Source organism: Microbacterium trichothecenolyticum, from assembly GCF_041938625.1.
In the GTDB taxonomy this organism is placed as follows: Bacteria; Actinomycetota; Actinomycetes; order Actinomycetales; family Microbacteriaceae; genus Microbacterium; species Microbacterium trichothecenolyticum_D.
The window spans coordinates 398,210-627,095 of record NZ_CP169427.1; the positions used below are offsets into that span (position 1 = coordinate 398,210).

206 protein-coding genes, 4 tRNA genes, 2 rRNA genes and 2 pseudogenes (1 of these 214 only partly in view) are annotated in these 228,886 nt (G+C 68.7%); 124 read left to right on the plus strand and 90 right to left on the minus strand.

Annotation, left to right across the window (positions count from 1 at the left end; genetic code table 11):
* From ACEYYH_RS01860 to ACEYYH_RS01895, 8 genes are all read right to left on the minus strand, one after another.
* Window positions 1-607, minus strand: the 5' portion of a protein-coding gene (locus tag ACEYYH_RS01860) for a TolB family protein (RefSeq protein WP_374976600.1). Its footprint begins 416 nt before the window's first position; 607 of the gene's 1,023 nt are visible here — the first part of the coding sequence; it begins with the start codon at window positions 605-607; its stop codon lies off the left edge, out of view.
* Window positions 604-1,938, minus strand: a complete 1,335-nt coding sequence (locus ACEYYH_RS01865; RefSeq protein WP_374976601.1) for an MFS transporter — start codon at window positions 1,936-1,938, stop codon at window positions 604-606. Before ACEYYH_RS01865 ends, ACEYYH_RS01860 begins: the two co-directional genes overlap by 4 nt.
* A 7-nt stretch (window positions 1,939-1,945) precedes the next feature.
* On the minus strand, window positions 1,946-2,644 hold the full coding sequence (locus ACEYYH_RS01870; RefSeq protein ID WP_374976602.1) for a hypothetical protein: 699 nt from the start codon (window positions 2,642-2,644) through the stop codon (window positions 1,946-1,948).
* Window positions 2,645-2,726: 82 nt separating this feature from the next.
* Window positions 2,727-3,386 (minus strand): polysaccharide deacetylase family protein, encoded by a 660-nt coding sequence (locus tag ACEYYH_RS01875; RefSeq protein ID WP_374976603.1) that lies wholly within the window; start codon window positions 3,384-3,386, stop codon window positions 2,727-2,729.
* Window positions 3,383-4,291, minus strand: coding sequence for a glycosyltransferase (locus ACEYYH_RS01880; protein ID WP_374978291.1), 909 nt, complete (start codon window positions 4,289-4,291; stop codon window positions 3,383-3,385). Before ACEYYH_RS01880 ends, ACEYYH_RS01875 begins: the two co-directional genes overlap by 4 nt.
* On the minus strand, window positions 4,270-5,238 hold the full coding sequence (locus ACEYYH_RS01885) for a nodulation protein NodZ (RefSeq protein ID WP_374976604.1): 969 nt from the start codon (window positions 5,236-5,238) through the stop codon (window positions 4,270-4,272). Before ACEYYH_RS01885 ends, ACEYYH_RS01880 begins: the two co-directional genes overlap by 22 nt.
* A gap of 166 nt (window positions 5,239-5,404) precedes the next feature.
* Window positions 5,405-6,913, minus strand: coding sequence for a sugar transferase (locus ACEYYH_RS01890; protein ID WP_374976605.1), 1,509 nt, complete (start codon window positions 6,911-6,913; stop codon window positions 5,405-5,407).
* Window positions 6,914-7,223: 310 nt separating this feature from the next.
* Complete coding sequence (locus ACEYYH_RS01895; protein WP_374976606.1) at window positions 7,224-8,387, minus strand: polysaccharide deacetylase family protein; 1,164 nt, start codon at window positions 8,385-8,387, stop codon at window positions 7,224-7,226.
* A gap of 143 nt (window positions 8,388-8,530) precedes the next feature.
* On the opposite strand from ACEYYH_RS01895, the gene ACEYYH_RS01900 reads away from it, so the two are divergent.
* Both ACEYYH_RS01900 and ACEYYH_RS01905 read left to right on the plus strand, forming a co-directional pair.
* Window positions 8,531-8,896, plus strand: a complete 366-nt coding sequence (locus ACEYYH_RS01900) for a hypothetical protein (protein WP_374976607.1) — start codon at window positions 8,531-8,533, stop codon at window positions 8,894-8,896.
* Between the two features lie 28 nt (window positions 8,897-8,924).
* Complete coding sequence (locus ACEYYH_RS01905) at window positions 8,925-9,440, plus strand: glycine cleavage system protein R (RefSeq protein ID WP_374976608.1); 516 nt, start codon at window positions 8,925-8,927, stop codon at window positions 9,438-9,440.
* Window positions 9,441-9,461: 21 nt separating this feature from the next.
* On the opposite strand, the gene ACEYYH_RS01910 is transcribed toward ACEYYH_RS01905, so the two are convergent.
* From ACEYYH_RS01910 to ACEYYH_RS01920, 3 genes are read right to left on the minus strand one after another with little or no spacing between them, the layout of a single operon-like run.
* Window positions 9,462-13,187, minus strand: coding sequence for an SCO7613 C-terminal domain-containing membrane protein (locus ACEYYH_RS01910; protein ID WP_374976609.1), 3,726 nt, complete (start codon window positions 13,185-13,187; stop codon window positions 9,462-9,464).
* Window positions 13,184-13,429: a helix-turn-helix domain-containing protein gene (locus ACEYYH_RS01915; RefSeq protein ID WP_374976610.1), complete on the minus strand. Its 246-nt coding sequence runs from the start codon at window positions 13,427-13,429 to the stop codon at window positions 13,184-13,186. Before ACEYYH_RS01915 ends, ACEYYH_RS01910 begins: the two co-directional genes overlap by 4 nt.
* On the minus strand, window positions 13,429-13,905 hold the full coding sequence (locus ACEYYH_RS01920) for a DUF2975 domain-containing protein (protein WP_181911749.1): 477 nt from the start codon (window positions 13,903-13,905) through the stop codon (window positions 13,429-13,431). The genes ACEYYH_RS01915 and ACEYYH_RS01920 overlap by 1 nt, the downstream gene beginning before the upstream one ends.
* 148 nt (window positions 13,906-14,053) lie before the next feature.
* On the opposite strand from ACEYYH_RS01920, the gene ACEYYH_RS01925 reads away from it, so the two are divergent.
* Window positions 14,054-14,647: a dihydrofolate reductase family protein gene (locus ACEYYH_RS01925; RefSeq protein WP_374976611.1), complete on the plus strand. Its 594-nt coding sequence runs from the start codon at window positions 14,054-14,056 to the stop codon at window positions 14,645-14,647.
* On the opposite strand, the gene ACEYYH_RS01930 is transcribed toward ACEYYH_RS01925, so the two are convergent.
* Both ACEYYH_RS01930 and ACEYYH_RS01935 read right to left on the minus strand, forming a co-directional pair.
* Complete coding sequence (locus tag ACEYYH_RS01930; protein ID WP_374976612.1) at window positions 14,550-16,919, minus strand: glycoside hydrolase N-terminal domain-containing protein; 2,370 nt, start codon at window positions 16,917-16,919, stop codon at window positions 14,550-14,552. The two genes, ACEYYH_RS01925 and ACEYYH_RS01930, sit on opposite strands and share 98 nt — an antisense overlap.
* 58 nt (window positions 16,920-16,977) lie before the next feature.
* Window positions 16,978-17,979: a LacI family DNA-binding transcriptional regulator gene (locus ACEYYH_RS01935; protein WP_374976613.1), complete on the minus strand. Its 1,002-nt coding sequence runs from the start codon at window positions 17,977-17,979 to the stop codon at window positions 16,978-16,980.
* A gap of 268 nt (window positions 17,980-18,247) precedes the next feature.
* Here ACEYYH_RS01935 and ACEYYH_RS01940 point away from each other — a divergent pair, with 268 nt between their 5' ends.
* From ACEYYH_RS01940 to ACEYYH_RS01965, 6 genes are all read left to right on the plus strand, one after another.
* Window positions 18,248-19,528 carry an ABC transporter substrate-binding protein gene (locus ACEYYH_RS01940; RefSeq protein WP_374976614.1) on the plus strand — a complete coding sequence of 427 codons (1,281 nt, stop codon included), beginning with the start codon at window positions 18,248-18,250 and terminating at the stop codon, window positions 19,526-19,528.
* A 63-nt stretch (window positions 19,529-19,591) separates the two neighbouring features.
* Window positions 19,592-20,581 carry a carbohydrate ABC transporter permease gene (locus ACEYYH_RS01945; RefSeq protein ID WP_374976615.1) on the plus strand — a complete coding sequence of 330 codons (990 nt, stop codon included), beginning with the start codon at window positions 19,592-19,594 and terminating at the stop codon, window positions 20,579-20,581.
* Window positions 20,581-21,489: a carbohydrate ABC transporter permease gene (locus ACEYYH_RS01950; RefSeq protein WP_374976616.1), complete on the plus strand. Its 909-nt coding sequence runs from the start codon at window positions 20,581-20,583 to the stop codon at window positions 21,487-21,489. Before ACEYYH_RS01945 ends, ACEYYH_RS01950 begins: the two co-directional genes overlap by 1 nt.
* Complete coding sequence (locus ACEYYH_RS01955) at window positions 21,489-23,810, plus strand: beta-glucosidase (RefSeq protein WP_374976617.1); 2,322 nt, start codon at window positions 21,489-21,491, stop codon at window positions 23,808-23,810. Before ACEYYH_RS01950 ends, ACEYYH_RS01955 begins: the two co-directional genes overlap by 1 nt.
* A gap of 32 nt (window positions 23,811-23,842) precedes the next feature.
* Entirely contained in the window at window positions 23,843-24,598 is a 756-nt protein-coding gene (locus ACEYYH_RS01960; protein WP_374978292.1) for a ThuA domain-containing protein, read from the plus strand.
* On the plus strand, window positions 24,595-25,677 hold the full coding sequence (locus ACEYYH_RS01965; protein ID WP_374976618.1) for a Gfo/Idh/MocA family protein: 1,083 nt from the start codon (window positions 24,595-24,597) through the stop codon (window positions 25,675-25,677). Before ACEYYH_RS01960 ends, ACEYYH_RS01965 begins: the two co-directional genes overlap by 4 nt.
* A gap of 19 nt (window positions 25,678-25,696) precedes the next feature.
* On the opposite strand, the gene ACEYYH_RS01970 is transcribed toward ACEYYH_RS01965, so the two are convergent.
* Window positions 25,697-27,883 (minus strand): alpha-galactosidase, encoded by a 2,187-nt coding sequence (locus tag ACEYYH_RS01970; protein ID WP_374976619.1) that lies wholly within the window; start codon window positions 27,881-27,883, stop codon window positions 25,697-25,699.
* A gap of 66 nt (window positions 27,884-27,949) precedes the next feature.
* Here ACEYYH_RS01970 and ACEYYH_RS01975 point away from each other — a divergent pair, with 66 nt between their 5' ends.
* On the plus strand, window positions 27,950-29,788 hold the full coding sequence (locus ACEYYH_RS01975; RefSeq protein WP_374976620.1) for a beta-L-arabinofuranosidase domain-containing protein: 1,839 nt from the start codon (window positions 27,950-27,952) through the stop codon (window positions 29,786-29,788).
* 10 nt (window positions 29,789-29,798) lie between these two features.
* Here ACEYYH_RS01975 and ACEYYH_RS01980 read toward each other — a convergent pair whose 3' ends face one another.
* Entirely contained in the window at window positions 29,799-30,818 is a 1,020-nt protein-coding gene (locus tag ACEYYH_RS01980) for a LacI family DNA-binding transcriptional regulator (protein ID WP_374976621.1), read from the minus strand.
* An 89-nt stretch (window positions 30,819-30,907) separates the two neighbouring features.
* On the opposite strand from ACEYYH_RS01980, the gene ACEYYH_RS01985 reads away from it, so the two are divergent.
* The gene (locus ACEYYH_RS01985; protein ID WP_374976622.1) at window positions 30,908-31,621 is read left to right on the plus strand and encodes a ThuA domain-containing protein; all 714 of its coding nucleotides are present in this window, start codon (window positions 30,908-30,910) and stop codon (window positions 31,619-31,621) included.
* A gap of 350 nt (window positions 31,622-31,971) precedes the next feature.
* Here the strand turns inward: ACEYYH_RS01985 and ACEYYH_RS01990 are convergent, their stop codons facing one another.
* Window positions 31,972-32,562, minus strand: a complete 591-nt coding sequence (locus ACEYYH_RS01990) for a helix-turn-helix domain-containing protein (RefSeq protein WP_374976623.1) — start codon at window positions 32,560-32,562, stop codon at window positions 31,972-31,974.
* 112 nt (window positions 32,563-32,674) lie between these two features.
* Here ACEYYH_RS01990 and ACEYYH_RS01995 point away from each other — a divergent pair, with 112 nt between their 5' ends.
* From ACEYYH_RS01995 to ACEYYH_RS02025, 7 genes are all read left to right on the plus strand, one after another.
* Window positions 32,675-32,902, plus strand: coding sequence for a DNA-binding protein (locus tag ACEYYH_RS01995; RefSeq protein WP_159841571.1), 228 nt, complete (start codon window positions 32,675-32,677; stop codon window positions 32,900-32,902).
* Window positions 32,895-33,599, plus strand: coding sequence for an AAA family ATPase (locus tag ACEYYH_RS02000; protein ID WP_374976624.1), 705 nt, complete (start codon window positions 32,895-32,897; stop codon window positions 33,597-33,599). Before ACEYYH_RS01995 ends, ACEYYH_RS02000 begins: the two co-directional genes overlap by 8 nt.
* Before the next feature lie 2 nt (window positions 33,600-33,601).
* Window positions 33,602-34,114, plus strand: a complete 513-nt coding sequence (locus tag ACEYYH_RS02005) for a hypothetical protein (protein ID WP_374976625.1) — start codon at window positions 33,602-33,604, stop codon at window positions 34,112-34,114.
* Window positions 34,111-35,184 (plus strand): hypothetical protein, encoded by a 1,074-nt coding sequence (locus tag ACEYYH_RS02010; RefSeq protein WP_374976626.1) that lies wholly within the window; start codon window positions 34,111-34,113, stop codon window positions 35,182-35,184. Before ACEYYH_RS02005 ends, ACEYYH_RS02010 begins: the two co-directional genes overlap by 4 nt.
* On the plus strand, window positions 35,181-35,489 hold the full coding sequence (locus ACEYYH_RS02015) for a hypothetical protein (protein ID WP_374976627.1): 309 nt from the start codon (window positions 35,181-35,183) through the stop codon (window positions 35,487-35,489). Before ACEYYH_RS02010 ends, ACEYYH_RS02015 begins: the two co-directional genes overlap by 4 nt.
* 32 nt (window positions 35,490-35,521) lie before the next feature.
* Complete coding sequence (locus ACEYYH_RS02020; RefSeq protein ID WP_374976628.1) at window positions 35,522-35,740, plus strand: hypothetical protein; 219 nt, start codon at window positions 35,522-35,524, stop codon at window positions 35,738-35,740.
* Between the two features lie 226 nt (window positions 35,741-35,966).
* Window positions 35,967-36,314: a hypothetical protein gene (locus ACEYYH_RS02025; protein ID WP_374976629.1), complete on the plus strand. Its 348-nt coding sequence runs from the start codon at window positions 35,967-35,969 to the stop codon at window positions 36,312-36,314.
* A gap of 4 nt (window positions 36,315-36,318) precedes the next feature.
* On the opposite strand, the gene ACEYYH_RS02030 is transcribed toward ACEYYH_RS02025, so the two are convergent.
* The 5 genes and pseudogenes from ACEYYH_RS02030 to ACEYYH_RS02050 form a co-directional block, all read right to left on the minus strand.
* Complete coding sequence (locus tag ACEYYH_RS02030) at window positions 36,319-36,888, minus strand: recombinase family protein (protein WP_374976630.1); 570 nt, start codon at window positions 36,886-36,888, stop codon at window positions 36,319-36,321.
* A gap of 431 nt (window positions 36,889-37,319) precedes the next feature.
* Window positions 37,320-37,892: pseudogene (locus ACEYYH_RS02035) on the minus strand (zeta toxin family protein); the annotation flags it as partial.
* Window positions 37,889-38,116, minus strand: a complete 228-nt coding sequence (locus ACEYYH_RS02040) for a hypothetical protein (protein WP_374976631.1) — start codon at window positions 38,114-38,116, stop codon at window positions 37,889-37,891. The gene ACEYYH_RS02040 and the pseudogene ACEYYH_RS02035, both read right to left, overlap by 4 nt.
* Before the next feature lie 356 nt (window positions 38,117-38,472).
* A complete protein-coding gene (locus tag ACEYYH_RS02045; protein ID WP_374976632.1) occupies window positions 38,473-39,675 on the minus strand; it encodes an IS110 family transposase in 1,203 nt (400 codons plus the stop codon).
* Between the two features lie 91 nt (window positions 39,676-39,766).
* Entirely contained in the window at window positions 39,767-40,819 is a 1,053-nt protein-coding gene (locus ACEYYH_RS02050; RefSeq protein ID WP_374976633.1) for an IS110 family transposase, read from the minus strand.
* Window positions 40,820-41,072: 253 nt separating this feature from the next.
* Between ACEYYH_RS02050 and ACEYYH_RS02055 the strand changes: the two genes are divergently transcribed.
* From ACEYYH_RS02055 to ACEYYH_RS02075, 5 genes are all read left to right on the plus strand, one after another.
* Window positions 41,073-42,446: a ParB/RepB/Spo0J family partition protein gene (locus ACEYYH_RS02055; RefSeq protein WP_374976634.1), complete on the plus strand. Its 1,374-nt coding sequence runs from the start codon at window positions 41,073-41,075 to the stop codon at window positions 42,444-42,446.
* A gap of 77 nt (window positions 42,447-42,523) precedes the next feature.
* Window positions 42,524-42,763: a glutaredoxin domain-containing protein gene (locus ACEYYH_RS02060; protein WP_374976635.1), complete on the plus strand. Its 240-nt coding sequence runs from the start codon at window positions 42,524-42,526 to the stop codon at window positions 42,761-42,763.
* Window positions 42,760-42,921 carry a hypothetical protein gene (locus ACEYYH_RS02065; protein ID WP_374976636.1) on the plus strand — a complete coding sequence of 54 codons (162 nt, stop codon included), beginning with the start codon at window positions 42,760-42,762 and terminating at the stop codon, window positions 42,919-42,921. Before ACEYYH_RS02060 ends, ACEYYH_RS02065 begins: the two co-directional genes overlap by 4 nt.
* A 146-nt stretch (window positions 42,922-43,067) precedes the next feature.
* Window positions 43,068-43,349: a hypothetical protein gene (locus tag ACEYYH_RS02070; RefSeq protein WP_374976637.1), complete on the plus strand. Its 282-nt coding sequence runs from the start codon at window positions 43,068-43,070 to the stop codon at window positions 43,347-43,349.
* 487 nt (window positions 43,350-43,836) lie between these two features.
* Complete coding sequence (locus ACEYYH_RS02075) at window positions 43,837-44,289, plus strand: hypothetical protein (RefSeq protein WP_374976638.1); 453 nt, start codon at window positions 43,837-43,839, stop codon at window positions 44,287-44,289.
* Window positions 44,290-44,347: 58 nt separating this feature from the next.
* On the opposite strand, the gene ACEYYH_RS02080 is transcribed toward ACEYYH_RS02075, so the two are convergent.
* From ACEYYH_RS02080 to ACEYYH_RS02105, 6 genes are all read right to left on the minus strand, one after another.
* On the minus strand, window positions 44,348-44,980 hold the full coding sequence (locus tag ACEYYH_RS02080; protein WP_374976639.1) for an HD domain-containing protein: 633 nt from the start codon (window positions 44,978-44,980) through the stop codon (window positions 44,348-44,350).
* Window positions 44,981-44,985: 5 nt separating this feature from the next.
* Window positions 44,986-47,571: an NB-ARC domain-containing protein gene (locus tag ACEYYH_RS02085; RefSeq protein WP_374976640.1), complete on the minus strand. Its 2,586-nt coding sequence runs from the start codon at window positions 47,569-47,571 to the stop codon at window positions 44,986-44,988.
* Between the two features lie 141 nt (window positions 47,572-47,712).
* Window positions 47,713-48,672, minus strand: coding sequence for a DUF4238 domain-containing protein (locus ACEYYH_RS02090; RefSeq protein WP_374976641.1), 960 nt, complete (start codon window positions 48,670-48,672; stop codon window positions 47,713-47,715).
* Between the two features lie 167 nt (window positions 48,673-48,839).
* Window positions 48,840-49,568, minus strand: coding sequence for an RES domain-containing protein (locus ACEYYH_RS02095; RefSeq protein WP_374976642.1), 729 nt, complete (start codon window positions 49,566-49,568; stop codon window positions 48,840-48,842).
* On the minus strand, window positions 49,565-49,966 hold the full coding sequence (locus ACEYYH_RS02100; protein ID WP_374976643.1) for a hypothetical protein: 402 nt from the start codon (window positions 49,964-49,966) through the stop codon (window positions 49,565-49,567). Before ACEYYH_RS02100 ends, ACEYYH_RS02095 begins: the two co-directional genes overlap by 4 nt.
* 107 nt (window positions 49,967-50,073) lie before the next feature.
* Entirely contained in the window at window positions 50,074-50,988 is a 915-nt protein-coding gene (locus ACEYYH_RS02105; protein ID WP_374976644.1) for a hypothetical protein, read from the minus strand.
* A 130-nt stretch (window positions 50,989-51,118) separates the two neighbouring features.
* Here ACEYYH_RS02105 and ACEYYH_RS02110 point away from each other — a divergent pair, with 130 nt between their 5' ends.
* The gene (locus tag ACEYYH_RS02110) at window positions 51,119-51,682 is read left to right on the plus strand and encodes a hypothetical protein (protein ID WP_374976645.1); all 564 of its coding nucleotides are present in this window, start codon (window positions 51,119-51,121) and stop codon (window positions 51,680-51,682) included.
* An 85-nt stretch (window positions 51,683-51,767) separates the two neighbouring features.
* On the opposite strand, the gene ACEYYH_RS02115 is transcribed toward ACEYYH_RS02110, so the two are convergent.
* Both ACEYYH_RS02115 and ACEYYH_RS02120 read right to left on the minus strand, forming a co-directional pair.
* Window positions 51,768-52,370 carry a hypothetical protein gene (locus ACEYYH_RS02115; RefSeq protein ID WP_374976646.1) on the minus strand — a complete coding sequence of 201 codons (603 nt, stop codon included), beginning with the start codon at window positions 52,368-52,370 and terminating at the stop codon, window positions 51,768-51,770.
* A 216-nt stretch (window positions 52,371-52,586) separates the two neighbouring features.
* Window positions 52,587-53,189, minus strand: a complete 603-nt coding sequence (locus ACEYYH_RS02120; protein ID WP_374976647.1) for an HIRAN domain-containing protein — start codon at window positions 53,187-53,189, stop codon at window positions 52,587-52,589.
* A gap of 214 nt (window positions 53,190-53,403) precedes the next feature.
* Between ACEYYH_RS02120 and ACEYYH_RS02125 the strand changes: the two genes are divergently transcribed.
* Together ACEYYH_RS02125 and ACEYYH_RS02130 are read left to right on the plus strand one after the other, a co-directional pair.
* Window positions 53,404-54,771, plus strand: coding sequence for a hypothetical protein (locus ACEYYH_RS02125; protein WP_374976648.1), 1,368 nt, complete (start codon window positions 53,404-53,406; stop codon window positions 54,769-54,771).
* 277 nt (window positions 54,772-55,048) lie between these two features.
* Entirely contained in the window at window positions 55,049-56,185 is a 1,137-nt protein-coding gene (locus ACEYYH_RS02130; RefSeq protein WP_374976649.1) for a hypothetical protein, read from the plus strand.
* A 146-nt stretch (window positions 56,186-56,331) separates the two neighbouring features.
* Here the strand turns inward: ACEYYH_RS02130 and ACEYYH_RS02135 are convergent, their stop codons facing one another.
* The 3 genes from ACEYYH_RS02135 to ACEYYH_RS02145 form a co-directional block, all read right to left on the minus strand.
* Complete coding sequence (locus ACEYYH_RS02135; protein WP_374976650.1) at window positions 56,332-56,841, minus strand: GNAT family N-acetyltransferase; 510 nt, start codon at window positions 56,839-56,841, stop codon at window positions 56,332-56,334.
* Between the two features lie 60 nt (window positions 56,842-56,901).
* On the minus strand, window positions 56,902-58,125 hold the full coding sequence (locus tag ACEYYH_RS02140) for an IS256 family transposase (protein ID WP_374976651.1): 1,224 nt from the start codon (window positions 58,123-58,125) through the stop codon (window positions 56,902-56,904).
* 310 nt (window positions 58,126-58,435) lie between these two features.
* Window positions 58,436-58,933: a DUF6882 domain-containing protein gene (locus ACEYYH_RS02145; protein WP_374976652.1), complete on the minus strand. Its 498-nt coding sequence runs from the start codon at window positions 58,931-58,933 to the stop codon at window positions 58,436-58,438.
* Between the two features lie 491 nt (window positions 58,934-59,424).
* On the opposite strand from ACEYYH_RS02145, the gene ACEYYH_RS02150 reads away from it, so the two are divergent.
* On the plus strand, window positions 59,425-62,472 hold the full coding sequence (locus ACEYYH_RS02150; protein ID WP_374976653.1) for an AAA family ATPase: 3,048 nt from the start codon (window positions 59,425-59,427) through the stop codon (window positions 62,470-62,472).
* Between the two features lie 28 nt (window positions 62,473-62,500).
* Here ACEYYH_RS02150 and ACEYYH_RS02155 read toward each other — a convergent pair whose 3' ends face one another.
* Entirely contained in the window at window positions 62,501-62,809 is a 309-nt protein-coding gene (locus ACEYYH_RS02155) for a hypothetical protein (protein WP_374976654.1), read from the minus strand.
* A gap of 112 nt (window positions 62,810-62,921) precedes the next feature.
* Here ACEYYH_RS02155 and ACEYYH_RS02160 point away from each other — a divergent pair, with 112 nt between their 5' ends.
* Entirely contained in the window at window positions 62,922-63,143 is a 222-nt protein-coding gene (locus ACEYYH_RS02160) for a hypothetical protein (protein ID WP_374976655.1), read from the plus strand.
* Between the two features lie 27 nt (window positions 63,144-63,170).
* Here ACEYYH_RS02160 and ACEYYH_RS02165 read toward each other — a convergent pair whose 3' ends face one another.
* From ACEYYH_RS02165 to ACEYYH_RS02220, 12 genes are all read right to left on the minus strand, one after another.
* The gene (locus ACEYYH_RS02165) at window positions 63,171-63,302 is read right to left on the minus strand and encodes a hypothetical protein (RefSeq protein ID WP_374976656.1); all 132 of its coding nucleotides are present in this window, start codon (window positions 63,300-63,302) and stop codon (window positions 63,171-63,173) included.
* 148 nt (window positions 63,303-63,450) lie between these two features.
* Entirely contained in the window at window positions 63,451-63,897 is a 447-nt protein-coding gene (locus ACEYYH_RS02170; RefSeq protein ID WP_374976657.1) for a single-stranded DNA-binding protein, read from the minus strand.
* Window positions 63,894-64,415: a hypothetical protein gene (locus ACEYYH_RS02175; RefSeq protein ID WP_374976658.1), complete on the minus strand. Its 522-nt coding sequence runs from the start codon at window positions 64,413-64,415 to the stop codon at window positions 63,894-63,896. Before ACEYYH_RS02175 ends, ACEYYH_RS02170 begins: the two co-directional genes overlap by 4 nt.
* A complete protein-coding gene (locus ACEYYH_RS02180) occupies window positions 64,412-64,807 on the minus strand; it encodes a hypothetical protein (protein WP_374976659.1) in 396 nt (131 codons plus the stop codon). The genes ACEYYH_RS02175 and ACEYYH_RS02180 overlap by 4 nt, the downstream gene beginning before the upstream one ends.
* On the minus strand, window positions 64,804-66,645 hold the full coding sequence (locus ACEYYH_RS02185; RefSeq protein ID WP_374976660.1) for a type IV secretory system conjugative DNA transfer family protein: 1,842 nt from the start codon (window positions 66,643-66,645) through the stop codon (window positions 64,804-64,806). The genes ACEYYH_RS02180 and ACEYYH_RS02185 overlap by 4 nt, the downstream gene beginning before the upstream one ends.
* Window positions 66,646-66,660: 15 nt before the next feature.
* On the minus strand, window positions 66,661-67,980 hold the full coding sequence (locus ACEYYH_RS02190; protein ID WP_374976661.1) for an AAA family ATPase: 1,320 nt from the start codon (window positions 67,978-67,980) through the stop codon (window positions 66,661-66,663).
* A gap of 2 nt (window positions 67,981-67,982) precedes the next feature.
* Window positions 67,983-69,593, minus strand: a complete 1,611-nt coding sequence (locus tag ACEYYH_RS02195; RefSeq protein ID WP_374976662.1) for a hypothetical protein — start codon at window positions 69,591-69,593, stop codon at window positions 67,983-67,985.
* Window positions 69,593-71,086, minus strand: coding sequence for an SCO6880 family protein (locus ACEYYH_RS02200; protein ID WP_374976663.1), 1,494 nt, complete (start codon window positions 71,084-71,086; stop codon window positions 69,593-69,595). Before ACEYYH_RS02200 ends, ACEYYH_RS02195 begins: the two co-directional genes overlap by 1 nt.
* Window positions 71,083-72,429 (minus strand): hypothetical protein, encoded by a 1,347-nt coding sequence (locus tag ACEYYH_RS02205; RefSeq protein ID WP_374976664.1) that lies wholly within the window; start codon window positions 72,427-72,429, stop codon window positions 71,083-71,085. Before ACEYYH_RS02205 ends, ACEYYH_RS02200 begins: the two co-directional genes overlap by 4 nt.
* Window positions 72,430-72,539: 110 nt before the next feature.
* Window positions 72,540-72,836, minus strand: a complete 297-nt coding sequence (locus ACEYYH_RS02210; RefSeq protein WP_109211311.1) for a hypothetical protein — start codon at window positions 72,834-72,836, stop codon at window positions 72,540-72,542.
* Window positions 72,837-72,857: 21 nt separating this feature from the next.
* Entirely contained in the window at window positions 72,858-73,469 is a 612-nt protein-coding gene (locus ACEYYH_RS02215) for a M23 family metallopeptidase (protein WP_374976665.1), read from the minus strand.
* 1 nt (window position 73,470) lies between these two features.
* Window positions 73,471-74,202: a hypothetical protein gene (locus ACEYYH_RS02220; RefSeq protein WP_374976666.1), complete on the minus strand. Its 732-nt coding sequence runs from the start codon at window positions 74,200-74,202 to the stop codon at window positions 73,471-73,473.
* 350 nt (window positions 74,203-74,552) lie between these two features.
* Here ACEYYH_RS02220 and ACEYYH_RS02225 point away from each other — a divergent pair, with 350 nt between their 5' ends.
* Window positions 74,553-74,876, plus strand: coding sequence for a winged helix-turn-helix domain-containing protein (locus ACEYYH_RS02225; protein WP_374976667.1), 324 nt, complete (start codon window positions 74,553-74,555; stop codon window positions 74,874-74,876).
* A 202-nt stretch (window positions 74,877-75,078) separates the two neighbouring features.
* Here ACEYYH_RS02225 and ACEYYH_RS02230 read toward each other — a convergent pair whose 3' ends face one another.
* On the minus strand, window positions 75,079-75,552 hold the full coding sequence (locus ACEYYH_RS02230) for a hypothetical protein (protein WP_374976668.1): 474 nt from the start codon (window positions 75,550-75,552) through the stop codon (window positions 75,079-75,081).
* On the minus strand, window positions 75,549-76,343 hold the full coding sequence (locus tag ACEYYH_RS02235; protein ID WP_374976669.1) for a hypothetical protein: 795 nt from the start codon (window positions 76,341-76,343) through the stop codon (window positions 75,549-75,551). The genes ACEYYH_RS02230 and ACEYYH_RS02235 overlap by 4 nt, the downstream gene beginning before the upstream one ends.
* A gap of 63 nt (window positions 76,344-76,406) precedes the next feature.
* Between ACEYYH_RS02235 and ACEYYH_RS02240 the strand changes: the two genes are divergently transcribed.
* On the plus strand, window positions 76,407-77,195 hold the full coding sequence (locus ACEYYH_RS02240; protein ID WP_374976670.1) for an amino acid permease: 789 nt from the start codon (window positions 76,407-76,409) through the stop codon (window positions 77,193-77,195).
* Window positions 77,196-77,404: 209 nt separating this feature from the next.
* Here ACEYYH_RS02240 and ACEYYH_RS02245 read toward each other — a convergent pair whose 3' ends face one another.
* The gene (locus ACEYYH_RS02245) at window positions 77,405-78,220 is read right to left on the minus strand and encodes a class II glutamine amidotransferase (RefSeq protein ID WP_374976671.1); all 816 of its coding nucleotides are present in this window, start codon (window positions 78,218-78,220) and stop codon (window positions 77,405-77,407) included.
* An 82-nt stretch (window positions 78,221-78,302) separates the two neighbouring features.
* Between ACEYYH_RS02245 and ACEYYH_RS02250 the strand changes: the two genes are divergently transcribed.
* From ACEYYH_RS02250 to ACEYYH_RS02270, 5 genes are all read left to right on the plus strand, one after another.
* Window positions 78,303-79,559 (plus strand): aminotransferase class V-fold PLP-dependent enzyme, encoded by a 1,257-nt coding sequence (locus ACEYYH_RS02250; protein ID WP_374976672.1) that lies wholly within the window; start codon window positions 78,303-78,305, stop codon window positions 79,557-79,559.
* The gene (locus tag ACEYYH_RS02255; protein ID WP_374976673.1) at window positions 79,556-80,650 is read left to right on the plus strand and encodes an FAD-dependent oxidoreductase; all 1,095 of its coding nucleotides are present in this window, start codon (window positions 79,556-79,558) and stop codon (window positions 80,648-80,650) included. Before ACEYYH_RS02250 ends, ACEYYH_RS02255 begins: the two co-directional genes overlap by 4 nt.
* A gap of 1 nt (window position 80,651) precedes the next feature.
* Window positions 80,652-82,184: a gamma-glutamyltransferase gene (locus tag ACEYYH_RS02260; protein ID WP_374976674.1), complete on the plus strand. Its 1,533-nt coding sequence runs from the start codon at window positions 80,652-80,654 to the stop codon at window positions 82,182-82,184.
* Between the two features lie 62 nt (window positions 82,185-82,246).
* Complete coding sequence (locus tag ACEYYH_RS02265) at window positions 82,247-84,235, plus strand: primary-amine oxidase (protein WP_374976675.1); 1,989 nt, start codon at window positions 82,247-82,249, stop codon at window positions 84,233-84,235.
* Window positions 84,235-84,780, plus strand: a complete 546-nt coding sequence (locus ACEYYH_RS02270) for a hypothetical protein (RefSeq protein ID WP_374976676.1) — start codon at window positions 84,235-84,237, stop codon at window positions 84,778-84,780. The genes ACEYYH_RS02265 and ACEYYH_RS02270 overlap by 1 nt, the downstream gene beginning before the upstream one ends.
* Window positions 84,781-84,795: 15 nt before the next feature.
* Here the strand turns inward: ACEYYH_RS02270 and ACEYYH_RS02275 are convergent, their stop codons facing one another.
* Window positions 84,796-85,515: a GntR family transcriptional regulator gene (locus tag ACEYYH_RS02275; protein WP_374976677.1), complete on the minus strand. Its 720-nt coding sequence runs from the start codon at window positions 85,513-85,515 to the stop codon at window positions 84,796-84,798.
* A 138-nt stretch (window positions 85,516-85,653) separates the two neighbouring features.
* Here ACEYYH_RS02275 and ACEYYH_RS02280 point away from each other — a divergent pair, with 138 nt between their 5' ends.
* The 16 genes from ACEYYH_RS02280 (at window position 85,654) to ACEYYH_RS02355 (ending at window position 106,175) form a co-directional block, all read left to right on the plus strand.
* On the plus strand, window positions 85,654-86,601 hold the full coding sequence (locus ACEYYH_RS02280) for a PDR/VanB family oxidoreductase (protein WP_374976678.1): 948 nt from the start codon (window positions 85,654-85,656) through the stop codon (window positions 86,599-86,601).
* 48 nt (window positions 86,602-86,649) lie between these two features.
* The gene (locus tag ACEYYH_RS02285) at window positions 86,650-87,987 is read left to right on the plus strand and encodes a Rieske 2Fe-2S domain-containing protein (RefSeq protein ID WP_374976679.1); all 1,338 of its coding nucleotides are present in this window, start codon (window positions 86,650-86,652) and stop codon (window positions 87,985-87,987) included.
* The gene (locus ACEYYH_RS02290) at window positions 87,980-89,506 is read left to right on the plus strand and encodes a glutamine synthetase family protein (RefSeq protein WP_374976680.1); all 1,527 of its coding nucleotides are present in this window, start codon (window positions 87,980-87,982) and stop codon (window positions 89,504-89,506) included. Before ACEYYH_RS02285 ends, ACEYYH_RS02290 begins: the two co-directional genes overlap by 8 nt.
* A gap of 22 nt (window positions 89,507-89,528) precedes the next feature.
* Complete coding sequence (locus ACEYYH_RS02295; protein ID WP_374976681.1) at window positions 89,529-90,995, plus strand: aldehyde dehydrogenase family protein; 1,467 nt, start codon at window positions 89,529-89,531, stop codon at window positions 90,993-90,995.
* Window positions 90,996-91,000: 5 nt separating this feature from the next.
* Window positions 91,001-92,011: a phosphotriesterase gene (locus ACEYYH_RS02300; RefSeq protein WP_374976682.1), complete on the plus strand. Its 1,011-nt coding sequence runs from the start codon at window positions 91,001-91,003 to the stop codon at window positions 92,009-92,011.
* A 16-nt stretch (window positions 92,012-92,027) separates the two neighbouring features.
* Window positions 92,028-93,041 carry a phosphotriesterase gene (locus ACEYYH_RS02305; RefSeq protein WP_374976683.1) on the plus strand — a complete coding sequence of 338 codons (1,014 nt, stop codon included), beginning with the start codon at window positions 92,028-92,030 and terminating at the stop codon, window positions 93,039-93,041.
* 60 nt (window positions 93,042-93,101) lie between these two features.
* Window positions 93,102-93,740, plus strand: coding sequence for a cysteine hydrolase family protein (locus ACEYYH_RS02310; RefSeq protein ID WP_374976684.1), 639 nt, complete (start codon window positions 93,102-93,104; stop codon window positions 93,738-93,740).
* Window positions 93,737-95,266, plus strand: coding sequence for a GMC family oxidoreductase (locus ACEYYH_RS02315; RefSeq protein WP_374976685.1), 1,530 nt, complete (start codon window positions 93,737-93,739; stop codon window positions 95,264-95,266). The genes ACEYYH_RS02310 and ACEYYH_RS02315 overlap by 4 nt, the downstream gene beginning before the upstream one ends.
* The gene (locus ACEYYH_RS02320) at window positions 95,263-96,996 is read left to right on the plus strand and encodes a gamma-glutamyltransferase family protein (protein WP_374976686.1); all 1,734 of its coding nucleotides are present in this window, start codon (window positions 95,263-95,265) and stop codon (window positions 96,994-96,996) included. The genes ACEYYH_RS02315 and ACEYYH_RS02320 overlap by 4 nt, the downstream gene beginning before the upstream one ends.
* The gene (locus ACEYYH_RS02325; protein ID WP_374976687.1) at window positions 96,993-98,330 is read left to right on the plus strand and encodes an amidohydrolase; all 1,338 of its coding nucleotides are present in this window, start codon (window positions 96,993-96,995) and stop codon (window positions 98,328-98,330) included. Before ACEYYH_RS02320 ends, ACEYYH_RS02325 begins: the two co-directional genes overlap by 4 nt.
* Window positions 98,331-98,346: 16 nt before the next feature.
* Window positions 98,347-100,635, plus strand: coding sequence for a N,N-dimethylformamidase beta subunit family domain-containing protein (locus ACEYYH_RS02330; protein ID WP_374976688.1), 2,289 nt, complete (start codon window positions 98,347-98,349; stop codon window positions 100,633-100,635).
* A complete protein-coding gene (locus ACEYYH_RS02335) occupies window positions 100,632-100,961 on the plus strand; it encodes a hypothetical protein (RefSeq protein ID WP_374976689.1) in 330 nt (109 codons plus the stop codon). The genes ACEYYH_RS02330 and ACEYYH_RS02335 overlap by 4 nt, the downstream gene beginning before the upstream one ends.
* A complete protein-coding gene (locus ACEYYH_RS02340; protein ID WP_374976690.1) occupies window positions 100,955-101,971 on the plus strand; it encodes a hypothetical protein in 1,017 nt (338 codons plus the stop codon). The genes ACEYYH_RS02335 and ACEYYH_RS02340 overlap by 7 nt, the downstream gene beginning before the upstream one ends.
* 2 nt (window positions 101,972-101,973) lie before the next feature.
* The gene (locus ACEYYH_RS02345) at window positions 101,974-103,398 is read left to right on the plus strand and encodes an amidase (protein WP_374976691.1); all 1,425 of its coding nucleotides are present in this window, start codon (window positions 101,974-101,976) and stop codon (window positions 103,396-103,398) included.
* 75 nt (window positions 103,399-103,473) lie between these two features.
* On the plus strand, window positions 103,474-104,553 hold the full coding sequence (locus tag ACEYYH_RS02350) for an extracellular solute-binding protein (protein ID WP_374976692.1): 1,080 nt from the start codon (window positions 103,474-103,476) through the stop codon (window positions 104,551-104,553).
* A 20-nt stretch (window positions 104,554-104,573) separates the two neighbouring features.
* On the plus strand, window positions 104,574-106,175 hold the full coding sequence (locus ACEYYH_RS02355) for an amidohydrolase (protein WP_374976693.1): 1,602 nt from the start codon (window positions 104,574-104,576) through the stop codon (window positions 106,173-106,175).
* Window positions 106,176-106,181: 6 nt separating this feature from the next.
* On the opposite strand, the gene ACEYYH_RS02360 is transcribed toward ACEYYH_RS02355, so the two are convergent.
* A complete protein-coding gene (locus tag ACEYYH_RS02360) occupies window positions 106,182-106,685 on the minus strand; it encodes a RidA family protein (protein ID WP_374976694.1) in 504 nt (167 codons plus the stop codon).
* Between the two features lie 375 nt (window positions 106,686-107,060).
* On the opposite strand from ACEYYH_RS02360, the gene ACEYYH_RS02365 reads away from it, so the two are divergent.
* The 5 genes from ACEYYH_RS02365 to ACEYYH_RS02385 all read left to right on the plus strand — a co-directional run bounded on the left by ACEYYH_RS02365 (window position 107,061) and on the right by ACEYYH_RS02385 (window position 111,710).
* Window positions 107,061-108,137, plus strand: coding sequence for an extracellular solute-binding protein (locus ACEYYH_RS02365; RefSeq protein WP_374976695.1), 1,077 nt, complete (start codon window positions 107,061-107,063; stop codon window positions 108,135-108,137).
* Between the two features lie 98 nt (window positions 108,138-108,235).
* Window positions 108,236-109,108, plus strand: a complete 873-nt coding sequence (locus ACEYYH_RS02370) for an ABC transporter permease (RefSeq protein WP_374976696.1) — start codon at window positions 108,236-108,238, stop codon at window positions 109,106-109,108.
* A gap of 4 nt (window positions 109,109-109,112) precedes the next feature.
* On the plus strand, window positions 109,113-109,979 hold the full coding sequence (locus tag ACEYYH_RS02375) for an ABC transporter permease (protein WP_374976697.1): 867 nt from the start codon (window positions 109,113-109,115) through the stop codon (window positions 109,977-109,979).
* Window positions 109,976-111,028 carry an ABC transporter ATP-binding protein gene (locus ACEYYH_RS02380; protein WP_374976698.1) on the plus strand — a complete coding sequence of 351 codons (1,053 nt, stop codon included), beginning with the start codon at window positions 109,976-109,978 and terminating at the stop codon, window positions 111,026-111,028. Before ACEYYH_RS02375 ends, ACEYYH_RS02380 begins: the two co-directional genes overlap by 4 nt.
* A gap of 43 nt (window positions 111,029-111,071) precedes the next feature.
* Window positions 111,072-111,710, plus strand: coding sequence for a cyclase family protein (locus ACEYYH_RS02385; protein WP_374976699.1), 639 nt, complete (start codon window positions 111,072-111,074; stop codon window positions 111,708-111,710).
* Between the two features lie 23 nt (window positions 111,711-111,733).
* Here ACEYYH_RS02385 and ACEYYH_RS02390 read toward each other — a convergent pair whose 3' ends face one another.
* Entirely contained in the window at window positions 111,734-112,975 is a 1,242-nt protein-coding gene (locus ACEYYH_RS02390) for an MFS transporter (protein WP_374976700.1), read from the minus strand.
* Window positions 112,976-113,051: 76 nt separating this feature from the next.
* On the opposite strand from ACEYYH_RS02390, the gene ACEYYH_RS02395 reads away from it, so the two are divergent.
* Together ACEYYH_RS02395 and ACEYYH_RS02400 are read left to right on the plus strand one after the other, a co-directional pair.
* Window positions 113,052-113,816, plus strand: coding sequence for an amidohydrolase family protein (locus tag ACEYYH_RS02395; RefSeq protein WP_374976701.1), 765 nt, complete (start codon window positions 113,052-113,054; stop codon window positions 113,814-113,816).
* A gap of 46 nt (window positions 113,817-113,862) precedes the next feature.
* Window positions 113,863-114,270, plus strand: a complete 408-nt coding sequence (locus ACEYYH_RS02400) for a hypothetical protein (RefSeq protein ID WP_374976702.1) — start codon at window positions 113,863-113,865, stop codon at window positions 114,268-114,270.
* Between the two features lie 36 nt (window positions 114,271-114,306).
* Here ACEYYH_RS02400 and ACEYYH_RS02405 read toward each other — a convergent pair whose 3' ends face one another.
* On the minus strand, window positions 114,307-114,666 hold the full coding sequence (locus ACEYYH_RS02405) for a cupin domain-containing protein (protein ID WP_374976703.1): 360 nt from the start codon (window positions 114,664-114,666) through the stop codon (window positions 114,307-114,309).
* 47 nt (window positions 114,667-114,713) lie between these two features.
* Between ACEYYH_RS02405 and ACEYYH_RS02410 the strand changes: the two genes are divergently transcribed.
* From ACEYYH_RS02410 to ACEYYH_RS02430, 5 genes are read left to right on the plus strand one after another with little or no spacing between them, the layout of a single operon-like run.
* Window positions 114,714-115,733, plus strand: a complete 1,020-nt coding sequence (locus ACEYYH_RS02410) for a hypothetical protein (protein ID WP_374976704.1) — start codon at window positions 114,714-114,716, stop codon at window positions 115,731-115,733.
* Window positions 115,734-115,779: 46 nt separating this feature from the next.
* On the plus strand, window positions 115,780-116,622 hold the full coding sequence (locus tag ACEYYH_RS02415) for an urea amidolyase associated protein UAAP1 (protein ID WP_374976705.1): 843 nt from the start codon (window positions 115,780-115,782) through the stop codon (window positions 116,620-116,622).
* A 9-nt stretch (window positions 116,623-116,631) separates the two neighbouring features.
* Window positions 116,632-117,324, plus strand: coding sequence for an urea amidolyase associated protein UAAP2 (locus ACEYYH_RS02420; protein WP_374976706.1), 693 nt, complete (start codon window positions 116,632-116,634; stop codon window positions 117,322-117,324).
* Window positions 117,321-118,991 carry an allophanate hydrolase gene (locus ACEYYH_RS02425; protein WP_374976707.1) on the plus strand — a complete coding sequence of 557 codons (1,671 nt, stop codon included), beginning with the start codon at window positions 117,321-117,323 and terminating at the stop codon, window positions 118,989-118,991. Before ACEYYH_RS02420 ends, ACEYYH_RS02425 begins: the two co-directional genes overlap by 4 nt.
* Window positions 118,988-119,815, plus strand: coding sequence for an N-acyl homoserine lactonase family protein (locus ACEYYH_RS02430; protein WP_374976708.1), 828 nt, complete (start codon window positions 118,988-118,990; stop codon window positions 119,813-119,815). The genes ACEYYH_RS02425 and ACEYYH_RS02430 overlap by 4 nt, the downstream gene beginning before the upstream one ends.
* Window positions 119,816-119,825: 10 nt before the next feature.
* Here ACEYYH_RS02430 and ACEYYH_RS02435 read toward each other — a convergent pair whose 3' ends face one another.
* Window positions 119,826-121,247 carry a GMC oxidoreductase gene (locus ACEYYH_RS02435; RefSeq protein ID WP_374976709.1) on the minus strand — a complete coding sequence of 474 codons (1,422 nt, stop codon included), beginning with the start codon at window positions 121,245-121,247 and terminating at the stop codon, window positions 119,826-119,828.
* A 75-nt stretch (window positions 121,248-121,322) separates the two neighbouring features.
* On the opposite strand from ACEYYH_RS02435, the gene ACEYYH_RS02440 reads away from it, so the two are divergent.
* Complete coding sequence (locus ACEYYH_RS02440; protein ID WP_374976710.1) at window positions 121,323-122,123, plus strand: sulfite exporter TauE/SafE family protein; 801 nt, start codon at window positions 121,323-121,325, stop codon at window positions 122,121-122,123.
* A gap of 48 nt (window positions 122,124-122,171) precedes the next feature.
* Here the strand turns inward: ACEYYH_RS02440 and ACEYYH_RS02445 are convergent, their stop codons facing one another.
* Both ACEYYH_RS02445 and fdhA read right to left on the minus strand, forming a co-directional pair.
* A complete protein-coding gene (locus tag ACEYYH_RS02445) occupies window positions 122,172-122,576 on the minus strand; it encodes a heme-binding protein (RefSeq protein WP_374976711.1) in 405 nt (134 codons plus the stop codon).
* A 47-nt stretch (window positions 122,577-122,623) separates the two neighbouring features.
* The gene (gene fdhA, locus ACEYYH_RS02450; protein ID WP_374976712.1) at window positions 122,624-123,844 is read right to left on the minus strand and encodes a formaldehyde dehydrogenase, glutathione-independent; all 1,221 of its coding nucleotides are present in this window, start codon (window positions 123,842-123,844) and stop codon (window positions 122,624-122,626) included.
* A gap of 402 nt (window positions 123,845-124,246) precedes the next feature.
* Between fdhA and ACEYYH_RS02455 the strand changes: the two genes are divergently transcribed.
* Window positions 124,247-125,452 carry a tyrosine-type recombinase/integrase gene (locus ACEYYH_RS02455; RefSeq protein ID WP_374976713.1) on the plus strand — a complete coding sequence of 402 codons (1,206 nt, stop codon included), beginning with the start codon at window positions 124,247-124,249 and terminating at the stop codon, window positions 125,450-125,452.
* A 53-nt stretch (window positions 125,453-125,505) separates the two neighbouring features.
* Here the strand turns inward: ACEYYH_RS02455 and ACEYYH_RS02460 are convergent.
* The 3 genes from ACEYYH_RS02460 to ACEYYH_RS02470 all read right to left on the minus strand — a co-directional run bounded on the left by ACEYYH_RS02460 (window position 125,506) and on the right by ACEYYH_RS02470 (window position 125,822).
* Window positions 125,506-125,578 (minus strand) — tRNA-Phe (locus ACEYYH_RS02460).
* A 77-nt stretch (window positions 125,579-125,655) separates the two neighbouring features.
* Window positions 125,656-125,729: transfer RNA gene (locus ACEYYH_RS02465), tRNA-Asp, on the minus strand.
* 20 nt (window positions 125,730-125,749) lie between these two features.
* A tRNA-Glu gene (locus tag ACEYYH_RS02470) sits at window positions 125,750-125,822 on the minus strand.
* A gap of 321 nt (window positions 125,823-126,143) precedes the next feature.
* Between ACEYYH_RS02470 and ACEYYH_RS02475 the strand changes: the two genes are divergently transcribed.
* Complete coding sequence (locus ACEYYH_RS02475; protein ID WP_374978293.1) at window positions 126,144-127,460, plus strand: M23 family metallopeptidase; 1,317 nt, start codon at window positions 126,144-126,146, stop codon at window positions 127,458-127,460.
* A gap of 67 nt (window positions 127,461-127,527) precedes the next feature.
* Here the strand turns inward: ACEYYH_RS02475 and ppa are convergent, their stop codons facing one another.
* The gene (gene ppa / locus ACEYYH_RS02480) at window positions 127,528-128,061 is read right to left on the minus strand and encodes an inorganic diphosphatase (protein ID WP_374976714.1); all 534 of its coding nucleotides are present in this window, start codon (window positions 128,059-128,061) and stop codon (window positions 127,528-127,530) included.
* 160 nt (window positions 128,062-128,221) lie between these two features.
* Here ppa and tilS point away from each other — a divergent pair, with 160 nt between their 5' ends.
* From tilS to ACEYYH_RS02545, 13 genes are all read left to right on the plus strand, one after another.
* Window positions 128,222-129,217 (plus strand): tRNA lysidine(34) synthetase TilS, encoded by a 996-nt coding sequence (gene tilS, locus ACEYYH_RS02485; protein WP_374976715.1) that lies wholly within the window; start codon window positions 128,222-128,224, stop codon window positions 129,215-129,217.
* Between the two features lie 23 nt (window positions 129,218-129,240).
* A complete protein-coding gene (hpt, locus tag ACEYYH_RS02490) occupies window positions 129,241-129,792 on the plus strand; it encodes a hypoxanthine phosphoribosyltransferase (protein ID WP_374976716.1) in 552 nt (183 codons plus the stop codon).
* A gap of 148 nt (window positions 129,793-129,940) precedes the next feature.
* Window positions 129,941-131,950 carry an ATP-dependent zinc metalloprotease FtsH gene (gene ftsH, locus ACEYYH_RS02495; RefSeq protein WP_374976717.1) on the plus strand — a complete coding sequence of 670 codons (2,010 nt, stop codon included), beginning with the start codon at window positions 129,941-129,943 and terminating at the stop codon, window positions 131,948-131,950.
* A gap of 9 nt (window positions 131,951-131,959) precedes the next feature.
* Window positions 131,960-132,550 carry a GTP cyclohydrolase I gene (folE, locus tag ACEYYH_RS02500; RefSeq protein WP_116194757.1) on the plus strand — a complete coding sequence of 197 codons (591 nt, stop codon included), beginning with the start codon at window positions 131,960-131,962 and terminating at the stop codon, window positions 132,548-132,550.
* Window positions 132,547-133,374: a dihydropteroate synthase gene (gene folP / locus ACEYYH_RS02505; RefSeq protein WP_374976718.1), complete on the plus strand. Its 828-nt coding sequence runs from the start codon at window positions 132,547-132,549 to the stop codon at window positions 133,372-133,374. Before folE ends, folP begins: the two co-directional genes overlap by 4 nt.
* Window positions 133,374-133,769: a dihydroneopterin aldolase gene (gene folB / locus ACEYYH_RS02510; protein ID WP_374976719.1), complete on the plus strand. Its 396-nt coding sequence runs from the start codon at window positions 133,374-133,376 to the stop codon at window positions 133,767-133,769. Before folP ends, folB begins: the two co-directional genes overlap by 1 nt.
* Window positions 133,766-134,323 (plus strand): 2-amino-4-hydroxy-6-hydroxymethyldihydropteridine diphosphokinase, encoded by a 558-nt coding sequence (folK, locus tag ACEYYH_RS02515; protein ID WP_374976720.1) that lies wholly within the window; start codon window positions 133,766-133,768, stop codon window positions 134,321-134,323. The genes folB and folK overlap by 4 nt, the downstream gene beginning before the upstream one ends.
* Window positions 134,320-134,817, plus strand: a complete 498-nt coding sequence (locus ACEYYH_RS02520) for a DUF3180 domain-containing protein (RefSeq protein ID WP_374976721.1) — start codon at window positions 134,320-134,322, stop codon at window positions 134,815-134,817. The genes folK and ACEYYH_RS02520 overlap by 4 nt, the downstream gene beginning before the upstream one ends.
* Window positions 134,759-135,376 (plus strand): PH domain-containing protein, encoded by a 618-nt coding sequence (locus tag ACEYYH_RS02525; protein WP_374976722.1) that lies wholly within the window; start codon window positions 134,759-134,761, stop codon window positions 135,374-135,376. The genes ACEYYH_RS02520 and ACEYYH_RS02525 overlap by 59 nt, the downstream gene beginning before the upstream one ends.
* Window positions 135,373-137,163, plus strand: coding sequence for a PH domain-containing protein (locus ACEYYH_RS02530; RefSeq protein ID WP_374976723.1), 1,791 nt, complete (start codon window positions 135,373-135,375; stop codon window positions 137,161-137,163). Before ACEYYH_RS02525 ends, ACEYYH_RS02530 begins: the two co-directional genes overlap by 4 nt.
* Window positions 137,160-137,873: a DUF2520 domain-containing protein gene (locus ACEYYH_RS02535; RefSeq protein ID WP_374976724.1), complete on the plus strand. Its 714-nt coding sequence runs from the start codon at window positions 137,160-137,162 to the stop codon at window positions 137,871-137,873. Before ACEYYH_RS02530 ends, ACEYYH_RS02535 begins: the two co-directional genes overlap by 4 nt.
* A complete protein-coding gene (panC, locus tag ACEYYH_RS02540; RefSeq protein ID WP_374976725.1) occupies window positions 137,870-138,715 on the plus strand; it encodes a pantoate--beta-alanine ligase in 846 nt (281 codons plus the stop codon). Before ACEYYH_RS02535 ends, panC begins: the two co-directional genes overlap by 4 nt.
* A gap of 25 nt (window positions 138,716-138,740) precedes the next feature.
* On the plus strand, window positions 138,741-139,535 hold the full coding sequence (locus ACEYYH_RS02545) for an MBL fold metallo-hydrolase (protein ID WP_374976726.1): 795 nt from the start codon (window positions 138,741-138,743) through the stop codon (window positions 139,533-139,535).
* Between the two features lie 21 nt (window positions 139,536-139,556).
* Here ACEYYH_RS02545 and ACEYYH_RS02550 read toward each other — a convergent pair whose 3' ends face one another.
* A complete protein-coding gene (locus ACEYYH_RS02550) occupies window positions 139,557-140,768 on the minus strand; it encodes an MFS transporter (RefSeq protein WP_374976727.1) in 1,212 nt (403 codons plus the stop codon).
* 148 nt (window positions 140,769-140,916) lie between these two features.
* Here ACEYYH_RS02550 and lysS point away from each other — a divergent pair, with 148 nt between their 5' ends.
* Window positions 140,917-142,440, plus strand: a complete 1,524-nt coding sequence (gene lysS, locus ACEYYH_RS02555) for a lysine--tRNA ligase (RefSeq protein ID WP_374976728.1) — start codon at window positions 140,917-140,919, stop codon at window positions 142,438-142,440.
* A gap of 29 nt (window positions 142,441-142,469) precedes the next feature.
* Here the strand turns inward: lysS and ACEYYH_RS02560 are convergent, their stop codons facing one another.
* Window positions 142,470-143,777 carry a DUF4192 family protein gene (locus ACEYYH_RS02560; RefSeq protein WP_374976729.1) on the minus strand — a complete coding sequence of 436 codons (1,308 nt, stop codon included), beginning with the start codon at window positions 143,775-143,777 and terminating at the stop codon, window positions 142,470-142,472.
* 178 nt (window positions 143,778-143,955) lie between these two features.
* Here ACEYYH_RS02560 and ACEYYH_RS02565 point away from each other — a divergent pair, with 178 nt between their 5' ends.
* From ACEYYH_RS02565 to ACEYYH_RS02580, 4 genes are all read left to right on the plus strand, one after another.
* Window positions 143,956-144,150 (plus strand): hypothetical protein, encoded by a 195-nt coding sequence (locus tag ACEYYH_RS02565; protein ID WP_116194744.1) that lies wholly within the window; start codon window positions 143,956-143,958, stop codon window positions 144,148-144,150.
* A gap of 166 nt (window positions 144,151-144,316) precedes the next feature.
* Window positions 144,317-145,783, plus strand: coding sequence for a cardiolipin synthase (cls, locus tag ACEYYH_RS02570; RefSeq protein WP_374976730.1), 1,467 nt, complete (start codon window positions 144,317-144,319; stop codon window positions 145,781-145,783).
* A gap of 126 nt (window positions 145,784-145,909) precedes the next feature.
* Entirely contained in the window at window positions 145,910-146,650 is a 741-nt protein-coding gene (locus tag ACEYYH_RS02575; RefSeq protein WP_374976731.1) for a hypothetical protein, read from the plus strand.
* A gap of 370 nt (window positions 146,651-147,020) precedes the next feature.
* Entirely contained in the window at window positions 147,021-147,917 is an 897-nt protein-coding gene (locus ACEYYH_RS02580) for an endonuclease domain-containing protein (RefSeq protein WP_374976732.1), read from the plus strand.
* A gap of 335 nt (window positions 147,918-148,252) precedes the next feature.
* On the opposite strand, the gene ACEYYH_RS02585 is transcribed toward ACEYYH_RS02580, so the two are convergent.
* Entirely contained in the window at window positions 148,253-148,483 is a 231-nt protein-coding gene (locus ACEYYH_RS02585; RefSeq protein WP_374976733.1) for a helix-turn-helix domain-containing protein, read from the minus strand.
* Complete coding sequence (locus ACEYYH_RS02590) at window positions 148,480-148,707, minus strand: hypothetical protein (protein WP_374976734.1); 228 nt, start codon at window positions 148,705-148,707, stop codon at window positions 148,480-148,482. Before ACEYYH_RS02590 ends, ACEYYH_RS02585 begins: the two co-directional genes overlap by 4 nt.
* 86 nt (window positions 148,708-148,793) lie before the next feature.
* On the opposite strand from ACEYYH_RS02590, the gene ACEYYH_RS02595 reads away from it, so the two are divergent.
* Complete coding sequence (locus tag ACEYYH_RS02595; protein ID WP_116194741.1) at window positions 148,794-151,319, plus strand: ATP-dependent Clp protease ATP-binding subunit; 2,526 nt, start codon at window positions 148,794-148,796, stop codon at window positions 151,317-151,319.
* Window positions 151,320-151,384: 65 nt separating this feature from the next.
* On the opposite strand, the gene ACEYYH_RS02600 is transcribed toward ACEYYH_RS02595, so the two are convergent.
* Genes ACEYYH_RS02600 through ACEYYH_RS02615 form a run of 4 tightly spaced genes read right to left on the minus strand, consistent with a single transcriptional unit; the run spans window position 151,385 to window position 159,245 of the window.
* Window positions 151,385-152,395: a putative zinc-binding metallopeptidase gene (locus ACEYYH_RS02600; protein WP_374976735.1), complete on the minus strand. Its 1,011-nt coding sequence runs from the start codon at window positions 152,393-152,395 to the stop codon at window positions 151,385-151,387.
* Between the two features lie 39 nt (window positions 152,396-152,434).
* On the minus strand, window positions 152,435-153,355 hold the full coding sequence (locus ACEYYH_RS02605) for a transglutaminase N-terminal domain-containing protein (RefSeq protein WP_374976736.1): 921 nt from the start codon (window positions 153,353-153,355) through the stop codon (window positions 152,435-152,437).
* Window positions 153,352-155,886 carry a circularly permuted type 2 ATP-grasp protein gene (locus ACEYYH_RS02610; protein WP_374976737.1) on the minus strand — a complete coding sequence of 845 codons (2,535 nt, stop codon included), beginning with the start codon at window positions 155,884-155,886 and terminating at the stop codon, window positions 153,352-153,354. The genes ACEYYH_RS02605 and ACEYYH_RS02610 overlap by 4 nt, the downstream gene beginning before the upstream one ends.
* Window positions 155,883-159,245, minus strand: a complete 3,363-nt coding sequence (locus ACEYYH_RS02615; protein WP_374976738.1) for a DUF2126 domain-containing protein — start codon at window positions 159,243-159,245, stop codon at window positions 155,883-155,885. The genes ACEYYH_RS02610 and ACEYYH_RS02615 overlap by 4 nt, the downstream gene beginning before the upstream one ends.
* A 73-nt stretch (window positions 159,246-159,318) precedes the next feature.
* Here ACEYYH_RS02615 and ACEYYH_RS02620 point away from each other — a divergent pair, with 73 nt between their 5' ends.
* Both ACEYYH_RS02620 and ACEYYH_RS02625 read left to right on the plus strand, forming a co-directional pair.
* Window positions 159,319-159,846, plus strand: coding sequence for an amino-acid N-acetyltransferase (locus tag ACEYYH_RS02620; protein WP_374976739.1), 528 nt, complete (start codon window positions 159,319-159,321; stop codon window positions 159,844-159,846).
* Between the two features lie 78 nt (window positions 159,847-159,924).
* Window positions 159,925-160,620, plus strand: a complete 696-nt coding sequence (locus ACEYYH_RS02625) for a hypothetical protein (protein WP_374976740.1) — start codon at window positions 159,925-159,927, stop codon at window positions 160,618-160,620.
* A gap of 239 nt (window positions 160,621-160,859) precedes the next feature.
* Here the strand turns inward: ACEYYH_RS02625 and ACEYYH_RS02630 are convergent.
* The 4 genes and pseudogenes from ACEYYH_RS02630 to ACEYYH_RS02645 form a co-directional block, all read right to left on the minus strand.
* Window positions 160,860-161,410: pseudogene (locus tag ACEYYH_RS02630) on the minus strand (transposase); the annotation flags it as partial.
* A gap of 731 nt (window positions 161,411-162,141) precedes the next feature.
* Complete coding sequence (locus ACEYYH_RS02635) at window positions 162,142-162,666, minus strand: hypothetical protein (RefSeq protein ID WP_374976741.1); 525 nt, start codon at window positions 162,664-162,666, stop codon at window positions 162,142-162,144.
* Window positions 162,667-163,652: 986 nt separating this feature from the next.
* On the minus strand, window positions 163,653-164,324 hold the full coding sequence (locus ACEYYH_RS02640) for an Ltp family lipoprotein (protein ID WP_374976742.1): 672 nt from the start codon (window positions 164,322-164,324) through the stop codon (window positions 163,653-163,655).
* Between the two features lie 264 nt (window positions 164,325-164,588).
* On the minus strand, window positions 164,589-165,062 hold the full coding sequence (locus ACEYYH_RS02645; protein WP_374976743.1) for a hypothetical protein: 474 nt from the start codon (window positions 165,060-165,062) through the stop codon (window positions 164,589-164,591).
* Window positions 165,063-165,297: 235 nt separating this feature from the next.
* Here ACEYYH_RS02645 and ACEYYH_RS02650 point away from each other — a divergent pair, with 235 nt between their 5' ends.
* On the plus strand, window positions 165,298-165,591 hold the full coding sequence (locus tag ACEYYH_RS02650) for a helix-turn-helix domain-containing protein (protein WP_374976744.1): 294 nt from the start codon (window positions 165,298-165,300) through the stop codon (window positions 165,589-165,591).
* Window positions 165,588-165,782 (plus strand): helix-turn-helix transcriptional regulator, encoded by a 195-nt coding sequence (locus ACEYYH_RS02655; protein WP_374976745.1) that lies wholly within the window; start codon window positions 165,588-165,590, stop codon window positions 165,780-165,782. Before ACEYYH_RS02650 ends, ACEYYH_RS02655 begins: the two co-directional genes overlap by 4 nt.
* A gap of 270 nt (window positions 165,783-166,052) precedes the next feature.
* On the opposite strand, the gene ACEYYH_RS02660 is transcribed toward ACEYYH_RS02655, so the two are convergent.
* Window positions 166,053-167,621, minus strand: coding sequence for an amino acid permease (locus ACEYYH_RS02660; RefSeq protein ID WP_374976746.1), 1,569 nt, complete (start codon window positions 167,619-167,621; stop codon window positions 166,053-166,055).
* Between the two features lie 189 nt (window positions 167,622-167,810).
* Here ACEYYH_RS02660 and ACEYYH_RS02665 point away from each other — a divergent pair, with 189 nt between their 5' ends.
* Genes ACEYYH_RS02665 through ACEYYH_RS02690 form a run of 6 tightly spaced genes read left to right on the plus strand, consistent with a single transcriptional unit; the run spans window position 167,811 to window position 173,216 of the window.
* Window positions 167,811-169,166, plus strand: coding sequence for a glutamine synthetase family protein (locus ACEYYH_RS02665; RefSeq protein WP_374976747.1), 1,356 nt, complete (start codon window positions 167,811-167,813; stop codon window positions 169,164-169,166).
* Window positions 169,167-169,173: 7 nt separating this feature from the next.
* Window positions 169,174-169,899 carry a gamma-glutamyl-gamma-aminobutyrate hydrolase family protein gene (locus ACEYYH_RS02670; protein WP_374976748.1) on the plus strand — a complete coding sequence of 242 codons (726 nt, stop codon included), beginning with the start codon at window positions 169,174-169,176 and terminating at the stop codon, window positions 169,897-169,899.
* Window positions 169,896-171,254, plus strand: coding sequence for an aldehyde dehydrogenase family protein (locus ACEYYH_RS02675; protein WP_374976749.1), 1,359 nt, complete (start codon window positions 169,896-169,898; stop codon window positions 171,252-171,254). Before ACEYYH_RS02670 ends, ACEYYH_RS02675 begins: the two co-directional genes overlap by 4 nt.
* A 10-nt stretch (window positions 171,255-171,264) precedes the next feature.
* Window positions 171,265-172,038, plus strand: a complete 774-nt coding sequence (locus ACEYYH_RS02680) for a 3-oxoacyl-ACP reductase (protein ID WP_374976750.1) — start codon at window positions 171,265-171,267, stop codon at window positions 172,036-172,038.
* Between the two features lie 9 nt (window positions 172,039-172,047).
* Complete coding sequence (locus tag ACEYYH_RS02685) at window positions 172,048-172,764, plus strand: FadR/GntR family transcriptional regulator (RefSeq protein WP_374976751.1); 717 nt, start codon at window positions 172,048-172,050, stop codon at window positions 172,762-172,764.
* 44 nt (window positions 172,765-172,808) lie between these two features.
* Window positions 172,809-173,216 (plus strand): dehydrogenase, encoded by a 408-nt coding sequence (locus ACEYYH_RS02690; protein WP_374976752.1) that lies wholly within the window; start codon window positions 172,809-172,811, stop codon window positions 173,214-173,216.
* A gap of 193 nt (window positions 173,217-173,409) precedes the next feature.
* On the opposite strand, the gene radA is transcribed toward ACEYYH_RS02690, so the two are convergent.
* The 3 genes from radA to ACEYYH_RS02705 all read right to left on the minus strand — a co-directional run bounded on the left by radA (window position 173,410) and on the right by ACEYYH_RS02705 (window position 177,235).
* Window positions 173,410-174,780, minus strand: coding sequence for a DNA repair protein RadA (gene radA / locus ACEYYH_RS02695; RefSeq protein WP_374976753.1), 1,371 nt, complete (start codon window positions 174,778-174,780; stop codon window positions 173,410-173,412).
* Between the two features lie 75 nt (window positions 174,781-174,855).
* A complete protein-coding gene (locus tag ACEYYH_RS02700; protein ID WP_374976754.1) occupies window positions 174,856-175,809 on the minus strand; it encodes an L-lactate dehydrogenase in 954 nt (317 codons plus the stop codon).
* A 52-nt stretch (window positions 175,810-175,861) separates the two neighbouring features.
* Window positions 175,862-177,235, minus strand: coding sequence for an MFS transporter (locus tag ACEYYH_RS02705; protein WP_374978294.1), 1,374 nt, complete (start codon window positions 177,233-177,235; stop codon window positions 175,862-175,864).
* 173 nt (window positions 177,236-177,408) lie between these two features.
* On the opposite strand from ACEYYH_RS02705, the gene ACEYYH_RS02710 reads away from it, so the two are divergent.
* Together ACEYYH_RS02710 and ACEYYH_RS02715 are read left to right on the plus strand one after the other, a co-directional pair.
* A complete protein-coding gene (locus ACEYYH_RS02710) occupies window positions 177,409-178,260 on the plus strand; it encodes a class II glutamine amidotransferase (RefSeq protein WP_374976755.1) in 852 nt (283 codons plus the stop codon).
* Window positions 178,261-178,348: 88 nt separating this feature from the next.
* Window positions 178,349-178,439 (plus strand) — tRNA-Ser (locus ACEYYH_RS02715).
* A 280-nt stretch (window positions 178,440-178,719) separates the two neighbouring features.
* On the opposite strand, the gene ACEYYH_RS02720 is transcribed toward ACEYYH_RS02715, so the two are convergent.
* From ACEYYH_RS02720 to ACEYYH_RS02745, 6 genes are all read right to left on the minus strand, one after another.
* On the minus strand, window positions 178,720-179,424 hold the full coding sequence (locus tag ACEYYH_RS02720; RefSeq protein WP_374976756.1) for an ABC transporter ATP-binding protein: 705 nt from the start codon (window positions 179,422-179,424) through the stop codon (window positions 178,720-178,722).
* A 2-nt stretch (window positions 179,425-179,426) separates the two neighbouring features.
* The gene (locus ACEYYH_RS02725) at window positions 179,427-180,119 is read right to left on the minus strand and encodes an ABC transporter ATP-binding protein (RefSeq protein WP_374976757.1); all 693 of its coding nucleotides are present in this window, start codon (window positions 180,117-180,119) and stop codon (window positions 179,427-179,429) included.
* On the minus strand, window positions 180,116-181,096 hold the full coding sequence (locus ACEYYH_RS02730) for a branched-chain amino acid ABC transporter permease (protein ID WP_374976758.1): 981 nt from the start codon (window positions 181,094-181,096) through the stop codon (window positions 180,116-180,118). The genes ACEYYH_RS02725 and ACEYYH_RS02730 overlap by 4 nt, the downstream gene beginning before the upstream one ends.
* Window position 181,097: 1 nt before the next feature.
* Window positions 181,098-181,958 (minus strand): branched-chain amino acid ABC transporter permease, encoded by an 861-nt coding sequence (locus tag ACEYYH_RS02735; protein WP_374976759.1) that lies wholly within the window; start codon window positions 181,956-181,958, stop codon window positions 181,098-181,100.
* Window position 181,959: 1 nt separating this feature from the next.
* Window positions 181,960-183,216, minus strand: coding sequence for an ABC transporter substrate-binding protein (locus ACEYYH_RS02740; protein ID WP_374976760.1), 1,257 nt, complete (start codon window positions 183,214-183,216; stop codon window positions 181,960-181,962).
* 133 nt (window positions 183,217-183,349) lie between these two features.
* The gene (locus tag ACEYYH_RS02745) at window positions 183,350-184,312 is read right to left on the minus strand and encodes a sugar-binding transcriptional regulator (protein ID WP_374976761.1); all 963 of its coding nucleotides are present in this window, start codon (window positions 184,310-184,312) and stop codon (window positions 183,350-183,352) included.
* 105 nt (window positions 184,313-184,417) lie between these two features.
* Between ACEYYH_RS02745 and ACEYYH_RS02750 the strand changes: the two genes are divergently transcribed.
* From ACEYYH_RS02750 to ACEYYH_RS02820, 15 genes are all read left to right on the plus strand, one after another.
* Window positions 184,418-186,160, plus strand: coding sequence for a glycerol-3-phosphate dehydrogenase/oxidase (locus ACEYYH_RS02750; RefSeq protein ID WP_374976762.1), 1,743 nt, complete (start codon window positions 184,418-184,420; stop codon window positions 186,158-186,160).
* Complete coding sequence (glpK, locus tag ACEYYH_RS02755) at window positions 186,157-187,659, plus strand: glycerol kinase GlpK (RefSeq protein WP_374976763.1); 1,503 nt, start codon at window positions 186,157-186,159, stop codon at window positions 187,657-187,659. The genes ACEYYH_RS02750 and glpK overlap by 4 nt, the downstream gene beginning before the upstream one ends.
* 151 nt (window positions 187,660-187,810) lie before the next feature.
* On the plus strand, window positions 187,811-188,365 hold the full coding sequence (locus tag ACEYYH_RS02760) for a PadR family transcriptional regulator (protein WP_374976764.1): 555 nt from the start codon (window positions 187,811-187,813) through the stop codon (window positions 188,363-188,365).
* A gap of 11 nt (window positions 188,366-188,376) precedes the next feature.
* Window positions 188,377-189,207, plus strand: a complete 831-nt coding sequence (locus tag ACEYYH_RS02765) for an alpha/beta hydrolase (RefSeq protein WP_374976765.1) — start codon at window positions 188,377-188,379, stop codon at window positions 189,205-189,207.
* A gap of 67 nt (window positions 189,208-189,274) precedes the next feature.
* Window positions 189,275-191,329 (plus strand): FAD-dependent oxidoreductase, encoded by a 2,055-nt coding sequence (locus ACEYYH_RS02770; RefSeq protein WP_374976766.1) that lies wholly within the window; start codon window positions 189,275-189,277, stop codon window positions 191,327-191,329.
* 32 nt (window positions 191,330-191,361) lie between these two features.
* Window positions 191,362-192,915: an AMP-binding protein gene (locus ACEYYH_RS02775; RefSeq protein WP_374976767.1), complete on the plus strand. Its 1,554-nt coding sequence runs from the start codon at window positions 191,362-191,364 to the stop codon at window positions 192,913-192,915.
* 579 nt (window positions 192,916-193,494) lie between these two features.
* Window positions 193,495-194,586, plus strand: coding sequence for an ABC transporter substrate-binding protein (locus tag ACEYYH_RS02780; RefSeq protein ID WP_374976768.1), 1,092 nt, complete (start codon window positions 193,495-193,497; stop codon window positions 194,584-194,586).
* Between the two features lie 68 nt (window positions 194,587-194,654).
* Entirely contained in the window at window positions 194,655-195,626 is a 972-nt protein-coding gene (locus ACEYYH_RS02785) for a carbohydrate ABC transporter permease (RefSeq protein ID WP_374976769.1), read from the plus strand.
* Entirely contained in the window at window positions 195,623-196,510 is an 888-nt protein-coding gene (locus tag ACEYYH_RS02790) for a carbohydrate ABC transporter permease (RefSeq protein ID WP_374976770.1), read from the plus strand. The genes ACEYYH_RS02785 and ACEYYH_RS02790 overlap by 4 nt, the downstream gene beginning before the upstream one ends.
* 14 nt (window positions 196,511-196,524) lie before the next feature.
* Window positions 196,525-197,490: a nucleoside hydrolase gene (locus ACEYYH_RS02795; RefSeq protein ID WP_374976771.1), complete on the plus strand. Its 966-nt coding sequence runs from the start codon at window positions 196,525-196,527 to the stop codon at window positions 197,488-197,490.
* A gap of 107 nt (window positions 197,491-197,597) precedes the next feature.
* Window positions 197,598-199,268, plus strand: a complete 1,671-nt coding sequence (locus ACEYYH_RS02800; RefSeq protein ID WP_374976772.1) for a glycoside hydrolase family 13 protein — start codon at window positions 197,598-197,600, stop codon at window positions 199,266-199,268.
* Window positions 199,265-199,951: an XdhC family protein gene (locus tag ACEYYH_RS02805; protein ID WP_374976773.1), complete on the plus strand. Its 687-nt coding sequence runs from the start codon at window positions 199,265-199,267 to the stop codon at window positions 199,949-199,951. Before ACEYYH_RS02800 ends, ACEYYH_RS02805 begins: the two co-directional genes overlap by 4 nt.
* On the plus strand, window positions 199,948-200,286 hold the full coding sequence (uraH, locus tag ACEYYH_RS02810; protein ID WP_374976774.1) for a hydroxyisourate hydrolase: 339 nt from the start codon (window positions 199,948-199,950) through the stop codon (window positions 200,284-200,286). Before ACEYYH_RS02805 ends, uraH begins: the two co-directional genes overlap by 4 nt.
* Window positions 200,287-200,289: 3 nt before the next feature.
* The gene (gene hpxO / locus ACEYYH_RS02815; RefSeq protein ID WP_374976775.1) at window positions 200,290-201,483 is read left to right on the plus strand and encodes an FAD-dependent urate hydroxylase HpxO; all 1,194 of its coding nucleotides are present in this window, start codon (window positions 200,290-200,292) and stop codon (window positions 201,481-201,483) included.
* A 127-nt stretch (window positions 201,484-201,610) separates the two neighbouring features.
* Window positions 201,611-202,285: a histidine phosphatase family protein gene (locus ACEYYH_RS02820; RefSeq protein WP_374976776.1), complete on the plus strand. Its 675-nt coding sequence runs from the start codon at window positions 201,611-201,613 to the stop codon at window positions 202,283-202,285.
* 288 nt (window positions 202,286-202,573) lie between these two features.
* Here ACEYYH_RS02820 and ACEYYH_RS02825 read toward each other — a convergent pair whose 3' ends face one another.
* Window positions 202,574-203,176 carry a TetR/AcrR family transcriptional regulator gene (locus ACEYYH_RS02825; protein WP_374976777.1) on the minus strand — a complete coding sequence of 201 codons (603 nt, stop codon included), beginning with the start codon at window positions 203,174-203,176 and terminating at the stop codon, window positions 202,574-202,576.
* A 59-nt stretch (window positions 203,177-203,235) separates the two neighbouring features.
* Between ACEYYH_RS02825 and ACEYYH_RS02830 the strand changes: the two genes are divergently transcribed.
* The 5 genes from ACEYYH_RS02830 to istB all read left to right on the plus strand — a co-directional run bounded on the left by ACEYYH_RS02830 (window position 203,236) and on the right by istB (window position 212,868).
* Window positions 203,236-205,854: a glycoside hydrolase family 3 protein gene (locus tag ACEYYH_RS02830; RefSeq protein WP_374976778.1), complete on the plus strand. Its 2,619-nt coding sequence runs from the start codon at window positions 203,236-203,238 to the stop codon at window positions 205,852-205,854.
* Window positions 205,855-205,856: 2 nt separating this feature from the next.
* Window positions 205,857-206,687, plus strand: a complete 831-nt coding sequence (locus ACEYYH_RS02835; RefSeq protein ID WP_374976779.1) for an FAD binding domain-containing protein — start codon at window positions 205,857-205,859, stop codon at window positions 206,685-206,687.
* Window positions 206,684-209,452: a molybdopterin-dependent oxidoreductase gene (locus tag ACEYYH_RS02840; protein ID WP_374976780.1), complete on the plus strand. Its 2,769-nt coding sequence runs from the start codon at window positions 206,684-206,686 to the stop codon at window positions 209,450-209,452. Before ACEYYH_RS02835 ends, ACEYYH_RS02840 begins: the two co-directional genes overlap by 4 nt.
* Window positions 209,453-210,856: 1,404 nt before the next feature.
* Window positions 210,857-212,071: an IS21 family transposase gene (gene istA, locus ACEYYH_RS02845; protein ID WP_374976781.1), complete on the plus strand. Its 1,215-nt coding sequence runs from the start codon at window positions 210,857-210,859 to the stop codon at window positions 212,069-212,071.
* Window positions 212,071-212,868 (plus strand): IS21-like element helper ATPase IstB, encoded by a 798-nt coding sequence (gene istB, locus ACEYYH_RS02850; protein ID WP_374976782.1) that lies wholly within the window; start codon window positions 212,071-212,073, stop codon window positions 212,866-212,868. Before istA ends, istB begins: the two co-directional genes overlap by 1 nt.
* A 153-nt stretch (window positions 212,869-213,021) precedes the next feature.
* Here istB and ACEYYH_RS02855 read toward each other — a convergent pair whose 3' ends face one another.
* From ACEYYH_RS02855 to ACEYYH_RS02875, 5 genes are all read right to left on the minus strand, one after another.
* Window positions 213,022-213,762 (minus strand): cytochrome c biogenesis CcdA family protein, encoded by a 741-nt coding sequence (locus ACEYYH_RS02855; protein WP_374976783.1) that lies wholly within the window; start codon window positions 213,760-213,762, stop codon window positions 213,022-213,024.
* Window positions 213,763-213,769: 7 nt separating this feature from the next.
* The gene (locus tag ACEYYH_RS02860) at window positions 213,770-214,270 is read right to left on the minus strand and encodes a thioredoxin family protein (RefSeq protein WP_374976784.1); all 501 of its coding nucleotides are present in this window, start codon (window positions 214,268-214,270) and stop codon (window positions 213,770-213,772) included.
* Window positions 214,271-214,393: 123 nt separating this feature from the next.
* Entirely contained in the window at window positions 214,394-215,740 is a 1,347-nt protein-coding gene (locus ACEYYH_RS02865) for a hypothetical protein (RefSeq protein ID WP_374976785.1), read from the minus strand.
* Window positions 215,737-216,807 (minus strand): NAD-dependent epimerase/dehydratase family protein, encoded by a 1,071-nt coding sequence (locus ACEYYH_RS02870; protein WP_374976786.1) that lies wholly within the window; start codon window positions 216,805-216,807, stop codon window positions 215,737-215,739. Before ACEYYH_RS02870 ends, ACEYYH_RS02865 begins: the two co-directional genes overlap by 4 nt.
* Window positions 216,804-217,640 (minus strand): S-methyl-5'-thioinosine phosphorylase, encoded by an 837-nt coding sequence (locus ACEYYH_RS02875; RefSeq protein WP_374976787.1) that lies wholly within the window; start codon window positions 217,638-217,640, stop codon window positions 216,804-216,806. The genes ACEYYH_RS02870 and ACEYYH_RS02875 overlap by 4 nt, the downstream gene beginning before the upstream one ends.
* Before the next feature lie 128 nt (window positions 217,641-217,768).
* Between ACEYYH_RS02875 and ACEYYH_RS02880 the strand changes: the two genes are divergently transcribed.
* From ACEYYH_RS02880 to ACEYYH_RS02890, 3 genes are read left to right on the plus strand one after another with little or no spacing between them, the layout of a single operon-like run.
* On the plus strand, window positions 217,769-218,329 hold the full coding sequence (locus ACEYYH_RS02880) for a hypothetical protein (protein ID WP_374976788.1): 561 nt from the start codon (window positions 217,769-217,771) through the stop codon (window positions 218,327-218,329).
* Window positions 218,326-218,937: a molybdopterin-dependent oxidoreductase gene (locus ACEYYH_RS02885; protein WP_374976789.1), complete on the plus strand. Its 612-nt coding sequence runs from the start codon at window positions 218,326-218,328 to the stop codon at window positions 218,935-218,937. Before ACEYYH_RS02880 ends, ACEYYH_RS02885 begins: the two co-directional genes overlap by 4 nt.
* The gene (locus tag ACEYYH_RS02890) at window positions 218,934-219,353 is read left to right on the plus strand and encodes a hypothetical protein (protein WP_374976790.1); all 420 of its coding nucleotides are present in this window, start codon (window positions 218,934-218,936) and stop codon (window positions 219,351-219,353) included. The genes ACEYYH_RS02885 and ACEYYH_RS02890 overlap by 4 nt, the downstream gene beginning before the upstream one ends.
* Here ACEYYH_RS02890 and ACEYYH_RS02895 read toward each other — a convergent pair.
* The 3 genes from ACEYYH_RS02895 to ACEYYH_RS02905 are packed head-to-tail and all read right to left on the minus strand — an operon-like array spanning window position 219,331 to window position 221,299.
* Entirely contained in the window at window positions 219,331-220,026 is a 696-nt protein-coding gene (locus tag ACEYYH_RS02895) for a class I SAM-dependent methyltransferase (RefSeq protein WP_374976791.1), read from the minus strand. The two genes, ACEYYH_RS02890 and ACEYYH_RS02895, sit on opposite strands and share 23 nt — an antisense overlap.
* Window positions 220,023-220,634: a DUF2064 domain-containing protein gene (locus ACEYYH_RS02900; protein WP_374976792.1), complete on the minus strand. Its 612-nt coding sequence runs from the start codon at window positions 220,632-220,634 to the stop codon at window positions 220,023-220,025. The genes ACEYYH_RS02895 and ACEYYH_RS02900 overlap by 4 nt, the downstream gene beginning before the upstream one ends.
* Complete coding sequence (locus tag ACEYYH_RS02905; RefSeq protein WP_374976793.1) at window positions 220,631-221,299, minus strand: glycosyltransferase family 2 protein; 669 nt, start codon at window positions 221,297-221,299, stop codon at window positions 220,631-220,633. Before ACEYYH_RS02905 ends, ACEYYH_RS02900 begins: the two co-directional genes overlap by 4 nt.
* 123 nt (window positions 221,300-221,422) lie before the next feature.
* Between ACEYYH_RS02905 and ACEYYH_RS02910 the strand changes: the two genes are divergently transcribed.
* The 4 genes from ACEYYH_RS02910 (at window position 221,423) to ACEYYH_RS02925 (ending at window position 228,868) form a co-directional block, all read left to right on the plus strand.
* Window positions 221,423-222,148, plus strand: a complete 726-nt coding sequence (locus tag ACEYYH_RS02910; protein ID WP_374976794.1) for a response regulator transcription factor — start codon at window positions 221,423-221,425, stop codon at window positions 222,146-222,148.
* Window positions 222,145-223,287: a sensor histidine kinase gene (locus ACEYYH_RS02915; RefSeq protein WP_374976795.1), complete on the plus strand. Its 1,143-nt coding sequence runs from the start codon at window positions 222,145-222,147 to the stop codon at window positions 223,285-223,287. The genes ACEYYH_RS02910 and ACEYYH_RS02915 overlap by 4 nt, the downstream gene beginning before the upstream one ends.
* A gap of 519 nt (window positions 223,288-223,806) precedes the next feature.
* Window positions 223,807-225,326: ribosomal RNA gene (locus ACEYYH_RS02920) — 16S ribosomal RNA — on the plus strand.
* Window positions 225,327-225,761: 435 nt separating this feature from the next.
* Window positions 225,762-228,868 (plus strand): 23S ribosomal RNA (locus ACEYYH_RS02925).
* Together the 16S and 23S rRNA genes form the textbook arrangement of a ribosomal RNA operon.
* The last annotated feature ends 18 nt before the right edge of the window (window positions 228,869-228,886 follow it).

A 228,886-nucleotide genomic window follows, 5' to 3' on the forward strand; every position in this document is an offset into this window, starting at 1 on the left:
TGAAGGTGACGCCCCAGAAGTTACGGTCGGCGGACGCGCTCTGCGCACCGTCGACGACGAACGTCCAGTTCTCCAGGTTGCCGAAGCTCTCGCCGTCGTCGGCATTGATGACCGTCGCGGTGGAGAATCCGATCGCCGCGTACGAATGCCCTGTCACGAACGACGTCGTGGCGATCCGCGTCCCATCGTCAGAGAGACGGGTCCGGCTCGGGATGCCAGGGAGTGGCCATGTCTGGAGGGCCACGCCGTCATTCGCATACAGCGTCGCGCTGTAGGTGGGAACGATGCTGCGCTCTGTTCGCAGGCAGGAGAACTCGTCGGAGGTCGCATCGACCCGGTCGCACGCGACCTCCGTCACCGCGCGTGCCCCCGCCGGATCGTCGAGGGGTACGCTCGCGACGCGCCCGTACCCCTCACCGGGAGAAGTGTTGCGGAAGACCACGCGGGCCCCCACCGCCCAATCGTCGGCGGAGATGATCGCCGCGGCGCTGGCCGTGCTCTGGCGCGCCTGGTATTGCTGCCAGGCGACCAGGCCGACCAGCGCAGTTGCGGCGAGCGCGACGACCGAAACCCCGATCACGATGAGCCACTTGACGCGATCTGTCACGAGCCGCTCCCCTCCTCGTCGTCGTCAGGGTGGGCGGCCTCATCAAGTGGCCGTGCGATCGACAGACAAGGCCACAGGATGGCGGTGGCGAGGGGAATCGCCACGACAAGCAACCCGGCGACGATGAACATCGACGTCTCGGGTCCGACGGCGTGCCAGAGCAGGCCGAACCCGGCGGCCGCTGCGAAGCGAGTGAGGGCGACGACGGTCTGTGCGGCCGCGATGCCTGTGCCCCGGGTCTCGCGACTCGTGAGCTGGCTCGCGAGGGCGGCCAGAACCCCGTCCGTCGACGCGTAGAACGCTCCCAGCAGAATGAGACACGCGACGGTCGCCGCGACGTCCGCGACGGGCATGGCCGCGACGAGGTACACGGCGAGAAGCGATACGTGACCGAACACGTAGACCCGCGCGCGGCCGATGCGATCCGACAGGCGGCCGAGCGGGATCGCCAGGGCGAGGAATGCGACGTTCGTTCCGACATACATCAGCGGGAACCACAGCGCCGCGAAATCGCTCCGCGCCTGGAGGACGAGGTAGACGAACCCGTCGCCGACCGTGAGAAGCCCGAGAATCCCGGCAGCGGCGAGGACGCGCCGCATCGGACCGGCCGTGACAGTGGCCCAATCGAAGCGTCGCTTCGGCTGGGCGGAGTCCGCCGCGCCCGTCGGGCCGGTACTCGCCTGCGTCCACCTATGCAGGTTCGGGACCAGGACGCCGAGCACCACAACGCCGATGACCGCGAACGCCAGTGACGCGACGAACACCGTGTGGAAGCCGTCGGGGATGAGCAACAGGATGAAGAAGGCCAGCAGGGGGCCGACCGCAGCGCCGAGGTTGTCCAGCGTGCGGTGCACCCCGAACGATCTCCCGAGGATTTCGGGAGCAGACGCCGCGCAGATCAGCGCGTCGCGCGGCGCGGTGCGGATGCCCTTGCCGATGCGGTCGGCGGTGATGACGGCGGTGAGCGTGGCGGCTCCCGAAGCGAACAGAAGCCCGGCACGCGCGACCGCGGCGAGCGCGTAGCCGGTGAAAGCCACCCATTTCGGCTGGTCGTACCGATCCGACATGAACCCGCCGCCGATGCGGACCAGTGCGCTCACGCCCTGATTCAGGCCGTCGAGGAAGCCGAAGACGATCGTCGAGAGACCGAGGACGCCGGTGATGTACAGGGGCAGGATGGCGGCGACCGACTCTGACGAGACATCGGTGAGGAGGGACACGATGCCGAGGCTGATGACCGTCGATGAGACGGTGCGGGCACCGCGTCCCCTCGTCGCGGGATGGGGCGAGCCGTCTCTGTGCTCGGGTGTGTTCGACAGCGAGATGTACAACGGCGACTCAGTTCGTCCGCAGCACGCCGTAGATCATGTAGACGGTGCCCGTGCCGGATGCGGGTGCGAAGGCGAGCGACATGGAGGAGTGCGCGTTGGAGAACCCGACATCGCCTTCGGGCGCTCCTGCGGATTCCGTGAGCCCGAGTTGCGACCACAACCCTCGGTAGTGCGCGCGCACGTCGTCGGCAGGGCTGTCGGTGCGCGCCACGAGCGTGACCTGCATGGTGCTGCCCTCGGTGGCGATGGAACTCTCGAGGACGTCGGACGCGGGCGCCGGACCCATGACGGCGTCGGGGAAGCCGTCGATGAGAGCGCCGGACTCGGATCCGGAGTCGGGCAGTGGCCCGGCGACCAGAGGCGTCGGGGTGGGCAGTGGAGGCAGTCCGTTCTCCGGCGGGGCGGATGGGTCGGGCTCCGGGACCTCTGTTCCCGTCGTCGGGGTCGCTCCGGGCTCGGGCCCGTGGGTGACGCTCGCGTATGGCTCAACGCCGCCTGTGGCTCCAGGAGTAGCCGCAGCATCCGTGTCGATCGGAGCCTGTCCTCCGCTTGCGGCCATCATCCAGATCGCTCCCGCGAGCCCCAGTGCCAGCACCGCGCCCGTGACCCCCAGCGTCCGCCGCATGCCCGGTGTCAGACGCGCGCCCCCGCCCCCGGTCACCGCCGTGCCTTCGGCCAGGTCGTTCGACTCCACCCGCTCGTTCATGTCCATCGCGTCCCCCCAGACAGCGAGCGCGCATCCCGCCGACGGGATGGTGCTTTCCCCTGACACCTTCGATCGCGCACGGCTACCGGATCCGTTTGACGCCGCTGGCGATGACGTTGCGTGCTTCCGTGAGCCTCGGACCCCGCCGCACCATGCGCATCACTGAGCCCGCCGTGTCCTCTGAGTTGACGCTGTAGCGTGCCTGCAGCCAGGACGTGGGCCGGGACGGGTACCGGTCGCTCGTGTAAACCGTTCGATAGCCGGTGCCTCTCAGCCACCCGAGGGCGCCGCGGTCGTACCGGCCCAGAGGCAGCGCCGCCTCGCTGATCCGCTCGCCGCTCGCCTCCTCGAGAGCGAGCCGGGCGTCGACGAACTCCCGCATCGCGTCCGGCCCCGTCAGACCTCGCCAGGGGACGTGCGACCAGCCGTGGCTCCCGATCTTCATCCCCGCGGCGCGGAGGTCGTGAAGGTCAGCCGCGCTGAGGCTGGCCCGGTCGCACAGCCTGCCGGCGAGCGGGAAGAACGTAGCGGTGAGCCGCCGCTCGCGCAGCGCCGGCACGGCGATGTCGGCATCCGAGCGATTGCCGTCGTCGAAGCTCAGCCTGACGACTCCCGACGCCGCGGTCGCCACCGCGTCCATCAAAGTCAGGAAGACGTACTCGCTCACCCAATAGCGTGCCTCGCCGGGTTCGCGTTCCTTCTCGCACCGCCCGATGCCGTGGAAGCAGAGGTGGATGTTCATGTGCTTCCCCACTGCGCGAGGGAAGGAGCCGTGCGGGTGCTGTCATCCCTGCCCCAGCCGGCTGTCGGCGCAGGTGTGCGGCGCGCGAGCAATGAGGCGGTCAGGGTGATCACCACATAGGGAACGGCTGCGAAGACCAATCGCGGATCCTCGCGCACGACGCGCGCCCAGGCTCTCCGGTCCGACGGCGGTACGGAATGCCGTACATCCCCGCGGGCGGCTGCCGCGCGCATCTCCGTGTTGCCGCGGCGGACTCGCACGAGGCGCGTGATCAGGCTGCGCGTCGAACGGGGTGCGGCGACCCTGATCTCGATGTCGTCGAGCGGTCGCTTCTCGTGGGCGTCGAACAGCGAGTCGGCGAAAAGGTCGTCCGCGGTCATCGCGGGGAACTCGGCGAAGCGCTCGCGACCCTCCGCGGAGACCGCGAACATCCCGCGTCCGAAGAGCCCGTTGCGGAAGATCGGCAGGCGCTCGTTGATCGCGTAGTACGCACGCACCGGCATCGCGCAGCCGTCGGTGTCGATGCGGCGGTGAGGCGCGGCAGCCAGTGGTGCGTCTGCGCCTGCGAACATTCGATCCACTGCGTCGATCGCACCGGCGGGCACGACGATGTCGGCGTCGAGATAGACCCTCGGGAACGTGTCGGCCACGGCGTCCGCGGCGTTGAGGGCGGCCGGCTTCCCCGGTTCGACTCGACTGATCACGGTCACCCCGCGGGCTTGCGCCACTCTCGCGGTAGCGTCGGTGCAGCCGTTTGCGCTCACGAAGATGTGCGGAGGATCGACGCCTTGCTGTACGAGCGCGTCGATGCATCTGCCGACGACGCTCTCCTCGTTGTGCGCTGCAATGACCACGCTGACCATGCCTCCGCCTCCCTTCCGCGCTATGTCCATGCCTGGATCCATCGCTTGATGACGACCCTCACGTTCGACCGGTCGATGTCCCGCTGCCGGGACTTGGGGATGCCGCCGATGAGAGCCGCCGCGACCGAGAACGTCGAGTGCCGGGAGTGGACGAGCCAGTCGCACGACGCGAGCGCGTACATGTCGATGAGGGCGTTCTCAGCCTCGAGCAGCCGGTCCTGCATCTCGACGCGGTCGTGCAGGGGGCTATCATCGTCGCCGAGAGCCTTCTCGATCACGAAGACCCGGCTGTACCGATCCAGGAACCGGCTCTGCACGTTCTCGTTGTCGGTGGCGAGGAAGATCGGGGCGTCCGGCATCTTGTCGCGCAGCGCATCGACCTCGCGGTAGATCCTGTCGAGCGAGACCTTGCGATCCGTGTAGCGGACGTGCACACCGATGACGGGCCCACCCCGGCCGGCCATGAGCTCCCCCGCCGCCGTGCGGATCCGGGCGCTCGGCCGGAAGTACCGCCGGAGGGCCCACCGGGTGAGATCGTCGGAGCTCATGTCGCGGAACCGCGCCGACCGGCGTGCGTGGCGACGCAGTCGGGCCATCTTCGGCAGGTACGACCAGAACACCGCCACCGCCGGCTCCACGTTCGGGTGGGCGAGGTCGATGGACAATCTGCGGTAGATGAAGGGGTTGCTGTGATCGTCAGGGAAGCGCTCGTTCATCAGGTCATACGGGTGTCGGCCCAGCTCCCCGCTCCAGATGGCGGGCGCGACATCCGTCCGCCCGTCGAACTCCTCCGGAGGGTGAGCGGCCGGACTCTCGAATAGGAGAGGGTACGCGTTCTCGCCGACCGCCAGGTAGTCACCGTCGCGCCAGTCGATGACCGCCTCGCGCTGCGTGAGCGATGCAAGGACGACCCCGGTCGCGGCCGAGAGGATCCGATTGCCGAAACCGCCCTTGGCCTTGATGAGGAGGACCCGAGCGTTCTCCGTCATCGCGCGGCCCCAGGGACCCGCGGCCACACCCAGTTGGGGGAGTGGGAAACCGCCGCGCGGGTGATCGCCAGTGTGCACCTGGCGGCTCGCGTCGGCGTGTGACCGCGGATCCGGTATTTGGCGGCCGGCGACGCCGTTGTCGCCGGCCTGGTCTGCGACAGGGACATCAGTACGCCCCCCTGGGAGCGACCATCACTCGGGCTGTGCGCCACATGATCATGAGGTCGGTGGCGATCGACCAGTTCTCGACGTACCGCAGGTCCAGTCGCACGCTTTCTTCCCACGAGAGGTCGCTGCGACCGCTGATCTGCCAGAGCCCGGTGATGCCCGGCTTGATGTACAGCCGCCGGTAGACGGTGCCGTCGTATCTCGTCACCTCGGCAGGCAATGGCGGCCGCGGCCCGACGATGCTCATGTCTCCCCACAGCACGTTCAGGAACTGCGGGAGCTCGTCGATCGAGAACTTCCGCAGCACGGCTCCCACGCGGGTCACCCGCGGGTCTCGCTTCACCTTGAAGAGCGGGCCGGCAGCCTCGTTGTGGGCACGGAGCTCATCGCGCCTGCTCTCGGCATCGACGCCCATCGTGCGGAACTTCACCATCCAGAACTGGCGGCCGTCACGGCCGACGCGAAGCTGGTGGAACAGCACCGGCCCCGGAGAGTCGAGCTTGATCGCGATCGCGATGACCGGAGTCACGAGCAGGATGGGCACGAGCGCGAGCAGCGATAAGACGACGTCCATGCCGCGCTTGATCGCGTGGATGCCGCCTTCGAACTCCGGGATCTTCACCTGCACGAGGGGCAGGCCGTCCAACGGGCGCAGGGAGAGCCGCGGCCCGGCGACGTCGGTCAGCCGGTTGCAGAGCACGAGCTCGGCCGCCGTGCCTTCCAGCTCCCAGCCGAGCCGGCGGACGAAGTCGCTGTCGTCCTCGGGTGTGCTCGCGACGACGATCGCGTCGGCGCCGGAGGTGCGCCCGTACGCCGCGGTCGCGCGGATCGATCCGATCACGGGGAAGCGCCGGCCCTCGATGTCGATGGGGTCCCGCAGCGTCTCGGTCGTCGTCGCGCCGATGACGTGGTACGCGTGATGCGGGTCGTTCACGAGCTTCCCGATGACGTACTCGACCTCGTCCCGGGTGCCCGCGACGATCACGCGCGAGACGCATTCACCGCGGGCGCGCTCGTGGATGAGCCACTTGCGCCACATCCAGCGGCTGAACACGAGGGCGACCAGGCCGAACGGCAGGGCGACGAGGAGCTGCGCCCGCAGCCCGGGCAGCTGGGCAAGGATGAAGACGGCCGACAGGATGCCGAACGCGAGGCCGGTCGCGTGTCCGATGCGCTTGTACTCCGCCGAGCCGGCACCGAGCACCGCCGGCTCTCGCGTACGCGCGAGCCACAGCAGGATCAGCCAGGCGCCGATGACCAACGCTCCGATGCGCGCCGGCCCCACGAAATCCGCGAGGTCCGCGTGAGGCCCGGTCTCGACCGCTGTGGCCGCGGCGACGGCGATCGAGACGCTGACGGTGTCGGTGAGGTCCAGCCGCCGCCGGAAGCGGCGCTCCCAGAGGTGTCGGCGCTCGAGCGACGGCTGGACCCTGGGGGCTACAGCAGCGGGAAGGGTATCGAACAGCGGGCGCGGAAGGATCGGGCGTCGGCGGAGCGTTCGGGTCACTCCGCCGGCGCCCGCGGGCGCCGCGTCGATCGCGGTCGGACTTAGACCGCGATCCACCGCGCGCACGATGACGCGTCCTCAGCAGACATCAACTTCCCACTGGTCGGCACGACGTCGTCGTCGGGCTCCGTTGTCGAGCTGACCATCCCCAGTGCGCGACCCGGCCGGGTTGTCGGGTCGAAGGAATCCCCAGATCCCTTGCGCGTTGTCACTGTACGCCCGCAGGACGAGGACGGGAAGACTTTCTCCCAGAAAACTTGACAGGCCTCGACGGAGACCGGTATTGGAGCTCAGTCGCGGTATGCCGCCGTCAGCCGATGAGGTTGATCAGCGCGTCCAATCCCATGCCGTAGTTGATCCGCACGGTCGGCAGGGCGAGCTTGTCGGTGCCGATTGTGACGTACCCGGGTTCGATGGTGCGGGCCATCTCCCAACCGGCCTGGCGGAGCCCTTCTTTCGCGGTGTCGTTGTAGTGCCCGAACGGGTAGGCCATGATCTCCTTCACCCCGAGCACGCCGTACGACGCCTCCATGTCGGCCACGATCTCGGGCACCGAGAGGTTCGTGATGAGCCCGTCGCCGTTCGCGCCCGCACGGTGCATGTCGTGCGTGTGCGAGCGCCGCAGCACGTAGACGTTCGGCGGCGGATCCTGCCGGTAGGCCGTGATCATGAACGACGTGGTGAGCACCTTGTACTTGTCGACCACGGGCACGGCCAGGTCGAACCACGTCTGGTCGGCGTCGTCATCGGTGACGATCACGGAGTGGGTCGGCAGGAACAGGCGCCCGTCGATGAAGGCCGACAGCTCGTCCCACGTCGGCAGGTAGAAGCCCGTCGTCGCGATGTGGTTCATGTGCGCGTCGAAGTCGCCGATGTACGCGTAGTTCCCGCGCAGCCACCCGCTCTCGCCCTGGGGGTTGGCGGTGAACTGGTGGTACATCAGGATCGGGATGCGGGCGTCCTCCGCCGCATTCTGCTCGGGACTCATCCACGCGCCGTGCAGCGTCACGCGCCGGTCGGTGCAGGCGACGGGCTCGGAGCCGTTGATGCGTCCCGGGATCGCGAAGGCCGCGGCATCCGCCGGGGTCGCGTACCAGCCCGCGAACACGAGCCCGTCGCGCGACGGGATGGGAAGTCCGGCGTACAGCGCCCCTTGCGTCTGCAGCATGGGTGCGTCGGCGATGCCGTCGCCGGCGAAGCTCACCGCGCACGCCGCGGGGTCGGTGCTCGACGCGAGCAGCTGCTCTTCGGGCGTCAGCGGCGTCTGGGTGGGAGTCGGTGTCGCCGACGAGGCCGCAGAGGGCGCAGCATCCGTGTTCCCGTCGTCCGCGCCCGCGCGTGCGAAGCCGATCGCCGCCACCGTGCCGCCGATCACGGCGAGCAGCACGACGGCGCCCGCGATGCCCGCGAACATGCGCCGGCGACGCACCCGCGCCGACGGTCGTCGGGCTTCAGGTGTGCCGAAGGTGGCCATACGACTCCCCGCGTCCGGACCGCGCATCCCCACGTGCGATCTCTGAGGGGATGCTACCCGGATGCTGCGACCCGCCGCCCGACCGCGGCGCGGGTTGTGGATGATCGACCTCGCCTCGAGACGTTTCGCTACGCTCGGGTCTCATGCTGCCCGCGGACTGGATCGAGCACCGGCGCGCCGACGGCGAGATCCTGGGATGGATGCTCGCCTCCGGCGACGGCTTCCGCGTCTTCGACCTGCTCGGTCGTGAGCGCACGCCCGACGGCGCCGACGCCGTCGAGTGGCTCGCCGCCGAGGAGCTCCTCGAGGACCTCGGCATCGGCTATCTCGCCGACAGGTGGACCCTGCGCCTGCCGGACGGCACCGAGCGCCCGGTGCGGATCGCGGAGGCGAGCGCCCGCGGCGTCACGGTCGTCGCGGATGAGTACGGCGCGGCCTCCGCGGTCAGCGCCGATCCGGAGCGATTCCGCCTGCCGTTCCCGGTGACGTCCGAGCTCGCCCCGCGCTGACGCCGGCCGCGTGGGTACGCTGTCAGCCATGACGATCCTGGTTCTCACCCTTGTCGGAGGCGATCGAGCCGGTCTCGTCGCGGCCGTCGCCGACGTCGTCGATCGCCACGGCGGCAACTGGGAGAACAGCCAGCTCGCCGAGCTGTCGGGCGTCTTCGCAGGGGTCGTCGAAGTCTCCGTCGCGCCGGCGCGCGCGGACGAGCTCCGCGAGTCGCTGTCGGTGCTCGACGGGCTGCTCTCCGTGACGGTCAGCACGGGCGCCGAGCCTTCGCCGCAGGATGCCGTGATGCGTCCGCTCGCGCTGCAGGTGATCGGCAACGACCATCCGGGCATCGTCAGGGAGCTGACGACAGTCCTGCGCTCCCACGACATCAGCATCGACCGCATGACCACCGAGACGCGTGAGGCGGCCATGTACGGGGGCCGGCTGTTCGAGGCGACGGTGACAGCCAGGATCCCGGCATCCGTCGATCTCGACGCCCTCACGCGCGAGCTCGAGCGCCTCGCCACCGAGATCCAGGTCGACGTCACCTTCGAGCCCTGAGCCCGTCCTCGGTGCCCGGCGTCAGGCGAGGTCGCGCAGCCGGGCCGCGAGGCCGGTGCCGTCGCCGGCCCGCCGCTCGTAGCCGACGGCGATGATGAGCAGCACCGCGCCGACCACCGACAGCGTGATCCACCACGGCATCGCCTCGATGCCGCGCCCGATCTGCACCATGAACGCGAGCACGTTCTCGACCGGCAGTACGACGATCCCGATGACGAAAGGCGCGGCGAGGCGCTGCGTGGCGCCCACCAGGATCGCCACCAGGGCGATCGCCATCACGAGGATCGCGCGCCACGTGCGCGGGTCGGTGTAGGTCGCGGCGACGGAGGCACTGAGGAGCACGACAAGTCCGGGGCCGAGCAGCGGCCATGACCCGGTCCAGCCCGCGGGCCACGCCTCGATCGACCTCGCGGGCGGGAACGTCGCGGGACGGCGCACCGCTAGGGCGCCGGCCGCGAGGAGGAACAGCCCGAGCGGCAGAGAGAACCACTCGACGCGCAGGTCCCGTGGGCTCCACGCGACGACCGCGGTCGCGAACGAGACGGCGAACAGGAACCACACCGGCGGCAGCGCCGTCGGCCCGCGCCGCCCGCGTGCGGCGACGGCCACCATGAGCGTGAGGAACGCCAGCAGCAGTGCCCACATCGTCCAGATGACCGCCCACTCCCGCTCGATCGCCGGCCACGCCGCGACCCCGAGGATCAGCACGGCGGGCGCGCCGAGCCAGCGCGTCCGAGCGAGCCGTGTCCCCGGCGCGAGCGTGCGGTGCAGCGCGCGCGCGGCGCTCGCCGCAGCTCCGGCGCCGACGAGTCCGAACGCGAGCGCCGCGACGATCAGCGGATCCGTGGGCGCGACGTCGAGCCCCGTGCCCCACCTCACACCTTGCACCGCGGCCGCCGCGGCGGCCACGATCGCGACGGCGAGCGTCGGCGCGCGCAGCGCCCGCAGGCGACGCATGCGCGGCCCGGACGCAAGACTGACGATGACGGATGCTGCGACCAGCGCCCACGCCGCGCCGACGAGTGCGTACGCCCGGGCGGGTAACCCGGTGTCGACGGCGAGGGCGGGGATCGCAGCATCCGTTCCGTCCAGCGCCAGCGCGATCAGGACCGGAACCACCCCGACGGCGAGGCCCACCGTGTAGAGGCCGGCAGCGGGTCGCCCGCGCGCGGTGAACCAGGCGGCGACGACCGCGATGCCGAGGGCCGGCGGCAGCAGGTACGGCTCGAGCCCGGTGACGCCCGCGATTCCCCAGGCGCTCCACAGTGCGCCCGTGAACGCGGCACCCGCCAGCGGCCACGCGTAGCGGCGCGGTGAGAAGAGGGCGGTCGCGACGAACCCGATGCCCAGGATCACGAGCACGAGCAGCGTCGTCGGCAGCCCCGCCGAGGTGCGCACGAGTGACAGCGCGACGGCGATCACGGCGGTGAGGAGAGCGGATGCCTCGACCGCGAGTCCGGCGGCCCGCACGTGCGGGAGCGGCACGCGGCGCGAGAGCGCATCGGCGAGCAGGCCGGCCGAGGCCAGCGTGCCCGCGACGATCCCCGCGATGACGGGGAGCACGATCGGCGATCCGCTCATCGGCAGCAGCTGTGCCCCGAGACACACCGCGACCACCGCGAGGGCGGGCACGAGGGTGGCGGCGGCGAGCGTGCGCACGGCGATGCCCAGTCCCGGTCGCGTCGTCGTCACGAGCGTCAGGGCGAGGCAGAAGATGACCGCGGTCGACAGCGCGGTCCAGCCGCTGCGCTCGAAGACGACCTGCAGCACGCCGATCGCGAAGGGCACGGCCGTCACGGCGAGCACGGCGTACCACTCTCGCGACGGCACCCGCCGGGCGAACGTGACCGCGATCGCGACGGCGCCCGCGGCGCATGTCGTGAGGCACACGACCACGAGCGGGTCCGCGCCGGCGCGGGCGAGCGCGGTCGCGAGCACGACCAGCGCGTAGGCGAACCCGACGCCGACGTGCACGAAGCGGGCCGCGCGCGGCACGGTGAGCGCGAGCAGACCCAGTGTCGCGACGACGGCGGCACCCACCCAGACCGTGAGGTCGCCGCCCCGCCATGACAGCACCGCGGCGAACGCGACGGCCGCGTGCGCGCCCACCACGAGCGGCATGCGGACGGCGGCCGATGCATGCTGCAGCCGCGTCGTCGCGACGGCGCCGGCCACGACCGCGGCGACGAGCGCGACCGCGATGCGCGCCCACACCCCGAGGCCCGGCAGCGCGAGCACCGTGAGGAACGCGAGCACCGCGTACCACGCGCCCAGGAACCCGAGCCAGCGCGTGCCGATGGCCGGCGGCGTCCACGACTCGACCGGTCCGGCGTCGGCGTCGGCGGCAGCGAGCTCGCGCGGAGTCGTGAGGGCGGCGAACGACGCGAGCGACAGCGCCAGGGCGGTCAGTCCCACCGTGAGCCCGAGCGCCGTCGCGGGCAGGAGGACGGTGCCGCCCGTCGGGCTCGCGACGACCCCTGCCAGCGTCAGGAACGCGGTGAGCGTCGGGATCACGGCGACGGCCGCGACGACCGCGATCGCTCCGGCGAACAGCGCGCCGCGCGCGACCATGCGGTGCACGGGGGTGACCGCGCCGACGACGACCAGCCCGACACCGGCCGCAACGGGGAATGCCGCGAACCAGCCTTCGGTGCTCGCTCCGGCGAACGGCAGCACCGCCACGGCGGCGACGACCGCCGCACCGGCGACCCCGCTCCACAGCGTTCCGGCCAGGTGGCGGGCCGACGCCGCGGCGAGGACGGCGATCGCCACCAGGGTCGCGCTCGCGAGGTGCGCGGGGGAGACGCCGGTGGCGGCATCCGTCCCCCACGCCGCCACCAGTGCCGCGGCCGTGAACCCGAACTGCAGGACGGTGAGGGTCACGGTCTCCGCGGTGCGCGGGCGGTCGGACATGGCCCTCCCGCGGGATGCGAGGGCGACCAGGGCGCTCGCCGCCGCGGCCGAGGCCAGGGATCCGGCCGTCGTCGCCACCGCCGAGGGGGTCGCGAGGGCGAGCATCAGCGGCACGAAGGCGAGCGCCACGAGCCCGCTCCACAGCCACGTGCGGATGCCGGCGCGGGGGGCGAGGACGGCGAGGGCTGCGCCCGCGACCAGCGTCGTGAGGGCGGTGAAGACCCACCCGTCCGCGCCCGCCGGCAGCAGCGCCACGACCGTCGTCACGGTGAGGGCGAGGAAGACCACGCCAAGGGCGCCGATCGCCTCGGCCGAGAAGCGCAGGCCGCGCCGCGCGAGGAGCGGCGACCCACCGAGGAACGCGGCGGCGATGGCGCCGACGACCGCCGCGCGCGGCAGCGGGTCGGCGAGGTCGGGGTTGAAGAACGTGAACACCACGGCCGCGACGGCGACGAGGCCCGCGCCCGCGACCGCGAGCACGGACTGCACGGTCGCGGAGGGGCCGGCCGCGGGGGTGTACGCAACCGTGGCGGGCGCGGCGGGGTACGCGGCGACCGGTCCGGCCGCGGTGGCGGCGCTCGGCGATTCGAGCGGCGCGATGGGCACCCGCTCGAGCACGAGCTGTCGCGCCGTGAGCGCGTGGACCGCGTCCTGCGACGCGGCCCACAGGTCGCGGCCGACCGCACCCCGGAAATCCGCCCCGCACGCCGGGCAGCGTCGCTCGGCGATGATGCCCGAGCCGCACACCGGGCAGCGCACGACGTCGAGCAGCTCGGCGATCGCCACCGTGCTCCAGGCGGGCGCCGTCCGCGCACCCGCCGGAGCCGTGCTCATCCTTCGCCCTCCGCCGCGGCGATCGCCGCCGGATGATCGTCGGGCACCCACTCCAGGATGTCGCCGGGCCGGCACTCCAGCACGCGGCAGATCGCGTCGAGCGTCGTGAAGCGCACCGCCTTCGCGCGGCCGTTCTTCAGCACCGAGACGTTCGCCGGGGTGATGTCGATCGCGGCGGCGAAGTCGGTGACCGACATCTTCTTCTTCGCCAGCTGCACGTCGAGGGTGATGATGATCGGCATCACACCACCTCCGAGAGGTCGTGCTCGAGCTGCGATGCTTTTCGCAGCAGGCCCCGCAGCACCACGATCAGCAGCGACAGCCCGGCGCCGACCACGACGCCCAGCAGCAGGAGCAGGGTGATGGACGGCGTCAGGAACCCGGTCAGGCTCAGTGCCACGAGAGCGACGAACACGAGGAACGTCGCGAACGCGACGGCCGCGAGGCTGACGTCGACGTCGGGGAACGCGCTGTCGCTGAAGATGCTGTCCTCGCGCACCAGCGACAGCAGCCGCCACACGCACACGAGCACGACCTGCACGCACAGGAGGAACAGGATGCCGACGATCGTGCCCGGGATCTCGAAGTACGCGATCTCCCAGTAGCGCACCGCCGACTGCGCGGCGACGGCGGGGACCACGAACACCTGGCAGCACAGCAGCAGCGCGAGCAGTGCCGCGATGAGGACTTTCAGGACGATGATCGTGGTGCGTTGCATGCCAGTCTGCCTATCGATAAACGGTATATAGCTATCGAGAAACAATAGCCACAGCATCCGTCCTCTTCGCAAGTGGCGGTTGCTGGGGATCCGCTGGCAGCGCCGCTGGGGTGGCCCGTGGGGGAGGCCGGGGGTAGCGTGCCGACGCATGGGGTCGCTGATCTACTTCAACTCCGCCTCGCTCGACGGCTACATCGCCGGCCCGGACGGCCGCTGGGACTGGGCGACGCCCGACGCCGAGGTGCACTCCTTCGTCAACGGACTCTTCGCGCCGGCGGGGACTCACCTCTACGGCCGCAGGATCTACGAGGTGATGAAGGTGTGGGACGAGGTCGACCTCGAGCAGCTCTCTCCGCCCGAACGCGAGTTCGCGCTGCAGTGGCGCGACATCGACAAGATCGTCTTCTCATCGACGCTCGACGCCGTCACGACGCCTCGCACCGAGCTGCGCACCTCCTTCGACGCCGACGAGGTGAGACGGATGACGGATGCCGCGGCCACGCCCATCGCGATCGGCGGCGGTCGGCTCGCCTCGGCGGCGGCACGTGCCGGCATCCTCGATGAGGTGCATCTCGTGATCGCGCCGGCGGTCGTCGGCGGCGGCATCCGCTTCCTCGATGAAGGTCTGCGGCTCGACCTGGAGCTCACGGGCGAGCGGCGGTTCGCCAACGGGTCGGTGTACCTCGCCTATCGCGTGAGTCGAGCCGGATGGTGTGCGGGCCGCGCGACAGGTCCACCCTGATGGAGGACCCGAGTCCGCTCACGTTCAGAATCTCGCTGTCGCGCGCCGCCTCGGACCCGGGAACCGCCCGGATGACGACGGTCGCGCCACCGGCGTCCCACCGCAGCTCCTCGATGAGGACGCCGCCCCGCGCCCGCACGCCTCGGAGTGATCCCGAGGGCCAGGCGGTCGGCAATGCAGGCAGCAGCACCAGTGATCCCGGCTGGGACTGCACGAGCATTTCGATCACGAGGGCCGGCAGCCCACCGCTCGCATCCACATTGAAGATCGAGTCGCCGTCGTGCGTCGACACCGCGTTGGACCGCCAGAAGTCCCGGGCGAGGGACTCCACGCAGCGCAGGGCCGCGTCAGAGTCTCCCAGCCGCGCGGCCGCCAGCCCGAGCCCGACCAGCCCGAACGCCATCTCCATGCGCCCGTCTTCACCGGCCCAGGGTCGTTCGTCGCGCCATGCCAGCTTCCGGTGGATGGTCTCGATCGCTGCCCGACGAAGCTCAGGAGCCTGTGCCGCGTCGTCCTCTTCGTACCAGAACGGATAGAGCTGGGACGCATGCCGGTGCCCGAGTTCCTCGGCGAGGCCGGGGTCGAGCCATTCGGCGAAGGTGCCGTCATCGGCGACGCGATACGGAGGAAGGCGTTCCGCGAAGGACTCCCACGCGGCGCGATCGGCGTCCTCGCCCAGGAGATCGGCGATCCGCACCGCGAGCCGCGCAGCATCGCGGAGGGCGGCGACGTCCATGGTCGCGTCGACGGCGATCGGATTGGTGCGATTGCCCGGCGTGTTCTCGGGCGAGTACGACGGCACGAGATGGAGCGTGCCGGTGTCATCGGGCAGGCCGATGGCGGTGGCGAACGCCATGACGTTCTGGGCGAGCGGCCACGCATATTCGCGGAGCGTCGTGAGGTCGCCGGTCGCGCTGAATTGGTCCCAAGCCAGCCGGAGGATCCATGCGCCGCCCGCGATCCAGTACAGGTGGGGGTACGACGTGGCGAAGTGATTGCTGCGGCCGTGAGAGTCGAAGCGCGCGGGCAGAAGCCAGCCCGGAGCGCCGAAGACGCGTTCGGCGTTCTCCGCGTAGTGATCGGTGTGACGGAAGACGGCGCGGAGGTACGAGGTGAGCAGTTCCGGGGTCCCCGAAGCCACCAGCGACGCGACGCCACCGTGCTGCACATTGCCGTTCTGAGTCCAGTCGCCCGACCAGGCCGGTCGCCGCGTGCCCTGCCAGATGCCGACGAGCGTCGGCGGCAGCACGCCGGTCGCCGACAGGATCGTGTGGCGCCCCGAGGCGAAGGCGAGTTCGATCGCCGCCAGCACGGACGGCGCATCTCCTTCACGCGCACCCTCGAGCACGTGGTCGTAGGAGTGGTCGTCGCCCACGTCGCTGTTGAGGTCGAGCGAGCACGCGGCGAACAGCGAGGCGTGCGTCACGCCGGACGGTTCGGCTGGTTCCCCGAGCCCGCCGAACACCTCGACGCGGATCGGCAGTCGGGTCGCGGCGCCGCCCGCAACGCGGATCCGCACACCTCCGTCGATGGGTTGCGGGTCGAGGTCCGCCGCAAGCTCGACGCTGAGCCGGGCGCGGGTCGGCGACCACGTGCTCGGCGGGTGCTGCCGCACGAACGGGGGCAGGGTCGCGGCGTCGACTTCCACGTCGACCACCCAGCGTCCTGCTTCCAGAGCGCTCGTCTCGGTGAGGAACACGCCGTAGTCCGTGGACGGATAGTCGCCGGTTCCGTGTGCGTCACCCCCGGGGTCGAGAGACAGCACACCTCGGATGTCGCGACTCGATGACAACTCGAGGAACAGGGTGCCGGCGGCGCGATCGGGCACGATCGCGATGCCGCTGCGGTCGGTGTGCTCAGAGCCCCACTCGACCTCGACTCGTCCCGTCAGGAAGTCTCCTGACCTGCGGTAGGTCGACACGCGTGGCTCTTCGTCCGGGACCCACGACAGTGCTGCGACGGGGACGAACGGGTCGGTCCAGACCATCTGTCCCTCGTACCCGTCATCCCAGGCGACCCGCGAGGTGATCGAGGCCGCCCCCTCGGTGTCGCCGGCAAGCACGGCGGAACGGACCTCGTCGATCATGGGGCCGGTGCGAGGGGCGGGGATGGCGGAGTTCACCGGGATGAAGAACTCCTCGTGGCACACATGTACGACGTGACGGTCGGGTGCCCCGGAGAGCACCGCGCCCAGGCTGCCCGTGCCCGCGATGAGACCGTGTTCCCAATCCATACCGGCCGACGAGCTCCAGAACCCTGTTCTGTGTGGCACGACGCTGTCTCCTTCCGCCCCTTCCGCACGGCACCTGACCGACTGCGACTGCCAAGCGTCAGAGCGACTCGCGACGGACGAGCGACGTGGGCAGCAGCTGCTCCTTCTCGGCCGGCAGTCCCCGGATCGTCGCAAGGAGCGTATCGGCCGCCGCCCGGCCCATCTCCTCCAGGGGCTGCCGGACGGTCGTCAGCGGCGGGTCGGACGTGCTGGCTATGAGCACGTCGTCGAAACCGACCACTGACACGTCCGCGGGCACACGGCGCCCGGCCGCCTGGAGGACGCGAATCGCCCCGGCGGCCATGAGGTCGGACGAGGCGAAGACTCCGTCGAGGTCGGGGGCGCGCTGGAGCAGACGCGCCATGGCCGCGGTGCCGCTGTCAAGGGTGAAGTCGCCGTGGACGATCGGGCCGGGCTGGATGCCGTGACGGGCGAGTTCGTCCGTCCATCCGCGCGTACGCTCGCGGGCCTGCTCGAGATCCAGGGGGCCGGTGATGATCCCGATGGAACGCCGTCCACGCTCGATGAGTGCGCGTGCGGCCAGGACGCCGCCGCCGTAGTTGTCGGAGTCGATCACGATCGGCTCCTGGCCGATGTCAGCGTGCGGTCTGCCCACCCAGGCGACCGGAATGGGCGAGTCGGCGAGGCTCTCGACGAGGTGGGTGATCTCGTGCTGCAGGATCACGATCACGCCATCGAGCGCGCCCGAGCGCAGGAAGCGCGGGATCCGGTCGAGATCCTCGTGATCGGCGGGGAGCAGAACCGGCTGAACTTCGCCGGCGGACAGACCCTTCGCCGCACCCTTGAGCACGGCGGTGAAGAACGTGCCACTGAGACTGCCGAGCTCGTCGAAGGCGATGACCAGACCGATCGAGCCCGCCTTCCCCCCTCGCAGCACTCGCGCGGCGAAGTTCGTCTCGTAGCCCAGCCGCCGGGCCTCGCGTGCCACGGCCTCCGTCATCGCAGGGTCCACGTTCGTGGCTCCCGCGAGCACGCGCGCGGCGGTGGCCCGCGAGACGCCCGCCGCCTGGGCGACGTCGACGATGGTGGGTCGGGCCATGGCTCTCCTCCGAGGATGCGCATCGGCCGTAGATCGATCTCACGACCACGTCGATCATTGCACGCGCCGCGCGACCTGCGTGGCATTCCGATCGGGATACCGCGCCCTCGACCCGCCGAGTTCTGAGCGCCAAGCGCTTTCCTTTGGGGGCTTGTGCTTTCGAGTCCTCCATGGTTACTGTGGCTCGCGGATGAGAGATCGATCTCTCAGGGCGGCAAGATTCCGCCATCTCCCGCTCTCACATGTCCCCCGAAGAAGAGGAGCAGTTGTGAATCGTCGCAAACTGGCCCTGCCCATCGCCGCCTTCGGCGCTCTCGCGCTGCTGATCTCCGGATGCTCGGGAGGGTCCGGCGCCGGCTCGGAGGCCGGGGACCCGAACGCCGAGTTCGAGTTCTGGTCGTTCACCGGGATCGGCCAGAAGGATTCGGTCGACCGGTACCTCGAGAAGAACCCCGACGCGAAGGTCAAGCTCTCGGAGGTCGGCAGCACCACCGAGACGGCGACCGCGCTGACGGCGGCCCTGGCCGGCGGCCGCGTGCCCGACCTGGTCATGATCCAGAACGACGACCTGCCCAAGTTCGTCGAGAACCCCGGCAACTTCGTCGATCTGCGCACGCTCGGCGGCGACGACATCGGCGACGGGTACCTGGACTGGGCCATCGACGGAGCCACCGCCGAGGACGGATCCATCATCGGCATCCCCACCGACGTCGGCGGGCTGGCCTTCGCCTATCGGGCAGACCTCTTCGAGAAGGCGGGCCTGCCCACCGACCCGGCCGAGGTGGCGAAGATGTGGTCGACGTGGGACGACTTCATCGCCATGGGGGAGAAGTACACCGAGGCCACCGGCGAGCCGTTCGTCGACAACGTCGAGACATCCGTCTTCTTCTCGACGGTCAACCAGGTGAGCCAGAAGTACTACACGCCCGAGGGCGAACTCATCTACGACACGAACCCCGAGGTCGAGGAAGCGTTCGACGTCGCGGTGCGCACATATGAAGCGGGGCTCAGCGCCGACATCCCGGCATGGTCGTCGGGCTGGGCGCCGGGTAAGGCCAACGGCGCCTTCGCCGTCACCACGGCACCGTCGTGGATCCTCTCGGGCCTCAAGAACGACGCACCCGACACCGAGGGCAAGTGGCGCATCGCGTCCATCCCGGGGGTGGGAGGCAACTGGGGTGGCAGCGTCATCGCCATCCCCGCCCGAGCGGAGAACAAAGAGGCGGCCTGGCAGTACATCGAGACGATGCTGTCGCCCGAGGGGCAGACCGAGCACTTCGCTACGACCGGCACCTTCCCCGCGGCCGAGGCGGCCCTCGAGAGCGATGAGGTCAAGAGCTACACCGACCCGTTCTACGGCGACTCCCCGATCGGTCAGATCATGAGCGAGTCGGTCCTGAACTTCCAATCGTTCTACAACGGACCCGACACCAGCGCGATCGGCGCTGCGCTCCTGAACGCACTCGTCGACATGCAGGCGGGCAACGTCGCACCAAAGGACGCCTGGCAGCAGGGACTCGACAGCGCGAAAGCAGCCATCGGGGGCTGACCCCCTTCGACAGACGGTGGCCCGGGCTCGCCCGGGCCACCGTCCCGACCGAGGCCGAGGACCATGACCGTCACCGCTCCCGCGAACACCACGGCGACCGCCACCGCCACCGTCATCTCCGTGCGCAAGACGCGCCGTCGCGACCGACCACGGTCGCGCATCCGCCAGAGCATCGGCGAGCGCATCGCGCCCTACTTCTACATCGCGCCGTTCTTCGTCATCTTCGCCATCTTCGGGCTGTTCCCGCTCGTCTTCACCTTCTACGTGGCGCTCTTCGACTGGAACCCGATCGGCGAGCAGACCTTCGTCGGACTCGCCAACTTCGAGCGGCTGCTCCAGGACCCCCGGTTCTGGAACGCCTTCATGAACACGTTCGGCATCTTCCTCCTTTCCACGATCCCGCAGCTCGCGCTGGCGCTCGGACTCGCCCACCTGCTCAACCAGGCCACACTCAAGTGGGCGAACTTCTTCCGCATGACGCTCCTGGTGCCCTACATCACCTCGGTGGCAGCGACAGCCCTCGTCTTCGCCCAGATCTTCGACCGCAACTTCGGCCTCATCAACTGGGTCCTCAACATCTTCGGCATCCCCGACGTCAACTTCCTGTCCTCGCAGGTCGGTTCGTGGGTGGTCATCTCGTCGATGGTGATGTGGCGGTGGTTCGGCTACAACACGCTCCTCTACCTCGCGGGGCTCCAGGCGATCCCGCGCGAGATGTATGAGGCTGCGTCCGTGGACGGGGCATCCGGATGGCAGCAGTTCATCCACCTCACCATCCCGTCGCTGCGCCCGATCATCATCTTCACCGTCATCATGTCGACGATCGGCGGACTGCAGATCTTCACCGAGCCGCTGCTGGTCGCCCCCGAGTCCGGCCTCACGTGCGGTGGTGGACGACAGTGCCAGACCCTTGCACTGTTCCTCTACGAGCAGGGCTTCGGCCAGTTCGAATTCGGATACGGCTCGGCGATCGGTGTCGCGCTCTTCGTCATCGTCGTCGTCGTCTCGCTCATCAACTTCTACCTGACCACCCGCACCCGGAAGGCGCGCTGATGTCCGACGTCATCGATCAGGCGGTCCCGCAGGTGGGCCAGGAGGCGCTCGCGCGTCCGCAGAAGCGTCGGTCCCGGCGCGGAGCCCGAGCGGGCCATGTGTCGTGGCCCGTCTACCTGATGCTCATCATCGCGGTGCTCATCAGCGTCTTCCCGCTCTACTACATGTTCGTCATCGCCTCGGTGGGCGCATCGGCGGTCACGTCGATGCCCCCGCGGCTGTACCCCGGCTTCAACTTCTTCGAGATCGCCGGCAAGGTCTTCGACACGGTGCCGTTCTTCCAATCGCTGATCAACAGCGTGATCGTGTCGCTGGCCATCGCGGTCATCGCCTCGCTGCTGTGCGCGCTGGCCGGCTTCGCGTTCGCCAAGCTGGAGTTCCCAGGCCGGAACACGCTGTTCCTGATCGTGCTGCTGACCATGACCGTTCCGGCGCAGCTCAGCGTGATCCCGCAGTACCTCATCATCTCGTGGCTCGACTGGGTCGACACGCTCCAGGCGATCATCGTCCCGGGACTGGCGAGCGCTTTCGGCATCTTCTGGATGCGTCAGCACATGGCGACGACGCTGAACGACGAGCTCATGCAGGCCGCGCGCATCGACGGGGCCAACAGCTGGCAGATCTTCTGGCGCATCGGCTTCCCCGTCGTCCGTCCGGCGGCGTTCGTGCTCGGGCTCATCACCTTCACGGCGGTGTGGAACGACTTCATGTGGCCCTTCATCGTGCTGAAGTCGCCCGAGCTGTTCACCGTCCAGATCGTCCTGAAGCAGCTGCAGGCCAACCGCACGATCGACCTCGCGCTGACGATGGGCGGATCGTTCATGGCCACCCTCCCGCTGCTGATCGTCTTCTTCTTCGTCGGTCGGCGCATGGTCGCCGGGATCATGGACGGAGCGTTCAAGGGCTGATGAGCGCGAATGCAGGCGTCGTCGACGAGGGTCGATGGCGCGATACGACGCTGAGCGCGCGCGAGCGCGCTCAGGCCCTGGTCGACGAGCTGACCCTGGAGGAGAAGGTCGCGCAGCTGGGGTCGGTGTGGCTCACCGACGCCGCCGACGCCTTCGCTCCCAAGCTCGAGGGCGACGCCGGCGCGGCCGAGGCCGGTGACCCGTTCGTCCACGGTCTGGGTCAGCTGACTCGCGTATTCGGCACGGCGCCGGTGACCGTGCGGGAGGGTGTCGCCCGGCTTCGCGAGCTGCAGCAGAAGGTGATGGCTCAGCAGCGACTCGGCATCCCCGCGCTGGTGCACGAGGAGTGCCTGACCGGCCTCGCCGCTTTCGGCGCCACCGCCTTTCCGACGCCGCTGGCATGGGCCGCGAGCTTCGACGAAGACCTGGTGCGCGAGATGGCTCGCGCGATCGGCGAGGACATGCGCTCGATCGGTGTGCACCAAGGGCTCGCCCCGGTGCTCGACGTCGTCCGTGACTACCGCTGGGGCCGCGTCGAAGAGACCCTCGGCGAGGACCCCTACGTCGTCGGCCAGCTCGGGGCGGCCTACGTCGCGGGACTCGAGAGCGCCGGCGTCATCGCCACGCTCAAGCACTTCGCGGGGTATGCCGCCTCGCGCGGAGCCCGCAACCACGCTCCCGTCAGCATGGGTCCGCGCGAATTCGCCGACACGGTGCTGCCTCCGTTCGAGACGGCGCTCCGGCAGGGCGGTGCCCGAAGCGTCATGACGTCGTACACCGATGTCGACGGCATCCCGAGCACCGCCAATCGGCAACTGCTGGACGGCGTGCTGCGTACCGAGTGGGGCTTCGACGGCACGGTCGTCGCCGACTACTGGGCGGTGCCGTTCCTGGTGTCGATGCACCGCGTGGCCGGTGACGCCGCCGCCGCCGGCGCCCTGGCCCTCCGGGCGGGAGTCGACGTCGAGCTGCCCTCGACTGTCGCATACGCCGCGCTGCCTCGGCTGGTGCGCGCGGGGCTGGTGGACGAAAGCGACATCGACCGTGCCGCTGTCCGGCACCTGCGCCACAAGATCGAGGCGGGACTCCTCGACGGCGGGGCGATCGTCCCCGATGGCGCGGAGCACGTGTGCCTGGACGGCGAGCGCAACCGCGCGCTGTCGTCACGACTGGCGGAGGAATCGATCGTCCTGCTCAAGGACGACGGCACGGCGGGGCTGCGACCGGGCGCCCGGATCGGGCTCATCGGGCCGGCCGCCGCCGAGTACCGCAGCCTTCTCGGCTGCTACGCCTTCCCCAACCACGTGCTCACCAAGTACCCCGGACATGACCCCGGCATCGCCATCCCGACGATCGAGGAGGCGGTGCGCGCCGAGTTCGACGCGTCCGTCGTGCGCGCCGAACCCGGGTGCGCGATCCTGGGCGACGGGCAGGCGCGGATCGGGGAGGCGGTGGACCTGGCGCGCGACAGCGACGCGGTCGTCATGGTTGTCGGCGACGTCGCAGGACTGTTCGGCGCCGGCACCTCTGGAGAGGGCTGCGACGCCGAGGACCTGCGGCTGCCGGGCCGCCAGGACGAACTCGTCCGCGCGGTCCTCGCGACCGGTACGCCGACCACGCTCGTCGTCGTCTCGGGACGGCCGTACGCCCTGGGCGCCTACGGCGCGGCGGCCATGATCGTGCAGGCGTTCTTCCCCGGGGCCGAGGGCGCCGCAGCCGTCGCCGGGATCCTGTCGGGACGAGTGGCCCCGAGCGGCCGTCTGCCGGTGCAGATCCCCCGGACTCCCGCCGCCGGCGGCACGTACCTGCAGCCGCCCCTGGGCCTGCACAACGCGGGGATCACCGTGGCCGACCCGACGCCGTTGTACCCGTTCGGCTTCGGCCTCACTCCAGGGCGGATCTCCTACGAGGACCTCTCCGCACCGCTCATCGTCCCGACGACGGGGGCGGCCGAGGTGACGGTGACCGTCGGCAACAGCGGCGCCGACTGCGTCGAGGTCGTCCAGCTCTACGCCTCCTTCCCATCGGCGTCGGTGGTGCGCCCCGACGTTCAGCTCATCGGCTTCGCCCGCATCCGCATGCCCGCCGGCGAACGCCGTACCGTGCGATTCACGCTCGAGGCGGCACGCCTCGCCGCCACCGGGGCCGACGGCCGGCTGGCCGTCGACCCGGGTGTCGTGGTGCTCTCGGCGGGACCATCGGCAGCCGATCGTCCCGTCGAGGCTCGGATCCGTCTGTCCGGAGACCGGCGCGTCCTCCTGGCGCGGGCGGGCAGGACCGCGTGGGATGTGGACGACACGGAAGGAACGCCAGAACAGTGACATCAGCGGCAACATCAGCGCAGGCCTCAGGGATCCGCGTGCTCGTGTGGGGGGAGAACCACCACGAGAAGCATGACGAGACGACGCAGCGCCTGTACCCCGACACCATGCACGGCACGATCGCGGAGGGGCTCCGCAGGCTGCTGCCGGACGACGCAGTCGTGGAGACCGCCACGCTCGACGACCCCGAGCACGGGCTGGCCGAGGAGCGCCTCGCAGAGACGGACGTGCTGTTCTGGTGGGGCCACCTGCGTCACGACGCCGTCGACGACGACGTCGTCGAGCGCGTCCACCGTCACGTACTCGGCGGGATGGGGCTCGTGGTGCTGCACTCGGGCCATTTCTCGAAGATCTTCATCCGTCTCATGGGAACGACGTGCTCCCTGCGCTGGCGACAGGCCGAAGATCGCGAGCTGGTGTGGACCGTCGCCCCGGCGCATCCGATCGCGGTCGGCGTGCCGCATCCGATCGTGATCGGCTCGCAGGAGATGTACGGCGAGTTCTTCGACGTGCCCGCCCCTGACGAGTTGGTGTTCGTGTCCAGCTTCACCGGGGGAGAGGTCTTCCGCTCGGGCATGACGTTCTCGCGCGGTCACGGTCGCATCTTCTACTTCTCGCCCGGTGACCAGGACTATCCCGTCTACCACCAGCCCGAGATCCAGCGGGTCCTCGCGAACGCTGCGGCGTGGGCTAGGCAGGACCGCCCCCGCGCCGTGCCCCGCCTCGCGATGCACCGCGCCGGCGAGTTCGGCACGCCCCGAGAGTGGGACGGCGAGGTGCTGTCGTGAGGGATGTCGTCGTCGTCGGCGCGGGAGGCATGGGACGCGCGTGGCTCGACACCGTCGCCCGTCGTGACGACCTCCGCGTGAGCGCGATCGTCGATGTGTCGGTCGACACCGCACGCGCGGCCGCCGGCGAGCGGGGGTGGGACATCCCGTGCGTGGCGTCGGTGGACGAGGCCTTCGTCGCGGCAGGGCTCCCCGGGATGCTCCTGAACGTCACCATCCCCGAAGCGCACCGCGCGGTGAGCGAAGCCGCCCTGCGGCGCGGCGTGCCGGTGCTCAGCGAGAAGCCCGTCACCCCGACGGTGTCGGACGCGCTCGCGCTTGCCGCGGTGAGCGAGCTCACCGGCGTGCTGCTCGCCACCAGCCAGTCACGGCGGTACTCCGCGGGCATCCGCTCCTTCCGCGAGGAGGTGGCCGCCGCGGGGGGCGCCGCCCAGCTGACCTCGCAGTTCTTCCAGAACCCGCGCTTCGGCGGGTTCCGGGACGAGATGGAATCGCCCCTCCTCATCGACATGGCCATCCACACCTTCGATCAGGCGCGATACGTGCTCGGCCTCGACCCCGTCTCGGTGTACTGCGACGAGTTCTCGCCGCCGTGGAGCTGGTACCGCGGCGACGCCGCAGCTGAAGCGGTCTTCCGCTTCGCGGATGGCGCCCGATTCGCTTACTCGGGCAGCTGGTGCGCGGACGGACTGACGACCTCGTGGAACGGGTCCTGGCGCGCGAGCACCGCCACCGGCTCGGTGAGCTGGGACGGCGAAGCCGCGGTGACCGCGCAGCACCGCGGCGGTGAGCCGCGGACGGTGCCGGTCGGGGACGGGGAGGAAGGGCTCGATGCTGCGCTGGCCGAGTTCGTCGCCGGCCTGGACGGTGGTCCGACCCCCTCCGGCGAGGTGCGTGCCAACATCTGGAGCCTCGCGATGGTCGAGGCGGCCCTCGCCTCGGCTCGGACGGGCCAGGCCGTGCGCCTGGACGACGTCTTCGCTGCGGCATCCGCACACGCCGCGGAGTCGGCGCGCGCGAGTGGCGACCATGCCCTCGCCGGGGCGATCGCGAGCTGGAACGGGGCGCCGCCGCGCTGACCCCGTCAGTCCGCCCGGGTCAGGAGACCGCCTCCACGTACAGGATGGCCGCGCGTTCGGGGTGGAAAACAGGGAAGTCGAGCCCGACGACCCCGAGTGCAGCGCCGCTGAGCACGGGCGCGCCGCCGTGATCGGCGCCGTCCCGGGTCGCTTCGCCCAGCCAGGCGGGCACCTGCCAGGGCGGACCGAGCGACTCGGGGGCGCTCGCCGTCAGCCGGTACCGGCGACGCGGGTCCAGTCCAGGAAGACGGATGTGCGCCATGGCGTCGGCGCTGGTTGCGGGCGTCACCACGGCGTAGATCGCCTCGTCGCGGGTGCGCGAGACGACGCCCCGCAGCGACGGGCCGCCGAGGTGGCTCGAACCCGACACCGCTCGGCCGGTGGAGATGAGGTCGCGGTGACGACGCCAGCGCGCGATCCAGGTGGAGAGCACCTCCCGCTCGTCGCCGCTCAGTTCGCGGATGTCCCACTCGATGCCGAAATGCCCGAGGAACGCCACGGCGCAGCGATAGGCGAGGGTGGAGGTGCGCCCGGTCGTGCTCGAGACCGCCGAGGCCACGTGCGATCCCATCATCTCGGGCGGTACGAGCAGGCCCGTCCAGCCGAGGATGTAGAAGCGGTCGACCGGGTCGTGGCTGTCGGAGGGGTGGATGCGGTCGGTGCGCTCGAGGATACCGAGGTCGACCCGGCCCCCGCCCGACGCGCAGCTTTCGATCTCGAGCCCGGGATGCCGATCTCGCAGCTCGTCGAGGAGCCGATACACCGCGATGGTCTGGTCGTGGACCGCGGGGGCACCGGATGCCGGATGCCCGGCGTCGACGAGGTCGCGGTTGTGGTCCCACTTCAGGTAGCTCACGCCGATCTCGGTGATCAGAGCGTCGAGTCGGTCGCGGATGTGCGCGTACGCATCGGGGTTGGTCAGGTCGAGCACCTGCTGGAAGCGGTAGCGCGCGGGCAGGGTGTCGCGGGCGCGAAGGATCCAGTCGGGGTGGGCCCGGGCGAGGTCGGAATCCTCATTGATCATCTCGGGCTCGACCCAGAGCCCGAACTCCATTCCCAGCGAGCGCACCCGATCGGCCAGCGGGCGCAGCCCATCTGGCCATGCCACGGGATCCGGCTCCCAGTCGCCGAGGCCGGAGCGGTCGTCCCGTCGCCCGCGGAACCAGCCGTCGTCGAGCACGAACCGTTCGACGCCGAGAGCCGCGCCCTGTTCGGCCAGTTCGATCAGGGTCGCGGCATCCTGATCGAAGTAGACCGCTTCCCACACGTTCAAGGTGACCGGCCGCGGCCGGTCACCTGCCCGGTTGTGCTCGCGCAGATACGCATGGAACCGCGCGGATGCCGCGTCCCACCCGTCGCCGTACGCGCCGAAGATCCACGGCGTCACGTACTCGTCACCGGCCTTCAGGCGCACCTCTCCGGGAAGGAGCAGCTCGCCGCCGCGGAACGCCAGGAACCCGTCGGTGCGCTCCACGGCGTGCTCGTGGTCACCGCTGAAACCCACGTGGCAGAGCCACGTCTCACCGGTGTCGGCGGCGAAACCCGGCACGCCGAGGGCGAGGACGGTGGTGGCATCGAGACCCGTGCGGCCGCGGCGTGAGACGCGAGCGTGGGTGCCGCGGACGACGGGGTGACGCTGCGGGATCCGTTCATGGGCCCACCTGCCGCTGAAGTCGAGGATCTCGCTCGCGCGCAGGGGCACCGGCAGCGCCGGAACGGCTTCGACGACGTCCACGTCGTCTGCGACGGTGCCGAGATTGCGTACGCCGACCCGTGTGCGCAGGAGGCCGGCGGCCGTGAGATCGATCTCCAACGTGACGCCGATTCCCGCCCACTCGTCGCTCGCCTCGGCGGTGATGCTCGCGGCGCCGAGGGAGGTCGCACCGGTGGGAACCGGCTCCCCCGCCACGAGCAGCGGTGCGGCGCGGAAGCGCGGAGACCACGCGCGACCACCGCGGTGCACGCTCAATCCGGGTCGGCCGAACCAACCGCGCGAGTGCTCGGGGAGCACGCTCGGTCGGTACGGCACGTCCGAATCGGCCGACAAACCCGGCCGACAATCCATGGCGGCGAGGGTGCGAAGGTCGTCATCCGAGACCTCCAGGAGCGCCCCCCAATGCACGATCGCCGGCAGCTCATCGCCGCGCTGCGTCACCACCAACGACACATCTGCGGCCGACAGATGGACGACGCGAAGATCACTCATAGTGTCCATCTTGGTAGGAGGAGGGGAGGCGAGTACAGTCAGAGATCGATCTCACCGAGGAGAAATGTGACTGCGAATCCCGCTGCCCCCGCACCGGCCGCGACCGCCCTTGCACCCGAACGGGTGCGGCTGACGTCCGGGACCTTCGAGAACCGCCGACGTCTCAACCGCGAGTACCTCGTCTCGCTCACGGATCGCAATCTGCTGCAGAACCACCTTCTCGAGGCCGGGGTGACCGATCAGGCCTGGCACCTGCACCCCTCGCGTTCCGACGTCGTCGACCGTGGGCTCGATCGCCACTGGGGCTGGGAGACCCCGGGATCGCTGCTGCGCGGGCACTTCCTCGGTCACTGGATGTCGGCGGCGGCGCGCGAAGCCGCCACCACCGGGGACCCGGTGCTGCGAGGCCGCCTCGAGAACGTCGTGGCGGCGCTGGAGCGGTGCCAGGACGAGAACGGCGGCGAATGGGTGTTCGCCACCCCTGAGTCGTTCCTGCGACGGCTGGGCGAGGGCCGCGAGACGTGGGCGCCCCAGTACGCGATCCACAAGACCTTCATGGGGCTGGTGGACGTGTGGCGGGACCTCGGCGACGAGCGCGCCCTCGCGGTGGCCCATCGCGCGGCGGCGGCGATCGCCCGGTGGGCGCGCGGCTTCGACACCGCGCGGTTCCAGGAGATCCTCGACGTCGAGACGGGCGGAATGCTGGAGGTGTGGGCTGATCTGCTCGAGGCCACCGGTGATGAGCAGTACCGGGACCTGCTCGACCGCTACTGGCACGGCGCCCTCTTCGATGCGCTGCGGGCGGGCGAGGACGTGCTCACGAACATGCACGCCAACACCACGATCCCCGAGGTGCTCGGGGCCGCCCGCGCCTACGAGGTCACCGGCGAGGAGCGGTGGCGCGAGGTCGTGACCGCGTACTGGCGGTCCGCGGTCGTGGAGCGCGGCACGTTCTGCACCGGCGGGCAGACGTCGGGGGAGATCTGGACGCCGCCCTTCGCGTTCGCCGCCCGCCGGGGGCCGAAGACCCAGGAGCACTGCTCGGTGTACAACATGATCCGGCTGGCGGACGTGGTCTTCCGCTGGACCGGAGACGTCGAGGCGCTGGACTACATCGAGACCAACCTGCACAACGGCCTGCTCGCACAGCAGAACCCGCGTACCGGCATGGTGGCGTACTTCCTCCCGCTCGAAGGAGGCGCACGCAAGGAGTGGGGCAGCCCCACCGAGGACTTCTGGTGCTGTCACGGCACCCTCGTGCAGGCGCACACCCGTCATGCCCAGTCGGCCGTCTATGCCACGCCGGGCGGCGCCGTGACGGTGGCACAGTATCTGCCGGTCCGGGCCGAGTTCCCCGACCGGGACGGACGCATCGACATCGTCCTCCTCGACGACGCGCGGTACGTCGGTCCCGACGCGAATGCCGGACCGGGCGGCGACCGTCACCGTCCGCGGGCGCTTCGCGTGCGCGTCACCGTCACCGGAAGCGCGAGTCGGGTGCGTCTGCGCGTGCCGGCGTGGATCTCGGCCGAACCCCGTGTGCACACCGAGGCGTCCTGGCACCGCGCCGACCGGTGGCTCGACGTCGATCATCCTGGCGGCGAGACCGAGATCGCGGTGGAGTTCCCGTTCGTCGTACGGACGGTGCCGATCCCCGACGAGCCCGCGACGGTCGCCTTCGTAGAGGGTTCGACCGTCCTGGCGGGCCTGGTCGATCGCGAAGTGTCGCTCATCGGTGATCCGGACGACGCGGCCACGATGCTCGCGCCCGATGACGAGCGGCAGTGGACCCAATGGCTCACGCGCTATCGCAGCGTGGGGCAGTCCCAGGCGATCCGGTTCGTGCCGTTGCACGAGGTGGTCGACGAACGCTACTCGCTGTACTTCCCGGTGCGCTCCGCGTAGCTTCGGCGATCTAGATCGCGGTGCGGGTAGAGCCGCGTTCGACGAGCTCGGTCGGCATGACGATCGCCTCGGGCGCCACCTCTTCCCCGGCTGCGGAGCGGGCCAGAAGGCGCACCGCAGTCGCGGCCATCTCCCGGATGGGCTGGCGGATGGTCGTGAGCGACGGCTGCAGCCAGCGCGCCCCTCGAACGTCGTCGAAGCCGACCACGAGCACGTCGCGGGGGATGCCGAGCCCGCTGTCGGCGACCGCCCGATAGGCGCCGGCAGCCATCTCGTCCGAGCAGGCGAATATTCCCACTGGACCCTCGCCACCGAGTTCCGACAGTGCCCGGGCGCACGCACGCCGAGCGTCCCACGCGCTCCAGTCCGCGCTCGTCCGCACGCACGGCGCCTCGGGCGCGAGCTCGCCCAGGGCTGCGGTGAATCCGTCGACGCGCCCGCGCCCGTACCGGTAGGAGGGTGCGCCGCCGATGACGACGAAGCGACGGGCTCCCCGGGAGATGAGGTGCTCGGCGGCCGCCGAACCGCCCGCCCGGTCGGTCGTGCGGATGCTCGGCAGCGGCCGGGACGACTCGGAGGGCGGCTCCATCAGCACGAGGGGGATGCCGGCGCGATGCATGGCGAGGATCTGCGTGCTCGTGGGGGTGATGAGTCCGACGACGACGCCGGCGGATCCGCGGGAGCGGATGCGTTCGGGCCAGTCGTGCGCGGGGTCGTCCCGCTCGGCTGTCAGCACGAGGTCGTAGCCGAGCGACGACGCGGTGGTGCGGGCGCCGGCGGTGATCTCCTCGGTGTACGGGTCGTGGAAGTGCCCGAGGACGAGGTCGAACATCAGCGATGTGCCGCGGCGCGGCCGGCCTCTCCCTGCACCGGGCCCGGGATAGCCGAGCTCGGCGGCCGCGCGGAGCACCCTTGCCCGCGTGTCGGCGGCCATCTCGCCGCGCGCGCGGAGTGCCCTCGACGCCGTGGCGACGCTCACTCCCGCGCGCTCGGCCACCGCGCTGAGGGTGACACGTGCACTTTCGGTCATGCCACCATTTTGCGCAAAGTTCATACGCTTCGCTTCCGCGCGGTGGCAGTGTGACGGCGTAGCACCCGTCGATGCGGAGGATGAAGTCGATGACGACGACATACGAGGGACGCCGCGCCCTGATCGTGCGCGGTGGATGGGAGGGTCATCGACCCGTCGAGGCGACCGGGATGTTCCTGCCGTTCCTGGAACAGCAGGGCTTCGACGTGCGCATCGAGGATTCCAATGAGGTCTACGCCGATCGCAACGTGATGGACCGCACCGATCTGATCCTGCAGTGCGTCACGATGTCCGAGATCTCGGCCGATGCGCTCGCCGGCCTGCGCGGCGCCGTCGAACGCGGCGCGGGCCTCGCCGGCTGGCACGGCGGCATCGCCGACTCGTACCGGAACAGCTCCGACTACCTGCAGCTGATCGGCGGTCAGTTCGCCACGCACCCGGCCAGGCACCCGGAGGCGCGCGACGGCGGTGAGGGCGACAACTTCCTCTGCTACACGGTGGATCTCACGGACCTCGGCCGCTCGCACGAGATCATGGCCGGTGTCGAGGACTTCACCCTTCGCACCGAGCAGTACTGGGTGCTCACCGACGACCTCAACGACGTGCTGGCCACGACCACGCACCCGGTCCAGCCGTACCACCCCTGGCATCGCCCCATCACTTCGCCTGCTGTGTGGACGCGCGAGTGGGGTCGGGGTCGCGTCTTCGTCGCGACCCCCGGTCACAGCCTGTCCGTCCTGCGCGACGTCAGCGTTCGCACGATCATTCAAAGAGGAATGCTCTGGGCGACGCGTAGCCGGTGACCACGGACGCCAGGACTCGCCGGAAAAGACGAAACCCCCGCGATGCAGAAGCTACGCGGGGGTTCCTGGGGTCATGTAACGATCACCCTTGTGGCTCCGACCGGCATCGATCCGGTGACCTTTCGATTTTCAGTCAACATCGGGGGCATCCGTCCGGGTCTGTTTCGACCCGGAAACCGCGGAATCACGCGGATTGACGTCATTGCGAATCGGCGTCGATCGGGGCCAATCCGCGCGGTTCGTGGGCAAAATGTGGGCAGAAGGCGCCCGGCGCTGCGATGCATCAGGACATCGGTGACACTCCATAAGCTCCACGTCACCTCCCCCGGCGGGCGGGTGATCCGGGGCGGTTAGGTGGTAGGTGGCCGGCCGACGTTCGAGGTGAGGCCGGTCAGCCAGCCGGAGGCGCGGGCTTTCTGGATCCAGTCCGACGCGGTGCGCTCGGGGATCCCGAGTTCGGCCGCGATGAGCTTCACCGGTGGCAGGTCGGCCAGGGCTGCGGTGCCGTAGAGGATCTCGATGACCTGCCACCGTTCATCCTTGATGCCGCGCTTCACGACAGCCTCAGCCATCCAGGGAGGGATGATCCGGCCGTCGGCGCTGGTGAGGTCCGCGACGGTCGTCCAGCTGGCGCCAGGGCTGTCGTCGAGCTGCAGGGCGACGCAGCGGGGGATGGCGGTCTGCACGAGCGCTTGCGGGGCAGTGTGCTTGAGGCGGTCTTCGTTGAAGTCCTCCGCGATCGCGCGGTTGGTGATCGTGGTGATGAGGTAGCGGCCGCGCTGTGGCGTGTAGTGCGCCTCGATGGTGGTCTCCACGCCCGTGGCGTCGTCGACCGCGGTGGCCACGAATGCGGGCGCGATGCGCAGCGCGGAGCCGATGGGCTGGGTGGCGCTCGCCGCGGACATCGTCCTGCCGTCGGGAGTCTTTACGTCGACCTTCACCCGCTCAGTTTGTCTTACTTCTCCAGCGTTCCGCAGATACCTCTTGCGAAGTATACGGTTTAGGAGTGTACTACTGCTGAAAGGAATGATAGTTCCGCAGAAGGAGTGGGAGATGGCGACAACGGCGAATCCGGCAGAGCCGGTGCTCAACAAGCGACTTCTGACCCCGAGCGATGTGGTCGCGCTCATTCCGGGGCTGAAGCTGAAGCTGCTGGCGGAGTGGCGGTACAAGAAGACCGGGCCGCGCTACTACAAGGTCGGCCGGATCATCCTGTATCCCTTCGACGACCTCGAGGTGTGGTTCGAAGGCCTCGAGCGCGGCGGCGATCCCGATGACTGAGATCGACCCGCCACCGTCGGGCCCGCGTGCGCCATCTATGGCGATCATCGCGGTCGCCAATCAGAAGGGCGGAGTCGGCAAGACGACCGTCGCGATGCAGGTGGGCGCGGAGTTGTCGCGTCGGCATCGGGTGCTGGTGGTGGATGTGGACCGGCAGCAGTCGACGGTCTGGTGGGCAGAGAATACGCAGGATCGTCTGCCGTTCGATTTCGCCGGCAGTCAGCACCCGAACATGCTGAGCCGGCTGCGGGAGCTGCGAGCGGACTACAAGTTCGTGCTGGTGGACACCCCCGGCAGCCTCGAAGACACCGCCGTGCTCGAAACGGTCCTGGATGCCGCCGACTACGCCCTGGTCCCGGTAACCCCAGAGCCCCTCGCGGTCGATCCCACACTCCGGACGCTGAGCCGGCTGATCGAACCCCGCCAGCTGCGCCACGGGGTGCTGCTGAACCGGATCGACCCGCGGGTGCCGCACCAGCTGCAGACCTGGCAGAGCCTGCTGGATTCCGAGCTGGGGGTTCCCCGGCTGGAGGCGTATCTGCGGCAGTACAAGGTGCAGTCCGATGCCCCGGTGCTGGGGCAACTGGTCACCAGCATGCGCCGCAACCGGCGCACAGAGGGCGCGATCGCGGACATCGCCGCCATCGCCCGGGAGCTCGAGCGACTGCTGTCGCCGGCGCTGACCGGAGCGTGGTGACGATGGGCCGGGTCGACCTCGCCGGCAAGCTCAGCGACGCCCGCGCCCGCGTCGCCGCCGAGGCACCGTCCGCGGGGCCGCCGGCGCCGATGTTCGCTCAGCTGGCGCGGAAGGATGCCCGGATCCGCGACGATCAGGTCACCGCGCTGACGGCGCTCGCGGATGCGGTGATGCGACGCCGCCGGTTCAAGGCGGAACGGATCACGGAGAACACGCTGATCCGGGTCGCGATCGATCTGCTCCTCGCCCACGCCGACCAACTGCGCGGCTCCACCGAGGACGAACTCCGCAACTCCCTCACTGCCGGCCTCCCGAAGTCCGGGAGTCCGGCACTCACGGACTCCGGAACTTCCGCCGTCACCGCTCACGAGCGGGTGATCACGCACGCCGCCGGTGCTCCGGCCGCGCCCGCGCGCTCCGCGACTCCGGCACCCACGCACTTCGGAACTCCGGGTGTTCGTGACGCCGGCAGTCCCGGACTTCGCGCCTTCACCGGATCGGAGGGTTCCTCATGACCGCCCCGGCTGAGAGTGGCGAGGAGCGCGCGGCCGCGGAGCGGAAGAACGAGGTGCGGCGGGTCTACCGGGAGCGCAACGCGGAGCGGATCCGTGAGGGCAAGCGGGCGTGGCGGGAACGCAATCAGGACCACATCCGCGCGTACCGTGCCGCGTATGACGCGGAGCATCGCGCGGAGGTGGCCGCCCAGAAGCGGGAGTACATGAAGGGGTACGGAGCCCGCAAGGCCGCCGAGGCGCGGCGCCGGAAGGCGAAAGCGGCGAGCTCGAAGAAGTACTACGAGGCGCACAAGGCCGAACACCACGCGTACACCCGGCAGTGGCAGGCCCGCAAACGAGCCGAGGATCCCGAAGGGTACCGGGCGATGCGCGCCAAAGCGCAACGCCGCTGGTGGGAGACCCACAAGGATGAGTACAACGCGAGGCTCCGCGCCCGACATCGGGAGAACCCGGAACCGAAACGCGCCCAAGCCCGCGCGTACTATGCCGCGCACGCCGAGGAGCTGAAGGCGAAGAAGCGCGCCTACTACGGAGCGAACCGCGAGAAAGTGCTCGCCAGCAACCGGGCCTGGAAGGAACGCGAGAAGCGCCGCCTCGCCGCCGGGCTCCCGCCCCGCCGGCTCCACACCACTCCCGCCGCCGAGCGCCGCGCAAACACGGCCGCGGCCGACGCGTACTTCACCCGAGTACGGACGCCCGAGGAGATCGCCGCGCTGCGACGCAAGCCCTCGCCGGTCGAGCTGTCGCAGGGGACGCCGCCGGAGCTGGTGGCTGCGTTTGAACGCGACAGCACGCGGATCCGGATCGAACACGCGCTCGCCACCGACGGCACCTACGCCAGCCGCCAACTGCTTGCCGAAGCACGCCGACAACTCGCCAGCCAGGAACGGGCGACACAGCGGGAGCAGCGCGATGCCGTGGAGAACGCCCGGTTGGACGCGATCGGCAAACAGGTCAACGACCAGCTCCGTCACCGTGACCCGCCACGACGCCGCCATCACCTCGACCCCGACCCGGCCGCCCCACACCCGATGCTGAACCCGAACACCACGATGGGAATGAACCGATGACCACCACCACCCCGAGCAACGAGCCCACCATGCTCGACCGATCCGCCGCGGAAGCCACCCGCTGGCGCACCGCCGTCAGCGCGTTCGAGTACTACCCGAACAAGCACCTCGACGAACCCGGCTACACGATCGACGAAGACGTCACCTGGTGCATCGCCCCGCTCGCCGGCCTCCCCGACACGGAGCTCGACCAGCTGCGGGCCACCGTCCGCACACTCATCACCACCCCGACCGCGGACCGGCAGGCATTCATCCGCCACCTCGCCACCCTCACCGCCGACGACCCCACCACCGATGGCCCATAACCGGGCCCGCCACGACAAGGAAGGAGAGCACCATGAACGAGATCACCGCTCTACAGCCGCTCATCGCCATCACGCCGATCACCTCCACGGCGACTGCGATCCTGCTGCTGGCGCTGGCCGGTCAGCTGCTCCGCGGGCGCCTGCGGCGTGCCGCGGGCAGCCTCACCGCCATCGCACTGCTCACGGTGGTCGGGCTCGCAGCCGCACTACCCCTCGCCAACACCCCGCCCATCGGGATGCCTCCGCCCTGACCCGCCACGCAACGCGCAGCATGAGCGCGGCACTGGGGTCTTTCCTGGCCGGCCATCGTAGCTTCCTCCAGGCGCTCCGTGCCGGACTTTCGCGGCATAAACTCGCCCCTCCGCTACCGCTCCGGTGCTGCGTTATTCCACGGTCCCGGCACTGCACACCCTCCGGTCGCACACGACGCCACTGCCAGGAAAGGCACCCATCAAGTCACGAAACGAGGTCACCGAAATGAACACGACAACGACGTCCCCCACCGCACCACACGCGATCCCGGGGAGCGTCAACACGATCGCCGCGTGGGATCACCTGGAAGAGACTGTCGACCGGCTCGCCGACATCGTGGACGAGCTCCTCACCCGGCACGACGAGCAACTGGTGTGCAGCCTGCAGTTCCCCGAAGCGGAAGCCCTCGCCGAAGTCCTCGACGCCGGCAGGCACACCCGCACCGCGGCACGCCTGATGCACCACTGGGCGCTCACCGAACCCGACTGGGAAGATGACCACGACCACGAACAGACCATCCGCGGCTGGCTCAACATCGACACCCAGCCCCGACCCGCCGAATCCCAGTCGTAGGGGACTAGGAGGTGCGGGGGAGGTGGTCGAGCGCGCGCTGCACCGAGTTCGCACTCACCCCCAACACCCGGGCGATGTGCGTGATCGGCCGGTCCAGTCGTCGGAGTTCGACCGCCATTGCGACCTTGTCCGGGGTCATCACGGTCGGCCGGCCGGGACGCTTCCCGGATGCGGCCGCCGCCGCCATCCCGGCCCGGGTCCGCACGCTCACCAACCGCCGTCGCAGCCCCTCCAACGCAGCGAACACCTCGGCCGGACCCGCACCCGGTTCCACACCGGTGCACAACGCCGGCTCTGACAGCGAACGAAACTCCACAGCCCGGTCCGTGAGCGCCGCAAGCGTGCTCACGAAATGGGTCACCGCGTGCGACAGTTGCGCCGCGCTGGAGACCACCAGCACGTCACCCGGCTCGAGGAACGTCAGGCACGCGGCCAGCCCCGGCCGCTTCCGAGCATCCGCCGACGCGACGTCGGTAAACACCCGCACCGCGCCGACCGCAGTCAACACCGCGACATCCGCCGCGGTCCCGGTATCGGGCGTGAGCTCCCGCGTGTACCCAATGAGCCGGGTCACCGGGACGGTCCTTCCACCCCCGGGCCGCCCGGCACGATGACCGGCGCGGCAACGTCGATGGGACGTGCTGCCGGCAGGCCCTGGCGCAGTGCGACCAGCCGGGCGACGGTCTTCTGCTCCATCGCAGTCGCGAACTTCCCGTTCGCCGGCACCCGCAGGCCGGGGATCACCTCCCGCAGCGACACGTCGTGCAGCTCCACCAGCAACTCCGCCACCTCGTCCGGCAACCCGCGCCGGGTCGCCGCGAACTCCGTGACATGGTGCAGCTCGCTCAACCACTGCGTCGCGTCGAACCGGCTCAGCCGCTCCGACTGCGCCGCCAGCAACGCCGCCCCGGCATCCGCAAACCCCGCACTCTCGGCGCGGGAGGCGTCGAACACCACCCCGCCGGCACGGCCGACCACCGTCAGCCGGTCCGCCCACCCGGACGCCTCGATGGCCGCGACCAGGGACCGGGTCGCGGCGAACCCCTCCTCGTGGGAGGCGCGAGACGTCGGCGTTGAACGGTGGCCCGCTTGCACGTCCCGGAGGTATCCCGACGTGACCGACAGCAGGCTCTCGGCACGGCGCGAGCCGACCACGACGACCCGGGTTCGGAACCCCGCCGCCGCGAACCGCTGCGCCGTTCCCGCGGCCGCCGTAACGTTCCCGAAGGTGCCCTCCAACGCGAGCGACCGGTGATTCTCCCGCGCGTACCGAATGCACCCGCTCACCCACCCCGCCACCGACTGCCCGACCTCACTCAGCGCCCCCGGGTCCGTCGCGGCTGTCGGATCGAGGAACACGGGATGGAATGCACGCAGATCCTCGCCCCTCAGCACCGCGACGTCCAGCTCTTCAGCCGCCAGCGCTGCCGCGGCGCGGGACCTGCCCGCCCCCGGTTGCCCGGCCACGAGCACGAACGTCGGCCGATCAGGCGTGACGTCATCGGGAAAGTACAGCGGCAGGATGTCCCGGCGAAGGATCTCGTCGCGCTGTTCCTGCTCCAGACCCACCAGGCTCATGCGTCCACCGACAGCTCACGAAGACGATCATCGAGCCGCGCCTGCAGGGCGGCCACGGCGGAACGGTCATAGGCATCGACAGCAAGCACGTCGCTCCGAAGACCCGCCAGCTCGTCACGGAGTGACGCCGCGTGCAGCAACGCGAAGACGGTGACTGCGGTCTCGCGTACGCGGTCGTAAGCGACGACATCGTTGACTCGCCATGGCGATGTCATTCCGGGCATCGACCCTCCTTGAGGGCCATCGTACCGAGCATCCAAAAAGGTTGTCGCCTCCATTGTGGGCAACCCCGGCTGCTGTGGTCGCCTGACTGTTGGGACAGCCGCGAGCGGCTGGCTGTGTTTTCCGCCGCGTCCGCGGGCGTTGTTTGCCGTGAAGCCTGCGGCAGTCTACGGTCGGCGCCGCTGCGCGCAAGCAGCTGACGCTGCCGGCTCCTCCGAGACTTTCGGCACGCGCTCGCAGGCTCCCTTATTCCGCGCCGAAACTCTCTCCCCCTCCGCCCTCCGGGTTGCACTCCGCGTCGCGCTCCCTGACAGGCACTTCGTGCCTTCACGGCAAACAACGATTCTCAATGAATTTGTCAAGGGATGGGCGACGGAAGGGGTGCGCGGTGTTCGTAGAGGGTTCCGTCGCGCAGCAGCGCGTAGATGACGTTGATGCGGCGTCGTGCGAGGGCGAGGACGGCCTGCTGATGGTTCTTGCCTTCGGTGCGTTTGCGGTCGTAGAACGTGCGGGAATCGGGAGCGCAGCGTGCAGCGGTTTGCGCGGCGATGTAGCAGGCGCGCAGGAGCCGGCGATCGAAGCGTGTGGGGCGGTGCAGGTTGCCGGTGATCCGGCCGGAGTCGCGTGGCACGGGTGCCAGCCCGGCGAGGCCGGCGAGGCGGTCCGCGCTGTCGTGGCGGCTGATCGTGCCGCCGGTAGCGGCGATGAACTCCGCGGCCAGGAGCGGACCGAACCCCGGGACGCTGAGCAGCGTTTCGGCGTAGACGTGGGTGTGCAGGCGCGTCTCGATCTCCGACTCGATGGTGACGAGGTCCTGCTGCAGGCGCAGCGCGTCGGCGGCCAGTCGGGCGACGATCAGCGCGGCGACATGTTCGTTCGCGGTCGTGGTGTGCTGGGCGTGGGCAGCCTCGACCGCGCGTGCGGCGATCGCGGCGCCGGCGCGGCAGCCTTGCGCGGTCAGCCATGCGGTGATCCGGTTCTCGCCGGCGCGGCGGATGGCGGCGGGCGTCTGGTACTTCGTCAGCAGTCGCAGCGCCGCCTGGCGGTGGGCGTAGTCGAAGGCAGCCTCCAGGCCGGGGAAGTACTCGAGCAGGGTGGCGCGCAGCCGGTTGATGGTGCGGGTGCGGTCAGCGACCAGGTCGGCGCGGTGGGCGGCCAGCATGCGGAGCGCGGTCGCGATCGGATCGCTGCCGGTGATGGGATGCAAGTCGCGGCGCACCCGGGCTTGATCGGCGATGATGGCCGCGTCTTTCGCGTCGGTCTTGCCGTCGCCTCGGTAGGTGCGGGCGGCGTGATAGATGATCCGGCCGGGGATGTAGACGAGCTGTTGTCCGTTGCTGGTGAGCACGGCGATCAGCAGCGCGGCGCCACCCTGATTCAGGTCGGTCGCCCACAACACGGCCCCGTCGTCCGCCAGAGCGCTGACCGTGGCGAGCAGATCGAGCAGATCGTCCTCCGCGTTCCTGACACGGCGAGAGAGCAGCTGCCTGCCGGCCTCGTCGATGACAACGCAGTGGTGATGGGTCTTGCCGGCATCGATGCCAGCCCAGAGTTGCCGCACGTGATGGTTCCTTCCGTTGATGTCGAGCGCGACATCCGGGCAACGACCACGCCGTCATGTCCTTACACAGCGATGAATTCGCACTTCTCAATCAGCGGTCGAGTCGAAGCGGGGCGCTGGGCGGCCAATCGTTGTCAGCCGTCCGTGCGGCGGCATAAGGGAGAGAGCCATACCCAGCGCCCCCGGATGCGGTCGAGAGCCTACGACTGCGCTCAATCAGCTCCATCAACAACGTAAGGAGGCGGTCCGCGCTGTCGTGGCGGCTGATCGTGCCGCCGGTAGCGGCGATGAACTCCGCGGCCAGGAGCGGACCGAACCCCGGGACGCTGAGCAGCGTTTCGGCGTAGACGTGGGTGTGCAGGCGCGTCTCGATCTCCGACTCGATGGTGACGAGGTCCTGCTGCAGGCGCAGCGCGTCGGCGGCCAGTCGGGCGACGATCAGCGCGGCGACATGTTCGTTCGCGGTCGTGGTGTGCTGGGCGTGGGCAGCCTCGACCGCGCGTGCGGCGATCGCGGCGCCGGCGCGGCAGCCTTGCGCGGTCAGCCATGCGGTGATCCGGTTCTCGCCGGCGCGGCGGATGGCGGCGGGCGTCTGGTACTTCGTCAGCAGTCGCAGCGCCGCCTGGCGGTGGGCGTAGTCGAAGGCAGCCTCCAGGCCGGGGAAGTACTCGAGCAGGGTGGCGCGCAGCCGGTTGATGGTGCGGGTGCGGTCAGCGACCAGGTCGGCGCGGTGGGCGGCCAGCATGCGGAGCGCGGTCGCGATCGGATCGCTGCCGGTGATGGGATGCAAGTCGCGGCGCACCCGGGCTTGATCGGCGATGATGGCCGCGTCTTTCGCGTCGGTCTTGCCGTCGCCTCGGTAGGTGCGGGCGGCGTGATAGATGATCCGGCCGGGGATGTAGACGAGCTGTTGTCCGTTGCTGGTGAGCACGGCGATCAGCAGCGCGGCGCCACCCTGATTCAGGTCGGTCGCCCACAACACGGCCCCGTCGTCCGCCAGAGCGCTGACCGTGGCGAGCAGATCGAGCAGATCGTCCTCCGCGTTCCTGACACGGCGAGAGAGCAGCTGCCTGCCGGCCTCGTCGATGACAACGCAGTGGTGATGGGTCTTGCCGGCATCGATGCCAGCCCAGAGTTGCCGCACGTGATGGTTCCTTCCGTTGATGTCGAGCGCGACATCCGGGCAACGACCACGCCGTCATGTCCTTACACAGCGATGAATTCGCACTTCTCAATCAGCGGTCGAGTCGAAGCGGGGCGCTGGGCGGCCAATCGTTGTCAGCCGTCCGTGCGGCGGCATAAGGGAGAGAGCCATACCCAGCGCCCCCGGATGCGGTCGAGAGCCTACGACTGCGCTCAATCAGCTCCATCAACAACGTAAGGACAGGGAGAAAGACATGACCATCAGCACCACCCCTACCGGGACGGTCGAGCACATCGCCCCCAGCACCCTCATCGTCGAGACCAACGTGCGTACCACCGCACCACTCGACGCCGGGTTCGTGGACAGCATCCGACAGGTCGGGGTCCTCACCCCGTTGCTGGCGTGGCGGGATCAGGACGGGGGAGTGCACGTGCGTGCCGGGCAACGCCGCACCCTCGCCGCCCGCGAAGCCGGCATCCCCACCGTCCCCGTCTACGTCGTCGACGCCGGGGATGACGACACGGCGCGGCGGATCGTGGAGCAGTTGATCGAAAACGACCAGCGTGAAGCGCTCACCGACGCCGACCGCATCCAAGCGTGGCGTGCCCTCGAACTCGAAGGACTCTCCGCCACGGCGATCGCCAAGCGCACCGGCGCAAAGCGTGACCGGGTCAAGACGGGCCTCGCCGTCGCCCAGAACCCCACTGCGACCGATGCCGTCAGTGACGGCGGCCTCACGCTGGATCAGGCGGCGATCCTGTTGGAGTTCGACGGCGACATCGACACCGTCACCGAACTGACCGAGGTCGCGACCACGGATCCCGGGTATTTCCCGGTCGCAGTCGAGCGGGCACGGCAGGACCGGGTCGCGCGGGACGCGAAGGAGAAGGTCGAGCAGGAGGAGGCCGCGCGGGGGCACCGGATCCTCGACGAACGTCCCAGCGACTACAACACCGCCCCGTACCGGGTGCGGATGCTCCGCACCGCCGACGACGAACCCGTCGACCCCGACACCATCCAAGGCAAGCCCGGCGTCGCCGTCTACGTCGCGACGTACTACGGGGGAGAGGCGCGCCCGGAGTACTACCTCGACGACCCCGCCGCTTTCGGGTTCACGGTCCGCGAAGAGTCGGGCTACGGAAGTGGCGGCGGACAGTCGGGACCGATGACCGACGAACAGAAGGCGGAACGGAAGGAACTGATCGCCCACAACAAGGAATGGGATGCCGCCGAGACGGTGCGCCGGGAATGGCTGACCCAGTTCCTGGCCCGCAAGGCAACGCCGAAGAATGCGCAGGCCGTGATCGCCGAGGCCCTCACCACGGCCCGGTGGAAGATCGCCGATGGCCTCACCCGAGGCTCCACCACAGCGAGGACGCTCCTCGGCATCGACAACGCGGACTACGGCGACCAGATCGCCGAGTACCTGGCCGCGCACCCGCACCGTGCCGTGCACGTCACGCTCGCGGTGGTGCTGGGCGGGATCGAGCAGAACACCAACCGCAATAACTGGCGCGCACCCGGCCCGGACACCGCCTGGTACCTCCGCACCCTCCAGGGCTGGGGCTACCCGCTGTGCCCCGTCGAACGCATCGCCGCGATGCTCACCGACAACACCACCGAATAGCCGGCCACGGGTGGGCATCCCGGACGGATGCCCACCCACGTCCCGCCTCCCAGCCCCACCCGCAGGAAGGAAATGTCATGAACACCGTGACCGTCTACACCACCGGACCCGGCTGCCAACGTTGCAAGCTCACCAAAGACGTCCTGACCCGCAGAGGCGTGGCCTTCGTCGAGGTCGACATCCGTGAACAGCCCACCGCACGCGAGTACGTGGTCGACGAACTCGGCTACACCGAGGCTCCCGTGGTGGTCGTCGACGAACACGACCACTGGAGCGGGTTCCGCCCCGACCAGATCGACCGGATCGCCCGACCATGACCACCTTCATGGAGCTCTGGCTCGAAGCTGCCCACGAGACATATGCGCTCCGGGCACAACTGGCCCACCTTGAGGACGCCTGGCTGCGCGCCGAAGCCGACGCGGACTACTGGTATTTCCAGGCCTGCAACCGCAACCTCCCGGAAGCGCCACGCTAAGCACAACAACCCCGACGCAGTGACAGACGCAGGTGCCCTAGCCGAGGTGCGCCGGATTACCGGGACGCAACCGAACGCATCCCTGAAAATCGGTCAAGGGCTGGTGAAGCGAGCGGCGAGGGCGCATTGTTGGTTCGGAGGTTCAGATGATCACTGTCGATCAACAGAATCTGGTGTTCGAACCGCTCGACGAATCAGCATGGCGGCTGTGCGACACCAACATTGACGAGCACGACGCCGCGCGCCTGGTTGCCTACGTCGAACGAGTGGACGGCGGCTACGAGGCAATCTGGCTGGGGCTTGGCATGCGCCCCAGCTGGTATGCATCGCGGGACGATGTACTCCGTACCGCACGAGGCCTGCGGCGACCGGACGTGACGATGACGCAGTCTAAGCCGGCCCCGATTCCCCGGGTCGCGCCGGTGTGAACCGTGCGCCCCGGGCGGGCCATCCCGTAGGCGTGCACACCGCGCGTAGCGAGCTCCCCCGGAATCTCCCTGTCTCGTGGCCTTAACACGGGTGGCATAGCATCGCATCAGCACCGCGACCACTCCTGAAAGTCAGACCTGGGATGAGGTGATTGCATCGTGACGGCACCGGGGTACGAGGTGAGCGTCTGGGAGCGCTACGCCACCGAGTTCACACTTGCTTTCGGTGACAATCCGTCGCGCATCCGGGCGGTGCGAGTGGCTTACTATGAGCACGGGTTCGACGTCGACTTGATTGCGCAGCTCAGCGGCTTTCCAGTCTGGAGGATCCGACAGGCGTTATCCCACGGGCTTCCACAGGCGAGCTGAAGGGACGTCGACCACAGTCCCAGAGCTGCCTCGCCCATCTCGGATCCCCATGCGCGCGTCGCGCGCAGAGCGTACGGCTGCGTTCACGGTGTCGGACCTCGTCGATACCCTCCCGATCATGGATCCCGCCCTCGCAGCACTCGTTGGCGCGATAATCGGTGCCGCGGTAGCAGGCGTCGTTCCGTACCTCACCGCACGAAATCAACGCATCGAGCAGCTGCGCGCCAACCAACGTGTTGCGGTCGCGGAGCTGGACGAAGCGCTCATCGAGCACATCCGTGGCCGATTCAGTGGCCGAGGCAACGCGGAGACCCGAACTGTCGTCGTGTTCGCGGCCCATCGCCTCGCGATGGTCGCGCCGGCCAAGGATCACGAGCTTGACAAGATGGTGCAGTACGCGCTCGAACATATCGACAGCACACCGAACCGGCTGGTCGGGCTATGCGCCGTCAACGCCGTGAGCACAGTTCTGATCAAGTGGTACAGGCGCGAGGTCAGCGGGCGAGGAATCGGCGACGCCTATTTGCTAGAACTAGACCACGAGCTTGGCAAGTACAGTCGGGAGGGCTGACCTCCAATTGTGCAGCGTCGCAAGCGCGAGATTGCGGTTGCAATAGCGGCAGGTGTTACTACGCGCCGCCTGAACCGATTCGTAACCATGGCTCGGCCCGACCCACTACTGCGGCAGGCCCGCGAGCTACACCATCAGCTTCCACGACAACGGACCACTCCTCCAATGACGAACCAGCGCTCTCAAGCCGACTGATGAGCCGGCTGACGGCCCTGCGAGTTGGATCGCCGACGACCGAAACCGGAACCATGTGATTGCGGACGATGCATGCGACAGCTCGGGTAGTGGTCGCTGGCCACGCCAGTCGGCCCCCCATAGCCAGCAGGAGTTTCCCACCCAACTCAGCGTGGCCAGGTGACACCGGCGAACCATCCTGCAATGTCGTCGTAGCCGGCTTCCCTACATCGTGAAACAGAGCAGCTAGTACGACGACCTCACGGCGCTCAGGAGAGAGCGCCAGCCGCGACGCGCAGAACGTTGCCGCGGCGTCAGCCGCCAGGAGGGAGTGGGTCAAGACGTCCCCCTCGGGATGCCAGTGCGGATCCTGCGGCACCGCGCGCAGTGCAGCCAGCTCGGGAACTCGCGGGATCAGGCATCGACGCTCGAGCTCGCTCGACGGCAGATCCGAGCTACGCGCAATCCGGCGCAGCATCTCTCCAACATTGTGCTCCGAAACACTCATTTCAGACATGGCGATTACAAGAGAGCTTGCACGTACTTCGCCTCAAATTTTCCCCGGCGGTTGTTGTACGACGGGGCGAATGCAAGAAGGTTCCCCTTACGAAGCGAGGCCCAAAGCCGCCGATCGACGAGTTCGTTCACGTGGAAGAAATATAGCTGCTCGCCATTTCGCGCAAACCCGAACTGCTTCCCTGGAGGAAGGGTCTCGATAATGCCTGTGATTCTGCCGCTGGCGCGCACCAGGTGGACTGCATGGGACCGGCAAATTACGTTCATGCCCTGCGCCCTGCGCGACAAATACTCCTCAGACCTCGCCGCAAGCGCAACGCGGTCACAGACGGTGGCGAGATGTAGAAACCAGTCGTCGAAGTTCTCGCTCCGGCTGTCAGACGGCAGTTCAGCCGCCGTCTCCAGACATGCCTCGACGAGTTCGAGCGCGTCAGAGAGTCGCCCGTCGGCGAGGGCAAGCTCGCCGCCGAAGGTGGCGCACCGGACCGAGAGCTCAATCAACTGAAGCCATTGACCTGGAGTCGGCTGCTTCTTAGCGGCTGCAGACGCTGAGCCGAGCGCCAGCAAGTAAGCACCCTCCTCGAAATGCGAGCGACCTATCCGAAGGAAGATCTCGCAGCTATCCGGATCAAGTCGGGCCGCTTCTTCAAAGTACTCGCGAGCCGCGCCTACTTCGATGCCCTCCGAGTCGAGGAATGCAGCGAGATGAAACAGCGCGAGCGGCTTCGATTTGTCATCGGCAAGCTCCACGGCTTGTTCGAACGCAAGCCGCGCTGCGGCGTGGTCGCGGCGCAGGTGATGCACGTAACCTTCAACGCGTCGGGTCTCGTAGAAGCCCGGCGAAAGTTGATGCGCTTCGAGGCATGCGGAGAGAGCCTTGTCAAGATTTCCCCCCTTGGTCTCCCTAATTGCTCTGATGAGAAGTCGTGCCGCGGGGGCGTTGTGCAACTCGCGGATGTCAACCGTGGTTGGGTCAAACCTCCTGTCGCGTTGCGCGCTCCCGTGCTGGAGTCTGTTGCTTAGTTGCATCAGGTCTTCGCTCTTAGCGAGGACCCTCGCGCGAACCTTCTCGGAGACTGGGTTCTGTTTGGTCAGGTAGTCACGCGCGAAGTCTCCGACCTCATAACCGGCGTCGCTATCGATGCCAGAGACATAGGTCATGGAGACGAAGTTGCTACGCATGAGGTCAAGGACGAACGCCTGAATCTGTGTTGCACTCACCTCATTAATGAATGCGAGTTCCCCCTGGTACCGCACGCCCCGTAAGACTTGCATGCTCTGCAACACGCGGCGCGCTCCGCCCCCAAGTTGCTCGTAAACGTTTGACATGCAGAAGTCAAGGAGGAGTCGACTGGAGGCAACCATGTCAGATGGGCGGCGCCCTGCCTGAACTCCCGAAACAACCCACTTGATGTACAGCGGGTGTCCCTTGAGTTTCTCAACGAGCGATGCTCGCCCGGGTTCGTCAAGATCCTTGAGCATCTTCACGTTCCGCCCGTGAGCCAACGACATGAGCAGAGAACGACTCTCCTCGGAGCTCAGTGGATCAAGCTTTACATCGTTCTCTTTGAAGACCCCGATCCGGCTTGTCATCAACACCTTCGAGCCATTCGGAATTTCACGCAGAAACTCACGGAGACGTTCGTCAGTTACCGTCTCAAGGTTGTCCAAGATGAGAAGGACTTTGAACGAGGCCATGTACTCGAGTAAGTCCTCGGTCGGGTCAGTGCCGCCTCCAGCTCCCAGTTGTGTGGCGGCCGCGGAGAACATCCCGAGACTGTCTTGGATTGCGTCGCTGATTCGTTCAATCTCCGTGACTGTCAGCTGCTGGCTCTTGGCCGTGACCCAAACAATCGCCTCGAATTCCGACTTCGGGTCATCGAGTAGGTCATAGGCGACTTTGAGTGCGATTGCGCTCTTTCCAAGCCCTCCGTCCCCCAGGATCGAGATGGCCGGCCATGAGCCAAGAACATACCTCTTGATCTTTCGCAGGTCATTCGCACGCCCGAGGAAGCCTGTCTCATCGAAGTCCGGCATGGGCAGATTATGGAATGGTTCGTTCACTGGATCAGCCGGAAGGCTGACACGCAGGCCGAGTACCGATGACGGATCGTCGCGAATCCTTGCGAGCATCTCCTGCGTCGCTCGCCAATGATCCGGCGCGTCACGAACCAACTGCTTGGCGATGTCAATCGTGCGTGACAAGTCCTCAATCTCAAGGGGTCGTGTATGCGCAACTCGATTGCGAGTCTGCGTGAATAGCCCGATCAGGCCGGAGACGGCGACGAGCGATTCGCGCAGCTCGCTCGCGAGGAGCGCTTTGTGAGAAAGGAGGAACTCGTGCGTATCGGCGAAGTCAAGGAAATCAATGATTGTGCCTTGGCCCTTTGCGGACGAACCGCGGTCGCGGGCCAGCCGCGTTTCGGCCTTCTCGATCACCGCGGGCGGTAGCTCCACTGCGTGAACCGCCTGGACATTCTGGACCGCAGCGCGGGAGTCGATCTCGATCGAGGAGATGAGCGCGAAGCATGTCAGACGGGTCGCATTGAACAAGTAGGGGCCGCCAATCAAGAAGTCGTCAACACTGCGCATTCAACCAGTTGTCGGCTACACGGGGCACGCCCCTCGATTGCGCTGGCGCGGCGTGTCGGTCGGTCGTCGCGCCCTGGTGTCCTGCCGATGCGCTCTTCAGCCAAAATGCGAATGCGCGCTCTCACGTCGCCTGGTGTCAGGCTAGCCGGTGAATGATTCCGGTGCGCCGGCGATGCGCGCCGAAACGGGGCGCGCGGGCGGGAGTTCGGAGGGAACAAGGTCGCCGTCGTCCGGATGGTGGAAGATCGCCTCGCTCGCATTCATTATCGTGTGCAGGTTGAACCACCTCTCATAATGATCGGATGGCTGCTCCTCGTAGTCGAGCTCGCCTGACAGGACGCGGTCTGCATAATGAGGCGGAGTCAGCCTCGTCATGAAGAGGCCAGTAGTGCGGCTCAACGGGAATATAACCATCAAGGCTGTCGCGAACCCCAACCCGGCGTCCTCTGGTGCGTTGGGGTCGCCAACGAGGCATACAGGCGTGTCCGAAGTAAGCAGGTGGTGCTCCACGAATCGAACGAGGCCCCACGCGCGACGCTCCAGGAGTGGCGTGATCGCCTCAGCGATATCGGCCATCTGGTCGATGTGACCCGCCGCGGTTAGCTGTACCGGCGGCCCCTCGGGTCTAATCGACTGCTCCCACACTGCGCTCAGGAGATCGTCGCTCACCTCGTCGCCCAGCGCTTTCGCCAATCGCGTGCGCAGGCTCTCCTTCCCCGCCGCCCCCACTTGCATGCGTAGGACTTGCTGTGCCATGTAACTCATAGTTCGTCTGAACTCTGCTCCGCGGGCGGCCTGCAAGGCGATGTACTGAGCGAATTCGGATCGAGCCTCGGGAGGCAGCGGCCAAATCCCCTCAGCGATGTCGCGAAAGATTGCGGCCGCGTCGCCCTCGATTTCAGCGAGGACGTCCTCGAACGCGGCATCACCGTCAGGGTGACCGGGCACAGTATGGAAAAGTAGCTCGCTGCATGCGGTCGAGACCGACTGCGTGAAGCGACGAGGGTCTTCGAGTCGCACCGTGCCAATCTGTTTCCCGCGCGCGAACTCGCGGAGGTAGAACTGTGGGACGTAGTGGTGCCGCTTCTTTTCTTCCGCCACGAGGTGACTGTCTAGCGCAGTGCGAGGGCACTGGGCAAGGTCGGACACATCGCGATTGCCTGGCGAACGATTGCCGGTCCCTACGCGAGCACCTCGGCATCCGTCATCGCATGGCACGTGGAGACTGCCATCCACCAACAGGTCGATGCCGGCACGCAAGAGAGCGGTTAGCGCTCGCGCCAGTGGAGGTTGAAGAACGCGAACGCGTGGTCGAGTTCGGGGGTCTCGTCGGTGACGGCCTCGTAGTCGCTGTCCGGGGCGATGCGCTCGCTGACCGGCTGGTCGCCCCGCTCGAAGACTGCCCACAGACGGATGTCGTCGCCCATGCGGCTGCGGAACGCGATCCCGTCGACGAGGGGTTGTCGGTCCGGGTCGCGAAGGTCGTAGAGGTAGCGTGCGACGGTGCGGGTCACTTCCCGCTGACGCGCGTCTTTGAGGAGCGCCACGTCGACGTCGCGGTCCGGGATCCCGAGCCGTTCGAACACGCCGGCCTTGACCATATGGGCGAGCGCCTCGGCGCGTGAGACTTCGGCATAGGTCCCGGTGAGCACCGCGCGTCCATACAGGCGTCCGCTGAGCCACTCGAGCCCCACCGCGCCCGGCTCCGGGTCTGGCGTCTCAGGCCGTTCGTCAGCCGCGTCGTCCACGATGTCGGCGAGTTCGGCGTACGCGACCTGGTTGGGGCGCAGCGCGGCGAGCAGCTCGAGGAAGCAGCCGAGGAGACTGTCGCTGGTGTAAAGGGTGCGGAACTGGGCCGATTGGTCGTCCCACCGGCCGTTGAAACGACCATCATCGTGGGCGTACTCCCACGGAGTCCACCACCAAGGGTCGGGTTGGTACCCGACCCGCCACACAACGCCAGGGTCGCCGGAAACCGGAAGGATCAGTGCCCTCATCCGACGAACGTGAAGGAGCTGGCCGCAGCCATGATGTCCCGTGCGACGTCAACGGCTCGGTTATCACGGATGTGACGAGCGGGCGCCTCGTAGTCCAGCGCGGGGTTGGAACCCATCAGCCAGCTTTGGATGGTGGCGGGGTCGTAGCGGTCGCGCATGAGTCGGGCTGCCTGAAATGCCAGTCGCACACGCTCCTCGTCTTCGGCGCCAGGGCTCCGGCGCCCGGCTGCCCAGTCGGAGACGGGGCGGGTGTTCTTTACGTTGCCAACGTAGGCGATCAGGCGCACGCCCACGAGGTCCCTTAGCCGATCAACGAGTTCGGGGAACGGAAGTTCCACAGCTTCGCGGGCGGCCTGCAGCCCGGGACGCTGTGCTGCGGTGGCGGTGCGTGCGGTCATGCTGTGATGCTACTCTTCGCGCATGTAGATCGGCAGAGTAATCGCATCGTTAATCGCAGTCGTAATCGCAATGTGAATCGCGCAAGGTCGCTTGCTAATAGCTGTGCTTAGAGGCGTTGCTCGATTGCTTGCCCTACGCGGCACCTCGCAACGCCCTTGGTCTGCCCCGGTAAATCCAACGCGCGGCCCGTGACTGGATCCACGAGGGCGCCCGTTGGGAGGTAGAGAGAATCGGGTTCTGAGTGCACCGGCCGGTCGCGGTTCCAGTCGCGCTCCCACTCGAAGTCAGGACAGGTGACTGGGACCTCGTCTCCGAGTGGCAGCTCGCCCGCGATGAGGGGCATGAAGTGGTTCATGAGCTCTGCGATCGCGTTTGCGACGTCGAACATACCGGGGGCAATGAACGACCAACCACCTTCACCGGCAAGCGGCCCCGAGTCGGCGGCAGCCCCTTCCGGGATGCGGCCGCGAGTGGGCCCGTACAACCGGACGCGCTCGACAAAGCCGGGCTCGTCTTGGAAGACATCCCATTCGAAGGGCTGGACTTGGCCGACATGGTCGAACACGGCACGAAACTGGCGCGCGGCTTCTAGCTGCTCCAGGCGTGAGGTGGCGAGCGGTCTAACGCCAGACCGTCCACCGAGCCAGTCGATGAACCGCTTCATGCTGTCGGTCGCCGGGATGTTCAGCCGAAGGCGGCTCGCGAGGCGAACGAGAAACCCGGACCAGGCGGAGAGCGTGCCGTAGTAGGTCTGGAAGAACTGGAGGGTCGCTTCATAGAACTGCCGGCGTTGGTCAGCGGTCGGTTGCGGCTGACCTGTCAAGGCGTTGGTGGCGAACTGGTTGCGGATGTCGTCGGCATGATCGCGATTGCGCAGGAGTCGGAGCATGCCCTCGCGTACCTGTCGAGCGGCCTGTCGCTCTCTGGGAGAGAGATCGCAATGATCTGCGTAATGCATCCAGTAGATGACGTCATCGGGCGCGACGGCCCACGTGATCACTGACCGCGGAGATTCGCTCACAGGGCGGAGCATACGGTGGCCGCGCGACATCGGTAAATGCGGAGCAGGGAGAGAACAGGTAACGGGGCGATACCCGCAACCGGGTCCAGCAACGCACGCAGCTTGTCCCGATTCGCAGATAATGGGGCCGATGTTCCTTGAGACGAGGCGGGTGGTCGCGGGCGCTGTGGTCGCTGGCGCGCTGATGGTGTGCGCGGGGTACGCGCCCTCATCAATCGATTCCTCGCTCTGGTTGCAGCTTGATCGTCAGGAGAACGTGGTCTATGAGGCCTTCGGCGATCCGGTTCTCGCTCCCTCCGACCCGAAGAGCTTCGTTGACTCGCTCGGCACTGTCGCGGACTACTGGGACGGAGCATCGAGCCCCGACTTCATCGATCCTGCCGTCGGCGCGACGGTGTTCTACAACGTGTCCGAACGTACTGATGGGCGCAACGACCCGGTCTTGGAGTTTGACGTGTTCGTGACCTCCGGGCACCGCCCGGACGGCAGCTCCGCCTCAAGCGGATGGTTTGCTCCGTCGCCGTCGTCTGTCTACACCTGCTACCGACTATCGGTAACCTTCGTTGCTGACACCGTGTGGAATCACTCTCGCTCCCGCGACTACGGCGAGGACAGACTCGTTTGCCCGCAGGAGCTTGTGGACGCGCAGGGCGGTGGCGCCCAGTACAGAGAGCCGTGGGAGTTCGACGGATGACCCTCGAGCTCTCGCCGCCGGCCCGCCGATCATTCGAAGTCCATCACCGCGTCGCAGAGGGGCGGACGAATCTCGTGTCGCGGGCTTAGTCTCCGACGCTCCCGGGTAGGACGTCATCCGTCCGAGCCGACGCCGAGTCCAGTCGAGGGTCATTGCGTAGCTGCCGGAAGATCGGTAGCTCCGCGGCCATGATGAGTGAATCCGGATATAGCCGGCCGCCCCATGCCAGCCGATTCTCGACGTCCCAGGCGAACTCGGGTACCCGTCGCCCGGCTTCCACGTCAGCTGGAATCAGATTGGCTCCGAAGTAGTCCTCACCGTGCACGCGGACGGGTGAGTCGATGGGCACTTCGCCGTACCCCACCCAGCGGAGGCATCGAAGGGTCAGGTCGCCGATGGCATCGCGCAGCGCTTCAGCGGTCGAGCTGTCGAGCACGCCCATGCACGAGACCAGTTCGAGGACCTGGGGTTGGGTCGCGGCGAGATGCTGTGTCGCTTCGAACCAGTTCAGCGATGCCGGGTGCTCGTCGACGTCGACGTACCGGGACCAACGCACGGGGTTCCCGTCGCGGTCGATGAACGGGAGATAGACGCGGAGCATCGGCAGACCCCGGTGGGACGCCGGGATGAAGTCACGAGCGGGGGTGTGCCATCCCGACTGCTCCAGCTCCACTGTCGTCTGCCCCATGCATTGACCGTAGCGAAGTGCGCCGATTATCGAGTGGGCTCACCGGGCGGCGAGTAGCGGCTGAAGAACTCGGTGTCCCACCGGACCGTGAGCCGGTCGCTGAGCGGACAGATCTCTGACTGGGCGCGGGACCCGGCGTCATGGGGAGCCGACGGTAGCGGTTGGGCGCCACGTAGTTGCGACTCGCCGCGCTAGTCGGATTCCACCGACGCCGCCCTATGTGTTGGGAAGGTCCCGGTACAGATAGCGGATGATGTCCCGGCTGGCAGCGAGTACCTTGGGCGGTTCGACCTCGATGAAGGATGCGACGAGCGGCTCACCTCCGTCGAGAAGCTTGGCGAGTCGTCGAGCAATGCCTTTGTTGTAGTGGCCCACCATGACCCCGCCAGCGTGGACGGCAACGGCGTTTGGGTCATACGGGTTCTGCGGTTCACGTACGAGTTCCGCGGGGCCGAGAACGGCCTTGCCGTCGTAGTGATTGTGCCCTCGTAGCTTGGCTCCCCAAATCCCAAGACGCGGGAGGTACCGGTTGTCGACGTTTACGAGGAGGCCGGTCGTGTCCTCTCGGAGCCAGAGTGCCCCGGTGTGGCGAACGAGCCGAAGCGGCGGCATGCCGTCGGGTAGAGGCTGCAGAAGCTCAGCGTGCTGATCCTGAGGCAAGTAGATCCGCTCGTATGTGTGCGTGCTCTGTGGACGCTCCTCGCGTCGCGCACTTTCGGTTTCGGGTGTCGGCGTGAGTGTGGTGGCCTCGGGCTTGAAAGCTACCGCGGAGGCGGTCGCGGGTCGCAATGCTTTGCGTATCGTGTCGAACCATCCCACGCGCTCATCCTAGGTAGGGCTACGGCAAACGTCTCGCAGGTGGACAGGAGTGCGTCCGGGGTATCGTCCCGGGACTAACCCAGGAAACGACGCCGCTCCTCGTCGATTTCTCCTCACGCACTTGGTCGCGCAACGCGCTGCGGTTCGAAATGCCCGAGAGGGTGCGGGGTTGCCGATAGCGTTCGGGTGTAGTCGTGTCACCAATGGAGTCGAGATGGCAGAAGAGAACCCCTGGAACGTCGCGCGTCTGATCCCGACGTCCGGGATCAACGGTGCTGAAGAGCAGGAGCGACGAGCGACTTCGGCTCTGCTCGCGGTAATGAGTTCGGTGAAGGAATATGGCCGGGTAGTAACGGGTCGTATGGGAGCGCCGGCGGGGGTGCTTGAGACATTCATCGAGGTGCCGTTCCAGTTGGGTGACAAGAAGGTGTTTCCCGATGGCCTCATTCGAGTGAAGCGGGGAAGCAAGATCTGGACCGCGCTCGTCGAGGTCAAGACAGGCAACAACGAACTCCAGCGGGAACAGCTGGAGAACTACCTGGACGTCGCGCGGGAACACCGCTTCGATGCGTTGCTGACGATCTCTAACGAGATCCCGCCCGCGGCGGGCACACATCCGACCGTCGTCGACAAGCGCAAGTCCAGATACGCCACCATGCACCATCTGTCATGGACCGAAGTGCTGACGGCCGCGATCATGCAGAAGGAATTCCGTGGGGTGGCTGACCCGGACCAGGCGTGGATCCTGGGTGAGCTGATCCGGTACCTCGAGCACCCGAAGTCGGGCGCCGTCGAGTTCACGGACATGGGGCCGAGCTGGGTGCCGGTTCGTGACTCGGTGTCGAGTGGCACGCTCCGCAAGAGCGACAAGGATGCCGCGCAGGTGGCGGGCCGGTTCGATGCGCTGCTGCGCTATGGCGCGCTCAAGCTCGGGCAGCGGCTTGGCGCTGACGTCACTCAGGTCTTGTCAAAAGCGGAGGTCGCCAACCCGGCGCTTCGAATCGTCGCCGTCACCGACATGTTGGTGACCGAGGGCAAGATGTCGGGCGCGATTCGGATCCCGAATGCGGTGTCGCCGCTGACGGTGACCGTTGATATCCGCGCAGGGCAGGTCACCTGCTCCTTCTCCACGAGCGCTCCCGCCGAGGGCCGGCCCACCACGAGGGTCAACTGGCTATTGCGCCAGCTCAAGGACGCCCCCGATTCTCTCCGCATTGAGGCGTTCGCGGCGCGTCAGCGTGGCGGCACCGCCGAACTTCTGAAGACCGCTCGTGAGGATCCCGGCGTCCTTGTCGCCGATCCCACAAAGGAGATCAAGTCGTTCACTGTCACGTACATCGGGAAGATGGGCGGGGCTCGGCTGGCGGGGAGATCCGGCTTCATCGATTCAGTGATGGACTCGATCCTCGAGTCCTACGACGTCGTCGGCCAGCGACTCAAGGACTGGTCTGCCGCCCCACCTCGCCTCCGCAAGCCCGAAGAGGTCGTGGTGGACGAGCAGGTGTCGAAGGACATTCCCTCGGCAGCCCTCTCGTCCCAAGACGACGAGCTGCCCGGTTCTTCGGCACCCGACACGTCGTAAGCGCGCAACACGAAGTTCCCACGCTCGACGCTGCTGGCGGGCCGAGGTCGGTCCGACGGATGGGCGTGGGCGTGCTCGCACGCCGGTCCGCCAGCGGGCCCACGAATCTGGGCTGGGAACATAGCGATGGGTAGTTTCACCGGCGTAGCGGAGGCCGCGTAGGCCTGAATCAGCCGGGCCGGGATTGACAGGCGTCGTTCTTCGCCGTCGAGGAATCGCTGGCGCTAACCTCGTACCACAATTAGCGCCTTGGCGAGATGGGGATCAGTCTGTGGCGATGTCTGAGACGAAGGATTCGAGCGAGTATCACCGAGGGTTTGTTCCGCGTCCGAAGTCTCGTGCTCTGAGCCACGTCGCATGGTGGTCGTATCTGTGGTTCCTTCCATTGATGGTTGCCGCACTGATCGGCTGGCAGTCTGGCAACGGTCTAGCTTGGATTGCCGTGCTTGGAGAGGGAGTCTCCGAGAGTCTTGATTGGTCGCTTTCGATCATGGTCTCGGTACTGCTCGCGTTCTACGCCGTGTCCATAGGTGGCCAACTCCTTCAACTGGACAAGCTGGCCAGCACGCGGAACATCCTCGGGATCGCGGGCGCGGCAATTGGCGCGGCAGCGATACTGCTTGGAGCATTGGTAGCTGCGTACGCTTTCACCGAGCCATCCGCGTGGGGCACGGTCATCGCGCTCGTGCCCGTCACCGGGATCGTCCTGTTCCTCGTTCTTCACCTCGGCTTCCAGATGAATGTGTCGCTGGCCAAGCGACGACACGAGCTGCAAGAGGACGCCGCGCGCTTGGATGAGACAGCCAATCGACTGAATGCCATGTGGGAGCGGAAACCAGATCGGGGACGCGTGCTCTCGCTACTTGGTTGGCTCACGCCGTCCTTGATGGGTCTGCTGTGCTGTCTTGGCGCGCTGGCACTGTCGTCTGTCGACGCCGACGTGTGGTCCATTTTCACCTCGGCATGGGTTTGGCTCCTGGGATGCCTAGTGATCGCTGTCATCCTCACTACTTTCGTGGGGTTGGGGCATCGGTACAGGTTTCGCGAGGTCGTCGACAGCGCCGGCATGGCGTACCTCCCGCTGATCGCTCTTTGGGTCGTGGCCGTATTGCTTCTTGCACCGTTGCTCAGCTCGATAGTGCCAGTGGATTCGGCGTCCGACGGCTTGCTCACTGCGGCAATAGCGGGATGGGTGACAACGCTTACCGTGGCGTCGTGGCCATTGAAGTGGACTTCACGGCGACTTCCACTCCCTTCGATCGCCGAACTTGAGCTCTGGAGAGCTCAGGAGGCGACAAAGATGCGAACTCAGGCGGTCCAAGCCGAGCTCGCCGCGTTGCCGTTGGAGGAATCGAACACGGAGAGCGTGGCCGACCGCATTCGTAGCGTCGTTTCCAAAGCGCTCAGCCGATAACTCCGCGCAAATGGCCTGAGCCTACAGGTCTCATGGGCGGACCCTGGCCGGGGCTGCTACGGCCGGCCAGCCTCGGGCCAGTCGCAGATGCACTAGGGTGAGCAAGGGGACGGAACCTGTTACGCACGGCGACCGCACGTCGGTCGTTAGGCGAGCACCAAAGGCATGCTCAGAACCCAGCGCACCGCTTCGTCATTGCCGCGGTCCTCGTTCTCCCGATGCATCCCGATCTTGGCCGCCACCCGGGTCGACGCGCGATTTTCGGGGTGGGCTATCGCGATGAGTTCCTCAGCCCCGAGGCGGTCTCGCGCGAAGTCGCTGCATGCGGCGGCCGCTTCCGTCGCGAGCCCCTGCCCTTGCCAGTGGGGCAGGACGTGGTAGCCGACCTCGAGGCGCCGGGTGCCGTTGACGTCCTGCCAGGTCAGGCCACAATCCCCGACGAACTCGCCCGAGATGGTTTCGATGATCCATAGCCCGTGCCCGTACTCGGCATAGTTTTTCTGGTTCCAGTCGATCCACGAGGCTGCCTGCTCACGGGTCTTCGGGGCGGGATAGAACCGCATGACCTCGGGATTCCAGAGAAGGTCGGCCATGGCGGGCAGATCGGGCGGAGCCATGTGGCGAAAGTGCAGTCGCGGGGTGTCGGGCGGGAGCATTCGGGTGACGTCCCGCTTGTTGGTGGAGTTTCTCGACACCGTGCGGGTCAGCTTGTTTGATTATGCTGCGGTGAGTTCGGGGATGCTCACCTCCTCGCTGTCGGTGAGCAGCAGGGCCATGGAGTGTTCGCTGAAGTAGCGGCGGTCGGCGCCGTCCCATTCGTCGTGCTGTTCGATGAGGACGTGCCCGGCGAGGCGCAGCAGCGCGGCGGGGTTGGGGAACGTGCCGACGACGTCGGTGCGGCGTTTGATCTCCTTGTTGACGCGCTCCAGCGGGTTCGTGGACCAGATCTGACGCCAGTGCTGGAACGGGAACTGGCAGAACGCGAGCAGGTCGTCCTTGGCGTCCTCGAGCATGTCGGCGACCTTCGGGTGCGAGCGGCTCAGGATGCGGGTGACCTCGTGGAACTGGGTGAACACGTGCTCGGTATCGGGTTGCGCGAAGATCGTGCGGATGATCGACGCGACCATCGGGCCGGCCGCCTTTGGGACCGCGGTGAGCACATTCCTCATGAAATGGACCCGGCATCTTTGCCAACTGGCGCCTTGGAACACGGTGTCGACCGCGGCGATCAGGCCGGTGTGCGCGTCGCTGATCACGAGCTTCACCCCGCCGAGGCCGCGGGCCTTCAACGAGCGGAGGAAGGTGGTCCAGAACGGCTGCGATTCGGTCTCGCCGACCTCGAAGCCGAGCACTTCCCTGCGCCCGTCCGCGGCGACCCCGATAGCGACGACGACGGCCTGCGACACCACCCGCCGGCCGACGCGGGCTTTGCAGTAGGTCGCGTCGAGGAACACGTACGGGTAGGTGGTGTCCGCCAGCGGCCGGTCGCGGAACGCGGCGACGTCCTCGTCCAGGTTGGCGCAGATCCGCGACACCTCCGACTTCGAGATCCCGGTGTCCACGCCCAGCGCCTTCACGAGATCGTCGACCTTGCGAGTCGAGATGCCGTGGACATAGGCCTCCATCACGACCGCGAACAGTGCTTGGTCGACCCGGCGGCGCCGTTCCAGCAGCGACGGGAAGAACGACCCGGTACGCAGCTTCGGGATCCGCAACTCCAAATCCCCGGCCGTGGTGCTGACGGTCTTCGGTCGGGAGCCGTTGCGGACCGCGACCCGGTCGACGCTGCGCTCATACGGGGCGGCGCCGATGAACGCGGCCGCTTCCGCGTCGATCAGCTCCTGGTAGAGCGCTTCGGTCGCGACCCGGATCCGGTCGCTGACGTCGGTGAGTTTCAGTTCCCCGAGGAGCTCGAGGAGGGCAGACTGGTCAAGAGCCATCGTGCGTTGTGTCCTTCTGTGAGTAGCTTTAGCCGGTTCTCACTGACCATCGCACGATGGCTCACCAACGTCTACGACACTGGCGACCCCACCGGAAACCCCACCACCACAGGGGACGTCATCAGCATTCGTCGACCATAGCGAAAGCCCCTGCCTCCCTCGCCGTCGGGCGGCATATCGAGCGGGCGACCACTACCACCCATGAGCCGAGGGCAGTCGATGGACCGTTCGTTGGCGTGCGGATGTCGGTCCTCAGGCGTGGCGGAGCACCGGTCCGGCGCCTAGGGCTGGCGAGGAGTTGCGTGGATGCCTAGAGAGGCCTGACCTCTAGGTCGGTGAAGCCCAAGTACACGTAGTTGGTTGCTGAGGGTGCCCGGTACCAACCGTCCAGGCCGGCCACCTCGACCGCAACATTGGCGAGATCATCAGCGAACTCCGCCGGGATCTGAAGTTTCGCGTCATGGAGCAACTGCAGGCCGGGTCGCGTCGCGATCGCCTTTACCTCTAGCGATGCACCAGTGACGGGCTCCGGGACGGATCCATTTGCCCAGCCCCACAGCCAGGTGCCGGGGGTGATCGCGTAGCTGCCAAGCAGCTGGACTCGTCCGGCGACGATGCGATCGGGGAACTCGAATGAGAGCGTTCCTGCAGCGAGATCAGCTGACCAATGATCTGCGGTTCCGATACCCCACTGCTCGACGGCCCGCTGCTGCTTAGACAACGTCTCGACGTGACACTCGACGATCAGCTGTCTCAGCTCGGGAGTCAAAGATGCGACCTGGTCGCGGCTCCGGCGCTTCCAGATCATTGGGCCACATTACTGAGGAGGGGATGCAGGTCGCACGCAAGCTGGTCGTTGCTCGAGGCGCAGGGGAGGGCAGCAGCGCGATCGGAGCCGTGGCAGGTGTGGTTGCGGATAGCCGGGTCGATGAGGTGCGCGATGGAGGCTTCGTTTGCGAACGCCAGGTCGAAATCCGCAGACGCCGCGCGCCGCGGACGAAGCCCGCGCTGACGAAGGTCTCCCGAGCAACGAGCAACGAGCAACGAGCAACGAGCGACGAGCGACGACCGACGAGCGACGACCGACGAGCGACGAGCGAGGAAGCGCGACCAAGAAAATCGGAATGCACGCAGGCACTTTCTGTGGAAGTCGTTTCAAGTTAAGCAGTTTGCGGCTACTCTGGCTGAATGCGGGGTGGCCTCGAGCGGTGGAAGCGGGGTGCAGAATCTCAAGGGGTTCGGCAAGCGATCTCCTATGCGCTGAAGGGGTCGTGCGACTCGCACCTGCGATCCGCGGGCGTGGACGCGCTCGCCGGGTACGGGGGCGATGACTCGGCGGGGGTGACCCGGTTCGCGGTCGAGGATGGCGTGATCCGGACGGACCTGCTGGACGACGCCGGGTTACGGCGGTGGGTGGATGGTTGCGACCCGGTGACCGGGGAGCGACGGGGCCGGGATCTGCGTTCCGCGGAGGCGGATCTGATCCTGGATGGCACGATCAATGCGCCGAAGTCGTACAGCATCGCCGCGCTCATCCACCCGGAGTTGGCGGTCGCGTTCGAGGCGCTGCAGGACCGTCTGCGCGACCGGATCATCACAACCTGGCAGGCGGAACTGAATGCCCGCCGCGGTGCCGGTGGCCGCGTCCGCGAAGCCCTGCACCGGGTGGAGGTGGTCGAATTGCAGCACCGCCGCTCGCGGGCGCTGGACCCGCACATTCACCGGCACCTGTGGCTGAGCGTGAAGGTGCTCGGCTGCGACGGGCAATGGTCCAACGTGGACTCCCGGGTCGCGATGAAGCTGCACACCGTCATCAACGCGGAAGGGGAGCTCGCCGCCCGCACCGACCCCGACTGGCTGCACGCGCTCGCCCGCCACGGCTACACCCTCAACGGCGACGGCGAGATCGCAGAGCTGGCGCATGTGGTGCGGCCGCTATCACGGCGGTCGACACAGATCGAAGCGAACCGGGCGATGCTGCTCGCCGCATGGCGGGCAGAGCACCCCGGCCAGGAGCCGAGCCCCGACCAGCTGCATCAGATCGACCGGGTGGCGTGGGCGAAGGCCCGCCCCAACAAGCCCGACACCATCGACGAGACCGCCTGGGAACACCTCATCACCGACGAACTCGCCACCCTCGACCCCACCCTCCTAGAGCCTCGAGCCGCGGTGCCGGTGCGTGCGGCCACGCTCGACGAACTCGAACTCGAACTCGACCACGGCCTGCTCGCGGCGCGCGCTGCAGTGGACGCGGATGCCCGCTCCACCGCATGCGGGGGACGATTCAGCCTGTTCGATCTGCGCGCCGGTGCAACCCGCGCGCTGGCCTCGTCCGGCGTCGTCGGCGCGCGCGAGGACCTGCAACCGGTGATCGATGAGGTGCTGCGCCGCGCCGGCGAGTTCACCGTTGACCTGTTGGCGGAGGAGGGAGACCGGCCCGCCCACGTGAAGGCGTACATGGCCACTGCGACCGCGGCACTGAAGGTCGAACTCGCCGCACGATTCGACGCCCTCACCCACGCCGGATTCCCGGCACCCGAGGCGGAAGTGGTCGCGACTGCGGGCGAGGTGCTGCGGGAGGGGGTGACCATAGATCGGGAGCAGGTGGCGGCGGCGGCGGCGATCGCGGGTACCGATCGGCTGGTGTCGGTCACCGGCCCCGCGGGTGCGGGAAAGACCACCATGCTGCGGGTCGCCAAGACCGCGCTCGCCCGTCGCGGACGGGGCATGGTCGTGGTGGCGCCGACGAAGAAGGCGGCGTCGGTCGCCGGCCGCGAGCTGGGCACGACGGCGTCGAGCCTGCACGCGCTACTGGCCGATCACGGCTACAGGTGGGGTCGCGACGACGCCGGCGCCGAGGTGTGGACCCGGCTGGCTCCGGGCGACCTCGACACCGCCACCGGCTACGTGTACGAGGGGCCGCGACGGTTCCCGCTGGCCGCGGGGGATCGGATCGTGGTGGATGAGGCGGGCATGATCGACCTGCACACCGCCAGCGCGCTCGCCACGGTCGCGGCCGATACCGGCGCTGGGATCGCGATGGTCGGCGATCACCTGCAGGCTCGCCCGGTCGGCCACTCCGGCGCGATGGCCGCCCTCACCCGGCGCGCCACCGCTGTCGTCGGACTGACCGCGGTGCACCGGTTCCGCGACCCGGACTATGCCGCGCTCACGCTGCGGATGCGGGAACCCGCGTCGAAGGAGGCCGCTCTTGCGGTCGCCGCGGAGTTGGACGCCCGGGGCCTGATCCACCGGGTTGCGGACCATGTTCAGGCGCGAGACGTGATGGTCGAGGCGTACTTCCGCTGGACCCGCGACCACCACCGCGTCGCCCTGGTCACCGGCACCAACGACGAAGCCGACACCATCAACGAGGCCATCCAGCAGCGCCGCGTCGATGCCGGCGAGCTCACGCTGGATCGGATCGCGGTCGGGCAGGGCGAGCAGCGCCTGCTGGAGGGTGACGTGGTGCAGACCCGCCGCAACGACCGCGAGACCGACGTCGAGAACCGGGCCGTCTGGACCATCCGCCACATCACCCCCACCGGCCTGGAGCTGGCGAGCACCTCCGACAGTGGCGACAGCCGCACGGTCACCCTCGACTACGCGGCTCGCCACGTGCACCTCGCCTACGCGTCGACGGTGCACGGCATCCAGGGGGAGACCACCGACGCCGCCGTCGTCGGCCCTGACGTGGACGCGTCCGGGCTCTACGTCGGGATGACCCGCGGCCGCAGCCACAACGAGGCGATCGCGATCGCCGGCACCAAAGCGGCAGCGCGGGACCGGATCGCCGACAGCATGCTCCGCGGAATCCCCGAGGTGAGCATCGACGACTCGCTCCGCGCCGCCCGCACCGAACTGAGCCGCGCCGCCCGCCCACCCATGCCTGCCCCATGGACCGACCACGCCCGACGACCCCTCGGCCACGTTCTCGACATCGACCGGGTACACGCCGAGTACCAGCGACGAGAGGCCACGACCCGCAGCGAGCTCGACAAGGCCACGCAATGGCTACACGACACGTGGCGCACCCTCCTCGACCTCGACGCCCGAATCGCCGGCGACACCGCGACCGGACACGGCCGACCTGCCGGAAGCGACGGAGAGCCTCTCGCCACTCGAGAACGGCTCGCCGACGAGTACCAGACCCGCACCCGCGCCCACGCGGACCTCGTCCGCACGCACCGCGAGTACGCGCAGCAGCTCGTCGCTGCCGAGACCGAACGCCGCATCCGGGCCGGCCTGGACGCCACGCAACACCGCGCCGAGAACGTCGCTCGCCAATCGCACGCAGCAACACGCGCCTCGTCGACCACACCAACGACGACGCCTCTGCGCCGCTGAACGCGGGCATGGCTCGACCGCACCGTCCTCAGGCGACGGCGCTCACCGCATTCGCCCACACCCAGCAGCGCAACTCCTTCTCGCCGACGGTGAACTGGATGCCGCAGGCAAGGTCGTTCCAGACCACCACGACGGCGTCGACGAGCATCGCGTACGGGCCGAACCGCACCCACGCCTTACACGCCTTCGGGCGCGGATCCCGCGTGACCGGCAGGGTGTCCTCGCGGCGCTCCTCCGCCGTCAGCGACTGCAACGGATTCTCCTCGGCGATGCGCTGCATGATGCGGTTGTCCATCTGCCGGTCGTAATACTCGGCGTACCTTTTGCTGGTCCCCATCCCGGACATCCCCTCATCCGGCCGCATCCCCGACTCTAGCAAGACTCGAAGCTATGTTCTATTCTTGTGTGTCATGGGCGAGGTGGCGGTAGAACACGAAGTGACTCTATGGATGGTCGACGACATCCCAGTGCGGATGCTCTACGCCGGCCGCCGGTGGCGCGTCACCGACATCCCGACCCGGTTGCGGGACTCGATCTGGGCCACCCCCGGCGCGCCGTCTCGCGGGTTGTACGGGTGGCGGTTCCAAGCGACGGATGAGGCCGGTGAGACAGTGGTCTTCGACGTCTACCGGGCCGAGACCGACTGGCACGTGCACCACTGCTACATCTAACCCGCACCGCCGGCGCGCGGAACCGGGTCAGGCGGAGGGGATGCTGCCGATCACGACGATCCGACAGGAGTGACAGGCGAAGCCGTGGCCGGCGTCCCGCAACACGGCCGAGCACTCCGGACAGCGCGGCTGTTCCGCGTCGTCGAGGGAGTCGTGCATGGCGCCGACACTACGCCGGGGCAGCAGTGGCTGGCCGGATCCCGTGGAAATGTGACGCCGCCCAGCCGGGGAGGGCTGTCGCGTCGGGTGGGCAGAGTGGCGGGGCGAGAGTACAGTGACTCTCGCCCCGCTCGTCTGTTGGTTCAGGTCAGCGTGACAGTTCGGCGCCGGCGTACGAGGCCGGTGTCGCTACCGGCCCCGAAGCGTCTGCTGCGGGGCCGTTAGCTTTTGGGGAACGGTCGACAATGACGTCGGCGAACTTCAGCGACGCGCCGACGTTGTCCGCGACGATATCGCGGGTCTCCCGGGACTGTCCGGTCTCCTTGTCGACATAGGTGCCGAACCGGAGGTCGCCGGCGACGACCACGGAATCGCCCTTGCGGAGCGAGTCGGCGACGTGCCGGGCCTGCTGGTTGAACACGACGACCCGGTGGAACACGGTGCCGACGTCCTCCCACCTGTTGGTGGTCTCGTTCAGGCGGCGGTCGTTGACGGCGACGGTGAACCGGGCGTACTCGTTGCCCGATTCGGCGTTGCCGTGTTCCGGGTCACTGGTGAGATTTCCCTCGATAGTGACGGGGATCCTGGTGGTCATCCTTCTTCCTTCCTGTCAGAGACACCGGGGGTGTCTCGGTGGGCGTGGGCCTTCCTGGTCCACGCGTCCCATTCCTGCTCATCGGTGATCCCGTCCCATGAGCGGGGTTTGAGGGGGTCGTGACCGCGGGCGCAGCCGCCGGAATAGGCCTTCGCCATCCGGGGAAGGGCGAGGCTGAGGCGTTCGTGCCAGCCGATCGGCCCGAACCCGGCGTCGGTGGAATCGAACGCGACGGTGTGCGCGGTGTGCAGCGCGGACAGTTCTTCGACGAGCTGCCCGTGCTTGTACCAGCAGGCGGGGACGACGGATTCGGAGATCCGGTACCGCACGGTGAACCATTCCACCCAGTCCCGCAGCGCCTCCCAGGCGTCGGCGGCCTTGTGGTCGGGGAGGGTGCGCCAGTTGATGATGTGCGCGCCGAGCGGCTCAGATGACCCGTACCGGTGGTTCGGGCCGTACCCGGAGACATCGTTCGCGACCGCATCGTCGTAGTCCGGCGGCGGGGGCAGATCGGTCATGCGGCATCCCCGTGGTCGGGCTGCAGCTTCTGCCGCAACCGGGCGAGCGCGAGGTGGGAGGCAGCGCGCCGCGTGCGGTTGCGGGAGAGGACGGCGTCGCGGTCGATGAGCCGGTGCAGCAGGTCGTGGCAGTACGGGTGCATCGCCACCAGGTCCTCATCCGCCTCCCCGGCGCTCCAGGCGCCGCCGAGAAGTCTCACCCCGCGGTAGTCGAGGTGGTGCAGCTCGAGCTGGCCGCGAGTGGCCGCCCGTCCGCAACCCGCACAGGTGAGCGGCTGGCCGGTGGTGGCGTGGTGGGTGAACCAGCGGTCGCGGCGCGCGAACCACGCCTTCGAGCGGAGGAACTCGTTCCTGTACAGGTTGAACAGTGCCGGGCGGCGACGATTGCTCATTCCTGGCTCACCCCCTCCACCGGCTCGGAACTCTCGGACTCCGGAACTACGGCAGCTCCGGAGTTCGGAACACGGGACTGCGTGTTGAACACCGCGCGCTGTTCCTGCTCGGTCGCCCGCTTGCCGGACTGGATGATGTTCGCGTCTCGGCGCTCGTCCCACCCGGCGAGGTCCAGCAGCACGCTGCGGCGGTTGCGGTAGGCCAGCAGCCCGACGCTCGGTGGTAGCCGGCGGATCTCGTCGACTGACATCAGCGCGCGGCGCTCAAGATGCTCACTGGTGGAGTGCCCGACCTCCCGTGTCGACCAGGAGCGTTGCTCACGGCGGGTGTCGCGGGTGCCGAGCAGCGACTCGATGTCGCGGAGATGACCGACATGGCTGGCACCCCCAAGAAGCACCTTCGCGGTGGCGGCGGCCCAGATGGTGTCGGCTTCCGCGCGCGACCAGGACGTCTCCGCCTGGGAGAGGGCTTGCAGCACGATGAAGGTGCAGATCCCGCGGCCGCCGCCGTCGGCCATGATGCGGGGCAGGTTTCCCCACCGGAACATGTTCGCGATCTCATCCAGGATGAGCCCGAGCGGGTGCGGGAGGCGGGAGCCTGGGGAGGCGAGCGCGGTGGTGCGGGCGACCTCGACGATGTCATCCAGCACCGCGCCCAGCCACCCGCCCATCGCCGACGCCCCCGACGACGACCCGATCAGGTAGAGGGTGTTCGCGGCGTCCAGGAACTCCCGCGGGTCGAACACCTCATCGCCGGGGCGGGGGAGCAGGGCGTCGCGGATCTGCGGAACCGCCAGCGGCGCGACGGCACCTTGCACGCCGAACCAGATGGACGAGACCAGCTTCTCGTCGCCAGAAATCGTAGCGTCTAGGCTGTCACCCCACCCGGGGGTGCCGTCCGTCTTCAGGATGTCGACCGCGGCACGGGTCTGCGCCGGGCTCGTGCCCCAGTCGTACAGCTCGGAGATCGTCTTGCCGCCGACGGCGGCCGCGTGCAAGAGCCGCCCGAGGACCACTCCGGACGCTTGCGCCCACTCCTCGTTGGTCCGGGAGGCGCCCAGGGCGGTGCCGGTGATGATCGCGGCGCCGCGCTGCATGGCCACGAGGGGGTCCTCACAGCCGGCGATTGGGGAGATGCGGAGGGGGTGGCGGATGCCGGAGAGGCCCTGCGGGTCGAACACGTGCACCTGGCCGCGGGTCTGCCGCATCCTCATCGTCGCCGTCAGGTTGTCGTTCGTGGTCGACGTGGTGATCAACGGCCCCGACCAGTCCAGGATCGCCGAGATCAACACCCGGTACCCCTTCCCTGACCGGGGCGGACCCTCGAGGGCGACGGAGTCCTCGATCGACACGTACACGTCCTGCCCCCGCGACCTCCCAACCCGCCACCCCACATCCGTCGCAGTGGGCTTCGGGATGTCGGGGCGGAGCTGGTGCGCCCGTTGCAGGACCGCTTTGGCGGAGAGGTGGTCGCGGATCTCCGCGCCGGTGGCGAACCCGGGGCGGGTGCGCAGGTCGGTGATGAACGCTCGATCCGACTCCCGATACCGGCGCACCGCCACCACCACCCACACCGCCAACCCGCCGATCAGCAGCACCGCGACCACATCCACGATCCGGATGACCGCGACCGGCAGGACGCACCCGGCGGATGGGCTGTAGGTGCCGGGGGTGCCGGTGACGGCGAGCACGAGTCCGGAGAACAGGTTCACCGGGACGGGACGGGTGCCGCAGGTCAGCGTGGTGGCGGCTTCGGCGATGAACCCAAACGCGAGCGCGAGCAGCATTGCCGCGGCGACGAGGATCGCCGCTGCCTTCCCGAGGATACTCTGATTCATCGGTCACACCCGCTCTTAGAGGCCTTCGGCGGCGGAGCCCGCGGCGCTGAGCCAGGCATCCCGGGTGCGGGGGCGAAGCATGTCGAATCGCAGCGGCCCGGCCTTCAGCGCGGGGTCAAACGGGATGATGTGCACAGCGCGGACGTGCCCGGCGAAGCCGTCCGCGATGCGACGCGCCGGAGTGGTGCCGGTGGGTTCGGATTGGGTGACGAGGACCACGGCGCGGTCGGCGAGGGCGGCGGAGCGTTCGTCGCGGCCGCGGAGCGCGTCCAGCAGGAGGGCGGCGGATTCGGAGGATTCCGGGTTGGCGAGGGTGGGGATGACGAGTTGGTAGGAGGAGTCGATCATCCGCAGCCATCGGTCGGCGGATTCGTCGTTGCCGGAGTCGAAGATGACGAGGCGGTAGAACCTGGCCGCGACCTGCATCAGCAGGTCGAAGTCCCCAGCTCCGATGCGTTGGTCGGTGGCGAGCAGTTCCGGGTTGGAGCGCAGCACGTCGTACCGGTCCGCGCTCTGGTGGTGCACGAATCGGCTGATGTCCGACACTCCCGCCCCGGGGGTGAGGAGTGCGGGGGCGGCGGGGAGGAGGTCGCGGAGCGTGGTGTCGTAGGTGCCTTGTTCGGTGCGCCAGCCGAGGGTGCCGCGGGTGTCGTTGTTGTCCCACGCCAGCACCGTCCCGCCGCCCTCGCGGGCGTAGACGGCGGCGAGTATGGCGGTGGTCATGGTCTTGCCGACACCGCCTTTGCCGTTGACGACGGCGAGGGTGCGGCATCCCGCCCACTGCCGTGCCACCAGCGCCCGTTCCTCGGCCCGCCGTACCTCGGCGGCGGACGGGCGGACGGTGATGCCGAGGCCAGTGAGGATCCCGCGCCACCCGGTGACCGGGGGTGTGGTGTCGGTGGTGGGGGTCAGGAAGGTGGGGCGGGTAGGGGACTCCGCAGCCGGCGCGGAACCTGCGTGGAGTGCGTCCGGCTGCGAAGTCGCTTCCCTCACCTCCTCTCCACGTGCTGTTGTGATGGTGTCGTCGATGTCCTGGTACGGCCCCAGGTCCAGCTCCTCCCCGTCACTGATCTCGGCTTCCGCAGTGGTGGGGAGGAGGGTGAGGTCGCCGGTTGGGTCGACGAGCAGGTGGTGGTGCCCTCGGTCGCCGGAGGTGACGAGCTCTACCGGGGTGCCGGTGCGGCGGGCCTCGTCACTGGCCCGACGGATCACGGCATGGCGGATGTCCTCGTCCCCGGTGGCGGTGACCGGTTCGGTCTGCCCGTCGGTGGTGATGAACGTCGCGGTGGGGCCGGTGACAGTCGCGTAGGTGCGGGGGTGGATGACGGTGGTCATGATCACAGCTCCTCGGTCAGGTCGCGGGTCTCCGCAGTCAGCCAGCCGTCCACAGCGTTGTCGGCGGGTTCGGCGGGTTGGGGCCAGTAGTCGTCGAGTGCGCCGGTGTCGATGACCCGGACGGTGGCGTCATCGTGGTCGGCGGGGTTTACGGCGTCGTCGGTGGCGAACAGTTCGTACTCCCACGGCGTGGAGGTGGCGAAGCAGTCCACCAGGTAGGAGTACTGCCCCACGTAGGCGAGGAACTCGCCCTTGCGCAGCTGACGCGCCATCTCCACATGCGGGCCCGGCAGATTCAACCGGGTGCGCAGCGCGGTCTGTTCTTGGTGGTTGACGCGGAAGATGAGCTTGTTCTCGATGTCCCCGACGATCGAGTACGCGAGGGAGCGTTCCAGGGAGCCCTCTTCGCCGACCGCGTCGAGGTCACCCATCTTGTGCAGGATGACGATGTTGCTGATCCCGTAATGCCGGGAGAGTTTCAGCCACTGCTGGAACATCTGCAGCGACGCCAGCGACGTCATGTCCCGCCACCCCTCCTCCCGCACCACATACCGGGTCCGCCGTGCCGCACGATCTGAGATGACCGCCTGAATCCATGCGGTGGAACAGACCTGGGTGAGCTGGGCGGCGAGGTCTCCGCGGGCGAAGAGTTCGGACGTGTCGGTGACGACCATAGGAGCGTCCTGGTCGAACTCGACCGTGGATTCGTCTTCGAACAGCCCGGAGAGGTCGCCTTCCACGAAGCGTCGGAGCACGAACCGGGGCTGGATCGCCCCCTCGGCGGCCCGGAACGCCGCATTCGTGTCGCCGGCGAGGTGGCCGAGCTCCTCGTAGACGCTGCGGAGGGTGGGGTGGTCGCCTGTACGGGTGATGCACCGCTCGAGGGCGTCGAGGATGGCGGCGTGCTCGACCGCGGTGAGTCGGTTGCCGAGGGTCATCTCGATGAGCGCGATGAGGGTGCCGATGCGGCGTTGCTTCACCATCTGCTCGTGCTGTTCATCCGACGTCCCGGTGCGGCGGGGTCCACGGTCGAGCGGGTTGAGGCGGGTGCCGGTGCCGCCGCCGAGCCGGATCACCCGACCGCCCGGGATCGCCTCCGCGACGGTCACCCACTCGCCCTTCGGGTCGGACGGCACCACCACCTGATGGCCGAACGCGATGGAACGTGTGACGAGCGTCTTCACCGTGGCGGACTTCCCACCCCGGTACGCACCCAAGACGAGGATGTTGGTGGAGAAGGTGCCGCGTTCGGTGGCGTCGACGTACGCCTCCCACGGTGAGAAGTGCCAGAGTGCGTCGGCGTTGAGATCGACGCCGAGGATGGGGCCGCGGTGCCCGAGACCACTGTCGGCGACGAACGGGTAGATCCCGGCGATGTGCTGCGAGGTCGCCTGGTGCGCCGGGATCCACGCTTTCGCGAGGTTCCAGTATCCTCCCTGCGTGATGCCGGGGCCGAACGGTCCCGGCACCGCCGGCTCCGGCAGATTCCGGTCCCGCCGCGACGAACGTCCCTGCTTCTCCTCTAGCTGCGCGGTGAGGATCTGTTTCTGCAGGTCACGCTTCTCGCGGCGGGTGAGGCCGGCGGGGGTGAAGGTGGCGGCGTGGCGGGTCATCACTTCATCCCCAACCCGACCGGGATCGCATTCACCATCAACGCCTCAGCCTGCTGGCAGTACAGGATCTGCGCCTCCATGCCCGCCCGCGACAGCGCGTTGCGCATCCCGGCGATGGCCTGGTCGAGGCGTTCCTCGTCGGGGGCGGTGACGGTGAGGTAGGCGCCGTACAGGAACTCGCCGTGCCCGTTCGCGATCTCCTGCTCCTGCTGCTCCAGCGCCTTCCAGTCCGCAGCATCCGCCGCCGACCCATCCGCCCCCCGCTTCGCCCGCAGCTTCTCGTTCCCGCGCCACACCTTCTTCTCATCCCGGATCCGCTTCAACGCCTTCGACACCGGCACCGGGGTGAGCACGATGGAGAAGATGTGGGTGATCGCCTCCCCGGTGTGCGGGTGCCGGGCGAACACCACGGGGGCGAGGAATCCGACTGGGGAGTCGGAGCGGGGCCATTCGTGCACCCACATCGTGGTGTGCACCGCGGAGTCGGTGACCACGATCCCGTTGCGGCCCTTCGGCTCGTCGAGGTACATCGGCCCGATCGCGACCGGGTCCACCCCGGCGAGGGTGTCGGGGCGGTTCTGCACGGTCGCGGCGAACTCCGGATCGAACGCCAACCGCCCCAACGCGGCGACCTCCCGAGGCGATAGCCAGCGGCGCACCTTGATCTTCGCGGCCGACAGTGCGTCGGCGAGGTTGCCTGCCTCGATCTGCGCGAGGGCGACGATGGCGTCCTTGCCGCCGCCGAGCGCTCTCAGCTGGGAACCGAGGGTGACCAGGTCGAGGGTGAGGACGAGGTAGTTTCGGTGCGCGACCTCGAACCGTTCGGCGTGGTCCATCACGTCCTGGTAGTTGCGGGCCACCGGTGACTCCGGGTTCAGGTCTCGCACCCGCCGCACGGTCTCGTAGTGCTCCCGAGCGGCACGGATCGTGGTGGGCAGGGTGCGTTCCTGCAGCGTCACCCGCTTCACCCCCGGCCGTTGCGTGAACGGGCCGAGCACTCGGTCGAACTGCTCCGCTAGGTCGAACCTCTCCGGCAGGTCGTGCATCAGGAACCCCTGCACTTCGAGCTCCGCGATCACACTCACGGATCGGTCGTGCGGGTTGTAGGCCGCGGCCGTCTCGTTGCTGTCCCACAGCTGGATCGACGCGCGAGTGCCGGGCAGATTCAGCGTTCCGGTGAGGCGAGGCTGTTCGGGACGGAAGGTCTGCGTCGTGGCCCCGGCGGTGTGCCGGACTTGCTTCATCAACCACAGCCCCGCCATCCGCGGTGTCGAGACGCCGTGAATGCTGGTGAGCGCGGTGACCCCGAACAGCAGGTACAACGGTGCCCCGTAGAGGAGGCCCAGGGGACCGAACCGGTTCACGAAGACCAGCACGACCAGCGCGGCGGCGGTGAGGAAGGCAATCTGCCACCCGTCCATGCCCATGACCACGCCCTGCCGGGACCGGCGCGGCAACCGCACCGGACGAAGGTAATCGGGCGTGGTGCTCATGACGGGCTCCCCTCAGGTCGGGGCGGTTGCGGCGACGGTGACGACGGCGGCCTCACCGACGGAGAACCCGGGGTAGATGCGGTCGACGGGCGACTACCACCCGGGGCGGGGGTGCGGGCCTGCGCAGGCGCGGCGGCACCCCGGGGCGCGTTCGCCTGCCCGGACCGCGCGGCCGCCGGCTTCGCCGCCGGTCCGCTGGACGACGGTCCGGTGCCGGAGGGGCGGATCCCGGAGGGGAGGCCGCCGAGGCGGGTGGGGATGGCGGCGACGCCGCGCGCGCCGGTCGCGGCCATCCGGCCACCGTGGGAGCCGAGCCGGGAACCGATGCTGTCGGCGGCGACCGCGCCGGTGAAGCTGAACAGCCCGAAGATCGCGAACGGCGCGAACGCCACCAGCACCAGACCGATCAGCAGCGGCCACGACTGCGGGTTCCAGATCGTCTTCACCGACGCAAGTCCCTGCACGATGAGCGTGACGAACCCGATCGTGAGCGGAGCGGTCAGCAGCAGCACCATCACCGCAGACAGGTAGCCGACGACCCACTGCGGGCCGATGCGACGCACCGGGAACAGCATCCACGCCACCGGGCCGACCATGATCAGCGCGGCCAGCGCGATGTTGCGGAACGCGAACACCAACATCAACAAGAACATCCCCAGCATCAGCAGCCCGTGAATCAGGAACGCGAAGAAGTAGTTCGCTTGCCCACCCGCCCACATCACCGACTGCAACGTCGAATACAACGACGCCGGCCCGTCGCCGTTGAGGATGTACCAGGTCATGTCATCGACCGCATTCAATAGGTGCCCGGTCAGCCACAACGTGAGCGGCACCGCCGGGATCGCGATGAACGTCCGCACCAGCGCGCCGACCAGCTCCTCCCGGTCACCAGTGACGATTGCGGCGGCGATCGCCCACACCATCGCCCCGAACGTGATGATCAGGATCGCCCACTGCCAGAACGACCACTGATCCACCGCCGCCGACCACAACAACGTCGACGTGTCGAACCGCATGTTGTCTGCCACCAGGAACATCACCCCGGTCGCCGTCAACGCCATCCCGCGACCGGCGTTCTCAAAGGTGAGGCACACCGCATCGCCGAGACTGCACCCGTACTTCACGAGGAGAGGCGTGCCGCCCGCACTTTGTAGTGCTTGGGCGTGCCCGTCGAAAGTGGTGCACACCGTCGTCGATACCCCTTGATACAGCACACCCATGAAGCACTGCTGTTCGGTAACCTCGCCGGGATCGGTCGGGGTGCAACTCACCTGTCCACCGGCGCTCTGGCAGTCAACCGGAAAGGCGGGAGCCGACCAGGATTCGCCCGTCACCGTGTTCATGGACACCGGTGCCCAGGACTCGACGGGACTCGCCTGTGCGGCGGTGCCCGAGCCGAGCACAATCGCGAGACCTGTAGCGAGACCGAGCCGGAGCAGCCAGCGGACGTTCATCAGAAGCCAAAGTCGAAGTTCACAAACCACGCGAACAGGCCAGATGCGGCACCGAGCACGGCGGCGGCGATGAAGATCCACAGGATGTTCTCGCCCGCCCAGGTCCGCACCCGATCGTTCGCTAGGCCCCGGAACGCGAGGGCGGCACCGGCGATGATTAGCATGATCAGCACCACGAGCATCGCGCCGGCGAGGATGTAGGACGCGACGACCTGGAAGCCTTGGAAGAACGGGGCGGAGAAGTCCGGCTGAATGTCGGGAACGTCGACATCACCCGGAACGATGAGTGTTCGCATGGGGCTGCTCCTTGCTGGTTGCTACTTCAGGGGGAGGCCGAGGCCGGCCATGAACGGCTCCGGATCTACCGGAGTTCCGGACTTCTGAACTTCGAAATGCAGATGGCACCCGAACGACTTCCCGGTGTTGCCCTCCGCCCCCAGCGGCGCCCCCGCGGCGACCTGGTCGCCGACGGAGACGCGTAGTGATCCCCACTGCATGTGCCCGTAGAGCGTGACGAGCTCGCCGTCGTGATCAATGCGGACGGTGTTGCCGTAGCCCTGCCAAGACCCGGCGGTGATCACCCGGCCGGGCCCCGCGGCGTAGATGGTGGCGCCGCAGCCCTGGGCCATGTCGTAGCCCTGATGGTTCGTGGAGCAATACCCACATCCCTGCACCGGGTTGTAGCCGAACCCGCGCCCCTTCGAATACCCGCCGCCCAACGGGAAACCCCACTCCCCGCTGGCGACCGGGGCCGCCTCGACCTTCGTCGGCACCGAGCCCGCTGCGCTGCCCGCGACGGCGAACGGGATCGCCAGCAACGGCGTCAGCACCAGTGCGGCGACGAGCGCGACAATCAGGAGCGCCCCTGTCAGGATCTTCCGGCCGGTCCTCGAGTTGAGGGCTGCGGCGGCGATCACCGGGGCTCCCATCTCAGGGCTCCAACGGCTCCGTGAAGTAGCGGACCACCTTGCAATCGCCCGCCTGCTGCGCGGAATCCGGCGTCGGCACCGACCCCGGACCGCACAGCACCTGCACGCTCACCCGCACCTGCTCCTCATACGACGTCTCCCCGCCGCTGCCGCCCGACCGGATGAACGTCAACGTCACATCCGACGTGCCGATCGACATGTCACCCGACGCGTCATCCGTCACCGGCACATACGCGACGTCGCCCGTGGTCATTGCGACGACGCGGCCATCCTCATTGGCGAGTGAGTCCCACTCCTCCTGTGGCAGCACTACCCCCTGGCGTAGCTCAAGTTGCGCCGCCTTCATGCGATCTGCTCGATCCGCTTCGGCGTAGCGGGTATCGGGGGTGAACCAGCTGTCGAGGTAGTCGAGCCACTCCTTGCGAGTGCTCATCGTGGTGTCGAATGTCGCCGCAGCTTCGAGAGCGGCGCGGATGTACACCTCGCGGTCCGTCGTGATCGGCTCCGGAAGCCAGCCCTGGTCGGGAACCGACGCGTCCACGACGTCACCGGCCGGTGGCTCCGCCGTTGACGTCGGGTCGGTCGACGGGGGCGAGCCACTTCCGGTCGGACCGGGTGCGGGCTGTGCGAGCAGCGAACTGACAACGATTGCCACGATCCCGGCGATGAGCACCAGGCCGCCGACGATGGCCCACACGAGTCCGCGGCGTCCTGGCATCTGGTTCGTCGTCACCGGTCAGCCCTCCTGATCGTTCAGGACGGCAACCGTGCGCGGACGGGACGCGCTGGGGGACGGTCGCCGTGACGGCATCATACGCACGGAAAGGGTTCTGACCGCGAGAAATCTCACACAGTTGTGGAGAACTCGATCAGAGGCCCAACCTGGGGAGGAGCCGACGCGACCACAGAGGGCGGTCGGTGATTTTAGAGCATTAACCAGGGGATCGTCTGTCCCCACTTCGGGGGACACACCTCCGCCTTCCGGCCCGCGGGCCGGTTCGTGCGGGAGTGATATCCTCGACATGGAGAAAACGGTATAGCAATATTCTTGGCGTGTAAACGTCTAAATCGTATTCTTGCCGTATGCCTCGACTTGCGCAGCCGGCCGGATCCGAAGACGCCGAAGAACCTGTTGCTCTCCTCGGCAGTCTCGTCAAGACCGCGATTCTGCGCTACCTCCGCACCAACCCCGGCGTCCCCATCCGCCCCATCTGTGATGCCCTCCAGCTTGGCGCGAGCACCGTACAACCGCGCCTCAACGAACTCGAAGCAGCAGGCCTCGTCATCAGCGACCCGCCCTACGACGAAGCTCACCCGCGGCGAGGCATCTGGGTGCGGTACCGGGTCAATGATGAAGCCGTGACCGACCTCTACCTTCGCCTCGGGATCGCGATCGGCGAGTTCTGACGGCAACGTACGCCGCGGGTGCAAGTCGTGTGACCGACCGGGTCATGTCCCCCCAAACCCTGCAGGGTGGTGCCGCCGGGGGCACCACCCTCACGATTCTCACCCCTGTAGGGCGGTGCCCCTCTGGAAGTCCCTGTGCGTTGCCGCGTCGCCCTGATCGGTCGTGGATGTGTGGCCCTGAGGGAAGGAGCATGCGGCAGGGCTAGACGATGCCGTCACCGCCGCAGGCGATGCTCTTGATCGTCTGAGTGGGTGTGTTTGCCGCGGTGCAGTAGCCCACGAAGGTGATGTTGGTACCGCTGGCGTTGCGCCCGTAGACCCATCCGCTGGTGCGTGCGTTGGCGATCGATCCGACGTCCCCGAACGCTGTTGTTGACCACGCGCCGCATCCACCGCTGAACTTCGTGACGGCGCCGGTTTGGCCGGCATGCCGGTACGCGCAGACGAGGCCGGTGCTGCACCCTCCGACGCTGCGCGCGTGCGGGTTGGGGACGCTGAACGTGATACCGAGGTCCGGCCACTGGGCCGTGTAGGGGTCGACCGCGATGCCTCCGGGGAGTTGCTCGAGGGCGTTCGTGATCTCCGGGTCGACCGCCGGTTCGTCCGCGAACGCACTCACCGCGGGCGTGAGGATAAGGAAGGCGGTGAGCAGAATGGCCAGGGGGGCGCGCTTCATGGTGTTGTCTCCCAGATTGTGTAGCTCGTGACGGTGCCTGGCGGGATGGCCAGCTGGTCTTTGAAGCCCGTGTAGATTTCTTCGACGCCGATGATTCGTCCGCTGTCTGCGCTCATCAGCACGATGACGTCGAACCAGGGGGTGGTGTCGGATGTCGCTCGTAGTCCGATCGCCGGTCGGCCGGCGCGATCAGTTGTGGTGCCCTCGACAGTCATTTCGCCGGCGCCGGTGATGAGATCCAGGAATGCGGCGTGAGTTGCGTTCGGGACCGTCCACGCGTTAAGCAGAGCGGTGATCCCGTTGATCGCATCCGCGGGTCCTCCGGCGTCGCCTGTCAGCAGCGGGGCGAGCATCGTCGGGTCATCAGCGGGAACACCCCTGAACGGGGCTGGGAACTCTCCCGCCTCGTAAGTCGTCTCCCAGAGAATCGAACCCGGTGCAGGCGTGGGGTCCGCGACAGGCGTGCCGTCGGGAAGATAGGGCATTCCCGCGGTCACGGTCTCGTGCCCCGAGAGATCCTCTGACCACGCCACCCGGCGATTCTGGGGTTCAATCGCAGTGAGAGCGTCCTCCGTGGCGTTGCCTGAGATCTGTGCGAACCATCCGTTCGATGCGGACTCGCGGTCCGCGGAGCCGACGCCGGTCGCATCTTCTTCAAGTCGCGCCTGCGCATCCTTCACCACCTCGGCGAGCGACTCGTCCAGCGGCGTGAATGGAAGCGGCGGGGGGCCGTAAGCGGTGGCGTGAGTCGAATCGAGTCCGGCGAGCGGAACTCCGACTGCGATGATCACGGCTGCGGCAAAGGCGGTCGCGACGAGGATTGGGCGCCGGCCGACGATGGGTCGCCTGCCCTCGTGTTCTCCGGCCTCGGCGGCGCCCTGCTCATCGTCGGCGCGCTGCTGGCCGCTCCGAGCCTCACCGACGGGCAGCTGGCGGCCTACGGCCTGTCGTACGTCATCACCGCCGTCCTGGGTGACGCCGGCGGGCGACTCATGCTGTGCACCGTCGCGGTGGCCGTGTTCGCGTGCACGCTCGCGGTGCAGACCGCCGGCGCCCGCATGATGTACTCGATGTCGCGCGAACGGGCCTTCCCGCTGCACCGCGCGATCGGCCGGGTCTCGCCGCGCACCGGCACGCCGATCAGCGCGTCGGCGGTCGTCGGGGTCGGTGCCGCGATCGCGCTCGTCGTGAACTTCGGACAGCCCGCCCTCTTCACCGCGCTGTCGAGCATCGGCATCGCGATGATCTACATCGCATACCTCGGCGTGACCGCGCCGCTGCTGATCGCCCGCATCCGGCTTCGGCGCAGCGGCGGCCTGCCCGCCGGAGTCGACGAGCAGGGAGCGCCCCTGTTCACGCTCGGACGGTGGGGGCTGCCGGTCAACGCGGTCGCTGTCGCGTTCCAGATCGCGATGATCGTGAACCTGGCGTGGCCGCGCCCCGAGATCTACGACCTCGAGGGCGACTCGCCGCTGCTGCAGTGGAGTGCGATCATCACGATCGGCGTGAGCCTTGCGATCGGCGGGGCGTACTTGTGGTGGCGTGGTCGCACGCACGCACGGCGCGATCGTGCTCGCGCCGATCCCGGTCACGGCGAAGGTGTCGGGAGCCGATGCCGGGGCCGCGCCCGGGGGTGTCGATGACGCACGCTGAGACCTGGGCGCTCGCCGTCGTCCTCGTCCCGCTTCTGGCGGCGGTCGTCGTCAGTCTCCTCGCCTCGGGCGCGAAGCGGCGGCGGGCACCGTCTCGCGGCGCTGACGGACCACGGCGCCACGACCAACGCGGGCATATCGGGTGAGAAGCCCGGATCGCGCTGCGACCCGGGTGCACCTGCGCGTCGTCCGGCACTCCCTCAGGGATGCCGGGCGCCGCGCGCAGGCATCCGCGTCGGAGCGAGCCCGCCGGGCGAGACGGAGAACACCGTCTCGTCGTCGAGTCGCGTCCACGACTCCTGGTCGATCCCGGTGGTGGCGATCACCCGGGCGCCGCGTGCGCTGACCGTGGACCTGAGCACGTTGTAGCCGTCGCCGTGCCCGGGCGGGAGGCCGTCGGCGTCGAAGCCGCGGTCGGCGAAGGCCGCCAGCGGAGCCCCTCTCGTACCGGCGGCGTGCACGATCATCAGGGCGGAGTCGGTGAGGAGCATCGCATTCAGGCATGCGTCGGTGAACCTGGCGCGCACTCCCGCGACCGCCGCGGCGACAGTCGAGGCTCCGGGAAAGCCCCGAACCGGGCGAGCCGTGCTGCGGACAGCGGCGAAATAGGCCTCGCTGTCCGTCGTCCCCCGCAGCGCGCTCTCCTCCTCCGTGGGGAGGAGCCCCAAGAGGTCCGCGCGCGGTGCGATCAGCCCGTTGTGCTGAAAGGCGGCTCCGCCGCGGAGGAACGGCTGCACGTTCTCCGCGGCCGGTGGCGCGCCGCGGCTGGCGAATCGGAGGTACAGCAGCCGTGACGTCGACGCCGGCTCCATCGCACGCGTCCATTCCTCGCCGCCGACGGGGGTGGTCGCCGAGCCCGCGACGCGGATCTCGCCGGTCCGGGCGTCACGCCACGCGGTGCCCCAGCCGTCGGCGTGCAACCGGGCGAGGCCGGCGAACTCGGCCAGGACGGCATCCCCGACAGCGTCCGCAAGAGGGAGCGGCTCGGACGAGAGGTAGCAGAGCATTCGAGACATGTGTCCTCCCATAACCGATCTTAGACAAAGTGGATCCACTTGTGTTAGTTTTGGATCCTGGTTTTGAGAGACATGGAGTTCCATGACATCGGTGCCCGCGGCTGATGCCGCACGAACAGACGCGGTCCTGCCGCTGGTCGGCTCCACGATCGATGTTGCCCGCGAACGCCGGCTCACTCTGGGTGCCGAGGTGTCCCATCACTTCAACGCGGCCGGATCGGCATTGCCGACCGCCGCCGTCGTGTCCGCCGTGGTCGCGCATCTGCGTCTCGAAGAGCAGGTCGGCGGCTACGAGGCCGCGGCGCACGTCAAGGATCATGTCGAGGCCGTCTACGGGTCCGCCGCCGCGCTCCTGGGCTGCAGCGCCGACGAGATCGCCCTGTTCGACAGTGCGTCCACCGGCCTGCGGGTGCTGTTGGACGCCTTCCGGCCGGCCCCGGGATCCCGCATCATCGCCTCCCGCAGCACGTATGTCAGCCATGCACTGCATTTGATGACGCTGCAACGGGAGCGTGGCATCGATCTCGTGCTCGCGCCGGTCGACGCGCATCGCCGTGTCGACCTGGACGCGCTCGAAGCGCTCCTCGCCGACGGGCGCCCGACCGTCCTCACCATCGCGCACGTGCCGACGTCATCGGGCCTGGTCGAGCCGGTTGACGAGATCGGCGTGCTCGCACGGCGCTACGGCGCCGCCTATCTGCTCGACGCGACGCAGTCCGTCGGCCACCTCCACATCGACGTGGCCAGGATCGGGTGCCAGGTGCTCGTGACGACAGGCCGCAAGTTCCTCCGCGCACCGCGCGGCACCGCTCTGGCGTTCGTGCAGCGCGACTGCACCGCGTTGCTGCCCCCCACCGCACCCGACGTCCGCGGCGCCCAGTGGATCGACGCGTTCTCGTGGGATGTGAGCGGCACCGCACGTCGCTTCGAGACGTGGGAGGCCGGAATCGCAGGGCGCCTCGGACTGGGCGTGGCGCTGGAGGAGGCCAACCGGCGCGGGATCGTCGAGACCGCGGGCTGGCTCACCGCGACGGGCGACCAGGTGCGAGAGTCCCTGCGAGCGATCCCCGGAGTGACGATCGCCGATCCCCACGGGTCGGACTCCGCGATCGTGACCTTCCTGGTCGACGGCGTCGAGTCGGCGCGCGTGTCGGCCGCGCTCGCCGACCGGCAGGTGCGCGTCGTATCCGTCCCCGCGACGCACGGACAGTGGGACCTCGGCGACCGCGCGATCGCTTCCATCGTGCGCGCATCCCCGCACGTGTACAACGACGAGGCGGACATCTCCCGGCTGCTGGAGGGCGTGGCAGACATCGCTCGGAAGGAAGCCCGCCGGTGACCTCACGCGATGCCGACGTCGTGGTCGTGGGCCTCGGTGTTCACGGGAGCGCGGCGACGGCCGCGCTCGCGCGCCGCGGAGTCGACGTGATCGCCGTCGATCGATTCTCGCCCGCTCACACGGGCGGATCGTCGCATGGCCGGACGCGCATGATCCGCCGCGCCTACCCGAATCCGGTGTGGAACGACTTCGTCGCGCGCGCCTTCGACGGCTGGAGCGCCCTGGAGCGCGAGAGCGGGCAGACCCTGCTGCACCCCACCGGCGGTCTCTACGCCCATCGCGGCGCATCGCAGCTGCAGGGCCCGGACTGCGTCGTCGTCGACGACGGCGCGCAGATGACCGAACTCATGCCGGGATTCGCGGTGCCGTCCGGCTACCGCGCCGTGTACGACCCTTCAGCCGGCGTGCTCGAAGCCTCGCGCGCGCTGGAGGCACTGCAGCGCTCCGGCGCCGCACACGGTTCCGAGCTGCGGTGGGGCGTGCAGGCGCAGGGGTGGGAGCCGGTCCGCGACGGCATCGTGCTGCGCACCGATGCGGGCGACCTGCGCGCACGCCGGCTGGTGATCGCGGGCGGGAGCTGGATGGGCGCGCTCGTGCCCGAGCTCGCGCCGCTGCTCGAGGTCTGGCGCATCCTCACCCTCACGGTCGCCCCGGGTCAGGCCATCGGGATGCCACCGTCGCTGGGCGCCTTCTCGGTCGACCGGCCCGAAGGCCTCGCGTTCGGCATTCCGGACGCCGCCGGCAACGGCGTTAAGCTGGGCGTCGATGCGGGGGCGATCTGGAACCCCGAGACGCCCGTCGCGCCGCCCTCCGACGAGGAGGCGGATGCGCTGCGCTCGCTGCTGGACACCTTCGTACCGGGGATCGACAGCGCCCCGGTCGAACTCGCCGCCTGCCTGTATACGATGACCGCGGACAAACGGTTCGTGATCGGGCCGCTGCGCCGCGCACCCGAGGTCGTCGTCGCATCGGCGTGCTCCGGTCACGGGTTCAAGTTCGGGCCCGCGGTCGGGGAGGCACTCGCCGACCTCGCCACCGGCGTGGACCGCCACGATCTCGACTTCATCTCGACGTCCCGACGGGAGCTCTGACATGGCCATCGCGCTCGCCGCACCGCACCCCGAAGCGATCGCCGCCGGCGAGCGCGCCGTCGCGACGGGAGGCAACGCCGTGGATGCGGCGCTCGCCGCAGCCGTCATGCTCACGGTCGTCTACCCCCATCAATGCGCCCTCGGGGGCGACCTCATCGCGCTGGTGCGCGCACCCGACGGTGAGACCACCGCGGTGATCGCTGCCGGGACGGCGCCGGCCGCGATCGGCGACGCCGCGTCGAGCTGGGCCGAGGTTCCCCGCCAGGGCGCCCATGCCGTCACGGTGCCGGGCGTGGTCGCGGGGTGGCGGGAGATCGCTGCGCTCGGCGGCCGGCACGGCCTGTCGCCGGCCTTCGCGGATGCCGCGGCCGTCGCCGAGAACGGGTTCCCGGTGAGCGCGGGTCTGGCTCGCGCGCTCGTCTCCCGCGCCGATGCCGTGCTCGCCGATCCCGGCATGACCGCGGTGTTCGCCCCGCGCGGGACCGTGCTCGAGGAGGACGCCCGCCTTCGCCAGCCCGTGCTCGCCGCGACGCTGCGCACCCTGGCCGACGACCCCGAGGACTTCTACCGCGGGCGGATCGCCCGCTCGCTCGTCGGCACGCTGCGCGCCGCCGGTGGCACCCACACCGCCGACGACTTCGCGGGCTACGCTGCGGAGGTCGGGCCCGCGCTCACGCGGACGATCGGGGCGCAGGCGTGGCACGTCGCGCCCCCGCCCTCGGTCGGCGCGGTGCTGATCGGCGTCGTCGCCGCGGCATCGGGCGACCAGGGCGCGCCCCCGTCGGGCGCGCGCCTCGTGGATGCCGCGGTCCGCGGCGTGCACGCCCGCGCGGCGGCACTCGGCGACCCCCGCACCGGCGACGTCGACCTCGGCGTCCTCCTCGACCTCAGCGCTGACGCCCCCGCCTCCGCGTTCGCCGAGCCGCGCCCGCTGGGCGACACGGCCGCCGTGACCGCCCTCGACGACGACGGATGGGGCGTCACGATCGTCCAGAGCGTGTACCAGACGTTCGGCGCCGGCCTGCTGGATCCGGGAACAGGGATCGTGCTGCACAACCGCGGCAGTGCGTTCAGCGTCGATCCGGCGTCCCCGGCGTTCGTGCGTCCGGGCGCCCGCCCGCCGCACACCCTGTGTCCGGCCATCGTCGACACGCCGGAGGCGATCGTCGTCGCCGGCTGCCAGGGCGGACGGGCGCAGGCGTGGATCCTGTCGCAGCTCCTGCCTGACGCCGTCGATCCCGCGCAGTCGCTGGGCGACATCCTGGCGCGCCCCCGGTGGGTGGTCGGCGATCGCGATCTCGGCCAGCCGGTGCTCTCGCTCGTCGCGGAGCCGGGCGTCGGCGCGGAGGTGCGCGAACGCGCCGCACACAACGGGCTGCCCGTCGTGCGTTTCCCCGGACCCGCCGACGAGGCCGGGCATGTGCAGCTGGTGAGACGCACCCGCAACGAGACGACCAGCGCGAGTGATCCGCGCGCCGACGGCGTCGGCATCGTGATCGATTCCCGCCCTGCGGCCGAAAGGACGAACGCATGACGATCACCGCCACCGATCCGGCACGACACGAACCCATCCGAACAGCTATCGAGGAGCGCCCCATGCCCGCCGCCCGACACTGGACAGACCCGCTCACCCCGGACGAGATCGCTGAGGTGGCCGCGCGGGTTCGAGCCGACGCGCGCATCGGCGAGAACCCGCGGTTCTGGGGCATCGCGGTGGAGGAATCGCTCGCGCGCAGCCTCGCCGACGGTCAGGGCCGCCCGGTGCGCCTCGTGGTAATGAACCCCGATGAGCACGCGGCGTGGGAGGTGACCGGATGGACGAGCGGCAGCGACCGCGCGGCATCCATCGGCTCTTGGACACCCGTCGACGCGAAGCGCCCTGGCGTCTCGTCGGACGAGGCGCGCATGGTCGCGCAGGCCGCGCGCAACCACCCGCTGCTGAAGGAGGCGCTCGCCAAGCGCGGCATCACCGACACGTCGCTGGTCTGGGTCGATCCCGAATCCATGACCGGGTTCGAGCCCGAGGGCTACGAAGACCGCCGACTGTCGTGGGGGTCCGTGTGGCACCGCGAGAGCGTCGACGACAACGGCTACGCACGGCCCGTGGCGGGCCTCGTCCCCATCCTCGATCTCGAGACCCTCGACATCATCGAGCTCGAAGACCATGGCGTCATCCCGCTCGCGACCGAAGGGGGCAACTACCGGTCGGGCACGTGGGGGCCCGACCGAGAGGTGGCGCCTCTGGAGATCACGCAGCCGCAGGGGCCGGGATTCCAGGTCGACGGACACCTCGTCACGTGGCAGAACTGGTCGTTCCGCGTGGGCTTCACGCACCGCGAGGGTCTGATCCTCCACGACGTGACCTACCGCGACGGCGATACCGAACGCCCGGTGCTGCGGCGCGCGTCGATCAACGAGATGTACGTGCCGTACCTCGACTCCGATCCAACTGCCTACCGCAAGAACTTCTTCGACTGGGGCGAGTACGGTGCCGGGCCCCTGACGGCGTCGCTCGAGCTGGGCTGCGACTGCCTCGGGGAGATCCGCTACTTCGACGCGCACTTCCTCAACGGGCACGGCGAGGCGAAGACCATCGCCAACGGCGTGTGCCTGCACGAGGAGGACCACTCCATCCTCTGGAAGCACGTCAACACGCGCATCGGCGAGGCCGACGTGCGCCGCTCGCGCCGGCTCGTCGTGTCGTTCTTCGCGACGGTGGCCAACTACGACTACGGGTTCTACTGGTCGTTCCATCAGGACGGCAACATCGAGCTCGAGGTCAAGCTCACCGGCATCCTGTCGGTGTCGGGCATCGACGACGGGCAGATGCCGCGCTACGGCCGCATGGTGAGCCCGAACGTGCAGGCGCCGACGCACCAACACTACTTCGCGGTGCGCCTCGACACCGCGGTCGACGGTCCGTACAACCGGCTCGTCGAGGTGCACGCCGAGATCGAGGACGACGACGAGCTGAACCCCTACGGCAACGCCGTGAAGATGGTCTCCGAGACGATCGCGTCCGAGAAGGATGCCGCGCGGAAGGCGGATGCCTCCCGGGCGGTGCACTGGCGCATCGAGAACACCGAGAAGACGAACCGCTTCGGCGAGGCGACGTCCTACCGGCTGACCCTCCCGAACACGACGCGCCTGTTCGCCAAGCCCGGGAGCGTCGTCGAGCGCAAGGCGCCGTTCGTCGCCCAGCACCTGTGGGCGTCCGCGTACGACCCGGCGGAGCGCTACATCGCGGGGGAGTACCCGAATCAGGCGCCGCTCTCGGCCGAGGGCATCACCGCATGGCAGGAGGCCGACCGCCCGCTCGACGGCGCGGAGCTGGTGGTGTGGCCGATCATCGGCGTGCACCACTACCCGAAGCCCGAGGAGTGGCCGATCATGCCCACCCACCGCATCGGGCTGCGGCTCGAGCCGGACGGCTTCTTCACGCGCAACCCGTCCCTCGACGTCCCGCCGTCGGCATCTGAGGCGAGCTGCCACAGCGCGGCACCGGATGCCGCGGCGCACAGCGGCCACGATCACCACGGTCACGGACACCACGACCACGGGTCGCACGGCCACTCCCACCACTGATGGCGGAACTCCTGCACGCGGGGGCGTGGGCGGCGACCGCGGTGAGCACCTGCTGCGCCGCCGCGTCCGGCCGTCGCCTCCGCGTGCGGGAGCTGGTGCTCGCCCTGGCGATGCTCGTCGCGATGTCCGACGTAGTCCTGGGGTGGAACCTGCTCGCACCACTGGGGTGGGCGGGTGTGCTCCTCCTACTCGCCCTGGTCTCGGTCGCCGTGGCACCAGGCACCCGCTCGGGTTCGTCTGCCGACCGCTCCGCGTCGGCGATGGACGCGCTGGGCGCGGTTCTGATGGCGGGTCTCTTCGTGCTGATGTCGGGTGACCCCGCCGCGGCCACGGGCGCTCACGGCTCGCACGGGCTGTCGGCCTCGCCCCTCATCGGGTTGGCACTGGCAGCCGGCGGGCTCTTCGCCGCGGCATCCGTCCACATGGCCGTGAGCATGCGAATGCCGCGCCCGGCGCCACCCGCGCGGGTGCGGGTGCTGCGTCGAGCGGCTCCGCTCGCGATGGGAGCGTCAGTGGTGCTCATGGCGGCGGTGACGCTCGCCTGAGCCGTGTGCCTGGTGTCAGCCCTTGAACACGGTGGACGAGCGGCGCTCGTACCACCGAGCGAGCTGCTCGCCGGCCTTGATCACGTGCTCGCGCATCTCGGCGCGTGCAGCCTCGACATCGCCGCGCTCCAGCGCGTCGAGGATGCGGCTGTGCTCGGAGAAGTTCTCTTCGCGGTGGCGGCTGTCGTTGAGGAGCAACTGCGCCGACACGTTGCGGGGGAAGGTCTCGTTGATCTCGTCGATGGATCGGGCCAGGCGGGAGTTGCCCGACAGCTCGGCGATCGTGCTGTGGAAGATGTCGTTCTCGCGCCGGCTGTCCAACGCCGCCCCGTTGGCCTCGTCGCGCTCGGCGATCGACCGGTCGTACATGGCCTGGTTCGCGGCGCGGAGCCGCGCGATGTCCTCGTGCGAGGCGTTGCCCACCGAGAGCACCGCGGCCAGAGCTTCGAGTTCGGCACGCACGGTGTACGCCTCGCGCACCTCCCAGGGCGCGGGGACGCGCACCACCGCTCCGCGGTTCGGGACGACGTCGATCAGGCCGCCGGTCTGCAGCTGACGCAGCGCCTCCCGGACGGGGGTGCGGCTGACGCCGAAGTCATTGGCCAGTTCAGCCTGACGAAGCTGCGCGCCGATGGGGATCTCTCCCGACATGATGCGGGCGCGGATCTTCGCCGCGATGTTGTCCACGAGAGCGTGGCCGGACATCTCGGCGACGGCCTTGTCTTCGTCTGCCATTCGCTTTCCCCTCTCGTCGACTGCGTCGGCGATGCGATTCGAACCGTAGCAGAACGCCTGCGCGGCGAGACGCAGAACATGATTGATGTCCACAATTCTGTCATATTGGATCCACATCGCATGTGTTAGGATCCAAACATGGTGACCGTAGACGAACCCAGAGAGCGGACCGCGCGCGTGCGCGCCATGACGCTGGAAGCGGATGACGTCATCGCGGTCGACCTCGAACCGGTCGACGGCGGAGTCGACGAGTGGACTCCGGGCGCCCACATCGATCTGGTGCTTCCCGACGCCCCGGTGCGGCAGTACTCGCTCACCGGCGAGCCCGGCTCCTCCCGCTACCGCATCGCGGTGCTGCGCGAGGATCACAGCCGCGGCGGGTCGAAGGCGGTCCACGAGCGGCTCCGGCCCGGCGACCTCGTCACTCTGCGCGGGCCTCGCAACCATTTCGTCCTCGAGCCGGCCGCCGAGTACCTGTTCGTCGCCGGCGGCATCGGGATCACCCCGATCGTGCCCATGCTGCACGCTGCCGATCGCGCCGGAGCGCGGTGGCGCCTCCTCTATCTCGGGGCGACGCGCCGCCGCATGGCCTTCCTCGAAGAGGTCACGTCGATCGGCTCGGGCACGGTGACGGTCGTCGCACGAGACGAGGGCGGCCGCGCCGACCTTGAGGCGGCACTGGCCGCGGCCCCCGCCGCGGCGGTCTACGCCTGCGGGCCGGAGCGGATGCTCAGCGCGCTCCAGGATCTGCTGTCCGAAGATGCGGGACGCCTGCGTTTGGAGTACTTCGCCGCACCGGAGGTGGAGTACGAGCCCGGGGGGGCGTTCACCGTTCGGCTGGCCCGGAGCGGCGTCGAGCTTCCCGTGGAGCCGGAGCAGTCCGTCCTCGAGGTGATGCGGTCTGCGGGGGTCGATGTGCTCACCGACTGCGAGGAGGGCATCTGCGGCAGCTGCGAGACGCGCGTGCTGGAGGGCGAGGTCGAGCACCGCGACTTCGTGTTGACCGCGCAGGAGAGGGAGCGGATGGACTGCATGATGGTGTGCGTCTCGCGTGCTTCCTGTCCGCTCCTGGTCCTCGACGCCTGAGCTGTGGATACAATCACAATAAGATCGGATACCGAAGGGTAAATCGCGATGCTGAAGCAGGAAGACAACGAGAAGATCACGCGCTCCGGTCCAGGAACGCCCCTGGGCAATCTGCTGCGGTCGTACTGGCAGCCGGTGGCGCTGGTCTCGGAGATGCCCGGGGAGCGTCCGGTCAAGGCCGTGCGGATCATGAGCGAGGACCTCGTCCTCTTCAAGAAGCGCGAAGGCTGGGGGCTGATCAGCCGCTACTGCGCGCACCGCGGTGTCGACCTCTCCTACGGTCGCCTCGAAGAAGACGGCATCCGCTGTCTCTATCACGGCTGGCTCTACGACGGTCAAGGACGATGCGTCGAGCAGCCGGCGGAGCCCGACCACAGTCAGTTCCTGGGCAAGATCCGGATCTCGAACTACCCATGCGTCGAGCGCAACGGGCTCATCTTCGCGTACATGGGTGCGGGGGATCCTCCCCCCTTCCCGCACTACGACTGCTTCGTCGCCCCCGACGAGTACACTTTCGCGTTCAAGGGGCTGTGGGAGTGCAACTGGCTCCAGGGCCTCGAAGGCGGCATCGATCCCAGCCACGTCTCGTTCCTCCACCGCTTCATCCAGGAGGACCCGCGCGACATGTACGGGCAGCAGTTCGCCGAGGAGGTCGAGGGCACCGGCAAGAAGCTCTCGATGCTCGTCGGCGAGAGCTACCGGCCCGACATCGAGGTCGAGAGCGCCGATCACGGGCTGCGGGTCTACGCCCTCCGCCAGCTGACCGAGGACATCAAGCACGTCCGGGTCACCAACCTGTTGTTCCCCAACGCCTTCGTCGTGCCCTTCGGGAACACCAAGGTCTTCACCCAGTGGCACGTGCCCATCGACGACGACAACCACTACTGGTTCATGATCTGGTACGACTTCGCCGAGCGCACCGACAAGGACACCCTCCTGCAGCAGCGCCTCGAAGGCGTCTCGCTGCCGGAGTACCGCCCGGTGCGCAATCGCAGCAACAACTGGGGCTTCGACCCGCAGGAGCAGAAGGAGCTCACCTACACCGGCATGGGGCTGGACATCAACGTGCACGACCAGTGGGCCGTCGAGAGCATGGGGCCGATCCAGGACCGCACCGTCGAACGCCTGGGCATCTCGGATCGCGCCGTCACGGCGAACCGCCGGATGCTGCTGCGCGCGATCGACGCCTTCGCCGCGGGCGGCCAGACCCCGTCGCACCCGGTGAGCGAGGAGGAGGCGGCGCAGCTGACGGGCCCGATCGCCATGGACACCATCGCGGCCAACGACGCGTGGCAGTCGCGGTGGGTGCAGCGCGAGCAGGAGCGACGGGATGCCTCTCCGTGGGCGGGTCCGCGCGAGAACGTCGAGGAGACCGTTGATGCGTGAGCGCAACGTCGACGAGCGCCCGGTCTCCGAGAGCGGCGGCGGGGTGTCGGCGCGACCGATGCTCGCGAAGGATCGGGAAGGCTACATCGGCCGCCACCGCCTGTGGAGCGAGGCGCAGTACGCCGCCGCCGGGCAGATGCGGCGCGTGGTGGACGAGCTCGGGATCGAGATGGTCCGCTTCTCGTTCGTCGACCAGCACGGCGTGCTGCGCGGCAAGACGATCGCGCGTGGCGGGGTGGCCGCCGCGATGCGCTCGGGCGTGACGGCTCCAAGCTCGCTCCTGCTCAAGGACACGTCGGGCAAGTCGGTGTTCTCGGTCTTCTCCGCCGAGACCGGCGTCGGCGTCGCAGGGTTCAGCGGGGCCGGCGACATCGTGATGGTGCCGGACCCGGCGACATTCCGCGTGCTCCCGTGGGCGCCCAAGACCGGGTGGATCCTCTGCGACGTGCATTTCCCCGACGGCTCGCCGGTCCCGCTGTGCACGCGCTCGATCCTCCGCAACGAGCTCACCGCGCTCGCCTCGCGCGGGTACGGCATGACCGTGGGAGCCGAACTCGAGTTCCACGTCTATCGCACGGACGCCGCCGATCTCACCGACGCGAACGTCGGATCCCCCGGCAGCCCTGGGGCGGCGCGGGCGACCGGTCCCACCACGCGCGGCTCTCAGCTGCTGCACGAGGAGGGGCTCGACCGGATGCAGCCGCTCGTGGACGCGCTGTACCGCGGGCTGACCCTGCTCGACCTCCCGCTGCGCTCGATCGAGCTCGAATTCGGTCCGAGCCAGTTCGAACTGACGATGGAGGCGGGATCCGCCCGCGAGATCGCGGATGCGATCGTGCTGTGCCGCAGCGCCGTGCGCCGCATCGCCGCGGGCCTCGGATACCACGCGACCTTCATGTCGCGGCCCCAGGGCACCGAGGGCGCCTCGACCGGATGGCACCTCCACCAGTCGCTCACGGACATCACGGGCGAGAACGTGTTCATGCCCGATGCGCCGGGCACCTCCATGTCGCTGCTGGGCGCCTCGTACCTCGCCGGCCTCCTGGAGCATGCGCCGGCCGCGGCGGCGTTCGCCACCCCGACGGTGAACGGATACAAGCGCTATCAGCCGAACTCGCTCGCGCCGGACCGCGTCGCGTGGGGCATCGACAACAAGGGCGCGATGGTGCGCGCGGTGGGTGGATACGGCGACCCGGCGACGCGCCTGGAGAACCGCTCGGGCGAACCGGCGGCGAACCCGTACCTCTACATCGCCTCGCAGCTGATCAGCGGCATGGACGGCGTGGATCGCGGACTCATCCCGCCCGCACCGACGGAGGACCCGTACAACACCGCGGCCACGGCGCTGCCCGGCTCGCTCGGCGAAGCGGTGGACGCGCTCGCACACGACGCCGCGTTCCGGTCGGCACTCGGCGGCGTCGTGGTGGACTGGTTCTCGACGATCAAACGCGCCGAGTTCGCCCGCTATCTCCGCCACGTCTCCGACTGGGAGCAGCGCGAGTACTTCGACATCTTCTGACCCGACCCCAGAACGAGGAACCATGAGCATCAGAGCCGCCGTCCTGGCGCTGCCCGACTACGAGCCCTTCTTCTGTGCCGGTGAATGGGTGCCTGCCGGAGATCGTGAGGTGCACACGGTCACCGATCCGGCGACGGGCGAGGTCCTGACGACGGTCGCGCAGCCGACCGCGGCCGACGTCGACGCCGCCGTGGGCGCCGCTGTCGCCGCGCACGCCGACAAGCGATGGAGGGGCCTCGCACCGCTGGAGCGCTCGCGCATCCTGAATCGCGTGGCGGACCTGATCGAGGAGGAGCTCGAAGATCTCGCGATCCTCGAGACCCGCGACAACGGCAAGCCGATCGAGCGCTCGCGCGCCGATGTCGCCAACGCCGCCCGCACCTTCCGTCATTTCGCCGGCGCGCCCTCGCGCATCGGGGGAACGGTCGTGCCGATCGACGGCGGAGCACACCACGTCTACACGACTCTCGAGCCCGTCGGCCCGGTTGCGGTCATCCTGCCGTGGAACTTCCCCTTCATGACCGCGTCGTTCAAGATCGCCCCCGCGCTCGCGGCCGGCTGCCCCGTCGTCGCCAAGCCGGCGTCCTACACGCCTCTGTCGATCCTGCGGATGGCGCGGATCCTGCAGCGCGCCGGCGTGCCCGACGGCATGGTGAGCGTGCTGACCGGCGACCGCCGGATCGGAGCCGCGCTGACCCAGCATCCCGGAATCGCGAAAGTCACCTTCACCGGCTCCACCGAGGTCGGTCGCACCGTCGCGCACGCGGCGGCCGAGGACTTCAAGCGGGTGACGCTCGAGCTCGGCGGCAAGAACCCGAACATCGTGTTCGAGGACGCCGACCTCGACGCCGCCGTGCTCACAGCCATGCGGGCGTCGTTCGGACACTCCGGGCAGATGTGCACCGCCGGCAGCCGCCTGCTGGTGCAGCGCTCGATCCTGGCCGAGATGAACGAGCGCATGGCCGCGGCCGTGCGCAAGGTGCCGATGGGCGACGGCCTCGCCGGGGGCATCACCGTCGGACCGGTCGTCTCGGCGCAGCAGCGCGACAGCATCCTGGGCTACATCCAGGCCGGTGTGGACGAGGGTGCCACCCTCGTCGCCGGCGGAGGGACGCGCGAGCCCGGGTTCTACGTCGAGCCCACCCTCTTCACCGACGTCACCAACGACATGACCATCGCGCGGGAGGAGATCTTCGGCCCTGTCGTCGGCATCATCCCGTTCGAGGACGAAGCGGATGCCGTGCGGATCGCGAACGACACTCCTTACGGCCTCGCGGCCGGTGTCTGGACCAACGACGTCAGGCGCGCGCACCGGATGGCGCAGGCGCTGGACGTCGGCACCGTGTGGGTGAACACCTACAACATCTTCGATCCCGCTCTCTCGTTCGGCGGCGTCGGCGTCTCGGGGGTCGGACGGGATCTGGGAGACGAAGGGCTCCGCGGCTTCCTCGAGCCCAAGAGCGTCGTGATCGCGGTACCCGGGGGCTGACGCGCATGCCGACCGTCCAGAGCGTGACCGGCCCGCTGCGCCCCCAGGAGCTCGGGCTCACGCTGCCGCACGAGCACGTGTACATCAACATGACTCGAACGACGCCGCAGGACGGGTACCTCAACGTCGCGGACGAGATGGCGGCCGAACTGGCGCTGTTCGCCGAGGCGGGCGGGTCGACGCTGATCGACATGACCAACGGCGAGCTGAGCGACTACGCCGCACCGGTCGGGTGGAGCGACGAGCTCCGCGTGATGCAGCAGAACCCCGCGACCGGGTCGCGCTCGATCGCGAACGTGCTGGCGACCAAGGAGATGGCCGAGCGCACCGGCGTACAGGTGATCCTCGGCACCGGGCACTACTACAGCACCTACCTCGACCAGCAGTGGTTCGATCGCACCTCCACGAACACCATCGCCGACTTCCTCGTCGCGGACCTCGTCGACGAGATCCCCGGCACCGGGGTGAGAGCGGGGGTCATCGGAGAGATCGCGTCGGACCTCTCGCACATCACGGCCACCGAGGAGCGTTCCTTCCGCGCCGCCGCGCGAGCCAGCGTCGAGACGGGGGCGATGGTCTCCACCCACGCGGCCACATTCCCGACAGGTCTCGCGCAGCTGGAGATCATGGTCGAGGAAGGCGTCGACCCGTCCCGCGTCGTGATCGGGCACGCCGACACCGTCAAGAGCGTCGACTACTCGCTCGAGCTGCTGCGGCGCGGCGCGTTCGTGGAGTTCGACTGCCTCATGACGTGCCGGATCGGGGGAGAGGTGATCCGGCATCAGGTGGATCGGCGCCTGTCGTACCTGAAGACCATCATCGCGGCCGGCTACGCCGACCGGGTGCTGCTGTCGCAGGACGTGTGCCAGCGCTCGCACCTGCGGGCGCTCGGCGGCCCGGGGTATGTGTTCCTGTTCCGTGAGTTCCGCGAACTCGCGCTGCACGCCGGCATCGATCCCGACGTCCTCGACGCCATCCATCGCGACAATCCGAGACGCGCCGTGTTCGGCGAGTGACGCAGAAAGCGACAGCATGCCCATCCACACAGTGCTCGGCCCGATCGACGCATCGGACCTCGGCCCGACATCCATCCACGAACACCTGCTGAGCGACCTCAGCCTGTGGGCGAAGACGCCGACGGAACCGGCTCCCGCCCCGACCGTCACGGGACCGGAGATGACCGGCTACCTTCGCTGGAACGGCCTGTCGGTGCCGGACAATCTGGTCCTCGACGACCCGGCGGTCGCCGGCGACGAGCTCGCCTACGTCGCCGACGCGGGCGGTTCCGCGGTCGTCGAGCTCACGCTGGAGGGCATGGGCCGCCGCTTGCACGAGCTGCCCGCCATCTCGCGGCGCGCGGGCGTGCATGTTCTCGTGGGCGGGGGGTTCTACGTCGAGGAGACCATGCCCGCGGACGTGCGGACCGCCGACGTCGACACGATCACAGAGATCCTCGTGGACCAGCTGCGCAACGGCATCGGCCAGACCGGCATCCGTCCGGCGATCCTCGGCGAGATCGGCACCAGCTGGCCCATCACCGATGCCGAGTGGCGGTCGTTGCGCGCCTCGGCTCGTGCCGGCGTCGCGACCGGTGCAGCGGTCTACACGCATCAGTCGTTCCGCGGACAGGGCGGCGTGGCCGTTCTCGAGGTGCTGCTGGAGGAGGGGATGCCGGCCGACCGGGTCGTGATCGGCCATCTCGACGAGCTGTGGGATCCCGGGTATCACCGGGAGGTCGCGCAGGCGGGGGCGATCCTCGCCTACGACACCTTCGGGACCGACGGTTACTACGGAAGCGCGAAGCTGCGCAGCCCCAGCGACGCCGAGCGCCTCGACATGGTGGAGTGGCTGCTCTCGGCGGGGTACGGCGATCAGCTCGTGATCGGCGGCGACCTGTGGATGAAGAGTCACCTGCACCGCAACGGCGGACACGGCTACGACCATCTCTTCCGGCGCATCGGGCCGGCCATCGCGGCGCTGGGCGGAGAAGCCGTGGCGGAGCAGATCCTCGTCCACACCCCGCGCCGTCTTCTCGACCGTCCCTGAGCCTGGCGAGGGAAGGGTGAGCACTTTCCGTATCAACAATCCTCTGAATGGAGACAGCAAGTGAATGCAGCCGCCACAGCCGACAGCGCGCATATCGTCGGCAATCCCGTCCTCATCGTCGTCGACATCCAAGGCGGGCAGGCGCAGGCCGATGCCGGAGACGGCGGCATCCCCTCGATGAGCGGTCGCCTCGAACGCAGGCCGCGCGTCCGCCGGCTGATCGACCGGTGCCGTGAAGGCGGCATCCCGGTCGTCTGGATCCAGGAGGTCCACAAGCCGTCCATGATCGACATCGGTCGGGAGCTCGACGGTGCGGAAGGCGTCCACTGCAGCGAGGACGATCCCGACACCGCCATCGCAGCGTGGCTGGACCCTCGTCCCGAGGAGTTCGTCATCCGCAAGCGCCGGTACTCCGCGTTCTTCGGCACTGAGCTGGAGATCGTGCTCAAGGCGCACAAAGCCGACACCGTGCTGCTGATCGGCGGACTCACCGACGTCTGCATCCACTACACCGCCGTCGACGCGCACCAGCACGACTACTTCGTGCGCGTGCTCACCGACTGCGTCGGCGGCTCCACCGAGCGCGCGCACGGGTACTCGCTGGAGGCCATCGAGTATCTGCAGCGTGACGCGCTGATCACCGCGGACGACGTGCACGCCTACATCGACGCGCGACTGGCCGAGTCGGCGCGGGCGTGACTGCTCACGAGCGATCCGCCGGGCTTCCCGCCGAGTCCGAGTACGTCGTCGTCGGCGGGGGCACTGCGGGCAACGTCGTCGCGGCCCGGCTCGCCGAGGCGGGGCGAGAGGTGCTGGTCCTCGAGGCGGGGCCGGACTTCGGGCCCGAGGGAGACTCCGCCTGGCCCGCCGACTTCGTCGATGCCACTCGACTCGGGACCTCTCACGACTGGGGTTACGACTCGGCGGACACCTATCCGTGGCGGGTCGGTTTCGAACGGGCGCGCGCGATCGGCGGGTGCAGCGATGTGAACGGATGCACGCAGACTTGGGGGCACCGGCGCGACTACGACGCGTGGGCCGAGTCCGGCCTCCAGGGCTGGTCGATGAACGAGCTGCTGCCGCTGTTCGACGAGGCGACGCGCAAGATGCGCGTCCGGCTGTACACCGACGGCGAACTGACGCCCTGGCAGCACGCGTGGTACGCGGCGGCGCCGACAGTGGGCATGCCGGCCGTGCCGGATCTGAACGACGTCGACGCGAACGCGGGTTTCGCGCCCGAGGCGGTGAACATCCGTGACGGGGTCCGTGTGAACACCGCTTTCGCCTACCTCGATCCCGTGCGAGCGTTCGATCACGTGCGGATCGTCGGCGACGCGCTGGTGGAACAGGTTCTCGTCGAGGACGGCGCGGCGGTGGGCGTCATCGTCCACCATCGGGGCGAGCGTCGTGTGGTGCGGGCGGGCACGGTCGTGCTGGCCGGCGGCGCCTACAACTCGCCCACCATCCTGCTGCGGTCCGGGATCGGCCCGGCGTCCCAGCTCGCACCTCTGGACATCCCGGTCCGGGTGCACCTTCCCGGCGTCGGAGAGAACCTTCACGATCAGCCCTTCCTGCTCATGAGCTGGGAAGGCTCCGAGGCCATGTCCGCCGCGATGGCGCGGGCGCGGGCGGAGGGGTGGGCCCCCGACGAGCAGGCGATGGGGAAGATCGCCTCCAGCCACGAGCACGAAGCCTTCGACCTCCATTTCCTGCCCTACAGCCCGACCCACGCGACGTCCCGCAAGCGGTGGAGCGTCGGCACATCGGCGCTCCTGCCCCGCTCCCGGGGGTTCGTGCGCCTGCGCAGCGCGGATCCTGAGGAGGCGCCGTCGATCGACCATCGGTTCCTCACCGATCCCGAGGGCGTCGACGCTGCGATGCTCGCCGAAGGTGCCGAGATCCTGCGGGCCCTCGCGCGCGCACCGGAGCTCGCCCCGCTGGTCGGCGCCGAGATCCACCCCGGGCCGCAGACCTTCCGCCGCGAGGAGCTCCTGGCCCACCTGTACCGGCATCCCGACAACTACTGGCACCCCGTCGGGACGTGCCGCATGGGAGTCGCCGACGATCCCTGGGCCGTCGTCGACGCGCGCGGTCGTGTGCTCGGAGTCGATGGACTCCGAGTCGCGGACGCCTCCATCATGCCCCGCACCCCTCGCGCGACGACCGCCATGCCGACGGTCGTGGTGGGTGAGCGCATCGCCCGGATGATCCTGGAGGACTCATGACCGCAACCCCGTCGCTGTGGCCGTCGCCGAACCCGACGCTGTACGGCACGAAACACTCGGCGTCGTCCGGGCACTACCTGGCCTCGTCGGCAGCGTTCGCCCTTCTCGAAGCAGGAGGCAACGCCGTTGACGCGGGCTCGGCGGCGGGCATGGCGCTCGCGGTGCTGCACGCTGACGAGGTGAACTTCGCGGGCGTTGCTCCGATCATGATCCGCATGGCGGAGGGCGAGACGGTCAGCATCGACGGACTCGGCGTCTGGCCCCGACGCATACCCGCCGACATCTTCGTGCGCGAGTACGGAGGCGAGATCCCGGCCGGGCTGCTGCGAACCGTGACGCCTGCGGCTCCCGACGCCTGGATCACGGCCGTCCGCGACTTCGGCACGATGAGCTTCGCCGACGTCGCCACCCCCGCACTGAGGCTCGCGCGCGACGGCTTCGCCGTTCACGCGCTGCTGGCCGACGGCATCCAGAAGCGACAGTCGGGCTACCGCAAGTGGCCGGCCAACGAGGCGATCTACCTCCCCGAGGGCCGTCCGCCGAGAATCGGCGAGCGCTTCGTCCAGACCGACCTCGCGCACACCATCCAGCGCATGATCGACGCGGAGGCCGACGCCCTCGCCGCGGGCGGCGACCGCATCGCCGGACTCGAGGCCGCGCGCGCCGTCTTCTACGAGGGCGAGATCGCCGACAGCATCGTCTCGTACCACGAGCAGCACGGTGGCTACCTGCGCGCCGACGACCTGGCCGAGTTCCGCTCCCGCTACGAGGATGTCGTCGCCACACGCTGGCGCGACTTCACGATCTACACGTGCGGCGCATGGTGCCAGGGGCCGCTCCTCGCCGAGGCGCTGCTGATCCTCGAAGAGGTGGGGATCGACGGGATGCCCCACAACAGCCCCGCCTACGTGCACACGGTGATCGAGGCGCTCAAGGCGGTCTTCGCCGACCGTGAGCACCACTACGGCGACCCCGCGTTCGTCGACGTGCCGCTGGAACGCCTGCTCGGCGCGGAGCACATCGCCGCGCGCGCGGCGCAGATCGACCCGGACCGAGCGTTCGACGGACTGCCCGCGGCGCTCTTCGGTGAGAGCCAGGACCTTCCCGACCCGATCTCGGCGGAGGAGGTGCGCCACATCGGGGAGGGCGGCACCAGCTACGTCTGCGTGGTCGACCGGTGGGGCAACGCGTTCTCGGCGACGCCCTCCGATGGCGCATCCACGTCGCCGGTGATCCCGGGCACCGGGTTCGTGCCGTCGCTGCGCGGCCTCCAGTCGCGGCCAGACCCGCGGCATCCGTCCGGTGTCGCCCCGGGGAAGCGGCCGCGGCTGACCCCCAACCCGGCCATCGCGGTGCGGGACGACGGCAGCGTCATGCCGTTCGGCTGCCCCGGCGGCGACATGCAGGTGCAGGCCATGCTGCAGGTGTTCCTCAACGCGTTCCACTTCGGCATGGACCTGCAGGAGGCGGTGAACGCGCCGCGGTTCTCGACCTGGAGCTTTCCGAACTCGTTCGCGCCGTTCGACTACCTGGCCGCGCATGTCTTCCTCGAGGACCGCTTCGACGAGGAGGTCTACGCCGAGCTCGAACGCCGCGGTCACGACGTGCGCCGCTGGGCGCCCTTCACGCGCGACGCGGCGGCCGTCGAGGCGATCTACCGCAATGCGCGGACGGGCTTCCTCGAGTCGGCGGCGGATCCCCGCCAGCCCGCGCAGGCGGTGGTCGCGTGAGCGCGCTGCCCGAGACGCGCGTGTACGTCGCGCCGATCGTGACCATGGATGCCGCAGCCCCCGACGCCGAGGCGTTCGCCGTGCACGACGGGCGCATCGTCGCCGTCGGCACCGCCGACGAGGTGCGCGCTGCGGTCCCCGGTGCAGGCGTCGAGGAGCTCGACGGCGTGGTGCTGCCCGGACTGATCGATGCGCACCTGCACATGGAGCGGGCAGGGCTCAAGGCGCTCGACTACGTGTCGGACGACGACGGCGTCGAGGCCTACATCGCGCGGATGCGGGACAACTTCGACGACGACGGTCCCGAGGACCCGCCGTTCGAGGACCGCATCCGTGGCCTGGTGAGGGTTCAGCCGCTGCTGCACGCACTCGGCATCACCGGGATCGTGGACCCCGCCGTGACCATCGACGAGATGCGCGGCTACCAGGAGGCGCACCGTCGGGGTCTGCTGACCATGCGCACCGTCGCGATGCCGTTCCTCGACATCGGCACGCCGCGCTTCCCCGACGTCGACGCCGCGATCGCGCACCTCGATGGAACCGGCGTCTCGACCGGCTTCGGCGACGACATCCTGCGGATCGGGCCCATCAAGGTGTACGCCGACGGTGAGGCGCTCAAGGGCCAGGCGCTGCTGGAGCAGCCGTGGGACGACAGCGGCTACACCGGGCTGCAGCGCATCTCGGACGAGGACTTCCTGCGTCTGGTCCGCTGGTGCGCCGCGCATGGCTGGGGCGTCGGCACTCACGCGGTCGGCGGGGGAGCGGTCGCCCTGCTCGCACGCGCGTACGCCGAGGCCGGCGACGCCGTCGCCGATCGTCGCTTCCAGGCGATCCACGCGTATCTCGAGCCGAGCGACGAGTCCATCCGCGCACTCGCCGACCTCGGCGCCATCGCATCGCTGCAGCCCTCGATCATCTGGCACAACGGTTCGGGACTGCGCTCCGCGCTCGGGGAGCGCGCCGAGCGCGCGAACCCCGTGCGGACGTGGCTCGACTCCGGCGCGGTGCTGGCGCTCGGCTCCGACGGCCCCTTCTTCGCCTTCGACCCGCGCCACCTCATGTGGCAGACGATCACCCGCCGCGTCGCCGGCGAAGACGAGCCGCTGAGCCTCGACGAGGCCATCACCGTGGAGGAGGCGCTCGCCGGCTACACGACCGGTGCGGCCCACGCGAGCCTGGCAGAGCGCGACCGGGGTGCGATCCGCGCCGGCATGCAGGCCGATTGGGCGCTGTGGTCGGCCGATCCGCGTCGGGTCGGCGTCGACGACCTGCGGACGCTCGCGGTGCGGCGCACCGACGTCGGTGGGCGCACCTTGTTCGCCGCGACCACCTGAGACCGAGGAACCAGCCATGGGAGAACAGGCCCCCGCCGTCGTCGTCCCCGATCGGGTGATGGGCTACACCGACCGCGTGTCGTACCAGCCCGGCGATCCCGTGCAGCTGCACGTCAGCACCTCGGCGGCCCGCTGGCGCGGCGAGCTCGTGCGGCTGCACGCGCTGGAGATCCCGAGCGCGGGCGTGCCCCGCCGCAGCAGCAGGGTCGAGGGTGTGGACCCCGTCGAGGCTCGCGGCGTGGTGCAGCAGACGGCGGTCGGTTCGTACGTGAGGGTGGAGCGGATGCCGGGGGTCGGCCCTTCCGGCCTCACGATCGCGGTGGCGTTCATGCCCACTCGTCCGGGCGATCCCGCCGTCGCCCCGCAGGTGGTCCTCGCTCACGCGCAGGACGGCGCCGGGTGGTCGATCGGACTGGACGTCAAGGGTCGCGTCACGCTCACCGTCGGGACCCGTGGCGGCCCGGTCGGCCTGACCGCGGGAGGTCCGGTCGCGGCGGGCCAGTGGGTCGAGGTCGTCGTCCGCATCCCCGGTTCACCGGGTGGGCGTCTGGAAGTGGAGGTGACGCCGGCGGGGACGTTCGAGTCGAACCGGTTCGTCGCCGCGCGCGCTGCAGCTCACGCGTCGGTCGCGCTCGGATCGCCCGTGCTGACCGCCCCGGGGCCGCTGCTGTGGGGGTGCCGTGCGCTGCGCGACGGACGTGTGCCCGAGATGCCGTTCGACGGCCGCGTCGAGAACCCCGTCGTGGTGGCGGACGTGTCGGCGAGCGGCTCGCGCGCCGAGCTCGCCTCGCACTCCGCCGTCGTCGCCGCGTGGGATCTGGCTGCGGACATCGGCTCCACGGGCATCGCGGACTCCCGCCGCGTCGTGGACGGCGGTCCGCACGGCAGGCACGGCACCGCGCACCAGCATCCGCACCGCCTCGTCACGAGTTCGGCATGGCGCGGCGACGTCTACGACGGCAGGTTCGCGCCGAAGGAGTATGCGGCGATCCATTTCCACCGCGACGACCTGACCGACTGCGAGTGGGTGAGCCAGGCGACGATCGCCCTTCCCGCCGACCTCCGCAGCGGTGTGTACGGTGTCCTGCTCACCGACGACGCGGGCACGGAGGATCTGGTTCCCGTGTTCGTGACCCCGCCCCACGGGGCGGCCACGGCACCCCTTCTGCTGGTGCTGCCCACGAACTCCTATCTCGCGTACGCCAACGACCACGTGGGCGTGGACAGCCCCCGCACACAGGTGTGGTCCCAGATGGTGCCGACGCTCGACGACTTCGAGCTGTTCCGCAATGCGCGGCGTGAGCTGGGTCTTTCGCTGTACGAGGTGCACTCCGACGGCTCCCCCGTGTTCTACAGCAGCTGGCGCCGGCCGATACTCACGATGCGGGAACGCGTCTACGACCACAACGCGCCCGTCTGGCAGTTCACCGGCGACATGCAGATCGTGGACTGGCTGGAGCGCACGGGACGCCGCTATGACGTCGTGACCGATCGCGAGGTCCACGAGCACGGCGCGCAGCTTCTGGGGCGGTACGCCGCCGCGATGACGGGCTCGCATCCGGAGTATGCGAGCCGTGACATGCTCACTGCTTACGAGGAGTACGTCTCCGACGGCGGACGGATGCTGTATCTCGGCGGGAACGGCATGTACTGGGTCACCGGGTACGACCCGCACGACCCGCAGGTCATCGAGATCCGGCGATGGGGAGCGACCCAGGCCTGGACCGCCGAGCCGGGCGAGTACCACCTGTCCACCACGGGAGAGCTCGGGGGGACGTGGCGCTTCCGCGGGCGTCCGCCTCAGAAGAGCTTCGGGGTCGGCTTCGTCGCGGCGGGCAATCCCGGCGCCTCCGCCGGTTACCGCCGCGGCGAGGAAGACCCGCGCGTGGACTGGGTCTTCGACGGGGTGGTCCTCGATGACAGCGGCATCTTCGGGACGCGCGGCGTCTCGGGCGGGGCAGCGGGGCTCGAGATCGACGCCGCGAATGCGCAGCAGGGGACCGCGCCCGAGGCCGTCGTGCTCGCCACCTCGGTCGGCCACAGCGACGACATGCTCGAGGCCCGGGAGAACTACAACATGACCAGCCGGATCCTCGGCGGCGCGCGCAATCCCCGCGTGCGGTCCGACCTCGTCCTCGTGCCGCGCGCCGGCGGCGGCGCGGTGTTCTCGACCGGCTCCATCGCTTTCGCCGGCGCGCTCTACGCGATCGACGGCGACACGAGCGTCTCGACGCTGCTGGGCAACGTCGTCGACCGATTCGTGACCGGGCAGGCCGTGCTCGACGAGGGTGGGGCACGTCGATGACGCTCTCGATCCAAGACCGGGAGATCCTCGCGAACCGGATCGTCCCGCTCGTCACGGCCGAGCTCATGGCGCGGCTCCGCGCCGATACGGCGCCCCCCTACGAGGCCGACATCGTGGAGGTCCTCGACTTCGTGCGCCGCAATCCCGATCCCGATCTGCCCCGCTATGCGATCGTGCGGATCGAGGACGGCTTCGAGGTCGTCGTCCGCGCACGGACGCCGGGGCGGCCGCCCGAGTTCGTCGACGGCGTCCGGTATCCGGATCGGGGCGCGGCCGAGTTCGCGGTGCTCGCCCGACGACTGAAGGACTACGGGGTGACATGGTGATCGAGACCGTTCTGGGACCCGTCGACGCGGAGCGACTCGGGATCGTGTCGACCAACGAGCACGTGCTCACCGACTCGCGCCACCTGCTGCGCCCCACTCGCGAGGGCGGCACGCTCGACGGACCCATCCGCCCCGAGGTGCTGGGGGACCTGCGGTGGAGCTGGCTCTCGCTGGCCGACAACCTCGCCCTGGACGATGAGGCCTCCGCGATCGAGGAGCTCGCGGCTGCCGCGGCCGTGGGGCTGGGCACCATCGTCGAGGCGACGTCCTGGGGCATGGGGCCATCGCACGCCCGCCTCGCGGACATCTCGCGAGCCAGCGGGATCGGCATCGTCGCGGCGTACGGGACGTACATCGACAAGACTGTTCCCCCGCAATGGCGCGCGCTCGACGAGGCGGCGCTGGAGCGCGCCTTCTCGGCGGCGCTCACCGACGCGATCCCCGGCACGGCGTTCCGGGCGGGACTGCTCGGGCTCCTCGGCACGAGCGCGGAGATCACCCCGTTCGAGCGGCGTGCGCTGCGCGCGGCCGCCCGGGCGGCGAGCGCCTCCGGTGCCGCGGTCACCATCCGCCTCGACGGTGCCGCCTGTCGGGGGCCCGAGGTGGTGGAGATCCTCACCGGACAGGGGCTCGCGCCCTCGCGCATCCTGTTCTGCAACATGGACAAGGTCCTCGACGACCACTACGTCCGCGATGTCAGCGACTCCGGCGCGGTCGTCGAGTTCGCCTTCGGCAGTGAGAACCACTTCGCCGACCGAGCCCGCGACGCCACCGACACCGAGCGCCTGTCGTTCCTGACCCGATTCCTCGAGGAGCGTCCCGATGCGGCCGTGACCCTCTCGTGCTCGGTGTGGACCAAGGGGCAGCTCTCGCGTCACGGCGGCATGGGCTACGGGCACGTCGTCGCCCGTGTCGCCCCGGCACTGCGCCGGCTCGGCGTCACCGACGACCGGCTGAACGCGATCCTCGTCGACACGCCTGCGGTGCTTCTCAATCGAACGGAGAACTGACTGTGACCGAAACTCCCCTGCACTGGTGGACCGCGCGCGCGCTGGCGGACGGCATCCGCTCCCGTGAGATCTCCGCCGAAGAGGTCATGCGCGCGCACCTCGATCGCATCGAGGAGACCAACCCCGCCATCAACGCGATCGTCGCGCTGATCCCCGCCTCCGAGGCGATCGGGGCGGCCCGGGAGGCGGATCGGGCCGTCGGGCGCGGTGACGAGGTCGGTGTGCTCCACGGGCTGCCCACTGCGGTGAAGGATCTGCTGGACGTCGAGGGGCTTCCCACCACCCACGGATCCGCGGTCCACGCGGATGCCGCCCCCGCGAAGGCCGACGCGATGGCGGTGGCGCGGATGCGACGCAACGGCGCGCTCATCATCGGGAAGACCAACACGCCGGAAGGCGGCCTCGGCACGCTCACGTTCAATCCGGTGCACGGTGTGTGCCGGAACCCGTGGGATCCCTCCCGGCACGCCGGCGGCTCCAGCGGGGGTGCCGGTGCCGCACTCGCCGCCGGGATGCTGCCGATCGCCGACGGCTCCGACAGCGGGGGCAGCCTGCGATACCCCGCCGCCTTCTGCAACGTCGTCGGGATGCGGCCCACGCCGGGGCGGGTCGCGAGCGGACGACTGGGCAACGGATGGACGGCGCACGGGGTGCTCGGTCCGATGGCTCGCACCAGCGATGACGTCGCGCTGCTGCTCGCGGGCATGGCCGGCCCGGATCCGATGGCGCCCATGTCGATCGCCGAGGACCCCGCCCGCTTCGCGGAAGTGACCGCCGACGGTCCCGCCAGGGTGCGGCTGGGCTGGAGCCCCGACGCGGCCGGTGTGCCGATCGCTCCCGACGTCGCCGCCGTCATGCGCGAGGCGCGCGGCACTCTCGAATCCGCCGGGTATGAGATCGTCGATCTGGATCTCGCCCACGCGCTGGCAGACGCGGAGCGCGCGTGGGAGACGATCGAGATGTTCAACTTCTACGCGTCCTATCGAGAGGAGGCCGCAGCTCATCCCGACCGCCTGCGCCCCGATCTGCTGCGCAACATCCGTCAGGGCGAGAAGGTCACGGCGGCCGAGCTGGCAGACGCGCTGGCCATCCGCACCGAGGTCTACCGCCGCACGGAGCGCCTGTTCGATGCCGTCGACGCGATCGTCACCCCGGCGACGCCCGTCGTCGCGCCGCCCGCGGAGGACGAGTGGGTTCGTGTGGTGGGGGATGTCGAGTACGACCGCTACTTCCGGTGGCAGATGCTCGCCAACCGCATCACGGTGACCGCGCACCCGGTGGTCGTCACGCCCGCGGGGTTCAGCGGCGCTCTGCCGGTCGGCATGCAGGTGGTCGGGCGCAACCGCGGCGAGTTCGACCTGCTGTCGCACACCGCCGGGATCGAACGCGTCCTCGGCTTTGTCGGGAAGCACCCGGAACGTCTCTGAGCCGTTACAGAACCGAAACCCGCTATGGATCCAATCTGGAATAGACTGCATCCAAACCCGAAAGGAAGTACGTCCATGGCAACACGATCCTTCCACCGCCCCGTCACCGCTCTCGCCTCCGTCTCGATCGCGGCCCTCCTGCTCGCCGGATGCGCATCCGGAAGCGCAGAGGGTGCCGGCGGGTCCACCGGAGACGGCGAGCCGCAGCTCAGCGGAGAGATCATCTGGGCGGACTTCGGCGGTCCGACCAACGAGGCCAGGCAGGAGATCTACTTCGCCCCGTTCACCGAGGACACCGGAGTGGACGTCGTCTCGGTCGTCATCAACGACGCGATGCAGGACGCGATGCTCGAGGGGAGCCCGGGCGACTACGACGCGATGCACACCGGACTCGACCTCGTGTACGCGTACCAGGAGAACCTGATCGAGATCCCCGAGGAGAACCAGGATCAGGCGCTCCCCGAGGACATCCGCTCGCATGCCTTCGGCACGTTCTTCGTGGGGCACGCGCAGGCCTACCTGACCGACACGTTCCCCGACGGCGGGCCCGAGACCTGGGCGGACTTCTGGGATGTGGAGAAGTTCCCCGGCAAGCGGGCATGGCCGGGAACCCCGGGCAGCTATGACAGCTCCTGCGAGATCGCGCTGCTGGCCGACGGCGTCGACCCTGACGAACTGTATCCGCTGGACTTCGACCGCTGCGCCGCGAAGCTCGACGAGCTGCGCGACGACATGGTCTTCTACATGTCGTACCCCGAGATCCAGCAGCTGCTCGTCTCCGGCAGCGCCGCGGTCGCGATGGGTCCGAGCGGGCAGTTCGCGGCACTGCGCCGAGCCGGCGAAGACGTGACGATCTCGTGGGACCAGGCGATCGTCGCCCCCAACGTGATCGTGATCCCGGGCGAGGCCCCCAATCCCGACAACATCCTCGCCCTCACGTCGGTGTTCCACGACCCCGAGCTCCAGGCGCAGTTCGCCGAGCGCACCAACTACGGCCCCGGCAACCCCGATGCGTACGAGTTCATCCCCGAGGACGTGCAGGACAACCTCGTGAACGCGCCGAGTCACACGACCGTCGTGAACCACGATTCGAAGTGGCGCGGCGAGAACCGTGCCGAGTACCTCGAGTTCTACACGACGTGGCTGTCGAGCTGACAGAGCATTCGGATCGGGCGGTGGACGGTGCGCGCATCGTCCACGGCCCGATCCGCACGATGGATCCCGAGCGGCCCGTCGCCGAGGCGATGCTGGTCGAGGACGGCGTGATCCGCAAGGTCGGCGAGCTCGCGGATCTGCGCCGGCTCGCTCCGGATGCTCCCCTCGCCGCGGCGCGGGGAACGGTTCTCCCGGGCTTCATCGATTCCCACATCCACACGCTCATCGTCGGACTGGAGCGTCGACGGCTGACCATCTCCGATGCCGGCTCGATCGCCGAGGTCGTGGAGCGCATCTCCGAGTGGGTGCGCGATCACCCCGAAGAGGACTGGATCGTCGTCGGCGCGCACTTCCACGCCGAGGATCTGGCGGAGGGACGGCTGCCCGACCGGCGGGACCTCGATCCCGTCTCGGGTGGCGCCGCGCTGTACCTGGACCGGCGCACCCACGATGCGATCGTGAACAGCGAGGCGTTGCGGCGGGCGGGGATCGATCGCAGCACCCCCAATCCCGACGGCGGCTGGATCGAGCGGGACGCGCAGGGGGAGCCGACGGGCGTCCTCGTCGAGCGCCCCGCGGCGGACCTCGTCTTCTCGAGGGTCCCGGATGTCACCCGCGAAGAGCTGCACGCCGCGCTGCAGGAGGCCCAGCGATATCTGCACGCCCTGGGGATCGTCGGCGCGGCGGAGCCGGGCCTGACTCCTCTGGAGATGTCGGTGTACCAGGAGGCGCGCAACAGGGGGCAGCTGACGCTGCGCACGCTGGCCATGCCGCTCGTCGACACGGGCGTCCCGGCCGCGGACTACCTCGGCGGGCTCGGAACGGTGACCGGCTTCGGCGACGACACGCTGAGGATCGGGCCGCTGAAGGTCTACTTCGACGGGACCGGCGGGTTCGGCACCGCCATGATCGACCGGGAATGGCCGAGATCGCCCGGCTACCACGGTACGCAGGTGTGCTCGACAGACACCTTCGACGACCTCGCCCGGCACTGTGCGCGGGAGAGATGGTCGATGGCCGTTCACACCGTGGGTGGCGAGGCGGTGCGCACGGTGCTCGATTCCCTCGAGCGAGTGAACGAGGTCTACCCGATCCGCGAGCTGCGCTTCTCGGTGATGCACGGGTATCTGTGGCCGACCGAGGACGACATGGCTCGCGCCGCGCGGCTCGGCGTGATCCTGTCGACGCAGCCCGCGATGCAGTGGCGCGTGGCGGCCGGCATCGACGCCCAGTTCGGACGCGCGGCGGCGGAGCGGACCGCGCCGCTTCGCCGGTGGCTCGACGCGGGCGCGACCCTGGCGGGCGGCTCGGACGGGCCGGACTTCCCGATGAGCCCCCTGTTCGGAATGTGGCAGGCGTGCACGCGCAGGGTGCGCGGACTGGAAGAGCCCCTCGGAGCGGGGGAGGCCGTCACCGTCGACGAGGCGCTGCGGCTGTGGACCACGGATGCCGCCCATTACGCGTTCGCCGACGGGCGCCGCGGAGTGCTGGTCGAGGGGGCCCACGCCGACTGGGTGGAGCTGGACACCGATCCGGTGGAGTGCGGCGCAGACGCCCTGGCCGACATCCGCGTGCTGCGCACCGTCGTCGGAGGCCGCGAGGTCTTCGCCTCCGGCGCCTAATCGCCGTCAGGCGCCGGAGAGCGGTCGCGCTTCGAAGCTCAGCCAGAGTTCGAAGCAGTTGCTGCGCGACAGGCTCGCCACGCCGATCGACGCCCGGCCGACCGCTCCGGATCCCGGGCCGAAGACGTCGAGGAAGAGCTCGGTGGCCGCGTTGGAGACCTCGTGCAGGCGGTCGAAGTCAGGTGTGGACCGCACGAAGCACAGCGCCCGCGACAAGCCGGCCACGTTGTCGAGCGAGCCGACGGCGAGACGGATCATTCCGAGCGCGTTGACGGCGGTGAGCCTCGCCGCCTCGCGGGCCTGCTCGACGGTGAGGTCGTCGCCCACCACGCCCGGGTGCGTGCGCTCGCCCGCGCGGTCCTCCGGGGTGATGCCGCTCAGCTCCACCAGGTCGCCGATGCGGTGGAACGCCTTGAGAGTGTCTGCGCCGTAGCGGCCGCCGTACGGCGGGTCGGCGTAATCGGGGATCGCGATCCCCAGCGATCGCGCGCGCTGCTCGGGTGTCGTCATGAGCTGGTCCCCGCCTTCGTTCCGCACGAACGCGTCGGGATGACGCGGTGCACCGCAAGTCTGTCACATGGATCCGAAACATGCTTATCTGGATCCAAAGTGATCCGACTTTCCTTCGGATTCTGTAACTCCTCGGAAACACTCTCGACATTCGAAAGGATCCATTAGACAATAGATTGGATCCACAACGAAGCGGATCCCCATCAGAGGAGTGCCAGGCATGACTCAGCACCTACGCGTCCGGCGGAACATCGCCCGCGGAGCGCACGACGAGGCAGCGCCCATCCGCGCAACCCGCGCCCTGGTCGCCGGTTGATCGAGACCGTCCGCCCGCACCCTGCACGAATGCTCACGTCACCCGAAGGAGAACCACCCATGCCCTCCCATCCCCGATTCCGCCGCCTGGCCCTCTCGGGCCTTGCCGCGGGCGCCGCATTCGCGCTGCTGACCGGCTGCGCGGGCTCGCCCGCACCCGCTGACGGCGGGGACTCCACCGAGGACGCTATCAGCGGCCAGATCATCTGGGCCGATTTCGGCGGGCCGACCAACGAAAGCCGGCAGGTCGCCTACTTCGACGGCTTCTACGACGAGACAGGAGTGGAGGTCGTCTCGACGAGCATCGAAGACGCGGTCTACTACTCGCAGCTCGAGGGGGACCAGGGCGACTACGACACCTTCCAGGTCAGCACCCGCGATCTCGTCGGCTACCCCGACCACGTCGTCGAGATCCCTGAAGAGGCGCAAGGGGACATGGTGCCCGAGCAGTACCGGCCGTACGTCCTCGGCGGGTTCTACATCGGCGTCGCACAGGGGTGGCTCACCGAGACGTTCCCCGACGGCGGACCGCAGGACTGGGCAGACTTCTTCGACACCGAGAAGTTCCCGGGCAAGCGCGCGTGGCCCGGCGCGCCGAGCTCGTTCGACGCGTCCTACGAGATCGCCCTGCTGGCCGACGGCGTTGACCCCGACGACCTGTACCCGATGGACATCGAGCGCGCGACGGCGAAGCTCGACACGATCCGCGGAGATCTCGTCTTCTACCAGGCCTACCCCGAGGTGCAGCAGTTGCTCTCCAGCGGAAGCGCGTCGATCGCGGTGAGCGTGACCGGGCAGTTCACGGCCCTCAGCCGCGCGGGAATGGATGTCACCGTCCAGTGGAACCAGGCGTTCCAGTCGCTCAACGGGTTCGTCCTGCCGGACACGTCGAACAATCCCGAGGCCGTCAAGGCGCTCGCGATCTGGATCAACGACCCCGCCAACCAGGCGGTGTTCACCGAGCGCACGCTCTACGGTCCGGTGAATTCGGCGGTCTTCGACGAGTTGCCGGAGGATGTGCAGGACGACGTCGTCAACGCTCCGTCTCACGACGCGATGATCGAGTGGGACGAGGTGTGGCGCGGTGAGAACCGCGATCTCCTCCTGAACTCGTACACCGAGTGGCTCGCGGGCTGACGATGCGACGCCGTGCGGGCGGCGCCGACGGCGCCGCCCGCACGGAACCGATCCGCCGCTGACACACCGCGGCAACGTCGATCAGGGAGTATGACGCAATGGCCACCACAGGCGTAATCCAGACAGCGACCACGCGCATCCGCGTCCGCGCGCTCGGCGTGTCCACCGCCGAGACCCGATGGCTGCTCTGGCCGCCACTCATCTTCTTCGCCTTCGCCCTCGGGCTGCCGCTCATCGCGCTCGTCCTGCAGTCCTTCGAGACCGGCGGCGCGGCCTACCCGGGGATGTTCGACGTCCCGGCGTTCGCGTCGTCGCTGATGCGCACGCTGGTGATGGCCGTCGTGGTGACCGTCATCACGATCATCCTCGGCACGGCCTACGCAATCGCGATCGCGGGCTCCCCGATCTGGTTGCGGATCGTCCTGCTGGCCGCCCTCGTGCTGTCGCTGTGGACCTCGATCATGGTGCGCTCGTTCGGCTGGATGCTCCTGGAGCTGCCACGCGGCGCCATCTACTGGTTCCTGAACCTGCTGGGTCTGACCGACGAGCCCGTCGAGCTGTACCAGACCACGATCGGCATGTATCCGGCCATGGTGGCCGTGATGATCCCCTTCGCGGTGCTGCCGATCATGTCGTCGCTGCAGTCCATCGACAAGGAGCAGCTCAATGCCGCACGGGTCTTCGGCGCCGGGCCGATGCTGACCTTCCGCACGGTGACGTGGCAGCAGATCGTGCCGTCGCTCATCTCGGGCGGCGTCCTGGTGTTCGTGATGTCGCTGGGCTTCTACGTCACCCCGCTCCTGCTGGGCGGCCCTGCCAACATGACGATCTCGGGCGTCATCAACTCCCAGATGAACCAGGCCAATCGTCCTGAGCTCGGCGCTGCGATGAGCATCCTCCTCGTCGGCGGAACGATGCTGATCTACCTGATCGCCGATCGGCTGTTCAAGGTCAGCGAGAAGTGGGGTTGAACCAGTGAGCACACCTGTTGCCAAATCACTCGGGCTGTATCGATGGCCGATCATCCTGGTCGCCATCGCCGCGAGCCTGCTGCTCATCGTCCCGTTCCTGATCCTCGTCACGACGAGCTGGACCGCCGGCAGCTTCATCATCTTCCCGCCCGAGGGCTTCTCCCTGAAGTGGTACGCGGAGGTGCTGACCGACCGCCGGTGGATGGGGTCGTTCACCCTGTCGCTGTGGACCGCGACCATCTCGACCGCGATCGCCACCGCCCTCGGCGTCCTCGGCGCCATCGGGCTCACCAGAGTGCGCAGCCGCACCGCGCAACGCTGGATCCGCACCCTCTTCATCGTTCCGATCGCCCTTCCGCCGATCGCCTACGCGGTGGGGCTCTACGGAGTGAACATGGACCTGGGGTTCCTGCGCGGAACGCTCGTGACGCTGATCATCGGCCACGCGCTCATCGCGATGCCCTACGTCTTCGTCATCGTGTCGGGCGGCCTCGCCCGGATCGATCCCGCCCTTCGGCCCGCCGCCGCGACGCTGGGGGCCCGCTGGCCGCTCGTGCTGTGGAAGATCGAGCTGCCGGCGCTGCTGCCCTACATCCTCTCCGGACTGCTCTTCGCCTTCATCATCGTCTTCGACGAAGTGGTGCTGGCCGTGTTCCTCATGCCCGCCGGGCTGCAGACGCTTCCCCTGCGGATGCTCAACGCGTCGCAGGAGGCGTTCTCGCCCGAGCTCACCGCCGCCTCCACGCTGGTGTCGATCCTCGCGATCCTCATCCTGGCGATCATCCCCATCTCCAACGCCCTGCGTGCCCGACGCTCGGGTGCCCGTCGTCGCCGAAAGGCCCGCCCCGCTCTGGAAGGAGTCGTCGAATGACGATCGCACTGTCCATCAAGGACCTCAACGTCACTCTCGGACACAACCACGTCCTCAAAGGGGTGAGCCTGGACGTCGCGCCGGGGGAGTTCGTCACACTGCTCGGCGCGAGCGGGTCGGGAAAGTCCACGCTCCTCAACGTCGTGGCCGGCCTGCAGGCGGCGGATTCGGGTCAGGTGCTCTTCGACGGCGTCGACGTCGCCAGGCGGCCGCCCCAGAAGCGCAACGTGGGTGTCGTCTTCCAGTCGTACGCGCTGTTCCCGCACATGTCGATCGGCGAGAACGTCGGCTTCCCGCTGCGCGCTCGCCGCCGCCCTCTGAAGGAGCGGCACGCCGTCGCCGACGAGATGCTCTCGCTCGTGCAGCTGTCCGGCATGGCCGACCGCTCCCCGGCGTCGCTGTCCGGGGGTCAGCGACAGCGGGTCGCGCTCGCACGCGCGATGGCCTCGAGCCCCGGCATCCTGCTGCTGGACGAGCCGATGGCGGCACTCGACAAGCAGCTGCGCGAGCAGATGCAGGTCGAGATCACTCGCATCCAGCGCAAAGTCGGGATCACGACGGTGTCGGTCACCCATGACCAGACCGAGGCGCTCACGATGTCGGATCGCGTCGCGATCATGCGCGACGGCGTGCTCGTGCAGGTCGCCAGTCCCGAGGATCTGTACCGGCGACCGATCGACGAGTACGTCGCGGGCTTCCTGGGAGAGGCGAACCTCCTCCCCACCGCCGGCGGCCGGCTGGTCGAGGACGCGGCCTCCGCCGAGGGCACCGCGGTCATCCGGCCAGAGGACCTGCAGGTCGTGTCCGCATCGCAGCCGGCCGGCGCGTGGAGCGTCGACGGCACGATCCGGTTGCTCAGCTTCCAGGGGTCGCGGTTCCGGCTGGAGCTGCGCACCGACGCGGACCGCCGGATCGTCTGCTCGCTGCCGCCGTCGGCGGACGTGTCCGCACTCGCGGTCGGCGCCCGCGCGCGCCTGGGCGTCGCCGACCCCTCTCGGGTGCACACCATCGCGTCGACCGGCGCGGTCAGGGTCCCCGTCGCGGCATGACTCCGAGCCCCATCCCACTCCGCCCCGAACTGAGAGGAACGACGTGTCCGCGCCGATCGATCTGAACATCCCCATCCACCCCGAGATGCTCCACTGGGGGCGCCGTCCCACCTTCGAGATGGTCGAGGAGATCACCGAGTCCAACCCGACGGAGGTGTCCCGCTGGCTGATCGGTGCGCATACCGGCACGCACATCGATGCCCCGAGCCACTTCGTCAAGGGCGGCACATCCGTCGACGAGATCCCGCTCGATCACACCGTGGGTCCGGCTCGGGTGCTCGATCTTCGCGCTGTCGAGAAGGAGATCACCGCGAAGGACCTCGAGGCGGCGGGTGCCGAGGGTGCGACGCGCGTGCTGTTCAAGACGCGCAACTCAACCGACGCGCTCACCCGCAACGAACGCAGCGAGACGTGGGTGGGGCTCGGCCCGTCCGGCGCGCAGTGGCTCGTCGATCGGGGCGTCGTCTTCGCCGCCATCGACTACATGACCATGGAGGCCCCCGACCACACGGTGCAGTGGCCGACTCACGTCATCCTGTGCAACGCCGGGACCGTGATCCTCGAGAACGCGAACCTGGCCGACGTCGAGGCGGGCGACTACTACCTCGTGTGTCAGCCGGTCCCGTTCGAGGGGCGCGAGGCCGCGCCGGCGCCGACGGTCCTCCTGGCGCTCCCCGCATAGCCTCAGCGCACAGAGACCCCGCCTCATACGGCGGGGTCTCTGTGCTCTCCGGGATCGATCCGCGGTCGCGGGTTCTGGTCGGGTGTGAAGATCGTGACGATCGCCAGGGCGACGAGCTGGAGGCCGGCCACCAGCAGGAAGGCCCACATCGACGACGTCACGGCCAGCATGAGTCCGCCCACGAGGGCTCCCGACGCGTACCCGACGCTGGTGAAGCTGCCGAACAGACCCAGTCCCAACGCTCGATTGCGCGAGCGCAGGCCGCGAGCGGCGAGCATGGTCAACGACGGGTACAGGGGGGAGAACCCGACGCCCATCAGCACCGCTCCGGCCGCCGCTCCCGCGAAGGAGCCCGCGAATGCGAGCACGCCGAGCCCGGAGCACAGCAGCACGAGGGAGATCGCCGCCGAGCGCAAGGGACCGATGCGGTCCGGCATCCGGGCGAGCACGATCCGGGCGACGATGACGCTCACCGCGAAGACCGCGAAGACGGATGCCGCTCCGAAGACTCCGGTGGCCGGCAGCCCCGCGGCGCCGAGGTGCACGATGAGGAAGCCCAGCATGAGGCCCTCGCCGCACCACGCGGCGGCCGCGGCGGCGCCGGGGACCCAGACGGCACGAAACACCTCCCAGAGTGCGGCGATCCCGCGGCGGGGCTCGACAGGGAGGGAGGAGGGCGAGGTCGCAGCGACGCGAGCGGGCTGGGGAAGGAAGGCCAGGAGCACGCAGACGACGAGCTCGATGACGACGCAGACGGCGAAGACCGCCCGGGGGCCCGCGGCGGAGGACACCGTCGTCGCGACCTGGGGCCCGAGCGCGAGGCCGAGCCACACGCTCAGCCCGAAGATGCTGAGGGCCTTGCCGCGTTGCGCGAACGGCGCCAGCGCGACCAGCCAGGTGAGGGTGAGGGTCATGGCGGCCGCGTTGCCGAGCCCGAACAGCAGCCGGCTGAGCACTGCGGCCCACAGCGACGGGATCGCCGCCAGGAGCAGCAGGCCGGCCGCCGAGACGAGGATCCCCGAGACCGCCACCACACGGTAGCCGTGTCGATCGGCGAGCAGTCCGCCGAGGGGCATGGCGACGATCGACGTCAGCGCGGACAGCGAGATCAGCAGGCCCGAGAGCTCCGAGCCTCCGCCGAGGACCTCTGCCACGTAGGCGGGGATGGTGGGCGTGGTCGCCGAGTTGGTGATGCCGCCGAGAGTCGAGGCGCCGAACATCAGCCAGAAGGGAACAGTCCTCGCGATGTCCGGGGACGATGTCATGGTTCCTCTTCTCTTGCCAGAATGTATCCTATACATGGGAATGTGGATCCACGTACTGAGCTGTGAAAGGCGACGCATGATCATCGACGCGTACAACACCACCCAGGACGTGCGAGGGCGCTCCGACTACCTCACCGGCGCACGGCCGGGTCAGGAGCCGCCCGCGTACACGCCCTTCGATCCCGACCGGATCCTCACCCGCATGGACGCCGCCGGCGTCGACATGGCGATGGTGTGCTCGCTCGCACAGCGCATCGAGAACGACTTCATCATCGGCCTGCAGGACGCGTACCCGGATCGCTTCATCGGCTTCGGCCAGGTGATGCCGCAGGCCGACGACGCCCTCGACGAGATCCGCCGCATGAGTGCCGCCGGTATCCGCGGGCTGAAGCTCCACCCCAGCATGCACGGCTACCACGTGGCCGACCACGGCCTGCTCGACCCGGTCTTCCGGCTGTGCGCCGAGCTCGGCATGGCGATCATCATCAACGCGCTGGATGACGCGTTCTGCGCGCCCTTCGCCATCGAGGAGATCGCCAAGGACCACCCCGACGTGCCGACGATCATCGCCCACATGGGGGCGGTGTGGAACGTGCCCGAGGCGATCATCGTCGCCGAGCGCCGGCCGAACGTCTACCTGGAGACGTCGGCCACGCTGATGGCCGATGTGAAGCGCGCCTACGCCCGGCTCGGCGCGGAGAAGATCCTGATGGGCACGGAGTGGCCGGGCTCCGACTTCGACATCGAGCGGCTCAAGATCTCGAAGGCGATCTCGGATGCCGCCGACCGGGCGCTCGTCGAGGGCGGCAACTACGCCCGACTGCTGCGCATCGAGGCGTGAGGTGACTCAGTCCGCTCCCCGGCCGCCCGCCGTGCGGCCGGATGGCATGTCCGATGCCGATGCGGAGCTGCTCGCGGCGGCGACCGCGCTGCTGGACCGGGTCTACGTCTACGGCCGACACGAGGTCGTCGCCGCCATGAGGACTGCCGATGGCGCCGTTCATCTCGGAGTGCACGTGGACGGCTCGGCGCGCCGCAGCAGCGTGTGTGCCGAGGGGGTGGCGGCCGGGATCGTCATCGCCCACGGCGCGGCCGGCAGCGGCGAGGTCGTGTCGGCCGTGAGCGTGCTCCGACGCGTCGAGGGCAGCGATCACGTGATCGAGCCGTGCGGCGTCTGCGCCGAGCTGCTGACCGATTACTGGCCGGAGTGCGCCGTGTGGGTCACGCGGGGTGACGAGATCGTGCGGATCCGCGCCGCCGAGCTGCTGCCGGCCAAGCGGCTGCGCCGCTGGTGACGGCAGGGGCGCCGACCGCATCGGCGCCCCGCGAGGTCACTTGTAGACGACGTAGAACTTCCGCACCGGCTCGGTGACCGTCCACACGCCGGTCCAGCCGAGGGGGAAGTAGGCGACCGAGCCCGGGGACAGGGTGACCGCGTCCTCGCCGTCGCGCTGGACGGTCATCGAGCCCTCGAGGAGATGGATGATCTCCGCCCGGGTGAGGAACTCCCATCGCGACGTGCCGGGGTCGCTCTCCCAGGTTCCCGAGATGATCGTCCGCTCGTCGTTGGCGAACTCCACCTTCGAGCGCGTCATGATCTGTCCCGACAACGGCTCCGCGGACGGCGGTGCGAGGGGCTTGGCTTCGAGGTCGGCGGCGTCGACCGTCCACGGGTTGTATGAGTGTGTCATGATTGGATCCTAAACTCTCCACAATGGATCCTCAATGGAGGTCTCTCATGATCGAGACAGTGCTCGGACCCATCTCCGCCGACGCGCTGGGAGCGACGTGCATGCACGACCACCTGCGCGTCGACGCCTCGGGCCTTCGCCGCGACGGCGCGACTCCGGCGCCCGATCACGACGACGTCCGTCTCGAGACGCTCGGATACCTGCGATGGAACATGCTCTCGTCGGCCGACAACCTCCGGCTGAACGACGACGACCTCGCCGCACGCGAGCTGAGCCTGGCCGCCGTCCTCGGTCAGCGCGCGGTCGTGGAGTGCTCGTCCATCGGTCTCGGCCCCACCCACGCGAGCCTGCCTGCGATCTCCCGTGCCTCGGGGGTCGCCGTGATCAGCGCGTACGGGTTCTACGTGCCGTACGCGCTCCCCGGCTGGGTGGGCGAACTGGACGAGGAGCAGCTGGAATCCCATCTGTTCGAGGCGCTGACCGTCGCGGTCCCCGGAACCTCCTTCCGGGCGGGGCTCCTGGGGATCATGGGCACGACGGCGCAGTTCGCGCCGCGAGAGCGCGAGATGCTGCGCGCCGCCTCGCGCGCGGGCGCCCGCACCGGTGCGTCCGTGTCGGTTCGGCTGGATCCCGAGGCCGCACGCGGTGTCGAGGTCGTCGAGCTCATGACCGCCGAGGGACTCCCGGCCGACCGGATCATCTTCACGAACGCCGACGAGTACATGGATGCCGGGTACTGGGCCGAGCTCGCCGACGCGGGCGCGGTGCTGGAGATGTGCTTCGGGACCGAGGCGGTTCACCCGGGCAGAGTCGACAACCCGTCCGATCGGGAGCGTCTCTCGTTCTTCGGCCGGTTCGCCGGCGATCACCCCCAGGCGCGCCACGTGCTCGGGCTCTCCACCTGGACCAAGGCGCAACTCGCCGCGTACGGCGGCTACGGGTACTCCTACCTGCTGGCCCGCATCGTGCCGGAGCTCGCCGAGCGGGGGATCGCGGCCGACCGGCTGGACGCCATGCTCGTCGACGAGCCACGCCGGCTCCTGGACCGCGTCGTGCCGGGGCTCTGACCCGTACCCGAGCCGATCACCCGCCGAACCGAAAGGAAGCACCGCCATGGCTCCCGAAGCTGCACCCGCGCTGTCGAGCGTGTCGCTCGCACGCTCCGACGCCCGTTCGCGCGCGGCGAGCGCGGAATGGATGCCGTACCTCCCGGCATCCACCTCTCCCTGGGTGCCCGACGGTGTCGAGGCCGAACGGCTCGCCTGGGCGGAGACAGTCGCACCCGGCGGCTACACCCACCTCCGCGTGGCGCGGGGCACCCGGATCCGGCTCGACGACCCGACCGGCGACGCCTGCGCGCACACCGTCCTTCTCAACGCTGTCGAGCCGGGGGAGCGGCTCAACGCCGCCGACACGGTCAAGATCCCGTGGCAGGCGTATCTCGCCGCCGGGCACCCGTTGCTGTCGGGCGACGGCCGGGTGCTCGCGACGCTCGCGCACGACACCTCGCAGCACCACGACGCGTTCTGCGGGACGACGACGCCCGCGTGGAACCTCGCGAAGTACGGCGATGCCCGACCCGAGGGGCCCGCTCCCGCCGGCAGCGATCTGCTGGCGCTGGCCGGCGCGAAGCACGGACTCGAGCCGCGCGACATCCCACCGGCCGTCACGTTCTTCCAGGGAGTGCGGGTGGAAGGCGATGGGGGACTGACGTGGGTCGGATCGGCCGGTGGCGGCACCCATGTCGAGCTGCTCGCCGAGCTGCCGCTGATCGTCCTCATCGCGAACGTGCCCCACGCGCGCGATCCGCGACCGGACTACATCGTCGGCCCGCTGCGCGTCCACGCGTGGCGGGATCGACCCACATCGCCCGCCGACGACGGATTCGCCGCGACGCCCGAACGCGAGCGCGCCTATCGCAACACCATCGCCTACGCCGAGCTCGCCGGACTCTGAGGAGCAGACATGGATCTCACCACCACCGTCCCATCCCGACCGCAGCACCGCCCCGGCGTCGCCCTCGACTGGGCGGAGGCGGCGGTGCCGGGCGAGGTCGTCCTCGACGAACGCGTCGAGCCCCGCGCCGCCTGGTCGGCGCTCGTGCGCGCCGGCCACGTCCTCACCATCGTCGATGTCGGCGGCAACCAGTCCGCAGACTGCCTGCTGTACGACGCTCACGACACCGAGGCGCGCTACAGCGCCGCCGACACGATCGCCTGGCAGGGCAACGCGTACGTGCGCACGGGCACCGTGCTGCGCAGCAATCGGGGAGACGCGCTCGCGACCGTGGTCGCGAACGAGCTCGACCGGCAGGACACGATCGGCGGTGCCTGCAGCAAGGAGTCGAACACGCTGCGCTACGGCCACCACACCGCGTACCAGCACGGCTGCCGCGAGAACTTCCTCGCCGAGGCGGCCCGCCACGGTCTCGGGCGCCGCGACCTGGTCTCGAATCTCAACTGGTTCATGAACGTCCCGGTCGAACCGGACGGTGCGCTGGGCATCGTCGACGGGATGTCCGCACCCGGCAAGCGTGTCGCATTCCGCGCCGAGCGCGATCTGCTCGTCGTGGTCTCGAACTGCCCGCAGATGAACAACCCGTGCAACGACTTCTCGTGCACGCCGCTGCGCATGATCGTGACGCGGGGCCAGGCATGAGCGCCATCGCGCGGGTCCGCGCCGCGTACGCCCGGCTGATCGAGGTCGACCGCCCCGAGATCTGGATCTCCCTGCGGGACGAGACGGATGCCGCAGCCGACGCGGCCGCGGTCGATGCGCGCGTCGCCGCGGGAGAGCGGCTGCCTCTGGCCGGGCTCGTCGTCGCAGTCAAGGACAACATCGACGCCGCCGGGTTCGAGACGACAGCGGGCAGCCGCACGTTCGCGTACGCGCCGTCGCAGGATTCCCCGGCGGTCGCGCGGCTGCGCGCGGCCGGCGCGGTCGTGCTCGGCAAGACGAACCTCGACCAGTTCGCGACCGGGCTCGTGGGCACGCGGAGCCCGTTCGGCGCGGTGCGCAACGCGTGGGCGCCGGAGCGCATCTCGGGAGGCTCGAGCTCCGGGTCCGCCGTGGCCGTCGCTCTCGGCATCGTCGACCTCGCGCTGGGCACCGACACGGCCGGCTCCGGGCGGGTTCCTGCCGCTCTCAACGGCATCGTCGGGGTGAAGCCGACCATCGGGCTCGTCCCGACGACGGGCGTCGTGCCGGCGTGCCGCACCCTGGACTGCGTCACGGTGTTCGCGCGGGATCTGCCCACCGCTCGTCGCGCCGCCGAGTTCATGGCGGGCCCCGACGGCGTCGACCCCCTCTGCCGCACCGACCGCCCCGCGCCCCCGCTGGACGCCTCGCCTGTCGTCGCGGTTCCCACCGCCGAGCACCTCGAGGATCTCGCCCCCGGCTGGGTGGAGGCCTTCGCCGATGTGGTCCGCAGGCTCGCGGAATCCGGTGCCGTCATCGTCGAGGTCGACATCGCACCGCTGCTCGAGGCGGCGGGGCTGCTGTACGGCGGCGCGTTCGTCGCCGAGCGCACCGCGGCGGTCGGCGACTTCATCGACGCCCACCGCGATCAGATCGGCGCAGACCTCGATTCCACCGTCGCCGGCATCGTCCTGTCGGGAGCCGATGCCCGCGCGGCTGACTACTTCCGGGACCGGGAGCGGCTCGAGCGGCTGGGCCTCGAGGGACTCCGGCGGCTGGGCGACGCCGTGGCGCTGCTCACCCCCACGACCACGGGGCATCCGACGATCGCCGACGTCGCGGCCGACCCGCTGGTCGCGAACTCCCGGATGGGCCGGTACACGAACTTCGCGAACCTGCTCGACCGGAGTGCGCTGGCCGTGCCGGCCGGTCTCGTCGGTGGTCTGCCGTTCGGCGTGATGCTGACCGGCGCACCCTTCGCCGACCGCACGCTCGCCCAGCTCGCCGAGCGCATCGGCTCGGCCGACGTCGACCTCCTGGTCGTCGGCGCGCACCTGCGCGGACAGCCGCTGAACGCCCAGCTGGTCGAGGCGGGCGGCACTTTCATCGCCGACGTGCGGACGGCAGCGGACTATCGGCTGTTCGCGCTGGACACGACGCCGCCCAAGCCCGGGCTGGTGCGCTCGTCGGCCGGCGGGGCGCCGATCGCCGGCGAGGTCTGGCGTCTGCCGGCCACCGGCTTCGCGCGATTCGTGGCGGCACTGCCGCATCCGATGGGCATCGGGCCGGTGCGGCTGGAGGACGGGCGCACCGTCTCCGGATTCCTCTGCGAAGCCGTCGCGCTGGAGGGCGCTGCCGACATCACCGCACTCGGGGGATGGCGGGCGTACCAGGCCGCGTCGTCATGACCGTGATCGCGGAGTGGGAGCTGGTCGCGCCCCTCGCCGTCGGCGGACGGCCGCGGTCCGTCGTGCCGCTCGTGCTCGGCTTCGAGCCGATCTGCGAGGCCGTCTCGATCCGCGGCGGCAGTGCGTTCCGGCACCTGATGGAGCCGGTCACGGCGGCGGCGGTGGTGTTCGACCGTGGCTGGGTGCTCCTCGACGGCGGCTTCGACCCGTCGCGCGTGCGCGACCCCGCACGTCGGGCGGCGAGCTTCGACTACGAGAACTATCTTCCGATCGTGCCGCCCGGAGATCCGCTGGCCGACCAGGTCGCGCAGGCCGGTCTCGGCTGGGGCGATCTCGCCGCCGCCGCGATCTCGCACGCGCATTTCGACCACACCGGCGCCGCGCGCCTGCTGAAGCGTTGGCAGCCGCTGTTGATGCAGCGGCGCGAATGGGAGCACGTGTGCGCGGTGCCGTCGGAGCGCGCGGCGTTCCTCTTCCGGGAGGACTTCGACCATCCCGACCTCACCATCGCGCTCCTCGACGGCGACGCCGAGCTCGCCCCCGGGCTGACGGCGATCGACACGGCGGGCCACACCCCCGGGCACCAGTCGTTCGCGATCGAGGTGCCCGGACACACCGTGGTGCTCGCGGGTGACGCCGCAGACCTCCGCGCCAACCTCGAGAGGCGGCTCCCGACGGGTTCGACGGCGCTCCCCGAAGACGACCGGCGCGCCGAGGCGGCCATCGGGCGTCTGGCGGACCTCGACGCCCAGGACGCTGTCGAGGTTTGGCCCGCGCATGATCCCGAGTGGGGGCCCTGGCGCGAGGTCATCGACGCGCGCTGACCCTGTGCGGTCAGAGGCTCTCGGCGAGGCGGGTCGCGGCGCGCCACGCGAGCGCCTCGATCGTCTCCACGGGTCCGCGTCCGCCCGTCGACGGAAAGGTCGAGGATCCGAGGACGACCAGACCCGGCACACCGTGGAAGCGGCCGTATGAGTCGACGACCGACGATCGGGGATCCTCGCCCATGCGCGCGCCGCCGTACAGATGGGTTCCGAGCGGCTGCGCCTCCAGCGGCGGCTGCCAGGTGGTGCGTGCCCCGCCCGCCCGCAGCCACTCCGAGGCCCGCTCCGACAGGAACTCCCAACGCCGCAGGTCATCCTCCGCGAGCGAGAAGGTGAGGCGCGCGACCGGACGGCCCGCCGGATCGCGGTGCACCGGGTCGAGGTCGATCATGTTGCCGGGCCGGGGGAGCTGATCGGGCTGCGCCCAGACAGTGCCGACCGACCGGTGGTGGCGGCGGACCCAGGTCGCGGCATCCGTCGCGCCCGTCGTCGACGGCGACAGACCCGCGGCCGCGGCCTCGATGCGGGCATCAGACCACGGCCCCGTCATGGCCGCCTGCAGCAGCGAGCCACCGAGGAACCCGAGCCCGGAATGGTCGAAGCGGTCGGCCTCGAACTCGGAGACCGCGACCGCGCTCGCCGGCCCGGCGTCGCGGCGCCGGAGATCGACGCCGGGGAAGTCTCCGTGCACGACGAACGCGTTGTGCGAGAGGAACCAGCGGCCGACCTGCCCGTCGGCGGTCAGATCGGACAGCAGCAGCAGCCGCACGCTCGGCACGACCGATGCCGCGACGACGACGGCCGGGCACACGATCGTGCCGGTCACGCCGTCGTCGTCCACATACTCGACGCCCGACACGTCTCCGCTCGAGCCTCGGAGCACGACGGTGACGGTCCCCCGGATGATCTCCATGCTCTCGTCGGGCAGGAGCGGCGTGAGATCGGCGGATCCCGCAGACGGAGCTGCGAACGGCTCCCACCCCAGTGACTGTGCGCCGCGCGTCATGCGCTGCGTCCAGGGCGTGGGGGACTCCGTCTTGACACCCGTCGCCCGCTCGACGAGGTCGTACCACGGGGCGAGGTCCTCGGGATGGATCGGCCAGTCGACGAGGTCGGCCCCGCGGGGAAGGGTCCCGTAGCGACGAAGGGTTCTGCTGCGGGGGCGCAGGGACCAGTCGTCGAGGCGATACGCCTGCGGCGCCGCCAGCAGCTTGGATCCGCCCACCGCGTCCATAGCCGCCTGAGCCGAGGGCTGCAGCCGCGCCCGGACCCCGGCGTGAGGTCGCAGGGTAGGGGGTGGCGACGCCAGCGGGGCGCGGGCACCCTCCGGGCAGCGGGGCTGGAACGCGACGACGGACAGCCCCGCGGCGACGAGCGTCCGCGCGGCGACGATGCCGGCGGGGCCCAGGCCCACGATTGCGACGTCCGGCACCGTGAGTCTCCTTCGCCTGATCGCGCTTTGTATCCTATATTAGTAGAACTGGATCCACCTGCGATCGGAGCGCACATGTCCCAGGCCCGCAGCGCCACGCGGAGGACTCCCCGCCGCATCGCCGTGTGTATCGGAATCGGCCTGCTCGCCGGCCTGCTCTCGGGCCTGTTCGGCGTCGGAGGCGGCACCGTCGTCGTGCCTCTCCTCGTGCTGCTCCTCGGCTTCGGCCAGCGCCTTGCGGCGGGGACGTCCCTGGCGGCGATCATCCCCACCGCGACCGTGGGCGTGATCTCGTACGGTCTCAATGACGCTGTCGCCTGGATTCCTGCGCTCCTGCTCGCGGCGGGGGCAGTCGGCGGTGCCCAGATCGGCACCTGGCTCCTCCCGAAGGTCTCGCAGACGGTTCTGCGATGGGCGTTCGTGGGATTCCTCCTCGCAGTGATCGTGTCGCTCTTCCTCGTGATCCCGTCGCGCGACGCCCCGCTCGATCTGACCTGGTGGAGTGTCGTCGCGCTGGTCCTCCTCGGCGTGATCACCGGCACGGTCTCCGGCCTCATCGGCGTCGGCGGGGGGATCATCGTGGTGCCCGTGCTGATGATGCTCTTCGGCGCCGGAGATCTCGTCGCCAAGGGAACCTCGCTCCTCATGATGATCCCGGCCGCGATCTCAGGCACGGTCGGCAATCTGCGTCGCGGCAACGTCGATCTGGTCACGGCCGCCTGCGTCGGTGTCGCCGCGTGCACGACCACCGCGCTCGGTGCGTGGCTCGCGACGATCGTCGACCCGTTCGTCGGCAACGTGCTCTTCGCTGTCTTCCTCGTCTTCATCGCGACGCAGATGGCTGTGAAGGCGATCCGAGGGCGCCGCTCCCGCTGACACGGCGATGGCGGGGCACCAGGGTGCCCCGCCATCGCCCGTCGTGTGTCAGAAAGCGGTGGTGCCGGCCTCGGCGACGGTCTGGTCTTGCTCGCCTGAGCCGCCGCTGACGCCCACCGCACCGACGACCTTGCCGTCGCGGCTGAGCGGCACGCCGCCGGCGAAGATCGCGACGCCGCGGCCGTGCGCGTTCGTGGTGTGGATGCCGAAGAACTGCTGCGTCGGCTGCGAGTTGTCGCCGAGGTCCTTCGTCGAGATGTCGAACGCCTTCGACGTCCAGGCCTTGCTCATCGAGATCTCGATGCTGCCGATCCAGGCGCCGTCCTGGCGCACGTGCGCGACGAGGTTGCCGCCCGCATCGACGACGGCGATGTTCATAGGCTGGCCGATCTCGTCGGCGCGCTTCTCAGCGGCTTCGATCACGCGGCGGGCGTCTGCGAGGGTCACGGACATGGGGAGTTCCTTTCATAGCGGGACGGATGCCTCGGGCCGAGGCGCGGTCAAGCGGTCTGGATGTAGCCGTTGGGGTCGAGCACGTACTTCTTCGCCGCGCCCTGGTCGAAGTCGGCGTAGCCCTGCGGGGCGTCTTCGAGGCCGATGGGAGTCGCGCCGACGGCGTCGGCGATGTGCACCTTGTCGTGCAGGATCGCCATCATGAGCTGGCGGTTGTACTTCATGACCGGGCACTGGCCGGTGGTGAACGACAGCGACTTGGCCCAGCCGAGGCCGAGGCGCAGCGACAGCGAGCCGACCTTCGCGGCTTCGTCGATGCCGCCGGGGTCGCCGGTGACGTAGAGTCCGGGGATGCCGAGCGCGCCGCCGGCCGCAGTGAGGTCCATGAGCGAGTTGAGCACCGTCGCGGGCGCCTCGTGCGAGGCATCCGATCCGTGTCCTCTCGCCTCGAAGCCGACGGCGTCGACGCCGCTGTCGACCTCGGGGACGCCCAGGATCTGCTCGATCTGATCCTTGGGGTCGCCCTGGGAGACGTCGACGGTCTCGCAGCCGAACGAGCGGGCACGGGCCAGGCGGTCGGCGTTGAGGTCGCCCACGATGACGACGGCAGCCCCCAGCAGCTGCGCCCCGACGGCGGCAGCCAGCCCGACCGGTCCGGCGCCGGCGATGTAGACCGTCGAACCCGGCCGGACGCCGGCGGTCACGGCGCCGTGGAAGCCGGTGGGGAAGATGTCGGAGAGCATCGTGAGGTCGAGGATCTTCTCGAGCGCCTGGTCGCGGTCGGGGAAGACCAGGAGGTTCCAGTCGGCGTAGGGGACGAGGACGTACTCGGCCTGCCCGCCCACCCAGCCGCCCATGTCGACGTAGCCGTACGCGGAGCCGGGGCGGTCGGGGTTGACGTTGAGGCAGATCCCGGTCTTGCCTTCCTTGCAGTTGCGGCAGCGGCCGCAGGCGATGTTGAACGGGACGGACACGATGTCGCCGACCTTGATGAACTCGACGTCGGGACCGACTTCGACGACCTCGCCGGTGATCTCGTGGCCGAGCACGAGCCCCGCCGGTGCGGTCGTGCGGCCGCGGACCATGTGCTGATCCGAGCCGCAGATGTTGGTCGCGACCGTTCGCAGGATAGCGCCGTGGGGCACCTTCCTGCCCACGTTCGCCGGGTTCACCCCTGGCCCGTCCTTCAACTCGAACTCGGGGTAGTCGGTGTCGATGACCTCGACCTCACCCGGACCCTTGTAGGCCACCGCCCTGTTTCCAGACATCGTCGTCCTCTCGTTAGTGGGGCACGACCGAGCGTACTGCCCGGATCCCGATCTGCCAAGATTGGATCCAAAGTTCCAGTTGTGCTCAATGGGGCCATCGAGCGGACGGCTGGTTTGTGATTCCAAGATGTGATTGGACGAGTGGATCACTGCCCACCGCGTGCCCACGGACCATTCGGAATGGGGCGGAACCAGGCGTGAAGATGGAGCACCAAGGCCGACCAAGATCTGCGTGATTGCGCGACTTCTCGCCCGAGAAAGGCTGAGGTGGATCGAGCCGGAGCCCTCTCGACGTGCTCCAAATCCCTCCGTCTGCGACGCGATCGAGGTCAGCGCACTCAGACGCGGCCATCAGTTGTATAACTCATGGAAGCTTCGACATAAGCGGCCTACCCTGGACCTATGGGAAGCGTCGAGTCCTACGAATCAAAATCTGGCCGCCGATACCGGGTGCGATACCGTCGGCCCGACAACAAGCAGACGGACAAGCGGGGGTTTCGCACCAAGCGCGAGGCGGAGAACTTCCTTGCCTCCGTCGAGACGTCGAAGCTCCGGGGCGAGTGGGTAGACCCGAGTCGCTCACGCGTGCGCTTCTCCGAGATCGCGGAGGCGTGGTACGCGAGCAAGATCCGCGTGAAGCCGACCACTCGGTCGGGCTATCGAAACTCGCTGGACAAGCATGTGCTGCCCGAATGGGGCGACGTGCGAATCGTCGACATCGATCACTCGCACGTCCAATCGTGGGTAGCCCGACTATCGACGACGCTCTCCGCGTCCTCGACGCGGCAGATCTACCTCGTTGTGTCGGGCTCGCTCGCATACGCGGTCCGCGACGGGCGACTCGCCCGCAACGTTGCGGCGGACATCGAGCTCCCAAGGCTCTCGAAGGCGGAGCGTCACTACCTGAGCCACACGCAGGTGCATGAGCTCGCAGATGGCGTAGGAGAGTGGGGCACTCTTGTGCGGTTCCTCGCCTACAGCGGGCTGCGTTGGGGTGAGGCTGCAGCGCTAAGGCCTGCTGACGTAGATCTGGCGAACAGAGTCGTGCACGTGCGTCGCGCGGTCGCTGACGTCCGTGGCTCCCTAGTCTTCGGTACCCCGAAGACCCACGAGCAGCGCATCGTCCCGTATCCGTCTCTGCTCGACGAGGGAATCGCCGCGCACCTCGCGACCGGGCGGCGGCATGATCTCCTCTTCTCCACCGGCGAGGGCGCTGTGCTCCGCGGAGGAAACTTTCGGCGTCGGGTGTTCGCGCCCGCCGTTGCAAAGCTGCAACTCGCGTCGCCTGATGGTTTTCCTCACATCACTCCGCACGACCTCCGCCACACGGCCGCGAGCCTCGCGATTTCGGCTGGTGCGAACGTGAAGATCCTGCAACGGATGCTCGGGCACGCGTCGGCCGCGATGACTCTCGACGTATACGCAGACCTGTTTCCGGAGGATCTTACGTCCGTCTCGATCGCCCTCGACCGGGCCGCGCGTGACTCGTTCGTGGGCAAACCGTGGGCAAAAGCTGACGACGACGGCTCCAGTACGCCGTCTGAGGTGACTCCGATCGCAGCTGAACCCGTCGATCCTGAGCGAACCAGAGCCCCAAGATCCGCGTAATTCCGGGGGAAAAGAAGAAACCCCCGTATGTAGAAGCCATACGAGGGTTTCAGTGGCTCCGACCGGCATCGATCCGGTGACCTTTCGATTTTCAGTCGAACGCTCTACCAACTGAGCTACAGAGCCTCGCGGCATCTCTTGTACAAGACCTGCCGCGTCCTAGACGAAAGGCCCTCTTCGAAAAAAGGGCCCGTCGCTCGGAGCGACCCTGACGGGACTTGAACCCGCGACCTCCGCCGTGACAGGGCGGCACGCTAACCAACTGCGCTACAGGGCCATGCTTATTGAATTGTGGAGTGACCCCAACGGGATTCGAACCCGTGCTACCGCCGTGAAAGGGCGGCGTCCTAGGCCGCTAAACGATGGGGCCGGGTGAACCTTTGGGGCTCACTGCCGAGGACCAAGCATACGTAACTCCTCGCGAAAACGCGAATCGAGCGCGCGTCGCCCTTGTGCAACTCCCTGCGGAGGCGCACACTGACCGGGTGACCGCTACCCGAGGCGGCGGTCGCCGTGCACCTCTGGGGGGTTGCACATGTTACTGATGTTGCTAGTGTGAAACGAGTTGACGCCGCGAGGGAGGGATCCGGTGCAGCCCGAAAACGTCACTGATCAGGCCGTGTCCGACGACGCCTCCGTGGACTGCGGGTGCGCTCCGTCGGCTCGCGAGCAGCGACGCCTCTGGCCGTCGATGAACCGGCGCACCGCCCTCGGGCTCGGCATCCTCGGTGTCGCCGCGCTCGGCGCCGCCGGGGGAACCCTCGGTCCGCTCGTCGCCCCCGCGTTCGCCGCCGAGTACCCCTCGTGGGATGACGTCGTCGCCGCGAAGAACAACGAGGCGGCGAAGGCCGCCGAGATCACCAGGATCCAAGAGCTGATCGCGGGGCTCGAGGCCGATGTGGCTGCGAAGCAGCAGGTCGCGCAGCAGATGGCCGACGAGTTCTACGTCGCGCAACAGGCGTACTTCGACGCCGCTCTCCGCGCCGACCAGCTGCAGCAGCAGGCCGACGAGCAGGCTGCCGCGGCCCTCGACGCCGCGAACAAGGCCGGCCGCGTCGCGGCGCAGCTCTACCGCAACGGCGGCGACGACACGTCGCTCGAGCTGTTCTTCGCCGGCTCTGCCGCCGGCGCCGATGACCTTCTCGCGCGCCTGGGCACGATGGACAAGCTCGTCCAGCGCAACCAGGACGTCTACGCCCAGGCTGTCACCGCGCGCGACTCGGCGCAGAGCCTGAGCGACCAGGCAGCCGTGCAGCGCGCCGAGCGCGACCGGCTGCAGAAGATCGCCGAAGAGAAGATGGTCGCCGCCCAGAAGGCCGCCGAGGAGGCCCAGGCCGCCCTCGACGCGCAGAACGCCAAGCGCGGCGAGCTCGAAGCTCAGCTCGCGGCCCTGCAGGACGCGACGGCCAAGACCGTTGCCGACTACCAGGAGGGTGAGCGCGTCCGCAAGGAGGCCGAAGCCGCTGCCGCAGCCGCGGCAGCCGCGGCGGCGAAGGCCGAGGCCGACCGCCTCGCCCAGCAGAACCAGGGCGGCGGAGGCGGCGGTGGCGGAGGCGGAGGCGGCAGCGGCGGCGGAGGAGCCGTCGTCGGCTCGGGCTGGGCCCGACCCTCGTCCGGCTGGCGCAGTTCGGGCTACGGCCCCCGCACGGTGCAGTGCGGCAACAGCTACTGCTCCAGTGGGTTCCACTACGGCGTCGACCTCGCGGCCGGCTGCAGCTCGGGAATCTACGCCGCATCGGCGGGTCGCGTGGTCTACGCGGGCTGGAACGGCGGCTACGGCAACTACATCAAGATCGACCACGGCGGCGGCATCGGCACCGGCTACGGCCATATCCGCTCGGGCGGCATCTTCGTCGGCGTCGGGCAGTGGGTGAACGCCGGCCAGCTCATCGCGAGCGAGGGCAACACCGGCAACTCGTTCGGCTGCCACCTCCACTTCGAGACCTACGTCAACGGCTCGCCCGTGAATCCGATCTACTTCATGGCCGATCGCGGCATCTCGGTGTGACCGACAACACGCCTGAAACGACGAGAACCGGATGCCGCGGCATCCGGTTCTCGCATGAGACGACAGGTCAGAGCGTGCTGGGGGCGACGCCCTCACCCTGAGTGGCGGTCTGGCCCTCGTGCTCCTTGAAGCGGTCGAAGGCCTCGCCCACCAGACGCTCCGCCTCGGCAGCGTCGGCCCACTCGTCGACCTTGACCCACTTGTTGGGCTCGAGGTCCTTGTAGTGCTCGAAGAAGTGCGCGATCTCCTTCTGCAGGAACTCCGGGATGTCGGCGACGTCCTGGATGTGCGCCCAGCGCGGGTCCTTGGCGAGCACCGCGACGACCTTGTCGTCGCCGCCGGCCTCGTCGCTCATCTTGAGCACGCCCACGGGGCGGACGCTCGCGAGGATGCCGGGGGCCAGGTCGACGTCGAGGATCACGAGCACGTCGAGCGGGTCGCCGTCCTCGCCGAGCGTGTTCTCGAAGAACCCGTAGTTGGTCGGGTAGCCCATGGGCGTGTACAGGATGCGGTCGAGGAAGACGCGGCCGGTGCCGTGGTCGACCTCGTACTTCACGCGGCTGTTGCGCGGGATCTCGATGACGGCGTCGTACGCGCCCATAGTGGTGCTCCTTCGAAGACTGTGGATTGCCGCGACCAGCCTAGTTCTCGCCTCACTGCGGTCCACAACTCAGGCGGATCGCGGCGAAAGGGCCTGCTGGGAGAGCTGCGTCGCGGTCTTGCCTGAGTTATGGACCGCGGTGCCCGGGTACGGTGGGCGGGTGGAGGAGCGCAGACCCGGACTCGACCCCGCCGTCGCCGAGGTGCGGCTCGCCGTGCGCCGGGCGCTGACCGGCCTCGAACCCGGTGCGACCGTGCTGGCGGCGCTGTCGGGCGGTGCCGACTCGCTCGCGCTCGCGGCGGCGACGGCCTTCGAGGCCCCGAAGCGCGGCCTCCGCGCCGCGTCGCTCACCGTCGACCACGGCCTTCAGGACGGATCGACGGATGCTGCCGCCGCCGCAGCAGCGAAGGCCCAGGCGCTCGGACTCGAGGCCCGTGTCGCGCGCGTCGAGGTCGGCGCCGCGGGCGGTCCCGAGGCCGCCGCGCGCGACGCGCGCTACCGCGCCCTCGCCGAGGGCGCCCGGTCGATCGGCGCGGCCGCGATCCTCACCGGCCACACGCTCGACGATCAGGCCGAGACGGTGCTGCTCGGCCTCGCCCGCGGCGCGGGTGCCACCAGCCTGCAGGGCATGGCCGAGGCATCCGCACTCGACGGCGTCCCCTTGCTGCGCCCGCTGCTCGCGGTGCGCCGCGCCACCACCCGCGCCGCGTGCGCGGCGGAGGCGATCGAGCCCTGGGAGGACCCGCACAACGCCGATCGGCGTTTCGCGCGCGTGCGTGCGCGTGAGACGGTGCTGCCGGTGCTCGAGACAGAGCTCGGTCCGGGCATCGCCGAAGCGCTCGCCCGCACCGCCGCCCAGCTGCGGGAAGACGCCGAAGCCTTCGACGAGATGATCGACGAGACGATCGAAGACATCGTCGAGCACGCCGAGGCGGGCATCTCGGTGTCGGCAGCCGCCCTCGCCGCCAATCCGGCAGCCCTGCGCCACCGCATCATCCGGCACGTCGTGGCCAGCGAGTTCCACGAGAGCCTCACGCGGACGCAGACACTCGAGGTGGCGCGCCTGGTCACGGACTGGTCGGGTCAGGGCCCCATCGACCTTCCCGCATGCCGCGCCCGCCGCGTCGGCGGACGCATCGAGTTCACCGCGCGCTGAGGCGGCCCCTCTAGACTCGTCGCATGCGCGCGGCCGACGTTTCCAGCGACCTCACCGAAGTCCTCGTCACCGAGGAGGAGATCCGAGCCAAGCTCGACGAGGTCGCGGCGCAGGTCGCCGACGACTACGCCGACGAAGACCTCCTGCTCGTGGGAGTCCTCAAGGGCGCGGTCATGGTCATGGCGGACTTCTCGCGGGCGCTGGAGAAGCACGTGACGATGGACTGGATGGCCGTCTCCTCGTACGGCGCCGGCACCAAGTCCAGCGGTGTCGTCCAGATCCGCAAGGACCTCGACACCGACATCCTCGGCAAGCACGTGCTCATCGTCGAGGACATCATCGACTCGGGTCTGACCCTCAGCTGGCTGCTGGAGAACTTCGCCTCCCGTGGCGCAGCGTCGGTGGAGGTCTTCGCGCTGCTGCGCAAGCCCGAGGCCGCCAAGGTCGAGGTGCGCTGCAAGTACGTCGGCTTCGACATCCCGACGGAGTTCGTCGTCGGCTACGGCCTCGACTACGCCGAGAAGTACCGCAACCTCCGCGACGTCGCGGTGCTCGCGCCGCACGTCTACAGCTGAGCGCCCCACCGGGCGGACTGTGATTACGCCCGGGGCGAATGCACAGACGGCGCCTAGGAATCGCGCGATACCCTGATTCAACCGTCGACGGGGGTTCTCCCGTCCGCGGCGGCACGTCGACGAAAGGGGTCGGGCTCGCGCCCGCGCCATGGACTTCAAGAAGATCACCCGCAACCCGCTCTTCTACGTCCTGCTGATCGGGGTCTTCCTCATCGTGGGGTTCTCGCTCATCTCGAGCCTGGGCGGCGCGAAGCAGATCTCGACGCAGGAGGGTCTCGAGCTGCTCTCGGGCGACACGGTCACCGAGGTCGTCAACACCGACGGCGATCAGCGCGTCGACATGAAGCTCTCGAAGGAGTACGACGGCGCCACCGACGTGCAGTTCTACTACGTCTCGGCGCGTGCCGCCGAGGTCGTCGACGCGGTTAACGAGGCGAACCCGAAGGACGGCTTCAACGACGCCGTCCCGCGCGCGACGTGGTTCGACGGCTTCATCTCGCTCCTCCTGCCGATCCTGCTGCTCGGTCTGCTGTTCTGGTTCTTGCTGTCGAGCGCTCAGGGCGGCGGCAGCAAGGTCATGCAGTTCGGCAAATCTCGCGCGAAGCTCGTGACGAAGGAGATGCCGCAGGTCACCTTCCAGGACGTCGCGGGCTCCGACGAGGCGATCGAAGAGCTCGAAGAGATCAAGGACTTCCTGAAGGACCCGTCGAAGTTCCAGGCGGTCGGCGCCCGCATCCCGAAGGGCGTGCTGCTGTACGGCCCTCCCGGAACGGGCAAGACGCTTCTCGCACGCGCTGTCGCCGGCGAGGCAGGCGTGCCGTTCTACTCGATCTCGGGCTCTGATTTCGTCGAGATGTTCGTGGGCGTCGGCGCGAGCCGCGTGCGCGACCTGTTCAACCAGGCCAAGGAGAGCGCCCCCGCGATCATCTTCATCGACGAGATCGACGCCGTCGGCCGTCATCGCGGCGCCGGCATGGGCGGCGGTCACGACGAGCGCGAGCAGACGCTCAACCAGATGCTCGTCGAGATGGACGGCTTCGACCCCAAGGCGAATGTCATCGTGATCGCGGCGACCAACCGTCCCGACATCCTCGACCCGGCGCTGCTGCGTCCTGGCCGCTTCGACCGCCAGATCGGCGTCGACGCGCCCGACCTCAAGGGCCGTACGAAGATCCTCGAGGTGCACGGCCGCGGCAAGCCGCTCGCCGACGGTGTCGACCTCGAGGTCGTCGCCCGCAAGACCCCCGGCTTCACCGGTGCCGACCTCGCCAACGTGCTGAACGAGGCGGCGCTCCTCACGGCCCGCTCGAACGCGCAGCTGATCGACAACCGCGCCCTCGACGAGGCCATCGACCGCGTGATCGCCGGTCCGCAGCGGCGCACGCGCGTGATGAAGGACAAGGAGAAGCTCATCACCGCCTACCACGAGGGCGGCCACGCGCTCGCGGCGGCGGCGATGAATCACACCGACCCCGTCACGAAGGTCACGATCCTCCCGCGCGGGAAGGCCCTCGGCTACACGATGGTGCTGCCGCTCGACGACAAGTACTCCGTCACGCGCAACGAGCTGCAGGACCAGCTCACGTACGCGATGGGCGGGCGCGTCGCGGAGGAGATCGTCTTCCACGACCCGACGACGGGTGCCTCCAACGACATCGAGAAGGCGACGAACATCGCCCGCAAGATGGTCACCGAATACGGCATGACCGGAGACATCGGCCCGGTCAAGCTCGGTCAGTCGTCCGGCGAGGTCTTCATGGGCCGCGACATGGGTCACGGCCGCGAGTTCTCGGAGCGGGTCGCCGAGCGCGTCGACGTCCAGGTGCGCGACCTCATCGAGCAGGCGCACAACGAGGCGTACGAGGTCATCAACGCGAACCGCGACGTGCTCGACAAGCTCGCGCTGGCCCTCCTCGAGAAGGAGACCCTCGACCACCTGGAGCTCGCCGAGATCTTCACGGACGTCAAGCGCCTCCCGCCGCGTCCGCAGTGGCTGTCGAGCGAGCAGCGTCCCGTCTCGGAGCTGCCGCCGGTCGAGGTACCGCAGCGCCGCGACGAGGCCGGTCTCGCCGCGAGCGTCGAGGCCGATGAGCTGCCGGCTGCCGAGAAGGCGACCAAGCGCCGCCCCACCGGACAGGCGCGCCCGGCGACCGCGTAGGCTCGGCCCATGGCCGTCGATCGTGAGCGCGTCGCCGCGCTCGTACGCGAACTGCTCGAGGCGATCGGCGAAGACCCCGAGCGCCCCGGGCTCAAGCAGACGCCCGAGCGCGTCGCCGATGCGTACGCCGAGTTCTTCGCGGGAGTGGGGACGGATGCTGCGTCCCCCCTCGCGCACACCATCTCGGTGTCGCGCGGCCCGGCGCCCGACACGCTGCCGTCAGGTGCGGTGATCCTGCGCGACATCATCTTCCGGTCGGTGTGCGAGCACCACCTCCTGCCCTTCCGCGGGCACGCGCACCTCGCGTACCTCCCCGGCGAGCAGGTCGTCGGACTCGGCGCGCTGCCCAAGGTCGTCGACATCCTGTCGTCGCGGCCCCAGGTGCAGGAGCGCCTGGGCGAGCAGATCGCCGACGTGATCGCCGGATCCCTCGACGCCCGCGGGGTGCTGGTCGTGCTCGACGCGTCGCACGAATGCGTGACGATGCGGGGCGGACGCCAGCCGGATGCCTCCACCGTGACGATCGCGGCACGCGGGGAGCTCGCCGAGCCCGCCGCCCGTGCCGAACTGGTCGCCCTGATCGGAGCTGGTCGCGGATGACCCTCGTCATGGGCGTCGTCAACGTGACGCCCGATTCCTTCAGCGACGGCGGACGATACGTGGACGCCGAAGCCGCCATCGCGCAGGGCCTTCTGCTGCGCGCGCAGGGCGCCGACATCCTCGACATCGGCGGCGAGTCGACCAGGCCGGGGGCCGAGCGGGTCAGCCCCGAGGTCGAGCAGGAGCGGGTCCTCCCGGTGGTGCGGGCGCTGGCGCAGGCCGGGGTCATCGTCAGCATCGACACCATGAACGCCTCCACCGCCGTCCTGTCCGTCGAGGCGGGCGCGCGGATCGTGAACGACGTCTCGGGCGGCATGGCCGATCCTGCGATGCTGGCGGCCGTCGCCGCGACCGACGCGGACGTGGTGCTGCAGCACTGGCGCGGCCACTCCGCCGACATGTACGCCCGCGCCGTCTACGACGACGTCGTGGCCGAGGTCGCCCGCGAGCTCACTGCTCGTGTCGAGGCGGCTGAGGCGGCGGGCGTCGATCCCTCGCGGGTGATCGTCGACCCGGGGATCGGTTTCGGTAAACGCGGCGAGCAGAACTGGGAGACGTTGCGCGGTCTCGACCGCTTCGTCGCGATGGGGCAGCGGGTGCTGATCGGGACGAGCCGCAAGCGTTTCCTCGCCGAGGCGCTCGCGGAAGACCCCGCGGACGCCTCCGAGGCCCGGCGCGACCTCGCGACCGCGGTGACGAGTGCGCTCGCCGCGCAGGCAGGGGTGTGGGCGGTGCGCGTCCACGATGTCGCCGCCACGCGAGATGCTCTGGTGGTCGCCGGGCGCTGGGCCGGCGCGGATCGATCAGGGGGCCGGGAGGGCTGATGGAGGGCATCGACGAGATCACTCTCACCGGCGTGCGCGCCTATGGGTACCACGGGGTATTCGAGGACGAGCGCCGCGAGGGCCAGGAGTTCGTGGTCGATGTGACGCTGTACCTCAGCACCGCGGAGGCTGCCGAGACCGACGACGTCGCCGACACGGTGCACTATGGCGAGGTCGCCGAGCGCATCGCCGAACTCGTCGGCGGTGAGCCGCTGAACCTCATCGAGGGCGTCGCGGCGCGCATCGCCGACGACCTCCTCTCGTACGACCTCGTGCAGATGGTCGCCGTCACCGTGCACAAGCCCCAGGCCCCGATCACGGTCCCGTTCTCCGATGTGTCGGTGACGATCCGCCGCGGCCGTCCCGTGGGCCCGGCGTGGACGGAGGGCGCGTGAACCGTCGTCTCGCGCAGGGCTTCGACGGCGACGTCGAGCGTCGCCCGCGTGCAGCGGTCGAAGCCGTCGTCGCTCTCGGCGCCAATCTCGGCGATCGCGCCGAGACGATGGCGGCGGCGATCAAGGACCTGGCGCGGGTGCCTCTCGTCGACGCCGTGCGGGTCTCGGAGCCGATCGAGTCGGTCGCGCTGAAGCCGGAGGGTCCGGATGCCTCGGCCCCGGCCTATCTGAACGCCGTCGCGATCCTCACCACGCGCCTGGCGCCGTCGGTGCTGCTCGGCTACCTCCACTCCATCGAGCAGCGGCATGGCCGGGTGCGGTCGGCGGCGCGTTCCGCGCACGAAGGAGGCTGGGAGGACCGCACGCTGGACCTCGACCTGATCACCTACGACGACGTCGTCAGCGACGACCCGCGGCTGCTGCTCCCGCACCCGCGGGCGGCCGAGCGCGACTTCGTGCTCGGTCCGTGGCTGGCCGTCGACCCCGATGCCGTGCTCCCGGGCGTCGGCCGGGTCGACGAGGCGCTGCGCCGCCTGCGGGCGGAGGGCCGATGAAGCGCACCGGTGCCGGAGTGCTGATCATCGCGGCGGTCCTCGGGGTCGCGGCGGGGTTCCTCGTGGATCAGCTGCTGACGTCGGCAGGGCGTCCGACGTTCACGCCCGCGGTGACGCTGCCGATCCTCCTCGTGCTGCTTGGCGTGGTCGTGGTCGCGCTCGCCATCCCGATCCGCCGCGCCACGCACGGCACCTCGAAGGCGAAGGTCGACCCGTTCCGTGCGGTGCGCATCGCGATGCTCGCGAAGGCGTCGAGCATCGTCGGCGCCGCGGTCGGCGGCGTGGGCGCGGGGCTGTGGATCTTCCTGGCGACCCGGCCCGTCACGCCCTCGCTAGGCTCGTTGGGGACGGTCATCGCGACGACCGTGTGCGGTGCCCTGCTGGTCGCCGCGGGTCTGGTCGCGGAGCACCTGTGCACCATCCGGAAGGACGACGATGACGAACAGCCCGGAGGCGACCCACCCGGACTCGAGCCGCGAATCCACAACCACTGACGTGGCGGATGCTCCTGATGCGGCGGCGGGCACCGTCGCGGCGCCGGAGTTCGAGGAGCTCGTCGAACCGCGGTCCGAGAACCGGCTCGCCCTCGAGGGCGGGGTGTGGCACCAGATCTCGCCGAAGTACGTGACGGTGCAGCTGATCTCGACCGGCTCGTTCCTGCTGGTCGTCATTGCGGCCACGCTCGTGCTCACGCTGCTGATGCACCAGCTGTGGGCGTGGATCCCCGGCGGGATCATGACGGTGATCCTCGCGTGGACGCTCGCCATCCTGCCGCGCCAGGCCCGCGCGATCGGGTACCAGCTGCGCGACGACGATCTCGTGTTCCGCCGGGGCATCCTGTGGCAGCGCTTCGTCGCCGTGCCCTACGGTCGCATGCAGCTCATCGACATCACGCACGGTCCGCTCGACCGCGGCTTCGGCATCGCGCAGCTGAAGTTCGTGACGGCCGCCGCCGCGACCGGCGTCGTGATCCCTGGTCTCGCCCAGTCCACGGCCGAGACGCTCCGCGACCACCTCGTCGAGGTCGCCGAGAGCCGGCGCACAGGGCTATGAGCGACCCGCTTCTCACGCCTGAGCCCGCGCCACCGCCCGGGCCGAGCGCGCCGCCGCCGCAGCTCGTGCGCTCGCCGCTCAGCGACGGCGAATGGCACCGCCTGCACCCGCTCACCCCACTGCTGCGCGGCGGGCTGTTCCTCATCGTCGTCATCGGCATCGTCTTCGCGAACCTGCGGGACCGCCTGGTGTTCATCTTCCTGCCGTGGCTCGCGCCCGGCGTCGGGGACGAGGTCGTGGAGTGGGAGCAGGTCGGCGGCGACCCGGTCGACTTCATCATCGCGAACAACCTCTACGTGCTGGCCGCGGTCGCCGTCCTCGCGGTGCTCATCGTGCTGGTCACGGTGTTCTACACGTCCTGGCGCTTCCACACGTTCCGCATCACGGATGACGACGTCGAGGTGCGCAGCGGCATCCTGTTCCGCACACAGCGGCGTGCGCCGCTCGACCGCGTGCAGGGCGTCAACCTCACGCGGCCGATGATCGCGCGGCTGCTGGGCATGGCCAAGCTCGAGGTCGTCGGGGCGGGCACCGACGCCAACGTCAAGCTGGAGTACCTCTCGACCGCCAACGCCGAGGCCGTCCGCGCCGACATCCTGCGCCTCGCCTCGGGGCGCCGGCTCGCGATGGCCGCGGGTCCCGCCCACGCGGCTGCGCCGCGGCAGCCTGGCCGCGTGGCGTCCCTCAGCCAGACCGTCGGCCGCGAGATCACCGGACTCATCGAGGGGCCCGAGGCCCCCGTCGCCGAGCTGGAATCGGTCGTGCACATCCCGCTGGGCCGGCTCGTCGCATCCCACGTCCTCAGCACCTCGACGCTGGGTCTCCTCTTCGCGATCGTCGCGATCGTGATCGGCGTCAGCCAGGGCGTGACGTGGCTGCTGTTCGGCTTCGTGCCCGCGATCATCGGTTTCGGCGCGTACTGGGTGCGCTCGATCGTCCGCTCGCTGCGGTACTCCATCGCGCCGACGCCCGACGGCGTGCGCATCACGTTCGGGCTCTTCACCACCATCACCGAGATCGTCCCGCCCGGGCGCGTGCATGCCGTCGAGGTGACGCAGGGGATCTTCTGGCGCCCCGCCGGATGGTGGACGATCCGCATCAACCGCCTCACCGGTCGCAGCGCCGCCGACAGCACGACCGATCAGTTCACGACGGTGCTGCCGGTCGGCACCGCGGCGGACGTCGAGCGGGTGCTGCGCCTCCTGCAGCCTTCGCTGCCCGACGACGAGCTCGCGCTCATCGTCCAGGAGGGCATGTTCGGGCCGACCGCGAGCGACACCTTCACGAACACGCCGAAGCGCGCGCGGTGGATCCGGCCGTTCTCCTACCGCCGCAACGGCTTCCGGCTCACTGAGGACGCCCTCCTGATGCGGCGCGGCGTGGTGTGGCGCAAGCTCGTGATCCTGCCGCTCGCGCGCCTGCAGAGCTTCGGGCTCTACCAGGGCCCGCTCGACCGTGCGTCGGGCGTGACCAATGTGCGTGCGCACGTCGTGACCGGGCCGGTGTCGCCGTTCCTCGCGGCCGTCGACCGCGACGCCGCTCTCGCTCTGTTCGACGACGTTGCCCGCGGCTCGGTGCGCGCCGCGCTGGCCGATCGCACGCACCGGTGGGCTGAGGAGGAGACGGATGCTGACGCCGCCGTCTCCCCGGAGCACGACCTGTACGGACCTGCCGCTGCGGCGCCCGCTTCACCCGTTGCCGGCATTGAGGCTCAAGCGGCAGCATCCGTGCCCCCGCCGCCGGCGGGCTACACCGTCGTTCGCGAGCCGGGGGAGGACCGCGCGTGAGCCGCGACGGCCGCCTCGGTGTCGGGATCATCGGCGCCGGCCGCGTCGGGCCGGTGCTCGGCGCAGCGCTCGGCGGAGCAGGGCACGCGCTCGTGGGGATCACCCAGGGCGCCGATCCCGAGCGCGTCGAGGCGATCCTGCCCGGCGTGCCCGTCCTCGACGCCACAGAGGTCGTCCGCCGCAGCGAGCTGGTGATCGTCGCGGTGCCTCACGATCAGCTCGAAGGTCTTGTCGGCGGCCTGGCCGAGGTCGGCGCGTGGCAGCCGGGGCAGCTCGTGCTGCACACGGACCCGGCCTGGGGCACGGGCGTCCTGGCCGCCGCGGTCGCGAAGGGGGCCATCCCGCTCGCCGTGCACCCCGCGATCGAGTTCAGCGGCACCTCGATGGACCTTCGGGCACTCTCGAGCGCGTACGCCGCCGTGACCGCCCCCGCTCCCGTGCTGCCGATCGCGCAGGCGCTCGCCGTCGAGCTCGGCTGCGAGCCCGTCGTCGTCGACGAGTCGGCCCGGCCCGCGTACGCCGAGGCGATCGCGACCGCACGCGACTTCTCGCGGTCGATCGTGCGGCAGGCGACCGCGCTGCTCGCCGAGGCGGGCGTGCCGCAGCCGGGGTCGTTCCTCTCCGCGCTGGCGCACACGACCATCGACCACGCGCTGGCGGAGGCGGGCTCCGGTCCGCAAGCGGAGCCCCCCGCTACGATCCAAGGATGATCAGCACCGTCGGCGAGCTGCGGGCTCGGCTCGCCGAAGTCCGCACCGCCGCCCCCGGAGCACGCATCGCGCTCATCTCCACCATCGGCGCGCTCCACGACGGGCACATCGACCTCGTGCACCGCGCACGGGAGGTGGCCGACATCGTCGTCGTGTCGGTGTTCGTCAACCCGCTGCGGTTCTCCTCGCCGGCCGAGTTCGCGGCGTATCCCCGCACCCCTGACGAGGACGAGCGCCTGCTCGAGTCGCTCGGCGTCGAGGTCGTGTTCGCCCCCGACACGAGCGAGCTGCTCCCCGACGGCTCCGCGACGACGAAGGTCACCGCGGGCGATCTCGGCCTTCGCTACGAGGGGCGCGCGCGCCCGTTCTACTTCGACGGACTTCTCACCGTGGAGGCCAAGCTCTTCCACCTCGTCGCCCCCGACGTCGCCGTCTACGGCGACCGGGACCCTCAGCGGGTGTTCCTGGTGCGTCGGATGATCCGCGATCTGTTCTTCGAGGTCGAGGTCGCGACGGTCGAGACCGTGCGCGGCGATGACGGGCTGCCGGTGTCGACACGGGTCGGCATGCTCGAGGACCGCGACCTCGCCGCGGCCGCACTCCTCCCGGCCGCGCTCGACGCGGCCGCCGCCAACGCGGATCGTGGCGTCGACGCGTGCATCGCCGCCGCGCAGTCCGCGCTCATGGGAGAGCCGCGCATCCGGCTGGAGTACCTGAGCGTCGTCGACCCGGCGACGTTCCTGCCGGTCGACGAGGGCAGCAGCGGACCGGCGCTGGCGCTCATCGCCGCCTCGGTGGCGGGCCACCGGTTCATCGACAACGCCGAGATGTACCTGGGCTGACCGGGTCCGAGGGCTGGGAGGCGACATGCGCATCACGCGGATCGGCGGTCCGACCGCCCTCGTCGAATGGGAGGGGTGGCGGATCCTCACGGACCCGACGTTCGACCCACCCGGCCGCACGTACTCGTTCGCACTGGGGACGTCGTCGCGCAAGACCACCGGTCCCGCCATCCCGCTCGCGGAGATCGGCCCGGTGGACGTCGTGCTGCTGAGCCACCATCACCACGCCGACAACCTCGACGATGCCGGCCGGGCAGGACTGTCGGCGGTGCGGACGGTGCTGACGACCCGTGCCGGAGCGAAGGCGCTGACCTCGGGCGGCGCGCACCCCGATGCCCGAGGCCTGGCCGCCGGAGACGTCATCACCCTCACCGCCGAGGGCAAGCCCGACCTCGTGGTCACGGCGACACCGTGCCGGCACGGAGCTCCCCTCACGGGCCCGATCGTCGGCCCCGTCGTCGGGTTCGCCCTCTCGCTCGGCGGGGCTGGGCGCCCGGGTCTCTGGATGACCGGCGACACCGTGATGTACGGCGGGCTGCGTCGCGCGGCGGCCGGCCTGCGACCTGACGTGGCCCTCGTGCACATCGGGGCCGTGAAGTTCCCGCTCACGGGCCCGCTCGCGTACACGATGGACGCCGCCGGCGCCGTCGAGCTCATCGGGCTCGCTCAGCCCGGCGTGGCCGTGCCCATCCACGTCGAGGGCTGGAGCCACTTCTCGCAGCAGGAGGAGGCCGCCGCGGCGGTCTTCGATGCCGCACCCGGTCCCGTGCGGGAGCGGGTGCGCTGGGCTCCGCTCGGCGTGCCGGTCGACCTCGGCTGAGATCGATCACGCCGCGGCGGCTCAGCGCGCGCGATCGTCGGGCTGAGAACTCGCCTGGCGCGCGTACCGCCGCATCGCGATACCCGCGCCGAGCGTCGCGACGAGCACGACGGCGGAGAAGACGAGCAGCACGGTGGTCTCGCCGACGAGGGGAAGGCTGAGCCCCACGAGGAGAACCGGCGCGACGAGACCGCCGTATGCGATGAGGAACAACAGCGCGAGGGTCTCGCCCCGGCGGTCAGGTGCCGCGAGCGCGCTCGCCGCGGCGATCGCTGAGCGGAACATGATGCCCGCGCCGGAGCCGGCGATGACGGCGCCCGCGATGAACAGCCCGAGAGCGGGGATCAGCGCGCCGGCCGCGATGGACACGAGGCCCACCGCGAAACACCCCATCGCGATGAGGAGCTGCGCCCGCTGCGCTACACGGACCAGCAGCACCTGCGCGACCGCCGCGGCGCCGAACACGGCGAAGACGGTGGCACCGTCCACCAGGTGGTCCGACACGTGGAACGTGTCGTGCAGGAAGGTCGGGGCCAGCGACGTGAACAGTGCGAACAGCGCGAACGAGGCGGCCGCGCCCGTGCCCGCCGCCGCGAAGGCCGCGCCCGACCCGGTCGGGAATGCCAGTCGCTGCGGTCGGTAGGCCGGATGCGCCGCCGCGGTGTCGACCGTCTCGGGCACGTGGCGGAGAATGAGCGCCGCCGCGACGAAGAGCACGAGGAACACGACGTGCGGCAGTTCCAGCGGGTCGGGAGCGAACTCGGCGAACAGGCCGCCGACGAGAGGCCCGAGCGCCAAGCCGCCCAGGTTGGCAGCTCCGGCCACCGACGCCGCGACGACAGCGGTCTCGGCGGGCCGCGCCTTCGCGCGCAGCTCGGCGAGGTGAGCCGTCGCCGCGGCGCTGAGCGTGCCCACGCTCACCCCGTCGACGAACCGCGCGACGATGAGGCCCGGCACCGAGTTCCACACGATGAAGACGATCGCCGCGAGCGCCGACACGAGCACCGCGATCACGGCCATCCGACGTCGTCCCGCCCAGTCGCTGATGTGACCGATCAGGAACAGGCTGACCACGACTCCCACCGCGAACGCGGCGAAGATGAACGTCACGACCGGAACGGGGAAGTCGTCGGCCGCCTGGTAGAGCGGATACAGCGGCGTCGGGACCGTGGCGTAGGCGGTGACGGTCGTGAAGGCGGCCGCGACGACCCAGAACCCGGTGAGATCCGACATCGTCCGACGAGGTTGCGACATCGCGCCGTCCGATCGTGTCGAGATGGGCGTTCGTAGAGCCGCCCCCGACCTTACTCGCGCCGTGGAGCACCTCGGTAGACTTGGGGGTCCGCGTTCTGCGGAGAACCCCCACCGAGGAGCCCACCCCGTGACCGACACGACCTCGCCCGCCGAGACCGCCGAGCCGACCGAAGAAGAAGTCTTCGAGCAGAAGGCCGTGCGGCTGGCCAAGCGCGAGCGTCTGATCGCCGAGCGGACGGATGCTGCGGGCGGGGCGTATCCGGTCAGCGTGCCGATCACCGACACGATCCCGGCGCTGCGCGAGCGCTTCGCCGCGCTCGAGGCGGGCGCCGAGACCGGCGTCACCGCGGCGGTCGCCGGCCGCGTCGTCTTCAGCCGCAACACCGGGAAGCTCTGCTTCGCGTCGCTGCAGGCAGGAGATGGCAGCCGCATCCAGGCGATGGTGTCGCTCGCAGCGGTCGGCGACAAGTCGCTCCAGGCCTGGAAGGAGCTCGTCGACCTCGGCGACCACGTCTTCGTCTCGGGCGAGGTCATCTCCAGCCGCCGCGGCGAGCTGTCGATCATGGTGTCGGACTGGAGCATCGCATCCAAGGCCGTGCTGCCGCTGCCGAACCTGCACTCCGAGCTCAGCGAGGAGAGCCGCGTCCGCAGCCGCTTCCTCGACCTCATCGTGCGCGATCGGGCACGCGAGACGGTCGTCGCCCGCGCGAAGGTCAACGCGAGCCTGAGGCAGACGTTCGCGTCGCACGACTTCATCGAGGTCGAGACGCCGATGCTGCAGGTACAGCACGGCGGGGCCTCTGCACGGCCGTTCATCACGAACTCCAATGCGTTCGACACCGACCTGTATCTGCGCATCGCACCGGAGCTGTTCCTCAAGCGGGCTGTGGTCGGAGGCATCGACCGGGTGTTCGAGATCAACCGGAACTTCCGCAACGAGGGCGCCGATTCGACGCACAGCCCCGAGTTCGCGATGCTCGAGGCGTACCAGGCGTACAGCGACTACAACGGCATCGCCGACCTCACGCAGGAGCTGATCCAGAACGCCGCCATCGCGATCTCGGGATCGACCACGGTGATCTGGGCCGACGGCACCGAGTACGACCTGGGCGGCCAGTGGGACCGCCTCTCGATGTACGGATCGCTGTCGGAGGCGGCCGGCCGGGAGATCACGCCCGAGACGCCGTTCGAGGATCTGGTCGCGCTCGCCGAGGCCGAGGGCGTCGACCTCCCGCCGCATGCGATCCACGGCAAGCTCGTCGAGGAGCTGTGGGAGCACTTCGTGAAGCCGGCCCTCGTGCGCCCGACTTTCGTGATGGACTTCCCCGTCGACACCAGCCCGCTCGTCCGCGAGCACCGCTCGATCGCCGGCGTCGTGGAGAAGTGGGACCTGTACGTGCGCGGTTTCGAGCTCGCGACCGGCTACTCCGAGCTCGTCGACCCGGTGATCCAGCGCGAGCGCTTCGTCGAGCAGGCGAAGCTCGCCGCCAAGGGCGACCTCGAGGCGATGCGCATCGATGAGGAGTTCCTGCGCGCGCTCGAGCACGGCATGCCGCCGACCGGGGGCATGGGCATGGGCATCGACCGGCTGCTCATGGCGGTGACCGGGCTCGGCATCCGCGAGACCATCCTCTTCCCGCTCGTCAAGTAGTCCCGCGGCGGGGTCGTCACGCACGCGGATCATCGGACGCTCGCGCGCTGGAACGCCCAGTCGGGCAGATGCCCCGCGTTCACGAACGAGAGCACGATCTGCGAGAGCCCGTGCTCGGGCTCGATCTCGCACGCGCGCTCCGCGTACGCGGCGGCGTGGGTCGAGCGACCGAGCGCCCACGACAGCCACGCGCACATCGCGAGCGGTCCAGGCCGGGCGTCACGCGGCGCGACCGCCGCGGCATACCGTGCCAGCTCGAGCGCGGTCTCGAGACGGGAGACCTGCGGTCGGTCGCCCTCGCCCCACATGCGCATCGCGAGATGCGCCGGGTAATCCTCGCCCGACTCCCATCGCAGCTGCGCATCGAACGCCTCGTCTCCCTCGGCGAGATTGCCGCTCCACTGCACCAGCGCCACATCGCGCAGCGACGGGCGAGCGAGGCACCACACGAGGGCGGCGACGTCGTACGCGTCCGCCGCCGCGAGAGGTTGCGCGAGAGCGTCTTCGAAGAACCCGGGCAGGTCGTCGAACCGGCACACCGCGGCGAGCGCCTGAGGGTCGACCCGTGCCGTCTCGTCGGTGACGGATGCCTCGTCCTCCGCGGCTCCCGACACCGGCCCGGGAACGGGGCCGAGGTCGCTCGCCCGGACGCGAGGGCCCCCAGCGTCCTCCACCGCCGCCGCCCTGCGAGCAAGGCCCTCGGCCGCATCGTCACACGCGGTGCGCGCCGACCGCACCGTGCGCGCGGCCGTGCCACCCTCGGGCGGGGGGCCGCACAGCACGGCCACCGCCGTGTCGAGCGCGGTCATCGCCTTCGCCACCCGCTCCCGCTGCTCGGCCGAGCAGCCCGGCAGATCGGCGCCGGTCGCCTGATCGCCGTCGGGCTCCGGGAAGTCTGCGGAGCCCATCCACTCCAGGTCGCCGAGCGGCCTGCCCGCCGCCGGGCACTCCGTGTCGAGGAAGGATCCCCACGCGTCCGCGGCGACGCACAGCAGATCGGTGACCCGCAGGCCGCACGCATCGGCGCGCCGCTCGAGCGCGGCGAGGAGGTCGCGATGCGGCATCCGTTCGTCTTCGGCGAACGTCATGCCGGTGTACGCGATCGCAGCGACGGCGTCGGCCTCGGCGAGACGGCACACCATGCCGGTGACGGTGGCGGCGATGCGGTCGACGGCGTCCTCGTCGCCGCCGGGGAGGTCGAATCGCATCGCGCCGAGACTGCGGGCGCCGTGGAACGGGATCACGACGAGGCTCTGCGTCGGGTGGTAGCCGAGCATGCGGGGGACGAAGGAGAGGAACTGCGCGGCATCCGCGGCTTTCACGACGGTCGGGGTCATGGGACGAGTGTCGTGACGCCCGAGGCCCCCGCCGCGGTCTCCACAGGGGCCGATGCCGCAGGCGCGAAAACGAGGCCCTGGGGAGGAACCGCTGCGTTCCTGTGGACAAGTCGCCGGCCGATCCGTCCCTGAACCGCCTGGGGAGGAGGCGATACCCGCACGGCGTATCCTTGAAGGCATGGATTACTGGGTCGCGGCGCTCTGGACGCTCCTGCCGACCGTCCTCGTGTCGCTGATCTTCTTCTTCGTGCTGCGCAGCATCATCCGCGCGGACCGCACCGAGCGGCGCGTGTACGCGAAGATCGAGGCCGAAGAGCGCGCCAAGCGGGGGCTGCCGCCGGTGGCGCCCGGCACCGCCTCCACCGACGCCTGATCGTCGCCGGCGCCACGGAGTGACGACGCGCCGGATCGCGCGCAGCCCCGCCGACCTCTTCCGGATGCGGGGCCGCGTCCGCCGCCCCCGATAGTGTGGGCACACCGCTCGATCGGCGCGTCCGATGGGACGGACCCGCCCGACGACCGGGGAGAGGCTCCGCTCGATGATCACCATCACGTTCGACGCGACGTGGTGGGTGGTGCTCGTCTTCATCGTCGACATCGTGATCCGTGTCACGGCCATCATCGTGGTGCCGCGCAACCGTCGCCCCACCGCCGCGATGGCGTGGCTGCTGGCGATCTACTTCATCCCGATCATCGGCGTCTTCCTGTTCCTGCTGATCGGCAACCCGCGGCTTCCGCGCAAGCGCCGCCGCAAGCAGGAGCGCATCAACGACTACATCCACGACACGAGTGCGTCGCTGGACTTCGGCACGCTGCGCCCGCATGCGCCGAGCTGGTTCACGTCGCTCGTGACGCTCAACCGCAATCTCGGCGCGATGCCGCTGGCGGGCGACAACGCCGCGGACCTGATCCCCGACTACCAGGAGAGCCTCGACGCGATGGCGGAGGCGATCCGCGCGGCCGAGCGCTTCGTGCATGTCGAGTTCTACATCCTCCAAGCGGATGCTGCGACCGACAACTTCTTCCGCGCCCTCGAAGAGGTGGCGGCTCGCGGGGTGACCGTGCGCGTGCTCCTCGACCACTGGGCGAACCGCGGCAAGCCGTTCTACAAGCGCACCCTCAAGCGCCTGACGGCGATGGGCGCGCAGTGGCACCTCATGCTCCCGGTGCAGCCGCTGCGCGGCAAGTACCAGCGTCCTGACCTGCGCAACCACCGCAAGCTCCTCGTGGTCGACGGGCGCGTCGCGTTCACCGGGTCGCAGAACGTCACCGACTCCACCTACAACCTTCGAAAGAACATCAAGCGCGGCCTGCACTGGGTCGACCTCATGGCGCGCATCGAAGGCCCGGTCGTAGCATCCGTCAATGCCGTCTTCTTGAGCGACTGGTACAGCGAGACCGACGAGGTGCTCACGGATCAGATCGACCTCTTCGATGTGCGCAGCGGGCCGGGCGATCTCGACTGCCAGATCGTGCCGTCGGGGCCGGGGTTCGAGTTCCAGAACAATCTCAAGCTCTTCGCCGGCCTGCTCTACGCGGCGCACCGCAAGATCATCGTGGTGAGTCCCTACTTCGTTCCCGACGAGGCGATGCTGCTCGCCATCACGACGGCGTGCCAGCGCGGCATCCATGTCGAGCTGTTCGTCTCGGAAGAGGGCGACCAGGCGATCGTCTACCACGCGCAGCGCAGCTACTACGAGGCGCTGCTGCGCGCGGGCGTGAAGATCTGGATGTACAAGAAGCCGTTCATCCTGCACACGAAGAGCCTCACCATCGACGACGAGGTCGCCATCGTGGGGTCGAGCAACATGGACATGCGCTCGTTCGGTCTCAACATGGAGATCTCGATGCTCGTGCGCGGCGAGGAGTTCGTGCGACAGATGCGCGCGGTGGAAGACATGTACCGGTCGCTCTCGCGCGAGCTCACGCTCGAGGAGTGGGAGAAGCAGCCGCTGCGATCGACGGTGCTCGACAATCTCGCGCGCCTCACGTCGGCGCTGCAGTGAGGCGTTCTCCCGGCGGATCGTGACCTGGACGTGATCGGACGACTGAGATTCCGGGTCGTTTTGCGACACGATATGGGTGACGGATGCCGCGGGGGATGGTGTCCGCGGAACTCCAGGAGGCCTCGCATGCCCGTTCGCTCCCGTTCACTGTTCGCCGGGCTCGGCCTGGCGCTCCTCGCCGCAGGCCTCCTGACCGCCTGCACGACGCCCGCCGGCTCCGGCGGCACCACCCCGACGCCGGCCGCGACCACCAAGGACGACGACAGCAGCAACGAGCAGGAGGTCACCGCGGCCTGGCTCGACGGCGGTCGCATGATCGGCATCGTCACGCAGGGCAGTTCGACGTGCATCCCGGTCGCCGAGGAGGCGACCTACGACGACGGCGTCATGTTCGTCACGCTCGTCGACGCCGAGGGCGACGAGGCCTGCACGGCCGACCTCGTTCCGCGCGTGACCGTCGTGGGCACCCCGGCGGACGTGGACCCCGTCAACGGCGTCGAGATCGAGGTGACGGGTGACGGCTGGCACGGCGACACCGACCTCGAGGGGGTCGCCGGCCTCGGGGTCGGCGGTGAGACGGATTACCTGCCGAGCGCCGGCTGGACCGACGTCGACGGCCAGTTCGTGATCCTGTCGTGGGGTTCGTCTTCGTGCGCGCCGCAGGTCGAGAACACGGAGACCACCAGCGCGACCGAGGTCACCGTCACCTTCGTGACCCCGCCCGCGGACCAGGTGTGCACCATGGACATGGCTCCGCGCGGCGTCGTGACGACCGTGACCGGCATCGAGGACGAGGACGCCGAGACCTTCGCGATCCTCACCGGCGGCGAGTTCGACAACGTCCGCATCCCCATCTACCCCAACTGACGCCCGGCGATTCCGGATGCTGCGCCCCGCAGCATCCGTCCTTTCCTGCGTGATCTCTGCTCACCTGTCACAAACTGCCCTCCGCATCGGCATTTCGTGACAGGTGAGCGTTCTTCGTCGGTGCCGCTGCTGCTCACCTGTCGCGAAGTGTCGCCCCCGCTGGCGCGTTGTGACAGGGGACCAGGGGAAACGCGGACGGGCGGGGCAGACGTGGCCTCCTCCACAGGCAGGGTGAGGCTTGCGCACTCCACGGAGTCGAGCTGTGCGCGCACAATGCGGACGGCGCTCCGGTCACGCTCGTCATGTGATGCGACCTCTTCCCGAGGGCCTCGGGCCCCGATTCTCCGTCCGGCAGGCGAAGGAAGCCGGTGTGCCGACCGGCCGACTGCGCCGCGCAGACGTGGACAAGCCCTTTCATGGGGTGCGCGTGCTCCGCGATGCCAGCCTTCCCGAAGGACTCGAGACCGATCGCTGGGGCCGGGCTCTCGGCCCGGCTGAGCGAGCCCACCTCGCTCTCGCCCTCGCCTACGCACCGCGGATGGCCGAGGGCGAATTCTTCAGCCACATCACCGCCGCCGTCATTCTCGGGATCCCCCTCCCGTACCTCCTGGTCGCGCGGTCGATGCTGCATGTGTCTGTGTTCCGCCCACGACGGCTCCCTCGCAGCGCCGGGGTCCGTGGGCACGAGGCCAAGCCCTCGTTGGTGCGAACCGTGCGCGACGCGCGCACGGGACTGCTCACCGCGACGCCGGCGACGGTCTGGGCGAGTCTCGGACGACAGCTGACCGATCCCTACGATCTCGTGGCGGCCGGAGATGCCGTCGTCCGGACGTGGCGCGTCGACTCGCCGCTCGCGACGCTCGCCGATCTGGAGGCCGCGGTCACGGCGGGCCGCAGAGTCGGAGTGGCGGCGGCGCGCCTTGCACTGCCGCGCGTGCGAACCGACTCCGCGTCCCGCACCGAGTCATGGCTCCGGCTCACTCTCATCGATCACGGTCTGCCTGAGCCTGCGCGAAATCACGAGGTCTCTGCGGACGGCGTCTACCTCGGCTGCGTCGATCTCGCCTACCCCGACCTCAAGATCGCGATCGAGTACGAGGGTGAGCATCACCTTCTCGATCCGGAGCAATGGGCGCGCGACATCGCGCGCTACGAGGCGCTCCGCGCCGCGGGATGGGTCGTCGTCCAGATCACCAAGGCCGAACTGTTCCACGAGCCCGCAGTGGCCGTGCAGCGGGTACGCGCCGCGATCCGCCGTCGCGGCTGAGTCGTGCAGACGCCGGCGCCGTTGTCAGTTCCCGCGTTCGTCGCGCCCGCACCGATCGGGTTCCGCATGCCGCGCCCCCGCTGCACCCGGATCCTTCCTCGCCTGTCGCGGACTGCCGCCGCGCTCGACACTTCGCGACAGCTGAGCCGTATCAGCTCGAAGCGACACAGCTCCCCTGCCGCAAAGTGTTGGCACCCGCGACACCTTGTGACAGGGGAGCAGTGCGTGTCCGGCGCGCTGCTGCTCGCCTGGCTCATCGTGTCGAGGCTCGCGGCGCTTCGTGACAGGCGAACAGAAGATGGACGGATGCCTCGGCCCGCGGCATCCGGAATCCCTCAGTCGGCCCGGACGAGCAGTTCGCCGATCTCGCAATCGAGCGCCCGGCAGATCGCCGACAGCGTCGAGTAGCGGATCGCACGCGCCCGGTCGTTCTTGAGGATCGACAGGTTCACGACCGAGACGCCGACGAGCTCCGACAGGTGCGTCAGGGTCATCCCGCGTGCGAGCAGCAGCTCGTCGAGCCGGCAGTGGACGCCGAACGGTCCAACGTCCTCGGCGGGCGTCATACCAGCCCGGCCGTTTCGCGCTGCAGGCGCTCGCCGTAGCGGAAGATGGCCCCGAATGCCGCGAAGCCGAAAGCGGCGCCGATCGGCCAGAACGAAACGGCGACCCGGTACACGCCGGTCGAGACGACGTCGCTGCCCCAGGCGGGGAAAAACGATAAACCGGACGGATGCTGCGGCGCAAGGGTTCCGTTCCGTTTCGTGCGCGCTATGCCCACGGCGAACACGGCCGTGCGCTCACGAGCCGCTGGCTACCCTCGATGTAAGGCGCAGTGGGTCACAAGCGACCCGAAACGCCCCGGAGGAGTGAACGATGTTCGAGAGATTCACCGACCGTGCCCGTCGTGTGGTCGTCCTCGCCCAGGAAGAGGCGAAGATGCTGAACCACAACTACATCGGCACCGAGCACATCCTGCTCGGTCTCATCCACGAGGGCGAAGGGGTCGCCGCCAAGGCGCTCGAGAGCCTGGGCATCTCGCTCGACGCCGTGCGTGAGCAGGTGCAGGACATCATCGGCCAGGGTCAGCAGCAGCCGACCGGTCACATCCCCTTCACGCCGCGCGCCAAGAAGGTGCTCGAGCTCAGCCTCCGCGAGGCGCTGCAGCTGGGCCACAACTACATCGGCACCGAGCACATCCTCCTCGGCCTCATCCGCGAGGGCGAGGGCGTCGCCGCCCAGGTGCTCGTCAAGCTCGGCGCCGATCTCAACAAGGTGCGTCAGCAGGTCATCCAGCTCCTCTCCGGCTACCAGGGCAAGGAGCCGGCGGGTGTCGCGAGCGGCCAGGGCGAGCAGACCCAGGGCACGACGCAGGGCGGCTCGCAGGTGCTCGACCAGTTCGGTCGCAACCTCACGCAGGCCGCGCGCGACAACAAGCTCGACCCCGTCATCGGGCGCGAGAAGGAGATCGAGCGCGTGATGCAGATCCTGTCGCGCCGGTCCAAGAACAACCCGGTGCTGATCGGCGAGCCGGGCGTCGGCAAGACGGCTGTCGTCGAAGGGCTCGCTCAGGCGATCGTCAAGGGCGACGTGCCCGAGACGCTCAAGGACAAGCAGCTCTACTCGCTCGACCTCGGTTCGCTGATCGCCGGTTCCCGCTACCGCGGTGACTTCGAGGAGCGCCTGAAGAAGGTCACGAAGGAGATCCGCACGCGCGGCGACATCATCGTCTTCATCGACGAGATCCACACGCTGGTGGGTGCGGGCGCCGCGGAGGGCGCGATCGACGCGGCATCCATCCTGAAGCCGCTGCTCGCGCGTGGCGAGCTGCAGACGATCGGTGCCACGACCCTCGACGAGTACCGCAAGCACTTCGAGAAGGATGCTGCGCTCGAGCGCCGCTTCCAGCCGATCCAGGTCGCCGAGCCGAGCCTGCCCCACGCGATCAACATCCTGAAGGGGCTGCGCGACCGCTACGAGGCGCACCACAAGGTGCAGATCACGGACGGCGCGATCGTCGCGGCGGCGAACCTCGCCGACCGCTACATCTCGGACCGCTTCCTGCCTGACAAGGCGATCGACCTGATCGACGAGGCCGGTGCACGCCTGCGCCTGTCGATCCTGTCGAGCCCGCCGGAGCTGCGCGAATTCGACGAGAAGATCGCCAAGGTCCGTGAAGACAAGGAGCGCGCCTCCGAGGACCAGGACTTCGAGAAGGCCGCGTCGCTGCGCGACGAGGAGAAGTCGCTCCTCGCTGAGCGCCTGCGCCTCGAGAAGCAGTGGCGCTCGGGCGACGTCGCCAGCCACGCCGTGGTCGACGAGGGCCTGATCGCCGAGGTGCTCGCCCAGGCGACCGGCATCCCGGTGTTCAAGCTCACCGAGGAGGAGTCGAGCCGCCTCGTCTTCATGGAGAAGGCGCTGCACCAGCGCGTCATCGGCCAGGAGGAGGCGATCGCCGCCCTCTCGAAGACGATCCGCCGCCAGCGCGCGGGCCTCAAGGACCCGAAGCGCCCGTCGGGCTCGTTCATCTTCGCCGGCCCCACGGGCGTCGGAAAGACCGAGCTCGCCAAGGCGCTCGCCGAGTTCCTCTTCGACGACGAGCACGCGCTCATCTCGCTCGACATGTCGGAGTTCGGTGAGAAGCACACGGTCTCGCGCCTGTTCGGTGCCCCTCCCGGGTTCGTCGGGTTCGAAGAAGGCGGCCAGCTCACCGAGAAGGTGCGCCGCAAGCCGTTCTCGGTCGTGCTGTTCGACGAGATCGAGAAGGCCCACCCCGACATCTTCAACTCGCTCCTGCAGATCCTCGAAGAGGGTCGCCTGACCGACGGTCAGGGCCGCGTGATCGACTTCAAGAACACGGTGATCATCATGACGACGAACCTCGGTTCGTCGGCGATCGCCGGTGGCCCCGTGGGCTTCCAGGTCGAGGGCAACAGCGGCACCACGTACGAGCGCATGAAGGGCAAGGTCAACGAAGAGCTGAAGCGCAACTTCAAGCCCGAGTTCCTGAACCGCGTCGACGACATCATCGTCTTCCCGCAGCTGAACAAGGACGAGCTGCGCCAGATCGTGGGCCTGTTCACCAAGCGCCTCGGCGAGCGCCTGCTCGACCGCGACATGACGGTGGAGCTGACGGATGCCGCGAAGGACAAGCTCATCGAGATCGGCTTCGACCCCGCGCTCGGCGCCCGACCCCTCCGCCGCGCCATGCAGCGCGAGGTCGAAGACCGCCTGTCGGAGAAGATCCTGCACGGCGAGCTGAACCCCGGTGACCACGTGAAGGTGGACGCCGAGAACGGCGAGTTCGTGTTCGAGCACGGCCCGCGCGGCGAGAAGGTCGCGGTGGGCGTCGTCCACAACGGCGAGATCACCGCCACGCCGGACCTCGCTGCGAACGCGTAACCCTGATTCGAACGAAGAGCGGATGCTGCGGCATCCGCTCTTCGTCGTTTCCGACGTCGACCCGCTCAGCGCGCGGCAGTCGCCGACGGGCGCAGCGACGCGACGAAGTCGAGCTTGTCGAGCACGGGATCGGCGAGCACGAACGGATACAGGTCGTCCTTGCCCATCGAGCGGTTCACGAGGTTGAGGGCCGCGGCCAGCGGCACCCACACCTCGGTGACGAGGTCGCGGAAGCGCGCACGCCCGACGAGCTCGGCGGCGGGCACGAGCCCGTACTCGACGGCGGTCTCGATCGTGTCGCAGATGTGCAGGTAGTGCGCCCACGTCTCGGCGAAATCCTCGTACGGGTGCATCGAGGCGTACGCCGAGATGAACTCACGCTGCCAGTTCGTCAGTGGACCCTCGGCGTAGTGCCGATCGACGGACGCCGCGTAGTCGGTCGTCTCGTCGCCGAAGAGCTCGCGGGCACGAGCCTGCCGCTCCGGGTCGCCTGAGCGGGTCACCAGCTGCCACTCGAAGTAGTGACCGACCTCATGGCGGAAGTGCCCGAGCATCGTGCGGTAGGGCTCGGCCAGCTCGTTGCGGACCCGCTCGCGGTGCGCGTCGTCGCCCTCGGCCAGGTCGATCGTGACGACCCCGTCGGCGTGCGCGATCGTCACCGGGCTCACCCCCGACGACAGCAGATCGAAGGCGAGGCCGTGTGCGGCATCCGTCCCCTTCCCGGTCACCGGAAACCCGAGACCGTCGAGCTCCGCCGTGAGGTGGCGTTTGGCGCGTTCGGCGAGCAGGAAGTTCGCGAGGCCCGTCGTGTCGGAGTCGGCGGGCCGGGTGCGGGTGAGATCGCACGCGAAGCACTGTCCGCCCTCGAGCGGAGCGAGCCACGCGCAGCCCGAGAGTCCGAGGTTGCGGCATACGTGCCACACCCACCCCTCGGCGTCGACGTAGACGCCGCGCGCGTCGACGGGGACGATATCGCGCTCGCTGCGCGAGTAACCGAGTGCTGTGCCGCACGAGACGCACACGGAGTTCTCGAAGTACAGCGCGTTCCCGCACACGCGGCAGCGATAGGCCTTCATCACTCAAGCCAAGCACACCGCGCCCGTCGCTGGGCGCCGCTACGGTGCGGCGGGTACGAGCGGCGCGTGATCGAGCGGGGCGACGTCGACCGACACGCGCAGGGTCGACTTCTTGGCCTTCGTGTAGATGATGCCCTTGATCGGCGACACGTCGCCGTAGTCGCGCCCCCAGGCGACGGTCACGTAGCGCTCGTTCGCCCATTGGTCGTTGGTGGGATCGATCGCGAGCCACTGGCCGGATCCGGGCATCCAGACCGCGAGCCACGCGTGCGACGCATCGGCCCCGACGACGCGCTCCTTGCCTGGCGGTGGCTGAGTGGCGAGATAGCCGCTCACATAGCGCGCGGCGATACCATGCCCGCGGAGGCACGCGAGCGCGAGGTGCGCGAAGTCCTGGCAGACGCCGGCTCGGTTGCGCATCACGTCGGCGACGGTGCTCGTGACGGTGGTCGCGGTGCTGTCGTAGGTGAAGTCGCGGTGGATCCGATGCATCAGGTCGGTGGCAGCCTCGCCGATCGGTCGGCCGGGAAGAAGGGATGCCGCGGCGTAATCCGTCGCCTCGGCCAGGTGGGCGACGCGCGCGGACTCGAGCGCGTAGTCGGTCGCCTGCCACGCATCGGCGGCCGTGCTGCCGCCGCCATCCGAGCCCAGCAGCGGTCGCGACAGCTCCCAGGGGGCCTGGAGTGCGAAGTCGTGGTAGAGCGGCCGCTCAGCGATGACCTCGCTGGTCGACTCGATCTCGAGCTCGCGGTGAGATCTTGTGACGTGGAAGTAGGTGGTGGAGTTGCCGAAGAAGTCAGTGTCGGCGTTGAGGTCCTCGGGGTCGGGGGCGACGACCACCTGGCTCGTCACCACCTGCTGCCAGGGCAGCTGCCGGGGGATGAGGTGGAACATGCCCACGCTGTCCTGCACGGCCCTGCTGTAGGCGTAGGTCGTGCGGTGCGTCACGCGATACCTCATGTGCCGACCATCTCCTCGATGAGCGCGAGCGCCGACAGTGGAACGGCGGGTGGACCGGCCTCGAAGTGCACATGGCTGATGGATACGCCGATCTGCTCGAGATGTGAGATCGTGTCGGCGAGCCACTGCTCGAGGTCGCCCCGGCGATCGTCGACGCTCGCGGCGAGGCCGACGACGTCGGTGGCGCGCAGCGCGCCCTCGACGTGGTGAAGCAGACGTTCGGGTCGCGTCGAGCCGGTCGAGGCGGGCATCGCCGCGAGGTGCGCGCGCAGCTCAGCCAACGCGAAGGCGATCGATCGAGGGTTGTCGCGATCGAGCAGGAGCAGCTCGAGGGCGTCGGCGGTCCGCACGGATCCGCGGTAGCGGCGTCGGTGCGTGACGACACTCTCCGCCGCGGTCAGCATCGTCTCGAGCACTTCCCGATCGACCCGGTGCCCGCGCCGGTCGACCGCGGTGGCGGCGAGCAGGTGGCATATCTGCAGCGCGCGCTCCAGCATCCGACCAGCCTCTATCATGTGCCACCCGCTGTCGCGCATCATGCTCGCCGTCACACCCTGGAACGACAGGATGCAGGTGAGCATGCGTCCGCCCGACTCCGCGGTGCGGTGTGCGCGGGTCGAGGCCCGCAGCGCCCTGGTGGCGCGATCGATGCCCGAGAACACCCGCCATGTGTCGCCCGACAGCTGGTCGCGCACGCCCTCGAGGCTGTTTCGGAGACAGGCGATGGAGTGCGCCGCGGATCCCGCACGGGTGCCGTCGAGCAGGAGCGAGCGGAACTCCGCGTCGGGATCGGTCCACCTCGAACCGGCGAGGCGGCGCAGAGCACCCAGGAGTACCCGCGTGGGCTCATCCGGGGCGACGGGCTGTCCGCCGGACTGGTCGAACTGCGCCTGCGTGGTCAACAGCAGCCGCAGCAGGTCTTCGGCCCGCTCGGCGTAGCGGCCGGCCCAGAACATGTCCTCCAGGGCGCGCGGCGACGGCGTGGGCACCGCTCGTCCGAGCGGCAGCGGCGCGATCTCGGGAAGGCCCTGGTCGGTATCGGTCTCGGTCGCTTTCAGAACCCAGACGTCCTTCGTCGTCGGAGCCTCGTCTGGCTCCTCGCGCACCGAGGCGAGGCCGCCGACCAGCGGCCGGTAGGCCGAGCCGTAGCGGAGGGCGAACGCACGCAGCACGAGGGGGCGGGCGTCGGCCGCCCCCGAGGAGCGCCACACCGGCGCTTGCGACAGCGGGAGCAGATCCTGGCCGACGAACCGGTGGGGCGCGGCGGTGATGCGCGCGGCGAGCTCGTCGGGGTCGAGGTCGGCGACCGCGGCGCGGGGGCGGTCGATCGGGCGCACAAGAAGGTCCTCGTCACCGGCCGCGATCCGGCTGAGGACGTGTGCGAGGTCGTCCGGACGCCCGCACCACCACGTGGGAACCGCGGACAGGCGCAGCTGCTCGCCCAGCAGGTGCTCGCACACTGCGGGCAGGAACGGCAGGAGCGCCGGGTTCTCGAGCACGCCCGCGCCGAGCCCGTTGACCAGGCGCACGCGTCCGCGCCGCACGGCTTCCGCGAGGCCGGCCACGCCGAGGCGGGAGTCGGCCCGCATCTCCAACGGGTCGCACCATTCCGCATCGACGCGTCGCAGCACCACGTCGACACGCTCCGTCGGGGTGGTCGCCGGCCAGCCCGCAGGCTTGGTCCACACCCATCCGTCGCGCACGACGAGGTCGCTTCCCTGCACCAGCGGGAATCCGAGCGCGTTCGCAAGGAACGCCTGATCGAAGGCCGTCTCGGACCGGGCGCCGGGAGACAGCACCACGACCCGGGGATCGTCGACGCCCTCGGCGGAGGCGATCAGCGCGACGCGCAGCGCCGCGAAGTACGGCTCCATGCGGTGCAGGTTGCTCTCCTGGAAGAGATCGGGCAGCACCTGCGAGATCACCCGGCGGTTCTGCATCGCGAACCCGAGCCCTGACGGCGCCTGCACGCGATCGGAGAGCACGCGCCACTCGCCGTCGGCGTCGCGTCCCAGGTCGGTGCCCGAGAGCAGCAACGGCTGGACGTCGCGTGCGCTCGCGCGGGCGACCGGGCGCGCGAAACCCGAGTGGGCGAACACCGTCGCGGCGGGCAGGACACCCGACGACAGCAGCGTCTGCTCGCCGTAGAGGTCGACCAGCACGGCGTTCAGCAGCTCGGCACGCTGTGCCAGGCCGACCTCGAGATGGGCCCACGTGGCTGCGTCGAGCACGAGCGGGACGGGGTCGAGCAGCCAGGGCTGGGGCGCGCCACCCGGCGGCGCATAGGTCACCCCGTCGTCGGCGAGGAACCGGACGATCTCGCCGTCGACGCGCTGCAGCTCCTCGGGCGTGAGCGAGAGCGCGACCGACGCCATCGCCTTCCACGCGGGGCGCAGGGTGCCGTCGGGCGCGACAACCTCGTCGTACCTCGACACCGACGCGAGGGCGAGACTTCCCTGGAGCCCGGTGGGCGCGATCAGCGGCAGTGTCGCCTGAGACACCGTCGCGGCATAATCACGCAGAACCGTCACGTCTGGGGGACCCTCCTCAGATCGAGGGTACGGGGATAATCGGGGGTCGCCGCACGCCGCCCCGCCGCGCGCGCGGCGGCGACGTCGAACGCGCCCGGAGTGTGGCCGCGTGGTTCGAAGCGGCCGGATCGCCTCGCTTCGGCCTCGTTGGCGTTGACGGGCGGATGCTCGTACGCGCGGCCGCCGGGATGCACGACGTGGTACGTGCCGCCTCCCAGACTCGCCTGCGCCTCGATATCGACCACCTCGAACGTGAGCGGCGAGTGGACCTGGATCGACGGGTGCAGCGCCGACCACGGCTGCCACGCGCGGAAGCGGACGCCGGCGTAGTACTCGCCGAGATGCCCCGTGGAGGTCAGCGGCACCTCGACGCCATTGCACGCCACGAGGTGCCGCGCGGGATCGATGCCGTGCACCTTCACCTGCACGCGCTCGACCGAGGAGTCCACGTAGCGCGCCGTGCCCCCGGCCGTCGCCTCCTCGCCGAGCACGTGCCACGGCTCGATCGCCTGCCGGAGTTCCAGTTCGATCGTGTCGCCCCCGGCGCTCGACGCGAAGCCGGTCCAGCCGCCCTCCAGATCGGGACGGGTGACCGCCGAGCCCGCCGTCGCCGCGATGCGGGTCACGCCGATCCGCGGGAACCGGAACTCGGTGAACGAGTCGAGCCAAGTCTCCTCGAACGCGATGCCGTGCGCGCGCAGGTCGGCGACGACCTCGTATACGTCGCGGATCGCGCCTTGCGGGAGCAGGAAGTCGTCGTGCAGCGCCGTGCCCCATCGCGCCAGCTTCGCGACGTATGGCTTCTCCCAGAACATCGCGACGAGGCTGCGCACGAGGAGCGCCTGAACGAGGGCGAGCTCGGGATGCGGCGGCATCTCGAAGCCGCGCAGCTCGAGCAGACCCAGCCGTCCCCGGCTCGAGTCGGGGCTGTAGAGCTTGTCGACGCAGAACTCCGCGCGGTGGGTGTTGCCCGTGAGGTCGGTGAGCAGGTGGCGCAGCGCGCGGTCGACGACCCACGGGCCCGGCTGCCCGGCTGTGGGCGCGGAATCCGCCGTCTCGGAGTCCTCTGCGGCGATCGCCGTGAGCCGGCGCAGCTCTTGCAGTGCGATCTCCATCTCGTACACCGCCTCGGGCCGGCCCTCGTCGAAGCGCGGCGCCTGGCTGGTGGGCCCGATGAACCGCCCCGAGAAGAGATAAGAGAGAGACGGATGCCGCTGCCAGTACGCGACGAGGGACGCGAGCAGATCGGGCCGGCGCAGCAGGGGCGAGTCGATCGGCTGCGGACCGCCGAGCGTCAGATGGTTGCCGCCGCCGGTGCCCGTGTGGGTGCCGTCGAGATCGAACTTCTCGGTGGTCAGTCGCGACAGCCGCGCCTGCTCGTAGAGTGTGAAGGTGAGCGCGCGCTGGTCCGCCCACGATGACGTGGGCTGCACGTTGACCTCGATCACCCCCGGGTCGGGAGTGACCACGAGCTGCGTGAGCCGGGCGTCGGGCGGCGGGCCGTACCCCTCGATCACCACGCGCCCGCCCGTGTCGGCCGCCGCCCGTTCGATGACGTGCAGCAGATCCGCGTAGGACTCGAGGTCCTGCGTCGGCGGGAGGAACGCGTGCACGTGGCCGTCGCGCGCCTCGAACGCCAGCGCGGTAGTGGCAGCGCCGACCGGGTCCACCACCTCGACGGAGGGGATGTCCGGATCGAGCGGCGGCCCCGCTTCGAGGTACGAGGGTTCGCCGGACCACTCCGGGTCGGTCCAGGCGATGGCGTCGAGGGGGAGACGGAGCCCGGCTGCGCTCGTGCCCGGGTTGAGGACGAGCCGCCCGCGGCGGAAGCGCCACGCGGGACTCGTCCAGGTATCGCCGGTCGTGAGGGGGAGCACCCACGCGGTCGCCGCGGTGAGGGCGCGATCGAGCGCGGCGGCGTCGTCGGCGTCGGGCTCGGCACCCGGACGGGGTCCCTGCGGCCGGCGCAGCTCGTCCGCCAGGCCGGCCAGCGGATCCTCGTAGGCGGCCAGGAGACTTTCGGCGGGGAGACCCACCAGCTCGGTCACCCGGCGGGCGATGGCCTCGGCGGAGGCCGAGGCCGAGGCATCCGCGTGTCCGTCCCACGGGTCGGCGAGGAGCACCGGATCGTGCCACAGCGGCTCGCCGTCGGTGCGCCACTGCAGCGCGATGTTCCAGCGCGGCAGCGGCTCGCCGGGGTACCACTTGCCCTGGCCGCGGTGCACGACGCCGCCGAGCGCATAGGTCTCGCGCAGCCTGTCGGCGAGCGTGTTCGCCAGCGCGCGCTTCTCGGGCCCGTCGGCGTCGGTGTTCCACTGCGCGCTGGTCGCGTCGTCCAGGGAGACGAACGTCGGCTCCCCACCCATCGTGAGGCGCACGTCGCCGCGGCGCAGACGTTCGTCTACCGCCTCGCCCAGCGCGTCGATCCGCTGCCACTGCTGGTCGGTATACGGCTTGGTGGTGCGCGGATCCTCATGGATGCGCCGCACCTCGTTGTGGAAGGCGAACGACACCGCCACGGGCTCGGTCGCACCTGTGATCGGGGCGGCGCTGGACGGGTGCGGAGTCGCGCTCAGCGGGATGTGTCCCTCGCCGGCGAAGAGGGCGCTGGTCGGGTCGAGGCCGATCCACCCCGCTCCGGGGATGAAGACCTCCGCCCACGCGTGCAGATCGGTGAAGTCGGCCTCGGGGCCGCTCGGCCCGTCGAGCGCCGCCTGGTCCGAGGAGAGCTGCACGAGGTAGCCCGACACGAAGCGGGCCGCGAGCCCGTACTGCCGCAGCAGACTCACGAGCAGCCACGCACTGTCGCGGCACGAGCCGATGCCGAGGGAGAGGGTCTCGTCGGGCGTCTGCACGCCCGTCTCCATGCGCACGGTGTACGCCACGTCGGCGTGGACGGCGCGATTGAGGTCGGCGAGGAACGTCACCGTCGGCACGCCGTCGTCGGGGAGCGGTGGGAGCGCTTCGCGCCACCGGGTCGCGTCGTCGCTGTCGGTCACGGGACGCAGATACGGTGCCAGGTCGGCCTCGAGAGCGGGGTCGTAGCGGAACGGGAAGCGCTCGGCGTACTCCTCGATGAAGAAGTCCAGCGGATTGATCACCATGAGATCGGCGACGAGACCGACGGTGATCTCGAGCCTGCTCACCTTCTCGGGGAACACGATCCGGGCGAGCCAGTTGCCGAACGGGTCCTGCTGCCAGTTGACGAAGTGATCTTTGGGCCTGATGTCGAGCGAGTACGCCTCGATCGGTGTGCGTGAGTGGGGAGCCGGGCGCAGCCGCACCACATGCGGGAACACCTGGACGGGCCGCGCGAACTCGTAGCCGGTGTAGTGCTCGAGTGCCACTTTGATCGACATGACAACAGCCTGGTGCACACCTGTTGCGCGTTGGTTACAGATTTCCTCGCCGTGCGCGGTCTACTGTGGAGCGGTGAGTCCCCCGCAAGACGCTGCGCCGGCGGAGTTCACCGTGCGCGCGGCCCGCACCAGCGACGTCCGCCGCATCCAGGCGCTCCTCGAGCCGTTCGTGCAGCGGCGGATCCTGCTCGGCAAGGACCTCGTCGTGCTCTACGAGGCGACGCAGCAGTTCCTGGTCGCCGAGGACGCGAACGGCGACATCATCGGCTGCGGCGCACTGCACGTCATGTGGGAGGACCTCGGCGAGATCCGCACCCTGATCGTCGCCGACGGCTGGCTGCACCACGGCGTGGGCCGCGCGATCGTCGAGGGCCTCGAAGCGAACGCCCGCACACTCGGGCTCTCGCGCCTGTTCTGCCTCACCTTCGAGGTCGACTTCTTCACGCGCCGCGGATTCCAGGAGATCGGCGAGCAGGTCGTCGACCCCGACGTCTACTCGCAGCTCATCCGCTCTCCCGATGAGGGTGTCGCGGAGTTCCTCGACCTCGCGCACGTCAAGCCGAACACCCTCGGCAACAGTCGAATGCTCAAGCGCCTCTGACCGGGATGAACCCGCCGGGTCGCGGCATCCGGGGCGCGCCGACGGGAGAACCCGGCGCCCGCCGTTAGCCTGTTGAGCATGACCGGCACCACCCCTCGACGTCGTCCTTCGAAGGCGGTGTACCGTCGCCGGCGGCTCGTGCTGATCGTCGGGCTGCTGGTCGTCGTGGCGGTCGTCTGGCTGCTCATCGCCCAGCCGTGGGCGGGCGCGGCCACCACGGCGTCCGACGAGAAGCCGCAGACCAAGAACACCGCCGAGTCGCTGCCGGTGCCGTCGTCCCAGGCGACGACCGGGGGAACCGACACCGGCGCCGTCGAGGGCGCGGTCGTCGAGGGTCAGACCCCGACGCCCGGGGCGACCCCCACCGCGCAGCCCTGCGTCGCCAGCGAGATCGCGGTCGAGCCCGTGACCAGCGCCGACACGTACGCGGGCGATCAGCAGCCGCAGTTCACCATCACGCTCACCAACAACGGCCCCGACTGCACGATGAATGTCGGCACCAGCGCCCAGTCGTTCACGGTCACGAGCGGCGACGACATCTGGTGGCGGTCGACCGACTGCCAGAGCGAGCCCAGCGACATGATCGTGCTGATCGCCGCCGGCCAGACCGTGTCGAGCGCGACGGCCCTCTCGTGGGATCGCACGCGCTCCGCGGTGGGCACGTGCGCCGACGGCAACCGCCCGATGGCGCCCGGCGGCGGCGCGTCGTATCACCTCTCGGTCGAGATCGGCGGCATCCCGTCGACCGAGCCGAAGCAGTTCCTGCTCTACTGAGATATTCCGCGTGATTACGCGAACTATCAGGCGTTGGTCCGCAGATCGTCCGCAGAATCGGCCGAACGACCCTGGAACGCGACTGCGACCGCCTGCCTGGACGACTCGTCGCGGGCAGGCCAGAGATGCCCGTAGACGTCCAGCGTGTTTTCGCGGACGTGTGACGGAGGCGTGCTTGCACAGTCTTCACATCCAAACCCGAGTCTGTCCGATGAACGGTGTTTCTGGGCCGGCGGTCATTAGTTGATGCGGCCCTCGAACGCGATCGCGAACGCGTTCAGCGCCGGCTTCCACCTCGTCGCCCAGCGTGCCCTGCCCCGCCCTGTGGGGTCAAGCGAGCGAGTCACGAGGTAGAGGCACTTCAGAGCGGCTGCGTCGTTCGGGAAGTGGCCGCGCGCCCGGACCGCGCGGCGGTAGCGGGCGTTGAGCGACTCGATCGCATTGGTGCTGCAGATCACGCGGCGGATCTCGACGTCCCAGTCCAGGAACGGCACGAACTCGGCCCACGCGTTCTGCCAGAGCTTCGTGATCGCCGGGTACTGCTGCCCCCACTTCGCGTCGAACTCGCGGAACCGTTCCGCCGCGGCCGCTTCCGTCGGGGCGGTGTGGACGGGGCGGAGGTCCTTGCCATCTCTTCCCAGTAGTGGCGGGACGCGAACCGGAAGGTGTTGCGGATCAGGTGGATGATGCAGGTCTGCACCGTCGCGAGCGGCCACGCGGTATTGATCGACTCCGGGAGGCCCTTGAGCCCGTCGCAGACGACGATGCAGACGTCCTCGGCATGCTTGTTGTTCTGGCAGCCCTAGGCGCCGCCACAATACTGACGTTCGGAATCCTGGCGCTATCGGACGCCGCAGTACTTGGTAGAGCCAATCGAGCGCTGGGTTACGGCTCTCGGCAAGCTCGTATGCCGATCGCACAGGCCCAGCCTTCGCGATCGGGTGCCAGCACGCGTACGTGTGGCGGGGGTAGTGCTCGAGTGCCCAGGTGATGAATAGGTAGTAGATCGGCGCCGAGCGGAGAAACGGACGCCGCGTAGTGATCTGGGTGGGGTTCGACGTTGATCACGAACCGCACGAACGGGTCTTGCCTTACTTCTCGCGCGACGCGGTACAGCGTGACGATTAGGGCGATGGTGCCCGTTACGGCGCCGATGATCGCCACAACATCAGTGGCCTGCATGAGCCATAGCTTGCCAGTGCAGGGCATCCCGACACGGGGTGCCCTTTCTCATGGAAGGAGACGTAGAAGACGTCGTTGTCCACCATTCGGGGGAGATAGACCGCGGTGATTCACGTGTGCCAAGGTGATTCCTGGCTCGACGACTCTGCCCCGTTCTCCAATGGCCGTGCCAGGGCATGTGTCCCGTTCCAGCGCCCGTCGCACGCGTCGTGATGGCCCGGTCTCCCCTCGAGCCGCGGATTCCGCTTGCCGGCACGGGCTCGAGGGAGACCGCTCAGATGGCCGCGCACGCCCGACCCACTCCTGGCCTCCCCAGCAACGGTTCCCGCCGAGTCCTGACTATCGGTCGTTGTCGATGGGCTCCGGGGTACCGTCAACCGGTGGGGCGGGCTGGGCGCCCGTCGCGCCGTCGCGTTCGGCAGAGACAGCGGTGCGGCTCGTCGACGTCACCGCGTCGTGATGTCTCCTCGCAAAGTATGCGTTGGATGAAGGCAAGAACTGCAGTACGACGGCGGCAGCGTTCATCGCGACAGAAACCCCGTTGAGCGGGTTCGCGTGCTCAGCGTGGAATGTGACGACGACCAAACCTATCGCGGCCAGCGTGGTGAGAAGCGTGCGGGCCCAGCGATGCCCGCGGAGCATGAACCACGCGAAGACAAGTCTGACCAAACCCCATCCCGTGAGCGCCACAGCCAGCGCGATGGCGGAATCAGGATCATCAATGGGGCGCTTGATCAGCACCCCAGGGAGAGCGTTGGCGAAGAGGAGGACCGCGCCGATAAGCCCCACGAAGGTGGCGATCACCCACACCGCGAACGCCCACTTTACAGCCCGAGGGCAGTCCTGGCCGGCGGCGTTCGTCACGGCATGATCTTCCGGCACGGACCCCTAACACACCAAACCAGCGCCACTTTGTTGCACATCTGAGACTGCTCGTCTGCCAGCGGCGGAAGGAGCTACGGCAGCGCCCATAGCGCAGCCAGCCCAGGGCGATCGCCCTTCGATAATCAAGCCCCCTCGGGCTCGGCTACGGCCGGGTTCGAGGGGGCGTTTCGTCGTTCACGCCACGGTCTGTAACAAGCTCATTACCTGGAGGGAATGAACCGGACAGCAAGTCTGTGGAAAGGTGAGATTGGCCTTCTGCTGACACACTGCCCGGTCTCCCCAGTACCAAATGGGCCGTGCGCTCCGTCCCCCAAGCTGGCGCACACCGTCGGGGTTGGCCCGGTCCCCCTCGGGCCCGATAGCACGTCCGGGCTCGAGGGGGCCGCTGCTGGAGCGTCCGTGCAAAGGCCGGCCGCTCTTTCCCCAGTCCCCAGTGCGGCCAGTGATGTAAGTGGACCCCAAGTCCCATCACTGGTCGCCGTCTTAACCTAACTGTCCACCTTGTGGTGGACAAGGGGCCAGGTCATCAGGCCCTCGGCGTGTGACCGCGTTCCGCCAGACGACGGTGTCGATCGCCCCGCCGACGCCGTCCCATGTGACAACGACGACCCGGTCGTTCCATGCCTTCGCGAAAGCAGGGATTCGCTCGGCGGGCCGGTCGCGCCATGAGATCCACGCCCAGACCGCCGGCTTCGACTGACCGCGTGGCACCCACACGAGAGGCTCGGGACCGTACGCGCTCGAGGGGAAGCGTGGTGGGTGGCGGTAGTGCCTCCGCGATCTTGCGGTCGTTGAGCGCGTCGTAGTGCGCTTCGTAGCGGCGGTTCTTCGTCACGGGTGGCCGGGATCCTTCCTCCGGCCGATTGCCTCAAGGCTACGCGCCCACCACCGACATCACGACGGTTCACCCATACGTAGCCGGCCCTCCTGGCATCGCACGGGAAGGCCGGCTACGTGGAGCGGGCTCAGTAGCCGACCTGGCTGAGCCCGTACTGGATCTCGGCGTCACTGAACCCTTCGTAGGCGAGTTGGTCGTACAGACCCTGTCGCGAGAACGACGAGTACTCGAGGTAGTCGGCAGCACTTTCCGCGGCTTCCGCGTTCCAATCAGCACCGGCGTTGTCCACGCCAAACGTCGCGTCTTCCGTCGAGTACCCTTCGTACTCCAACTGACTGATCAGGCCCGATCGGGAGAACCCGGAGAACGCCAGATAGTCCTTCGCCTCTTCAATAGCATTCTGCTGCGCCAACGTGTAGACCGGCTTCGGGGCCTCGCTAGTGATGGACAGTGAGACGATCTCGGCCTCAGTGACCTCCGAACCACCTCTCGGCTGCTGAGTTGTGACGACCCAGTCGTCCGCCGCCTCGCTCGGCAACAGCTCCACGCCGACCTTCGCCAGCTCGACCCGTGCTTCGGCGATGGTCAAACCCACCAGGTCGGGCACGGTGATCGTTTCGGTGGATACCGTTGGCCGCTTCGATTCTTGAGTGAAGCCTTCGTTCCCCACCGCTGGCTTAGCGTCGCCCGAACCACCACTCGCAGCGTTGATCGAACCAATGATGATGATCAACAGGATCAGGGCGCCGAGGCCGATGAGTACCCAGGCCCACCACCCTATTTGGCACAGGACGCCCACGCCCCAAGAGTTGAGGCCCCCGGTCCTGATACAAACGCTCAGGGTTTGCTCAACCTCCGCGGATCGTCGGCCCGGTGAACTTGGGCGGGATCCGTATCGGCATCGTCGGCGCGAGCACGTGACCGCACGCAGGGCACGCTCACCCGCCCGGAATGTCACGCATCAGCACACCGCACTTCTCGCAGCGAGGCTGGGCGCCGTCGTCGTCGATCACACCCCGAGGCTATCCAAAGCCGATCGCTCCCGAGCCCTGTCTGGCCGAGGTCAGTGCACGCCCCACTCTTCGTCTGTCAGCGTCGAGAGGTCTTTACCCAGGGACTCGTAGATCTCCGCTCGCTTCTTTATTCGCATCCTCCCTGGCAAGAGCCATAGGGCGAACACTGCCCCCGCGTAGAACAGAAACACCAACACAGTCACCAAAACCTGGACGCCGAAATCTTGGGCCGGGTTGAGGTTCGCCATGACGGTGAGGGCAATACCGAACAGAAGTGCGACCAGCCCAAAGATCGTGGGAAAGACGCGTCGCTTTCGGATGCAGTCGCTCACCGCCAGTTCGACGACGTAAAGGCTGATCCTGCGTTCGATCAACTGGGTCTCAGCTTCGGAGTGCTTATCTCCGCGCATCTCGACCCAGCGTTTGTACCAGGCGTAGTCGCCCGAAGGGCGTACGAACTGCGAGATGGCTCCGAGGATGGCTGCCGCTGCGGCTGCTAGGGACGCCACTACCGCCCAGTCCATGCACGGAAGGTTACTGCCGCGTCCCCGACAGCGCTACGAAACCTCGCAATGCGGACGACCCTCAGCACTCGTCTTCTGCTTTCGTCTCGGTGCGGGATCCCGATGGCGTCACCGAAACAAATCCGCTGAGCGGCGTGGAGAAAACACCCAACGACTGCGAGAAAACACCCACTCGCACACGCGCGGGCGAAATCTGCCACGGGACCCCCGGGGCGCACCTGGTAGAACCACGTGCATGAAGAGCACGCCTCTTACCGCCGACATTGTGCGCACGATCGTGCGTGAAGAACTCGAGCGAGCCCTGAACATCGTCGCAGCACCAGAAGTCACCGTCGACGCCAACGAGCTCGCGAGAATCCTCAACGTCTCAACCGACACCGTCTATCGCATGGCTCGCACCAGCGACATCCCGGGCCACAAGCTCGGCCAGTGGCGCTTGTGGCCCTCCGAAGTGCGCGCCCACATCAGCCGGCCACGCGACCCATGGCAGCAGTCGAACCGCTCACGAGCAAGGAAGCGCATCACATGAACCAGATGACGGGTCCCGTCTTCACATCGAAGCAAGCCGCCCACTACTGCGGCATCGCTACCCAAACCCTCTACAACCTGATCTCGCAGGGGCAAGGGCCGAAGCACTACAAGTACGGGAAGCGGAACGCGTTCTATGCGGCTGACCTGGACGAGTGGAACCAGGCCTGCCTGCGACTCGCTACCCCGTAGTCCGCAGAAAGTCCGCAGAACCTCCGAATCACACCGGTCCTTCCCAACCGCAGGCTATGGTTGCACCCGCAGAATGACGCGGAACCAACCATTCTCAATCGTCGCCAGTCAGGCCGGGCCGGTTCCTGCTCTACTGATTCACACATCGGGGTGACGGATGCTGCGGCCCGCGGCATCCGTCGATCCCAGCCGTCCGCGTGACGCAGTGGAGCGGGGCGTCCCCCAGGCCGCCCCGCTCCGTCTCCCTGCACAGGTGTTTTGGCCGAACACCTAGGACTTGTCGTCGAAGACCTCTTTCTCCATCGCGTCGTATCCCTCCGCCTGCGGGTCGCCGTGCGTGCCGCCGGAGATCGCGTACTCCTCCTCGGGCGAGAGCACGAGGCGGTGGCGGAAGAAGAGCCCGAAGCCGAGCAGCAGCACCACGTAGACCACAGCGATGGCGATGATCGCCGGCAGGAACGTGGGGTTGAGCAGGAATCCGACGAAGATCAGGAGCGCGATGGCGGCCGCGATGACCGCTCCCGTGATACCCCAGGGACTGCGGTACGGGCGCTCCACATCGGGCAGCTTCCTGCGCAGGATGATGAACGACACCATCTGCAGGAAGTACGCGAGCACCGCGCCCCACACCGCGATGTTGAGGACGATGGCGCCCGCGACGCTGCCGGAACCGCCCGCGAACTCGATGACGAGCAGCGCGATGAAGCCGATGACGGCACCCACCAGGAGTGCGACCCAGGGCGTCTTGCGCTTGCCCGTGAGCGACAGGAACTGCGGGTAGTAGCCCGCACGCGAGAGTGAGTACATGTTGCGGCCGTAGGCGAACATGATGCCCTGCAGCGAGGCGAGGAGCCCGACGAGGGCGAACAGCGCGAGGAGCGCAGCGACCTGGTCGCCGACGATGGCGCGGAACCCGTCGAGCAGCGGTTCGGCGGCCACACCTGTCGCCTCCGCGCCGAGGACGCCGGTGTTGAGGAACAGCACGAGCAGACCCGTCACGATGAGCGTGCCGCGTGCCCAGAACCCGGCGCGCGGGATGTCGCGCACCGGGTCGTGCGACTCCTCGGCGGCGAGCGGCAGCTCCTCGATGCCGAGGAAGAACCACATCGCGAACGGGAGGGCGAACAGGATCGGCAGGACGCCGTGCGGCAGGAACTCCGTCTGGCCGGCGTCGGGCGCGATGTCCCACAGGTTCGTCCACTGGAACGCGCCGGAGAAGATCGCCATGGCGGAGAACACCAGGATGATGCCGATCGAGATGATCGAGACGACGATCGCGAACTTGAAGGAGATGTTCGCGCCCGCGGCGTTCAGGGCGATGAAGACCGCGTACAGGATGATCCACCACACCCAGCCCGGCAGGGAGAGCCCGAGCAGCTCGGAGGTGATGGCATCCGCGTACGAGGCCGAGAAGAAGACGATGACCGCGGTGGTCGCGACGTACTCGATCGTCTCCGCGGCGCCGGTGATGAGGCCTCCCCATGGGCCCATCGCCGAGCGCGCGAACGAGTAGGCGCCGCCGGTGTGCGGCATGGCCGCGGCCATCTCGCCGATCGAGAAGATCATGCCGTAGTACATGGCGACGAGGATGACGAAGGCTATGAGCATGCCGCCGAAGCCGGCGAAGTCGATGCCGAAGTTCCACCCGGAGAAGTCGCCCGAGATCACGGCTGCCACCGCGAGACCCCACAGACCCCACACGCCGGCGGCGCGCTTCAGTCCGCGCTTCTCGAAGTATTCCTGGCCGGCGCGTGTATAGGTCGCACCGGCGACCTTGGCGGAGCGGTTGCCTGAGGCTGCCGCGGATTCCGGCTGTGGTGCACTGCTCGCTTGGGACATCGGTCCTCCAAGGATTCGCAAAGGGAAGTGCGCTCGGGTCGCGCTGATGCGCTTTTCGCCGATTGTGGTGCCTATTGGTCGGCTGTGTCTACCTTTGGAGGGGATTTTGGTTAGAGTGTGCGGGTGAGCGCGGTTCGCGAGGACCGCGCTCACGAGTCTCGTCGCACGTCGACACCGCAGGAGGAACGCATGCCGGGCAACCTCACCGTCGAGCAGTTGAACGCCGGGATCGCCGCAGGCGACATCGACACCGTGGTCGTCGCGTTCGCCGATGCGCAGGGACGCCTGGTCGGGAAACGGGTGTCGGCGCGACTCTTCCAGGAGGAGGTGCTCCCGCACGGCGCCGAGGCGTGCAACTACCTGCTCTCGGTGGACGTCGACATGAACACCGTCGACGGCTACGCCATGTCGAGCTGGGAGACCGGCTACGGCGACATGATGCTGCGGCCCGACGCCTCGACCCTCCGGCACATCCCGTGGCTGCCTGGATCGGCCCTGGTCATGGCCGACCTCACGTGGGAGAACGGTGAGCCCGTCGTGCAGTCGCCCCGCGCCATCCTGGACCGCCAGCGGTCGCGGCTCGCCGACCGCGGCCTCGTCGCCTTCTCGGGGACGGAGCTCGAGTTCATCGTCTTCGACGACACGTATCGGAATGCGTGGGCCAAGGGCTACCGCGATCTCACCCCCTCGACCGACTACAACGTCGACTACGACCTGCTCGCCTCGGGCCGTCTCGAGCCGCTGCTGCGCGACATCCGCCTGTCGATGGACGGGGCGGGCCTCTACACCGAGGGCGTCAAGGGCGAGTGCAACCTCGGTCAGCAGGAGATCGCGTTCCGCTACGCCGAGGTGCAGGAGACCGCCGACCAGCACGCGATCTACAAGAACGGCGCGAAGGCGATCGCCGAGCATCACGGCAAGTCGCTGACCTTCATGGCGAAGTTCAACGAGCGGGAGGGCAACAGCTGCCACATCCATCTGTCGGTACGCTCGGCGACCGGCGACCCGGTGATGGCCGGCGACCGCGAATACGGCTTCAGCCCGCTCATGGAGCACTGGATCGCCGGCATCCTGGCGACCCTCCGCGAGTTCACGCTGCTCTACGCGCCCAACATCAACTCGTACAAGCGGTTCGCGAAGGGCTCGTTCGCGCCCACGGGCATCGCGTGGGGTGTCGACAACCGCACGTGCGCGCTGCGCGTGATCGGCCACGGCTCGTCGCTGCGCGTCGAGAACCGGGTGCCCGGGGGCGACGTCAACCCGTACCTGGGCATCGCCGCCATCATGGCGGGCGGTCTGCACGGCATCGAGCACGAGCTGCCGCTGCCCGACCGGCTGGAGGGCAACGCGTACACCGCGGGGGTCGACCACCTGCCGACGACACTGCGCGAGGCGGCGCAGCTGCTCGACGAGTCCGCGATCGCCCGCACGGCCTTCGGCGACGACATGGTCGACCACTACCTGAACCAGGCGCGCATCGAGGTCGAGGCCTACGATGCCGCCGTGACCGACTGGGAGAGGGTCCGTGGGTTCGAACGCCTCTAGGAAGCCCGTGATCGGCCTGACGACGTACCTCGAGCAGGCGAAGCAGGGGGTGTGGGACGTCCGCGCGGCGTTCCTGCCGCAGGTCTACTTCGACTCGGTGACGGCATCGGGCGGCGTCGCCGTTCTGCTGCCGCCGCAGCCGGATCCCGGGATCGCCGCCGATGCGGTGCTCGACGGGCTCGACGGGCTCATCCTCACCGGGGGCCGCGACGTGCAGCCCGAGCTGTACGGTGCTGAGCGGCATCCGCTCACCGACGCCGCCCGCCCCGATCGCGATGCGTGGGAGCTCGCGCTGTTCCGCGGCGCGGAACAGCGACGGCTGCCCGTGCTCGCGATCTGCCGCGGCCTCCAGCTCGTCAATGTCGCGCGCGGCGGCACGCTGCACCAGCACCTGCCCGAAGTGCTCGGCACCGAGCGGTTCCGGGTCGGGGGCGGTGTCTTCGCGACGAACGACGTCATCGTCGACGAGGGGTCGCGTCTCGCCGAGCTCGTCGGCCCCGGCGACCTCGAGGTGCACAGCTACCACCACCAGGGGGTCGACCGCCTGGGCGAGGGGCTCGTCGTGACCGCCCGCACCGACGACGGGCTGGTGCAGGCGTTCGAGTCCGACGGCGAGGGCTACGTCCTCGGCGTGCAGTGGCACCCCGAGCAGAACCAGGAGGATCGCCGGCTGTTCGCGGGACTCGTGGCCGAGGCATCCGTCTACGCATCCCGGGAGGTGCCGACCGCATGAGCGCCACCTTCACCGTGATCAACCCGGCGACCGCGCTGCCGATCCGCGAGATCGCGCGCGCGAGCGTGGACGAGACGGATGCTGCGATCTCGCGCGCCGTCGTCGCACAGCGTGTGTGGGCGTCGCTGCCGCCGGTCGCGCGCGCCGACGCCCTGCGCTCGTTCGCGCGGGTGGTCCAGGCCCACGTGGAGGAACTGGCCCAGCTGGAGGTGCAGAACTCGGGTCACCCGATCGGGTCGGCACGCTGGGAGGCGTCGCACGTCGCGCAGGTGCTCAACTTCTACGCCGGAGCGCCCGAGCGGCTGTCGGGGCAGCAGATCCCGGTCGCGGGCGGGCTCGACGTGACGTTCCACGAGCCGTACGGGGTCGTCGGGATCATCGTGCCGTGGAACTTCCCGATGACGATCGCGTCGTGGGGCTTCGCGCCCGCGCTCGCCGCGGGCAACGCGGTCGTGCTGAAACCGGCCGAGCTGACGCCCTTGACGGCCGTGCGCCTCGGTGAGCTGGCGCTGGCCGCGGGACTGCCGGAGGGGCTGTTCTCGGTGGTCACCGGGTCGGGATCTGTCGTGGGGCAGCGGTTCGTCTCGCACCCTGACGTCCGCAAGGTGGTCTTCACCGGGTCGACGTCGGTGGGGACGGACGTCGCGGCCGGCTGCGCGCGCGAGCTGAAGCCGGTGACCCTGGAACTCGGCGGCAAGAGCGCCAACATCGTGTTCGCCGACGCCGACCTCGAGAAGGCCGCGGCGTCGGCGCCGGGCGCCGTGTTCGACAACGCCGGGCAGGACTGCTGCGCCCGCAGCCGCATCCTGGTCGAGCGCTCGGTGCGCGACCGGTTCCTCGAGCTGCTCGAACCTGCGGTGCGGGCCTGGCGGGTCGGAGACCCCGCAGTCGAGGGGACCGATATGGGACCGCTGATCTCGGCATCCCATCGCTCCACGGTCGAGGGATTCCTCGACGGCGCGAACGTGGCGTTCCGCGGCTCGGCGCCGTCGGGCGACGGGTTCTGGTTCCCCCCGACGGTGGTGCTCGCCGACCGAGGCGACCGGCTTGCGCGCGAGGAGGTCTTCGGCCCGGTCGTCGCGGTGCTGCCCTTCGACGACGAAGCCGACGCGATCCGCCTCGCGAACGACACGATCTACGGCCTCGCGGGCTCGATCTGGACCGAGAACCTCGGCCGGGCGGTGCGCGTCTCGCGGGGCGTGAAGAGCGGTGTGCTGTCGGTCAACTCGCACTCGTCCGTGCGGTACTGGACCCCGTTCGGCGGCATGAAGGCCTCGGGCCTCGGGCGCGAGCTCGGCCCTGACGCCGCCGAGCACTTCACCGAGACCAAGAACGTCTTCTTCGCGACGGACTGAGAGGGAAAGCATGGATCTCACGCAACGGCTCAAGGATCGGGTGGCCGTCATCACCGGCGGCGCGTCGGGCATCGGGCTCGCGACGGCGCGGCGGTTCGCCGCGGAGGGCGCGCGCGTCGTGATCGCCGACCTCGATCCGGCGACAGGGGAGCGGGCCGCCGCCGAGGTCGACGGACTGTTCCGGCTCGTCGACGTCGCGGACGAGGCATCCGTGAATCAGCTCTTCGACTCTGTCGCCGGTGACCTCGGACGCCTCGACATCGCGTTCAACAACGCGGGCATCTCGCCGGCCGACGACGACTCGATCGAGACGACCGAGCTGCCCGCGTGGGACCGCGTGCAGGACGTCAACCTCAAAAGCGTGTACCTGTGCTCGCGCGCGGCGCTGCGGCACATGGTCCCCGCGGGCAGGGGGTCGATCATCAACACCGCGTCGTTCGTGGCGCTGCTCGGGTCGGCGACGTCGCAGATCTCGTACACGGCCTCCAAGGGCGGGGTCCTCGCCATGACCCGGGAACTCGGCGTGCAGTTCGCGCGGCAGGGCATCCGCGTGAACGCCCTCTGTCCGGGGCCGGTCAACACGCCGCTCTTGCAGGAGCTCTTCGCCAAGGACCCCGAGCGCGCGCAGCGCCGGCTCGTGCATGTGCCGATGGGCCGCTTCGCCGAACCCGAGGAGCTCGCCGCCGCGGTCACCTTCCTCGCCTCCGACGACGCGTCGTTCATCACGGCCACCGCGTTCGTCGTCGACGGCGGCATCACCAACGCCTACGTCACGCCGCTGTAGGGTCTCGCCATGACCGACGCCCCCCTGCAAGAGGTGCGCAAGGCCGTGTACCGGCCGGTGCGCGAGGGCAACGCGCTCGAAGACACCGTCGCGCGCCTGGTGCAGACGATCCGGCTCGGCGTCGTCGCGCCGGGGGAGTCCCTGCCGTCGGAGCGCGAGCTGGCCGTGCTCTACGCCGTGAGCCGCGACACGGTGCGCGAAGCGATCCGCGAGCTCGCCGACACCGGTTACCTGGTGCGCCGGCGCGGCCGTTACGGCGGCACGTTCGTCGCCGATCCGCTGCCGCAGCCGCCGCATCCCCGCGACGTCACACCCGCCGAGCTCGAAGACGTCCTGGGCCTGCGCCGCGTGCTGGAGGCCGGTGCGGCCCGCGCCGCCGCCGGACGCACACTCGACGCTGCCGCGCGCGACGAGCTGTGGGCGCGGTACGAGGTCGTGGCCGAGGCATCCGCTCCCGACTATCGCCGGCTCGACACGTTGCTTCACCTCACGATCGCCGAGCTCGCCGGCATCCCGTCGCTCGTCGCACTCGCCGCCGAGAATCGCGCCCGCGTGAACGAATGGCTCGACACCTTCCCCCTGCTGCCGCGCAACATCGAGCACTCCAACGTGCAGCACGAGCGCATCGTGACCGCGATCCTCGCAGGGCGACCGGATGCTGCCGAAGCCGCCATCCTCGAACACCTGGCCGGGTCGGAGGCCTTGCTGCGCGGCTTCCTCGCCTGACGATCCCGCCGCGCCGCCGTGCTGCGGGCGATTACGCTGGACGGGTGGCAGGCAAGAAGCGCGTGAAGAAGGCCGGAGCGGTGGACTTCCGCAATACCCAGCTCGGCGACGCGCTCCAGACGCAGGACATGGCCGCGGTCGCCTTCGCACTGCGCCACGGCCCTACCGTCGTGCCGCTGATGCGGCCCGGCCACCGCGACAACCCGCTCGACGTCGGCGAGGTGTGGACCTATCGCGACGCGAAGACCGGCGAGATCGCGCTGCTGCTCTTCAGCGACGCCGCCCACAAGCCCGAGACGCTGCCGCCGGGGGTCGCACTGCAGTCCCCGGCCTGGCTGCGCGCCTTCCTCGGCGCGCATGAGGACGAGATCACCACCGTCTTCTTCGACATCGCCGGACCCCACCCGCTGCAGGCCTCGCCCGCCGACCTCATCGCCGCGCTCGACGCCTGACGCCAGCCGTCGACGCGCGACACTCCGGACGAAGGGTTTGCGTCCTCGGCGACGACGGGGCAGACTCGCCGGGTGGAATTCCTGCTCGTCGGAATCGTGTGCGCGGCCGGACTCGTGATCCCCATCGTGCTCGGGTACGTCGACCCTGGGCGTCGGCGCCGGCCTCGCGGCCGCTGAGCGGACGGGCCGAACCTCAGAACTCGGGGATGTTTTCTCCCGGTCGGCCCTTGGACCGGACCCGCACGTCGCTGACGGCGCCGCCCAGGGATCCCGAGCGGTGATCGATGACGTCCCGGTAGCCGAGACGCGCTCCCTCGCTGCGCCGCTGCGTCGCCTGGGTGACGGGCCGCACCTCGCCGGCAAGGCTCAATTCGCCGACGACGGCGATGTGCCGGGGAATCGTCCATCCCTCGACCGCGCTGGCGACGGCCAGCGCGATCGCGAGGTCGGCCGCTGGTTCGGCGAATCTCACCCCGCCGACCGTCGAGACGTAGACGTCCTGATCCGAGGTCTTGATCTTCATCCGCTTCTCGAGCACCGCCAGCACGGTCGCGACGCGCGCGGCATCGACACCGTTCACGATGCGCCGTGGGTTGCCCGACTTGCTGTCGATCGTCAGCGCCTGCACCTCGACCGGCAACGCGCGGCGCCCTTCGAGCGCGATGGACACGCACGTGCCCGGCTCGGTGCTGCCGTGCCCAAGGAACAGCGCGCTGGGATCGGGCACCTCCGCGATCCCGGCGCCGGTCATGTCGAAGCATCCGACTTCGTCGGTCGGGCCGAAGCGGTTCTTGAGCGCGCGGACGAACCTCAGCGACGTCTGCCGGTCGCCCTCGAACTGGCACACCACGTCGACGAGGTGCTCGAGGATGCGCGGCCCCGCGATCGAGCCGTCCTTCGTGACGTGACCGACGATGATCGTGGGAATGCCGCGCTCCTTCGCGACGCGGATGAGCGTCGCAGCGACCTCGCGCACCTGCGAGGGGTGGCCCGCCATGCCCTCGGACAGGGCCGACGACACCGTCTGGACCGAGTCGACGATGAGGAGGTCGGGCGTCACGTCGTCGACGTGCCCGAGGATCGTCGCGAGGTCGGTCTCGCTCGCGAGGTACAGCTCGTCGTGGAGGGCGCCGGTGCGTTCGGCCCGCAGCCGAACCTGTGCGGTCGACTCCTCGGCGCTCGCATACAGCACGCGGCGCCCGGCCTTCGCGGACTGCGCGGCGACCTCGAGCAGCAGAGTGGACTTGCCGACACCGGGCTCGCCCGACAGCAGGATCGCGGCGCCGGGCACGAGCCCGCCTCCGAGGACACGGTCGAACTCGCCGACGCCGGTGGTGCGCCGCGGCGCGTCGGACGTGTCGATGCGCGTGATCGGCTGCGCCGCACGCGCCGCCCCGGGGGACACCGGCGTCACCGAGCGGAGGATGCCGGTCTGTTCCGCAGCCTCGACCACCGTGCCCCACTGCTGGCACTCGCCGCAGCGCCCGACCCACTTGAGCGTGGTCCAGCCGCACTCGGTGCACCGGTACGGGGCGGTCTGCGTCGGGCGTCGGGCAGCGGGCATGCGATGAGCCTACGTCCGGCCCGCGACATCGCCCGCGAGCCCCGCGCGGGTCGGGTCGGGGCGTAGGTGGCCGGCTCAGGCGCGCAGCGAGTCGGCCACCTGCTTGAGCGCGTCGGCGGAGGCGTGGAGCAGCCCGAGCTCCTTGTCGTCGAACTGCGTCTCGCGGATCGGCACGGCGCCGGCCGCGCTCACGACCGACGGCACCGAGAGGGCGACGCCGTCGACGCCGTGGAAGTCGCGCAGCACCGGCGAGACCGGCATGACCGCACGCTCATCGTTCAGGATCGCCTCGATGATGCGCGCGCTCGACAGGCCGATCGCGTAGTTCGTCGCGCCCTTGCCCTGGATCACCTTGTAGGCGGCGTCGCGGACGTCGATGGCGATCTGGTCGAGCTCCTCGACGGTCATGCGGTCGCCGCGGGGCGTCACCCACTCGAGGATCGGAACGGTGCCGATCGTCGCCTTCGACCACAGCGGGAACTCGGTGTCGCCGTGTTCACCGACGATGTACGCGTGCACGCTCGAGGTCGAGACGCCGGCGCGCTGGGCGAGCTTCCAGCGCAGGCGGGACGTGTCGAGCACGGTCCCCGAGGCGAAGATGCGCTCGGGCGGCAGGCCGGTCTCCTCCTGCGCGAGTACGGTCAGCACGTCGCAGGGGTTCGTGACGACGACGTACACGGCGTCGGGCGCGACGCTCAAGAGCTGCGGCATCATCTTCTTCATGATCCCGGCGTTCACACCGGCGAGCTCGATGCGCGTCTGGCCCGGGTTCTGCTTCGCGCCGGCCGTGATCACGACGACGTGCGAGCCCTCGACCACCGACAGGTCGCTGCCGCCGATGATGTCGCTCGTGCCCGTGAACTGGGTACCGTGCGCGAGGTCGAGAACCTCGGCCTCGACCTTCTGCGTGGCGATGTCGTAGAGGGCGACGTGGCGGGCAGAACCGCGGATGAGCGCGGCATACGCGGCGCTCGAGCCGACGCTGCCGGCTCCGACGATGGTGACTTTCGAATTCTCGATGACGGCCATGCCGCCAGTCTTGCAGTGGACGGATGCTGCGAGCCACAGAGGATCGCCGGGTCTATGCCGGGTCTGCCGACGAGTCGTGTGAGCGAGCCGGATTGCGTATGCCGAGGAACGAGGTGATCCCGCCCGCGATCATGAGCGCGGCCGTGACGATGGCCGCCCGGTGGAAGCCATCGAGGTCGAGCGCCCCGCCGACGATGGTGGCGAGCAGGGCGATGGCGATGAGCCCGGCGACGCGTGCCACCGCATTGTTCACCGCGGAGGCGATGCCCGAGCGCTCGGGCTCGATGGCGCCGAGGATGGCCGACGTGAGCGGCGCCACCGTGAGCGCGAGGCCGGCGCCCATCACGATCATGCTCGGCAGCACCTGCCACCAGTAGGAGAACTCGGTGCCGACCGTGAGGAGCAGCAGGGCGCCGGCGCCCATCGTGATCGGGCCCACCGTCATGAAGAACCGTGGCCCCCACCTGCCGCTGAGCGCGCCGACGCGGGAGCTGAAGAGGATCATGAGGATCGTCATCGGCAGGCTCGCGAGTCCGGCGAGGGTCGCGGACAGGCCCGCCCCCTCCTGCAGATACACGACGACGACGAGCCCGTTGAGCGCGAGCGCCCCGTAGATGAACGTGGTCGCGACGTTGCCCGTCCAGAAGTTGCGCGCCCGGAACAGGTCGAGCGGGAGGATCGGATGCTTCACCGTGCGCTGCCGCAGCACGAACGCGAGGAAGAGCGCCGCGCCGAGGAGGAGCGGCAGCCAGATCGCGGGGGACGCCCACCCTTGGGTGGGCTGCTCGATGAGCGCGTAGACCATGCCGCCGAGACCGAGGGTGCACAGCGCCGCGCCGACCCAGTCGATCGACGCACCGGGAAGCCGGGTGTCGCGGAAACCGCCCCGAGCGAGCAGGACGAGCGTGATGCCGATCGGCACGACGTTGATGAGGAAGGCCCAGCGCCAGGACGCGAAGTCGACCAGGATGCCGCCCAGCAGCGGGCCGACGATCATCGCGGAGGTGGTCATCGCCGTCCAGATGCCGATCGCGCGACTCTGCGCCGGTCCGCTGAAGTTTGAGGTGATGAGCGCCAGCGAGCTGGGCACGAGGAACGCCCCCGCAGCACCCTGCACGCCGCGGGCAACGATGAGGAACTCGGCCGTCGGGGCGGCCGCGATCGCGAGGGACGCGATCCCGAAGCCGATCAGCCCGATACGCAGCACCAGCACCCGCCCGTACGCGTCGCTCACCGACCCTGCGACGAGGATCAGCGCGCCGAGCGTGATGAGGTAGGCGTCGACGACCCACTGCTGCGTGGTGATGCCACCGCCGAGTTCGTCGCTGATCGCCGGCAGGGCGACGTTCACGATCGTGCCGTCGAGGAAGGCTACGAACGACGCGAGCACGGCGATCCACAGCACGTACCGCTGGGTGGTGCTCATGCCGTCCGCGATGGATGCGGGCTGCTCGTCGGTCACGGACCCCACGCTAGCCCCGCCCGGCGACACCGGCGCCGCGCGCACGATCCCCGGGGTGTGCGGGGTGGTCGCGCGGTCGTACGATGACCCCAGCGCCGCGCCGCGACGCACCGAGTCGAACCTCTCCAGGAGCCGCGATGTGCCGCTGGCTGGCCTACACGGGGGAGCCGCTCCAGCCGGCCGCCCTCATCCTCGACGCCCAGCACTCGGTCGTCGCCATGTCGCAGAACTCACCGCTCGGCGCCGAGACCGTCAACGGCGACGGCTTCGGGTTCGGCTGGTATCCGGCGGACGATCGAGAAGCGGATGCCGCGGGGACGAGGCATCCGTTCGTCTTTCGCAGCATCGAGCCGGCGTGGAACGATCAGAATCTCCGCGAGGTCAGCCGGGCGGTGACGAGTCCGCTCTTCTTCGCACACGTGCGCGCGGCCGCCGGACCGCCCATTCAGCAGACCAACTGCCACCCGTTCCGCCACGGCCAGTGGCTCTTCATGCACAACGGGGCGATCTCGCAGTTCGGTCTCCTCAGACGTGAGCTCGCTCTGGCCGTCGATCCGGCGCTGTTCCCGCTCATTCAGGGGACGACCGACAGCGAGGTCCTCTTTCATCTCGCGCTCACCTTCGGGCTGGCCGACGATCCGATCGCCGCGATGGCGGCCGCCGTCCGCCGTGTGGAGGAGGCGGGTCACGCTGCGGGGGTGAAGTTCCCCATGCAGGGGACGGTCGCCGTATCGGACGGCGAGACGGTGTGGGCGTTCCGCTACTCGTCGCAGGGCCGCTCGCGCACGCTGTTCCACTCCGCGGATGTGCAGACGATCCGGTCCATGTATCCCGACGCCGACCGTCTGTCGCTCTTCGGCGATCACGCGCAGGTGGTGGTGTCGGAGCCGCTCAACGACCTGCCGGGTGTGTTCCTCGAAGTCCCCGAGTCGACGGTCGCGGTGCTCGATCCGGAGGGCTATCACCACCACTCGTTCCTGGATGCGTGAGGCGCGAGCTGCGTCCTTCGCGGATGCTCGTCGCCCGGCGTTCGCCGCCGATTCGCGGCATCCGTTCTCGTGTCGTAAGCTTGTCCGCGGTGACGTGTCCGAGCGGCCGAAGGTGCAACTCTCGAAAAGTTGTGTAGGGTAACCCCCTACCGTGGGTTCAAATCCCACCGTCACCGCCATGAAAACCCCTGTTCAGCAGGGGTTTTCGTCTTGCCTGACCACGGCTTGCCCACATCTGCTCAGGACGTGACGGGCGGCTAATGCGTCGATTGCGCAGGTCGGTCGGCGCTGCGAGCGAGCGCGGTCGTACAGGTGTCCGCCCTCGACTCGCGAGATTCCGCCGTTTTACGCGGGTTTCGTCGCATCGCGGAGATGCCGTGACCTCCTTGGTCCGCCCCTATGGTGGGAATCTCGCCCACGTGAAGTCAGGGTGCCACGTGCGCGAGCCCGCCGGTTCGGTTAGCCGAGGTAGGCATCGGACAGGAGGTCGTTCGCGACGAGGTTCTCGACAGTGTCGTGTCCGACCACACGACCTTCGGAGAGCACGTAGACCGACGTGCAGAGCGCCTGGACAAGGTGCGTGTTCTGCTCGACGAGAAGGACCGTGAGACCGCTCGCGCAGATCCGCTCGAGCAGTTCGCGTACCTCGATGACCGCGACCGGAGACAGGCCGCTCGACGGTTCGTCGAGCATGAGCAGACGGGGAGCCGACATGAGCGCCCGCCCGATCGCGACCAGCTGCTGCTGCCCGCCGCTGAGGCGGCCAGCAGCCTCGCGGCGTCGCGTCGCCAACCACGGGGTCCGATCGTAGGCTTCGTCGAGACGTGCGCGGACGACGGCCCTCGGCGTGCGCTGCGCGCCGAGAAGAAGGTTCTCTTCGATAGTCATGCTCGCGAACAGGCGGCGGTTCTGAGGGCACAGCGACACCCCCGCCTCGACGACGCCTCGGGTGTGCGCGGCTGAGAAGTCGTCGCCAGCGATTGTCATGGCCCCCGTCACGCGCGGCACTGCGCGCATGATGCCCATCAGCGCGGACGTCTTGCCGGCTCCATTGGCGCCCAGGATGCCGGTGACGCTCCCCTCGGCGACGTCGAGGTCGATGCCGCGGACGGCGGTCGCACCGCCGTAGCGAACGGTGAGGCTGCGGACGGTGAGCAGGTGCATCGTCATCCTCCCAGGTAGGCGGAGATGACCGCCGGGTCGTTGCGGACGACTTCGGGTCGTCCGGTGGACAGTACGCGCCCTGTGGCCATCACGACGATCGAGTCGGCCAGTGACATCAGGAAGCGCATGTTGTGTTCGACGACGATCACCGAGATACCGTGCTCGTCGCGAATGCCGCGCACGACGCGGTGCAGGTGATCGGTCTCTTGGACGTCCATCCCGACGGCGGGTTCGTCGAGCAGGATCACCTGGGGTTGGGATGCCAGGGCGGTGGCGACCATGACGAGGCGCTGCTGCGCGCTCGAGAGCGATCCCACTCGCCGCTCCAGCAGGCCGTCGATGCCGACGTGCTCGGCCGCGTCGATCGACGTCGATCGTCTGTCGCCCGCCAGCGCGAGCGACTCGTGCACCGTCCATGCCGACATGACGCGGGTGGTCTGGAAGGTGCGGGCGATGCCACGGGCGACCTTGACGTGCGGGGCGAGGGCGGTGACGTCCTCGCCGCCCAGCAGGATGGTGCCGCCGGTGGGCGTCAGGGTGCCGGCGATCAGGTTGAGAAGCGTGGTCTTGCCCGACCCGTTCGGACCGATCAGACCCAGAATGTGGCCGGGCTCGATGGCGAGCGACACGTCGTCGACCGCGCGCACGCCGCCGAACGCCTTCGTCAGACTTTGGAGCTCGAGGGTGGCTGTCATGAGGTGGCCTTCCGTGAGAAGAGGGAGCGGGCTGCGCGCTCGACCCCGCCGATCAGGCCGCCGGGGACCAGCAGCGTGATGAAGATGAAGACGAGCCCGAGTGCGATCTGGCTCACGCCAGGCTGCAGCTTCAGCAGCTGCGACAGTCCCACCACGACGATCCCGCCCACCAGTGGCGTGAACAGTCGCCCGTACCCGCCGATGCCGATGGCGACGAACATGAGGAAGCCCTGCACGAACGTGAACTGCGACGGTGCGATGACCCCGTTGTACTGGGCGAGCAGCACACCGGCCCAGCCGCCGAACGTCGCCGACACGACCACCGCGATCGCCTTGGTGCGGGCGGTGGGCACACCGAGGTGCTCGGCGAGGTCCTCGTCGGCGCTGATCGCGCGGAGCCGACGCCCGAACCTCGAGCGGCCGATGAGATCGAAGACGACCAGGCCGACCCCGAGCGAACCCGCGATGGCGGCCAGCACGACAGGGATCGGCATCCCGAGACCTACCGGCATGCCGTTCGGTCCTCCCGTGAACGCGCTCTCGTTCGTGAAGACCAGTGTGCAGACGGCGCCGAAGAAGAGCGTGCCGATCGCGAAGTACTGACCCCGCGTGCGGCTGAACACGAGGGCGACGAAGGTTCCGGCGACGGCCGACGCGAGTACCCCTCCTGCAGCGGCGAGCCACAATGGCATGCCGGACGCGAAGAGGATCGACGATGAGTATGCTCCGATGCCGAAGAACGCGGCCTGTGCGAGGCTCGGGTACCCGCCGAGGCCCTGTACGACGTTCAGCCCCGTGAGGGCGATGGCCCAGATAGCGATGAGGATCGCCACGAGCCCCTGGTCGCCGCGCAGCTGCGTCACGGCGAGGTAGGCGAGTGCGGTCACGCCGGCGATCGAGACGTAGCGGCCGGCGATGCCGCGGCGCGTCTTCCGGGTGGGAGCGGTGGGGCGGGGAGCGACGACGGTGGTGAGCATGTCAGCCGACTCTCTGTGCGTTGACGGAGCGGATCCCCGTCGGGCGGAAGATGAGCACCGCCACCAGGAACAGGAACCCGAACGCGCTCTGGTAGGCGGGGCTGATGAACGTCGCGCCGAGGCTCTCGACGAGTCCGAGCGCCATGCCGCCGACGACGGCGCCCAGGACGCTGCCGAGCCCGCCGACGACGACCACGACGAACGCGCTCAGCAGCAGCGAGTCGGCCATGAACGGCGAGATCTGGAACGTGGGTGCGAAGACGATGGCCGCGAGACCGCCGAGCAGTCCCGCGAGCAGGAAGGCGAGGATGTACTGCCGCTTGACGGAGACGCCCAGCAGTGACGCCGCTTCACGATCCTGTGCGACGGCGCGTATGGACCGCCCCAGCGACGTGCGGTTGAGCACGGCTGCGAGCACGGCGACGGCTGCCGCCGCACTCAGCACGACCACGACCTTGACGCCCGACATCGTCACGTCGCCCAGCTGGAGCGTCCAGCTGTCGTAGGGGGTGTCCAGGGCCTTCCCCTCACCGCCCCAGATCACCAGTGCGGTGTTCTGGAGGATGAGGAGAAGGCCGAGGGCGATCGCGGGCGCTGCCGCCGGGTTGTCACGGATCCACCGATACGCCAGAACCTCGGTGAGGACCGAGAGGATGCCGGCCACCGCGAGTCCCGCCGCCGCAGCGAGCAGGAACGGCGCGCCCGCGGTCTCGACCGTCCAGGTGGTGTAGGCCGCCAGGACCATCACGCCGGCCTGGGCGAAGTTGGGGATCTCCATGACCCCGTACACCAGGGTCAGTCCCAGTGCCACGAGGGTGAACAAGCTCCCGAGGAACACCCCGTTCAACAGCGCCTGAGCCATGTCAGTTCCCTGCGCAGGGCTCGTCGACGACCTTCGCGTCGTTGACGGTGCCGCCGAGGCCGTCGAAGACCAGGGCCGTCGCGATCGACTTCGAGTCCGCGCACCACTGGGTGACCTCCGACAGCGTGCGCGCGTTGCGATGGGTGAACAGTGCGCCGGCGGGGGAGGGGATCCAGCCGCTCACGCTGCCGGTGGGAACGTCGATCTCGGCGAGCGCACTCAGGATCGCCGCGCGGTCGGTCGTGGTGCCCGCCTTCGCCATCGCCTCGGCGATCACGAACGGCAGGTCGTAGGCCCACATGGTGAGATCCTGCGGGTACTCGTCGTACTCCTGCTGGTAGGCCTCGGCGAAGGCGCGCGTCGCGTCGTCGTCGGCGGTGAGCGGCGTCGTACCGGCGCAGTCGTAGTTGTCGATCATCAGCTCGTTGAAGCCTTCGCCCAGGATGGCTTCAGCCTGCTGGGGGTTGACGCCGGCGCTGTGCATCACGGGCCCGGTGTAGCCGGCTTGGCGCAGCTGCTTGAGCACGGGCAGGATCACGCCGGTGACGCTGGACAGGTAGACCACGTCGGGGTCGGCGGCAAGGGCGGCCGAGATGGCGCTCCCGTAGTCGGCCGTGCCGAGGGGTGCGGATGACGTCGTCACGTCGAGTCCGGCATCCGCCCCCTGCGCCTCGATGAGCTGGGTGAGTCCCTCGCCGTACGGCTCGCCCTTGGTGTCGATGACGCTGATCGTCGAGGCGCCGAGGGTGTTCTGCGCCCAATCGACGCAGCCGATCGTGTACGTCTCGGATGCGCCGCGCATGAGCACGATGTCATCGCTGTACTCCAGGATGCTCGGGTAGGTGCTGTCGAGGATGTTGATCATCGGCACGGGCGTGCGCTCGAGCTGCGGGGCGTACGTCGACGATCCCAGGCCGAAAGCGATCACCGGCAGGTTGTCGGATTCGACCATCTGCCGAAGGGCCGCGACGCCCGTCGTCGCGGGGTCGCTCTTGTCGTCGGCGTACTCGAATGCCAGCGTGTGCTTCGCGCCGTCGACTTCGAAGCCCTTTTCGTTGAGCGCGGCGACGCCCATCTCGATCGCGTTCTTCTGCGCGGGTCCCAGCGTGGAGTACACGCCGGACATCGACAGGATCGCGCCGACGCTGACTTCGCCGCCGGCGGCACCACCGTCGGTCGGTGTCGACGAGCTGCAGGCCGTGGTGGCGGCGAGCAGGGCGACGGAGCAGGCCGCCGCTGCGATTGCTCGAACCTTCATGGATCTCTCCTTTGAGTGCAGGTTCCCGGGTGAGCGGGGGACGGAGTGTGATCCGTCGTGTGGTGCACGTTAGCTGTGTGCAACAAGGTTCACAAACAAGTTGCAAAAATGTGCAGTCGCAGCGAGATCGCCGTCAGCGGGCTGCCTGGAGTGTCGCCATCGCGAGCTCGCGATCGACGACCAGATCGGTGACGAGGCCGGCGGTGAGGGCGCCCCGCAGCGCGAGCGCCTTACCCGGGCCCGCCGCGACGCACACGCGCCGTCGGGCGCGACGCAGGAGTGCGAACGACGGGCCGCTCGCGCGATCGTTGAGCGGGATGCCTGAGCTCGAGCCATCGGCGCGGTAGAACACCGTCGCAATGTCGCCGACCACGCGCTCCGCGCGGAGCTGGGCGTAGTCCGGCTGCTCGAGGTATCCGCCTTGATACACGTGACCCGGCGTGTGGGCGAACGGGGACCCGACGCCGAACACGGCGCAGTCGAGGCGGGCGTGCAGTGCCAGGATCCGGCGGGTGCTCCGCTCACGCCAATACGCCTCGCGAGTGGAGGTGGAGTCGAAGAAGGCCGGGACGGGGAACTGCTCGATGCGGGCCCCGAACGACTCGCCGAAGCGCCGCAGCAACTCGCTCGCGTACGGCACACCGCTGGTGTGGAAGTTCCCTGCCCCGTTGAGCTGCACAATGGTGCATCCCGGGACGACACGTCCGGGTAGTCTGCGGCTCACCGCCTCCATGGTGGAGCCCCACGCGACTCCGATCACCGACTCAGGGGCGAGCGCGTCGGCGATCACGCGTGCCGCAGATGCCGAGACCTCGCCGAGTGTCGACTCCTCGTCGTCACCGGCCTGCGGTGCGACGACGAACGCGCGGATGCCCCACCGCTCGGCCAGGCGCCGCTGGAGCGGTGCGATCTCGTCGGGGCTCGCCGCGACGCGCACCTCGACCAGTCCGAGGTCGCGGGCGTGCTGCAGCAGGCGAGAAACCGTGGAGCGCGACACCCCGAGCTCGGCGGCGATGACCTCCATGCTCTGATCGTCGTCGTAGTGCCGCCGTGCGGCCTCCCAGGCCGCACGGTTCCTGCGAGCGGTTGAAGCCATCAGAAGCCTTTCGCCGACGAGCATTTTGCACATTATTGCAATTGCGTGCTCAAGGGTGCACCCCGTGGCATCGTTTCGGCGTCCGCCCCCGCCACAGGAGCCGCCGTGAACCACAGATTCCCTTCACCGACCGATCGTGACGTGCTCATCGAAGACCTCGAGCTCCATCCGCGATCCGACGTGGTGATCATCGGTGGTGGCATCAACGGGATCGGACTACTCCGGGAGCTCGCCCTCCAGGGGCTGTCCGCGACGCTCGTGGAGCGGGACGACTTCGTCTCGGGCGCATCAGCGGGCTCGTCGCACATGATCCACGGCGGTATCCGCTACCTCGAGAACGGCGAGTTCCGGCTGGTGCGCGAGTCCGTCCGGGAGCGCAACGCGCTGCTTCAGCTCGCGCCGCACTGTGTCACCGCGCAGCCGACGACGATCCCCATCTACTCCACGTTCTCGGGACTGCTCGCGGCTCCGCTGAAGTTCCTCACCGGTAAGCGTGGCACCCGGCGTGAACGCGGTGCATTCGTCATCAAGCTCGGTCTGTGGCTCTATGACGCGTACTCGGGTGCCGGCCGCATCACGCCGCGCCATCGATTCACCGGCCGGAGTAAGGCGATCGCCGAGCTGCCCGAACTCAATCCGCGGGTCAAGTACGCGGCGACCTACTTCGACGCGTGCATGAAGAGCCCGGAGCGTCTCGCACTCGATGTGCTCGCCGACGCCCGTCTGGCCGGTGGCCGCGCGGCGAACTACGTAGCCGCGATCGGTCTCGACGAGGCCGGCGTGCTGGTTGAGGACCGCGAGTCCGGTCGTCGATTCCGCCTCGAGGCCGACATCGTTGTGAACGCCACTGGGCCTTGGACGGATCTCACCAATGCTGCACTCGGGGATGCCGGCCGGCTGATGGGCGGCACCAAGGGATCGCACATCGTGCTCGATCATCCCGTGCTGCTGGCTGCGACCGCCGGACGCGAGCTGTTCTTCGAGCACGAGGACGGACGGATCGTGCTGATCCTGCCGCTCCGCGATCGCGTGCTCGTCGGAACCACGGATCTCGAGCACGATATGGCGGATCCGATCGTATGCACGGATGGCGAGGTCGACTACTTCCTCGAGTTGATCGCCACCGTCCTTCCCGGGATCGCCGTGGACCGATCCGACATCGTGTTCCGATTCGCCGGAGTGAGGCCGCTTCCCGCCCACGGCGATTCCTCCGCAGGCCGGGTCAGTCGGGACTACGCCGTGGTGGCGCGGCGGGACTCGGGTCGACCAGGCAGGACGACCCTGAGCTTGGTAGGCGGCAAGTGGACGACCTTCCGGGCACTCGCCGCGGACCTCGGTCGGCGTGTGATCGAAGAGCTCGGCCGCACGTCCACGATCGACACGGCCTCACGGCCGATCGGCGGGGGGCGTGGCTTTCCACGCACGGAGTCAGCGCGGGAGGAGTGGATCGCGCGCCATGCGGACGGCGTCCCGTCCTCGCGTGTCGAGCAGCTCCTGGACCGGTATGGCACCACCGCGGCCGACTTCGTGGACGAGATCGGCCGCGAGCCCGACGCGCCGCTCACCCATGCGCCTACCTATAGTCACCGCGAGATCCGCCGCCTGGTGACGATGGAAGCCGTGTGCCATCTCGACGATCTGCTCCTGCGCCGCACATCGCTCGCATTCGAAGGGCGGGTCACTCCCGGTCTCGTCGACGAGGTCGCGCGGGTGGTCGGCGACGTGCGGGGATGGGATGCCGACACCCGGGCGTTCGAGACGGCCCGAGTCCTCGGCATCCTGCGCGATCGACACAGCGTGTCGTTCCTTCAGGCTGCCGAGCCGCCCGTCCCGGGTGGTGCGCGATGAGCCAATTCGTGCTCGCTGTCGACCACGGCACCACGAGCACGCGCGCCATCGTCTTCGATGCACGTGGCGAGCGTGTGGCGACGGGCCAGCTCACGCACGTCCAGCACTCGCCCGCACCGGGATGGGTCGAGCACGACGCCGCCGAGATCTGGCTCAACACCCGCGAGGTCATCGGCCAGTCCCTGGGTCGGGCCGGCCTCACACGTCACGACATCGCTGCCGTCGGCGTCACAAATCAGCGCGAGACCACGGTGGTGTGGGATCGCCGCGACGGCAGGCCTGTCGCCCCAGCGATCGTCTGGCAGGACGTGCGGACGGACGACGTCGTCGCGTCCGTGGTCGAACGGGTCACCGAAGCCGAACTGCGTCGCCGCACCGGTCTGCCACCGTCGACCTACTTCTCGGTGCCGAAGCTTCTGTGGATCCTCGACCGGGTCCCCGGCGTCCGCCGCGCGGCCGAGGCCGGACACCTGCTGTTCGGAACCATGGACAGCTGGCTGCTGTGGAACCTCACCGGCGGGCCGGATGGCGGCATCCACATGACCGAACCCACCAACGCGAGCCGCACCGGCCTCATGGACCTGCGCGCCCATCGCTGGGACGATGAGCTTCTCGACGTGCTGGACATCCCGCCGGCGATGATGCCGACCATCCGCCCCTCGATAGGGGAGTTCGGCCGTGCCGGAGAGCACAGCCTGCTCCGCGGCACTCCCATCACGGGACTGGTCGGCGACCAGCAGGCATCCCTGTTCGCGCACGGCATCACCCGTCCCGGAGACACGAAGTGCACATACGGCACCGGCGGGTTCGTGATGGTGCACACCGGCGACGCCCCCGTCGACTCGCAGGTCGGCCTGATCCCGACGGTCGCCTGCGAGAGCGTGGACGGAGCACGCGCCTACGCGCTGGAGGGCTCGATCGCCGTGGCGGGCTCACTGCTGCAATGGCTGCGCGACGGGCTCGGAATCCTCGACGACGTGGCGCATTCCGAACGGATCGGGGCGAGCGTGCACGAGAGCGGCGGGGTGTATCTCGTACCCGCCTTCTCGGGGCTGTACGCGCCACGCTGGCGACCCGACGCGCGAGGCACGATCGTCGGCCTGACTGCGTACGCCGACCGGCGGCATCTCGTGCGTGCCGCCCTGGACGCCATAGCGCTGCAGGTCGCGGATGTCGTCGAAGCGGCGGAGCTCGACAGCGGACTGAAGATCGCTTCCCTGCGCGGCGACGGTGGCGCGGCAGCGAACGACCTCCTCATGCAGATCCAGTCGGATGTGCTCGGCGTGCCCGTCGAGCGGCCGCCCATGCTCGAGATGACCGCCCTCGGCGCGGCATTCGCCGCGGGTATCGGTGCAGAGTTCTGGGCCGACCGCGACGCTGCCGCACAGTACACGCATGAGCCGACACGCTGGAACCCGGTTCGCGATGCGCCGTGGCGGACAGAGGTGCGCGGTCAGTGGAATCGCGCCATCGAGCGCAGCCTCGGGTGGGTGGCATGAGCACGCATTTGCGGCATCAATCTCGCTCACCTAGGCTATATGCAACTAATTGCACAGAAGCAATCAGTCGAATCTCGCACGAGGAGGTCGCCCGATGCTGGACGTCGGCGCCGCGCGCGATGCGGCTCGAGCGCATTCGTATGCTGACCGTATGTCGCTCGCTCACGCCATCCTCACCGCACTCAACGAAAAGTCCGCATCCGGGCTCGAGCTCGCACGGCGATTCGACCGCTCAATCGGCTACTTCTGGCCGGCGTCGCATCAGCAGATCTATCGGGAGCTCGCGCGGCTCGAGCGCGACGGACTCATCCGGCAGATCGAAGACGACGCTCCCGCCCGCGGCGGAAAACGCACCTACGAGATCCTCGTCGAGGGCCGCGACGAACTGCGGGCGTGGCTGGAGTCCCGCGAGGATCCGAAACTCACGAAGGACGCACTCATGGTGCGTGTGCGTGCATCGGCGTCACTCGGCGGAGACCTTCGCGAGGAGATCGTCCGGCATCGCGCGTTGCACGCAGAGCTGCTCGAAGAGTACCGGCGCATCGAGCAGCGGGACTTCGTCGGCGAGGAGCTCTCATTCACGGCGGGCCGCCAGTACCTCGTCCTGCAATGGGGTCTTCATCTGCAGAAGGCCCGCGTCGACTGGGCCGATGCCGTGCTCACACAACTCGACCAGGAACAGGAGCGCCCGAGCGCTCCGGAATGAAGAGAGGCACCATGTCACAGCTGACTGAACCGACGACGAGGTCGTTCACGGGCGTCACCGGCGATGAGATCGTCGTCTGGCGGTGGCCGAACGCCGACGCGACCTTCGTCGCCGTCATCGCGCACGGCTACGGCGAGCACGCCCGTCGATACGACCACGTCGCGGAGCGACTCATCGATGAAGGCGCTGAGGTCTACGCTCCCGATCACTTCGGCCACGGACGCTCCGGTGGGCAGCGGGTGGCCGTCGAGGTGTTCGACGACTTCGCGCGCGATCTCGACACCGTCGTCGATCACGCGGCGGCTGAACATCCCGGGATTCCGCTGGTGCTCATCGGGCACTCCATGGGCGGGGCGATTGCCACGCGGTTCGTGCAGCTCGGCGGGGTCCGCAAGATCGACGCCCTCGTCCTGAGCGGACCCTACATCGGCGGGAACCCTGACCTTCAGGCGCTCGCACTGCTCGACCCGATCCCGGACGTCCCGATCGACCCCGCTTCGCTGTCGCGCGACCCGGCGACCGGGGACGCCTACGTGGCCGACGAGCTCGTGCGCCACGGACCGTTCCTCAAAGCGACATTGCTCGCGATCGGGACCGCACTCGAGGACATCGCCGCGGGTCCGAACGTGGGCGCCGTGCCCGCGATCTGGCTGCACGGCAGCGACGACACCATTGCGCCGTACGTGCACGCCGAGGCAGTCGCACGGCACGTCATCGGAGCGGATGGGCGACACATCCGGTACGACGGCGCACGCCACGAGATCTTCAATGAGATCAACCGGGAAGAGGTCCTCGACGACGTGATCGTCTTCATCCGTGCGAGCGTTCCCGCCCTGACTTGACCTGACCGGCGAGCAGGCCGTGACCCGCCGTGGTCACGGTCTGCTCGGCGTGCCCAGAAGGAGAGACATGACCGATCACCCCCACCTGCTGTCGCCCGTTCGGATCGGGCACCACACGCTGCCCAACCGCGTGCTCATGGGGTCGATGCACCTCGGCCTCGAGGAGCGCGTCGGTGGTTTCGAACGGATGGCGGCGTTCTACGCCGAACGGGCGCGCCACGGCGTCGGGTTGATCGTGACCGGCGGTGTCTCGCCGAATCGCGACGGGCGCCCGTGGGCGGACGGAGCAGTGCTCGACAGCGAGAGCGCGGTCGCAGAGCACCGGCTGATCACCGATGCCGTGCACGCCGAGGGCGGTCTCGTGCTGCTGCAGCTGCTGCACTTCGGCCGGTACGCCGACCACGACCAGCTCGTCGCCCCTTCCGCTCTGCAGGCGCCGATCGCGCGCCGACTGCCCCGCGCCATGACCCCCGCCGACATCGAGCAGACGATCGCGGACTATGCGGCGGCATCCGCGCTCGCACGCCACGCGGGATACGACGGGGTCGAGATCATGGCGTCCGAGGGGTACCTCCTCAACGAGTTCCTCGCGCCCGCCACCAACCGTCGTGACGACGAGTGGGGCGGGGATGCGACGCGCCGTCGTCGGTTCCCGCTACAGGTCACGCACGCCGTCCGCCAGGCGCTCGGCGCGGACGACATCCTCTCGTTCCGCCTGTCGGTCGTCGACCTCGTGCCCGATGGCAGCACGCTCGACGAAACCCTCACTCTCGCGCGCGAGGTCCAGGCCGCCGGCGTTGATCTGATCGTGACCGGCGTCGGGTGGCACGAAGCCCGGGTGCCGACGATCGCGACCGGCGTGCCTCGGGCCGCCTTCTCGGAGTTCACCCGTGCGGTCAAGAGTGCCGTCACCATCCCGGTGGCCGCCTCGAACCGGATCAACTCGCCGGACATCGCTGAGCTGATCCTCGCGCGCGCGGACGCGGACCTCGTCTCGCTCGCGCGCCCGCTGCTGGCCGATCCCGCGTTCGTATCGAAGACGCGGGATCGCGCCACAGCGACGATCAACACCTGCATCGCCTGCAACCAGGCGTGCATCGACCACACCCTGGCCGGCGACGTGACCACCTGCCTCGTCAACCCGCGAGCGGGCCGTGAGACGGCGCTGCGGATCATGCCCACCCGCCGCCCACGTTCCGTGGCGGTGGTCGGAGCGGGACCAGCGGGCCTCGCCGCCGCGAGTACCGCGGCCGCGTGCGGACACCGGGTGACGTTGTTCGAAGCGGCCACTGAGATCGGCGGCCAATTCGACCTCGCTCGGCGCATCCCTGGCAAGGAGGAGTTCGCCCAGACGCTGCGGTATTTCCGCGGCGAGCTTGCGCGATTGCGCGTCGACGTGCGCACGTCCACGACAGCGGATGCCGCGACCCTCGTCACCGCCGGGTTCGACGACGTCATCCTCGCGACCGGGGTGCGACCACGGATCCCCGCGATCCCCGGGATCGACCGCCCCCACGTCATCGACTACGCCCGTGTGCTGCGCGGAGAAGCGGAGGCGGGCGAGCGGGTCGTCGTGCTCGGAGCCGGCGGAATCGGATTCGACACCACCGTCTTCCTCACCCAGGGCCATGCCTCGGCGGCCCTCGATCGCGACCGGTTCTTCGCGGACTGGGGCGTCACCACAGATCCGGAAGCACGCGGCGGCCTCGCTGTGCCAGGCCCGGCGACGAGCCGCAGACGCGTCACGGTGATGCAGCGCAAACCGACAAAGGCGGGAGCCGGACTCGGACTCACGACGGGCTGGATCCATCGCGCGGAATTGCGTCGGCGCGGTGTCGAGTTCTTGGTCGGCGTCGCCTATGACGAGATCACGGAGGACGGGATCCGCGTCACCGTCGACGGAACGTCCCGACGCATCCCCGCTGACACCGTCGTGGTGTGCGCCGGTCAGGAGTCGGTCCGGTACCTGAAGCGGGAGTTGCGCGAGTTCGGCGTTGCAGCGCACATCGTGGGCGGCGCACTTCTGGCCGGCGAACTCGACGCGAAGCGCGCGATCCGCGAGGGCACCGAGGTGGCCCTCGCCCTCGACCATCCGGCGCCGCGTTCCCCGGCATCCCGCTGACACCCACTTGACCAGGACAGAGAGGTCCACCCATGACGTTCCGCAGTCCCTTTCCCGAACCCGTGGTTCCCGCGGCGTCGCTGCAGGAGTTCATCTTCGATGACCTCGATCCGCACGATGCGGCACGGACCGCCGTCATCGACGGGCCGACGGGCGCGACACTGACCTACGGGGAGCTCGTCGAGCGCGTGCACGCGGCCGCGGCGGCTCTGCGAGCACGCGGCGTCACCCCGGGAGCCGTCGTCGCGCTCCACTGTGCGAACTCCCCGGCGTTCGTGATCACGTATCACGCGATCGGCGCGATCGGAGCGACGGTCACCACGGTCCCCGTGCTGGCGACCGTGGACGACATCCGACGGCAACTGGCCGCCTCCGGCGCGGCGTTCGCGGTGTCCAGTCCCGAGCTGCGGACGGTGATGCAGACTGCGACCGTGGATGCCGCTCCCGGCGTCGCCGTGCTCGATGTCATCGACCTCGCCCAGTCCCCGCCGGTGTCGCCCGGGGACTGGGCCCCGCCGCTGGCCGACGCCGTGCTGCCGTTCTCGTCGGGCACGACCGGTCACCCGAAGGGCGTGCGCCTGAGCCACCGCAACCTCGTCGCCAACGTCGTCCAGATCGAGGATCGCATGGGCGTCGATCGCGACGACGTCGTGATGGGCGTACTTCCGTTCTTCCACATCTACGGAATGACAGTGCTGGTCAACCTTGCACTGCGACGCCGCGCGACCCTCGTCACGATGCCCCGGTTCGAGCTGGCACAGTTCCTAACTCTCATCGCGCACCACCGGGCCACATTCGCCTTCATCGCCCCACCGATCGCCCTGGCACTGGCCAAGCACCCCTCCGTCGACGAAGCCGACCTCTCTAGCCTGCGCGAACTGTTCTCAGGAGCAGCGCCGCTGGACGATGCCCTCAGCGCTGCGGTGGAGCGGCGTCTCGGCGTCTCGGTGCGTCAGGGCTACGGCATGAGCGAGATGAGTCCCGTGTCGCACTTCGTCGGATGCGGCGAGACAACTCCGCACGAGAGCGTCGGCAAGCCGGTGCCCGGGACCGACAACCGAATCGTCGGACTCGACGGTAGCCTCATCAATCCGCCGGCGGCAGGTGTGAGCGGGGTCGGCGAACTCTGGGTGCGCGGTCCGAACGTCATGTCGGGCTACCTCGACAATCCGGAAGCGACGGCTGAAGCCCTCGATGAGGAAGGGTTCCTTCACACCGGCGACCTCGTGACCGTCGACGCCGACCAGAACGTCTACATCGTCGACCGGCTGAAAGAGCTCATCAAGTACAAGGGGTACCAAGTCCCGCCCGCCGAGTTGGAAGCCATTCTCGTCAGTCACCCGCTTGTTGCGGATGCGGCGGTCATTGGGCAACCGCAAGCCGAGGTCGGCGAGATCCCTGTGGCGTTCGTCGTTCGGCGCGGCGATGACGGGCTCACCGTCGACGAGCTAATGGAGTTCGTTGCCGACAGAGTCAGTCCCTATAAGCGGATTCGCCGAGTCGTCTTCTGCGAGGAAGTGCCCAAGTCCGCGGCAGGAAAAATCCTGCGACGCGAACTGAGAGCGAGGCTTGAGCGGGCCTCTTAGTTCCGGCGCTGCGCAGGATCGGGCAATCTCTTCAGCCGCATTGACCCAAGGCTGACCGATGACCATCCGGTGACCCAGGTGGCATTCACGGATGCTGTGAACTGCCTCCGGAGCGGTCGACGGCTGCCGCCCGGGCGCGGAGCGGGAGTTCGCCGCGTGGGGAGTCACCCCCTAACCGCCACGGCCTGTTCGACAGGTGGGCAACGCAGGGGAGTGTGCCGCGATTGGATTGCACGGACACGCACGTCCGCAGGATCACTTGGCGCGCGGCGCCCGTGCAGTTGTTCTCAACCCTGATGAAACGACGACTTGACGTCACCCGCTCGTGAACGCTGTGTTACAAATTCGACTCAGAGTCAGTTTTTGGCGGCGATTCCCACTACATTTCGATGAACGCCCGCGCGGCGTCCATCCTGCCCGTACTTGCCGACTCCGTTCGCGCCCCATCGAAAGCATGAGCAACCCGTGAACTCATCTTCCCCCCACCGCCTCCGTCGCGTCGCCCTTGCCTCCACCGCCCTCCTGGCCTCTGTCGCCGGCCTCGCTGCCTGCTCGTCCTCTGCACCGTCCGATGGCCCCGTGGACGCCATCACCGTATGGACCGGGCTTCCCTACGACAGCTTCCAGACCCCGAACGCAGCGCTCTTCGCGACGTGCGAGAAGGAGACCGGGATCACTGCGACGCTCGAAGACTTCCCGCCCGACGACCTCACCGGCAAAGTCCTGCAGGCAGCGACATCCGACGACCTGCCCGACCTCCTCTACCTCGAAAGCGGCGACATTACCCGCGTCGTCGAAACAGGACTCCTCACCGATCTCGCCGACTACGGCCTGACCGCCGACGGCTACAGCGACAGCGTCGCCTCCCTCGGGGTGGTGGACGGCGTCCAATACGGCGTCGCACCGGGCGTCAACCCGATCGCACTCTTCTACAACAAGGCAATGTTCGAGGCCGCGGGCGTCGACATTCCGACCACCTTCGATGAGCTCCGCACGGCCGCCGCAGCCCTCACGACGCCTGACGTGATGGGCATCGCGCTCTCCGCCGACACAGGTACGGGTCCGTACCACTTCCTGCCGTACCTTCTCGGAGCGGGCGGCGATCCGGCCGATATCGCCACGCCCGAGGCCGCGCAGGCCCTTCAACTCTGGAAGGACTTCGTCGCCGACGGGAGCACGTCCGAGTCCGCGGTGACCTGGGGCTGGGACGCGCAGGACTACTTCCGCGGCGAGAAGGCGGCGATGGTGATGTCGGGTGCCTGGCTCTTCGGGGAGGACCTCCCGTTCGAGGTGGGCGCCTTCCCGGTGCCCACTGCCGATGGCTCGGGCGCGCCGCAGACTCCGATCGGCGCTGAGGTGTGGACGATCCCGGTCACCGATGACGCGCATCAGGAAGCAGCCGCGAAGATCCTCGCGTGCCTCACGGACGACGCGAACGCACTCGAGATGGCTCGCGCCTCCGGCCGCCTTCCGGGCGATGTCTCGGTGGGTGAAGAGTATGCGGCCGAGTTCCCCGATCAGGCACCGATGATCGCGCTCCTTCCGAACGGCTTCATCCAGGACCCCGAGAACAAGGGCAAGCAGTACGACCAGCTGTCCCTGGCGATTCAGGATGCCCTGGCGCACGACGCCGACCCCGCCGAGGCGCTCGAGAAGGCCGCCGGCCAGTAATCACAGCCGGTCGGGGGCGATCCGTCGACGTTCTCGTGATCGACCCCGACCTGACTGAGGAGTTCGCCATGTCCTACCGCGCAACCCAAACACCCAGACCCGCGACGCCGCGCGACGGCGCTCCGGGGCTGGCCGCAGCACGTCGACGCAAGTGGCGTCTCACGACGGAGCGACGTGAGCGATGGGGGTACCTGCTGTTCCTGGTTCCCGCGTTCTCCTACATCGTCCTCTTCTTCGGATATCCTCTCGCGAAGAACGTGTGGATGGGGTTCGTCGACTTCCGCACCGCGACCTTCGTCACCGGCGAGGCTCCGTGGATCGGCCTCGCCAATTACGCCGCGGTGCTGGCGACTCCGGTGCTGCCGATCGCCACCGTCAACACGCTGGTGATCACGCTCGCGACGGTGGCGATACAGGTGGTGCTCGGCCTGCTCATCGCGTCCTTCTTCAATCAGCGGTTCGCAGGTGCGCGGTTCTACTCCTCCGCAATGCTGCTGCCGTGGCTCCTGCCACTGGTGACCACCGCCGCTGTCTGGAAGTGGCTGCTCCGGGAGGACGGCCCCCTCATCGTCGCGCTCGCACCACTGGGCGTGTCAGGGTCTCCTCTCGCCGACCCCAACACCGCCCTCGCCGTGCTCATAGGGGTAAATATCTGGCTCGGCCTCCCGTTCTTCGTGATCATCCTCGGCGCCGCGCTGCAGTCCGTACCCGTCGATCAACTCGAGGCCGCGTCGCTCGACGGCGCCGGTCGGTTCGGTCGGTTCTGGCACATCGTGATCCCATCCATCCGCCCCCAGCTCACCGTTGCCATCACCCTCAGCATCATCTACACGCTCAAGGTGCTCGAGCTTCCGCTCATCCTCACGGGCGGCGGACCCGCGAATGCGACCCAGACCCTTGGCACCGTGGCGTACAACCTCTCCTTCCAGCAGTTCGAGTTCGGACAGGGCGCCGCCGTCGGGAACATCCTGATGCTGGTCACCCTGGTCTTCGCCGTCGTGTACGTGTACCTCGGAGCCCGCAAGGAGGAGACAGAATGACCCTCGCCACCGAGCAGCTCCCGCCCCTGGGGCGCCGCGCGCGATCTCGACGCAGGCCACGACTTTTCAAGGGCGGCACCCGACTGGGCAATGCCCTGCGATCCATCCTCGGCGCGATCATTCTCGCGCTACTCCTGTATCCCATCTTCTGGCTGGTCAGTGCGTCCTTCCAGCCGGGTGCGACCGCCGCGACCGTGACCCCCCTGCCGCTCCCGCCGAGTCTCGGCGCTTTCCAGCAGGCCTTCGAGGATCAGGCGTCGAACATCGTGACCAGCCTCATCGTCGGCGTCGGCACCGCGCTGCTGGCGGTGGCGATCGCGGCGCCCGCAGCGTTCGGCCTCGCCCGGCTCCGCAGCAGATTCGTCGACGTCGTGCTGATCACGCTCTTCATTGCGCAGATCGTGCCCGGGATCGTGCTGGCGAACTCGCTATACACGATGTTCAACTCCGTCGGGCTCGTGAACACCTACTTCGGTCTCATGCTTGCCAACGCATCCGGCACGCTTCCGTTCGCGATACTCCTGCTGCGCTCGTTCATGCGGGAGATCTCAAAGGAGACCCTCGAGGCGGCTCGCCTGGACGGAGCCGGTCAGGTGCGCACCTTCTTCTCCATTGTCGTTCCGCTCAGCCGCAACGCCCTCATCACAGCGGGCATCTTCGGGTTCCTCGCCGGCTGGGGCGACTTTCTCTTCGCCCTCACGCTCACCACGAGCGCCGAGATCCGCACGATCACCATTGGGATCTACCAGTACCTGAGTTCCCCCAACATTCAGTGGTCGGCGGTGATGGCCGCCAGCGTCCTCGCGTCGATCCCGGCGATCATTCTCCTACTCCTGCTCCAGCGGTACCTGAAGGCTGGTCTTGCCCAGGGATCCGGGAAGTAGTGTCCGGACGTCGAATGAGCCATCCGATCTATCTCGACACTGACCTCGGAATCGATGACGCCATTGCGCTCGGCTACCTCTTGGCGAGCCCTGAAGCGTGGATCGTGGGTATCGGGACGGTTCACGGCAACGTCGATGCTGAACAAGCCGCCCGGAACACGTTGGACTTCCTAGGGCTCGCCGGCCGGCTCGACATCCCGGTTGCCGTCGGCGCGCGGCGGGGACTCCGGACCCCCTTCGACGGAGGCGCACCGCACATTCACGGGGACAACGGCGTCGGGGGCCTCGCGCTTCCGCGCGCCGCGCACGAACCCGTTGCCGAGTCGGCGGAGGACATGATCCTGCGCCTCTCGCACGAGTTCGACGGTGAGCTGCGGGTCGTCGCCATCGGACCACTCACCAACCTGGCCCTGGCGTTGGAGCGAGACTCCTCGCTCGCCTCCCGCGTCAGCGTGGTTTACGTCATGGGTGGTGCGGCGCTCGTCCCTGGCAACGTCTCGCCGGTCGCCGAGGCGAACATCGCTCACGATCCCCAGGCTGCGCAGGTCGTCCTGGGCGCCCCCTGGGATGTCGTCGTCGTTCCTCTCGATGTCACGATGGAGCATCGCCTTACCCCCGCACATCGGATCGAGCTCGCCGGCTCGCCGTCGGCACCGGCGCGAGCGATCGCCGACATGCTGGAGGTCTACGTCAGCTGGTATCTGCCGATCTTCGGCGCCCCTGACATCGCCCTCCACGACCCCCTGACCGCTGCGCTGGCCATCGAATCCATCACGGCCTCATCGGCGCCGCAGGTGCATGTCGAGGTCGACACGACGCCCGGCCCCGGGCGAGGTCAGATCATCTGCGACCTGCGGGGAAGATTCGTCGGCTACCCCCCACCACCAGACGCGCATGTGCGCGTCGTCCTTGCGGTCGAGCAGCCGTTCTCCCAACATCTCGTCGAACGGCTGGTCGGCCGAGGGCATCCGCGCACGTAGGTCGCGGAAGGGGACTCCGGCGCAAGATCCTCTGCCTCCCTCCCTCATCGGTTGCGCTGCGGTCGGCGATTCTGCCCCGCAATTCATTACCAGACAGGATCCTGTTCATGCCCTCCACGTCCCAGATAGCGGCAACGACCACGCCTGCGCGTGGCGCGGAGTGGTGGCGCTCCGCGGTGATCTACCAGATCTACCCCCGCTCCTTCGCGGACGGGAACGGCGACGGCATCGGCGACATCCGCGGTATCACCGAACGTCTGGGCGCATTGTCCGAACTCGGCGTCGACGCGATCTGGCTCTCGCCTTTCTACCCGTCACCGCAGAACGACGCCGGGTACGACGTCGCCGATTACTGTGATGTCGACCCGATCTTCGGCACATTGGCCGACGTCGACGAGCTTATCGCCCGCGCGCACGCACGAGGTATCCGGGTGATCGTCGACCTCGTCCCCAACCACTCCTCGAGTCAGCACCGCTGGTTCCAGGAGGCGCTCGCCTCCGCACCAGGCTCCGTGGAACGCGGCCGCTATATCTTCCGCGACGGACGCGGTGACGACGGTGAACTCCCGCCGAACAACTGGCAGTCCGTGTTCGGAGGCGCAGCATGGACGCGAATCCTCGAACCGGACGGCAGGCCGGGCCAGTGGTATCTGCACCTGTTCGACACCACGCAACCGGATTTCGACTGGACGAATCCATGGGTTCAGGAGCGCTTCGTCGAGATCCTCTCGTTCTGGCTCGATCGGGGTGTCGACGGGTTCCGTGTCGACGTGGCTCACGGGCTCGACAAGGCGCCGGATCTTCCCGACTATGACGCGACAGCGGCGACTGCGTTCACCCCAGGACCCTACTGGGGACGCCCCGGAGCGCATGAGGTGTACCGGGAATGGCGCGTACTGCTAGACACCTACTCCGGGGACCGGCTGCTATGTGCAGAGGCCTGGGTGTCACCGCTCGGGACGCTGGCTCAGTGGGTCCGCCCTGACGAGATGCACCAGGCCTTCAACTTCGAGTTCCTGATGACGAGTTGGCGTCCGGCAGCACTGCGGGACGTGATCCGGGACTCGCTCAGCGCGTTCGGCGCCGTAGGCGCCCCGTCGACGTGGGTCCTCTCGAACCACGATGTGGTGCGGCCCGCGACCCGGTTGGGCCTGCCTGCCGATGCCGACCTCTCCCAAGGGTGGCGACGGACAATGGTTGGATCGCTGGATATGGCGGTCGGGCTGCGGCGTGCCCGCGCCGCAGCGCTGCTCATGCTCTCACTGCCCGGTTGTGCCTACTTGTATCAGGGTGAGGAACTCGGACTGCCCGAGGTGATCGACATCCCGGACGACGCCCGAGAAGATCCCACCTGGCGTCGGACCGGCGGCGAACGGTTGGGGCGCGACGGTTGCCGGGTGCCGCTGCCCTGGACAGCTGCCGACCCTGCGTTCGGATTTAGCAGCACTGGCGCTGCGTGGCTGCCGCAGCCCGCCGAATGGCGCGAGCTCGCTCGGGATCTCCAACGCGCTGAGTCGACGTCCACGCTCCGCCTCTACCAGGAGGCGCTGCGCCTGCGGCGGGCGCACTCTCTGGCCGGCGGCGAGCTCACATGGCTCGACGTCGGTGATGCCGTCCTGGCATTTCGTGTCGGAGAGGTGCGGGTGTTCGTAAACTTCGGCCAGGCTGCATCGGATCTCCCACCCGGCCGCGTCGCGCTAAGTTCAGCGCCGCTCGAGGCCGGCATGCTTCCTGCCGACAGTACCGCTTGGCTGATCGACGAGGACGCTGTCGAATGAACCCGACGGATCGGCCATTCCGGGAACGGATCGGAACGGACGTGGCCTTGCAGGAACCGGCACCCCGGCTCATCCTGGTAGGTGCCAGCGAGCACGCCGCTGCGCTTTGCCGGATCGCGACGGCCGCGGGGTACGACGTCACGGTATGCGACGTCTGGCGTGCACTCCTCACCCGCGATCGATTCCCGGAAGCCGCTGACCTTCACCATGGGCTTCCTCACGAGACACTCGCGACCCTCGACCCGCGAGACGTCGATGCGCGGACAGCGATTTGCGTGCTCAGTCACGATGAGCGCGTCGACGTTCCGGCGTTGCGGGCCGCGCTCGCGCTTCCGGTGGGCTTCATCGGGGCGATTGGTGCACGCAGCACCGTCGCGAGGCGATCGCAGCTCCTCCGCGAGGCGGGAGCCACCGAGGCGGAGATCGCCAGCATCCACTCGCCGCTCGGCCTGGATCTCGGTGGCACGTCTCCGGAAGACACCGCACTCTCGGCGCTCGCAGAAATCATCGCGACACTGCACGGCGGCAGCGGCCGACCGCTCCGAGAACGGCACGGGTCGCTGCACCGCAGCAGGCTCTCCGATGATCCCGCCGCCCCTTCGGTCGCTCACTCGACGCAATGCGACACCGCAAGCCGCGCTGTGCTAGATAACATCCGCCAAGGCGAAGGAGCCGGCGCATGACCAGCCACGTGACCACGCACGTCCTCGATGCGGCGACGGGTACCCCCGCCGAGCATGTCGTCGTCTCGCTCGCCAAGCATCTCGACGGCGGCGGTACGACGGGCGTCGCGCAGGGGTTCACCGACACCGACGGCCGTCTGGCGCTCGGCCCCGAGACGCTCGACCCGGGCATGTACGCCCTCACGTTCGGCACCGGTGCATGGTTCGCCGATCGCGGCATCCCCTCGTTATATCCGCTCGTCACGGTCACCTTCACCGTCGAGCCGGAGTCCGGACACCTGCACGTGCCCCTCCTGCTGAGCCCGTTCGCGTACTCCACCTATCGAGGGAGCTGACAGTTGAAGATCATCATCATCGGGGCCGGCATCGGCGGCACGAGCGCCGGCATCGCTCTCAAGAACCTCGGCCACGACGTGGTGATCTACGACAGGATGCGCGAGAACAAGCCGGTCGGCGCGGCCCTGTCGCTGTGGTCCAACGGCGTCAAGGTGCTCAACTGGCTCGGCCTGGGCCGCGAGGTCGCCGCTCTCGGCGGCCGGATGGATCACATGGCGTACCTGGACGGGCACACCGGCGAGCAGCTGTGCCGCTTCAGCCTCGACCCGGTCACGCAGCAGACCGGTCAGCGCCCGTACCCGGTGGCGCGCGCCGACCTGCAGGCGCTGCTGATGCGCACGTTCGGGATGGACCGCATCCATCTCGGAAGGCAGATGGTCGCTGTCGCGGACGACGGCCGCACCGTCACCGCGACCTTCGCCGACGGCTCGACCGACACCGCCGACATGCTCATCGGCGCCGACGGCGCCCGGTCGATCACGCGCGACTACGTCACCCGCGACGGCGGCGACACCCCCCGCATCGAGCGCACCTACTCGGGGTACACCAACTTCAACGGGCTCATCCCCGGCGACCCGCTTATCGGCCCCGCCGACCAGTGGACCACGTACGTCGCCGAGGGCAAGCGCGCCGCCGTCATGCCCGTCGAGGGCGACCGCTTCTACTTCTGGTTCGATGTGCCGCAGCCGGCCGGGGTGCGGTATGAGCCCGCCGACGGCATCGCTCCCCTCGTCGAGGCGTTCGGTGGCTGGGCGCCGGGCGTGCAGGCGCTGCTGGGCGCCATCGATCCGGAGGTGTCGCTCAATCGGGTGGAGATCTGGGACATCGACCCGTTCCACACGTGGGCGCGCGGCCGCGTCGCGATCCTCGGCGACGCCGCACACAACACCGCGCCCGACATCGGGCAGGGCGCGTGCTCCGCACTGGAGGACACCTTCGCCCTCGCCATCGCGGTGGCGACCAACACGGTGAGCGTCGAAGACACGCTTCGCCGCTACGAGCGCAGCCGCACCGAGCGTGCCGGGGAACTCGTGCTGCGCGCGCGCAAACGCGGCGACGAGACCCACGGGTACGATCCCGACGCCACCGCCGCCTGGTACGAGAGCCTGCGCGGCGCCGACGGCGTCGGCATCATCCGCGGCATCGTCGGCAACATCGAGGGCAGCCCCATCAACCTGGGCGCCGGCGTGATCTGACGCACCCGCGCCCGCGGCGTGCCGCCCGTCCTGGGTCGGCACCGGGCGCCCGCCTTTCACAAAGACGGGACCCTGCGTTCCAACCAGCTTCGTAAATCGACACCAACCGTTGGAGAAAGTGGAGAGCATGGCAGACGAATCACACCGTACGGGAGCAAGCTTGCGGCTGTGGCTCGTACGCCACGGGCGCACTCTGTTCAACGAGCGCGAGATCGCGCAAGGATGGTGCGATTCACCGCTTTCAGAAGAAGGCCGTAGTCAGGTCCGTCACCTGGCTGCCGCGCTGATCAATGTGCCGTGGGTCGGTGTCTACTCCAGCACCAGCGAGCGGGCGATGGATACTGCGGAGATCCTCGTCGAAGACAGACACCCGATCGTGCGTGACCGACGTTGGAAGGAATACAACTTCGGCGTATGGGAAGCGCGGGCGAATGACGAGGTGTTCGCCGAACTGAATCGGATCGGAGCACCTGGCGACAGCCCGTCCGTTCGTCTGCGCGGCTTGTTCCTCGGCGACTTTCCAGCTCTCGAACAGGGGGAGTCCGGAGCGGACTTCAGTGCACGCGTCGCGGGCGCGATCGCTGACATCCGGGCAGCCCATGATGTTGGTGATGTGCTCGTCGTAACGCACGGGATGACCATCGGCGTCGCGGTCCGGCAGGCCGACCCGTCGTTCGAGCATGAACGTGGACCCGGAAACGCGAGCATCACCTTGATCGAGTACCCCTCCGACAACGCGGCAGCAATCCGCGCCTTTGGAGCCGTGTCTTCCCACGGCCTGCTCACTCCCGTTTCCGGCTGAGCAACCACTGCCGGCGATCCACGCCAGCAACGCGTCGTCCTCGGCTCGCGACAAGCCTGGCCCCATTCCGCTCCCCAGGCGCGAGCCCCACAGTGTGAGGTCGTCGTGTACGATCCTTGCCTTCGTCGTAAGCGGGGCGCCTGCGGATCGTCGAACCAGCTCGACCAGCTTCGCGGCCATCAGCAGCTCGATCTCATAGCGCCCGACCGTCGTTCACGCAGGCAGCAACGACGAAGTCGAACCAGAAGGGGCCCGAGGCGCGTCAACCCCAGCATTCACGAATACTGACTAAAGATCAGCATTCAGGGGAGCGTCCTGCGGTGGCCGCTGTGTCATGAGGCCGAGCAAGGTGGCGATCGCGTGCGGCATGTCGGTCGAGGGGTCGTAGAGCCATTGCACTTGGAGGCCGTCCATGACCGCCACATAGACGCGGGCGAGGACGGCGGGTTCCGCGTCGGCCACGATCGCGCCGGCTGCTTGCGCAGCGCTGATCTCTCGCGTCATCCGGTCGATCAGCGAGCTGTACCGCTCTTCGAAGTACGGGTGGGCAGCGTGATCCGGCGTGGTGGCCTCTGCGGACATCGTGGTGAACAGGTGGACCAGGCCCGGAACGTTCGCGTTGTGCGCGGCGAGGGCCACGTATCCGGGGAGAAGACCCTCGGGCGGGTCGCGTCGCATGTCAACCTCGTCGCGCCAGCGCACGACCTCGGCGAAAAGCTCCTCACGTGAGTTGAAGTGATACAGCAGTGTCGATCGCGTCACACCCGCCGCCTTCGCGATATCCGCGAGCGTGGCGGCGCCCCCGTTACCGGCGGCAAGAGAGTCCAGCGCGATCTGGAGGATCTCCTCTCGCTTCGCGCGGCCTTTGGCATAGGAATTGCGGGAGGGCACGAACAAAGCCTAGACGTCGACACATCGAAGCCGGTCCGAAGCCTCACGTCGAGCCGGAGTTGCACGCATCCAGATTTAGACTCGGAGTCAGGTTTTGGTACGCTCTCTCTGTTGGGCGACTGCCCCGGATTGGAGCCCCCGTGCACCACAGTCCACGCGATACGGCCCGAGCGCTCGAGTACGCGGACGCCGTGGCGGAGGTCGACACGATGATTGCGGGCCTGCCTCTCCCGGCGAAGGTCCGTCTCCTCACGGCGGCGACGACATGGCGCGTTCATGAGGACCCGACGATCGGGCTCGGTCCGATCGTCGTGTCCGACGGACCGGCTGGTGTACGTGGCGAGGTGTGGGACGAACGGGAGCCTTCGCTCTCCTTGCCGTCCGGGACCTGCCTGGCCTCCACCTGGGATGAGCACGCAGCGCGGCGATACGGGGAGATCCTCGCCGCCGAGGCGCGGCAGCGCGGCGTCCATGTCGTGCTAGGCCCGACGATCAACCTGCATCGGAGTCCCCTCGGCGGGCGCAGCTTCGAAGCGTTCTCGGAAGATCCCCTCCTCACGGCTCGGATGGGCGTCGGCTACGTCCAGGGGCTCCAGTCGGGTGGCGTGGCCGCGTCGCCCAAGCACTTCGTTGGCAACGACAGCGAGACGGAGCGCTTCACTGTCGACGCACGGATCGATGAACGCGCTCTCCGCGAGCTGTACTTGGCTCCCTTCGAGACCGTCGTGAAGGAGGGCGGAGCATGGACGATCATGAGCGCCTACAACGGGGTGAATGGTGCCACCATGACCGAGCACCCGATGCTTCGCTCCGTGCTGAAGGAGGAGTGGGACTTCGACGGGCTCGTCATCAGCGACTGGGGCGCGGTCCGCAGCGTCGTCGCCAGCGCGACAGCCGCCCAGGACATCGTCTTCCCGGGGCCGACCAGTCCGTGGTCGGAAGGCCTCCAACAGGCAGTCGAATCCGGAGCTGTCGCGGAGGCAGACATCGACGAGAAGGTTCGGCGACTTCTCGTGCTCGCCGCGCGCGTCGGCGTCCTGGGGAGCCACCCGGCCCCGTGGGCGGATCAGTCGGAATCGGCGCCGGGCCCGGAAGACCGGGACTTGCGGGACCTCGCGATCGCTGGAATGGTCCTTCTCCGCAATGAACACCACACGCTGCCACTCGACGGCGGCAACATAGGGTCGCTTGCCGTCATCGGAGCCAGTGCAGATGCGCCTCGCATTCAGGGTGGTGGAAGTGCGACCGTGATGCCGCACAGGGTCTCGTCACCGTTGGCGGTGCTCAGGAGCCGACTCCCGAACGCGAGGATCCACGACTCAATCGGGTCGCCGGTCACTGACGGCATCGTGCCTTTCGCGCTGCGCGTTGTGACCGATCCCGAGACGGGGCTTGCGGGAGTGCGGGTGAGATTCCTCGACGAACGCGGCGCCGTCGTGCATTCCGAACGGCGCGAGAGCTGTCACCTGGTCTGGCTCGGAAACGCGCCCGCAGGAGCGGGCGTGGTCGAGATCGACACGATCTTCACACCCGATTCGACCTGCCGCACGGAACTCGGGTTCGCGGTCGAGGGGGAAGCCTGGCTCTGGCTGGATGGCGCGCTCCATCATCATGCCGCGATGGTGCCCGACCCTGAGGGTCTCGGCGCGGGCCTGCTGAGCCCTCGCTCGTCGAGCGCCCCGATCGAGCTCGCGAAAGGCGTTCCGATGAGGTTGCGTCTGCGGTACCGATACCCGTCGGGGGGTGAGTTCTTCTCGGGCTCTCTGTCGGTGGGCCTCGGCACGAGGACGCCGGCCGATGCGCGGGACCGGATGCTGGCCGACGCGGTCCGCGCCGCGGCCTCCTCCGACGCCGCCATCGTCGTCGTCGGGACGAGCGAGCAGGTCGAGTCCGAGGGCAGAGACCGGGCCGACCTGAGATTGCCGGGATGGCAGGACGACCTCGTCGAAGCTGTCGCCGCCGTGAACCAGCGAACGGTCGTCGTGGTGAACTCCGGCGCGCCCGTCGAGCTGCCCTGGGCCGACCGTGTCGGCGCGATCATCGCGACATGGTTTCCCGGGCAGGCGGCGGGAGACGCTCTCGCCGACGTGCTGCTCGGCGATTCCGAGCCGGGCGGCCGACTGCCGGTGTCGTGGCCCGCGGCGCTCGCATCCGTCCCGGTTCATCAGGTCACCCCACGCGACGGGGTTCTCGACTACGCGGAGGGCCTGCACATCGGCTATCGCGCGTGGCTTCAGCGCGGCATCCGTCCGCTGTACACGTTCGGACATGGCCTCGGGTACACCGACTGGTCCATCGACACGGTCACGGTGGCCGATCCGAGAAGTGGTGACGGCCTGCACGACGACGGTGCGTGTGCGGTGACGGTCACCAACACCGGGGCCAGACGCGGCAGCACCGTCGTGCAGGTGTACGCCTCCCGACCGGATAGTGGTGTGGAACGACCTCGACGCTGGCTCGTCGGGTTTCGCCGCGTCACGCTCGATCCGGGCGCACAGGCCCGCATCGTCATCGACCTGCCGGCACGGCAATTCGCGCACTGGGATGGCCAGTGGACATGGGAGAGCGGGACGTTCGATCTCGAGGTCGGCTTCTCGGTGATGGACGTTCGTCGTACCGCGTCGGTCTCTTGCGCGCCCGACGACGAGTGCCCGGCGGCGGAAACGTATGGAGGATGACGATGGACGTCCCCACGATCGAGACCTTCAGGGTCGCTCGCACACGTGACGATCTTGAACTTGCGCCTGGCGAGACGTTCCTGGCGGGCGGCACGTGGCTGATGAGCGAACCGCAGCCCGAGACCACCGGGCTGGTCGATCTGACGGGGATGGGGTGGCCCGATCTCGAGATCACCCGACACGGGCTGCGTATCAGTGCGACGTGCACCATCGCCAGACTGGTGGATTTCGCGCGGGGAGGCACCCCCATCGCAGTCCCCGAGACATGGCTCGCCGTCGATACCTTCGAACCGGCCGCGGATGCGCTCCTTGCAAGCTTCAAGATCTGGAATACCGCGACCGTGGGCGGGAATATCTGCAGATCCTTCGCGGCAGCCGCGATGGTCGCCCTGACCGTGGCACTCGACGGCATCGCGGAAGTGTGGGCCCCGGGCGGAGGCATCCGCCATGTTCCCGTCGCGGAAATCGTCACCGGCAACGGCACGAACAACCTCGCGCGCGGCGAAGTGTTGCGCGCGATCGACCTGCCCGCCAGAGCCCTGGAGTCCCGACTGGTGCTCAGGAAGATCGCGCTCGCGGAGTACGGTCGCTCGGGTGCTGTGGTCACCGGCCGGACCGACGCCGACGGCACCACGGTCTTCGGCATCACCGCCGCGACGCAGGCGCCGGTCGTGTTCAGGTTCGACGGGGTGCCGGATGTGCGCATCTTGGAGTCGGCGGTCCGGACCGCGCCCGGCTACTACTCGGACCCGCTGGGAGCCGCAGATTGGAGGAGGAGCGTCAGCATCGTCCTCGCAGAACGCATCCGACGCGAGCTGGTGGGCGCCGCATGAGAATCGAAGTCGACGGCGAAGCGATCGACGTGCACCCCCGGCCTGGGCAGTGCCTGCGCACGCTGCTGCGGGAACACGGCCGTGTCGAGGTGAAGAAGGGCTGTGATGCCGGCGACTGCGGAGCGTGCACCGTGCTCCTTGACGGGGATCCCGTGCACTCGTGCATCGTCCCGGGGATGAGAGTGGACGGGGCTGTGATCACGACGGCAGGCGGGCTCGCCGCCGGTGACGATCTGCATCCCGTCCAGTCTGCGTTGGCCTCCAACTTCGCATTCCAATGCGGATTCTGCACGGCAGGAATGGCCGTCACCGCTTCGACGCTCACTCGCGACGACATCGCCGCCCTGGACCGCAAGATGCGTGGGAATCTGTGTCGATGCACGGGCTACCGCCCGATCCGGGAGGCGATCGCCCAGTCCGTGCTCGGGCCGGTCCGCCGGACCGGACGTCAGGGAAGCCCGCATGAGGGGTCCCTGTCGAGCGGTGGAGTGGGTGCTCCGGTTACCCCGCCCGCAGCGCATCGGGTCGTGCAGGGCCGTGAGCCATTCACCTTCGACACGCAGGTTCCCGGGGCGCTCACGATGCGCGTGGTGGGGTCGCCCTACGCGCACGCACGCATCCGGTCGATCGACACCACCGCAGCGAGCGCCATCCCCGGGGTGGTGGCGATCTTCACCCATGCCGATGTACCCGACGTGCTCTACTCGACCGCTCGCCACCAGCACCGAACCGACGATCCTGATGACACCCGCATGCTGGACTGCGTCGTGCGCCACGTCGGTCAGCGTGTCGCCGCTGTCATCGCGGAAGACACGATCTCTGCGGATGCTGCGTGCCGGGCCATCCGCGTGGACTACGAGGTGCTCCCCGCAGTCTTCGACCCGGAGCAGGCGCGACAGCCTGGCGCACCGCTTCTCCACCCGGATCGCACTCCCGATGACCGGGTCGCGTTCGCTTCCCGTAACGTGATCGCCGAACTGCACGAGGAGCACGGTGACGTGGAGTCGGCGCTGGCGTCGAGCCACGTCACCGTGGAGGGAACCTGGCAGACCAGCCGGGTCGCACACGCGCAACTCGAGACTCACGGTTCGATCGGATGGATCGATGACGATGGCCGGCTCGTGATCCGCTCCAGCACACAGGTGCCGTTCCTGGTGCGAGATGAGATCGCGCGGATCTTCGACCTCGAACCCTCGACAGTCCGGGTGTTCGCCGCCCGAGTGGGTGGTGGGTTCGGAGGGAAGCAGGAGATCTTCACCGAGGATCTCGTCGCTCTCGCAGTGCTTCGCACCGGGCGCCCCGTCGCATACGAGTTCTCGAGGACGGAGGAGTTCCAGCGGGCTTCCCTGCGCCACCCGATGCGAGTGAGTGTGCGGCTCGGTGCCGACCCCACCGGGGTCCTCACCGCGATGCACGTCGATGTCCTCAGCGACACCGGCGCCTACGGGAACCATTCGATCGGAGTGCTGTTCCACGGCGTCTCCGAGTCCACGACCGTCTACCGATGCCCGACACGTCGCACCGATGCGGAGGTCGTCTACACGAACAACGTGCCGTCCGGGGCGTTCCGCGGCTACGGGCTCGGTCAGGTGATGCTGGGCGTTGAATCCGCGATGGACGAGCTCGCACTGAAGCTCGACATCGACCCTTTCGAACTGCGCCGGATCAATGCGGTGCGCGAGGGTGACCGTTTGCACCCCGACAACGACAGGTACGAGGAAGACCTGGTGTGGGGCAGCTACGGACTCGATCAATGCCTCGATCTGGCTCAGGCGGCGATTCGCAGCGGGGAGGGTGAGATGCCTCCACCAGGCGAGAACTGGCGTGTCGGCGAAGGCATGGCACTGTCGATGATCGCGACCATGGCGCCACGCGGCCACGTCGCACACACCACGGCCACCCTCCGACCCGATGGCACGTATCTCCTCCGGACAGGGACAGCCGAGTTCGGCAACGGCACCACGACCGTCCTCCGGCAGATCGCCGCGACCGACCTCGAAGCTTCCTTCACACGCCTCGAGTTGCGCACCGCAGACACCGACCAAGCGCTCCATGACACCGGCGCCTTCGCTTCCGCCGGGATCACCGTCACCGGGAAAGCTCTGCATGCTGCGTGCCTGTCGCTTCGCAAGAAGATGATCGAGATCGCATCGGGGCTGGTGGGATGCGACCCCACGGAATCGCGATTGACCGAGCAAGGTGTCGAGGCGGGGGGATGCCTGGTTTCCTTCGCAGACATCGTTGAATCAGCCCCGCAGAGCGAGCGGTCCGAGCACGGACTGGTGGCGTCGGGTGCGGAGCTCGGCGAACAACGGTCGCTGGCCTTCAACGTCCATGCCGTCCGCGTCGCGGTGGACACCGAAACGGGCATCGTACGCATCCTGCAGTCGGTGCAGAGTGCGGATGCCGGGTTCGTCATGAACCCGGCCCAATGCCGCGGGCAGATCGAAGGCGGCGCGGCACAGGGCATCGGCAGCGCACTCTATGAAGAGGTGCTCGTCACCCCGACCGGGGCCGTCGCGAATCCGGTCTTCCGTCAGTACCGGATCCCGCAATTCGCCGACATCCCCACCACCGACGTCTACTTCGCATCAACAAGCGACAGCGTCGGCCCGTTCGGGGCCAAGTCGATGAGCGAATCTCCCTACAACCCCGTCGCCCCCGCGGTGGGCAATGCGATCACACGCGCTCTCGGTGCACGCGCCTACCACCTGCCCTTCACCCGAGAGAGAGTGTGGCGAGTCGCAGCGCACGGGAACGGATAGTCGCACGTGGATCGGGGCCGGGGCCGCTTCCGGCGTCCCGGTGACCATATCCATGACGCGCCCCGCGAAGTTCGCGCGCTGTGAAGGGCCATTCCAGAAGGCGGCCCATTCTGCTTGCCGAGTTGGGCTCTCGAAAGAGTTGCACAAGCCGGTCGTCGGGAGGCCTCGCTATCGAGCCTGGATGTCGGTGCCTGGATACGTCGACATCTTGGCTACGGCTCCCGCGGTCGTGGGACACCATCTGCCGCATCGGCGAAGATCGCGGCGTACAGGATCCTCTACGCGCGTCTCCGCGGCTCCTCAGTGGCGAACATTCCCAACATCGAGGCGACACCGACAGCTATCGGCGAAGCCATCGCACTGATTGACCCGCTGCTGGGCTCTGGGCGGTGGTTTGAGTACAAGATGTCATTGGTCCAGTCTTCCAGCGCCGCCATCACCTGTTTCAGTGACGCCGTTGCGGGACTGCCTGATGTCGATGCAACAGCGGTTCACGGGAGTGTGTCTCGCATCTGGATCTCGCCGTGGATCCTGCACACGAAGGCGATCGCAATGTGTCCTTCGATGGCGCGGAGCTCCCAGTCGAGATCGCGTCGACACTCAGGACACCTAGGCGAGTCAGCCCAGTCGTCGTACCCGTTGGCCATGGAACCGGCGCTCCTTAGGTGTGTGTCGTCAGCACTTCCATGGTCGGGAGGGGAGATTTCGAGAAGATGTTGCATGCAAAACGTTTTGTAACCGCGCGCTGTGCGGCGGCTGACTGCCCAGGGATGTGGGATCGAGGCAGGGGCCGACTCAGTGGTAGCTGTGGAAATCGGCTGCTGAACCGCACGGTCGCAGTGGTTATGCTTCCCTCGCCGGGCAATCCGGGCGGGTCGGCTTCGCGCGCCGCGGATCCGGTGTGTGAGGCTGCTGCGGTCGTCGGCCTCGAGCTCACGCCGAGTCGATGACATGCATGTGTGCACCAATGTGTGAACTGAGGAGTGTCGATCCCAGCAGTCGAAAGGGCTCGACGGCATCTCCCGCGTGACTACGGATCGGGGAGCTGGTCCACCGGCCGACTCATGACCTCTGCGGGGCGGATGCGCGAGGCCAGCGCGAGACCTCCAAACGACAACGCAACGAAGGTTGCGGACAGCGGACGGTGCCCACGCCGTGCCCACATCCGTCACGGACTGAGGACGAACGACGAGGATTCACGGCACAGTGGAGTAGGCGCGCAGCCGCAGGATTCCGCGGTTTCCGTCTGAGCCGGATCGAGACGGAGCGGACCATCTTGAGTTCAAATCCCACCGTCACCGCCAGCTTTCCACCAGATCAGCCCCGCTTTTGCGGGGCTTGTCGACGGCGCTCGAAAACTGGTCAGTAACGGCGCGCGAAAAGTGAACACTCAACGATTGGAGAGTGATCACTTTGGAGGATTGGGCGCTCATCAGGAGGCTCGCCGCGGAGGGTGAGCCGAAGGCGCGGATCGCCGAGCGTTTGGGGATCTCGCGGACGACGGTGATCAAGGCGGTGGCCTCGGACGCACCGCCTCACTACGAGCGAAAAGCTACGCCGACGTCGTTCACACCGTTCGAGCCGCGGGTGCGCGAGCTGCTGGCAGAGACGCCGGATATGCCGGCGACGGTGCTCGCCGAGCGGGTCGGGTGGACGGGGTCGATCCGCTGGTTCCGGGACAACGTGAACCGGTTGCGGCCGGAGCAGCAGCGCATCGACCCGGCCGACCGGCTGGTGTGGGCGGCCGGGGACGCGGCGCAGTGCGACCTGTGGTTCCCGCCGCGGAAGATCCCGCTCGAGGACGGGACGGCGAAGCTGCTGCCGGTGCTGGTGATCACCCCGGCGCACTCGAGGTTCGCGGCCGGGCGGATGATCCCGACCCGCAAGACTGAGGACCTGCTGCTGGGCATGTGGGAGCTGATCGAGCAGCTCGGGCGGGTCCCGCGCCGGCTGCTCTGGGACAACGAGCCCGGCATCGGCCGCGGCAAGCGTCACGCCGATGGCGTCGACGCGTTCATGGGCACCCTGGCGACCAAGCTGGTGCTGCTGCCGCCCCGGGATCCCGAATCGAAGGGCGTCGTGGAGCGGCGCAATGGCTGGTTCGAAACGTCGTTCATGCCCGGCCGCTCGTTCATCTCGCCGGCGGACTTCAACGAGCAGTTCACCGACTGGCTCGCCCTCGCCAACCGCCGCATCGTGCGCACCCTGGGCGCATCACCGATGGACCGGCTCGCCGCGGATCTGGCGGCGATGCTGCCGTTGCCGCCGATCCCGCTGCACCTGGGATGGCGCAACCGGATCCGGTTGGGCCGGGACTACTACGTCCGCATCGACACCAACGACTACTCCGTCGACCCGCGCGCGATCGGCCGCGTCGTCGACGTGAGCGCGGACCTGACCCGGGTCCGAGTACGGCTGGAGGGGCGGGTGATCGCCGACCATCCGCGGCTCTGGGCGCGCGGGCGGGTCGTCACCGATCCCGCCCATGTCGACGCGGCCGCCGGATTGCGCCGCCAGTTCCAGCAGCCCCGAGCCACCGCGACAGGCAGCGAGGACCTGACCCGCGACCTCGCGGACTACGACCGCGCATTCGGACTCATCGACGGCGGGCTCAGCTGATGGGCGCCGCGAAGAACACGGAGTCGGTGAAGCAGATCACCTACCTCGCCGGCGCGCTCAAAGCGCCCCGGATCACCGAAGCCGCCAGCCGGATGGCCGACCAAGCCCGCGATGCAGGGTGGTCGTTCGAGGACTACCTCGCCGCGATCCTGGAGCGCGAAGTCTCGGCGCGCAACGCCTCCGGCGCGGAGCTGCGAATCAAGGCGGCCGGGTTCCCGGCGCGCAAGACGCTGGAGGACTTCGACTGGGACGCGCAGCCCACCGCCCGGCAGCAGGTCGCCGCGCTGGCCTCGGGCGGGTTCCTCCTCGAGGCGCAGAATGTGGTGCTGCTCGGCCCGCCCGGAACAGGGAAGACGCATTTGGCGGTCGCATTGGGGATCGTCGCGGCCCGGCACGGGCACCGGGTCTTGTTCGCGACCGCGACGGACTGGGTCACCCGGCTCACCGACGCGCACCGGCAAGGGAACCTGCCTCGTGAGCTCGCGAGGCTGCGGCGTTACGGGTTGATCATCGTCGACGAAGTCGGTTACCTGCCCTTCGAGCAGGACGCCGCCAACTTGCTCTTCCAGCTCGTCTCATCCCGCTACGAACACGCCTCGCTGATCCTCACCTCGAACCTGCCGTTCTCAGGTTGGGGCGGGGTCTTCGGAGACCAGGCCGTCGCCGCCGCAATGATCGACCGGATCGTCCACCACGCCGACGTCCTCACCCTCAAAGGCGCCAGCTACCGGCTCCGCGGACGCGGCATCGACAGCCTCCCCAGCATCCGCACCACCACCGACGAAACCCCTGGCTAGACTGCCCGCAACCGTTCACTATTCGAGCGCCGATAACGTTCAGAGTTCACGCGCCGCCGACAGGGCTGATCTGCGTTTGGGAGCGGACTTGGGCACCATGACGGGCGTATTCGTTCCCATCTCGACGGACCTCCACGCCTGGACAAGTCGAGATCAGGGGGTGCCCAGGATCTCTTCGAGCCGTTCGATCGGGTCGTACCAGCCCGCATCCAGAATCCAGGTCTGCGCCAGCTTGTCGAAACCGGTGATCACGGCTACCCCGACGAGGATGAACAGCACTCCGACGATCCGTCGGAACCAGCCGTTCGGGTCGGCGAGCCATCCCAGCCTACGGACCAGATTTCGTCCGAGCAGCGCGATGAGGAGGAGGGCGCCGGCCAGACCGATCGCGTACGCGAACACGTACATCACACCCTCGGAGAACGAGACGGGCAGCACTGCCGCGACGATCAAGGCGTAGGTGGGACTGCAACTCGAGAACACCGGTCCGAGCGCCGCCCCGGTGAGCACGTCTCCACCGAAGCCGCCACGCGCGATCGACGTGGTGAGCATCTCGTTGCTTCGGGACGTCAGGCGCAGAGCCGCAGACGCGCGATCCCACAGCGACGGCACCAGCAGGTCGACCCCGAGGAGGATCACGATGACACCCGACACCACCTGCCAGACCTGTGGGGGGATGCCGAGCAACGCGGTCGTCGCCTTCAGCAGCAGTGTGAACGCCACGACGCTCGAGGCCAACGAGGCGGCGATGACGTATGGCCGCAGGCGAGCGCGTCGGCTGGTGTCGTCGCGCGCGATCGCGCCGCCGACGATGACGGGGAGAAGTGGCAGCACGCACGGCGCCGCGACGGTGAGGATACCGGCGGCGAAGCTCAGAAGCAGCGTCGCTGTCACGTCCGCGTCAGGGGATCGCAGCGACGAGTGACGCGACAGAGGGATCGTCGTACAGGACGGAGCGAGAGATGAGCTCGCCGGCGTCATCGACGAACACCACCGTTGTCTGCAGCGTGACGCCGTACTTCTGCCGCAGATCGGTTCGGCTGTCATAGTCGACCTTGAACACGGTGAGACCGTCAGGTGCGCCGCGTGCTTTCAGGTCCTCGTCCAGCGACCGACATTTCGGGCACCAACTCGCGTGAAAGAAGAGGGCTTTGAGTCCCGGAGTCGCCTCGATGGCGCCGTCGGTGAACTCCACGTACGCGCCAGGAGCGCTCGTCGGCTCGGCCATCGCCGGTGGCGTCGCCGCGGGGCTGGGAGGGGTGCGGTCGGGCGTCGGAGATGCCGCGGCCGGCGTCGGATTCGCGGTTGCCATCGTGTCAGGGCCCGTCGCAGACGCGCAGCTCGCGAGCGCCATCATGACGGCGACGGCCAGAGTCGCCGCCGCCACTCCCCGGATCTTCATACCCGCTCCCGCCCACCGTGGCCTTCGCGCGACCTGCTGCCACGCTACCTATCGCCGCGGCGCTTCTGCCGCCCGCAGATGCACCCGTCACCGGATCGTAAGAGGTGCGAGCGAAAAGGGTGGTCACCACCGTGTGTAGAGCAGATGCTGGACGATGAGCGCGAACACCACCTGCAGGATGAGGCCTCCCCTGCGCCATCGAGCGGGCAGCAGGCCGGTGGCCAGCACCATCCACGGCACGAAGGGCAGCCAGATGCGCTCGACTTCGGCGCGGCTCATCTGTGACAGCGACGCGAGGATGCACATCGCAAGCCCCGCGAGCGCCAGCCAGATGATCGCGCGCCGGCTCTCGCTTCCTGGTGTCCTGGCCCCGACCACCGCGACCGCGAGTCCGGCGCCCACGATCGGCCCGGCGCTGATCGCCACCGCGGCAAGATTGGCCCAAGTCCAGTACAGCCCTGGGCGATGCTGCGCGATGCCGGCCCAGTAGCGTTCCCGCAGCACGGGGAACGCCTCCCACCAGGCGAAGCCCAGTCCCGCGAACACGAGCACCACCGCGAGCGCTGCGGGCGTCGCCCACAGCAGCGGGCGCCACGACCTCGTGAGAATCAGCACCGTGACCGCCAGCACGCCGAGGAGCGGCAGGCCGTAGGAGAACATGACGCACGCCCCGTAGAGCAGACCCGCGCCCACTCCTGCCACAAGGCGCGTCCCGCCGCGGCCGCTCGTCGCCGAGACGGTCAGCAGCAGGGTCGCCCACGCGGCGGTCGCGGCGAATACCGCGTCGGCCGAAACGCACATCCAGATGGCGGCGGGCCCGACAGCGAGGAACGGCGCAGCCGCTCGCGCGAAGCGCTCTGCGCCGAATCGGCGGGCGACGAGCATCACCGCAATGGCGGTGGTGGCCGCGATGAGGGTGACGACCAGACCCGCCGCGAACGCGCCGCCGAGACCGATCCGAGCGAGACCGACGAAGAAGAGGACGGCACCCGGCGGATGTCCAGCGAGGTGGACCGGCCAGTTGTCTTCACTGTCCAGCGGGATGTGCGCGGTGTAGGTGCGCAAGAGTTCGCCGACGTCGGTCACCGCTCGCGCCGTCTGCAGATACTCGGTCTTCGCGTCCAGGATCCCGCCGACACCCTCGATGCCGTCGACCGTCGCGAGCGCGAGCATCCACGCCACCCCATACGCGTAGACGACCGAGAGCAGTCGCCGCCACGACCACAGCGCCACCCGCGGCGCGTATACCCAGGCGAGAACACCGAGGAGGATCGCCGCCGGCGTTCCCGGCCCCACCCTCGGCACCCAGATCGAGTGGAGAGGGGGGAACTGCCCCGCGCGTACTTCCCATCCGGTGATCGCCGGGATGGCCAGCGCCGCGACGATGAGCGCCAGCGTCGAGGCGATCCCGATCGCGGCGACCCGCGACCTCTTCGTCGGCGCGCGAGTGCGCGTCGCGGACGGAGTCATCCGCCCGCCCCGGCACGGCCGCGGAGAGACGCAGCGGCGAACTCGCGCATGCCGTCGGCGAAGGACACCGCGGGCTTCCACCCCAGCTCGCGCCGGATGCGTTCGGCGGAGGCGGTGATGTGCCGTACGTCCCCCAGACGGTACCGGCCGGTCACCTCCGGCTCGGGTCCGCCGAAGGCGGAGGAGAGCGCCGCGGCCATCTCGCCGACGGTGTGCACCTCGCCGGATGCGACGTTGAACGCGCGAGCGTCACCGGCTTCCGCGGTGTCCGTCCACTCGATGGCGGCGAGATTCGCCGTCGCGATGTCGTGCACGTGGATGAAGTCGCGCCGCTGGCCGCCGTCTTCGTAGACCTCGGGCGCTCGGCCGCCCTCGAGTGCCGACCGGAACAGCGAGGCGACTCCGGCGTACGGCGTGGCGTGCGGCATCCCCGGTCCGTAGACGTTGTGGTATCGCAGCAGTGCGGCCCGGCCACCGGTCTCGCGTGCCCACACGGCGACGAGGTGCTCCTGCGCGACCTTCGAGGCGGCGTACACGTTCCGCGGGTCAAGACGCGCCGACTCGTCGATGAGTTGCGGCTGGAGTGCCTCTCCGGTGCGGGCCGAGATCGGCTCCCACCGACCCGCCTCCAGATCCTCGCGGCGGCGAGGCGGAGCGGGGATGATGCCGAGCGCGTCGCGGTACCGGCCCTCCCCGTAGACCACCATCGACGATGCGAGCACAAGACGCCGGATGCCCGCGCGTGCCATCGCGGAGGCGAGCACCGCGGTCCCGAGATCATTGCTCCGCACGTAATCCGGAGCATCCCCGAGGTCGACGCCCAGCCCGACTTTGGCCGCCTGGTGACAGACGACGTCGACGTCTGCGAGCGCGGCTGCGACGGCCGCCGCATCCGTGATGTCCGCGACGATGGCTTCGACGCCGGCCGGCATGCTCACCGACGCCGGGTGCACGTCGACCCGGAGACTGTCGACGACGCGAACGCGCCATCCCGCGGCGAGCGCCCCCGCGACGATGTGAGAGCCGATGAAGCCCGCACCTCCCGTGATCAGCAGCGTGCCGGTCATCGCGGCGAGCGATCCGGGGCGAGCACTCGTGCCACGGCGTCCGGGTCGATCAGCTCGCGGGGGGCGTAGTCGGTCGGCAGCGCCGCGACGGCATCGGAGATGACGCCGATGATCCGCTCGCGGGCGTCTGCGAGTCGCCGGAAGACGACCTCCGCGGTCACGGGCTGGTCGCCCTCGTGGTGGCCGGTGTCGGCATCCGTCACGAAAGACAGACTGGCGTAGCCGAGGTTCAGCTCGGCCGCCAGCGCCGCCTCCGGATACTGCGTCATGTTGACGATGTCGGCGCCGAGCGAGCGCCACCCCGCCGACTCCGCGCGGGTCGAGAACCGGGGGCCGGGGATCACCACCGTCGTCCCGACCGGCGCGAAGCGCTCGCTGCGTGCGCTGAGCGCGCCGATGAGGAGGTGACGGATGCGGGGATCGAAGGGATCCGCGAAACCGAGATGCTGCACCTCCGGGCCTTCGAAGAAGGTATCCGCGCGGTCGCGCGTGCGGTCGATCAGTTGGTCGGGAACGACGAAGCTGTCGGCGGGCATCGTGGGGGTGAGTCTTCCCACGGCGCTGGAGCCGATCACCGCGGTCGCCCCCGCCGAAGCAAGCGCCCAGAGGTTGGCCCGGTAGTTGACGCGGTGTGGAGGAAGCGTGTGCCGCGGGCCGTGCCGCGCGAGGAAGGCGACGCGCTCACCGCCCAGCAGACCGACGGCGAGAGACGACGAAGGGGCTCCGTAAGGCGTCGCGACGTCGACCTGTCTCGCATCCTCGAGCAGCCGGTACAGACCCGAGCCGCCGATGATTCCGATGCGCGCATGCTCCGCCTGGTCCGCTGCACTCACGACACCACTCTGGCCGTCGGATCGGCGTGTGTCTTCGGACTTCCATTACGGTCCGGTGACGGTGCGTTGTCTGCGCTTCGTAATCGCACGCGCTGTCGCGACGTGACCGCGCCGCTCACACTGGCGACATGGCCTCGATCACGGATCGACTCGCCGACGCGGCGGCGACGAGAGCGGCCGCCGTCCGCCGAGCGCTCGACGCCCCGGAGCGGCGACCCCGGTCAGCGGTCGTCATCGGCAGGATGGTGGGCGTCGGGTTCGCCGTGTGCTTCCTCACCGGGGTGTACAGCCATCTCCAGCAGCATCCGCTGGAGTGGTTGCCGCTCCCCACCCGTCCGGTGGAGCTGTACGCGTGGACACAGGGGACGCACGTCGCGATCGGCACAGCGCTCCTCCCGCTGGTTCTCGCGAAGCTCTGGGTCGTGTATCCCCGGCTGTTCGCCTGGCAGCCGCTTCGCAGGCCGCTCGACGTTCTGGAGCGCGGGTCCATCGCCCTCCTCGTCTCAGCATCGCTGCTGCAGATCGTGATGGGTGTGCTCAACACCTTCCAGTGGTACCCGTGGTCGTTCTCCTTCGTGCGCACGCACTGGGCGCTCTCGTGGGTGATCGTCGGCGCCATCCTCGTGCACATCGGCGTCAAGCTGCCGATGATCGCGGCGAACTGGCGCCAGCCCGGGGACGATCGATGAGTGTCGAGCGAGGGGACCGGCGGACGTTCCTCGTCGGGGTGGGGGCGGCCGTCACCACGCTCGTCGGGCTGACCGCGGGTCAGTCCTTCGACGTGCTCGCCCCCGTCAACCTGTTCGCCCCGCGCGTGAAGGGTCAGGGCCCGCAGGGCCTTCCCGTGAACCGCACCGCCGGGCAGGCGGGTGTGCAGGATGTCATCCTCGACCCCGCGTGGCGGCTCCACCTCGAAAGCCCATCGCGCTCGATCGTTCTCTCCCGCGACGACCTGACGAGGATGCCGCAGGCCGAGGCCGTCCTGCCGATCGCGTGCGTCGAGGGGTGGAGCACGACGGCGCACTGGCGAGGAGTGCAGTTGGCGTATCTGCTTCAACTCGCCGGCGTCGGTCCAGACCGGACGGTGCGACTCGAGAGCGTGCAGCCGCGCGGCCCGTACCGGGTGACCACGATGCCTCCGCACTACGCGTGGGATCCGCTCACCCTCGTCGCGCTCGAACTCAACGGCCAGACGCTCGACGCCGATCACGGCTTCCCCTGCCGCATCATCGCCCCCGGTCGCCCCGGCGTGCTGCAGACGAAGTGGCTGCACTCGATTCGCGAGGAGCCGACATGACCCTGCTCCGCGGCGCGCTGCTCGTGGTCGGTGGTGCGCTCGCCGCCTACGGCGTCTTCCTCGCCGTCACCACACTCAGCCCCGCCCAGTTGTTGGCCCTGGCGATCTGGCTCGCGGCGGTCGTCGTCGTGCACGACGCCGTTCTCGCGCCGACGGCTTCGTGGCTGCACGCGCGGTGGTATCGCCGTGCGGAATCCAGGCCACGGGCGCTGACGGCCGTGGCTCACGTGGGGTTCGTGGTCGGCGCCGTCCTCACGCTGTTCGTCATCCCCGAGCTCTGGGCGCAGGGTCGTGGCAATCCGAATCCCACGATCCTCGTCGGCGACTATGCGCTGCGACTCGTGATCGTCTGGGCACTCATCGCCGCGACGGTGCTCGTCGTCGGGCGCATCGTCATCCGCCGGTCGCGTCGCTGAACAGATCTGAGCCGGCTTCCGGCCGGATGTACTCGGCGAACCTCCGCCGCGCCGCTCGCCACTCCCGCACCATCTCGAGTCCGGCCGCCGCGGCGTGCCGCCGCAGAGGGATCCGGCCCACCTCGGCCCACGGGAACGCGGTGGCCGACGGGCCGACGTCGTCGCGCAGCATCCCCTCGAATCGGTGATCGCGACGCGCCGTCCGATGCGTTTCGATGACGACGCGACCTCCCGAACGCACCAGGCACGCGCAGCGCCGGAGCAGAGCCTCTGGGTCGCCGCCGATCCCGATGTTGCCGTCCATCAGCAGAGCCGCGCCCCACCCGCCTTCTGCGGGAAGAGCGTCGAACACCGAGCCGTGCAGGACGGGCAGGCCACGCCGTCGAGCGATCGAGACCGCAGTCTGGGAGACATCGACTCCCAGAGCGGCATGACCCGCGTCCAGCGCCGCCCGCACCATCCGGCCGGGACCGCACCCGACATCGAGGACAGGCCCGGGCAGGGCGCCGGCGAGAGCCGTGTCGACGTCATCCGCTTGCGCGAGGAAGCGATCGACATCCATTCGCACGACGCGGGGGCCCCCGAGATCCTGCAGCAGCAGCGGACCGGTCCTGGTGCGCAGGGCACGCTCGTAGGCGTCGCCGAGTGACGCGGTCGCTGTCGGGGCGCTCACGCCAAGCTCCCGAGCAGATCGAGCAGACGGCCGTCCGGGAGCTCGGATGCCACGTCCGCGAGGCTCTCCGCCGTGTCGATGTCGGTCAGCACGGGCAATGCTCCGACGCTCAAGCCCGCGGACTCCAGCCGCCGACGCTGCTGCGCTCCGGTGTCGTCGCGCGACATCGTCACGCCGCGGACCAGCGCACCGTCCGGGTGGCGCAGCGCGAGAGCCCAGAACCCGCCATCAGTGGCGGGCCCCAGCCACGCGTCGGTCCCTGCCGGCCAGGCCAGTGCAGGCGCGACATGCACCTCCCGCACTTGCGGTGTATCCATCCCGAGAAGCAGCGTGGGACCCGAACAGCAGTCCAGGGCCGCCGCGATCCGCTCATCGAGCCCACCCTCCGGCTGCACGACCACCTCCCAGCCCGGCGCCTGGCCGGGCGTGCGGAAGCCGGCGAAGCTCAGCACCCGGCGCTCGACGGGAAGGGCGTCGGCGAAGGCGAGGGTGTCGCTCAGGCTCGCCGCCGCGATCCGCGCGGCCTCCTCCAGCGTGTACGGCGGATGCAGGCGCGTCTTCACTCTGCCGGGGACGCACTCCTTCGCCATCACCACGAGTGTCGTCATCGCAGCCCCGCCCCCCTCAGCATCCGGCTCATGTCGGCGACCGCGAGCGCCGTTCCCCGCACCGTCCCGGTCACCTTCGAGCGCCCGTTGCGTGGCCGGTAGGTCACCTCCACCTCGCTGATGTGCCACCCTTCCCGTGCCGCAGCCAGCACCATCTCCAGCGGGTAGCCGCTGCGGCGGTCGCGGAGGCCCAGTGAGAGGAGCTTCTCCCGTCCGGCCGCGCGCATCGGACCGAGATCGTGGAGGTCGAGGCCGGCGATCTTTCGGAGCCGCCGCGCGAGGTAGGCGTTCGCGAACCGGGCGTGCGGCGGCCAGGCAGTCCTCGACACGGGGATGCGCCGACCCAGGACGAGGTCCGACTCGCCCGTCAGCACGGGACCCGTGACGCGTGGAAGTTCGGCGAGGTCGAACGACCCGTCCGCGTCGCAGATCGCGACGACGTCCGCGGTCGCCGCCGAGACGCCCGCATGCACGGCGGCGCCGAAGCCGCGGCGGGGCTCGTGGACGACTGTCGCGCCGAGTTCCTCGGCGACGGATGCCGAGTCGTCGCTCGAGCCGTTGTCGACGACGATCGCGCGCATCCCGGCCGGGAGTCCCCGCAGCACGCCTGGAAGTGCGGCCGCCTCATCGAGACAGGGGAGCACCACGTCGATCGTGCCGGACATGCTCCGACGCTAGGACCGCGTCTGCTCGGATGGCGCTGACAGAGGATTACGAACCGCGGACAACCGACGCAGGGACAGCTGCGCGGCCGACCTCCGCCTCGTGCTCCGGCCTATCCTGTGGTCATGTCCACCGCACGGACCTCCCCGCCGGGCGACCTCGCCGACCGCAGGGTGCTGGTCGTCGAGGACGACCCCACTGTGCGCGAGGTCGTCGAGACCTATCTCGAAGCGGATGGGTTCATCGTCGACGTCGCCTCCGATGGCTTCGCGGCGCTGGATGCGATCGAGATGCAACCGCCCGACCTCGTCGTGCTGGACCGGATGCTGCCCGGAATCGACGGTGCGGAAGTCTGCCGCCGCATCCGTGAGACGAGGTCGGTGCCGGTCATCCTGCTCACGGCGTTGGGGGCGCCGGAGGATCGCGTCGCGGGGCTCGAGGCTGGCGCCGACGACTACCTCACCAAGCCCTTCTCGCCGCGTGAGCTCGTCCTCCGCGTCCAGGCGGTGCTGCGCCGCAGCCTCGGCGAGTTCACACCGGAAGCGCCGTTCGACCTCGGTCCCTTCCATCTGGATGCCTCGGCCCGCATCGTGCGCAAGAACGGAGTCGAACTACCGCTGTCGACCCGCGAGTTCGAGCTGCTCGCCTTCCTCCTCAAGCATCCCCGTCGCGCCTTCACTCGTGAAGAGCTGCTGCGCGCGGTGTGGGGCTGGGAGTTCGGCGATCTCTCGACCGTGACCGTCACGGTCCGGCGGCTCCGGGAGAAGATCGAGGGCGACGCGACCCAGCCGCGACTGCTCAACACTGTGTGGGGAGTCGGCTACCGGTTCGACCCCGAGGGAACGCCGTGATCCCCCTTCCCGACCTCGCCGCCATCGTCGGCATCGCGCTCGCGTGCGCGCTCCTCGTGGGCGCCCTCGGTCTCCTCGCCCTCCGCCTCGCCCGCCGGTCCCCCTTGATGGTGCAGCTGCTCATCGTCGTGGCGACGGCGACCCTGTCGGTTACGGCGGGCATGGTTGCCGTCGCGCAGGCGATGTACCTTTCACCGCACGACCTCCTTGCGAGCGTGTGGGTTGCGGTGAGCGCCGGACTGGTGTCGCTGGGCGCGGCCATCGTGGTCGGCCGGGCTTTCACCCGGCAGGTGGCACACGTCCGCGGACTCGCGAGAGACATCGGAGACGGTGCGCCGGTCGAGCCACCGGCAGTCCCCGACCGCTCGGAACTGGCGTCGCTGCAACGCGAACTCGCGCTCGCGAGCCGGCGCCTGGACGACGCCCGCGCGGAGGTGGAGGCGCTGGAGTCATCGCGCCGCGAGCTCGTAGCGTGGATCTCGCACGACCTTCGCACGCCGCTGGCCGGGCTTCGGGCGATGGCCGAGGCGCTGGAAGACGGGCTCGCCGACGATCCGCAGCGATTCCACCGGCAGATGCGGCTGCAGGTCGCCCATCTCACGACGCTCGTCGACGAGCTCTTCGAGCTCTCGAAGATCCAATCGGGACGTCTCGACCTGACCCTCGAACCGGTCTCGCTGTACGACCTCGTCAGCGACGCGGTCGCCGAGCTCAGCGTGCTCGCCGCAGCCCACGACATCACCATCCGCGAATCCCCCGACCCTGAGCACGTCGTTGTCGGTGACGCCGGTGAGCTCTCGCGGGTCATCGCCAACCTGCTCATCAACGCGATCCAGCATTCGCCGCCGGGAACTGAGATCTCCGTCACCACACAGGCGGGCGCCGACGGAACCGCCACTCTCTCCGTCGTCGACTCAGGAGGTGGCATCGCGGCGGCCGATCTCACGAAGATCTTCATCGCCGGTTGGCGAGCGGATGCCTCGCGCACGCCCGCGCCGGTGACGACCGGGGGCGGTTCCGGACTCGGGCTCGCGATCGCACACGGCATCGTCAAGGCGCACGACGGAGAGATCTCCGTGACCAACGTGCCAGGCGGATGCCGCTTCGACGTCGTACTGCCTCGTGCTCTTGTCGCGTGACACCCGCGCTTCGGATGCTCGGCTGAGTCGCCGCGGTTTGGAGCGTGCGACACGCCCGGGGGGTGGTGTGGATTCGACGGTGGGGTGGGTTGGGCGTAGTGTTGTTGTTGTTCGCCCCAAAGGGTAGAGCAGATGGCCGGAAGGTCTGGCTCCCCTCAAGTAGCGGACGATCTCCATCACTCTTGGTCTGCTTGTCGGGTCACTCCGCTTGCGGGGGTGGTGGGGGCCTTGTTCGGAGGGGTCTGGTCGGTTTGACCGGGTGGCTTCGGCGAGGTAGGATTGTGAAGTTGCCCAGCCGGGGCGCGGGTCGTGGGATTCGTTGCGGGTTGGTGCGTCCGATCTTTGAGAACTCAACAGCGTGCACTTGTCAAATGCCAATTTTTTTCTCTGTCGACCATTTTTTGGTTGGTGGGGGTCTTTTTTGGATCAATTCATGGATGTCAGTTTGATATTCGTTTTTGGTCATGGTTGAACTCGCTGCTGTCTCATCGTTTTCCCGGTGGGTGGTGGCATCATTTTTTTATGGAGAGTTTGATCCTGGCTCAGGATGAACGCTGGCGGCGTGCTTAACACATGCAAGTCGAACGGTGAAGCCAAGCTTGCTTGGTGGATCAGTGGCGAACGGGTGAGTAACACGTGAGCAACCTGCCCTGGACTCTGGGATAAGCGCTGGAAACGGCGTCTAATACTGGATATGAGCTCTCATCGCATGGTGGGGGTTGGAAAGATTTTTTGGTCTGGGATGGGCTCGCGGCCTATCAGCTTGTTGGTGAGGTAATGGCTCACCAAGGCGTCGACGGGTAGCCGGCCTGAGAGGGTGACCGGCCACACTGGGACTGAGACACGGCCCAGACTCCTACGGGAGGCAGCAGTGGGGAATATTGCACAATGGGCGGAAGCCTGATGCAGCAACGCCGCGTGAGGGATGACGGCCTTCGGGTTGTAAACCTCTTTTAGCAAGGAAGAAGCTTTTGTGACGGTACTTGCAGAAAAAGCGCCGGCTAACTACGTGCCAGCAGCCGCGGTAATACGTAGGGCGCAAGCGTTATCCGGAATTATTGGGCGTAAAGAGCTCGTAGGCGGTTTGTCGCGTCTGCTGTGAAATCCCGAGGCTCAACCTCGGGCCTGCAGTGGGTACGGGCAGACTAGAGTGCGGTAGGGGAGATTGGAATTCCTGGTGTAGCGGTGGAATGCGCAGATATCAGGAGGAACACCGATGGCGAAGGCAGATCTCTGGGCCGTAACTGACGCTGAGGAGCGAAAGGGTGGGGAGCAAACAGGCTTAGATACCCTGGTAGTCCACCCCGTAAACGTTGGGAACTAGTTGTGGGGTCCTTTCCACGGATTCCGTGACGCAGCTAACGCATTAAGTTCCCCGCCTGGGGAGTACGGCCGCAAGGCTAAAACTCAAAGGAATTGACGGGGACCCGCACAAGCGGCGGAGCATGCGGATTAATCGATGCAACGCGAAGAACCTTACCAAGGCTTGACATACACGAGAACATCCCAGAAATGGGGGACTCTTTGGACACTCGTGAACAGGTGGTGCATGGTTGTCGTCAGCTCGTGTCGTGAGATGTTGGGTTAAGTCCCGCAACGAGCGCAACCCTCGTTCTATGTTGCCAGCACGTAATGGTGGGAACTCATGGGATACTGCCGGGGTCAACTCGGAGGAAGGTGGGGATGACGTCAAATCATCATGCCCCTTATGTCTTGGGCTTCACGCATGCTACAATGGCCGGTACAAAGGGCTGCAATACCGTGAGGTGGAGCGAATCCCAAAAAGCCGGTCCCAGTTCGGATTGAGGTCTGCAACTCGACCTCATGAAGTCGGAGTCGCTAGTAATCGCAGATCAGCAACGCTGCGGTGAATACGTTCCCGGGTCTTGTACACACCGCCCGTCAAGTCATGAAAGTCGGTAACACCTGAAGCCGGTGGCCCAACCCTTGTGGGGGAGCCGTCGAAGGTGGGATCGGTAATTAGGACTAAGTCGTAACAAGGTAGCCGTACCGGAAGGTGCGGCTGGATCACCTCCTTTCTAAGGAGCACCTCAGTCTTTCGGGGCTGTAGGAACCTCAGCAGAGCGAATGTCTCTGCGGGGGCTCGTGGGTGGAACATTTGACATGGCATCAGCGCGGCTGATTCTCATTAGTACGCCGGTTCTTCGGAGCCGGTTGGAGGGTGGGGGTTGGGGAGCGGGGTGCCTGCACGCTGTTGGGTCCTGAGGGACCGGACGCCGCATGTCGCCTCTTTTGGGGGTGGGTGCGGGTGACTGACTCTCTGGGCTTTTTCTGCTGCCGGCTTTTGTTGGTGGGTGGGGGAAGTGCCGCCCGTACTTTGAGAACTACACAGTGGACGCGAGCATCTTTGCAAGATGACCCTTTGGGGTTGTTTTGTGTTGATGATCTTAAAGATCATTAGTCAATTTCTGTCGCACATCTTTTGGTGTGTGGCTGAGTTTTGATTCTCATGTTTTCAAGTCTTTAAGAGCAAACGGTGGATGCCTTGGCATCTGGAGCCGAAGAAGGACGTAGCAATCTGCGATAAGCCTCGGGGAACTGATAAGCAAGTTTTGATCCGAGGGTGTCCGAATGGGGAAACCCCGCTGGGCGGCGTGCTGACCCAGTGACTCCCGCCTGAATATATAGGGCGGGTAGAGGGAACGTGGGGAAGTGAAACATCTCAGTACCCACAGGAAGAGAAAACAACCGTGATTCCGTGAGTAGTGGCGAGCGAAATCGGATGAGGCTAAACCGAGTGCGTGTGATATCCGGCAGGAGTTGCGCATTCGGGGTTGCGGGACTTTCCATACCATTCTGCCGAGTGGTGGACGTGATGCGTCGATATAGATGAACGGTCTTGAAAGGCCGGCCAGAGTGGGTGCCAGCCCCGTAATCGAAATGTCGGACGCAGCGTGGAGAGTATCCCAAGTAGCACGGGGCCCGAGAAATCCCGTGTGAATCTGTCAGGACCACCTGATAAGCCTAAATACTCCCAGATGACCGATAGCGGACAAGTACCGTGAGGGAAAGGTGAAAAGTACCCCGGGAGGGGAGTGAAATAGTACCTGAAACCGTTTGCTTACAAACCGTTGGAGCACCCCTGGTAGGTGTGACAGCGTGCCTTTTGAAGAATGAGCCTGCGAGTTAGCGATATGTGGCGAGGTTAACCCGGGTGGGGTAGCCGTAGCGAAAGCGAGTCTGAATAGGGCGATTTTAGTCGCATGTCCTAGACCCGAAGCGAAGTGATCTATCCATGGCCAGGCTGAAGCGACGGTAAGACGTCGTGGAGGGCCGAACCCACTTAGGTTGAAAACTGAGGGGATGAGCTGTGGATAGGGGTGAAAGGCCAATCAAACTTCGTGATAGCTGGTTCTCTCCGAAATGCATTTAGGTGCAGCGTTGCGTGTTTCTTGCCGGAGGTAGAGCTACTGGATGGCCGATGGGCCCTACAAGGTTACTGACGTCAGCCAAACTCCGAATGCCGGTAAGTGAGAGCGCAGCAGTGAGACTGTGGGGGATAAGCTTCATAGTCGAGAGGGAAACAACCCAGACCACCATCTAAGGTCCCTAAGCGCGTGCTAAGTGGGAAAGGATGTGGAGTTGCTTAGACAACCAGGAGGTTGGCTTAGAAGCAGCCACCCTTGAAAGAGTGCGTAATAGCTCACTGGTCAAGTGATTCCGCGCCGACAATGTAACGGGGCTCAAGCACGCCACCGAAGTTGTGGCATTGACATTATTGGTAGGCCTTCGTGGTCCAGCCGTGTTGATGGGTAGGAGAGCGTCGTGTGGCGAGTGAAGCGGCGGGGTGACCCAGCCGTGGACGCTACACGAGTGAGAATGCAGGCATGAGTAGCGAAAGACGTGTGAGAAACACGTCCTCCGAAAGACCAAGGGTTCCAGGGTCAAGCTAATCTTCCCTGGGTAAGTCGGGACCTAAGGCGAGGCCGACAGGCGTAGTCGATGGACAACGGGTTGATATTCCCGTACCGGCGAAGAACCGCCCCAATCAATCCAGTAGTGCTAAGTATCTGAATCCCCATGACCGGATCCTTCGGGTGATGGCGTGGGGCCTAGCGTACGACCCCATGCTGGTGCGGTTAGCGTATTAACAGGTGTGACGCAGGAAGGTAGCCCATCCCGGGCGATGGTTGTCCCGGGGCAAGTGCGTAGGCCGAGTCATAGGCAAATCCGTGACTCGTACAGGCTGAGACACGATGCGGATGAAAAGTGGGTGATCCTATGCTGCCGAGAAAAGCATCGACGCGAGGTTCTAGCCGCCCGTACCCCAAACCGACTCAGGTGGTCAGGTAGAGAATACCGAGGAGATCGAGAGAATCGTGGTTAAGGAACTCGGCAAAATGCCCCCGTAACTTCGGGAGAAGGGGGGCCATCCACTTATACCACCTTGCGTGGAAAAGGGTGTGGTGGCCGCAGAGACTAGTGGGTAGCGACTGTTTACTAAAAACACAGGTCCGTGCCAAGTCGCAAGACGATGTATACGGACTGACGCCTGCCCGGTGCTGGAAGGTTAAGAGGACGGGTTAGCCGCAAGGCGAAGCTCAGAATTTAAGCCCCAGTAAACGGCGGTGGTAACTATAACCATCCTAAGGTAGCGAAATTCCTTGTCGGGTAAGTTCCGACCTGCACGAATGGCGTAACGACTTCCCAACTGTCTCAACCGCGAACTCGGCGAAATTGCAATACGAGTAAAGATGCTCGTTACGCGCAGCAGGACGGAAAGACCCCGTGACCTTTACTACAGCTTGGTATTGGTGTTCGGTGTGGCTTGTGTAGGATAGGTGGGAGACTGTGAAACCATGACGCCAGTTATGGTGGAGTCGTTGTTGAAATACCACTCTGGTCACTCTGGATGTCTAACTTCGAACCGTAATCCGGTTCAGGGACAGTGCCTGGTGGGTAGTTTAACTGGGGCGGTTGCCTCCCAAAAAGTACGGAGGCGCCCAAAGGTTCCCTCAACCTGGTTGGCAATCAGGTGGCGAGTGTAAGTGCACAAGGGAGCTTGACTGTGAGACTGACAGGTCGAGCAGGGACGAAAGTCGGGACTAGTGATCCGGCAGTGGCTTGTGGAAGCGCTGTCGCTCAACGGATAAAAGGTACCTCGGGGATAACAGGCTGATCTTGCCCAAGAGTCCATATCGACGGCATGGTTTGGCACCTCGATGTCGGCTCGTCGCATCCTGGGGCTGGAGTAGGTCCCAAGGGTTGGGCTGTTCGCCCATTAAAGCGGTACGCGAGCTGGGTTTAGAACGTCGTGAGACAGTTCGGTCCCTATCCGCTGCGCGCGTAGGAAGTTTGAGAGGATCTGACCCTAGTACGAGAGGACCGGGTTGGACGAACCTCTGGTGTGCCAGTTGTACTGCCAAGTGCACCGCTGGTTAGCTACGTTCGGGATGGATAACCGCTGAAAGCATCTAAGCGGGAAGCCGGCCTCAAGATGAGACTTCCATACCCTTCGGGGTGAGAGGCTCCCAGCCAGACTACTGGGTTGATAGGCCAGATGTGGAAGCACGGCAACGTGTGCAGCTGACTGGTACTAATAAGCCGATGACTTGATAACATTCCCCCACCCCCGGGT

Bases quoted from the DNA above. Each gene is read 5' to 3' on its own strand.
- ACEYYH_RS01870 (WP_374976602.1), bottom strand. From the start codon at position 2,644: ATGAACGAGCGGGTGGAGTCGAACGACCTGGCCGAAGGCACGGCGGTG.
- ACEYYH_RS01875 (WP_374976603.1), bottom strand. From the start codon at position 3,386: ATGAACATCCACCTCTGCTTCCACGGCATCGGGCGGTGCGAGAAGGAA.
- ACEYYH_RS01880 (WP_374978291.1), bottom strand. From the start codon at position 4,291: ATGGATCCAGGCATGGACATAGCGCGGAAGGGAGGCGGAGGCATGGTC.
- ACEYYH_RS01885 (WP_374976604.1), bottom strand. From the start codon at position 5,238: ATGACGGAGAACGCTCGGGTCCTCCTCATCAAGGCCAAGGGCGGTTTC.
- ACEYYH_RS01895 (WP_374976606.1), bottom strand. From the start codon at position 8,387: ATGGCCACCTTCGGCACACCTGAAGCCCGACGACCGTCGGCGCGGGTG.
- ACEYYH_RS01900 (WP_374976607.1), top strand. From the start codon at position 8,531: ATGCTGCCCGCGGACTGGATCGAGCACCGGCGCGCCGACGGCGAGATC.
- ACEYYH_RS01905 (WP_374976608.1), top strand. From the start codon at position 8,925: ATGACGATCCTGGTTCTCACCCTTGTCGGAGGCGATCGAGCCGGTCTC.
- ACEYYH_RS01910 (WP_374976609.1), bottom strand. From the start codon at position 13,187: ATGAGCACGGCTCCGGCGGGTGCGCGGACGGCGCCCGCCTGGAGCACG.
- ACEYYH_RS01915 (WP_374976610.1), bottom strand. From the start codon at position 13,429: ATGCCGATCATCATCACCCTCGACGTGCAGCTGGCGAAGAAGAAGATG.
- ACEYYH_RS01920 (WP_181911749.1), bottom strand. From the start codon at position 13,905: ATGCAACGCACCACGATCATCGTCCTGAAAGTCCTCATCGCGGCACTG.
- ACEYYH_RS01925 (WP_374976611.1), top strand. From the start codon at position 14,054: ATGGGGTCGCTGATCTACTTCAACTCCGCCTCGCTCGACGGCTACATC.
- ACEYYH_RS01935 (WP_374976613.1), bottom strand. From the start codon at position 17,979: ATGGCCCGACCCACCATCGTCGACGTCGCCCAGGCGGCGGGCGTCTCG.
- ACEYYH_RS01945 (WP_374976615.1), top strand. From the start codon at position 19,592: ATGACCGTCACCGCTCCCGCGAACACCACGGCGACCGCCACCGCCACC.
- ACEYYH_RS01950 (WP_374976616.1), top strand. From the start codon at position 20,581: ATGTCCGACGTCATCGATCAGGCGGTCCCGCAGGTGGGCCAGGAGGCG.
- ACEYYH_RS01955 (WP_374976617.1), top strand. From the start codon at position 21,489: ATGAGCGCGAATGCAGGCGTCGTCGACGAGGGTCGATGGCGCGATACG.
- ACEYYH_RS01970 (WP_374976619.1), bottom strand. From the start codon at position 27,883: ATGAGTGATCTTCGCGTCGTCCATCTGTCGGCCGCAGATGTGTCGTTG.
- ACEYYH_RS01980 (WP_374976621.1), bottom strand. From the start codon at position 30,818: ATGACCGAAAGTGCACGTGTCACCCTCAGCGCGGTGGCCGAGCGCGCG.
- ACEYYH_RS01985 (WP_374976622.1), top strand. From the start codon at position 30,908: ATGACGACGACATACGAGGGACGCCGCGCCCTGATCGTGCGCGGTGGA.
- ACEYYH_RS01995 (WP_159841571.1), top strand. From the start codon at position 32,675: ATGGCGACAACGGCGAATCCGGCAGAGCCGGTGCTCAACAAGCGACTT.
- ACEYYH_RS02000 (WP_374976624.1), top strand. From the start codon at position 32,895: ATGACTGAGATCGACCCGCCACCGTCGGGCCCGCGTGCGCCATCTATG.
- ACEYYH_RS02005 (WP_374976625.1), top strand. From the start codon at position 33,602: ATGGGCCGGGTCGACCTCGCCGGCAAGCTCAGCGACGCCCGCGCCCGC.
- ACEYYH_RS02010 (WP_374976626.1), top strand. From the start codon at position 34,111: ATGACCGCCCCGGCTGAGAGTGGCGAGGAGCGCGCGGCCGCGGAGCGG.
- ACEYYH_RS02015 (WP_374976627.1), top strand. From the start codon at position 35,181: ATGACCACCACCACCCCGAGCAACGAGCCCACCATGCTCGACCGATCC.
- ACEYYH_RS02020 (WP_374976628.1), top strand. From the start codon at position 35,522: ATGAACGAGATCACCGCTCTACAGCCGCTCATCGCCATCACGCCGATC.
- ACEYYH_RS02025 (WP_374976629.1), top strand. From the start codon at position 35,967: ATGAACACGACAACGACGTCCCCCACCGCACCACACGCGATCCCGGGG.
- ACEYYH_RS02040 (WP_374976631.1), bottom strand. From the start codon at position 38,116: ATGCCCGGAATGACATCGCCATGGCGAGTCAACGATGTCGTCGCTTAC.
- ACEYYH_RS02055 (WP_374976634.1), top strand. From the start codon at position 41,073: ATGACCATCAGCACCACCCCTACCGGGACGGTCGAGCACATCGCCCCC.
- ACEYYH_RS02060 (WP_374976635.1), top strand. From the start codon at position 42,524: ATGAACACCGTGACCGTCTACACCACCGGACCCGGCTGCCAACGTTGC.
- ACEYYH_RS02065 (WP_374976636.1), top strand. From the start codon at position 42,760: ATGACCACCTTCATGGAGCTCTGGCTCGAAGCTGCCCACGAGACATAT.
- ACEYYH_RS02070 (WP_374976637.1), top strand. From the start codon at position 43,068: ATGATCACTGTCGATCAACAGAATCTGGTGTTCGAACCGCTCGACGAA.
- ACEYYH_RS02075 (WP_374976638.1), top strand. From the start codon at position 43,837: ATGGATCCCGCCCTCGCAGCACTCGTTGGCGCGATAATCGGTGCCGCG.
- ACEYYH_RS02080 (WP_374976639.1), bottom strand. From the start codon at position 44,980: ATGTCTGAAATGAGTGTTTCGGAGCACAATGTTGGAGAGATGCTGCGC.
- ACEYYH_RS02085 (WP_374976640.1), bottom strand. From the start codon at position 47,571: ATGCGCAGTGTTGACGACTTCTTGATTGGCGGCCCCTACTTGTTCAAT.
- ACEYYH_RS02095 (WP_374976642.1), bottom strand. From the start codon at position 49,568: ATGAGGGCACTGATCCTTCCGGTTTCCGGCGACCCTGGCGTTGTGTGG.
- ACEYYH_RS02100 (WP_374976643.1), bottom strand. From the start codon at position 49,966: ATGACCGCACGCACCGCCACCGCAGCACAGCGTCCCGGGCTGCAGGCC.
- ACEYYH_RS02110 (WP_374976645.1), top strand. From the start codon at position 51,119: ATGTTCCTTGAGACGAGGCGGGTGGTCGCGGGCGCTGTGGTCGCTGGC.
- ACEYYH_RS02115 (WP_374976646.1), bottom strand. From the start codon at position 52,370: ATGGGGCAGACGACAGTGGAGCTGGAGCAGTCGGGATGGCACACCCCC.
- ACEYYH_RS02125 (WP_374976648.1), top strand. From the start codon at position 53,404: ATGGCAGAAGAGAACCCCTGGAACGTCGCGCGTCTGATCCCGACGTCC.
- ACEYYH_RS02130 (WP_374976649.1), top strand. From the start codon at position 55,049: ATGTCTGAGACGAAGGATTCGAGCGAGTATCACCGAGGGTTTGTTCCG.
- ACEYYH_RS02135 (WP_374976650.1), bottom strand. From the start codon at position 56,841: ATGCTCCCGCCCGACACCCCGCGACTGCACTTTCGCCACATGGCTCCG.
- ACEYYH_RS02140 (WP_374976651.1), bottom strand. From the start codon at position 58,125: ATGGCTCTTGACCAGTCTGCCCTCCTCGAGCTCCTCGGGGAACTGAAA.
- ACEYYH_RS02145 (WP_374976652.1), bottom strand. From the start codon at position 58,933: ATGATCTGGAAGCGCCGGAGCCGCGACCAGGTCGCATCTTTGACTCCC.
- ACEYYH_RS02155 (WP_374976654.1), bottom strand. From the start codon at position 62,809: ATGGGGACCAGCAAAAGGTACGCCGAGTATTACGACCGGCAGATGGAC.
- ACEYYH_RS02160 (WP_374976655.1), top strand. From the start codon at position 62,922: ATGGTCGACGACATCCCAGTGCGGATGCTCTACGCCGGCCGCCGGTGG.
- ACEYYH_RS02165 (WP_374976656.1), bottom strand. From the start codon at position 63,302: ATGCACGACTCCCTCGACGACGCGGAACAGCCGCGCTGTCCGGAGTGC.
- ACEYYH_RS02170 (WP_374976657.1), bottom strand. From the start codon at position 63,897: ATGACCACCAGGATCCCCGTCACTATCGAGGGAAATCTCACCAGTGAC.
- ACEYYH_RS02175 (WP_374976658.1), bottom strand. From the start codon at position 64,415: ATGACCGATCTGCCCCCGCCGCCGGACTACGACGATGCGGTCGCGAAC.
- ACEYYH_RS02180 (WP_374976659.1), bottom strand. From the start codon at position 64,807: ATGAGCAATCGTCGCCGCCCGGCACTGTTCAACCTGTACAGGAACGAG.
- ACEYYH_RS02185 (WP_374976660.1), bottom strand. From the start codon at position 66,645: ATGAATCAGAGTATCCTCGGGAAGGCAGCGGCGATCCTCGTCGCCGCG.
- ACEYYH_RS02190 (WP_374976661.1), bottom strand. From the start codon at position 67,980: ATGACCACCGTCATCCACCCCCGCACCTACGCGACTGTCACCGGCCCC.
- ACEYYH_RS02195 (WP_374976662.1), bottom strand. From the start codon at position 69,593: ATGACCCGCCACGCCGCCACCTTCACCCCCGCCGGCCTCACCCGCCGC.
- ACEYYH_RS02200 (WP_374976663.1), bottom strand. From the start codon at position 71,086: ATGAGCACCACGCCCGATTACCTTCGTCCGGTGCGGTTGCCGCGCCGG.
- ACEYYH_RS02205 (WP_374976664.1), bottom strand. From the start codon at position 72,429: ATGAACACGGTGACGGGCGAATCCTGGTCGGCTCCCGCCTTTCCGGTT.
- ACEYYH_RS02210 (WP_109211311.1), bottom strand. From the start codon at position 72,836: ATGCGAACACTCATCGTTCCGGGTGATGTCGACGTTCCCGACATTCAG.
- ACEYYH_RS02215 (WP_374976665.1), bottom strand. From the start codon at position 73,469: ATGGGAGCCCCGGTGATCGCCGCCGCAGCCCTCAACTCGAGGACCGGC.
- ACEYYH_RS02225 (WP_374976667.1), top strand. From the start codon at position 74,553: ATGCCTCGACTTGCGCAGCCGGCCGGATCCGAAGACGCCGAAGAACCT.
- ACEYYH_RS02230 (WP_374976668.1), bottom strand. From the start codon at position 75,552: ATGAAGCGCGCCCCCCTGGCCATTCTGCTCACCGCCTTCCTTATCCTC.
- ACEYYH_RS02245 (WP_374976671.1), bottom strand. From the start codon at position 78,220: ATGTCTCGAATGCTCTGCTACCTCTCGTCCGAGCCGCTCCCTCTTGCG.
- ACEYYH_RS02250 (WP_374976672.1), top strand. From the start codon at position 78,303: ATGACATCGGTGCCCGCGGCTGATGCCGCACGAACAGACGCGGTCCTG.
- ACEYYH_RS02260 (WP_374976674.1), top strand. From the start codon at position 80,652: ATGGCCATCGCGCTCGCCGCACCGCACCCCGAAGCGATCGCCGCCGGC.
- ACEYYH_RS02265 (WP_374976675.1), top strand. From the start codon at position 82,247: ATGCCCGCCGCCCGACACTGGACAGACCCGCTCACCCCGGACGAGATC.
- ACEYYH_RS02270 (WP_374976676.1), top strand. From the start codon at position 84,235: ATGGCGGAACTCCTGCACGCGGGGGCGTGGGCGGCGACCGCGGTGAGC.
- ACEYYH_RS02275 (WP_374976677.1), bottom strand. From the start codon at position 85,515: ATGGCAGACGAAGACAAGGCCGTCGCCGAGATGTCCGGCCACGCTCTC.
- ACEYYH_RS02280 (WP_374976678.1), top strand. From the start codon at position 85,654: ATGGTGACCGTAGACGAACCCAGAGAGCGGACCGCGCGCGTGCGCGCC.
- ACEYYH_RS02285 (WP_374976679.1), top strand. From the start codon at position 86,650: ATGCTGAAGCAGGAAGACAACGAGAAGATCACGCGCTCCGGTCCAGGA.
- ACEYYH_RS02290 (WP_374976680.1), top strand. From the start codon at position 87,980: ATGCGTGAGCGCAACGTCGACGAGCGCCCGGTCTCCGAGAGCGGCGGC.
- ACEYYH_RS02295 (WP_374976681.1), top strand. From the start codon at position 89,529: ATGAGCATCAGAGCCGCCGTCCTGGCGCTGCCCGACTACGAGCCCTTC.
- ACEYYH_RS02300 (WP_374976682.1), top strand. From the start codon at position 91,001: ATGCCGACCGTCCAGAGCGTGACCGGCCCGCTGCGCCCCCAGGAGCTC.
- ACEYYH_RS02305 (WP_374976683.1), top strand. From the start codon at position 92,028: ATGCCCATCCACACAGTGCTCGGCCCGATCGACGCATCGGACCTCGGC.
- ACEYYH_RS02320 (WP_374976686.1), top strand. From the start codon at position 95,263: ATGACCGCAACCCCGTCGCTGTGGCCGTCGCCGAACCCGACGCTGTAC.
- ACEYYH_RS02330 (WP_374976688.1), top strand. From the start codon at position 98,347: ATGGGAGAACAGGCCCCCGCCGTCGTCGTCCCCGATCGGGTGATGGGC.
- ACEYYH_RS02335 (WP_374976689.1), top strand. From the start codon at position 100,632: ATGACGCTCTCGATCCAAGACCGGGAGATCCTCGCGAACCGGATCGTC.
- ACEYYH_RS02340 (WP_374976690.1), top strand. From the start codon at position 100,955: ATGGTGATCGAGACCGTTCTGGGACCCGTCGACGCGGAGCGACTCGGG.
- ACEYYH_RS02350 (WP_374976692.1), top strand. From the start codon at position 103,474: ATGGCAACACGATCCTTCCACCGCCCCGTCACCGCTCTCGCCTCCGTC.
- ACEYYH_RS02360 (WP_374976694.1), bottom strand. From the start codon at position 106,685: ATGACGACACCCGAGCAGCGCGCGCGATCGCTGGGGATCGCGATCCCC.
- ACEYYH_RS02365 (WP_374976695.1), top strand. From the start codon at position 107,061: ATGCCCTCCCATCCCCGATTCCGCCGCCTGGCCCTCTCGGGCCTTGCC.
- ACEYYH_RS02370 (WP_374976696.1), top strand. From the start codon at position 108,236: ATGGCCACCACAGGCGTAATCCAGACAGCGACCACGCGCATCCGCGTC.
- ACEYYH_RS02380 (WP_374976698.1), top strand. From the start codon at position 109,976: ATGACGATCGCACTGTCCATCAAGGACCTCAACGTCACTCTCGGACAC.
- ACEYYH_RS02390 (WP_374976700.1), bottom strand. From the start codon at position 112,975: ATGACATCGTCCCCGGACATCGCGAGGACTGTTCCCTTCTGGCTGATG.
- ACEYYH_RS02395 (WP_374976701.1), top strand. From the start codon at position 113,052: ATGATCATCGACGCGTACAACACCACCCAGGACGTGCGAGGGCGCTCC.
- ACEYYH_RS02400 (WP_374976702.1), top strand. From the start codon at position 113,863: ATGTCCGATGCCGATGCGGAGCTGCTCGCGGCGGCGACCGCGCTGCTG.
- ACEYYH_RS02405 (WP_374976703.1), bottom strand. From the start codon at position 114,666: ATGACACACTCATACAACCCGTGGACGGTCGACGCCGCCGACCTCGAA.
- ACEYYH_RS02410 (WP_374976704.1), top strand. From the start codon at position 114,714: ATGATCGAGACAGTGCTCGGACCCATCTCCGCCGACGCGCTGGGAGCG.
- ACEYYH_RS02415 (WP_374976705.1), top strand. From the start codon at position 115,780: ATGGCTCCCGAAGCTGCACCCGCGCTGTCGAGCGTGTCGCTCGCACGC.
- ACEYYH_RS02420 (WP_374976706.1), top strand. From the start codon at position 116,632: ATGGATCTCACCACCACCGTCCCATCCCGACCGCAGCACCGCCCCGGC.
- ACEYYH_RS02425 (WP_374976707.1), top strand. From the start codon at position 117,321: ATGAGCGCCATCGCGCGGGTCCGCGCCGCGTACGCCCGGCTGATCGAG.
- ACEYYH_RS02430 (WP_374976708.1), top strand. From the start codon at position 118,988: ATGACCGTGATCGCGGAGTGGGAGCTGGTCGCGCCCCTCGCCGTCGGC.
- ACEYYH_RS02440 (WP_374976710.1), top strand. From the start codon at position 121,323: ATGTCCCAGGCCCGCAGCGCCACGCGGAGGACTCCCCGCCGCATCGCC.
- ACEYYH_RS02445 (WP_374976711.1), bottom strand. From the start codon at position 122,576: ATGTCCGTGACCCTCGCAGACGCCCGCCGCGTGATCGAAGCCGCTGAG.
- fdhA (WP_374976712.1), bottom strand. From the start codon at position 123,844: ATGTCTGGAAACAGGGCGGTGGCCTACAAGGGTCCGGGTGAGGTCGAG.
- ACEYYH_RS02455 (WP_374976713.1), top strand. From the start codon at position 124,247: ATGGGAAGCGTCGAGTCCTACGAATCAAAATCTGGCCGCCGATACCGG.
- ACEYYH_RS02475 (WP_374978293.1), top strand. From the start codon at position 126,144: ATGAACCGGCGCACCGCCCTCGGGCTCGGCATCCTCGGTGTCGCCGCG.
- ppa (WP_374976714.1), bottom strand. From the start codon at position 128,061: ATGGGCGCGTACGACGCCGTCATCGAGATCCCGCGCAACAGCCGCGTG.
- hpt (WP_374976716.1), top strand. From the start codon at position 129,241: ATGCGCGCGGCCGACGTTTCCAGCGACCTCACCGAAGTCCTCGTCACC.
- ftsH (WP_374976717.1), top strand. From the start codon at position 129,941: ATGGACTTCAAGAAGATCACCCGCAACCCGCTCTTCTACGTCCTGCTG.
- folE (WP_116194757.1), top strand. From the start codon at position 131,960: ATGGCCGTCGATCGTGAGCGCGTCGCCGCGCTCGTACGCGAACTGCTC.
- folP (WP_374976718.1), top strand. From the start codon at position 132,547: ATGACCCTCGTCATGGGCGTCGTCAACGTGACGCCCGATTCCTTCAGC.
- folB (WP_374976719.1), top strand. From the start codon at position 133,374: ATGGAGGGCATCGACGAGATCACTCTCACCGGCGTGCGCGCCTATGGG.
- ACEYYH_RS02520 (WP_374976721.1), top strand. From the start codon at position 134,320: ATGAAGCGCACCGGTGCCGGAGTGCTGATCATCGCGGCGGTCCTCGGG.
- ACEYYH_RS02525 (WP_374976722.1), top strand. From the start codon at position 134,759: ATGACGAACAGCCCGGAGGCGACCCACCCGGACTCGAGCCGCGAATCC.
- ACEYYH_RS02530 (WP_374976723.1), top strand. From the start codon at position 135,373: ATGAGCGACCCGCTTCTCACGCCTGAGCCCGCGCCACCGCCCGGGCCG.
- panC (WP_374976725.1), top strand. From the start codon at position 137,870: ATGATCAGCACCGTCGGCGAGCTGCGGGCTCGGCTCGCCGAAGTCCGC.
- ACEYYH_RS02545 (WP_374976726.1), top strand. From the start codon at position 138,741: ATGCGCATCACGCGGATCGGCGGTCCGACCGCCCTCGTCGAATGGGAG.
- ACEYYH_RS02550 (WP_374976727.1), bottom strand. From the start codon at position 140,768: ATGTCGGATCTCACCGGGTTCTGGGTCGTCGCGGCCGCCTTCACGACC.
- ACEYYH_RS02560 (WP_374976729.1), bottom strand. From the start codon at position 143,777: ATGACCCCGACCGTCGTGAAAGCCGCGGATGCCGCGCAGTTCCTCTCC.
- ACEYYH_RS02565 (WP_116194744.1), top strand. From the start codon at position 143,956: ATGGATTACTGGGTCGCGGCGCTCTGGACGCTCCTGCCGACCGTCCTC.
- cls (WP_374976730.1), top strand. From the start codon at position 144,317: ATGATCACCATCACGTTCGACGCGACGTGGTGGGTGGTGCTCGTCTTC.
- ACEYYH_RS02575 (WP_374976731.1), top strand. From the start codon at position 145,910: ATGCCCGTTCGCTCCCGTTCACTGTTCGCCGGGCTCGGCCTGGCGCTC.
- ACEYYH_RS02585 (WP_374976733.1), bottom strand. From the start codon at position 148,483: ATGACGCCCGCCGAGGACGTTGGACCGTTCGGCGTCCACTGCCGGCTC.
- ACEYYH_RS02595 (WP_116194741.1), top strand. From the start codon at position 148,794: ATGTTCGAGAGATTCACCGACCGTGCCCGTCGTGTGGTCGTCCTCGCC.
- ACEYYH_RS02600 (WP_374976735.1), bottom strand. From the start codon at position 152,395: ATGAAGGCCTATCGCTGCCGCGTGTGCGGGAACGCGCTGTACTTCGAG.
- ACEYYH_RS02605 (WP_374976736.1), bottom strand. From the start codon at position 153,355: ATGAGGTATCGCGTGACGCACCGCACGACCTACGCCTACAGCAGGGCC.
- ACEYYH_RS02615 (WP_374976738.1), bottom strand. From the start codon at position 159,245: ATGTCGATCAAAGTGGCACTCGAGCACTACACCGGCTACGAGTTCGCG.
- ACEYYH_RS02625 (WP_374976740.1), top strand. From the start codon at position 159,925: ATGACCGGCACCACCCCTCGACGTCGTCCTTCGAAGGCGGTGTACCGT.
- ACEYYH_RS02645 (WP_374976743.1), bottom strand. From the start codon at position 165,062: ATGGACTGGGCGGTAGTGGCGTCCCTAGCAGCCGCAGCGGCAGCCATC.
- ACEYYH_RS02650 (WP_374976744.1), top strand. From the start codon at position 165,298: ATGAAGAGCACGCCTCTTACCGCCGACATTGTGCGCACGATCGTGCGT.
- ACEYYH_RS02655 (WP_374976745.1), top strand. From the start codon at position 165,588: ATGAACCAGATGACGGGTCCCGTCTTCACATCGAAGCAAGCCGCCCAC.
- ACEYYH_RS02660 (WP_374976746.1), bottom strand. From the start codon at position 167,621: ATGTCCCAAGCGAGCAGTGCACCACAGCCGGAATCCGCGGCAGCCTCA.
- ACEYYH_RS02665 (WP_374976747.1), top strand. From the start codon at position 167,811: ATGCCGGGCAACCTCACCGTCGAGCAGTTGAACGCCGGGATCGCCGCA.
- ACEYYH_RS02675 (WP_374976749.1), top strand. From the start codon at position 169,896: ATGAGCGCCACCTTCACCGTGATCAACCCGGCGACCGCGCTGCCGATC.
- ACEYYH_RS02680 (WP_374976750.1), top strand. From the start codon at position 171,265: ATGGATCTCACGCAACGGCTCAAGGATCGGGTGGCCGTCATCACCGGC.
- ACEYYH_RS02685 (WP_374976751.1), top strand. From the start codon at position 172,048: ATGACCGACGCCCCCCTGCAAGAGGTGCGCAAGGCCGTGTACCGGCCG.
- radA (WP_374976753.1), bottom strand. From the start codon at position 174,780: ATGCCCGCTGCCCGACGCCCGACGCAGACCGCCCCGTACCGGTGCACC.
- ACEYYH_RS02700 (WP_374976754.1), bottom strand. From the start codon at position 175,809: ATGGCCGTCATCGAGAATTCGAAAGTCACCATCGTCGGAGCCGGCAGC.
- ACEYYH_RS02705 (WP_374978294.1), bottom strand. From the start codon at position 177,235: ATGAGCACCACCCAGCGGTACGTGCTGTGGATCGCCGTGCTCGCGTCG.
- ACEYYH_RS02710 (WP_374976755.1), top strand. From the start codon at position 177,409: ATGTGCCGCTGGCTGGCCTACACGGGGGAGCCGCTCCAGCCGGCCGCC.
- ACEYYH_RS02720 (WP_374976756.1), bottom strand. From the start codon at position 179,424: ATGCACCTGCTCACCGTCCGCAGCCTCACCGTTCGCTACGGCGGTGCG.
- ACEYYH_RS02725 (WP_374976757.1), bottom strand. From the start codon at position 180,119: ATGACAGCCACCCTCGAGCTCCAAAGTCTGACGAAGGCGTTCGGCGGC.
- ACEYYH_RS02730 (WP_374976758.1), bottom strand. From the start codon at position 181,096: ATGCTCACCACCGTCGTCGCTCCCCGCCCCACCGCTCCCACCCGGAAG.
- ACEYYH_RS02735 (WP_374976759.1), bottom strand. From the start codon at position 181,958: ATGGCTCAGGCGCTGTTGAACGGGGTGTTCCTCGGGAGCTTGTTCACC.
- ACEYYH_RS02740 (WP_374976760.1), bottom strand. From the start codon at position 183,216: ATGAAGGTTCGAGCAATCGCAGCGGCGGCCTGCTCCGTCGCCCTGCTC.
- ACEYYH_RS02745 (WP_374976761.1), bottom strand. From the start codon at position 184,312: ATGGCTTCAACCGCTCGCAGGAACCGTGCGGCCTGGGAGGCCGCACGG.
- glpK (WP_374976763.1), top strand. From the start codon at position 186,157: ATGAGCCAATTCGTGCTCGCTGTCGACCACGGCACCACGAGCACGCGC.
- ACEYYH_RS02760 (WP_374976764.1), top strand. From the start codon at position 187,811: ATGTCGCTCGCTCACGCCATCCTCACCGCACTCAACGAAAAGTCCGCA.
- ACEYYH_RS02765 (WP_374976765.1), top strand. From the start codon at position 188,377: ATGTCACAGCTGACTGAACCGACGACGAGGTCGTTCACGGGCGTCACC.
- ACEYYH_RS02770 (WP_374976766.1), top strand. From the start codon at position 189,275: ATGACCGATCACCCCCACCTGCTGTCGCCCGTTCGGATCGGGCACCAC.
- ACEYYH_RS02775 (WP_374976767.1), top strand. From the start codon at position 191,362: ATGACGTTCCGCAGTCCCTTTCCCGAACCCGTGGTTCCCGCGGCGTCG.
- ACEYYH_RS02785 (WP_374976769.1), top strand. From the start codon at position 194,655: ATGTCCTACCGCGCAACCCAAACACCCAGACCCGCGACGCCGCGCGAC.
- ACEYYH_RS02790 (WP_374976770.1), top strand. From the start codon at position 195,623: ATGACCCTCGCCACCGAGCAGCTCCCGCCCCTGGGGCGCCGCGCGCGA.
- ACEYYH_RS02795 (WP_374976771.1), top strand. From the start codon at position 196,525: ATGAGCCATCCGATCTATCTCGACACTGACCTCGGAATCGATGACGCC.
- ACEYYH_RS02800 (WP_374976772.1), top strand. From the start codon at position 197,598: ATGCCCTCCACGTCCCAGATAGCGGCAACGACCACGCCTGCGCGTGGC.
- ACEYYH_RS02805 (WP_374976773.1), top strand. From the start codon at position 199,265: ATGAACCCGACGGATCGGCCATTCCGGGAACGGATCGGAACGGACGTG.
- uraH (WP_374976774.1), top strand. From the start codon at position 199,948: ATGACCAGCCACGTGACCACGCACGTCCTCGATGCGGCGACGGGTACC.
- ACEYYH_RS02820 (WP_374976776.1), top strand. From the start codon at position 201,611: ATGGCAGACGAATCACACCGTACGGGAGCAAGCTTGCGGCTGTGGCTC.
- ACEYYH_RS02835 (WP_374976779.1), top strand. From the start codon at position 205,857: ATGGACGTCCCCACGATCGAGACCTTCAGGGTCGCTCGCACACGTGAC.
- ACEYYH_RS02840 (WP_374976780.1), top strand. From the start codon at position 206,684: ATGAGAATCGAAGTCGACGGCGAAGCGATCGACGTGCACCCCCGGCCT.
- istB (WP_374976782.1), top strand. From the start codon at position 212,071: ATGGGCGCCGCGAAGAACACGGAGTCGGTGAAGCAGATCACCTACCTC.
- ACEYYH_RS02860 (WP_374976784.1), bottom strand. From the start codon at position 214,270: ATGAAGATCCGGGGAGTGGCGGCGGCGACTCTGGCCGTCGCCGTCATG.
- ACEYYH_RS02865 (WP_374976785.1), bottom strand. From the start codon at position 215,740: ATGACTCCGTCCGCGACGCGCACTCGCGCGCCGACGAAGAGGTCGCGG.
- ACEYYH_RS02870 (WP_374976786.1), bottom strand. From the start codon at position 216,807: ATGACCGGCACGCTGCTGATCACGGGAGGTGCGGGCTTCATCGGCTCT.
- ACEYYH_RS02880 (WP_374976788.1), top strand. From the start codon at position 217,769: ATGGCCTCGATCACGGATCGACTCGCCGACGCGGCGGCGACGAGAGCG.
- ACEYYH_RS02885 (WP_374976789.1), top strand. From the start codon at position 218,326: ATGAGTGTCGAGCGAGGGGACCGGCGGACGTTCCTCGTCGGGGTGGGG.
- ACEYYH_RS02890 (WP_374976790.1), top strand. From the start codon at position 218,934: ATGACCCTGCTCCGCGGCGCGCTGCTCGTGGTCGGTGGTGCGCTCGCC.
- ACEYYH_RS02900 (WP_374976792.1), bottom strand. From the start codon at position 220,634: ATGACGACACTCGTGGTGATGGCGAAGGAGTGCGTCCCCGGCAGAGTG.
- ACEYYH_RS02905 (WP_374976793.1), bottom strand. From the start codon at position 221,299: ATGTCCGGCACGATCGACGTGGTGCTCCCCTGTCTCGATGAGGCGGCC.
- ACEYYH_RS02910 (WP_374976794.1), top strand. From the start codon at position 221,423: ATGTCCACCGCACGGACCTCCCCGCCGGGCGACCTCGCCGACCGCAGG.